Origin of the sequence: Sphingopyxis sp. H050, assembly GCF_001468265.1 — a bacterium.
In the GTDB taxonomy this organism is placed as follows: Bacteria; Pseudomonadota; Alphaproteobacteria; order Sphingomonadales; family Sphingomonadaceae; genus Sphingopyxis.
The window spans coordinates 1-197,500 of the sequence record NZ_LNRZ01000006.1 but is presented as its reverse complement, the minus strand read 5'-3'; the positions used below and the strand labels follow the sequence as shown (position 1 = coordinate 197,500).

General features: G+C 65.7%; 201 protein-coding genes, 2 tRNA genes, 2 rRNA genes and 1 pseudogene (1 of these 206 cut by a window edge). 113 read left to right on the top strand and 93 right to left on the bottom strand.

Annotation, left to right across the window (positions count from 1 at the left end):
- The 3 genes from ATE67_RS13925 to ATE67_RS13915 all read left to right on the top strand — a co-directional run.
- Positions 1–787 (top strand): 23S ribosomal RNA (locus ATE67_RS13925); it begins 2,004 nt to the left of the window's first position.
- A 133-nt stretch (positions 788–920) separates the two neighbouring features.
- Positions 921–1,035, top strand: a 5S ribosomal RNA gene (rrf, locus tag ATE67_RS13920).
- Between the two features lie 112 nt (positions 1,036–1,147).
- Positions 1,148–1,224, top strand: a tRNA-Met gene (locus ATE67_RS13915).
- A 96-nt stretch (positions 1,225–1,320) separates the two neighbouring features.
- Here the strand turns inward: ATE67_RS13915 and ATE67_RS13910 are convergent.
- The 18 genes from ATE67_RS13910 to ATE67_RS13830 form a co-directional block, all read right to left on the bottom strand.
- Complete coding sequence (locus ATE67_RS13910) at positions 1,321–1,608, bottom strand: hypothetical protein (protein WP_058817283.1); 288 nt, start codon at positions 1,606–1,608, stop codon at positions 1,321–1,323.
- Between the two features lie 125 nt (positions 1,609–1,733).
- A complete protein-coding gene (locus ATE67_RS21450; protein WP_156417029.1) occupies positions 1,734–1,883 on the bottom strand; it encodes a hypothetical protein in 150 nt (49 codons plus the stop codon).
- Complete coding sequence (locus tag ATE67_RS13905; protein WP_058817282.1) at positions 1,880–3,169, bottom strand: hypothetical protein; 1,290 nt, start codon at positions 3,167–3,169, stop codon at positions 1,880–1,882. The genes ATE67_RS21450 and ATE67_RS13905 overlap by 4 nt, the downstream gene beginning before the upstream one ends.
- Positions 3,170–3,232: 63 nt before the next feature.
- Complete coding sequence (locus ATE67_RS13900) at positions 3,233–3,448, bottom strand: hypothetical protein (protein ID WP_058817281.1); 216 nt, start codon at positions 3,446–3,448, stop codon at positions 3,233–3,235.
- Positions 3,445–3,786 carry a hypothetical protein gene (locus ATE67_RS13895; protein ID WP_058817280.1) on the bottom strand — a complete coding sequence of 114 codons (342 nt, stop codon included), beginning with the start codon at positions 3,784–3,786 and terminating at the stop codon, positions 3,445–3,447. Before ATE67_RS13895 ends, ATE67_RS13900 begins: the two co-directional genes overlap by 4 nt.
- Complete coding sequence (locus ATE67_RS13890) at positions 3,783–3,995, bottom strand: hypothetical protein (protein ID WP_058817279.1); 213 nt, start codon at positions 3,993–3,995, stop codon at positions 3,783–3,785. The genes ATE67_RS13895 and ATE67_RS13890 overlap by 4 nt, the downstream gene beginning before the upstream one ends.
- 77 nt (positions 3,996–4,072) lie before the next feature.
- The gene (locus ATE67_RS13885; RefSeq protein WP_231728162.1) at positions 4,073–4,384 is read right to left on the bottom strand and encodes a hypothetical protein; all 312 of its coding nucleotides are present in this window, start codon (positions 4,382–4,384) and stop codon (positions 4,073–4,075) included.
- Positions 4,385–4,472: 88 nt separating this feature from the next.
- Positions 4,473–5,033, bottom strand: coding sequence for a hypothetical protein (locus ATE67_RS13880; RefSeq protein ID WP_058817278.1), 561 nt, complete (start codon positions 5,031–5,033; stop codon positions 4,473–4,475).
- Positions 5,034–5,101: 68 nt separating this feature from the next.
- A complete protein-coding gene (locus tag ATE67_RS13875) occupies positions 5,102–5,467 on the bottom strand; it encodes a hypothetical protein (protein WP_058817277.1) in 366 nt (121 codons plus the stop codon).
- Entirely contained in the window at positions 5,464–5,727 is a 264-nt protein-coding gene (locus ATE67_RS13870) for a hypothetical protein (RefSeq protein ID WP_058817276.1), read from the bottom strand. Before ATE67_RS13870 ends, ATE67_RS13875 begins: the two co-directional genes overlap by 4 nt.
- Positions 5,724–5,921 (bottom strand): hypothetical protein, encoded by a 198-nt coding sequence (locus tag ATE67_RS13865; protein ID WP_058817275.1) that lies wholly within the window; start codon positions 5,919–5,921, stop codon positions 5,724–5,726. The genes ATE67_RS13870 and ATE67_RS13865 overlap by 4 nt, the downstream gene beginning before the upstream one ends.
- Before the next feature lies 1 nt (position 5,922).
- Positions 5,923–7,128, bottom strand: a complete 1,206-nt coding sequence (locus ATE67_RS13860) for a hypothetical protein (RefSeq protein WP_156417028.1) — start codon at positions 7,126–7,128, stop codon at positions 5,923–5,925.
- Positions 7,129–7,426: 298 nt separating this feature from the next.
- Positions 7,427–7,771, bottom strand: coding sequence for a hypothetical protein (locus ATE67_RS13855; RefSeq protein ID WP_058817273.1), 345 nt, complete (start codon positions 7,769–7,771; stop codon positions 7,427–7,429).
- Positions 7,768–8,079 (bottom strand): hypothetical protein, encoded by a 312-nt coding sequence (locus ATE67_RS13850; protein ID WP_058817272.1) that lies wholly within the window; start codon positions 8,077–8,079, stop codon positions 7,768–7,770. The genes ATE67_RS13855 and ATE67_RS13850 overlap by 4 nt, the downstream gene beginning before the upstream one ends.
- Positions 8,076–8,441 (bottom strand): hypothetical protein, encoded by a 366-nt coding sequence (locus ATE67_RS13845; RefSeq protein ID WP_058817271.1) that lies wholly within the window; start codon positions 8,439–8,441, stop codon positions 8,076–8,078. The genes ATE67_RS13850 and ATE67_RS13845 overlap by 4 nt, the downstream gene beginning before the upstream one ends.
- Complete coding sequence (locus ATE67_RS13840; RefSeq protein WP_058817270.1) at positions 8,438–8,701, bottom strand: hypothetical protein; 264 nt, start codon at positions 8,699–8,701, stop codon at positions 8,438–8,440. The genes ATE67_RS13845 and ATE67_RS13840 overlap by 4 nt, the downstream gene beginning before the upstream one ends.
- Positions 8,698–9,090: a hypothetical protein gene (locus tag ATE67_RS13835; RefSeq protein ID WP_058817269.1), complete on the bottom strand. Its 393-nt coding sequence runs from the start codon at positions 9,088–9,090 to the stop codon at positions 8,698–8,700. The genes ATE67_RS13840 and ATE67_RS13835 overlap by 4 nt, the downstream gene beginning before the upstream one ends.
- A gap of 194 nt (positions 9,091–9,284) precedes the next feature.
- Positions 9,285–9,665 (bottom strand): helix-turn-helix domain-containing protein, encoded by a 381-nt coding sequence (locus ATE67_RS13830; RefSeq protein ID WP_082660377.1) that lies wholly within the window; start codon positions 9,663–9,665, stop codon positions 9,285–9,287.
- Positions 9,666–9,730: 65 nt separating this feature from the next.
- Between ATE67_RS13830 and ATE67_RS13825 the strand changes: the two genes are divergently transcribed.
- From ATE67_RS13825 to ATE67_RS13680, 31 genes are all read left to right on the top strand, one after another.
- Entirely contained in the window at positions 9,731–9,970 is a 240-nt protein-coding gene (locus ATE67_RS13825) for a helix-turn-helix transcriptional regulator (protein WP_058817267.1), read from the top strand.
- A complete protein-coding gene (locus tag ATE67_RS13820; protein WP_058817266.1) occupies positions 9,970–10,215 on the top strand; it encodes a hypothetical protein in 246 nt (81 codons plus the stop codon). The genes ATE67_RS13825 and ATE67_RS13820 overlap by 1 nt, the downstream gene beginning before the upstream one ends.
- A gap of 28 nt (positions 10,216–10,243) precedes the next feature.
- The gene (locus ATE67_RS13815) at positions 10,244–10,564 is read left to right on the top strand and encodes a hypothetical protein (protein ID WP_058817265.1); all 321 of its coding nucleotides are present in this window, start codon (positions 10,244–10,246) and stop codon (positions 10,562–10,564) included.
- A 3-nt stretch (positions 10,565–10,567) separates the two neighbouring features.
- Complete coding sequence (locus tag ATE67_RS13810) at positions 10,568–11,680, top strand: DUF7146 domain-containing protein (RefSeq protein WP_082660376.1); 1,113 nt, start codon at positions 10,568–10,570, stop codon at positions 11,678–11,680.
- Positions 11,681–11,682: 2 nt separating this feature from the next.
- On the top strand, positions 11,683–13,650 hold the full coding sequence (locus tag ATE67_RS13805; protein WP_058817263.1) for a hypothetical protein: 1,968 nt from the start codon (positions 11,683–11,685) through the stop codon (positions 13,648–13,650).
- Entirely contained in the window at positions 13,650–14,036 is a 387-nt protein-coding gene (locus tag ATE67_RS13800) for a DUF4326 domain-containing protein (protein WP_058817262.1), read from the top strand. The genes ATE67_RS13805 and ATE67_RS13800 overlap by 1 nt, the downstream gene beginning before the upstream one ends.
- The gene (locus ATE67_RS21445; RefSeq protein ID WP_156417027.1) at positions 14,033–14,176 is read left to right on the top strand and encodes a hypothetical protein; all 144 of its coding nucleotides are present in this window, start codon (positions 14,033–14,035) and stop codon (positions 14,174–14,176) included. The genes ATE67_RS13800 and ATE67_RS21445 overlap by 4 nt, the downstream gene beginning before the upstream one ends.
- A gap of 228 nt (positions 14,177–14,404) precedes the next feature.
- Entirely contained in the window at positions 14,405–14,776 is a 372-nt protein-coding gene (locus ATE67_RS13795) for a hypothetical protein (RefSeq protein WP_058817261.1), read from the top strand.
- A gap of 52 nt (positions 14,777–14,828) precedes the next feature.
- The gene (locus tag ATE67_RS21440; protein WP_156417026.1) at positions 14,829–15,011 is read left to right on the top strand and encodes a hypothetical protein; all 183 of its coding nucleotides are present in this window, start codon (positions 14,829–14,831) and stop codon (positions 15,009–15,011) included.
- 618 nt (positions 15,012–15,629) lie between these two features.
- Positions 15,630–16,310 (top strand): hypothetical protein, encoded by a 681-nt coding sequence (locus tag ATE67_RS13790; protein ID WP_058817260.1) that lies wholly within the window; start codon positions 15,630–15,632, stop codon positions 16,308–16,310.
- Positions 16,311–16,656: 346 nt separating this feature from the next.
- On the top strand, positions 16,657–18,231 hold the full coding sequence (locus tag ATE67_RS13785; RefSeq protein ID WP_058817259.1) for a hypothetical protein: 1,575 nt from the start codon (positions 16,657–16,659) through the stop codon (positions 18,229–18,231).
- 4 nt (positions 18,232–18,235) lie between these two features.
- Entirely contained in the window at positions 18,236–18,466 is a 231-nt protein-coding gene (locus tag ATE67_RS13780) for a hypothetical protein (protein WP_058817258.1), read from the top strand.
- 9 nt (positions 18,467–18,475) lie between these two features.
- Positions 18,476–19,012 (top strand): hypothetical protein, encoded by a 537-nt coding sequence (locus tag ATE67_RS13775; protein ID WP_058817257.1) that lies wholly within the window; start codon positions 18,476–18,478, stop codon positions 19,010–19,012.
- A gap of 19 nt (positions 19,013–19,031) precedes the next feature.
- Positions 19,032–20,672: a portal protein gene (locus ATE67_RS13770; protein ID WP_058817256.1), complete on the top strand. Its 1,641-nt coding sequence runs from the start codon at positions 19,032–19,034 to the stop codon at positions 20,670–20,672.
- Complete coding sequence (locus tag ATE67_RS13765; protein ID WP_058817255.1) at positions 20,662–20,961, top strand: Bbp19 family protein; 300 nt, start codon at positions 20,662–20,664, stop codon at positions 20,959–20,961. Before ATE67_RS13770 ends, ATE67_RS13765 begins: the two co-directional genes overlap by 11 nt.
- Positions 20,954–21,922: a hypothetical protein gene (locus tag ATE67_RS13760; protein WP_058817254.1), complete on the top strand. Its 969-nt coding sequence runs from the start codon at positions 20,954–20,956 to the stop codon at positions 21,920–21,922. Before ATE67_RS13765 ends, ATE67_RS13760 begins: the two co-directional genes overlap by 8 nt.
- Before the next feature lie 194 nt (positions 21,923–22,116).
- Entirely contained in the window at positions 22,117–23,037 is a 921-nt protein-coding gene (locus ATE67_RS13755) for a phage capsid protein (protein WP_058817253.1), read from the top strand.
- A 74-nt stretch (positions 23,038–23,111) separates the two neighbouring features.
- Positions 23,112–23,549 (top strand): hypothetical protein, encoded by a 438-nt coding sequence (locus ATE67_RS13750; protein ID WP_058817252.1) that lies wholly within the window; start codon positions 23,112–23,114, stop codon positions 23,547–23,549.
- A 78-nt stretch (positions 23,550–23,627) separates the two neighbouring features.
- Positions 23,628–24,236 (top strand): hypothetical protein, encoded by a 609-nt coding sequence (locus tag ATE67_RS13745; RefSeq protein WP_058817251.1) that lies wholly within the window; start codon positions 23,628–23,630, stop codon positions 24,234–24,236.
- Entirely contained in the window at positions 24,236–26,458 is a 2,223-nt protein-coding gene (locus ATE67_RS13740; protein ID WP_058817250.1) for a hypothetical protein, read from the top strand. The genes ATE67_RS13745 and ATE67_RS13740 overlap by 1 nt, the downstream gene beginning before the upstream one ends.
- Positions 26,455–26,910: a hypothetical protein gene (locus tag ATE67_RS13735; RefSeq protein WP_058817249.1), complete on the top strand. Its 456-nt coding sequence runs from the start codon at positions 26,455–26,457 to the stop codon at positions 26,908–26,910. The genes ATE67_RS13740 and ATE67_RS13735 overlap by 4 nt, the downstream gene beginning before the upstream one ends.
- A complete protein-coding gene (locus tag ATE67_RS13730; protein ID WP_058817248.1) occupies positions 26,910–27,425 on the top strand; it encodes a hypothetical protein in 516 nt (171 codons plus the stop codon). Before ATE67_RS13735 ends, ATE67_RS13730 begins: the two co-directional genes overlap by 1 nt.
- Positions 27,425–29,485, top strand: coding sequence for a hypothetical protein (locus ATE67_RS13725; RefSeq protein ID WP_058817247.1), 2,061 nt, complete (start codon positions 27,425–27,427; stop codon positions 29,483–29,485). The genes ATE67_RS13730 and ATE67_RS13725 overlap by 1 nt, the downstream gene beginning before the upstream one ends.
- A 2-nt stretch (positions 29,486–29,487) precedes the next feature.
- Complete coding sequence (locus ATE67_RS13720; RefSeq protein WP_058817246.1) at positions 29,488–32,877, top strand: hypothetical protein; 3,390 nt, start codon at positions 29,488–29,490, stop codon at positions 32,875–32,877.
- Positions 32,868–35,378 (top strand): hypothetical protein, encoded by a 2,511-nt coding sequence (locus ATE67_RS13715; RefSeq protein ID WP_058817245.1) that lies wholly within the window; start codon positions 32,868–32,870, stop codon positions 35,376–35,378. The genes ATE67_RS13720 and ATE67_RS13715 overlap by 10 nt, the downstream gene beginning before the upstream one ends.
- Positions 35,379–35,394: 16 nt before the next feature.
- Positions 35,395–37,437 (top strand): hypothetical protein, encoded by a 2,043-nt coding sequence (locus tag ATE67_RS13710; protein WP_058817244.1) that lies wholly within the window; start codon positions 35,395–35,397, stop codon positions 37,435–37,437.
- A gap of 85 nt (positions 37,438–37,522) precedes the next feature.
- Complete coding sequence (locus ATE67_RS13705) at positions 37,523–37,972, top strand: hypothetical protein (protein ID WP_058817243.1); 450 nt, start codon at positions 37,523–37,525, stop codon at positions 37,970–37,972.
- Complete coding sequence (locus ATE67_RS13700) at positions 37,969–38,577, top strand: hypothetical protein (protein WP_058817242.1); 609 nt, start codon at positions 37,969–37,971, stop codon at positions 38,575–38,577. Before ATE67_RS13705 ends, ATE67_RS13700 begins: the two co-directional genes overlap by 4 nt.
- On the top strand, positions 38,574–38,879 hold the full coding sequence (locus ATE67_RS13695) for a hypothetical protein (protein WP_197411956.1): 306 nt from the start codon (positions 38,574–38,576) through the stop codon (positions 38,877–38,879). The genes ATE67_RS13700 and ATE67_RS13695 overlap by 4 nt, the downstream gene beginning before the upstream one ends.
- Positions 38,879–39,085, top strand: coding sequence for a hypothetical protein (locus tag ATE67_RS13690; RefSeq protein ID WP_058817240.1), 207 nt, complete (start codon positions 38,879–38,881; stop codon positions 39,083–39,085). Before ATE67_RS13695 ends, ATE67_RS13690 begins: the two co-directional genes overlap by 1 nt.
- 304 nt (positions 39,086–39,389) lie before the next feature.
- Positions 39,390–39,698 (top strand): hypothetical protein, encoded by a 309-nt coding sequence (locus ATE67_RS13680; protein WP_197411955.1) that lies wholly within the window; start codon positions 39,390–39,392, stop codon positions 39,696–39,698.
- Between the two features lie 200 nt (positions 39,699–39,898).
- Here the strand turns inward: ATE67_RS13680 and ATE67_RS13675 are convergent, their stop codons facing one another.
- Positions 39,899–42,175, bottom strand: coding sequence for an FdhF/YdeP family oxidoreductase (locus ATE67_RS13675; protein WP_058817237.1), 2,277 nt, complete (start codon positions 42,173–42,175; stop codon positions 39,899–39,901).
- Between the two features lie 183 nt (positions 42,176–42,358).
- Here ATE67_RS13675 and ATE67_RS13670 point away from each other — a divergent pair, with 183 nt between their 5' ends.
- Positions 42,359–42,625: a hypothetical protein gene (locus ATE67_RS13670; RefSeq protein WP_058817236.1), complete on the top strand. Its 267-nt coding sequence runs from the start codon at positions 42,359–42,361 to the stop codon at positions 42,623–42,625.
- Here ATE67_RS13670 and ATE67_RS13665 read toward each other — a convergent pair.
- Entirely contained in the window at positions 42,622–43,278 is a 657-nt protein-coding gene (locus tag ATE67_RS13665; protein WP_058817235.1) for a TetR/AcrR family transcriptional regulator, read from the bottom strand. The genes ATE67_RS13670 and ATE67_RS13665 overlap by 4 nt on opposite strands.
- 53 nt (positions 43,279–43,331) lie before the next feature.
- On the opposite strand from ATE67_RS13665, the gene ATE67_RS13660 reads away from it, so the two are divergent.
- Genes ATE67_RS13660 through ATE67_RS13650 form a run of 3 tightly spaced genes read left to right on the top strand, consistent with a single transcriptional unit; the run spans position 43,332 to position 47,448 of the window.
- Positions 43,332–44,750 (top strand): efflux transporter outer membrane subunit, encoded by a 1,419-nt coding sequence (locus ATE67_RS13660; RefSeq protein WP_058817412.1) that lies wholly within the window; start codon positions 43,332–43,334, stop codon positions 44,748–44,750.
- Positions 44,751–44,752: 2 nt separating this feature from the next.
- Positions 44,753–45,898 carry an HlyD family secretion protein gene (locus ATE67_RS13655; protein WP_058817234.1) on the top strand — a complete coding sequence of 382 codons (1,146 nt, stop codon included), beginning with the start codon at positions 44,753–44,755 and terminating at the stop codon, positions 45,896–45,898.
- Positions 45,899–45,906: 8 nt separating this feature from the next.
- Entirely contained in the window at positions 45,907–47,448 is a 1,542-nt protein-coding gene (locus ATE67_RS13650) for a DHA2 family efflux MFS transporter permease subunit (protein WP_058817233.1), read from the top strand.
- A 2-nt stretch (positions 47,449–47,450) separates the two neighbouring features.
- Here the strand turns inward: ATE67_RS13650 and ATE67_RS13645 are convergent, their stop codons facing one another.
- Positions 47,451–47,873 (bottom strand): VOC family protein, encoded by a 423-nt coding sequence (locus tag ATE67_RS13645; RefSeq protein ID WP_058817232.1) that lies wholly within the window; start codon positions 47,871–47,873, stop codon positions 47,451–47,453.
- 186 nt (positions 47,874–48,059) lie between these two features.
- Here ATE67_RS13645 and ATE67_RS13640 point away from each other — a divergent pair, with 186 nt between their 5' ends.
- The 3 genes from ATE67_RS13640 (at position 48,060) to ATE67_RS13630 (ending at position 51,968) form a co-directional block, all read left to right on the top strand.
- A complete protein-coding gene (locus ATE67_RS13640) occupies positions 48,060–49,943 on the top strand; it encodes an ABC-F family ATP-binding cassette domain-containing protein (protein WP_058817231.1) in 1,884 nt (627 codons plus the stop codon).
- A gap of 255 nt (positions 49,944–50,198) precedes the next feature.
- Entirely contained in the window at positions 50,199–51,284 is a 1,086-nt protein-coding gene (hppD, locus tag ATE67_RS13635) for a 4-hydroxyphenylpyruvate dioxygenase (protein ID WP_058817230.1), read from the top strand.
- A gap of 132 nt (positions 51,285–51,416) precedes the next feature.
- A complete protein-coding gene (locus tag ATE67_RS13630) occupies positions 51,417–51,968 on the top strand; it encodes a VOC family protein (protein WP_058817229.1) in 552 nt (183 codons plus the stop codon).
- A gap of 125 nt (positions 51,969–52,093) precedes the next feature.
- On the opposite strand, the gene ATE67_RS13625 is transcribed toward ATE67_RS13630, so the two are convergent.
- The 3 genes from ATE67_RS13625 to ATE67_RS13615 form a co-directional block, all read right to left on the bottom strand.
- Positions 52,094–52,747, bottom strand: coding sequence for a YqaA family protein (locus ATE67_RS13625; RefSeq protein ID WP_058817411.1), 654 nt, complete (start codon positions 52,745–52,747; stop codon positions 52,094–52,096).
- Between the two features lie 207 nt (positions 52,748–52,954).
- A complete protein-coding gene (gene purH, locus ATE67_RS13620; RefSeq protein ID WP_058817228.1) occupies positions 52,955–54,547 on the bottom strand; it encodes a bifunctional phosphoribosylaminoimidazolecarboxamide formyltransferase/IMP cyclohydrolase in 1,593 nt (530 codons plus the stop codon).
- A gap of 216 nt (positions 54,548–54,763) precedes the next feature.
- Positions 54,764–55,792 (bottom strand): phytase, encoded by a 1,029-nt coding sequence (locus ATE67_RS13615; protein ID WP_058817227.1) that lies wholly within the window; start codon positions 55,790–55,792, stop codon positions 54,764–54,766.
- A gap of 183 nt (positions 55,793–55,975) precedes the next feature.
- Here ATE67_RS13615 and ATE67_RS13610 point away from each other — a divergent pair, with 183 nt between their 5' ends.
- Complete coding sequence (locus ATE67_RS13610; RefSeq protein WP_058817226.1) at positions 55,976–58,774, top strand: TonB-dependent receptor; 2,799 nt, start codon at positions 55,976–55,978, stop codon at positions 58,772–58,774.
- A 50-nt stretch (positions 58,775–58,824) separates the two neighbouring features.
- On the opposite strand, the gene ATE67_RS13605 is transcribed toward ATE67_RS13610, so the two are convergent.
- From ATE67_RS13605 to ATE67_RS13575, 7 genes are all read right to left on the bottom strand, one after another.
- Positions 58,825–60,588 (bottom strand): heparinase II/III family protein, encoded by a 1,764-nt coding sequence (locus tag ATE67_RS13605; protein ID WP_058817225.1) that lies wholly within the window; start codon positions 60,586–60,588, stop codon positions 58,825–58,827.
- 18 nt (positions 60,589–60,606) lie between these two features.
- Positions 60,607–61,275 carry a ribulose-phosphate 3-epimerase gene (gene rpe, locus ATE67_RS13600; protein ID WP_058817224.1) on the bottom strand — a complete coding sequence of 223 codons (669 nt, stop codon included), beginning with the start codon at positions 61,273–61,275 and terminating at the stop codon, positions 60,607–60,609.
- Between the two features lie 87 nt (positions 61,276–61,362).
- Complete coding sequence (locus tag ATE67_RS13595; RefSeq protein ID WP_058817223.1) at positions 61,363–61,605, bottom strand: hypothetical protein; 243 nt, start codon at positions 61,603–61,605, stop codon at positions 61,363–61,365.
- 1 nt (position 61,606) lies between these two features.
- The gene (locus ATE67_RS13590) at positions 61,607–61,807 is read right to left on the bottom strand and encodes a hypothetical protein (protein WP_058817222.1); all 201 of its coding nucleotides are present in this window, start codon (positions 61,805–61,807) and stop codon (positions 61,607–61,609) included.
- A 12-nt stretch (positions 61,808–61,819) separates the two neighbouring features.
- The gene (locus tag ATE67_RS13585; protein WP_058817221.1) at positions 61,820–62,722 is read right to left on the bottom strand and encodes an SPFH domain-containing protein; all 903 of its coding nucleotides are present in this window, start codon (positions 62,720–62,722) and stop codon (positions 61,820–61,822) included.
- A 223-nt stretch (positions 62,723–62,945) separates the two neighbouring features.
- Entirely contained in the window at positions 62,946–65,126 is a 2,181-nt protein-coding gene (locus ATE67_RS13580; RefSeq protein WP_058817410.1) for a M3 family metallopeptidase, read from the bottom strand.
- Between the two features lie 131 nt (positions 65,127–65,257).
- Complete coding sequence (locus ATE67_RS13575) at positions 65,258–66,262, bottom strand: SMP-30/gluconolactonase/LRE family protein (protein WP_082660374.1); 1,005 nt, start codon at positions 66,260–66,262, stop codon at positions 65,258–65,260.
- Between the two features lie 307 nt (positions 66,263–66,569).
- Here ATE67_RS13575 and ATE67_RS13570 point away from each other — a divergent pair, with 307 nt between their 5' ends.
- From ATE67_RS13570 to ATE67_RS13555, 4 genes are all read left to right on the top strand, one after another.
- Positions 66,570–67,724 (top strand): acyl-CoA dehydrogenase family protein, encoded by a 1,155-nt coding sequence (locus ATE67_RS13570; protein WP_058817220.1) that lies wholly within the window; start codon positions 66,570–66,572, stop codon positions 67,722–67,724.
- 178 nt (positions 67,725–67,902) lie between these two features.
- On the top strand, positions 67,903–69,072 hold the full coding sequence (locus tag ATE67_RS13565; protein WP_058817219.1) for an acetyl-CoA C-acetyltransferase: 1,170 nt from the start codon (positions 67,903–67,905) through the stop codon (positions 69,070–69,072).
- Positions 69,073–69,191: 119 nt separating this feature from the next.
- Positions 69,192–69,974 carry an SDR family NAD(P)-dependent oxidoreductase gene (locus tag ATE67_RS13560; RefSeq protein ID WP_058817218.1) on the top strand — a complete coding sequence of 261 codons (783 nt, stop codon included), beginning with the start codon at positions 69,192–69,194 and terminating at the stop codon, positions 69,972–69,974.
- Position 69,975: 1 nt separating this feature from the next.
- On the top strand, positions 69,976–70,413 hold the full coding sequence (locus ATE67_RS13555; protein WP_058817217.1) for an acyl-CoA thioesterase: 438 nt from the start codon (positions 69,976–69,978) through the stop codon (positions 70,411–70,413).
- Between the two features lie 124 nt (positions 70,414–70,537).
- Here the strand turns inward: ATE67_RS13555 and gmk are convergent, their stop codons facing one another.
- On the bottom strand, positions 70,538–71,200 hold the full coding sequence (gmk, locus tag ATE67_RS13550; RefSeq protein WP_058817216.1) for a guanylate kinase: 663 nt from the start codon (positions 71,198–71,200) through the stop codon (positions 70,538–70,540).
- A 45-nt stretch (positions 71,201–71,245) separates the two neighbouring features.
- Here gmk and ATE67_RS13545 point away from each other — a divergent pair, with 45 nt between their 5' ends.
- Positions 71,246–71,809, top strand: a complete 564-nt coding sequence (locus tag ATE67_RS13545; RefSeq protein WP_058817215.1) for a DUF2585 domain-containing protein — start codon at positions 71,246–71,248, stop codon at positions 71,807–71,809.
- Positions 71,810–71,907: 98 nt separating this feature from the next.
- Here the strand turns inward: ATE67_RS13545 and ATE67_RS13540 are convergent, their stop codons facing one another.
- The 4 genes from ATE67_RS13540 to ATE67_RS13525 are packed head-to-tail and all read right to left on the bottom strand — an operon-like array spanning position 71,908 to position 74,504.
- Positions 71,908–72,276 (bottom strand): hypothetical protein, encoded by a 369-nt coding sequence (locus ATE67_RS13540; protein WP_231728161.1) that lies wholly within the window; start codon positions 72,274–72,276, stop codon positions 71,908–71,910.
- A 20-nt stretch (positions 72,277–72,296) separates the two neighbouring features.
- Complete coding sequence (gene fumC / locus ATE67_RS13535) at positions 72,297–73,709, bottom strand: class II fumarate hydratase (protein ID WP_058817213.1); 1,413 nt, start codon at positions 73,707–73,709, stop codon at positions 72,297–72,299.
- Positions 73,706–74,017 carry a hypothetical protein gene (locus ATE67_RS13530; RefSeq protein WP_058817212.1) on the bottom strand — a complete coding sequence of 104 codons (312 nt, stop codon included), beginning with the start codon at positions 74,015–74,017 and terminating at the stop codon, positions 73,706–73,708. Before ATE67_RS13530 ends, fumC begins: the two co-directional genes overlap by 4 nt.
- Before the next feature lie 4 nt (positions 74,018–74,021).
- A complete protein-coding gene (locus tag ATE67_RS13525) occupies positions 74,022–74,504 on the bottom strand; it encodes an SspB family protein (protein ID WP_058817211.1) in 483 nt (160 codons plus the stop codon).
- Positions 74,505–74,589: 85 nt separating this feature from the next.
- Between ATE67_RS13525 and hisB the strand changes: the two genes are divergently transcribed.
- The 5 genes from hisB (at position 74,590) to ATE67_RS13500 (ending at position 78,631) form a co-directional block, all read left to right on the top strand.
- Entirely contained in the window at positions 74,590–75,177 is a 588-nt protein-coding gene (gene hisB, locus ATE67_RS13520; RefSeq protein ID WP_058817409.1) for an imidazoleglycerol-phosphate dehydratase HisB, read from the top strand.
- 9 nt (positions 75,178–75,186) lie between these two features.
- Positions 75,187–75,795 (top strand): imidazole glycerol phosphate synthase subunit HisH, encoded by a 609-nt coding sequence (gene hisH / locus ATE67_RS13515; protein ID WP_058817210.1) that lies wholly within the window; start codon positions 75,187–75,189, stop codon positions 75,793–75,795.
- Positions 75,783–76,517 (top strand): 1-(5-phosphoribosyl)-5-[(5-phosphoribosylamino)methylideneamino]imidazole-4-carboxamide isomerase, encoded by a 735-nt coding sequence (gene hisA / locus ATE67_RS13510; protein ID WP_197411954.1) that lies wholly within the window; start codon positions 75,783–75,785, stop codon positions 76,515–76,517. Before hisH ends, hisA begins: the two co-directional genes overlap by 13 nt.
- 118 nt (positions 76,518–76,635) lie before the next feature.
- Positions 76,636–77,400 (top strand): imidazole glycerol phosphate synthase subunit HisF, encoded by a 765-nt coding sequence (gene hisF / locus ATE67_RS13505; RefSeq protein WP_058817209.1) that lies wholly within the window; start codon positions 76,636–76,638, stop codon positions 77,398–77,400.
- Positions 77,401–77,536: 136 nt separating this feature from the next.
- Positions 77,537–78,631: a calcium:proton antiporter gene (locus ATE67_RS13500; RefSeq protein WP_058817208.1), complete on the top strand. Its 1,095-nt coding sequence runs from the start codon at positions 77,537–77,539 to the stop codon at positions 78,629–78,631.
- 197 nt (positions 78,632–78,828) lie between these two features.
- On the opposite strand, the gene ATE67_RS13495 is transcribed toward ATE67_RS13500, so the two are convergent.
- A complete protein-coding gene (locus ATE67_RS13495; protein WP_058817207.1) occupies positions 78,829–79,965 on the bottom strand; it encodes a beta-ketoacyl-ACP synthase III in 1,137 nt (378 codons plus the stop codon).
- Positions 79,966–80,155: 190 nt separating this feature from the next.
- Here ATE67_RS13495 and ATE67_RS13490 point away from each other — a divergent pair, with 190 nt between their 5' ends.
- The gene (locus ATE67_RS13490; protein WP_058817206.1) at positions 80,156–80,707 is read left to right on the top strand and encodes a hypothetical protein; all 552 of its coding nucleotides are present in this window, start codon (positions 80,156–80,158) and stop codon (positions 80,705–80,707) included.
- A gap of 167 nt (positions 80,708–80,874) precedes the next feature.
- Here ATE67_RS13490 and ATE67_RS13485 read toward each other — a convergent pair whose 3' ends face one another.
- Together ATE67_RS13485 and ATE67_RS13480 are read right to left on the bottom strand one after the other, a co-directional pair.
- Positions 80,875–81,642: a sulfite exporter TauE/SafE family protein gene (locus tag ATE67_RS13485; protein ID WP_058817205.1), complete on the bottom strand. Its 768-nt coding sequence runs from the start codon at positions 81,640–81,642 to the stop codon at positions 80,875–80,877.
- Between the two features lie 114 nt (positions 81,643–81,756).
- Complete coding sequence (locus ATE67_RS13480; RefSeq protein WP_058817204.1) at positions 81,757–82,683, bottom strand: LysR family transcriptional regulator; 927 nt, start codon at positions 82,681–82,683, stop codon at positions 81,757–81,759.
- Positions 82,684–82,767: 84 nt separating this feature from the next.
- Here ATE67_RS13480 and ATE67_RS13475 point away from each other — a divergent pair, with 84 nt between their 5' ends.
- The 4 genes from ATE67_RS13475 to trxC all read left to right on the top strand — a co-directional run bounded on the left by ATE67_RS13475 (position 82,768) and on the right by trxC (position 86,149).
- The gene (locus ATE67_RS13475; protein WP_058817203.1) at positions 82,768–83,100 is read left to right on the top strand and encodes a hypothetical protein; all 333 of its coding nucleotides are present in this window, start codon (positions 82,768–82,770) and stop codon (positions 83,098–83,100) included.
- A gap of 402 nt (positions 83,101–83,502) precedes the next feature.
- Positions 83,503–84,744, top strand: coding sequence for a glutathione-independent formaldehyde dehydrogenase (locus ATE67_RS13470; protein ID WP_058817202.1), 1,242 nt, complete (start codon positions 83,503–83,505; stop codon positions 84,742–84,744).
- A 164-nt stretch (positions 84,745–84,908) separates the two neighbouring features.
- The gene (locus tag ATE67_RS13465; protein ID WP_058817201.1) at positions 84,909–85,610 is read left to right on the top strand and encodes a type 1 glutamine amidotransferase domain-containing protein; all 702 of its coding nucleotides are present in this window, start codon (positions 84,909–84,911) and stop codon (positions 85,608–85,610) included.
- Positions 85,611–85,669: 59 nt separating this feature from the next.
- Entirely contained in the window at positions 85,670–86,149 is a 480-nt protein-coding gene (gene trxC, locus ATE67_RS13460; protein WP_269433458.1) for a thioredoxin TrxC, read from the top strand.
- Positions 86,150–86,262: 113 nt separating this feature from the next.
- Here trxC and ATE67_RS13455 read toward each other — a convergent pair whose 3' ends face one another.
- Both ATE67_RS13455 and ATE67_RS13450 read right to left on the bottom strand, forming a co-directional pair.
- A complete protein-coding gene (locus tag ATE67_RS13455) occupies positions 86,263–87,051 on the bottom strand; it encodes an SDR family oxidoreductase (RefSeq protein ID WP_058817200.1) in 789 nt (262 codons plus the stop codon).
- Positions 87,048–87,377: a nuclear transport factor 2 family protein gene (locus ATE67_RS13450; protein ID WP_058817406.1), complete on the bottom strand. Its 330-nt coding sequence runs from the start codon at positions 87,375–87,377 to the stop codon at positions 87,048–87,050. Before ATE67_RS13450 ends, ATE67_RS13455 begins: the two co-directional genes overlap by 4 nt.
- 96 nt (positions 87,378–87,473) lie before the next feature.
- Between ATE67_RS13450 and ATE67_RS13445 the strand changes: the two genes are divergently transcribed.
- Positions 87,474–88,385, top strand: a complete 912-nt coding sequence (locus tag ATE67_RS13445; protein ID WP_058817199.1) for a LysR family transcriptional regulator — start codon at positions 87,474–87,476, stop codon at positions 88,383–88,385.
- A gap of 99 nt (positions 88,386–88,484) precedes the next feature.
- Here ATE67_RS13445 and ATE67_RS13440 read toward each other — a convergent pair whose 3' ends face one another.
- The 3 genes from ATE67_RS13440 to ATE67_RS13430 form a co-directional block, all read right to left on the bottom strand.
- Complete coding sequence (locus tag ATE67_RS13440) at positions 88,485–89,384, bottom strand: ROK family protein (RefSeq protein WP_331458770.1); 900 nt, start codon at positions 89,382–89,384, stop codon at positions 88,485–88,487.
- On the bottom strand, positions 89,381–90,526 hold the full coding sequence (locus ATE67_RS13435) for a glycoside hydrolase family 68 protein (RefSeq protein ID WP_082660373.1): 1,146 nt from the start codon (positions 90,524–90,526) through the stop codon (positions 89,381–89,383). Before ATE67_RS13435 ends, ATE67_RS13440 begins: the two co-directional genes overlap by 4 nt.
- Before the next feature lie 77 nt (positions 90,527–90,603).
- Positions 90,604–93,099 (bottom strand): TonB-dependent receptor domain-containing protein, encoded by a 2,496-nt coding sequence (locus ATE67_RS13430; RefSeq protein ID WP_058817198.1) that lies wholly within the window; start codon positions 93,097–93,099, stop codon positions 90,604–90,606.
- 153 nt (positions 93,100–93,252) lie between these two features.
- Here ATE67_RS13430 and ATE67_RS13425 point away from each other — a divergent pair, with 153 nt between their 5' ends.
- Together ATE67_RS13425 and ATE67_RS13420 are read left to right on the top strand one after the other, a co-directional pair.
- Positions 93,253–94,590: an MFS transporter gene (locus ATE67_RS13425; protein ID WP_058817197.1), complete on the top strand. Its 1,338-nt coding sequence runs from the start codon at positions 93,253–93,255 to the stop codon at positions 94,588–94,590.
- 68 nt (positions 94,591–94,658) lie between these two features.
- A complete protein-coding gene (locus ATE67_RS13420) occupies positions 94,659–95,717 on the top strand; it encodes a LacI family DNA-binding transcriptional regulator (protein WP_058817196.1) in 1,059 nt (352 codons plus the stop codon).
- A gap of 108 nt (positions 95,718–95,825) precedes the next feature.
- On the opposite strand, the gene ATE67_RS13415 is transcribed toward ATE67_RS13420, so the two are convergent.
- Entirely contained in the window at positions 95,826–96,473 is a 648-nt protein-coding gene (locus ATE67_RS13415; protein WP_197411953.1) for a YoaK family protein, read from the bottom strand.
- Positions 96,474–96,815: 342 nt separating this feature from the next.
- The gene (locus ATE67_RS13410) at positions 96,816–97,844 is read right to left on the bottom strand and encodes a mannose-1-phosphate guanylyltransferase (RefSeq protein ID WP_058817194.1); all 1,029 of its coding nucleotides are present in this window, start codon (positions 97,842–97,844) and stop codon (positions 96,816–96,818) included.
- A gap of 257 nt (positions 97,845–98,101) precedes the next feature.
- Between ATE67_RS13410 and ATE67_RS13405 the strand changes: the two genes are divergently transcribed.
- Complete coding sequence (locus tag ATE67_RS13405; RefSeq protein WP_058817193.1) at positions 98,102–98,848, top strand: HAD-IIB family hydrolase; 747 nt, start codon at positions 98,102–98,104, stop codon at positions 98,846–98,848.
- A gap of 340 nt (positions 98,849–99,188) precedes the next feature.
- On the opposite strand, the gene ATE67_RS13400 is transcribed toward ATE67_RS13405, so the two are convergent.
- The 8 genes from ATE67_RS13400 to ATE67_RS13370 all read right to left on the bottom strand — a co-directional run bounded on the left by ATE67_RS13400 (position 99,189) and on the right by ATE67_RS13370 (position 107,017).
- Positions 99,189–100,949, bottom strand: a complete 1,761-nt coding sequence (locus ATE67_RS13400; RefSeq protein ID WP_058817192.1) for an ABC transporter ATP-binding protein — start codon at positions 100,947–100,949, stop codon at positions 99,189–99,191.
- The gene (locus tag ATE67_RS13395; RefSeq protein ID WP_058817191.1) at positions 100,936–101,859 is read right to left on the bottom strand and encodes an HPr kinase/phosphorylase; all 924 of its coding nucleotides are present in this window, start codon (positions 101,857–101,859) and stop codon (positions 100,936–100,938) included. The genes ATE67_RS13400 and ATE67_RS13395 overlap by 14 nt, the downstream gene beginning before the upstream one ends.
- Complete coding sequence (locus ATE67_RS13390) at positions 101,856–103,736, bottom strand: asparagine synthase-related protein (protein WP_058817190.1); 1,881 nt, start codon at positions 103,734–103,736, stop codon at positions 101,856–101,858. The genes ATE67_RS13395 and ATE67_RS13390 overlap by 4 nt, the downstream gene beginning before the upstream one ends.
- A 4-nt stretch (positions 103,737–103,740) precedes the next feature.
- Complete coding sequence (locus tag ATE67_RS13385) at positions 103,741–104,133, bottom strand: lasso peptide biosynthesis B2 protein (protein ID WP_058817189.1); 393 nt, start codon at positions 104,131–104,133, stop codon at positions 103,741–103,743.
- A 25-nt stretch (positions 104,134–104,158) separates the two neighbouring features.
- Complete coding sequence (locus tag ATE67_RS13380) at positions 104,159–104,380, bottom strand: PqqD family protein (RefSeq protein WP_058817188.1); 222 nt, start codon at positions 104,378–104,380, stop codon at positions 104,159–104,161.
- Positions 104,381–104,525: 145 nt separating this feature from the next.
- Complete coding sequence (locus ATE67_RS21435; protein ID WP_156417023.1) at positions 104,526–104,669, bottom strand: lasso RiPP family leader peptide-containing protein; 144 nt, start codon at positions 104,667–104,669, stop codon at positions 104,526–104,528.
- A 256-nt stretch (positions 104,670–104,925) separates the two neighbouring features.
- Entirely contained in the window at positions 104,926–106,104 is a 1,179-nt protein-coding gene (locus ATE67_RS13375) for a nucleotidyltransferase family protein (RefSeq protein WP_058817187.1), read from the bottom strand.
- Complete coding sequence (locus tag ATE67_RS13370) at positions 106,097–107,017, bottom strand: endonuclease/exonuclease/phosphatase family protein (protein WP_197411952.1); 921 nt, start codon at positions 107,015–107,017, stop codon at positions 106,097–106,099. The genes ATE67_RS13375 and ATE67_RS13370 overlap by 8 nt, the downstream gene beginning before the upstream one ends.
- Positions 107,018–107,341: 324 nt before the next feature.
- Here ATE67_RS13370 and ATE67_RS13365 point away from each other — a divergent pair, with 324 nt between their 5' ends.
- The 4 genes from ATE67_RS13365 (at position 107,342) to ATE67_RS13350 (ending at position 113,403) form a co-directional block, all read left to right on the top strand.
- Entirely contained in the window at positions 107,342–108,499 is a 1,158-nt protein-coding gene (locus ATE67_RS13365; RefSeq protein ID WP_058817185.1) for an outer membrane beta-barrel protein, read from the top strand.
- Positions 108,500–108,575: 76 nt separating this feature from the next.
- Positions 108,576–110,789, top strand: a complete 2,214-nt coding sequence (locus ATE67_RS13360; protein WP_058817184.1) for a GumC family protein — start codon at positions 108,576–108,578, stop codon at positions 110,787–110,789.
- Positions 110,786–111,931 (top strand): glycosyltransferase, encoded by a 1,146-nt coding sequence (locus ATE67_RS13355; protein WP_058817183.1) that lies wholly within the window; start codon positions 110,786–110,788, stop codon positions 111,929–111,931. Before ATE67_RS13360 ends, ATE67_RS13355 begins: the two co-directional genes overlap by 4 nt.
- Positions 111,928–113,403: an O-antigen ligase family protein gene (locus ATE67_RS13350; protein WP_156417022.1), complete on the top strand. Its 1,476-nt coding sequence runs from the start codon at positions 111,928–111,930 to the stop codon at positions 113,401–113,403. The genes ATE67_RS13355 and ATE67_RS13350 overlap by 4 nt, the downstream gene beginning before the upstream one ends.
- On the opposite strand, the gene ATE67_RS13345 is transcribed toward ATE67_RS13350, so the two are convergent.
- From ATE67_RS13345 to ATE67_RS21865, 5 genes are all read right to left on the bottom strand, one after another.
- Positions 113,351–114,622, bottom strand: coding sequence for a glycosyltransferase family 4 protein (locus tag ATE67_RS13345; protein WP_197411951.1), 1,272 nt, complete (start codon positions 114,620–114,622; stop codon positions 113,351–113,353). The genes ATE67_RS13350 and ATE67_RS13345 overlap by 53 nt on opposite strands.
- Before the next feature lie 27 nt (positions 114,623–114,649).
- On the bottom strand, positions 114,650–115,867 hold the full coding sequence (locus ATE67_RS13340; RefSeq protein WP_156417021.1) for a polysaccharide pyruvyl transferase family protein: 1,218 nt from the start codon (positions 115,865–115,867) through the stop codon (positions 114,650–114,652).
- Between the two features lie 145 nt (positions 115,868–116,012).
- A complete protein-coding gene (locus ATE67_RS13335) occupies positions 116,013–117,203 on the bottom strand; it encodes an acyltransferase family protein (protein ID WP_058817179.1) in 1,191 nt (396 codons plus the stop codon).
- A complete protein-coding gene (locus ATE67_RS13330) occupies positions 117,200–118,084 on the bottom strand; it encodes a glycosyltransferase family 2 protein (RefSeq protein WP_058817178.1) in 885 nt (294 codons plus the stop codon). Before ATE67_RS13330 ends, ATE67_RS13335 begins: the two co-directional genes overlap by 4 nt.
- A complete protein-coding gene (locus tag ATE67_RS21865; protein WP_058817177.1) occupies positions 118,081–119,547 on the bottom strand; it encodes an oligosaccharide flippase family protein in 1,467 nt (488 codons plus the stop codon). Before ATE67_RS21865 ends, ATE67_RS13330 begins: the two co-directional genes overlap by 4 nt.
- A gap of 82 nt (positions 119,548–119,629) precedes the next feature.
- Between ATE67_RS21865 and ATE67_RS21430 the strand changes: the two genes are divergently transcribed.
- The 6 genes from ATE67_RS21430 to ATE67_RS13300 all read left to right on the top strand — a co-directional run bounded on the left by ATE67_RS21430 (position 119,630) and on the right by ATE67_RS13300 (position 124,439).
- Complete coding sequence (locus ATE67_RS21430) at positions 119,630–119,851, top strand: hypothetical protein (protein WP_156417019.1); 222 nt, start codon at positions 119,630–119,632, stop codon at positions 119,849–119,851.
- 23 nt (positions 119,852–119,874) lie between these two features.
- Positions 119,875–121,113 (top strand): cell wall hydrolase, encoded by a 1,239-nt coding sequence (locus ATE67_RS13320; protein WP_058817176.1) that lies wholly within the window; start codon positions 119,875–119,877, stop codon positions 121,111–121,113.
- A gap of 42 nt (positions 121,114–121,155) precedes the next feature.
- Positions 121,156–122,061, top strand: coding sequence for a UTP--glucose-1-phosphate uridylyltransferase GalU (gene galU / locus ATE67_RS13315; protein WP_058817175.1), 906 nt, complete (start codon positions 121,156–121,158; stop codon positions 122,059–122,061).
- A complete protein-coding gene (locus ATE67_RS13310) occupies positions 122,048–122,935 on the top strand; it encodes a class I mannose-6-phosphate isomerase (RefSeq protein ID WP_058817174.1) in 888 nt (295 codons plus the stop codon). Before galU ends, ATE67_RS13310 begins: the two co-directional genes overlap by 14 nt.
- Positions 122,932–123,483, top strand: coding sequence for a polysaccharide biosynthesis/export family protein (locus ATE67_RS13305; RefSeq protein ID WP_058817173.1), 552 nt, complete (start codon positions 122,932–122,934; stop codon positions 123,481–123,483). The genes ATE67_RS13310 and ATE67_RS13305 overlap by 4 nt, the downstream gene beginning before the upstream one ends.
- A gap of 203 nt (positions 123,484–123,686) precedes the next feature.
- Complete coding sequence (locus ATE67_RS13300) at positions 123,687–124,439, top strand: sugar transferase (RefSeq protein ID WP_231728160.1); 753 nt, start codon at positions 123,687–123,689, stop codon at positions 124,437–124,439.
- Positions 124,440–124,552: 113 nt separating this feature from the next.
- On the opposite strand, the gene ATE67_RS13295 is transcribed toward ATE67_RS13300, so the two are convergent.
- The 6 genes from ATE67_RS13295 to ATE67_RS13270 all read right to left on the bottom strand — a co-directional run bounded on the left by ATE67_RS13295 (position 124,553) and on the right by ATE67_RS13270 (position 130,709).
- Positions 124,553–124,978, bottom strand: a complete 426-nt coding sequence (locus ATE67_RS13295) for a helix-turn-helix domain-containing protein (protein WP_269433457.1) — start codon at positions 124,976–124,978, stop codon at positions 124,553–124,555.
- Positions 124,979–125,519: 541 nt separating this feature from the next.
- Positions 125,520–126,245, bottom strand: coding sequence for a tRNA (guanine(46)-N(7))-methyltransferase TrmB (gene trmB / locus ATE67_RS13290; protein ID WP_058817171.1), 726 nt, complete (start codon positions 126,243–126,245; stop codon positions 125,520–125,522).
- A gap of 4 nt (positions 126,246–126,249) precedes the next feature.
- Complete coding sequence (metK, locus tag ATE67_RS13285) at positions 126,250–127,479, bottom strand: methionine adenosyltransferase (protein ID WP_058817170.1); 1,230 nt, start codon at positions 127,477–127,479, stop codon at positions 126,250–126,252.
- A gap of 52 nt (positions 127,480–127,531) precedes the next feature.
- A complete protein-coding gene (gene lnt / locus ATE67_RS13280) occupies positions 127,532–129,256 on the bottom strand; it encodes an apolipoprotein N-acyltransferase (RefSeq protein ID WP_058817169.1) in 1,725 nt (574 codons plus the stop codon).
- Positions 129,257–129,625: 369 nt separating this feature from the next.
- Positions 129,626–130,042: a DUF2141 domain-containing protein gene (locus tag ATE67_RS13275; RefSeq protein ID WP_231728159.1), complete on the bottom strand. Its 417-nt coding sequence runs from the start codon at positions 130,040–130,042 to the stop codon at positions 129,626–129,628.
- Positions 129,981–130,709: a sterol desaturase family protein gene (locus ATE67_RS13270; protein ID WP_058817401.1), complete on the bottom strand. Its 729-nt coding sequence runs from the start codon at positions 130,707–130,709 to the stop codon at positions 129,981–129,983. The genes ATE67_RS13275 and ATE67_RS13270 overlap by 62 nt, the downstream gene beginning before the upstream one ends.
- Before the next feature lie 136 nt (positions 130,710–130,845).
- Here ATE67_RS13270 and crtY point away from each other — a divergent pair, with 136 nt between their 5' ends.
- The 6 genes from crtY (at position 130,846) to ATE67_RS13240 (ending at position 136,221) form a co-directional block, all read left to right on the top strand.
- Positions 130,846–132,003: a lycopene beta-cyclase CrtY gene (gene crtY / locus ATE67_RS13265; RefSeq protein ID WP_058817168.1), complete on the top strand. Its 1,158-nt coding sequence runs from the start codon at positions 130,846–130,848 to the stop codon at positions 132,001–132,003.
- The gene (locus tag ATE67_RS13260; RefSeq protein ID WP_058817167.1) at positions 132,000–133,469 is read left to right on the top strand and encodes a phytoene desaturase; all 1,470 of its coding nucleotides are present in this window, start codon (positions 132,000–132,002) and stop codon (positions 133,467–133,469) included. The genes crtY and ATE67_RS13260 overlap by 4 nt, the downstream gene beginning before the upstream one ends.
- 115 nt (positions 133,470–133,584) lie before the next feature.
- Positions 133,585–134,166: a TIGR00730 family Rossman fold protein gene (locus tag ATE67_RS13255; protein ID WP_058817166.1), complete on the top strand. Its 582-nt coding sequence runs from the start codon at positions 133,585–133,587 to the stop codon at positions 134,164–134,166.
- Positions 134,166–135,140, top strand: coding sequence for a phytoene/squalene synthase family protein (locus ATE67_RS13250; protein ID WP_058817165.1), 975 nt, complete (start codon positions 134,166–134,168; stop codon positions 135,138–135,140). Before ATE67_RS13255 ends, ATE67_RS13250 begins: the two co-directional genes overlap by 1 nt.
- Entirely contained in the window at positions 135,137–135,706 is a 570-nt protein-coding gene (pnuC, locus tag ATE67_RS13245; protein ID WP_058817164.1) for a nicotinamide riboside transporter PnuC, read from the top strand. Before ATE67_RS13250 ends, pnuC begins: the two co-directional genes overlap by 4 nt.
- Complete coding sequence (locus tag ATE67_RS13240; RefSeq protein WP_058817400.1) at positions 135,703–136,221, top strand: AAA family ATPase; 519 nt, start codon at positions 135,703–135,705, stop codon at positions 136,219–136,221. Before pnuC ends, ATE67_RS13240 begins: the two co-directional genes overlap by 4 nt.
- Positions 136,222–136,379: 158 nt before the next feature.
- Here the strand turns inward: ATE67_RS13240 and ATE67_RS13235 are convergent, their stop codons facing one another.
- Positions 136,380–137,912, bottom strand: coding sequence for a class I adenylate-forming enzyme family protein (locus ATE67_RS13235; RefSeq protein ID WP_058817163.1), 1,533 nt, complete (start codon positions 137,910–137,912; stop codon positions 136,380–136,382).
- Between the two features lie 87 nt (positions 137,913–137,999).
- Between ATE67_RS13235 and ATE67_RS21860 the strand changes: the two genes are divergently transcribed.
- The 4 genes from ATE67_RS21860 (at position 138,000) to ATE67_RS13215 (ending at position 141,918) form a co-directional block, all read left to right on the top strand.
- A complete protein-coding gene (locus ATE67_RS21860; RefSeq protein WP_231728158.1) occupies positions 138,000–138,710 on the top strand; it encodes a response regulator transcription factor in 711 nt (236 codons plus the stop codon).
- Between the two features lie 229 nt (positions 138,711–138,939).
- On the top strand, positions 138,940–140,472 hold the full coding sequence (locus ATE67_RS13225; RefSeq protein WP_058817162.1) for an acyl-CoA synthetase: 1,533 nt from the start codon (positions 138,940–138,942) through the stop codon (positions 140,470–140,472).
- Between the two features lie 3 nt (positions 140,473–140,475).
- Complete coding sequence (locus ATE67_RS13220; RefSeq protein WP_058817161.1) at positions 140,476–141,084, top strand: 2-hydroxychromene-2-carboxylate isomerase; 609 nt, start codon at positions 140,476–140,478, stop codon at positions 141,082–141,084.
- A 30-nt stretch (positions 141,085–141,114) separates the two neighbouring features.
- Positions 141,115–141,918: a crotonase/enoyl-CoA hydratase family protein gene (locus ATE67_RS13215; protein WP_058817160.1), complete on the top strand. Its 804-nt coding sequence runs from the start codon at positions 141,115–141,117 to the stop codon at positions 141,916–141,918.
- Between the two features lie 96 nt (positions 141,919–142,014).
- On the opposite strand, the gene ATE67_RS13210 is transcribed toward ATE67_RS13215, so the two are convergent.
- The 6 genes from ATE67_RS13210 to ATE67_RS13185 are packed head-to-tail and all read right to left on the bottom strand — an operon-like array spanning position 142,015 to position 145,576.
- Positions 142,015–142,704, bottom strand: a complete 690-nt coding sequence (locus ATE67_RS13210) for an ATP12 family chaperone protein (protein WP_058817159.1) — start codon at positions 142,702–142,704, stop codon at positions 142,015–142,017.
- Entirely contained in the window at positions 142,701–142,937 is a 237-nt protein-coding gene (locus tag ATE67_RS13205) for a hypothetical protein (RefSeq protein ID WP_058817158.1), read from the bottom strand. Before ATE67_RS13205 ends, ATE67_RS13210 begins: the two co-directional genes overlap by 4 nt.
- A gap of 9 nt (positions 142,938–142,946) precedes the next feature.
- Positions 142,947–143,555, bottom strand: coding sequence for an FMN-binding negative transcriptional regulator (locus ATE67_RS13200; RefSeq protein ID WP_058817157.1), 609 nt, complete (start codon positions 143,553–143,555; stop codon positions 142,947–142,949).
- On the bottom strand, positions 143,555–144,757 hold the full coding sequence (locus ATE67_RS13195) for an RluA family pseudouridine synthase (protein ID WP_156417038.1): 1,203 nt from the start codon (positions 144,755–144,757) through the stop codon (positions 143,555–143,557). Before ATE67_RS13195 ends, ATE67_RS13200 begins: the two co-directional genes overlap by 1 nt.
- Positions 144,758–144,759: 2 nt before the next feature.
- Entirely contained in the window at positions 144,760–145,140 is a 381-nt protein-coding gene (gene crcB, locus ATE67_RS13190; protein ID WP_058817155.1) for a fluoride efflux transporter CrcB, read from the bottom strand.
- Positions 145,141–145,150: 10 nt separating this feature from the next.
- Complete coding sequence (locus ATE67_RS13185; protein WP_156417017.1) at positions 145,151–145,576, bottom strand: thermonuclease family protein; 426 nt, start codon at positions 145,574–145,576, stop codon at positions 145,151–145,153.
- Between the two features lie 370 nt (positions 145,577–145,946).
- Here ATE67_RS13185 and ATE67_RS13180 point away from each other — a divergent pair, with 370 nt between their 5' ends.
- Both ATE67_RS13180 and ATE67_RS13175 read left to right on the top strand, forming a co-directional pair.
- Positions 145,947–146,951: a MarR family transcriptional regulator gene (locus ATE67_RS13180; protein ID WP_197411950.1), complete on the top strand. Its 1,005-nt coding sequence runs from the start codon at positions 145,947–145,949 to the stop codon at positions 146,949–146,951.
- Between the two features lie 59 nt (positions 146,952–147,010).
- Positions 147,011–147,086, top strand: a tRNA-Val gene (locus ATE67_RS13175).
- A 100-nt stretch (positions 147,087–147,186) separates the two neighbouring features.
- On the opposite strand, the gene ATE67_RS21075 is transcribed toward ATE67_RS13175, so the two are convergent.
- The 4 genes from ATE67_RS21075 to acnA all read right to left on the bottom strand — a co-directional run bounded on the left by ATE67_RS21075 (position 147,187) and on the right by acnA (position 152,022).
- Positions 147,187–147,354 carry a DUF1328 domain-containing protein gene (locus ATE67_RS21075; RefSeq protein ID WP_082660363.1) on the bottom strand — a complete coding sequence of 56 codons (168 nt, stop codon included), beginning with the start codon at positions 147,352–147,354 and terminating at the stop codon, positions 147,187–147,189.
- A gap of 232 nt (positions 147,355–147,586) precedes the next feature.
- Positions 147,587–148,690 (bottom strand): helix-turn-helix transcriptional regulator, encoded by a 1,104-nt coding sequence (locus tag ATE67_RS13170; protein WP_058817153.1) that lies wholly within the window; start codon positions 148,688–148,690, stop codon positions 147,587–147,589.
- Positions 148,691–149,007: 317 nt separating this feature from the next.
- Positions 149,008–149,277: a CBU_0592 family membrane protein gene (locus tag ATE67_RS13165; protein ID WP_058817152.1), complete on the bottom strand. Its 270-nt coding sequence runs from the start codon at positions 149,275–149,277 to the stop codon at positions 149,008–149,010.
- 72 nt (positions 149,278–149,349) lie between these two features.
- Entirely contained in the window at positions 149,350–152,022 is a 2,673-nt protein-coding gene (gene acnA / locus ATE67_RS13160) for an aconitate hydratase AcnA (protein ID WP_058817151.1), read from the bottom strand.
- Positions 152,023–152,350: 328 nt separating this feature from the next.
- On the opposite strand from acnA, the gene ATE67_RS13155 reads away from it, so the two are divergent.
- The 7 genes from ATE67_RS13155 (at position 152,351) to ATE67_RS13125 (ending at position 155,927) form a co-directional block, all read left to right on the top strand.
- On the top strand, positions 152,351–152,599 hold the full coding sequence (locus ATE67_RS13155; RefSeq protein ID WP_058817150.1) for a type II toxin-antitoxin system RelE family toxin: 249 nt from the start codon (positions 152,351–152,353) through the stop codon (positions 152,597–152,599).
- Between the two features lie 12 nt (positions 152,600–152,611).
- Entirely contained in the window at positions 152,612–152,953 is a 342-nt protein-coding gene (locus ATE67_RS13150; RefSeq protein ID WP_058817149.1) for a helix-turn-helix transcriptional regulator, read from the top strand.
- Positions 152,954–153,109: 156 nt separating this feature from the next.
- Complete coding sequence (locus tag ATE67_RS13145; RefSeq protein WP_058817148.1) at positions 153,110–153,454, top strand: ArsR/SmtB family transcription factor; 345 nt, start codon at positions 153,110–153,112, stop codon at positions 153,452–153,454.
- Positions 153,451–153,906 (top strand): ArsI/CadI family heavy metal resistance metalloenzyme, encoded by a 456-nt coding sequence (locus tag ATE67_RS13140; RefSeq protein WP_058817147.1) that lies wholly within the window; start codon positions 153,451–153,453, stop codon positions 153,904–153,906. The genes ATE67_RS13145 and ATE67_RS13140 overlap by 4 nt, the downstream gene beginning before the upstream one ends.
- Complete coding sequence (locus tag ATE67_RS13135; RefSeq protein ID WP_058817146.1) at positions 153,903–154,412, top strand: arsenate reductase ArsC; 510 nt, start codon at positions 153,903–153,905, stop codon at positions 154,410–154,412. The genes ATE67_RS13140 and ATE67_RS13135 overlap by 4 nt, the downstream gene beginning before the upstream one ends.
- The gene (locus ATE67_RS13130) at positions 154,405–155,076 is read left to right on the top strand and encodes an aquaporin (protein WP_231728157.1); all 672 of its coding nucleotides are present in this window, start codon (positions 154,405–154,407) and stop codon (positions 155,074–155,076) included. Before ATE67_RS13135 ends, ATE67_RS13130 begins: the two co-directional genes overlap by 8 nt.
- A gap of 245 nt (positions 155,077–155,321) precedes the next feature.
- Complete coding sequence (locus ATE67_RS13125; protein WP_058817144.1) at positions 155,322–155,927, top strand: hypothetical protein; 606 nt, start codon at positions 155,322–155,324, stop codon at positions 155,925–155,927.
- 168 nt (positions 155,928–156,095) lie between these two features.
- Here ATE67_RS13125 and ATE67_RS13120 read toward each other — a convergent pair whose 3' ends face one another.
- The 7 genes from ATE67_RS13120 to ATE67_RS13090 all read right to left on the bottom strand — a co-directional run bounded on the left by ATE67_RS13120 (position 156,096) and on the right by ATE67_RS13090 (position 166,680).
- Entirely contained in the window at positions 156,096–157,280 is a 1,185-nt protein-coding gene (locus ATE67_RS13120; protein WP_058817143.1) for a GGDEF domain-containing protein, read from the bottom strand.
- A gap of 141 nt (positions 157,281–157,421) precedes the next feature.
- Positions 157,422–158,432, bottom strand: coding sequence for a LacI family DNA-binding transcriptional regulator (locus ATE67_RS13115; protein WP_058817142.1), 1,011 nt, complete (start codon positions 158,430–158,432; stop codon positions 157,422–157,424).
- A gap of 64 nt (positions 158,433–158,496) precedes the next feature.
- Positions 158,497–159,489: a DUF2891 domain-containing protein gene (locus ATE67_RS13110; protein ID WP_058817141.1), complete on the bottom strand. Its 993-nt coding sequence runs from the start codon at positions 159,487–159,489 to the stop codon at positions 158,497–158,499.
- Positions 159,490–159,606: 117 nt separating this feature from the next.
- Positions 159,607–160,545 (bottom strand): DUF979 domain-containing protein, encoded by a 939-nt coding sequence (locus ATE67_RS13105; RefSeq protein ID WP_058817140.1) that lies wholly within the window; start codon positions 160,543–160,545, stop codon positions 159,607–159,609.
- Positions 160,542–161,225, bottom strand: a complete 684-nt coding sequence (locus ATE67_RS13100; RefSeq protein ID WP_058817139.1) for a DUF969 domain-containing protein — start codon at positions 161,223–161,225, stop codon at positions 160,542–160,544. The genes ATE67_RS13105 and ATE67_RS13100 overlap by 4 nt, the downstream gene beginning before the upstream one ends.
- Positions 161,226–161,435: 210 nt before the next feature.
- Positions 161,436–165,077, bottom strand: coding sequence for a hydantoinase B/oxoprolinase family protein (locus ATE67_RS13095; protein ID WP_058817138.1), 3,642 nt, complete (start codon positions 165,075–165,077; stop codon positions 161,436–161,438).
- Positions 165,061–166,680, bottom strand: a complete 1,620-nt coding sequence (locus ATE67_RS13090) for a CHASE domain-containing protein (RefSeq protein WP_058817137.1) — start codon at positions 166,678–166,680, stop codon at positions 165,061–165,063. The genes ATE67_RS13095 and ATE67_RS13090 overlap by 17 nt, the downstream gene beginning before the upstream one ends.
- 174 nt (positions 166,681–166,854) lie before the next feature.
- Here ATE67_RS13090 and ATE67_RS13085 point away from each other — a divergent pair, with 174 nt between their 5' ends.
- On the top strand, positions 166,855–167,505 hold the full coding sequence (locus tag ATE67_RS13085; protein ID WP_058817136.1) for a glutathione S-transferase family protein: 651 nt from the start codon (positions 166,855–166,857) through the stop codon (positions 167,503–167,505).
- A 9-nt stretch (positions 167,506–167,514) separates the two neighbouring features.
- On the opposite strand, the gene ATE67_RS13080 is transcribed toward ATE67_RS13085, so the two are convergent.
- The 4 genes from ATE67_RS13080 to ATE67_RS13065 form a co-directional block, all read right to left on the bottom strand.
- Entirely contained in the window at positions 167,515–167,991 is a 477-nt protein-coding gene (locus tag ATE67_RS13080; RefSeq protein WP_058817135.1) for a PilZ domain-containing protein, read from the bottom strand.
- Positions 167,992–168,082: 91 nt separating this feature from the next.
- Entirely contained in the window at positions 168,083–169,681 is a 1,599-nt protein-coding gene (locus ATE67_RS13075) for an ABC-F family ATP-binding cassette domain-containing protein (protein WP_231728156.1), read from the bottom strand.
- Positions 169,682–169,812: 131 nt separating this feature from the next.
- The gene (locus ATE67_RS13070; RefSeq protein ID WP_082660362.1) at positions 169,813–170,475 is read right to left on the bottom strand and encodes a helix-turn-helix domain-containing protein; all 663 of its coding nucleotides are present in this window, start codon (positions 170,473–170,475) and stop codon (positions 169,813–169,815) included.
- Positions 170,476–170,601: 126 nt separating this feature from the next.
- The gene (locus tag ATE67_RS13065) at positions 170,602–171,573 is read right to left on the bottom strand and encodes a magnesium and cobalt transport protein CorA (protein WP_058817132.1); all 972 of its coding nucleotides are present in this window, start codon (positions 171,571–171,573) and stop codon (positions 170,602–170,604) included.
- Positions 171,574–171,721: 148 nt separating this feature from the next.
- Here ATE67_RS13065 and ATE67_RS13060 point away from each other — a divergent pair, with 148 nt between their 5' ends.
- The 6 genes from ATE67_RS13060 (at position 171,722) to ATE67_RS13035 (ending at position 178,400) form a co-directional block, all read left to right on the top strand.
- Complete coding sequence (locus ATE67_RS13060) at positions 171,722–172,099, top strand: BlaI/MecI/CopY family transcriptional regulator (protein WP_058817131.1); 378 nt, start codon at positions 171,722–171,724, stop codon at positions 172,097–172,099.
- Positions 172,096–173,835, top strand: a complete 1,740-nt coding sequence (locus ATE67_RS13055) for a M56 family metallopeptidase (protein WP_058817130.1) — start codon at positions 172,096–172,098, stop codon at positions 173,833–173,835. Before ATE67_RS13060 ends, ATE67_RS13055 begins: the two co-directional genes overlap by 4 nt.
- A 128-nt stretch (positions 173,836–173,963) precedes the next feature.
- Entirely contained in the window at positions 173,964–174,701 is a 738-nt protein-coding gene (locus tag ATE67_RS13050) for a hypothetical protein (RefSeq protein ID WP_058817129.1), read from the top strand.
- The gene (locus ATE67_RS13045; RefSeq protein ID WP_058817128.1) at positions 174,698–176,791 is read left to right on the top strand and encodes a TonB-dependent receptor plug domain-containing protein; all 2,094 of its coding nucleotides are present in this window, start codon (positions 174,698–174,700) and stop codon (positions 176,789–176,791) included. The genes ATE67_RS13050 and ATE67_RS13045 overlap by 4 nt, the downstream gene beginning before the upstream one ends.
- Before the next feature lie 19 nt (positions 176,792–176,810).
- Positions 176,811–177,194, top strand: a complete 384-nt coding sequence (locus ATE67_RS13040) for a reverse transcriptase-like protein (protein WP_058817127.1) — start codon at positions 176,811–176,813, stop codon at positions 177,192–177,194.
- Positions 177,195–177,359: 165 nt separating this feature from the next.
- Entirely contained in the window at positions 177,360–178,400 is a 1,041-nt protein-coding gene (locus tag ATE67_RS13035) for a rod shape-determining protein (RefSeq protein ID WP_058817126.1), read from the top strand.
- Between the two features lie 8 nt (positions 178,401–178,408).
- Here ATE67_RS13035 and ATE67_RS13030 read toward each other — a convergent pair whose 3' ends face one another.
- Complete coding sequence (locus tag ATE67_RS13030) at positions 178,409–179,434, bottom strand: adenosine deaminase (RefSeq protein ID WP_058817125.1); 1,026 nt, start codon at positions 179,432–179,434, stop codon at positions 178,409–178,411.
- Positions 179,427–180,002 (bottom strand): phosphoribosyltransferase, encoded by a 576-nt coding sequence (locus ATE67_RS13025; RefSeq protein WP_058817124.1) that lies wholly within the window; start codon positions 180,000–180,002, stop codon positions 179,427–179,429. The genes ATE67_RS13030 and ATE67_RS13025 overlap by 8 nt, the downstream gene beginning before the upstream one ends.
- Positions 180,003–180,075: 73 nt before the next feature.
- Between ATE67_RS13025 and ATE67_RS13020 the strand changes: the two genes are divergently transcribed.
- Positions 180,076–180,516 (top strand): DUF983 domain-containing protein, encoded by a 441-nt coding sequence (locus tag ATE67_RS13020; protein ID WP_058817123.1) that lies wholly within the window; start codon positions 180,076–180,078, stop codon positions 180,514–180,516.
- On the top strand, positions 180,509–181,846 hold the full coding sequence (locus ATE67_RS13015; protein WP_058817122.1) for an aminotransferase-like domain-containing protein: 1,338 nt from the start codon (positions 180,509–180,511) through the stop codon (positions 181,844–181,846). Before ATE67_RS13020 ends, ATE67_RS13015 begins: the two co-directional genes overlap by 8 nt.
- Positions 181,847–182,216: 370 nt before the next feature.
- Here the strand turns inward: ATE67_RS13015 and ATE67_RS13010 are convergent, their stop codons facing one another.
- Positions 182,217–183,866, bottom strand: a complete 1,650-nt coding sequence (locus ATE67_RS13010; protein WP_156417016.1) for a M20/M25/M40 family metallo-hydrolase — start codon at positions 183,864–183,866, stop codon at positions 182,217–182,219.
- A gap of 200 nt (positions 183,867–184,066) precedes the next feature.
- Here ATE67_RS13010 and pip point away from each other — a divergent pair, with 200 nt between their 5' ends.
- Positions 184,067–185,152, top strand: a complete 1,086-nt coding sequence (gene pip, locus ATE67_RS13005) for a prolyl aminopeptidase (protein ID WP_058817120.1) — start codon at positions 184,067–184,069, stop codon at positions 185,150–185,152.
- A 116-nt stretch (positions 185,153–185,268) separates the two neighbouring features.
- Here the strand turns inward: pip and ATE67_RS13000 are convergent, their stop codons facing one another.
- Positions 185,269–187,416 (bottom strand): alpha/beta hydrolase family protein, encoded by a 2,148-nt coding sequence (locus ATE67_RS13000; protein ID WP_058817119.1) that lies wholly within the window; start codon positions 187,414–187,416, stop codon positions 185,269–185,271.
- Between the two features lie 285 nt (positions 187,417–187,701).
- On the opposite strand from ATE67_RS13000, the gene ATE67_RS12995 reads away from it, so the two are divergent.
- The 3 genes from ATE67_RS12995 to ATE67_RS12985 all read left to right on the top strand — a co-directional run bounded on the left by ATE67_RS12995 (position 187,702) and on the right by ATE67_RS12985 (position 190,378).
- Entirely contained in the window at positions 187,702–188,298 is a 597-nt protein-coding gene (locus tag ATE67_RS12995; RefSeq protein WP_058817118.1) for a PEPxxWA-CTERM sorting domain-containing protein, read from the top strand.
- 237 nt (positions 188,299–188,535) lie between these two features.
- Positions 188,536–189,042 (top strand): hypothetical protein, encoded by a 507-nt coding sequence (locus tag ATE67_RS12990; protein WP_058817117.1) that lies wholly within the window; start codon positions 188,536–188,538, stop codon positions 189,040–189,042.
- A gap of 1 nt (position 189,043) precedes the next feature.
- Positions 189,044–190,378 (top strand): DNA-packaging protein, encoded by a 1,335-nt coding sequence (locus tag ATE67_RS12985; protein WP_058817116.1) that lies wholly within the window; start codon positions 189,044–189,046, stop codon positions 190,376–190,378.
- A 30-nt stretch (positions 190,379–190,408) separates the two neighbouring features.
- Here ATE67_RS12985 and ATE67_RS21425 read toward each other — a convergent pair whose 3' ends face one another.
- Positions 190,409–191,074: a hypothetical protein gene (locus ATE67_RS21425; RefSeq protein WP_156417015.1), complete on the bottom strand. Its 666-nt coding sequence runs from the start codon at positions 191,072–191,074 to the stop codon at positions 190,409–190,411.
- Between the two features lie 198 nt (positions 191,075–191,272).
- Between ATE67_RS21425 and ATE67_RS12980 the strand changes: the two genes are divergently transcribed.
- The 6 genes from ATE67_RS12980 (at position 191,273) to ATE67_RS12955 (ending at position 195,568) form a co-directional block, all read left to right on the top strand.
- Entirely contained in the window at positions 191,273–192,379 is a 1,107-nt protein-coding gene (locus ATE67_RS12980; RefSeq protein WP_058817115.1) for a phage portal protein, read from the top strand.
- A gap of 105 nt (positions 192,380–192,484) precedes the next feature.
- A complete protein-coding gene (locus ATE67_RS12975; RefSeq protein WP_058817114.1) occupies positions 192,485–192,793 on the top strand; it encodes a DUF6127 family protein in 309 nt (102 codons plus the stop codon).
- 77 nt (positions 192,794–192,870) lie between these two features.
- Positions 192,871–193,254, top strand: a complete 384-nt coding sequence (locus ATE67_RS12970; protein WP_058817398.1) for an HK97 family phage prohead protease — start codon at positions 192,871–192,873, stop codon at positions 193,252–193,254.
- A 5-nt stretch (positions 193,255–193,259) separates the two neighbouring features.
- Positions 193,260–194,399, top strand: a complete 1,140-nt coding sequence (locus ATE67_RS12965; RefSeq protein WP_082660361.1) for a phage major capsid protein — start codon at positions 193,260–193,262, stop codon at positions 194,397–194,399.
- 249 nt (positions 194,400–194,648) lie between these two features.
- Positions 194,649–195,164, top strand: coding sequence for a head-tail connector protein (locus tag ATE67_RS12960; RefSeq protein ID WP_058817113.1), 516 nt, complete (start codon positions 194,649–194,651; stop codon positions 195,162–195,164).
- The gene (locus tag ATE67_RS12955) at positions 195,161–195,568 is read left to right on the top strand and encodes a DUF3168 domain-containing protein (protein WP_058817112.1); all 408 of its coding nucleotides are present in this window, start codon (positions 195,161–195,163) and stop codon (positions 195,566–195,568) included. Before ATE67_RS12960 ends, ATE67_RS12955 begins: the two co-directional genes overlap by 4 nt.
- 166 nt (positions 195,569–195,734) lie before the next feature.
- Here the strand turns inward: ATE67_RS12955 and ATE67_RS12950 are convergent, their stop codons facing one another.
- On the bottom strand, positions 195,735–196,070 hold the full coding sequence (locus ATE67_RS12950) for a hypothetical protein (protein ID WP_058817111.1): 336 nt from the start codon (positions 196,068–196,070) through the stop codon (positions 195,735–195,737).
- A gap of 50 nt (positions 196,071–196,120) precedes the next feature.
- On the opposite strand from ATE67_RS12950, the gene ATE67_RS12945 reads away from it, so the two are divergent.
- The 4 genes and pseudogenes from ATE67_RS12945 to ATE67_RS12930 all read left to right on the top strand — a co-directional run.
- Positions 196,121–196,528, top strand: a complete 408-nt coding sequence (locus tag ATE67_RS12945) for a phage major tail protein, TP901-1 family (RefSeq protein WP_058817110.1) — start codon at positions 196,121–196,123, stop codon at positions 196,526–196,528.
- Positions 196,525–196,839 carry a gene transfer agent family protein gene (locus tag ATE67_RS12940; RefSeq protein ID WP_082660360.1) on the top strand — a complete coding sequence of 105 codons (315 nt, stop codon included), beginning with the start codon at positions 196,525–196,527 and terminating at the stop codon, positions 196,837–196,839. Before ATE67_RS12945 ends, ATE67_RS12940 begins: the two co-directional genes overlap by 4 nt.
- Before the next feature lie 149 nt (positions 196,840–196,988).
- Positions 196,989–197,177, top strand: coding sequence for a phage tail assembly chaperone (locus ATE67_RS12935; RefSeq protein ID WP_058817109.1), 189 nt, complete (start codon positions 196,989–196,991; stop codon positions 197,175–197,177).
- Positions 197,170–197,500 (top strand): annotated as a pseudogene (locus ATE67_RS12930) (hypothetical protein); the annotation flags it as partial. The gene ATE67_RS12935 and the pseudogene ATE67_RS12930, both read left to right, overlap by 8 nt.

Below are 197,500 nucleotides of genomic sequence, written 5' to 3'. Positions count from 1 at the left end.
TTAGGAAAGAACTGTGTAGCATAGGTGGGAGGCTTTGAAGCACTGGCGCCAGCCGGTGTGGAGCCATAGGTGAAATACCACCCTGTTGTTTTCTGATGTCTAACCTCGATCCATGAAACTGGATCAGGGACCCTCTGTGGCGGGTAGTTTGACTGGGGCGGTCGCCTCCTAAAGAGTAACGGAGGCGCGCGATGGTAGGCTCAGGACGGTTGGAAACCGTCTGTTAGAGTGCAATGGCATAAGCCTGCCTGACTGCGAGACTGACGAGTCGAGCAGAGACGAAAGTCGGTCATAGTGATCCGGTGGTCCCGAGTGGAAGGGCCATCGCTCAACGGATAAAAGGTACGCCGGGGATAACAGGCTGATGATTCCCAAGAGCTCATATCGACGGAATCGTTTGGCACCTCGATGTCGGCTCATCACATCCTGGGGCTGGAGCAGGTCCCAAGGGTTTGGCTGTTCGCCAATTAAAGTGGTACGTGAGCTGGGTTCAGAACGTCGTGAGACAGTTTGGTCCCTATCTGCCGTGGGCGTCGAAATTTGAGAGGAGTTGACCCTAGTACGAGAGGACCGGGTTGAACATACCTCTGGTGTACCTGTCGTGGCGCCAGCCGCGCAGCAGGGTAGCTATGTATGGACGGGATAACCGCTGAAAGCATCTAAGCGGGAAGCCTCCCTCAAGATAAGATTTCATAGAGCCGTGGAAGACCACCACGTTGATAGATCGGATGTAGAAGCGCGGTAACGCGTGGAGCTAACCGATACTAATTGCTCTATTCGCACTTAAGAGTCCCGCCATCAACGACAAGCCTGACCGGCCAAAAGCCACAGGTTGTCCGCGAATGTCGGATGATTGATCAGACAGACAGTATTGCACGGACATCGATTGAAACCCTTTTGACCCTACGCCGGCTTCATTGCTTGGTGACCATGGCGTCAGTGACCCACCCGATCCCATCTCGAACTCGGCCGTGAAACCTGACAGCGCCGATGGTACTACCGCTTAAGCGTTGGAAGAGTAGGACGTCGCCAGGCATTGCAGCCGACGTAAGGTCGAAAAGAAACCCATTCACAAAGTTAGAGGCCGGCAGAAATGCCGGCCTTTTGCTGTTTTTGCGGCCCGGCAGCGGCGCCGCGGACTGGTTGACGCGGGATGGAGCAGCCCGGTAGCTCGTCAGGCTCATAACCTGAAGGTCGTAGGTTCAAATCCTACTCCCGCAACCATCAAAAAGCCCGCGTTCCCAATGGGTTCGCGGGCTTTTGGCTGTCTGGCGCCGGTGGCCATTCCGAACTTTCCGAATTCGGAATTCCGAACGGCGGCTAATCTTTGGCCTGGATCTTGGCTTTGTGATCGTCGAACGCGCGGTCGCTTTCGATCAGCGCCGCTTCGATCATGACGCTCCACTTTTCTCGCGTCTCGGCCAAGCCATAAGGCGCGTCAGCTCCCACGTCGCGGCCAGCGTCGATCATGTCGGGGCTTGCTTCGCGCATGCCGAAGATCGCCGCTAGCGCGATCTCGCGCTCGATCGTGCCTGTTTGAGAAATTCCGTGGCGAGCCAGCGCCGAGCTTACTTGCGCCGCGACGCGGTCGAGGATGGTTTCACTCATGCTACGTTCCCCTGATCTTCCTCATCGGTCGCCTGCTCTTCGTCGTGGATCCCTGCCTCCTTTTCCAGATCGTTGGCAAGATTGCTAAATTCATCGGCTCGGTCGAAGATCTTCTCGGTCAGCCTTTATAGCGCGTCCTCGCTGATCTCTGTCGCGCCGGTCGTCAATCCCTCGAGTTGCTCGACGCCGATACCAAGATGATAGGCGGTGGCAACTCGGCCGAATTCCCGAATGACTGTTGCGAGATTGTAAGGCGATATCGGCTTGATGCTCACGCGATCTTCTCCTGTTTTTCTTCGTCGGCTGCCGGCGGGCGGCGGTCCTCGAGGCGGGCAACGACGGCCGCGGCCGCCATCGCTTCGGTGCGGGGCATGTATACCTCGAGGATCGCGAGGACGGTTGCGAGCTTGTGGCCGGTGACGCCGGCGATCTGGCCGGGCTCGAGGCCCAGCTCGCCCAGGATGACGACGCAGCTGCGCCGGAGATCCTTGAACTGCAGCAGCGCCAGGTCGGCCGCGAGCTGTTCGTCGCCTGCCTTGGTCGCGAGCTCGATCGCCTTGTCGCGCGTGCGCACGATGTTGTGCTGAAAATTGTCCTGCACCCATGGCTGCCCAGTGCGTTCACAGACGACGATCGCCGTCGACGTCGTGTTGCCGGCGATCGCGGCCTCGACGCGCCGGCGCATGTCGCCCTCGATCGGGATCCCGACGTGGCGGCTGGTCTTCCCCTGGCGCACGTAGAGCCCCATCACTTCGCCCGGGTTCGGCCCGTTCGGATCCTGCGCCGCAGGATCCTGCAGCAGCTGGTGGTAGAGATCGGGACGGTTGCGGAACTTGCGTTCGGGGATCGGCCGCCAGCTGCTGCGCGACAGCTTCAGCACGTCGGCCTGGCGCTGGCCGATGTAGAGGCCGATCTCGATCGCGAGCGCGATGGACGGCAGCGGCGGGTCGAGCGCAAGCGCGGCGTCGACGAATGCCTGGCGGTGATGATCCTCCCATATCACGTCGCGCGGCGCGGGCTTGCCGAGCCCGAACGATGTGAAGGGATTGTCGGCGATGAAGCCTTCGGCCTCGCCCCATTTGCAAACGGTGCGGCCCTGCTCGAGCACATGAAAGGCGGCCTGGTGGCCGAGCCCGCCATAGGTTTTCTTGACCGGATCATATGGCGCGATCGCGTCGCGCAGTTTGCGCACCCGCTGGCGCGTGACCCATGTCGTCGGCATGTCCCCCGCCCATGCCTCGAGCCGATTGAGCGGGGTCTTTGCCGTGCGCTGGGTCGAGGCGGCGAGCATCGGCAGCCGCTGTTCGCGATACGCCTTCAGCATCGCGCCGAAGGTCTGGCGCTTGACCGCCTTTTTGACCGCCGCCGGCCTCGCGCCGCCGCTGCGCCACTCGGCGATTTCGGCGTTGCGCTTCTCGGCTTCGGTGACGGCCGCGACCAGGTCGAGCCCCAGCGGCTTGCTGGTCCAGCCCGCCTTGCGCTCGGGCCCGTTGGGTTCCCAATAGTAGCGGATGCCCCCCGCGGTCGGCTTGCCGACCAGGCCTTTGACGTTCAGTTTCATGGTCCACCTCTGGCGCCGCTTTATCCGGCGGGCGCTTCGCCGGTGTCAAGTTTGGCGGAAAAGCTAGGCTCTCACCTCGTAATGGGTCGGTTCAAAGGGGAGCTGCACGATGATGCCGCCCTCCATTTCGGGCGGGTAGGCCCACATGTCGCCGGTCCAGATCGCGGCGGCATACCATTCGCCCTTGCGTACCAGGCGCCGCTGACCCTTGACCTTGGCCGCGTCGTCGATCGGTGCGAAGGTCAGTTGGTCGAAGCTGAAGTCTTCGGGGGCGGTCATCCCGTCCATCCGTCAAGGAAGCGGGTAACGGCGCCGAGGAGCTGGTTGAGCTTCTCGCTTTCCTCCTCAAGCAGGTGTTGGTGGTGCGAGGCGCGATCGTCCAGCATTGCTGCATCGATCGCCTCGAGCTCGAAGCCTATCGCCGATTGAAGGGCGTCAGCCAGCAGTTCGATCGTCTCGTTGCTGAAGCGATGCGCCTTTTGGGTTGGGTCGGTTCCAAGAACCTCTACCAGTTCGCGTGCGTGTTCGAGCATCTCGCCCGTTGCGAACGCGGCTTGCCCCGCGCCGCTAAAAAGCAACCCCGCCAGCGCCGCAAGCTTGGTCTGTGCGGCGCTCATCCGAGGAACTCCGGGCGCTCGCCTTCAGGGTCGGCGTCTCCCTGGTCTTCGGCGATCGCGTCGAAGGCGGTGGCGGCGGCGGCGCTTATCGCGTCGATGAATTGTTCGCGGCTTTGCCAATCGGGCATGGCGCCGCGGCGGGCTTCGTCGATCGCGTTGATGGCCGCGTCGTTGATCAGCTCGAGCGTGCCCTTTGAAAAGATCGTCATGTCGGTTCCTCTGGAATGAAAAGGCCGGCGGCGAGCAAGGCGCCGCCGGCCATCGCCGCACCGTGCGGTCGATAGGGTTAGGTGACGTTGGCGCGGACGGCCGCATCCTTCGCCTCGAGCAGCTTGCGCAGAGCGACGCTGCGCTCGGCGTTTCGGGGCAAGGTATCGATGATGTAGCAGGCGAGCTCATAGAACTTGATCGAGGTCACCTGCAGGCTCGGGGGCAGGTGCGCGAAATGGAAATATCGCAGGATCGGGTCTGCCAAGAGCTGCGCATCCGTGAACCCGGCAGGTGCAGGGTGGATTGCGTCGACCGGCGAGCCGTGCGTGCCGTCGCTTCCCTCCATAGTTGCTTCGATATCGTCATTGTTTGCGTCGGCGTCGGGCATGTCATTCTCCTTTGCTGCTGGGGAAATTCGGCGGGCGGCGGGTATCACGAAACACCGCCCGCCTCCGCGCGGGGCCGCGCGAATTAGGTTAGGCGGCCGTCACTTCCTCACGGGCGCGCCATTCAGCGTCGTTGTCTGAAAGACGCAGGTTCATCGCCTCGTCGCTTTCGGGCTGCAGGTGCGCGTCGTTGACGATCATCAGATAGAAGGTCCGCCACCAAGCGCGGGTTTCCTCGTCAGGATGATGGACCCCGACGATCTGCGCGGCGTGCATGAAGTGAAGCTGGAAATGATGCGGCAGCTCGTCGACGTGGCGCAGATAGTGTTCGCGCATCTTGTCGAACCAATAGTTGATCGGCCAGCCGTCTAGGTTCTCATTCAACCCAAAAATCGCGCGCGCATGACCGGCAAGGAAGGGGCCGGTGAAGCTGCCGCCGCCGTCGATGAACGGATTGCGCAGAACGCGCTTGTCAAAAGCGGAAAGCAGGATGCAGCGCCGGTACCAGCGGAGCAGTACCTTCACCGGATGATCTTTGCGTAGACCATCTGGCGCGCGCACCGCGGCGAAGAGGACCGACTGTTGCATCATCGGGATATCGAGCACCCACGGATGCTGCACCGGGCCGAAACGCGGCGAAGTGTGCCCCATGCCGTTGCATGCGGCGCATGTGCCGCCGCGCCAGGCGCCGGCGCCATTACAGTCTTCGCAAATAATCCTCATCCTTGCTGCTCCTCCTTCTGGGCTAGTTCGGCCGCCTCGAGGCGGGCGGCGTGGCGGTGGGCCTTGTCGGCTAGGGCGAGCAGGCGGGCGGCGCCTTTCAGCGCGGCGGTCGCGGCGGCGCGGACCTCGACGGCGCTGGCATTGCCCCTCGTGCGATCGAGGATCGGCTGGAAATGATCGCGGCCGAAATTCTCGAGCATCTGGGCGTAGCTGCTGCTGTCGTCGGCCGCCTGGTCGTGGCCCTTGTCGAAATGCGACATGCGAATTTGCAGCAGCTGACCGACCGCCGGCGATTGCATCGCCTGCAGCGCCTGGTGCGCCAGATCGGGATGATCGGAGAGGATCTTCAGGCCGCCGATCATGCCAATTCCCTCGGAGCGTCCTCTGCGTCCTCGTCGATCCAATCGATCCCGACCGGCGCATAATGTGACCACACCGCATCGCCATCCTGGATGCCGCGGGCGACGGGGGAGAGGACGTAGAAGCGCTGGCCAGGGTTCGCCTTCGCGAGGCGCTCGGCTTCGGTCCGTGCGCCGATGTAACTCTCATGCTCGTAACAGGGCGCGCGGCCGCCGCGGCGCCAGACTACCCAAAAGGGCGGCTGGATCTGTCCGCCGATCATGGCTTCGGCTCCAGGTGGGCGTGCGCCGCGCGGACGCGGGTGATGCGGTCGGCCGTGGCGAGCAGCAGACCGACCGGGTTGAGCGCGTGCGGGCCCAGCGCGCAGCATTTGGCGACGCGATCGCGCTCCCAGGCCTCGACCTCGGCCCAGCTGGCGAACGTCGGATCTTCGCCGGTGATCGGGGCGGTGCTCATGTCATAGTGCTCCTGTTGCAACGCCGCCCAAGGTGTAGGTCGGGTCAGCCTTGCGGATCGGTTGGCGCTCGACGATCTTCGCGCCTGCGCGGACAGCCGCCAGCTGTTCCTCGAACGTCCTGGGGCGCGTGGCCTCGTCGCGTTTTTGCTGGCGCCATTGGGCCTTCGCCTCGTCGAAACTCATGGTCGCGAGCAGCTGGCGGAAGGCATAGATCTGCTTCACGCCGGTCGGCGGCCAGTGAGGACTGACGGTCAGACCGTGGCGTGACTTACCCGGGAAGCGCGGCTGCAGCGGCGGCTTACCATCGCGAGCGAGTTCCGCGGCGAGTTCGTCGCGAATGCGGTACGCCGAGCTGTTGCCGACGACGGTAAAGCGGGCAGCGCGTGCGCAAGGCCAACCATCGAGGAGAAGCCTTCGCAGGGCGTCCCGCTGGCTGTCGGTGATGAAGCGAGCGCTTTCGGCCTGGGTATGTCGCGTGCCGTGCGCGTCGCAGCCGGGAAGCGTCTCGCCCTTGCGCGCGAGCCGTTTCACCAAGCGCGCGCGGATCCGCGTGCAGCTGGTCTTCGATGCGCCAGTGCGTTCCGAAATCTTGAGGGTGCCAAGACCTTGCAGGAAGAGGGCTTCGACTTCGGCGCGCGTAGCCTTCGACAGCTTGACCCCCGAGTAGGCCGCCCCCGCACCGGGCGGCTGCAGCGGCGCCTTGCCGTTCGCCTTCAGCTCGCGATTGTAGCGCCGGCGTTCTTCGGCGACGCGCGCGGCCGAGATACCCATGCGCAGCTGAATATCGATACCCTTCAGCCCTTTGCGGAGCATGAGACGGAGCCGCTCGATCTCGGCGGGGACGAGCCGACCGTATTGGTCGCGCGTTGCCGGTCGGTGGCCGGTCCTTTCGCACAGAGCGATCATCACAGCGTTGCACGCCGCGGCCTCGCTGACGCCGAACGTCGCGCCGATGCGGGCAAAGGACCATTTTTCGTCTTCGCGCAGCCGGACCGCTTCGGCGAGCCGCGTTCCCTGCAATTTGGCTTTGGGTGCCGCAGCCACATGCGAGGTTTTCAGGCCCATCTTGTGCGCCATTTGATGAATGGCGGCCCAGCTGCGGTCGGCCAGAGCATCGGCGGCGCCGTTCAAACCTTGGGTCGGGTAGAGCTCGGCAAGGATCGCCCGCTCTTCCTGGGTCCATGGCGGCGATTTTGGCATTGGCATCAGTCACGCGCCTCGAGACAAAGGCCGCCGATCGGAGCGTCTGAAAGGGAAGGGTTCCGATCGGCGGCAGGATCCGGCGCGCGAGCTCCCGCGACGCCGGGGGTCGTTTCGATGATGTCGCCGCCCGCCCGGGGGAGGAGTGGGCGAGCGGCGACGGCCGACGCGGGACCAATCGCATCGGGATCAGGAAGGTGAAGGTCGGGGCGGCAACGCGGGCAACGGCAATTGTCCCACAGCGCGGCCGTGCAGATCTGCGCGCGACTGGCGGGGCGATGCATGGTGCGCGGCGCGGCGGGGATCATCGGCCGATGCCCCGATCAAGCGTCGCGGCCACGTCGGCCGCGTTGGTTCCGCAGATGCCGGCGACATCACGCGAAACGCGATCGCGCCACTGGCGCCAGTCGCGTTGATAGGCGAGCCCCAGCTGTGTCAGGCGCAGGAACGGCATAGACAAAGTTGCCGGGTGATCTCGATCGTGCAGATACTCGCGACGGATCAGGCCCATGGCGATCAGCGAAGTGACGGTAGGGCCGCGCACCTTGTGGCGCTTCGCCAGGTGCGTCTCATGGAGCGGCGGAGCGAAATCCAGCGCGTCGATGCATCGCAGCTGGGCGGTCGAGAGAGTGGACCAGTCGGTGGTCACCGCGGGCCTCCGCACATGACGGCGAAGGCGGCCGTGCCGAGCCAGACGGCGGCCATGAAGGCGCCGGCGGCGACGAGGCGGCGCCATCCGATCGACCGGATCAGTGCGACGGGGTCGCCGATCGCGTCGGTATCGTCCGATGCCTGAAGGTCCTCCGCCGGCGCGAGCTGCATCTCGCGGAGGGCGTCGCTGTGGCTGGCGCGGTTGAACGCCTCGAGCTCGGCGCGGTTGAACATCGCCAGATCCTCGCTGTAGGCGTCGTCGACCAGGCGCAGGACGCGGGCTTGCTGCGAAAGACCGCCGTTCATTTACCGGCTGCCTTCGCATTGGCGATGATGGTGTCGGCCATTAGCTGCGCTTCGTTCTCGATCACCGCCGCCATGTTGAGCAGCTCGGCGCCGAGCTCCCGCAGCATTGTCGGCGTCATTTCGAGCGCGACGCCGGTGCCCCGCATCTTGAGCATGAAGCAGCCTATATGGCTGATCATCTGCGTGCCGCTGTGGAGCTGCCGCCGCGCGAGGTTCATTTCGAGCGCGGGGAAATACAGCGTATCCTCGAAAAGAAAGGGCTCGGACGCGGTGGCGTATTCGGGATCCGCGCGGGGTCCTACCTCGCGCTCGAAGTAGCCCGGCGCGTTTTGATAAGTGTCCCTGGGGGGGGGCATGGTCATGCTGCGATCCTTTCGGGATGGTGGAGCGCAATCGCGGCGAGCAGCTGGTCGCTGCCCTGCTTCGCGGCGCGGCAGGCGAAGGCGTGATCGGCCTTGCCGTCGTAGTTGGAGATCGTCGTTTCGACGCGGCGCGGCGGGCAGTTCAGCTTCAGCGCGATCCGCTTGTACGACAGGCCGGCGTCCCATTCGGCCATGATCGCGCGCTCGAGCGCGGTCATGCCGGTGTAGCCGTGCGGCTCGAGGTCGACGCAGCCGGTCATGCCGCGCCGCCGTCGATCATGTGGAGGCCGAGCGCCCGGGCCCGTTCGTCCATGATCGCTTCGCCGGCGCGCTGCTCGGCGACGTCGGCCGCGGCGGCGCCGGGGGGCAGAAGATCCTCGAACCACTGGTCGACCAGATGGCGCGGCCAGCGGCTGCCGCGGTGGACGTCGCCCGAGAGCGAGCGCTTTCCGGTCGCGCGATCGCGGACGGGCAGCGGCAGCGGCTGGGGAAAGCGCGCCTGGGCGATCAGATCGCGGATGTAGGCGAGCTGCCAGTTGAGGCTGCGCGCGCGGGTGCCGTGCTGTTCCTGCCCCAGGCGCCGGACGATGTCGCCGACGCCATAGGTCGGCGGCAAGCGCACGGCCTGGACGAAGATTGGGTGGTGCATGATGCCCTCCGTTGGTTCAACGGGGGCGATTACGTAAACGAAACGCTTACACGGTCAAGCTAAAAAATAAGCGTTTCGCTTACAAAAGAGAACGTTGCAGGAACGCTTTTGCGACGAACCGAGCCAAATTTGTAAGGAAATCGCATATTTTGTGCCATTTTGGCGGTGTTTTCGCGCGATCAGCCATGCGCAGGTCAGGCAGCATCGCGGCCATTGTCGACTGGGTGGTCGCGGAAAGGCAGAAGGACGTCGGCGACGCGCTGCAGCTCGTCGCGGCCGCGATCGTCGCCGGCGCGAAATTGCTGGATCAGCGCCCATTCCTCTTCGGTAAGCGCGCGCGGATTGTCCTCGACCGGCAGCAGGTCGGCGGGGGTTACCCCCAGTGGCCCGGCAAGCCGTCGCATCCAGTCCTGGTCGAGCTTTGGCTTGCCGCGCTCGAGGCCAGACACCTGCATCTTGCTGCAGCCGACCTCATCGGCCAGCCGCTGCTGCGACCAGCCCTTGGCCAGCCGAAGTTCGCGGATACGGTTAGGATTTTCGTCCATCGCCGCGAAATGTAAAACATCTGCTGACATATAGTGAGCAATGGACCGCTTACGGGGGCTTGTCAAAATGTAAATGAAACGCTTACAAGCGCGCCATGGTTAATCTCGGTGCGCAGAAGCTCGCAAAATATCGTGGCGATGCCTCCATGGAGGCGGTCGGCGCGGAAATCGACGTCGGTCGCATGACCTGGCATGGCTGGGAGCACGGCAACCGTATCCCGTCAAAGGGGATGATGATCAAGCTGGTCGCGCTGGTCCCCGGCCTCGATGCCGGCGATTTTTATCGCGAGCCCGCGGCCGATCGTTCCGAAATCGCGCAATCGGAAGCCGCCTGATGGCCGGCGCCGATGCCCCTCGAGCGGCGGATGGTCCGGGCGTGGATGGCCCGCCGTTCGAGGGGCCGATGCATTTCGGATCGGGTTTCTGCGCGCTCGACGCGCATATCATCCTGATCCACCGCGGCGAGGTGTTGCGGATGCCGCTGGCGACGGCGATCGCGATGCGCGACGCCCTGACCCGCGCGATCGACATCCCGGTGCGCGCGGCGGAACTTGCCGCGTTCGATCGGGACAGCGGCTGATGGCCGGGCCGAAGGAAGGCGGCCGATAATGGCCGCGGGGGGAGCAGGCAAGCCGAAGCGTTTCCATCTGGACAGCGCGACGGGCGCCTATGAGAACACCGGCGAGGATCCGCTGCAGCCGATCGAGCACAAGGTCATGGACCTGTGGGATGCCGGCCTGTCCTATGACGATATCGCGCTGCGTTCGGGCATGTCGCGCACGTCGGTCATCAACATGGTCAGCTATCTGGACGATCGCCCCGATCCGCGGGACGCGGCGCGGCTGAAGGCGCAGCGCGATGCGTGCGCCGAGCTGGCCGCGCGGATCCGGCAATTCTTTCCGCACATCGCGCTGCAGTCGAAGGCCTGACGCATGGCGGGCGGGCAATCACGGCGGCCTTTGATCGAGGTCAGCGAAATCGAGACGCAGCTGGAAAAGCGGATCGAGAGCCTGGTCGGCGCACTGCTGCCCAATGCAGTCAAGATCGGCAAGGAAATGTGCGTCGGGTCGATCCATGGCGAACCGGGGCAGAGCCTGCGGATCCACGTCGGCAGCGGTTCGCGGCGCGGTTGGTGGGTCGATTTCGCGGGCGGCGATGACAAGGGCGACGCGCTGAAGCTCGTCGCGGTCGTGCGGTTCGGCGGCGACATCAAGAAGGCGGTCGCCTGGGCGAAAGGCTGGCTGGGCCTCGACGACAGCGACCCGGCGCGGGTCGAACAGGTGAAGTTGGAGGCGAAAGCGCACGCGGAGGAAAAGGCGCGCGCCGCGGCGATCGAAGAGGAAAAGGCGCGCAAGGGCGCGCGGCGCATGTGGCACAAGGCCACGCCGCTGCAGCGTGGCGACCTGGTCGACCTGTACCTGCAGCGGCGGGGCATCGATCTTGCCAGGCTGGGCCGTGCCCCGGGTGCGATCCGGTTCAATCCCGAGCTGCAATATGGCTGGGGCGACCAGTCGCCGCGGTTGCCGGCGATGGTCTCGATGATCACCAACCTGGCGGGCGAGCATATCGCGACGCATCGCACCTGGCTGAAGCCAGATGGGAGCGACAAGGCGGGGGCGGCCGAGCTGGGCCTCGACGATCGCGGGCGGCCGAACGACGCCAAGAAGGTGCGCGGCAAATATCTGGGCGGCCATATTCCGGTGTGGAAGGGCGCGCAGGCCTGCCCGCTGCGCGACGTCGCCGAAGGGACCGACGTCTATGTCAGCGAAGGCATAGAGGACGGGCTGACCGCGGCGATGGCGGATCCGTCGCTGCGCATCATTGCCATGATCGCGCTCGGCAATCTCGCCGCGCTCGAGCTGCCGCCGCAGATCGGGCGGCTGATCATCCTAAAACAGAATGATCCGCCGGGGTCGAAGGCCGACCAGGCGATGAAGCGCGCGGTGTCGCATCATCGCGCGGCGGGGCGGCGGGTCTGTTTCGTGACGCCCCCCAAGGGCGTGAAAGATCTGAACGTGCTGACTGACATGCGGGGAGCGGCCTGATAATGGCGAATGAGGGGATCGAGCAGGTACGCGCCGCGCTTGAGGATATTTACGAACCGCCGATCGACGACGACGCCGGCGACGATCAGGGCGGCGGTTTCGGGCCGCCGCGTGTCATGCCTGACGATTGCCCCGTCGTGCCGGTCGGAACGCATGACGGGATATTCTATTTCCTGACGACGCTGGGCGAGCTGCGCGGGCTGGCGGCCGACAAGGTCGCCAACAAGCATATCGTCGCGATGTTCGCGCCGGACAGCCAGTATCTGATCGATACCTGGCCACGCAAAAAGGAAGTGAAGCGCCTCGACAAGGAAACCGGCGAGGAAATCACCGAATGGATCGTGACCGGCTGGCGCCCCGACGATGTCGCGATGCTGTTGATGGACGTCGCGGCCGCCAAGGGCGTGTGGGACATGCGCGAGAAGGTGCGCGGGCGCGGCGCGTGGCTCGGCGACGACGGCGCGCTGATCCTGCATAGCGGCAACCATGTGCTGATCGACGGGGCGTGGAAGCGGCCGGGCGAATATCATGGCATGGTCTATCCGACCGCGCCCCCGGGCCCCAAACCCGCCGGCAACGGCGTCGCCGGCGTACCGGCGGCCGAGCTGGCGCCCAAGCTGGTCGCGTCCTTGCGCGCGCGCGGCGTCGAGATCGCCGACGACGTCGGCGCCGGTCCGCTGATCTTCGAGCTGATCCGCACCTGGAACTGGGCGCGCCCCGACATCGACCCGCATCTGCTGGTCGGATGGATCATGTGCGCGCCCTTCGGCGGCGCCTTCGATTATCGCCCGCTGGTCTGGATCACCGGCGACAAGGCGACGGGCAAGAGCGCGCTGCAGAAGCTGCTCGCCTATCTGCTCGGCGACGGGGGGCTGCTGCAGTCGCCGGACGCGACCGAGGCGGGCGTGCGCCAGGTGCTGGGGCAGCAATCGCTGCCGGTGGCGATCGACGAGGCCGAAGCCGACGCGAACAACAGCAAGATCCTGGCGCTTGTCCGCCTGGCGCGCCTGGCGGCGTCGTCGCAGGGCGACCTGCTGCGCGGCGGGCAGGATCACAAGGGGCACAATTTCAAGGCGCGGACCTGTTTCCTGTTCACATCGATCCTGGTCCCCCCGATTCCGCCGCAGGACAAAAGCCGCCTGGCCGTCCTCGAGCTGGGCGAGTTGCCCGGCGAGCTGCGCGAACCCGACATGGACAAGCGCGAGATCGCGGCGCTGGGTGCGCAGCTGCGCCGCGAGTTCGTCGACCTGTGGCGATGGTGGCCCAAGATGCTTGCCAGCTACAAGAACACGCTGATCGACAATGGCGGGCACGGCGGCCGCGTCGCCGACCAGTTCGGCACGCTGCTCGCCGCGGCGCACATGGTGCTGAACGCCGAAGAGCAGGACGCGAGCGAAATCTTTGCCTGGGGCGATCGCCTGTCGATTACCACGCTGGCCGAAGCGGCCGACAACGAGAGCGAAGCGGTTCTGTGCGTCCGACACCTGATGTCGACGCTGGTCAACCTGCAGGGGCATGGCACGCCGCGCCTGGTTTCGTCCTGGCTGTGGCAGGCGGCGCAGCCGGTGCCCGATTACATGATGGCAGGCACGGCGGCGGCCGACGAGGTCCACGATCTGAAGCGGGCGGCGAACAAGATGCTCGAGAAGATCGGCATGAAGGTCATTGTCGCCGGCGCCGCGAAGGCCGGGGTGGGCGACGACGGGCGGCCGAAGCCGGTGCCCGGCAGGCAATATGTCGCGATCGCGAGCAAGCATCAGGGGTTGGCGCGCCAGTTCGAGGGTGAGCGCTGGGCCGCCGGCGTCTGGTCGCAGGCGCTGAAGCGGCTTCCCGGGGCGCTGGCCAACCAGACGCAGCGGATCGGCAACGCGCCGGCGAAATGCACGCTGGTGCCCGTCGACGTGCTCGAGCTCGGCGCCGACGACGATCCGCTGGTCGAGAACGCCGCGGCCGAGATGGAGCGGGTGTGATGACAAGGCGGCCGCAGCGCGTGCAGCTATCGAACCTGCGCGATTTTCGCCTGCCCGACAACAGCGTGCGGGTGCATCGCGGGACCGAATGGGAAAATCCCTATTGGGTCGAGCGCGATCCTGAAGATGGCGGGCCGCTTCTGCTCGGCCCCGGTGCGCGGTTGATGAACTATGTCGGCGACTGGGCAGACGATCCTACGACGTGGGCCAATGTTCATTCGCGCGCGCTCGAGCTGTTCCGGCGCGACATCGAGGGGCGCGACCTGTCGGCGCTGCGCGGCAAGAATATCGCCTGCTGGTGCCCGATCGGCCATCCCGATTGTCATGGCGAGATCTATCTGCAGCTGGCGAACGCGCCGGCGGGCGAGCAGGGCGCGCTGCTGTGAAGTGGCGCGCGATCGTCATGGCGCCCTGGGCATGGTTCGGCCTGCTGCGCACGGTCGACCGCCGCGACGTCATTCACGCGATCGGCGATGAGCGGGTGTCGAAGCGTCGGCGCCGGCGGTTGAGAGGGAAGGGACGGTGAGCGCAGCTGGACGTCTGGATATTCGGAAGCAATTGCTTTTTGTCGCCTTGGAGGGCGAAACAATCGTCACCCTCGATGGCATTGCCGCGACGGCCCGCTGCTCAACGCAGTTTGCGGCGCGTGAGCTGAAGCGACTAGGTTGGTGAAAGGTTTCCGGCGGATATCGGCGGCCGCAAAGCTACGGACCTGAGCGATAGCACTCTATCTGCTTGCCCTGATGTTCCCATAATGTTCTACGCTCGCGCGATGCTGCGCGAGTCGGTCACGCTCAAGGATCTCGACGATCGGCACCAGGACGTGCGCGCCTGGTGCTTTGCGTGCGCGCGCGGCACGGTGATCGACAGCATCATCTGGCAGCGCTTCGCGGCGCGCGGTTGGCCGCAGGATCTGGCATCGGCGGCGGCGCGCTTCACCTGCAGCGCGTGCCGATCGGCCAATCATGTCGCGCTCTATCCGACGCGTCGGCCGCCGGCGCCGCCGAACGCACCTTCGCTCCTGGTCGAGCGTTTTTTCTTCGATGTCCGCAGCCTTCGCAAGAAGCGCGATCCGATCGCCGAGCGCGCGATCGCGCGACTGGTCGATCAGTGGCGCCGGCGTTGACCGCCCCGACCCCGTTGTGGCAGCTAGGCGACGCAGCTGCAGGGGATGGCCGATGTCGACGAGCTCGAGCAACGCGGGACCATTTGAGGCCTATCAGGGCGAGGAAGTAGAAACGGCGCCGGTCAAAGCAGCGGGGCATGAAGAACAAGAACCCGCCAGCATGATTGCTGTTGCAGCATTGCTATTAATCGCGGCGTTACTTGCGTTCTTCGCGTGGCGTCGCCGATCTAAATAGCTTCAGCGGCCAGCGGCGCGTCCCGTTCGATCTTTAGATCGATAAGGGATGCGGCGCGGTGCGGCCGCTGTCCTTCCGATCTTCCCCTTCGCGGCCAGGCGCGCGCAGCGCGCCGGTGCGGCCGCGTCATCATCGTCTTTCCCTCTCCCGATCGCCCCGACCCGGTCGCCGGGCAGTCAATCGATCCATATCGCTTGCGCCCCTACCCCTTTCGGTGCATGCAAGAGGCCGAGGGGCGGCGCGGGTGTCTGTTACCGCCTGGGTGAGGGGTGGTAACGCCCTTGGTAACGGCGAAAAGTAACGCCGATCTATCTGAAATCGCTAATAAAATTGCGCGCGTTACCTCGTTACCGCCTTCGCGCGCGTGTCATATGCATGCGCGCACGCGCGGGCGCGCGCACGTATAGGGATAGGGATATAATCGGTAACACTGGTAACATATATCTATTTTCCTTAATTATCATAGCTTTAGGCGTTACCTTTTGGCGTTACCTCCGCTTTCCCGCATTGGTAACGAGGTAACGCTCGGTCGCGATCGCGCGCCGTCGCCTATTTGGAGCAGCCCGCGCCGCTCATGTTAGCCGCTTCGCCTCTTGGTCAATCTAGGGGTGATTTGGGGTGTCGAGCGCGGGCGAGGCGGGCGTTTTTTCCGGCGATGGCGACGGCGGCCGCGCCGCGATCGATGCGGCGCGGCGCGAGTTCGACCAGGCGCGCGAGCCTGCGCCGCAGCTGCCGCTGATCGCCGATGGCGACCTGCCGCCGGTGCCCGACCTCGCCGAAAGCGACGCCTATGTGTCGCTCCCCGACGCCGCCGAGATCCTGCAGCTGCAGATGGCGAACGGCGGTGACCTGCACCGCGCCGTCCAGGAGCACCGCCGGCTGAAGGGCGAGGGTGGGCGCAAGCCGGGGTCGAAGAACCGCCAGAACCGCGCCTTTCAGGAGTATCTGCTGCAATTCGGGCCGCAGCCTGGGGTGACGCAAATGCGGTTCCTGGGGCGACCGGTCGAGCAGCTGGCGGCCGAGCTCGGATGCTCGAAGCTCGAGGCCGCGCAGCTGCAGATCCGCTGCGACGACAACCTGCTGCCCTATTTCGCGTCGAAGATGCCGGTGGCGGTCGCGCATCGCTTCGAGGGCGACGTCACGATCAACTTCTTCGACGGCGCGACCGGCATGATCGACGGGGGCGAGCTGCTGCCCGAGAGCGCCGATGGCGACCTGTTCGGCGGCATGGGCTTCGCCGATGCAGAAACGGCGGATTTCTGCGCCTCTCCGAGCGACGATGAAGAGCGTTCGGAATGACAATTTCGGAACGGGCAGCGCATCGCATTGATAAAGCGCGGCAATCTGGCCCGTCCCTTCAGGTTTCGCACCTTCACGCTGGCCGCACCCCCGGGGGCCTTTCCCTGGGCCGATCGGAGCGCCACCCCCCGCCCCCCCCCAGCGGCCTTTCGGTTCTCGCTCCGGGGGTCGCGCCCGAGACATTCCACGTTTTTGGGCCGATCGGCGGCAGCATGGCGGACGCCAGCGGCGATTTTCGTCGCCTCGACCACTTGGTCGCATCGGCGAAGGCTCCCGCCGGCGTATCGGGTAGGGGTAAGACTGCTTCGGCGCGCGAACCCGGGGCCCGACCAATGGGGTCGGGGGCATGACGGCGGCGATCAGGCAGATGAAGCCGGTGGGGCCGAAGGCATCAGCCTTCATCGCGAGCACGGCTTTCATCACCGGCATAATGGGGCCCGTCGGCGGTGGCAAGACGGTTGCAGGCATCGCGCGATGTTTTCGCCTGGCGCACGCGCAGCGGCCGGTTTGGGACGAGGGCCGGCGCTGCTACGTCAAGCGCTGCCGCATCGCCGCGGTGCGCGACACCTATCCGAACCTCGACCGCACGCTGATCAAGACCTGGCACCAATGGGTACCGAAGGAAATCGGCAAATGGTCGGGCGAGGCCCCGCGAACCCACAATTTCACGATCAATGTCGGCCGCCCGGGCCAGCGCGGCTTTCACCAGATCGACATGGAGATGATCTTCACCGCGATCGGCGACCACAGCGTCGAGGACGTGCTGCGCGGCTTCGAGCTCACCGGCCTGTGGGGCAACGAATGGGATCTGCTTCCGCCCGATCTGCTCGAGTTCGGCGTCGGCCGTGTCGGCCGCTATCCCGCCGAGGTGCAGGGTGGCTGCTCGCTCGCGCAAATCTGGGGCGATTTCAACGCGCCGGACGAAGACAATCACATGTATTCGCTGTTCGTCGACAAGAAGATCGATCCCGAGCTCGCGGCGGCGATCGCAGAAGAGACGGGCGGGGAGCAAAAGCTGATCGAGTTTTTCGAGCAGCCCGGCGGCATGGATCCCGGCGCCGAGAACCTCCACAATCTGAAGGGCGGCCGAAACTATTACATCAAGCAGGCCGCGCTGATGTCGCCCGACAAGAAACGGCGCATGGTCGACAACAAGTTCGGCGCGGTGCGCGACGGGATGCCGGTCTATCCCGAGTTCAGCAATACAAGGCATGTCGCGGAAGCGCCACTCGAGCCGATCCGGGGCTTGCCGTTGCGGATCGGCATCGATGCCGGACTGACGCCGGCGGCCGTGATCGGCCAGCATACCAAGTTCGGCCAGACCCGGCTAATAGCGGAGCTCGCGACCTTCCTTGAGGAAGATGACCAGCTCGCGTCGGTCGGACCAACGGCGTTTGGGGAGGCGCTCGCAGACCTGCTGGCCAGCCGGTTCCCAGGTTTCCCGGTTGAATTTGCGTTTGTCGACCCTTCGGCGGCGAAGGGTGTCGACGGTAGCGGCAACGAGCTGTCGTGGCTGCAGATCGCGGCGCGCGTGTCGAAGCTGAAGATCCGACCCGCGCCGGTTCCTAACAACGACCTGACAATCCGCCTGGAGGCGGTGCGGCGCCCGCTGACAAAGACGATTGAAGGCGGCCAGCCTGCCCTGCTGATCTGCCCGACGCTGAAGATCCTGCGGCGCGGCTTCAACAGCGGGTACAAATTTCGCCGCACGATGATCGCCGGAAAAGAAGGGCGATACGAAAATAAGCCGGTCAAGAACCAGTACAGCCACGTTCACGATGCCGCGCAGTATCTGATGGTCGGCAGCGGCTGGGGCCGCATTTCGGGTGCGGCGGTGGGTGGCGGGCGTGCCGACTATTTGGAGCAGGGCGGGCGGAGCGTCGTAACGGTCGACGCCGATTACGATCCGTTCGGAGGATAACGCCATGTCCGGTGTAGCCAAAGCCCTGATCTCGCCGCTCGGCGCCGCGGTCGGCCTGTTCAAGAAACCCAAGATCCCCGCACCGGCGCCTGCGCCGACGCGCGACGATGCCGCCCGCGCGGCGATGAAGGAAGACAGCCTTCGCAAGCGCCGCGGCGGCGCCGCGGACATTCTGACGGGCGCCGGCGGGGCCGAGGCCGCGGCCACCGGCGTCAAAACCCTCGTCGGCCAATAGGAGCCTGACATGACCGACACGAAACCGACGCCGGCGCCGGCGGCCGATACCGCCAAGGATGACGCCAAGGCCGCTGCAGCCGATGCCGCCGCGAAGCGTGAGGGCTTTGCCGATGCCGCCGCAAAGGTCGCCGCGACGAAAGCCGCCGCGGCGAAGCCGCGCAAACCCCGCGCGCCTGCGAAACCGCAGCTGGACGCGGCCGCTTCGATCGCGAAGCTGAAGGCCGGTGCGGCCGAGGTCATCAATGCCGCGGTCGAAAAGGGCGACGAGCTCACAGTCGCGCTCGGCAATGAGCGCGGTCCCGCGAAAGTGATCGAGCCGCTGCCCGCGCCGCTCGAGCCGAACCCGGTTCGGCGCGGCGGCAAGTGGCAGGTATCGCGCCCGATCGTCCACAACACCCACACGCTGCCCCGAACGACGCAGTTCACCCATGTGTGGCTGATGAACGGGCAACGCCCGCTGGACGTCAACGAGCTCGGTTCGCCGGTCGGTCTGAACCCGGGCCAGCAGCTCGAGTTCAAGCGCGGCCAGCTGACCTTCGGCTGATAGCGGAACGGGGCGCGCGATGAGCGAGACGGAGATCGTCGAAGAGATCCTGCAAAAGCAGATGGAGCTCGAGAGCGATCGCGCGCCCTGGGAGCCGATCTGGCGCGAGGTCGATGAACGGGTCAACCCGATCGGCGAAGGCGGCTTTACCGAAAAGTCGAAGGGAGCGGTGCGCGGCACGACGATCTTCGATCATACCGCCTCGCTAGGCCTCGATCGTTTCCAGGCCGCCTACACCGGCATGGTGATCCCGCGCGGGGAGCGGTATCAGCATGTCGTTTCGACCAGTGCCGCGCTCAATGAATTGCCCGCTTTCCAGCGCTGGGCCGAGTTGGCGACCGACCGGCTGTTCGCCGCGCGATATCGCCCCGCCGCCGGCTTCGAGCCCGAGGCCGGGATGAACGTCCGTTCGATCGGCAGCTATGGCAATGGTCCATTCTGGACCGATCATCGCCCCGGCCACGGCCTGTTCTACAAGGCGCTTCACCTGTCCGAGGTGTATGTCGACGAGGATTTCACCGGACGCATCGACACGGTGCATCGCAAGTTCAAGCGCACCGCTCGCCAGGCGCGCCAGATGTTCGGGCCCGACAATCTGTCGGCGGGGATCCTAAAGGCGATCCGCGACAACAAGCTCAGCCAGGAATTCACTTTCCTCCACGTCATCCGCCCTCGCGCCGAGCGCGACCCCAGCCGCTTCGATTTCCGGCGCCTGCGCTTCGAGAGCCGCTACATTTGCGTCGAGGACAAGATGCAGCTGCGCGAGGGCGGCTATAACAGCATGCCGATCGCCTTCTCGCGCTATGTCACCGGGCCGCGCGAACGATATGGCCGATCCCCAGCGATGCAAGTCATGGGGTCGATCCGCACCGTCAACGAGATGATGAAGACGCTGTTGCGGGCAGGCCACAAGGCGGTCGATCCGCCGCTGCTGACGCCAGAGGACGGCGTTCTGTCGAGGATCCAGACGAAGCCTGGCGGGATCAACGTCGGCGGGCTCGGCTTCGATGGTCAGCCGAACGTCGTTCCGCTGCAGACGGGCGGCAATCTGCCGATCGGCATGGAGCTGCTCAACAATGAGCGCGAGCCGATCCGTGATGCATTTCTCGAAAAGGTCTGGTCGCTGGTGCTCGAGCGTCGCGATCGGATGACCGCGACCGAAGTGCTCGAGCTGACGCGCCTGCAGGGAATGTTGCTCGCGCCGAGCGCAAGCCGCGGCGAAACCGAATGGCTGTCGCCACAGACCGAGCGTGAGCTCGAGATCCTGCTCGACGTCGGCGACATTCCGCCGCCTCCCCCCGAAATGGAAGAGGAAGGGGCGAGCATCAAGCTGGTCTATGACAATCCGCTGACCCGCGCGGCCCGGGCGGAAGAGGCGATCGGTTTCGGTCGTTTCGTCGAAATGCTGACCCCGGCGGCGTCGATCGCCGGCGCCGAGGTCTATGACGTCGTGAATTGGCAGCGCGCCCCGCGCGAGCTCGCGAAATCGCTGGCGATCCGTCAGGCGTATCTGTCGACGCCCGACGAGGTCGCGGCGAAGGGCGAGGCCCGCGCCGAACAGCAGGCCGCGCAGTCGGCGATCGCGCAGCTGGTCCAGGGCAGCCAGGCCGTGAAGAATTTGTCGGCCGCGCGCGGCGAGGAGACGGCTGTTGGCATCTGACCCCGTTGCGCCGGATTTTCTCGAGCTGGTGCAGAAATCGTGGAACGCCCGCCGGGCGCTGCATTACCAGCGCGTCTTTCTGGACAATGACGGCACGGTGAGCCTGTCGGGCCGCAAGGTGCTGGCCGACCTGCGCAAATTCTGCCGGGTCGACCGTTCGACGTTTGAAGCGGATCCGCGCGTCCACGCGCTGCTCGAGGGGCGGCGTGAGGTCGCGCTGCGGATCCTGACCATGATCGGTTTGAAGGGCGAGGATCTCGCCCCATTTGTGGAGGTGAGCGATGAGTGATGGTGCGGGGGCGGCAGCGGCCGCCGGCGGCGAGGGTGAGGCGGGGGGCGGCGCGGCTGCTGCAGGGGGCGGCGCCGCGGCGCTGCTCGGCGGGCAGGGCGGCGAGGCGGCAGCCGGCGCCGGCGGCGGCGGCGAGCAGGCCGGGCAGGGCGGCGGCGAAGCTGCCGCGGCCGAATGGCTCGGCATCTTCAGCGACAAGGCCGCCGGTGAAGGGCAGACCGCATCCCGCGACTGGGTGAAGTCGAAGGGCTTCAAGGATCCCGACGCGATGGTGTCGAGCTATCGCGAGCTCGAGGGCAAATTCCTGTCGGGCGACAAGATTGTTCTCCCGAAGGAAGGCGACGGCGCCGAGGTCGTGGAGGCATTTCACAAGGCGATCGGGCGTCCCGACGCGGCCGACGGTTATGACCTGAAGCTCGGCGAGGGCGAGGAAGTCAACGAGGATCTCGCAAAGGTCATGCGCGAAGCGGCGTTCAAGGCGGGTGTTCCCGCCAGCATGTTTGCCGCCATGGCCGAGCCGTTCAACGCCTATATGCGCGATGTGCTTCAGAACCACGAAGCCGCCCAGGTGCAGCAGCGCGAAGCCGGTGTGGCCGAATACAGGACCGAGGTCGGCGACAAGTTCAACACTCACATCGCCGCGGGCAACAAGGCGATGCGGCTGCTCGAGCTGTCGGGCGAGGATATCGCCGGCATCGAGCAGGGGCTCGGCACGAAAAAAACGCTCGCGCTCTTTGCCAAGCTCGGCATGGGCATGGGCGAGGACATCCTGCTCGACGCCGGCGGGCGGCCGAAATTCAGCCTCTCGAAAGAGGAAGCGCAGGCCAAGCTCGATATGCTGGGTAAGCAGGAAGGCTATCTCGAGAAGCTCAAGAGCGATCCCAAGCTGAAGGCCGAGCGCGAGCACCTGCTGACTATCGTCGCGTCGGCGGAAGCGCGTGAGCGCGAGGCTCGAGGCTAGCCGACTATTTGGAGCAGGGGTGGCATGTAGCGTTATGCCGCCCCTGTCTGACAAGCCGGTGCGCGATCGCGCCGCCAGGCCCGGACTAGGGGGCATGAGAATGGCCCCGTCCAGCGGGACGTCACCCGCCAGAGAGGCCCGGCCCTAGCGGCTGACAAGCCCTTCGCAAATTCCTGAAATTTACGGAGGCAACCATGTCCCAGTTCGTAACGCAGATGCACCGCACCAAGTACAACGACAGCGTCAAGCTGGCGCTGCAGCAGAAGGACAGCCGTCTGCTGAAGACGGTTACCGATATCGATGGCAGCGGTGAGCTGCTCAAGATCGACGATCTGATCGGCGAGGCCGATTATTACAAGAAGACGTCGCGGCACGAAGACACCAAATATGTCGACACCCCGCACGATGGCCGCTGGCTCGCGATGCCCGACCCGATCGTCTATTCCGACCTGGTCGACAAGGAAGACAAGCTCGCTTCCGGTATCGAGATCGAGGGCAAGTATGTGAAGGCCGGCGCCGCGGCGATCGCGCGTGGTACCGATGCCGAAATCATCACCGGGATCTTCAGCGTCGCCCAGACCGGTCTGAAGGGCACGATCCTGACCCCGTTCGACAACAACAATGTCGTGCCGGTCAACGAGGGCGGCGGCGGCAACGTCGGCCTGACGATCAAGAAGCTGAATGCCGCGAACGAAATCCTCCGCGCCAACGACGTCGATCTCGACGAAGAGGAGCTGTGGATGCCGATCACGGCAAAACAGAACAGCGACCTGCTCGCCCAGATCGAGACGGTGAACAAGGATTACGGCGCCACGGGCATGGAAATGACCAACGGCATGGTCCGCAAGCTGTTCGGCTTCAATTTCGCGCACATCGAGCTGTCGAACCCTCGCCTGAAGGAAGCGGCCGCCCTCACTCTCACCGGCGGCGGCTATCGCAAGGTGCCCTTCTATTCGAAGACGGGCATCGTCGCGGCCTTCTGGGAGCGGCAGTTCGACAGCGTCGACCAGCTGCCGACCAAGCATTTCTCCGCGCAGGTCTATGCCCGCCGCCAGGTGGCCGCGACCCGCAGCGAGGAAGGCAAGGTCGGCTACATCGAGTGTCTCGAGGCGTAGGCCTGGGTCGCACCGGGCGGGGCGCCGTTTCGGCGGCGTCCCCCAAGTGTTCCACTTTTCAAGGATAGCAAATCATGGCTAATACCTACTCTCGCGAAACCGCCGCCTCGCTGGGCGCCGCCGCTTACGCAAAGTCGGACGGGCGCGTGCTCCAGGCGAAGCTGAAGCGCCTGCGCGCGACCATCGACTATGACGGTCAGGCCAACGGCGACACCATCACGCTCGGCAAGCTGCCGCCGGGCGCCTCGTTCGCGTTTGGCGTCATCACCGCGAAGGCGACCTTCGGCGCCGCCGCCACGCTCGCGATCGGTGTCGTCGGTGACGCGACGGCGTTCCGCGCCGCCGCCATCTTCACCGCGGCGGACACGCCCACGTTGTTCGGTATCGCGGAGGACATCGCCGCGGCCCCGTTCACCGAAGAAAAGACGGTGATCGCGACCGTCGGCGCCGCAGCGGCCCCGAACAGCGCCGACTACCTTGTCGTCGATATCTTCTACTCCGACGCCGTCTGACCTTGCCAGGCGCGTCCGGGGCGGCGGTTACACCTCCCGCCGCCCCGGTTTCGCCGTCGAGGTGTGCCGAGGGGTGATATGGATCGCGTCGAGATTTCCAACCTTGCGCTGTCGAAACTAGGCGAAGACGATCAGCTGATCGATCCCGACGACGACACCAAGCCCGCGCGATCGATCAAGGCGGTCTGGAACAGCGTCCGCGACGCGGTGCTCCGGCGCCACCTGTGGAATTTTGCGATGAAGCGCGTCAAGCTGTCGCGCCTGAACCCCGCGCCGATCTTCGGTTTCGCCCACCAGTATCAGCTCCCCGACGATTTTATCCGGCTCGACATCGACGCGCTCGACACATGCGTTATGCGCAAATGGTCGCTTGAGGGCAGCCGCCGCCTGCTCTGCGACGCCCCCGGGCCGATCGAGGTCCGCTATGTCGCGCGCATCGCCGAAACCGGAGACTGGGACGCGCTGTTCGTCGAGGCCTTTGCCTGCCGCCTGGCGTACCAGGTCGCCGATCGGCTGACCGGCGATCGCGGCCGCAAGCAGGATTGCTATTCGGCCTATGTCGCCGCGATCCGCGAAGCGACGGGCGTCGATGGCCGCGAAAACCCGCCCGTCGACCTGATGGACAGCAGCTGGGTCACCGCCCGCGATGAAGGGGGGCCGTCCTACCCGGGCAGCTATACAGGCTGATGGGCACCACGGCGTACCGGCTGCAGGACAGCTTCAACGGGGGCGAGGTGTCGCGCCGGCTGCAGTCGCGGCCGACGCTGTCGATCTATAACATCGCGGCGGCCGAGATCCGCAACATGGCGGCGTCGGTCGAGGGCGCGATCGTCAAGCGGCCGGGCACCTGGTATCGCGCGGCGGCGCTCGCGTCGTCGACCTGGCTGACGCCCTATGCGTTCAACGCGACCCAGGCCTATGTGCTGGTGTGGAGCGAGGGCGCAATCCGCTTCGTCACGAACAATGCGCTGCTCGAGGTCGCCGGCGTTCCGGTCGAGGTCGCCGTGCCCTATACCGCCGCCCATGCACCGAGCGTCTGGCGCTGGAAATCGTTCGATACCCAGTATCTCGCGCATGGCAGCTATCCCTTCGCGTCGCTGAAGCGCACGGCGGCCGATGCCTTCACCTATCAGGTCGAGACGCTGAAGGGCGGGCCGTTCGGCGACATCAACCAGGACGAAACCAAGACCCTGACCGTGACCGGCGTGCTGACGGTCGGCGGCGCCGTGTCGGTCGAAGCCAATACCAATCGCTTCAATGCGAACATGGTGGGCGGGCACATCCTGGTCGAGGCGGCCGATTTTGCCGATGTGATGGCCTGGCAGACCGGCGTCGACGGGATCGTCGCCGGCACTCTCCGGCGCAGCGAGGGCCGCGTCTATGAGGCGCTGAGCGGCACGCGCACCGGAACCGAGGCGCCCTTTCACCTGCGGGGCGACCAGTGGGACGGCGACAATATCGGTGAGGACATCAACGGCAAGGGTCCGTTCGGGGTCAAGTGGCGCTATCGTCACGATCGATACGGCATCGTGCGGATCACCGGCTATACCGACGCCAACACGCTGACCGGCGTCGTGGAGCGCGCAATCCCGTTGTCGCTGGCTGCCACCCCTACCTTTCGTTGGGCGAACAGCCTGTTTTCGGCCGATGCGGGCTTTCCCCAGCTTTGCTGCCTTTGGCGCGGCCGTCTGTGGCTGTTCCGCGATTTCGAGCTCGCGGGCAGCGTGTCGGCCTCTTACCGCGATTTCAGCGAGTTCGACGAGAGCGGGGCGCCGCAGCCCGACCAGGCCATCCGTCTGCGCATGGACATTCCCGATCGCGCGCTGTGGGTGCGCCCCGATCGCCAGGCGATGATCATCGGCACGTCGAGCGGCGAGTATGCGATCGGCCCGATCAATCCGAGCGAGCCCATTGCGGCCGACAATCTGCAGATCGTTCCCCAGAGCGGTCATGGTTCCACGCAGGTCGAGCCGCTCGGTACCGCCGCCGAGCTGATCTTCGCCCAGCGCGGCGGCCGCAAGCTGCGCGCGGCGACCTATGATTTCGGTCAGGATCGCTATCTGGCCGACAATATGACGTTGTGGGCGCGGCAGATCACGCGCGGCGGCATCCGTCAGCTCTGTTACCAGGCCGAGCCCGAAGAGCAGCTCTGGATGCTGAAAGGCGACGGCACGGCGGCGTCGCACCCCTATAATCCGGCGCAGGACACGAAGGGATGGTGCCCGTCGCTTTCGATCGAGGAAGCTACGATCGAAAGCATGGTGTCGGTGCCGTCGCCCGATGGTCAGCGCGACGATGTCTGGCTGTTGGTCGACCGCGACGGCGAAAAGTCGCTCGAGCAGCTCGCCGACTGGTGGGATGAAGAGGCGGGTCTTGTCGCGCAGGACGGGTGCCACCTCGACAGCGCGCTTGCCTATGACGGCGCGCCCGCCACCGTGTTCGGCGGGCTTGATCATCTGATCGGAAAAGAGGTCGGCATCCTGGCCGACGGCGCCGAGCTGCCGGTGCAAACCGTCGACGAAACCGGTTCGATCACGCTCACAGCTGCGCGCAGCCGGGTGACGGTCGGCCGCCTCTATACCGCTACCTTCACGACATTGCGCCCCGACGTTCCGCTGCGCGACGGATCTTCGATCGGCCGCATCAAGCGCGTTATCGGCCTGGTTGCCAGCCTGCTCGACAGCTTCGGTGTCCGTGCCGGCGACCGCGGCGGCAAGCTCGATCGCCTGGTCAATCGGGCGGCGACGGACCCGATGGACAGCGGCCCGTCGCTGTTTTCCGACTGGACCGAGGCAAAGGCGATCGGCGGCGGTAACAGCCGGCGCGGGCAGGTGACGCTCGAGGATCGATCGCCCTTCCCCTGGGTGCAGCCGGCGCTGATCAAAAAACTCGACATAGGTGAACAATGAGGGTCGAGATCCGCGCTCTCCTGCCGCTCGACGTGCTGGCGCTCGACCGCCTGCCGAATGTCGAGGGGCAGTTCGGGATCTACGAGCCGATCAAGAATATCGCCCACGGCCTCGAGCTGCAGGCGATGGGCCCCGCGTGGACCGCGGTCGGCGAGGACGGCACGATCTTGTGTTGCGCCGGTTTCGGTCAGGTCTTTGCCGATGTGCAGGCATCGGCCTGGGCGCTGTTCAGCCGCGAGTTCGCGACCAGCGCGCGCGCGCAGGCGGCTGTGATGCGCTTCATGCGCGACCGGATCGCCGAGGGGCCGTGGCGGCGGATCGAAGCGCTTTGCCGCGATGCCTATCCCGCGGAAGGGCGCTGGTTGGGGCGCGTCGGCTTCAGCCGCGTCGCGCTGCTGCGCGCATGGGGGCCGCATAGCGAGGATTACTGGCTTTTCGAGAGGGTGAACTGATGGCGCAAGCCGCAATTCCATTGATGGCCGCGGGGGCCCTGGTGAAGACGGTCGGCGGCCTGCAGGCCGCGAGCCACAATGCGCAGGTCGTTCGGGCCCAGGCGCAGGAAGAGCGCCAGCTGGGCGTCGCGGAGGTCGAGAAGATCCGGGCGAGCGCCCGCGCCGCCATGGGGCGCCAGATCATGGGGATCGCCGAAAGCGGCTTTCAGCCGGGCACCGGATCGGCGCGCACGGCGATCGAGGAGAGCCTGATCAATCGCGAGCTCGACATCATGCTGTCGCGGCGCACCACGGAAGGTCGCGCGCGCGGGCTCGACATGCAGGCAAAGCAGATCAAGCGCACGGCAGTTTTCAACGCGGTCGAGGGGCTGATCGGCGCCGCAGGGCAGATCGCCGGCTATCGTTCGGATTATTCCGCCGCGGGCAAGGCCGGCGGTTATGACGTCGGCAAGTCGAGCAACGTGGTCGACCCGCGCCGCTATGGTCAAAATCCCGATCCGATGGTGAAGTACTGATGGCGAGCCAACCGATGTTCGGCGGATATTCGTCGCAGCTGCAGCCGCAGCGCACGGCGACCGCGTTGCCGACCGCGACCCCTGAAGATTATGGCGCAGGCATCGGCGACGCGCTGCAGCGTGCGGGCGGCCTTGCGGGCCAGATCGCTGTTTCCGATCGCAAGCTCGAAACCGAGCGCGAATATGATCGGCAGACCACCGACGCGATGGTGCGCTGGGCCCAGATGAAGGAAGCCTATGGCGTCGCCGAGAACGAGGCGCGCGTCAACGCGCCTCCCGGCGCCGCCGGTTTTGCTAAGGACATGACGGCGATCGCCGACAAGCAGGGCGAGGAATTTCTCGGCGGGATCCAGCACGAGGGTTTGCGCCAAGCCTATCAGCAGCGGTTCGCCGAGTGGCGATCCGAACGGGCGACGACGGCCGATGCTTTCGAGCGCGGCCAGACAGCCAAGCTGATGGCCGACCAGATGGACGTGTCGGCCGACATCATCGCGAACAGCCTGCGCGGAAAGCCGCTGACCGACTATATCGAGGCGCTCGCGGATATCGAGACAATGGAAGCGCCGAAAGGCGTTCCCGGCGCCGCCGTGCTCGAATGGCGCCGCGGCGCCGCGCAGAAGGCGACAGTGAGCTGGCTGCGCGGGCAGGAGCCCGAGATGCGCAAGGCGATGCTCGACAGCCATACCTATGACGCGCTGTTGACCGCCGAGCAGATCGAGGGGCTCGGTAACGAGGCGGACAGCGATATCCGGCGCAAGCAGGTCGAGGCGGAGGCGGCGGCGCGCGCGGCCAAGGCCGACGCGATCGAGAAGATCGACGACGTGCGCGATCGCATCACGAACGGCTATGCGGTCACCGACGAGGAATATGCCGAGGCGACGGGGCTTGCCGAGCAATTTGATCTGAAGGACAGGCTGCGCGACCTGCGCGAGGGGGCGACGGCGAAACAGGTCAACAAGGAATGGCAGAACGCGACGCCGGCGCAGATCGACGCGCGCGTGAAGGTGCTCGACGCCGAAATCGCCAAGGCCGGTGAAAAGGCACCGCAGGCTTTGGTCGCCGAGCGCAAGGCGCTCACCGATCTGCTCTCCACCCGCACGGACCAGGTCAAGAAGGATCCGCTCGCCGCGGGGGCAGCCATGGGGATCGCCATCGGCCCGGTTGATTGGGCCGATCCGAAATCTGTTGCCGCGCGCCGCCAGGCGGCCGACGCAACGGCGCGCGCGATGGGGGTGCCGGCGAAATATCTGACTGACGAAGAGGCCGAGCAGCTGGGTGCGAATGCGTCGACGCCAGCTGGGCAGCTCGCGGTCGCGCGCCAACTTCGCCAGCTGGGCCCCGTCGCCGCCAAGGCGGCGGCGGGCCAGGTGCTGCCCGGGGACAGCCTCTTCGCCTATTCGATGGGTTTGCGTCCCGAGGTTCAGCAGGGGATTTTTCGAGGCAAGGGGCTGCGCAAGGAATATCCGGTCGCGGCGAAAGAAGCGCAGCAGATCTGGCGCGAGACAACGGGGAACGCTCTTGCCTCGATGCCGGCAGCTTCGCGCGAGGCCGCCTATCTGTCGGCCGTGGAGCTCTATCGCCAGTCGGCCTCGAGCAAGGGCAAGGACGAGTTCGACCCGGCCTTGTTCCGGGGGGCGGTGCGCGAAGCGCTCGGCGGCAATGTCAACGGCCGAACCGGCGGCGTCGGCGAGTGGAACGGCGCCAAGTTTCTGTTGCCGCCGACGATGTCGCAACAGCAGTTCGACGCCCGGCTGGGCGCATACAAACCGTCGCGCGCTTACCGCGGCGACAAGAGCCGCATCGGTGGCGACGAGTTACGCCAGCGCTTTTCGCCCGTCATGCAGCCGAACGGCAAATATCGCTTTGTCAGCGGCCGCGGCGAATATGTCGTGATCGAGGATGGCCGCACCCCGCTCGAGCTCGACGTGATGAAGCTCGGTCTGCCTGCAGCGCCGCCTGCGGCGGCCCGGGCTGCCGGGGCGAAACCCAAAGGCCCCGTCTATGTCGCGCCGCCTGCGCCCGATATTCAGGGACCGAAATCGGCCTATGAGGGGCTGTAGCGATGGCGAGCAGTCCGTTCGGCGCCTATGAAGGCGAAGAGATCGATCTGGCGCCGGTGCGCCCCGACAGCGGGGCGCCGTCGACGATCGGGCAGACCTATCAGGCCGCGCGCGAGTTGCAGGCCGCGGACAACAGCAATTATCAGGACCTGCTGTATGACGAAGCGTTCGGATCCACGCTTGCCGCGGTAAACGCGGTTCGTCGGCAACAGGGGCTGCCGATGTTTCTGCCGCCCTCGATGGGCAAGATCAGCCGCAACGTGCAATTGAGCAAGGCCACGCCGACGAACGTCTATGCCGCCGCCGGGATGCTCGAGGATGGTTCGCGCGAGCAGGTCGCCGATGCGCTGGTCGCCGAGGTGCAGCGGATCCGGCAGGCGCAGCCCGGCTTCCTTTCGGACCTGCCCGGAACGCGCGAACAGATCCTCGCCCCTTATATCGCGCGCGACCGTTCGCAGCGCGCGCGCGCGCGCGGTGTCATCGAACGCAGCGAGGGGGTCAGCGGCACGGCAGCGTCGATCGCCGGCGGCGTCACGAAGGCGATGGAAGATCCCTACAACATCATGACGATGCCGATCGGCGGCGGCGGCAAGACGGTGCTGGGGATCGCGGCGCGCGAGGCGCTGGTCGGCGGATTGACCGAAGTGCTGCAGATCCCGACCATGGCCGAAAATCGCGAGCTGCTCGGCGAGCAACTGACGGCGGGCGAAGCTGCACAGAATATTCTTTATGCAGCCGGCGGTTCGGCCTTCCTGTCCGGTCTGATCGCGGCGGGCGGAAAATATGGCGGGCGCGCGTTCGACGCGCTGACACCAGTCGAAAAGAAAATGGCGCGGGCGCTCGAGGCGGCGCAGATCACCTCGCCAACCCAGCTCGAGCGCGAGGTGATCGGTCAGATCCTTGGCGGCCTCGACGATGCCGACCTTGTCGGCTTGTCTCGCCAGGTCGGCGCCGGCGGCGATCCGAACGTCGCCGCCGGTGCGGCCGCGATCGGGCGCCAGGCGGAAATCGATGCCGGCAACCCCTATATTGCCGGGTCGGGCGACACCTATGCCGACCGGCTTTCGCTCGCGCTCGAGAGCGTGCTGCGAACGACCGAGATCCCGGACTATGCTGCCGCCGCCGCGCGCGCCGGTGGCGAACCGCCGCTTGGCGGCCGTGCCGCCATATCGCCGCGCGGGCTGGACGGCCCCGGCGGTCCGGTCAATCCCGAAGCGCTGAAGGCCGCCATCCGCGGGCCGGAGAGCGGCGGCGACGACGGCGCGACGAACCGGATGGGTTCGTCGGCGAGCGGGCGATACCAGTTCGTCGAGGGGACGTTCAAAAGCTATTACCGCAAAGTCTATGGCGGCGGCGCGGCGGCGGCCGATGCCGCTTGGAAAAATCAGCGGTTCGATGTCACGGTGCAGGAACGGCTGATGGATGCGCTGATCGCCGACAATGCGGCGACGCTGCGACGCGCCGGGATCGATACGACGACGGGCAACATGTACGTCATGCATGTCCTGGGCAGCGGCGACGGGCCGAAGATCCTGCAGGCCGCGCCAGATACACCGGTCGCGAGGATCCTGTCGGCCGAGGTCATCCGCGGCAATCCCGCCTATTTCGGGGGCGGCAAGTCGGCAAGCGAAGCGATCGCGGCGATGCACCGCGTCGTCGGCGGCCGATCTGCATCGGTGCCCGCGGGGCGTGGCGGCATGGGCGCCGACGCGGACGGGATAGGCGACGCTGCGCTGCTGCGCGACGAGGCCTTGCTGTTGAGGCAGGAAGCGGCCGCGATGAAGATCGCCGGCATGGACATGAGCACGATCACGTCGCGCAGCTTCGATCCCGACGAGATCGACGTCGACGCCGAGCTGATGCAGTTCAAAGGCGGCGGCGACGAATATGGCGTGACCGATCGCCTGCAGGGCGTCACGCAATGGAACCCGGTGCTCGCGGGGCGTGCGATCGTATGGGAAGCGACCGACGGACGCCGCCTGATCGCCGACGGGCATCAACGGCTTGGCCTGGCGAAGCGGATCCGCGCGCAGGATCCCTCGCAGTCGGTAGCGCTCGATGCGCTGGTGCTGCGCGAGGCCGATGGCTGGGACGCCGAAAGCGTGCGCGTTTGGGCCGCGCTCAAGAATGTCGCCGAAGGATCGGGGACGATGGTCGATGCCGCCAAGGTCATGCGTAGCATCGGCCCCGACCAGGCAATGCTTTTCCTGCCGCCGCGATCGGCGCTGGTTCGCGACGCCGGCGGATTGTCGCGCCTGGGCGACGATGCATTCGGGATGGTTGTCAACGAGCTGGTCGACCCGGGCCACGCCGCGATCGTCGGCCGCCTGCTGTCCGACCCCGGCGAGCAGAAGGCGCTGACCGACCTGCTGGTCAAGCTGCAGCCCGCCACGATGTCGCAGGCGGAGAGCGTCGTTCGGCAGGGGATCGCCGCCGGCTTTACGCGCGAGACACAGTTCGATATGTTCGGCGCCCTCGACAGCACGTCTTCGCTGTTCCTCGATCGCGCGCGGATCCTCGAGCGCGGCGTCGGCGAGCTGAAGAAGCTGAAGCAGGTTCATGGCGTTGCCGCGCGGAACGCGGACACGCTGGAAAAAAGCGGATCGAAGATCGACCGCGCGGCGAGCGAACAGGAAACGATCGACAATGCGACAGCCATCGACCTCATCCAGCGCCTCGCCTTCAGCGCCGGCCCCGTCAAGGACATCATCGACGCCGCCGCGGTCGAGCTCGCCGGCGGCGCCCGTATCGCCGGCGTCGTCCGAAAGTTCGTCCGCGACGTCCGCGCCCTCGACTTCGCGGCCCTGGCAAGATCCGGCGGCGACGCGATCGATGGTGGCGTTTCTGATGGAGCAGGACGCGCAGGCGATGCTGGCGATGCGGATGGCGGCCTACTCCCAAGCACAGGCTATTCGCGCGAGCCGGACGGCCTAGACGGCGGCTGGCCCCGCCGCGAGGAAATCGACAGCGATATCGAACGCGGCTTCGATCCGTTCGACCCCGACCAGGGCGCACTATTTGATGCGCCCGACAGCGCGGGCGCCAAGCTGCAGGCCGAGAGCCTTGAGCATGATCTGAAGGTTGCGGCCGCGCTCGACCTTGGCGAGGCCGCGGATCCGGCGATCGCCGCACGCCAGCGTCAGGAGCTCGAGCTGCGCGCCGGCGCTCCGCTGCGATCGATCGCCGATCAGGACGGCACGCTGGGCCTCGATATCTTCGACCGCGTCGACCAGGGCGAGCTGACCCTGCGCGCCGCAGCGGATGAAGCGGGGCAGCCGCGCTTCCTGGTCGACCTGGGCGACGGCGAGCCGGTCGAGCGCACCGTCGGCGATCTGCTCGACGAATTCGGCCGTGACGAAGCGGCAATCGATACGGTGAGAAAATGTCTCTAGCAGCCTGCATCCCCAATCTGCTTGCCAATGGCGAGATCGACGCACGCCAGGCCGACGAGATGCTGGCGCTGTTCGGATCATTGCGATCCGAATATCGCAAGACGATGGGCGACGAGGCGGCGGATGCGCTCGCCTCCACCCGCGCGCTCGAGCAGCTCGAGGTGACGAAGGCCGAGCGGAAGCGGCAGGCGTTGCTGCAGGTGCAGGGACAGCGCACCGCCTGGCTGGATATGCAGGTGTATGGCCGTGGGGCGGGCGGCCTCCGCGCAATCGACGACGCGGCGCCCGATCGGCTGGCGAAGGCGGGCGAGGCGCTGCTCGTGCGCAGCGAATATGCGCCGTACCAGAATGTCGAATATCTTTGGAAATCGGTGCGCGGGCAGGCCCACGCGACCATGTCGGCCGTGCTGCAGAAGCATAGCCGCGACCTGCTTGGCCGCGTGCGGAACAAGGCCGAGCTCGATGACATGGTGCGCGAGCTGTTCCAGCCAGGATCGACCGGCAACCTGTCGGCGCGCGAGCTGGCCGACGCCTGGCGCGAGGCGAGCGAAGCGCTGCGCCAGCGGTACAATGCCGCGGGCGGCCATATCGGGAAGCTCGAGGATTGGGGACTGCCGCAGAGCTGGGATCCCGACGCGGTTGCGGCGGCAGGCTTCGACCAGTGGCGCGCCGACATGGCGGCGACGCTTGATCGATCGCGGATGATCGACGGGGCAACCGGCGCGCCCTTCAGCGACGAGGCGTTCGACGCGGTGTTGCGTGATGTGTTCGACACGATCTCGACCGATGGCTGGGCACACCGCGACCCGGGAGGGCAGGCCGGCGCAGCGAGCATGGCGAACCGCCGGTCCGATCATCGTTTTCTGACCTTTGCCGACGCCGACAGCTGGATGGCGATGCAGGCGAAATATGGCGGCGGCGCCAGCGCGTTCGACACGATGATGGCGCATATCGACGCCATGTCGCGCGATATCGCGTTGATGGAGCGGCTGGGCCCGAACCCGACCGCGACGCTGAAATGGCTGGGTGACACGATCGAGAAGGATGCCAACCTGAAGGCGGCCGAGGGCGGCGCCGGCGCGAAAAAGCGCCGCGATGCTGCGTTCGCCGCACGGTCGCGGCTGCAGCGGATCTATGACGAGATCTCGGGGGCGAACCGTCGCCCGGAAAATCGGCGCCTTGCGCTCGGGTTTTCGACGCTGCGCAGCTGGCAGGTCGCGACCAAGCTGGGGTCGGCCGTGTTGTCGACGACGTCAGACCAGGCGACGCAACTGCTCGCGCGCCAGATGAACGGCATTCCGGTTGCGTCGCAGCTGTGGACGCAGCTGAAACTGCTCAATCCCGCGAACGCTGGCGATCAGGCGCTGGCGATGCGAATGGGGCTGATCGCCGAGGAAGCAAGCCAGATGTCGGCCTCGACCGCGCGCATGACCGGCGAGGAGCTCACCGGCGAATGGGCGCGGCGGTTGGCCGAAGGGACGATGCGGATCTCCGGCCTGGGCGCGGTCACGCAAAGCGGGCGCTGGGCGTTCGGCATGGACTTTCTTTCGCACATCACCGGCGAACGGGCGAAAGCCTTCGACCGTCTGGACCCTGCGTTTCGCGGCGCGTTCGAGCGTTATGGCATGGGGGCGGCCGATTGGGACAAGATCCGCGCAACCCCGTTGACCCAAGCGCGCGGCGCCGACTGGATCCTGCCCGAGGCGATAGGCGACCAGGCGCTGCGCGACCGCATGATGGGGATGATCCTGGCCGAAACTGATATGGCCGTGCCTGTGCCAGGGGTGGCGATGGGGGCGATGGTCAACAGCGCGCTGCCGAAGGGGACCATCCTGGGCGAGGTCGGCCGCACCGCGTTCCAGTTCAAGAGCTTCGCGGTCGGGCTGACCATGGCGCAGATGCAGCGCACCATGGCGCTGACCGGGTGGGATCGCGCACGTTACGCGGCGATGATGACGATCTATACCACCGTGATGGGTGCGGCCGCGCTGCAGCTGAAGGAGATCGCCAAGGGGCGCGACCCGCGGCCGATCTATGACAGCATGGATCCGGGCGCGACCGCGGCATTTTGGGGCGCATCGGTGCTGCAGGGGGGCGGCCTGGGCATTTACGGCGATTTTCTGCGGTCGAGCCAGTCGCGTTTTGGCGGCGGGATCAGCAGCGTGCTCGCCGGGCCCGCGTTCGCCACGGTCGACGCGGCCCTGGGGCTGGCTGTCGGGGAGCCGCTGAAGGCTGTTCAGGGCGAAAAGACGAACCCGGGCGCGGCGGCGATAAAGCTGCTCAAGAGTGAAACACCCGGCGTCGGATCGCTCTGGTTTACCCGGCTGGCGTTCGAGCGGCTGATGCTCGACGAGATGTCGGTGATGGTCGATCCCAACTATCGCGAGCGCTTCAAGCGCCTCGAGCGCTATGCCGCCGAACAGGGGCAGGATTACTTTTGGGCGCCGGGGGACTATTTGGAGGAGGTCCGCGCGCCCGATGTAGGGAACCTCGTCGAATAGGCGAAAGGTTCCCCGCATGACTGTCGGCGTCGACGCTGATTTCCGCATTCGCGAATATCCGGGCGATGACAGCGCGACCGCGCGGCCTGTCCCCTTCAAATTCCTCGCCGCCGACGATCTAAAGGTGACGCGCGTCAACGCCGATGGCAGCGAAACGGTGCTGGTCCGCGGGACCGATTTCACCGTCGCGGGTGCCGGCAACAGCGAAGGGGGCAGCGTCACGCCGCTGGCGCCGATCGCCACCGGGACGCTGTGGCGGATCGAGGGCGAAATGGCGCTCGATCAACCGACCGATTATACCGCGGGTGACGATTTTCCGGCAGAGAGCCATGAGCGCGCGCTCGATCGCGCGATGATCGCGGCGCAGGAATTGCGCCGCGACGCCACCGATACGGCCGTCCGAGCGCTGATGGTGCCGCGTGGCGAAATAGCGCCCACGTTGCCATCTGCTGCGGGACGCGCGGGCGGCTATCTCGCTTTCGACGCGGAAGGATTGCCTATCAGGGCCCCTGGGACGGGCAACGATCCCGATCTGCGCGGCCAGCTTGCATCGGCTGGGGGTGACGCGCTCGTGCTCACATCGCGCGGGGCGCTAAGCCAGGTAGTGTCGCGGTTGCCGTTGTTCATTGAAGATTATCGCGAGACCGGCATGTCGGACGTCGACACGCTCGAGGCCGCCTTTACCGCCTGGGTAGCGCAGGGCGGCGGCCTTTTGGTGGCGGGGGCCGGGCGAAGCTATGACCTCGGCACTGTGTCGCTGGGCTCCACCCCGATCCTGACCGTCACCGGGCTGCGCAATGCCGTTCTTGATTGGAACGGTGCCACGGTCACGATGGAAACGACCGCGAGCGTCGTCGCGATCGGGATTGAATTTGCCGACGTCCAGGATCTCGCCATCCGGAATGTGAGAGCCACCGATACAGGGTTCGATATCGATCAGACCTGGAAGGGCGCATTTGCCTTTTCCTTCAATGGTCAATCCAGCCCAAGCGAAAACATTTCGTTCGAGAATTTCAGTGCAGAGGAGATGCTTGGCCCATGCCTGTTTTACGGCGACAGCCATCGCATTTCGGGCGTCTCGTTCGGCTCCAATTGCAGGTTCAAGAACTGCTACTACGGCCCGTCCTTCCAGGAAAATGGCGATAATGTTTCGGGCGGATTTGCGACGGAAAACGCGCGCCGCGCCTACTTTGCTTACGGCGTAACCAATCATGACCTACATATTTCGGCCCATGATGACGGCGACGGACCTGCCACTGAATGCGCCTTCTTGATTAAGCGATATCAGCGCGATACGTCTGGTATCAAACTTGCCATCGCTCTCTCTGGGTCGCTCGATAAATATACCGAGCTGATCAATCTGGAGCATCAGCCGACCAGCGGCAGCGGCTACATTGGCGAAATCTCTCTGAACCTGCAGTTGTCCAGGGCCATCGAAGATAGCGCGGGCATCCCGCGGCTCGTGCTGCGCAGCTATACCGGCGGTTCGCAGGACTTCGGAGCAATCTCCAACGAGTGGGGCCCGATCAGCATCGATGGCAACTGGGGAACAGTCGCGGGTGCCCACGTAATTCAGTATGCATCGCCAGCCGTCGCAACTCCAATTGCCATAATGCCGGGCTTCTCAGGGTTCAACCAGCTGAAAACCTTCGACGTCAAGAATGCGCGGGTACGATATCGCGCCGACTCTGATGTGTTTTTCAAATTTGGCGACCTAACTTCCGGCAATATAGCTATCGCCTTGCCAGCGACGTCTGGGTTCATTTCCACATTCAAGGTCAAGATTTATGCAGAAGCCGCGCCGGGCGCCGCGTCGGGCCAGAAATCCTGCTATCGCGAGGACATAGTGGCGCTCTACAATCTCGGCGGCGGCGGGGGGACTGCGGTCGAGGGCGCGAACAACATCGCAAATTTTGCGCAAAACGGTGCCGCATTAACCCCAACCTACACCGGCGGGACAAATCAGCTGACGATCGCACTTGCAGGCGCGGATTATGCCGTGTCGACGGCCTATGCCCGAATTGAGATTGAGGCGATCAGTCGGGTGGCAAAACGGTGAACAAGCCTTTTCTCTTCTCAGAGCTGACCGCATGCGCCCATCCGACCGACGATCATGCCGATCTGATTTTCGGGGATCTCGCCGCATGATCTCCGCGGATCCAATCATCAAGGGGCAGAATATGATGAAGGCGGAGCCGTTCGGCCTGCTGTTCACCTATAGCGTGGCGGGCGCGGCGAGCGTGGCGGCGCCGACGGTCTATACCGTCGAGTTCGTGGGGGCGCTCGCGCTGGGCGGCTTTCTGGCCTTGTGTCATTCGCTGTGGAAATCGCGCGAGCGCAAGGCCGACGGGATCAACACCGCGCTGTGGGCGATGATCGCGCTGTCGGGGTCCATCGGGCTGGCGCTGTTCCTCGCCCCGGCGCTCGCCGGCAAGGTGGTGCCTGTGGTCGATATCGTCGTCACGACGCCGCTAGCCGCCTTCCTGATCGCGACGGGCGGGACGCCCTTTATCGAATGGCTGCTGACCGGCGAAGCCTTCGCCTGGCTGCGCAAATGGGGCGACAAGATCGCCGGAAAGGGGGGTGTGGCATGACGACGATCAGCGACGACGCATTCGTGCGGCTGTTCCAGGAACGGGGCGGCCTGGCGGTTATCGACGGCTGGGCCGGCAAGGACACGCTCGCCTTGCTAGACCAGCTGTTGCCGCCGCGACCGGGCACCGATCGCAATGCCGCGGTCGGCGAAATTCCCGAAAGCTATTGGCCGCTGCTCGCGAAGATCGAGAGCGGCAACCGGCCCTATGTCAAGGCGGAGAGCTCGAGCGCGTCGGGTCTCTACCAGTTCATCAAGTCGACATGGGAAGGCGAAGGCGGCCGATGGGGCAGCGATATGTCGAAAGCCTTTGGCGGCCTGCAGCCATCGACCGATGAGCAGCTGCAGCGCGTGAAGAGCTTCACCGGCAAGAACGCCGCTTACCTGCGCCAGCGTGGCATCCCGATCAATGCCGCTTCGCTGTATGCCGCGCATTTCCTGGGTGCCCTCACCGCAGCGTCGTTGATCGGCGCCGATGTCGGCGCGTCGGCCGAGGCGCTGGCAGGACCGGCGGCAACGCGCGCGAACCCGTCGATCCTGAAAGGGAAGACCGTCGGGCAGTTCCTGAAATGGCTGCACGCCAAAACCGGCGAGTGGGCGCGGTGAGCCCGCTGCCTACGGGTTGGACGGCGCGTGACTGGCGGAGTTTGTGGGCGGTGCTACTGCTCGGCGGCGGCGGCGTTGCCGTCACGATCCTCGCCTGGCGCGCGCTCGACAAGGTGGCCGAAAAATCAACATCGCCCTGGCCCGTCGCCTATTTCGCTTATGGCTGCCTTATCCTGATCGGTGTCGTGTTGGTCGGATTTTCTGCCGTTCTGGGCCGACGCACATTCAAATTCCGCGTCGGCGACAATGAGCTAGAGGCGACCGGCGAGGACGCCGAACGCGTGCTCGACAGGGTGGAATAATGCCGCGCTTCGTTTCCAGCATCCTACCGCAGCGACCGATCGCACAGCGCCAGGCCATCGCCGCCGCAGCCGTGCAGTCAGCCAGCGCGGCCGCTGTCGTTGAGGAAAAGGTGCTCGAGGTCGCGGCCGACCCGGGCACGGCGCTGGGCGAGCTGCTCGGAAATTACGAGGCGAGGATCCATGCGCTTGAAAACCCCATCCCCTGATCGCCGGAAACAGGGCGCAGGAGTCGATGAGCGGGCGTCGGGCCACATGGGTAGCTCTCGACACCCGAATGCGCCCAGTGACTCTTGAAACGTAAAATAGGGACTATTGCCATGTTTCCAAATCTGAAGGCGCTCTCGTGGGGGTGGAAAGTCGCCGGCCTTGTGCTGATCGCGATCGCGATCTTCGCGGGCTTCAGGAGCTGCACCGCCATCACCAACCACAAGACCGACGTCGCCGTCGACGCCGCCGAACAGAAGGGCGCGGCGACGGCGGCCGCGGCCGCCGCAACGAAAGGACTTGAAAATGTCGAGAAGGGGAATGCGGCTGCTGCCGCTGTCGATCGCGATGCCGATGCTCGCCGCGCTGGGTGCCTGCGCCACAGTCGGACAAAGCAAAACTGCTAAGCCGCCGAGCGATGTCAGCTGCTCGCTGTTCACGGCGATCAGCTATGCGCAGCTCGATCTCGCGCAGCGGGCGATCGCGCTGGCCGAGGGGCGGCCCGTCCAGGACGAAGGCAACGTGGCCGACAGCGACGAGACGGTGCGACAGATCGAGGCGCACAATGCCAAGTTCGATACGGTCTGCGGGAACCCGCTCGCGCCGCCAGGCTGATCGGCGCCATTCCGAATTTACCCCGCATCCGGGGCGTTTTCGGAATGTATCAACGATCTAAGTTGTTGAAAAATATCAGGTGATGCAAGCCTCATAACCTGAAGGTCGTAGGTTCAAATCCTACTCCCGCAACCAACACAAACCCGCCTTCCGCAAGGGATGGCGGGTTTTTCGTGTCTGGCTGACGGGATGGGGCGCTGTCAGGCCGCCTCTGCGCGGCGCAGCTTCACGGGAACCGATTTGTACGAGGGTGTCCCGCTCTTCCGGTCGTAATCGTCGAGCGCGATCAGGCCGTTCGCCTCGGGATAATAGGCCGCGACCGATCCGCGCGAGATAGCGTGCGCGAGCACGGTCTGGCCGGCGAGCACACGCCCCGATCCCGCGACGACATCCACTAGGTCTCCGTGCGCGAGTCCCATCGCCGCCAGATCCTCGGCATTGGCGAAAATCACGTCGCGGCGCCCGGTCACACCGCGGTAGCGGTCGTTCAGGCCATAGATCGTCGTGTTGTACTGGTCGTGGCTACGCACCGTGGTCAGCGTCAGCGGCGTATCGTCCTTGCCGTCATCCTCATCGACTCCCGGATGGACGAGGAAATGCGCCTTGCCGTCGGGGGTATCCCACTCGCGGTTCGACGCGCCGACGCGCAGGCGGAAGCCGCCGGGGGTGCGGATGCGGGCGTTGAAGTCGTAGAAGTCGGGGAAAACCTCCTCGATCTTGTCGCGGATACGATCATAGTCGGCAATCAGTCCGTCCCAGTCGATCCTTGCCTCCGGCACTGCGGCCTTCGCGATTCCCGCGACGATCGCGGGCTCTGATCGGAGGTCGGCCGAGGCCGGGTTCAGTTTGCCGTGCGAGGCGTGGACCATCGACATCGAATCCTCGACCGTCACCGACTGGGGGCCGTTCGCCTGCACATCGCGCTCGGTGCGACCGAGGCAGGGCAGGATGATCGTCTCGCCCGCGGTCAGCAGGCAGGTCCGGTTGAGCTTGGTGCAGATCTGGACGTTCAGGTCCAGCTTGCGGAACGCCGCGAAGCACGCCTCGGGATCGGACATCGCGACCGCCAGATTGCCGCCGAGCCCGATGAAGCCTTTCGCCGTGCCGTCGCGCATGGCCGCGATCGCCTCGACCGCATTATGCCCGTGCTTGCGCGGGCTGGCGATGCCGAACGCCGCATCGAGCCGCGCGAGGAATTTCTCGGTCGGCAGTTCGGTGATGCCGACGGTGCGGTCGCCCTGAACATTGCTGTGGCCGCGCAAGGGGCAAATACCCGCGCCGGGTTTGCCGATATTGCCGCGCAGCAGCAGCAGGTTCGCGAGCTGCTGGACATTTTCGGTGCCGTGACGGTGCTGGGTCAGCCCCATGCCGTAACAGACGATCACGCGCTCGGCCTCCCAATAGGTGCGCGCAATGCCTTCGATCGCGGCGCGCGTCAGCCCCGATTTGCGCTCGATCGCGCGCCAGTCGGTGCTCAGAATATCGGCCTTAAGCTCTTCATATCCAAGCGTATGTTCTGCAATGAACGCGCGGTCGAGATAACCCGCGCCGCCCGCGGCGACATCGGTCGCGTCGGCCTCGATCAGCGCCTTCATCATCCCCTTGAACAGTGCGGCGTCGCCGCCGATCCGCACCTGATGATAGGCCGACGCGATCGGCGTTGCGCTCAGCGTCACCATCTCGACCGGAGCTTGCGGATCCTGGAATCGTTCGAGCCCGCGTTCGCGCATCGGATTGACGACGATGATCGGCGCGCCGCGCCGCGCCACCTCGCGCAGCGTGCCCAGCATCCGCGGATGATTGGTGCCCGGATTGTGCCCGATACAGAAGACCGCATCGGCAAGCTCGAAATCCTCGAGCGTCACCGTGCCCTTGCCGACCCCGATCGACACCGGCAGGCCGGTGCTCGTCGCCTCGTGGCACATGTTCGAGCAGTCGGGAAAATTGTTCGTGCCATAAGTGCGCGCGAGCAGCTGGTAGAGAAAGGCCGCCTCGTTCGACGCGCGGCCCGAGGTATAGAATTCCATCGCATCGGGGTCGTCGATCGCGCGCATCGCGGCGCCGATCCGCGCAAAGGCCTCGTCCCACGCGATGGGTACGAAGCGGTCGCTCGTCGCGTCATAAGCGAGGGGATGCGTCAGGCGGCCGGCATCCTCCAGATCATGGTCCGACCATTGCCACAGCTCCCCGACGCTGTGCGTGGTAAAGAACGCCGGATCGACGCGCTTGGGCGTGGCTTCCCATGTGACCGCCTTCGCGCCATTCTCGCAGAACTCGAACGACGAGGTATGCTTGGGATCGGGCCAGGCGCAGCCGGGGCAGTCGAAGCCGTCGGGCTGGTTCATCTGGAGCAGCGCGCGCGTATCGGGGCTCGCCCCCATCTGTTCGCGCACCGCACGCGCGACCGCACGCAGCGCGCCCCAGCCGCCGGCGGGGCCAGGATAGGGTTTCACGCCTTGCGGCTCGTCGCTTGCCATGCCGGGTCCTCGAAGGTCGATGCCTCAGCATAGCGCAGTCGATCGCCCCGCGTCGATCAGACTAATGTATATTTGCGAACGGATCGTTCAGGACCGGCGCCGCGCCGGCAAAGGACGCCGCGCTGCGCTGACAACGCGCCGCACTGCGCTTGGCTTTGTCGCCGCTTTCTGCGACGGGATGCCATGGATTTCGACGACCAGCTTCGCCGCTATTTCGGCACCGCGGACCTCGATGCGCTGCATCCGGAGGCCTTTGCCGCGGGGACCGAGCGGATGCGCGTCGACTTCGGGCTCGAGACCAACGGCGGTCGCCGCTTCGCGCTTTGGACGCTGATGTACATCCTCGGCGTCGCGCCCGATCTCGACGTTGCGTTCAAGGATGCCGCCGAGCGAGATGCCGCACGCGACTTCATGGATCTGTTCGACCGCGCGAACGACGCGTCCGATTAGGCAGCGCTCGCTTCCGCCGGGCACCAGGCGCGGCAGAAGCTTTCGACCGCCAGGTCGACTTCCTTGCCAAGCTCGTCGAGGTCGGCCGCCTTGTGCATGCCGAGCAGGGCGAATTGATACACGCCCGACTGGCAGAGGCCTGCGAACTGCTGGACCGCGTGCATTGGGTCGCCCCTGCGGATCTCGCCGCGCGCCATCTTTTCGGCCACCCATGCGGCGGCGCGCGCTTTCCCGCGACGCGGGCCGCGATCGTAGAAGGTCTCGGCAAGGTGCGGGAAGCGGTCGGCCTCGCCGACGACGAGCCGGTGGAGCGAGAGCAGCGGCGGCGACGTCAGCTTGGCCATCAGCACATTACCGAAATTGCGCAGCACCTCGGGCACCGGGCGGTCGACGGGCAGGTCGATCGAAAGCACCTGCCCATAATGGTGGACGATATCGTCGACGATCGCCGCGAACAGATCCTCCTTCGAGGGGAAATAGCTCCACAGCGTGGTCTTCGACCCGCCGACCTTGCTCGCGATCGAGGACATGGTCGTGCCCGCATAGCCATTAGCGAAAAAGGATTCGCGGGCGGCATCGATGAAGGCTTTGCGGCGTAGCGCGGCAGCGTCGTCGGCAGGTGCCGTACTAGCTGGTATCATTTCGATTGACAACTTAGTCTCCGGAGTTCATGGGCGCATGATACCAGCTAGTATCGTTGGATGCCATGAAAAATAAGATTCTCCCCTCCGCCCTTGTTTTGAGCCTGCTTGCGGCATGCGCAAGCGTTCCCGATCTCGGGCCGAAGCCCGTTCCGGCCGCCGCCGACTCGCTCCAATCGTCGGAGAGTTTGGCCGACGACGCTGGCGCCTGGCCCGTCGAAGGGTGGTGGCAAAGCTTCGGCGACGCCCAGCTCGACACGCTGATTGCCGAGGGTCTCAAGGGCTCGCCCGACATCGCGACCGCCGCCGCCCGCGTCCGCGCCGCCGAAGGGATCGCGCAACAGGCGGGCGCGGCGCTGCTGCCGCGCGTCGGCGCCGAGGGCAGCGTCGGCGGCACGCAGCAGAGCAAGAATCTGGGCATTCCGCCGCAGTTCGTGCCCGACGGCATTCAGGACACCGGCCATGTCGCCGCGACCTTCAGCTTCGATCTTGACCTGTGGGGCAAGAACCGCGCGGCGCTCGCCGCCGCCACCTCGGAAGCCGAGGCGGCGCGTGTCGATGCAGCGCAGGCGCGGCTGATGCTGACGACCGGGATCGCATCGGCCTATGCCGATCTTGCGGCCTATTATCAGGCGCTCGACGTCGCGAAGGATGCGGTGCGCGTGCGCAGCGCGAGCGCCGACGTTTCGGGCAAGCGCGCCGCCGCCGGAATCGAAAACCAGTCGGCCGAGCGACAGGCGGCGAGCCGCGCCGCCGCCGCCCGCGGCGATGCGACCGCGCTCGAGGAAGCGATTGCCACGACGCGCAATCGCCTCGCCGCGCTGGTCGGCGCCGGTCCCGACCGCGGCCTGTCGATCACGCGTCCAATACTCGCTTCGCCCGGCATCGGCCTGCCGCCGCAGGCGGGGATCGACCTGATCGGCCGCCGCCCCGACATCGTTGCGGCGCGGCTGCGTGCCGAGGCGGCCGCCAGGCGCATCGACGTCGCGCGCGCCGATTTCTATCCGAACATCAACCTCTCGGCACTCGTCGGCTTCCAGTCGCTCGGCCTGTCGAACCTGTTCAAGTCGGGTTCCGAATACGGCAATGGCGGCGTTGCGATCAGCCTGCCGATCTTCGAGGGCGGTCGATTGCAGGGGCGCTACCGCGGCGCTCGCGCGGAATTCGACAGCGCGGTCGCAAACTATGACCGCACGTTGATCGCTGCGCTGCGCGATGTTGCCGACATCGTCGCGAGCCGGAGTGCCACCGCGCGTCAACTCGGCGAGCGGCGCGAGGCGCTCAAGGCCGCGACCGACGCCGCCCGGCTTGCCGGTCTCCGCTATCGCGCCGGCCTCTCGAACCAGCTCCCCCAGCTTACCGCCGAGGACAGCATGACGCAGCTCGCGCGGCAGGTCGCCGACCTCGAGGCGCGCCAGCTTACGCTCGATATTGCCCTGATCCGCGCGCTCGGCGGCGGCTACCAGACCCAGACAGGAGAATGACGATGGCCGACGATACGGCTACGGCGACACCCGACACCCCCGTAGAAAACACCGCGCAGCCGCAGAAGCGCGCGCGGCTGTTCAAGATCCTTGCCATCGTCGTTGCGACGATCGCGCTGCTGTGGGGCGTCTGGTATTTCCTGACCCAGGCGGGGCGCGTGTCGACCGACAACGCCTATGTCGGGGCGGAGTCGGCAACGGTCACCGCGCTGGTCGCAGGTCCGGTCAAGGAGGTTCGCGTCGGCGGCACGCAGGTCGTGAAGAAAGGCGACATTCTCGTCATCCTCGACGATGCCGATGCCCGGCTCGCGGTCGCCGATGCCGAAGCGGCGTTGCGCCAGGCGCGCCAGCGCTATGGGCAGGCGAGCGCGAACGCCGATGCCGCGCGCTCGCGCGTCGCGGCGCGGGGCGCCGATATCGCGCAAGCACGGGCGCGGCTGCGCGACGCCGACGCGGCTGTTGCCAAGGCGCGCGCCGAACTGGCGCGGCGCGAAAGCATTTCGGGCACCGGCGCGGTATCGGCCGAGGAGCTGACGATCGCGCGCACCGCGCTCGCCTCGGCAACCGCGGCGCGCGACCTCGCGGCGGCGACGATCGCCTCGGCCGAGGCGACGCGCGGGTCGGCGAGCGGCGATTTGGGCGCCGCCGACGCGCTTGTGCGCGGCACGACGATCGACACCGCCCCCGACGTGGCGGCGGCGCAGGCGCGGCTGGAGAAAGCCAAGCTCGACCTTGCGCGCACCGTCATCCGCGCGCCGGTCGACGGCGTCGTCACCAACAAGCAGGTGCAGGTCGGCCAGCGGATCGCCGCGGGCGCGCCGATCATGGTGATCGTCCCGGTCGCGACCGCCTATGTCGACGCCAATTTCAAGGAAAGCCAGTTCAAGCGCATCCGCATCGGCCAGCCGGTCGAGCTGACCTCGGACTTCTATGGCAGCGACGTCGTCTATCGCGGCAAGGTCATCGGCATCGCCGGCGGCACCGGCGCCGCCTTCTCGCTGATCCCCGCGCAGAACGCGACGGGCAATTGGGTGAAGGTCGTCCAGCGCCTGCCGGTGCGCATCGCGCTCGATCCCAGGGACCTGAAGGAGCATCCGCTGCGCGTCGGGCTGTCGATGGAAGCGACGATCGACACGCGCGGCAAGTGAGCTGACCCATGGCGAGCGCCGCAGCCCCCCTTCACAGCGAACCGCAACCGCTCACCGGCGTGCGGCTGATCGTCGCGGCGTTCGCGCTCGCGCTCGCCAATTTCGTCGTCGTTCTGGACACGACGATCGCCAATGTGTCGGTGCCGCACATCGCGGGCGGCCTTGCCGTGTCGCCGACCCAGGGAACATGGGCGATCACCAGCTATGCGGTCGCCGACGCGATCAGCGTGCCGCTGACCGGCTGGCTCGCGATGCGCTTCGGGACGGTGCGCTGGTTCATGATCTCGATCATCGGCTTCGGCATCTTCTCCTTCCTCTGCGGCATTTCGCGCACCCTTGACGGACTTATCCTGTTCCGCGTGTTGCAGGGCTTGTCCGGCGGCCCGCTGATGCCGCTGTCGCAGATCTTGCTGCTGCGCATCTTTCCGAAGGAAAGGGCCGGCATAGGCCTTGCGATCTGGGCGATGACGACGACCACGGCGCCGATCCTCGGCCCGATCCTCGGGGGCCTGATAAGCGACAATTGGACCTGGCCGTGGATCTTCTTCATCAATCTGCCGATCGTCGCGATCTGCGCCTTCGGCGTCTTCACCCTGCTCTCGCCCTTCGAGACCAAGCGCGCGAAGGCGCGGATCGACGTGATCGGGCTGGTTCTGCTCGTCCTCTCGGTCGGGGCGTTCCAGATCATGCTCGACACCGGGCGCGAGCACGACTGGTTCGGCTCGACGTGGATCGTCGGTCTCGCGATCGTTGCCGCGATCAGCTTTGCCGCCTTCGTGATCTGGGAGCTGACGGACGCCAATCCGGTCGTCAATCTGCGCGTTTTCCGCTTCAGGGGGTTCAGCTTCGCGACGCTCGCCATCTCGCTGGGCTTCGGGGCCTTCTTTGCGCAGGTCGTTCTGACGCCTTTGTGGCTCCAGCAGGTCGTGGGCTACACCGCGACCGAGACGGGCTATGTCGTCGCGTGGATCGGGGTGTTCGCGGTTCTGCTGTCGCCGGTAGCCGCCGGGCTGATAGGGAAATTCGACATCCGCATCTCTATCTGCGCCGGGATCCTGTGGATGGCGCTGATGTCGGTCCTGCGCGCGAGTTGGAATGCCGATGTCGACTATTGGACGCTCGCGCTGCCGCATGTCCTCCAGGGCATGGGCATGCCCTTCTTCTTCGTCGGGCTGACCGCGCTCGCGCTGAGTTCGGTGCCGGCGCACCTGCAAACCTCTGCGGCGGGATTGATGAGCTTTCTGCGCACGCTGTGCGGCGCGATCGGCACCGCGATCGCGACGACGGCGTGGGATGATGCCAGCCGCACGACGCGGTCCGAACTGGTGTCGTCGCTCAACAATTCCGAAGCGACGTTATCGTCGCTGCAAGGCGCCGGGCTGACGCTCGAACAGGCGCGCGCGGTGCTCGACCGGCTGGTCGAGGGCCAGGCGGCAACGATCGGCGTGCTCCACCTCTTCCTCGCCTCGGGTGTCGTGTTCGTGATTGCGGCCGCGGCGGTTTGGCTCGCGCCCCGCCCCAAGCAGATTTCGATGGGCGCGTCGCACTAGGCCTATTTCGCGAACAATTGCCCCAGATCGGCGAAGGCCTTGAACTCCAGCGCATTGCCCGCGGGGTCGAGGAAAAACATCGTCGATTGCTCGCCCGGCTGGCCGGGAAAGCGCGTGTGCGGTTCGATGACGAAGGCGACGCCATGGCCTTTCAGCCGGTCGGCGAGCGCTTGCCAGTCGGCGGGCGGCAGCACGACGCCGAAATGCGGGACCGGCACGTCATGGCCGTCGACCGGATTATGCCCCGCGACCGCTTCACGCCGTTCGACGCGGTGCGCGACGATCTGGTGGCCATAAAGGTTGAAGTCGATCCAGTCGGCGGCGCTGCGCCCCTCCGCACAGCCGATTACGGTGCCGTAGAAATGCCGCGCGGCGTCGAGGTCGTCGACGGGAAAAGCGATATGAAAGGGGGCGAGGTCGGCCATCGCCCGTCTTTGCCGCAGACGCGGGGCAAATGCCAGCGCGGGACTTGGGCGGCGGCGCCGAACATGCTACGGGCGCCCTCGCTTTTTATCAGCGTCATCCCGGCGAAGGCCGGAATCTCAACGGCTCGCGATCAGCTTGGGGCGAGATCCCGGCCTTCGCCGGGATGACGAACGGGTTAGGTATATATGCTGACGATCAACGGCCTTACGGTGCGCCTCGGCGGGCGCACCATCCTCGACCGCGCAGGCGCGAGCCTGCCGCCGAGGAGCCGCGTCGGCCTGATCGGCCGCAACGGCGCGGGCAAGTCGACCTTGATGAAAGTGATGATCGGCCAGCTCGAGGCCGACGAGGGCGGCATCGAAATGCCGCGCCGCACGCGCGTCGGCTATATCGCGCAGGAAGCGCCGAGCGGGACGGCGACGCCGTTCGACACCGTGCTGGCGGCCGACACCGAACGCGCCGAACTGCTCGCGGCGTCGGAAACCGAGCAGGATCCAGGCAAACTTGGCGATATCCACGAGCGGCTGATCGCGATCGACGCCTATACGGCGCCCGCGCGCGCCGCGCGCATCCTGATCGGCCTCGGTTTCGACGAGGCGATGCAGGGACAGCCGCTCGACAGCTTTTCGGGCGGGTGGAAGATGCGCGTCGCGCTCGCCGCCTTGCTCTTCTCCAACCCCGACCTGCTGCTGCTCGACGAACCGTCGAACCACCTCGATCTCGAAGCGACGATGTGGCTCGAAAGCTTCCTGCGCGCCTATCCGGGCCAGCTCGTCGTGATCAGCCACGAGCGCGACCTTTTGAACAATGTCGTCGACCATATCCTGCACCTCGAAGGCGGGAAGGTCACGCTCTATCCCGGCGGCTACGACGATTTCGAGCGCCAGCGCGCCGAACGTGCGGCGCAGCTTGCGGCCGCCAAGGCGGCGCAGGACGCGCAGCGCGCGAAGCTGCAGGATTATGTCGCGCGCAACAGCGCGCGCGCCTCGACCGCGAAGCAGGCGCAGTCGCGCGCGAAACAGCTCGCGCGGATGCAGCCGATCGTGGCGATTACCGAAGACCCCAGCCTGGTGTTCGACTTCCCGAGCCCTGCCGACGAGCTCAAGCCGCCGCTGATCACGCTCGACCTTGCCAGCGTCGGCTATGCCCCCGGCGAGCCGGTGCTGCGCCGCCTCAACCTGCGCATCGATCCCGACGACCGGATCGCGCTGCTCGGCCGCAACGGCAATGGCAAGACGACGCTGGCGCGCCTGCTCGCGGCCCAGCTCAAGCCCGAGGATGGCGCGATGGCCTTCGCGGGCAAGATGCGCGTCGGCTATTTCACCCAATATCAGGTCGAGGAACTCGACGGCAGCGACACGCCGCTCGGCCATATGACGCGCGTGATGACGGGCAAGACGCCCGGCGCGGTGCGCGCGCAATTGGGGCGCTTCGGCTTCACCGGCAACAAGGCGACGACCGAGGTCGGCAAGCTGTCGGGCGGCGAACGCGCGCGGCTCGCGCTCGCGCTGATCACGCGCGAGGCGCCGCACCTCTTGATCCTCGACGAGCCGACCAACCACCTCGACGTCGATGCGCGCGAGGCGCTGGTGCAGGCGCTCAACGGCTTCGACGGCGCGGTGCTGATCGTCAGCCACGACCGCCATATGCTCGAACTCACCGCCGACCGGCTGGTGCTCGTCGACAATGGCACGGCGCGCGATTTCGACGGCAGCATGGACGATTATGTCGCCTTCATTCTCGGCAAATCGGCCGCGAACGACGATGCGAAGCCCGCGGCGAAATCGAAGGACGCCAAGTCGGCGCGGCAGGAGGCCGCGAGGGCGCGCGAGGCGCAGGCGGTGCTCCGCAAGACCGCCAAGGATCACGAAGCGCGCGCGGCAAAGCTGGCGCAGCAGATCAGCGCGATCGACCGCGCGATGTTCGACCCCGCGAGCGCCGAACCCGCGCTGGCGAAACTGACGATGGGCGACCTGTCGCAGCGCCGCGGCAAGCTCGCGGCAGAGTTGGAGAGCGTCGAAGCGGCGTGGATGGAGGCGCTTGAGGCGATCGAGACGGCGGCGGCGTAGAAAATAGTTTCACGCGAAGGCGCGAAGGCGCGAAGATGAAGCTTCGGGCCGTCAGGCCCTTTTTCTGACAAAGGATGGGGGCCGGGCGCGAGGCTGGGACGGAAGGCCGCTTCGCGGCACGTCTCTTCGCGCCTTCGCGTCTTCGCGTGATCCAAATTTCCGCCCCATCGACGTCTCGTCGACGATCGGGGGCATTGACTTGCCCATCCCGATCCACCATAATAGTTTCAATTGAAACTAATTGGGGATTTGACCATGGCCGATCTGTTCGAAAACCCGCTGGGCCTCGACGGCTTTGAATTTGTCGAATTTTCGGCGCCCGAGAAGGGCATTCTGGAACCCGTTTACGAACGCATGGGCTTCACCCAGATCGCGCATCACCGCTCGAAGGACGTCCAGCTGTGGCGCCAGGGCGGGATCAACCTGATCGCCAATTACGAACCCAAGTCGCCCGCGGCCTATTTTGCCGCCGAGCATGGTCCGTCGGCGTGCGGCATGGGCTGGCGCGTCCGCGATGCGGCGAAGGCCTATGCCGAGGCGATCGAACGCGGGGCCGAGCCGGTCGAAACCACCCCCGGCCCGATGGAACTGCGCCTGCCCGCGATCCGCGGCATCGGCGGGTCGATCATCTATCTGATCGACCGGTACGGCGACGATCTCAGCATCTACGACATCGATTTCGTCTATGAAGAGGGCGTCGATCGCCATCCGGTCGGCGCGGGGATGCAGCTGATCGATCACCTGACGCACAATGTCTATGGCGGCCGCATGGCGCACTGGGCCGCTTTCTACGAGCGGATCGCGGGCTTCCGCGAGATCCGCTATTTCGACATCAAGGGCGAATATACCGGCCTCACCTCGAAGGCGATGACCGCCCCCGACGGCAAGATCCGCATTCCCTTGAACGAGGAAGGCGCGGGCGGCGGCGGCCAGATCGAGGAATATCTGCGCGCCTATAATGGCGAGGGGATCCAGCATATCGCGTTCAGCTGCGACGATCTTTACGCCGCGTGGGACAAGCTCAAGGCGCTCGGCAATCCGTTCGCGCCCGCACCGCCGGCGACTTATTACGAGATGCTCGCCGACCGCCTGCCGGGGCATGGCGAGCCGGTCGAGGAACTCCAGTCGCGCGGTATCCTGCTCGACGGTTCGACCGAGGATGGCGACCCGCGCCTGCTCCTCCAGATTTTCGGCCAGACCGTGATCGGCCCCGTCTTCTTCGAATTCATCCAGCGCAAGAAGGATGAAGGGTTCGGCGAGGGCAATTTCACCGCGCTGTTCAAATCGATGGAAATGGACCAGATTCGCCGCGGAGCGTTGGAAATCAAAGAAGAGGCTTGATCCTGCTTCCGTTCGTGCTGAGCTCGTCGAAGCACCGTTCTTCTTCTTTGCGGCCCAAAGAGAAGAGCAGCCCTTCGACAAGCTCAGGGCGAACGGGATAGGGTGGGTTCAGCACGAACGGAGTTTGGGTATATGACCAGCCAATCGCCCATCAAGCTCGGCGGCGTCCATCACGCCGCCTATCGCTGCAAGGACGCGAAGGAAACGGTCGACTGGTACGAGCGCATGCTCGGCATGACCTATACCACCGCCTTCGCCGAGGATCATGTGCCCTCGACCGGCGAGTATGACCCGTACATGCACGTCTTCCTCGACGCGGGGAACGGCAACATCCTGGCCTTTTTCGAGCTGCCGAACCAGCCCGACATGGGGCGCGACGAGAATACGCCGAAGTGGGTCCAGCATCTCGCGTTCAAGGTCGGCAGCTATGACGAGCTGGTCGCCGCCAAGGCGCATCTGGAAGCCAATGGCATCGACGTGCTCGGGCCGACGCATCACGGCATCTTCAAGTCGATCTATTTCTTCGACCCCAACGGCCACCGCGTCGAACTTGCGTGCGACATCGGGACCGACGAGCAATATGCCGAACTGAAGCGCGTCGCGCCGCTGATGCTGGAAGAGTGGAGCCAGACGAAGAAGGCCCCGCGGCACGCCGACTGGCTGCACCAGGCGGCGAACGAATAGACGAGGCAAAAAGCTGCGTGCCCCCGCGAAGGCGGGGGCCCATAACCGGACCGCGCTATTCCGAACCGGCAGAAGATGGGTCCCCGCCTTCGCGGGGACACACGCTTATTCGCGGTTCGACTTCCTTACTTCCGATCCAGCCCGATGCTTTCCAGCGTCGCGCCGCTGCACTTGTCGGCTTCCTTGCTCGTGCCATCGCCCGACAGCGCGCCGATCGCGAGGAAACCCGCGACCACCGCGACGAGAAACGCGCCGGTGACCCAGATCAGATATTTGTCGATGAACGCCTTGATCGGCGCCCCGAACAGCCGGAACAATATGCCTACGAGCATGAAGGAAAAGGCCCGGCTCGCGAGGCTCGCCCACAAAAAGGTCCAGAAATTCATGTGGATGAAGCCGGCGGTGATCGTCAGCAGCTTGAACGGGATCGGGGTCGCGCCCTTGATCAGGATGATCTCTGCCCCGAATTCGCGCAGGTAACAGGCCGCCGGCGGAAAGGCGTCGGTCAGGCCGAGCACGCCGAGCAGCCACAGGCCGACGCTCTCGTAGAGAAAATAGCCGATCGAATAGCCGAGCATCCCGCCCGCGACCGACGCGAGCGTGCAGATGATCGCATAGCGCACCGCCTTCTTCGGGTTCGCGAGGCACATCAGGCCGAGCAGCGGATGCGGCGGGATCGGGAAAAAGCTCGCCTCGACGAAGGAGACCAGCGCCAGCCAGAACTCGGCGTGCGGGTGCGCCGACTTCTCCATCGTCCAGGTGTAGAGCCGCTGGATGATCGACGGCTTGCGGACGATTTCGGTCATGCTGGTCCTTGTCAAATGCCGTCCGTGCGACGGCCTCGATTTCCTATGCCGTTCGTGTCGAGCGAAGTCGAGACACCCCGAAGACGCGCACGACCGATGGGCATCTCGACTTCCGGCATTCGCCGGAAGTTTATCCTGAGCGCCCGCAGGGCAGTCGAAGGGCTCGATGCGAACGGGATTTTAATGGCGAAAATGCCGCATGCCCGTGAACACCATCGCGAGACCGGCTTCGTTCGCCGCGGCGATCACCTCGTCGTCGCGGATCGAGCCGCCCGGCTGGATGACGCAGGTCGCGCCCGCTTCGACCGCGGCGAGCAGGCCGTCGGCGAAGGGGAAGAAGGCGTCGCTGGCGACGGCACTGCCCACCGTGCGCGCCTCGGCCCAGCCATGGCTTTCGGCGGCCTCGCGCGCCTTCACGGCAGCGATGCGCGCGCTGTCGCGGCGGTTCATCTGGCCGGCGCCGATGCCCGCGGTCGAGCCGCCCTTGGCATAGACGATCGCGTTCGACTTCACATGCTTGGCGACGGTCCAGGCGAAGAGGGCGTCGGTCAGTTCTTCCTCGGTCGGCGCGCGGTCGGTGACGACCTTGAGGTCGGCGCGGGTAATCCGGCCATTGTCGCGGCTCTGCGCGAGCCAGCCGCCGGCGATCGTCTTGAACACCAGCCCGCCGCGCGCCGGATCGGGCAGTTCGCCGGTCAGCAGCAGGCGCAGGTTCTTCTTCTTCGCGAACAACGCGCGCGCATCGGCATCGGCGTCGGGGGCACAGACGACTTCGGTGAAGATGCCGCTGATCAGCTCCGCCGTCGCGCCGTCGAGCGGCCGGTTGACCGCGATGATCCCGCCAAACGCCGAAACATCGTCGCATTTGAGCGCCGCGTCATAGGCTTCGGCGATCGTCGCGGCGGTCGCGACGCCGCAGGGGTTGGCATGCTTGACGATGACGCAGGTCGGATCGGCCTCGCGGAATTCGGCGACGAGCTCGAGCGCGGCGTCGGCGTCGTTGATATTGTTGTAGCTCAGCTCCTTGCCCTGCACCTGCTCGGCCTGCGCGATGCCGCGCGCGGCGGGACCGGCGGGGAGATATAGTGCCGCCTTCTGGTGCGGGTTCTCGCCATAGCGCAGCTCGGTCGCGAGCTTGGTGGTCAGCGGCAGCGTGTCGGGGAACATCTTGCCCTGGTCGGCGAAGGCGAACCATTGCGCGATCATGCTGTCATAGGTGGCGGTGTGCGCAAAGGCGGTCGCGGCGAGGCGCTTGCGCAGCGCGAGCGTCGTCGCGCCGCCATTGGCGTCCATCTCGGCGATCAGCGCCGCATAATCCTCGGGCTCGGTGACGATGCCGACGAAGGCGTGGTTCTTCGCCGACGAGCGGACCATCGCGGGGCCGCCGATGTCGATATTCTCGATGATCGTATCGCGGTCGGCGCCCGACATCACGGTCTGGAGGAAGGGGTAGAGGTTGACGACGACGAGGTCGATGCCGCCGATGCCATGTTCCTCCATCGACGCGACATGCGCCGCATCGTCGCGCACCGCGAGGATGCCGCCATGCACCGTCGGGTGCAGCGTCTTGACGCGGCCGTCCATCATCTCGGGGAAGCCGGTGAGGTCCGAGACGTCGCGCACGTCATGCCCCGCCTCGCGCAGCGCCTTTGCGGTGCCGCCGGTCGAGACCAGCTCGACGCCATGCTTGACGAGCGCCGCGGCAAGCTCGGCGAGCCCCGCCTTGTCGCTGACGGACAGGAGCGCGCGGCGGACGGGAATCAGGTCGGTCATTTAGAAGGGCCTCGGCTGGCGATGAGATGACGCGGCCCCCCTAGGCCGCTGGACCCGCTATCGCAAGCCGGGTCCGATCAAATGGCCGGCATTGCAACCTAAATCCGTTCGCCCTGAGCTTTTCGAAGGGCCGCTCTTTTTTCTTGCGACGCCCGAAAGGAAGGACGGTGCTTCGACAAGCTCAGCACGAACGGAAAATGTGGTCCCGGTTGCGACCTACAGCCCCAGCGCCGCCGCGATCACGTCCCAGCGCACCAGTTTGAAATTCTGCGCCTGGGGGGCGTTGTCGCCGTCCTGCGCGAGGAAGAGGCCGTCGGGGTAGGCCGGGCCGAAATTGCCTGCGACCGCCTCGATCCCGTCGGTCTCGCTCGTCGCGCCGAACGCGCCCGCGGTCACCGCGAAGCGGCCGACATAGTCCGCTCCCGGCAGCCTGAAGACCGCATAGGCGTTGTCGCCCTGCGACGAGGCGAGCAGATAGCGCCGGCCCTTGTGGTCGATTGTCGCGAGACCTTCGACATCGGCGACGAGGCGCTGGTTGTCGACCGGCGCGACGAGCTTCGCCGTTGCGGTCGTGCCGTTCGGCACGAGCTGCCAAATCCCGGCATCCTCTTCGCCGACGTACAATGTGTCGCCGTCGAAGACGCAGCCTTCGGACTGGGTCGGGATCTTGTACTCCCACTGCACCGTGAAGCTCGGCGCGCCTTCCGCGGTCAGCGTGCCGACGCGCACCGTGCCGTCCTTGACGATCAGCGCGGCGGTCAGCGGCGCGTCCGGCGCGGTCTTCTTGAGGCAGAAACCATAGGCCTCGCCCGTCCCCGCGGCGGCGCGGCCGAGCGCGGTCAGCGACGGCTTGTCGGGGTCGAGCCGGAACAGCGCGATATGCGCATTGACGCCGTCGTTGCGGTCGCTCGCGGCGACGATATGGCCCGCGACGTCGACATTGTTGACGAGGCCGCCCCTGATGAAGGCAATGTCCTTGCCGGTCAGGTCATAGACGTGAATGCCGGCCTTCTTGTCGGTGGCGATGATCAGCGCGCGGTTCGGATTGGCAGGATCGACCCAGATCGCCGGATCGTCGGCGGCGTCCGCACGGCCAGTGCCGACCGGGGCTGTCTCGCCGCTCGCGGTTACCGGGACCGGCGGCAGGCCATTGATAACAGGTCCGGCTTTCTGCGCGGCGCACCCCGTCGCAACCATCGCGAGCGCGAGCGACGGCAACAGCTTCCACTTTCCGATCACGGCCATTCGATTTTCCCCTGTTTGCGGACGCGCCATGCGCGACTGGCCGCGCCCCGTTCCAGCAAAGCGTCGCCGGGTCAATATGACAATATTTCTGACATTTAACTGACATCAAACCGTCATGCGCGTCGCCGCAAACTGTCACACCCCGCCCCTAGAGGCCCGACAACTCAAACAGGGGGCATCTCCATGATTCGATCTTCGGCTCGTCATTCCGTCGCTGTTCTGGCTCTGGCCGCAGCGCTGGTTCCGCACCTTGCGCTCGCACAAACCGGCGCAGGCTCGGCGCCGGTCGAGGAAGGCGAGGGCGATGGTTCGACCATCGTCGTGACCGGAAGCCGCCCCATCGCCGAATCCGAGGCAGCGGCGCTGGACGTGCAGCGCAAATCCGATTCACTGGTGGCGGTCATATCTTCGGACTCCGTCGGGCGGCTGCCGGATCAGAATATTGCCCAGGCGACGAGCCGCCTGCCGGGCATCAGTGTCGAGCGGGATCAGGGTCAGGCGCGCTATATCAACCTGCGCGGTTCGCCCAAAACCTGGACGACGCTGTCCTTCGACGGCATCAACGTCGTCAGCCCCGAGGGCCGGGACGCGCGTTTCGATTCGATCCCCTCGGCGATCGCCGGCCAGGTCGTCGTGTCGAAGGCGGTGACCCCGGACATGCCCGGCGAGACGGTCGCGGGCAATGTGAACGTGATCACCCGTTCCGCCTTCGATTATGCGGGGCTGCACATCGCCGGCAAGGCCGGGATCGGCTTTGCCGAGCTCGGTGATCGCAAGGAATATGAGGGCTCGCTGGTGCTTGCGGACCGCTTCGATGTCGGCGGGGGCGAGGTCGGGATTCTGCTGTCGGGCAGCTATTACAAACGCAACATGATTACCGACAATTTCGAAACCGATTACGAGCGCGTCGGCAGCGATCCCGGCGTGACGCCGCTGACCGGCGACAAGCGTCCGGGATGGGAGCCGCGATTCTGGGCGCATGAGGCCGAAAACAAACTGTATCGGTTGACGCGCAAGAACTGGTCCTTGTCGGGACGTCTTGATTGGAAGCCGGACGACAACACCAGCATCTATGTGCAGTCCATCTATACCATCTTCACCGACGACGAAGCCCGCGACAATTATCGCTTCGACCTCGACGACCGCCAGGGCGACCTGGTCGCCAACACGGCGGCCTGCAGCGGGACGGTCAACCCGACCCCGACCACCAGCGGCTACGCCGATGTCTGTATCGGCAACACGCCGCAAAGGGGCACGATCTACGGCATCGACATCCGCCAGCGCTCGACGCTGCGCGCCTTTCGCCAGTCGATCTTCACCAACACCCTCGCCGGGGATCATGTGTTCGGCGATGGTGCGTGGCGGCTGTCGTGGGTGGGCAATTATACCGAATCGAAGGATGACCGCTCGGTCGTGGGCGAGGCGACCTGGGACAGCCCGTCGACCCGCACCCTGCGTCCCACGGTGGCCTATGACTTCTCGAATCCCAACCGGTCGAACTTGACGCTGTTTCAGACGATCCAGCTGGCGTCGCCGACGCGCTTTCAGGCGGGAAATGCGGTGACGGCCGTCGACGATTTCACCAAGCCGCTGTCCGGATTCACCGTTCTGGATGCCGTTGACACCACCAAGGCCTATACGGGCAAGCTGGTCTTGTCGCGCGACACCGCCTTTCTGGGCGGCGAGGCGACGTTCAAGGTCGGCCTCCAGTTCGATCAGCGCACCAAAGTGGCCGACGAAAACAGCATCGTCCTCAGCGCGGCCCAGGCCGCGACGATCATCCCGGTCGACTACAAGCAATTTTCGACCGATCAGGCGTTCCTCGGCGAAATCCCGATGGGCTACACGTTCCGCTATTTCGACATCGCCAAGATGCGTGCTGCGTCGGAGGCGGCGCAGCAGGCGTTCGCCTTTGCGCCGGTGACCGCGAATAATTACGACGTGAGAGAACAGGTTTACGCCGGCTTTGCGATGGGCACCGTGCGGTATGACTGGGGTTCGCTCGTCGGCGGGGTTCGCGTTGAGCACATCAAAAACCGCGGCATCGCGACCGGCATTACGGCGGAATCGGAGCAGACGCTGGCGTTCCCAAGCCTGCACCTCAACTATAATGTCGACGATACCAAGAAATTCCGTCTGTCCTTCAATTCGGGCGCGGCGCGCGCCGACTATGATCAGATGCGCCCCAATGTCGTCATCAACGACGCCAATCAGACCATTTCGGGCGGCAATCCCGCGGTCCGGCCCGAACGCGCCTATGGCGTCGACGCCTACCTGGAATGGTATGTCCGGCCGCAGGGATATCTGATGGCGGGCTTCTTCTACAAGAAGGTGAAGGACGTCCTTTACAACCAGTCCGCCACGTTCAATTCGAACGTCCTCGACAGCAACGGCATCGATCGTTCGACCTATGTCTTTTCGGGGATCACCAACGGCGGCGATGGCCGGATCTACGGGATGGAAGCGGCCGCGCAATTGCAGCTTGAGCCGTGGACGGACAGCCTGGGATTGCCCGATTTCATGGGCGGTTTCGGCATCTCGGCCAACCTGACGCTGAACAACAGCAGGGTCGAGAAGCCGGCCGTCCCCGGCGTACCCGCGCGCAAGGTCCGCCTGCCCGGCACCTCGGACTTTGTTTACAACATCGGGGCCTATTACGAGAAATACGGCCTTTCGCTGCGTCTCCAATATCAAAATCGCAGCAAATGGCTCGATACGATCGCCGACACCTTGGTGGATGCCGGCGATACCTATTGGGATTCGGACGATGAGCTCGATTTTTCCGCGCGCTATGCGGTCAACCGGCACCTTGAGGTCTATTTCGACGCTTCGAACCTGCTGAACCACCCGGGCCGCCGGTTCTCCGATCCCGGCAATCTGCTGACCGCCACCGGCATCCCCTCGCCCAGCACCAACGGGCAGACCATCGAATGGGAACGCTTTGGCCGCCGCTTTACCGGCGGGATCAGGGTCAACTTTTAAGGTCGGCCGGTTAATTCCGCGGTCGTGACGGGCCCGTCGGGGCCCGTCCGCTATCCGATATGCTTGAAGATCCAGCCGATGCTGACGCCGCCCGCCGGCGTCGTTCCGGTGACGACAAGCTGCTCGGTCGGATAGGGCCGGCCGTTGCCGTCGACCCACAGGCTTTCCTCGATAGCCAGCGCGCCTTCGCTGGTACGGAACTGCCATAGCGGCCCGCCCGCGATGCGCAGCAAGGCGCCCAATTTGTCGGCGGTCAGGCTGGCCGACAGGTTGCGGCCGAGATGGAAGCGCAGGGTGAATTTCTTGTCGCCCTTGCGCCGCGCGCGCGGGGCGGGGAGCAGCATGTCCTCGCCGCGCAGCTCGCGCCCGTTGGGCGACAGGATCAGCAGGCGGCGATGGATCAGGCCGTGGCGGCGCGCATAGCCGTCGTGACTCATCTCGAGCCGGCTGCCCTGCGGCGTCTCGCGCCGGTCGAGCTCGACCTCGGTGACGCCGCGTCCCAATGTGCCGCCCGGGAGGATCGCGGTCGAATTGGTGTCGCCGATCGTCAGCGTCGAGTGCGCCGCGGTGGTGCGCAGGCCGAGGGCGAGGTCGGCCGGGATCGTCGCGCCGGTCAGCGCCGCGCCGCCGCAATTGACGACGATGCGCTCGTCGCCGTCGGACAGTTCGAACGCCAGCGTCGAAGCACATCCCGCTTCGGTTACGCGTGCGATCGGCGGCGGGGCGGCATCGGCGAGCAGCACGACCTTGTTCGCGACAACCCGCTGATAGCCCCAGTCGCGCGCCTGCTTCAGCGGCCGGGTGCGCACGCCGCTCGCCGCGACGACGGCGCGGATATGCTCGGCCGAGGTTGCGCCGCTGCCCTGCCAGCTGCCCATGCCGCCGTCGCTGTGGACGAGGCCGAGCAAGGCGGGGACGGTGCGCGCCAGCACTTCCTGCACGAAGGGCGGCACCTCCATCCGGCGCATGTCATAGATTCGCGCCAGCATCGACAGCGCCATGATCGCGTCGAGCTGCGCCTGCGGCGCGCGCGCGATATTCCCGCCGTCGGCGTAGAAGCTGGTCTCGATGACCTTGCGCAGGCCCGCCTCGCCGAACACCTGCCGCGGCTCGCCTCCCGGCATCAACAGCGAGGCGGCGACGATGCCGATCCACGCCACCAGCTGGCCGGTGCCGGGGCGCGTCTTGTCGGCCACGCGGTCGAGGTGCCGTGCGGCGCGCGCCAGATGATTGAGTACCGCCGAGCGATAGATGAGGTCGCTCGACGACAGGATCAGCGGCGCGTGCGCCGACCAGAAGAGGATGCGCCAGCCGGTATTCTCGGCCGCCCAGGCGGGTTCGCCGACCGCCTCGCCATGCACCGCGAGCCAGTGGCGGACCACCGCCTCGGCGATCGGGGCGCCATCGGCGCGACTGCCGGTCGCGGCAAGGTCGCGCAGCCAGGTGAAGCTGTGCAGATAGTCGGCGAAGGCGGGTGCGACATCGAGGTTCGCGAAATCGAGGTCGCCGAGCGAGAGGCGGAGGCCGCGATGCAGGAAGTGCCCGGCGCGGATCGCGGTGCCCGCGCGCTTGTCGCCGGGAACCGGGTCGGCCGGCACGCCGAGCAGCTTCAGCGGGAAGCGCCCTTTGAGGCGAAAGGCGTGGAGCGGCGTGCGCCAGGTCAGGCGCGTTATGTAATTGGACACGCGGTCGCCCAGCGACAGCCCCTTGTCGGCGGGCAGGCGGATCAGCCTTTTGCCGGGCTCGATGCTGTCGTCGATAGGCGGCGCGTCTTCGCCGGCGTCGGGAATCGGGCTGGATGGGGCAGAGGTCAATGGTCTCCCCTTGCTCGATCAGCCGCGCAGGCGGCGAATATTGTCGGCGTAGGCGTCGGGTCCGCCCTTGAAGGTCGCGGTTCCGGCGACGAGCACGTCGGCGCCCGCCGCGATCGCGAGCGGCGCTGTCGCCGCATCGATCCCGCCGTCAACTTCCAGCCGGATGTCGCGGCCCGACTTGTCGATCATCTTGCGCACCGCCTCGATCTTGCGGAGCTGACTCGCGATGAAGCTCTGGCCGCCAAAGCCCGGATTGACGCTCATGATCAGCACCAGGTCGATGTCGTCGATCAGATAGTCGAGCATTTTCGCCGGGGTCGCGGGATTGAGCGAGACGCCCGCCTGCTTGCCGAGCGACTTGATGTGCTGAACGCTGCGGTGGATATGCGGGCCGGCCTCCGGATGCACCGTGATGATGTCGGCGCCCGCCGCGGCGAAAGCGTCGAGGAAGCCGTCGACCGGGCTGATCATCAGATGGACGTCGAAGGGCAGCGTCGAATGCGGGCGCAGCGCCTTTACGACCATCGGGCCGATCGTCAGGTTCGGGACGAAATGGCCGTCCATCACGTCGATATGCACCCAGTCGGCGCCTGCTTCCTCGATCGCGCGCACTTCCTCGCCCAGCCGCGCGAAGTCGGCGCTGAGGATCGAGGGGGCAATGCGGACGGCGGGTGGCGCGGCGGTCATGGGGACCGGCCTTAACCATCTAGAAGTTGTGGGGCAAGCAGGTGAGGGCCCCTATCGGCGGGTGCCCACAAATAAACTTCGGCGATCTCACCGCCAACGCCAGCCGCCCTCGGTTTTGGCCCGATAGAGCGGCATCGGCGCGAGCCCGGCCAGCACGACGGCGATTGTCAACAGCGCCGGCCGGTCGCCCAGCAGCACCGCGACCCCGGTGATCAGCGCGATGTGCATGGCCAGCATCACCCAGCCCTGCCAGGCGATCGGCAGACCCGTGCCATAGCCCCGGCGCTTGGCGCGGAACCAGGGGCGGTCGTCGAGTAACAGGTGCAACATCTCAGCCTTCCTTCTTGGCCGGCCGGCCGCGTTTCGGCGCGTCCGATGGCTTGATGCTGACCCCCCGGCGGCCCAGCGCCTCGCGCAGCAGAATCTCGATCTCGGCATTGGCGCTGCGCAAGTCGGCCGCCGCCAGCCGCTCGATCGCGGCGTAGAGCGCCGGATCGAGACGGAGGGCAAAGGCTTTTTTGGCAGACGTCATCGGTCGTCCGGCTCAGTAAAGCGATCCGGCGTTGACCACCGGCTGCGTGTCGCGCTCGCCGCACAGCACGACCATCAGGTTGGACACCATCACCGCCTTGCGCTCGTCATCGAGGTCGACGACGCCCTTTTCGGACAATTGGGTCAGCGCCATCTCGACCATCGTCACTGCGCCTTCGACCAGCTTCTTGCGCGCTGCGATCACCGCTTCGGCCTGCTGGCGGCGGAGCATCGCGCCGGCGATTTCCTGCGCATAGGCGAGGTGCGTCAGGCCGCATTCGTCGACGGTGATCCCCGCGACCTCGAGCCGTTCGATCAGCGCCTTGCGCAGTTCGACCCCGACCTCGTCATGGTTGCCGCGCAGCGTCACTTCCTGATGCTCGATATCGTCATAGGGGTAGCGCGAGCCGATCGAGCGCACCGCGGCCTCGATCTGCGCCATCACGAATTCCTTGTAATCGTCGACGTCGAACAGCGCCTGCGCGGTGTCTGTGACGCGCCACACGACCTGCGCCGCCATCTCGATCGGGTTGCCGCGCAGATCATTGACCTTGATCTTGTCGGATATGACATTGTTCGCGCGCACCGCGATCTTCTTGCGCGTCAGCCAGGGCAGGACCCAGCGCAGCCCCTCCTCGCGGTCGGTGCCCTTGTACGCGCCGAACAGCTGGATCGCTGCGGCTTCGTTCGGGTTGATCAGGTAAAAGCCGCAGAGGATGATCGTGCCCGCGATCACCGACAGCACAACGACGATCCATTTCCACCCCACCATGATGGCCGAATTGGCATTGCTGATCCCTGCCCAGGCGGCGACGCCCAGCAGCACCAACCAGATAAACAGCATCAGATAGCCGCTCTGCGTCGCGGCGCGTGTCTCGCGGCTGCGGTTCAGTGCCGGTGTCCCACTCTCGACCATGTTTCCCTCCGAATCATTCGATATAATGATGATATCATATTTATATCGTTTTCGGCGATGGTCAATCGGGATTGTGAAGGCGGCATTGGGGTGGGGAGGGGACGTTAAAATAGTCCGTCGCCTTCGCGGGGGCGACGGCAACTACCGGGCGAAACCGGCCAATCCCCTCAAGCAAAACAAAGGGGGCACGGCGGCCCCCTTTGCTCCCCGGTTGAATTGGAAATCACTCGGTCGGGAAACCGCGCTTCCTGAGCAGCGCCTTCACGTCGGGATCGCGGCCGCGGAAGGCGCGGTACGCTTCGGCGCGGTCGGTCTCGTTGCCCGTCATCAACAGGATCGTGCGGAACCTGTCGGCGACCGTGCGGTCCCACGGGCCGCCGGCTTCGGTGAACGCCGCCCAGGTGTCGGCGTCCATCGTTTCCGACCAGAGATAGCTGTAATAGCCCGCCGAATAGGCGTCGCTGCTGAACAGGTGGCCGAACTGCGGCAGGCGGTGGCGCATGACGATTTCCTTCGGCATGCCCATTTCGGCCAGCGTCTCGCGCTCGAACTTGTCGACGTCGGTCACCGGCGTCTTGCGGTCGTGCAGCTTCATGTCGACGATCGCGCTCGACAGATATTCGACCGTCGAGAAGCCCTGGTTGAACTTGTCGGAGGCCAGAATCTTGTCGACCAGCGCCTTCGGGATCGGCTCGCCCGTCTTGTAGTGCGTCGCGAACTTCGACAGCACTTCGGGCGTCATCAGCCAATTCTCGTTCACCTGGCTCGGATATTCGACGAAGTCGCGCGGCACCCCGGCGAGCGCCGGATAGGTCACATGCTGGAGCAGATAGTGGATGCCGTGGCCGAATTCGTGGAACAAAGTCTGCGCATCGTCGAGGCTGACCAGCGTCGGCTCGCCCTTCGCGGCTTCGGTGAAATTATTGTTGTTCGACGCCAGCACATTGCGTTCGCCGCCCAGCGTCTGCTGGCTGCGATAGGTCGTCATCCACGCGCCCGACCGCTTCCCGTCGCGCGCGAAATTGTCGAGGTAGAGGACGCCGACATTTTCGTTCGTCTTGAGGTTATAGACCTCGAAGGTCTTCACCTTGGGATCGAAGACCGGGATCGAACCCGTATTTTCCCGGAAGCCGAGGTCGTAAAGCTGCCCCGCCGACCAGAACATGCCCTGCACCAGCTTGTCGAGCTGCAGGTACGGCTTCACCTCGCTCTCGTCGAGATCGTACTTCGCCTTGCGGACCTTCTCGGCATAATAGCGATAGTCCCACGGTTCGATCGTGATCTTCGGCCCCTTGCCCGCCTTCGCTTCCTGATCGGCGATCGCCTGCATGTCGGCGACCTCTTCCTTCACGCGCGCGACCGCGGCGGGCCAGACCTTCATCATCAGGCCCATGGCGTTTTCGGGCGTCTTCGCCATCGTATCGGCCATGCGGTAGTGCGCGTGGGTCGGGAAACCCAGCAGCGCCGCGCGTTCCTGGCGCAGCTTCAGGATTTCGGCGATCGTCGCATTGGTGTCGTTCGCGTCGCCATTGTCGCCGCGGTTGATAAAGGCCTTATAGACCTTCTCGCGCAGCGCGCGGTTGGTCGCGTTCTGCAGCACCGGCTGCGCCGACGAGCGGGTGTTCTTGATCGCCCACTGGCCGGGCTTGCCCTGCGCCTCGGCGGCCGAAGCTAGCGAGGCGACGAAGCCGGGCTCGAGCCCGTCGAGCTCGGCCTGATTGGTGACGAGGGTATACAGCTTCTCGTCGCCGAGCAGCTTCGACGAGAAGGTCGAGAACAGCCCTTCGAGCTTCGCATTGAGATCGACGAGCTTCGCCTTGTTCGCGGGCGACAGGTTGGCGCCGTCGCGGACCATCTCGTCATAGCTGCGCTCGACGATGCGGATCTGCTGCGCGTCGAGGCCGCTCGTCAGGCGCTTGTCGTACACCGCCTTGTAGCGGGCGAACAGCTTGGGCTCGAGGAACAGCTCGGTGTAGAATTTGGTGAGCTTGGGGCTCCATTCGGCGTCGATGTCCTCGACCCGGTCGTTCGACTTGTTCGACGTCTGGACGCCCCACAGGGCGAAGACGCGGTCCATCGTGTCCCCGGCGAGCATCATCGGGACATGCGTGTTCGCGAAGGTCGGCGCCGCGGGGTCGTCGATCACCGCCTGCACCTGCGCCTTCACCTCGGCCATGCCCTTTTCAAAGGCGTCGGGGAAAAGCTCGGGGTCGAGCTTGTCCCACGGCGGCACCCCTTCATAGGGGCCGGTCCAGGGGGCAAGCATCGGATTGGCGTCCGTGGCTGGGGCGCTGGGGGCGGGCTTGGTTTCGGCGGCGATGGTCATCGGACTATAACCCATCAAGAAGGCGGTCGATGCAAGCAGCATCGACAAACGGAGGGCGGGCTGCGCCTTGCGCGACATGTTCATATCTCCCCGGAGGTTTGGTTTCGAACGAAACCATGTTGCCGCGAGCCTTAACCCGAGATTGCGCGCGGGGGCAAGGGCAGCAAGATCCTCCCTGTCGCCCTTCGGCTGGCCGGCAGGCCGGCCGCTCAGGATAAACTGCCCTTCGGGCAGCGATGGGGAGGGGGACCGCCCGCGTAGCGGGTGGTGGAGGGGCTGCGTCCACGTCCCGCCGTCAGCGCTTCGCGCTGCCACTTCCCCATGCCTGCGGCACAGGGAGGATCCTGGCCCGCAAAGCCCGGCTGGACCAAACCCGGCACATCGACGCGGAAAGTGAAGAGCCCGCCCGCGTGCGGCTGCGCGGCGCGCTCTTCGTCGGTCAGATTCTTGCCCGCGGTGGTGACGAAGGCGGTCCGCATGTCGACACCGCCCAGCGCGATCATCGACGGACGCTGGACGGGCAGGTCGACGGTCTGGAGCAGTTCGCCCTGCGGCGACAGGCGGACGACGCGCCAGCCGTCCCACAGCGCCGACCAGTAACAGCCCTCGGCATCGACGGCGCCGCCGTCGGGGCGGCCGGTGCCGAGTTCGAATTGGTGGAAGAGCCGGTCCTCGCCGAGTTCGCCGGTCGCGGGATCGACGTCATAGGCGCGCAGCGCATGCGTCGGCGTATCGGCGTGATAGAAGGTGCGCCCATCGGGGCTGAACGCCGCGCCATTGCTCGTCAGCAGCCCGCCGATCATCGGGATGAGCTCACCGTCGGGATCGAGGCGGAACAGCATCGCGCCGGGGTTCGCCTTGTCGCTCGTCACGCTGCCGACCCAGAAGCGGCCCGCGGCGTCGACGCAGCCGTCGTTGAAGCGTTGCTCGGGGATGCCGGCGAGGGCCGCCGGGCCGAAGGCGCGCGGCGTGTCGCCCCACGCGTCGATCACGGCACACCCGTCTTTCAGGCCCATGACGAGCCCGCCCGCAGCGCGCGGTGCGACGCAGCCGACGGGGCCATCCAGCTGCATCGTCTCGGTCGCGCCCGTTCGGGGGTCGGTGCGGTGGATGCGGTGCGCGTCGATATCGACCCAATAGAGGCGCGCCTCGGCGGCATGCCAGCGCGGCGACTCGCCGAGCAGCGCGCCGGCATCGAGGAGCAGATCTACCATGGCGGCGATGCTAGCGGGCTGCGGGACGGCTGCACAGGGTTGCAAAGCTATTCGTCGCTCCCGGGAGGGCGGGGGCGCTGACGTTCCTCAATCGCCTCGTCATCGCGAGCGCAGCGAAGCAATCCGGGGCGGCCTGCGCTCACGCTGGATTGCTTCGCTGCGCTCGCAATGACGGCGCGAGGAAGGCAACATCTCTTATGCCGTAGCGTCTTTCCACTTGACGTGGACGTAAACGTAAGGTCAGGTTGTCGGGAAAGATGCGGCCGACTCCCGCTCGCGTTCGGCCGCGCACAGGGAAAGGAAAACCATGTCGCTCGATACCCTCTCACGCTCCGCCTATACCGAGGATCATGAGGCGTTCCGGTCGACGGTGCGCCAGTTCCTCGAAAAGGAAGTCGCCCCCCATCAGGCGGAATGGGCCGAGGCGGGGATCGTCCCCAAGAGCATCTGGCCCAAGGCCGGCGCACTTGGCCTGCTGTGCCCGACGGTGCCGGAGGAATATGGCGGGCTAGGCCTCGACTTCGGCTATAATGCGATCGTCGACGAGGAAAGCGCCTATTACGGCCGCGTGACCACGGGCTTCTCGCTCCAGTCGGACATCGTCACCAACTATATCGTCCGCTACGGCAGCGAGGAGCAGAAGGCGCACTGGCTGCCAAAGATGGTCGCGGGCGAGGTGATCACCGCGATCGCGATGACCGAGCCGGGGACCGGCAGCGATCTTCAGGGCATGCGCACGACCGCGAAGAAGGATGGCAATCATTATGTCATCAACGGGTCGAAGACCTATATCACCAACGGCCAGAACGCCGATCTCGTCCTCGTCTGCGTCAAGACCGATCCCGACGCCCAGCCGGCGTGGAAGGGCGTGTCGATCGTGCTGGTCGAGGCGGATCGCGAGGGCTTCCAGCGCGGGCGCAACCTCGACAAGATCGGGCAGGACGAGGCCGACACGTCGGAACTGTTCTTCAACGACGTCCGCGTGCCGATCACCAACTGCCTCGGCGAAGAGGGGCAGGGCTTCATCTATCTGATGAGCGAGCTGCCGCAGGAGCGCCTGTCGATCGCGGTCAGCGCACAGGCTTCGGCCCAGCGCGCCTTCGACGACACGGTCGAATATACGCGCGAGCGCAAGGCGTTCGGCAAGCCGATCCTCGACTTCCAGAACAGCCGTTTCGTGCTCGCCGACCTCAAGGCGAAATTGCAGGTCGGCTGGGCGCACCTCGACTGGGCGCTGGCGCGGCACCTCAAGAAGGAGCTGACCCCAGAAGAGGGCGCGGCGGCGAAGCTGTGGCACACCGACCTGCAGTGGGAGGTGATGGACAAATGCCTCCAGCTGTTCGGCGGCGCCGGCTATATGAACGAATATCCGATCGCCCGCGCCTGGCGCGCCGCGCGCGTGACGCGCATCTTCGGCGGCACCAACGAAATCATGAAGGAACTGATCGGGCGCAAGCTCTGACGAAAAACTCTCTCCCCTTGCGGGAGAGAAAGACTTGGCTTGGCGGCTTGCCGCCTAGCAAGTCTTGAGAGGGGTTTTACGCGCGACCCCTCACCCAGCTTCGACTAGGCAGCAAGCTGCCAAGTCTCCACATCCCTCTCCCGCAAGGGGAGAGGGAAGAACGTGAAAGGAACTCCCCATGGCCACAGCATATATCGTCGACGCCGTCCGCACCGCGGGCGGCAAGCGCGGCGGCCGGCTCGCCGGCGTCCACCCCGTCGACCTTGGCGCCGCGGTGTTCGACGCGATCGCCGACCGCAATGATTTCGACACCAGGGCGATCGACGACGTCATCACCGGATGCGTCAGCCAGGGCGGCCAGCAGACGATGGACGTCGGCCGCAACGCGGTGCTCGCCTCGAAGCTGCCCGACTCGATCCCCGCCGTTACCATCGACCGCCAGTGCGGCTCGTCGCAGCAGGCGATCCAGTTCGCCGCGCAGGCGGTGATGTCGGGCACACAGGACATCGTCCTCGCCAGCGGTATCGAGAGCATGACGCGCGTGCCGATGGGCAGCGTCGCGACGCTGTTCATGAAGGAAGGGCTCGGTCATTATAAGTCCGAGCGGCTCGAGGAGAAATTCCCCGGCATCATGTTCAGCCAGTTCGCCGGCGCCGAGATGATCGTCAAGAAGCACGGCTTCACCAAGGACGACCTCGACGCCTATGCGCTCGAAAGCCACCGCCGCGGCAAGGCCGCGACCGAGGCGGGCCATTTCAAGCGCGAGATCGTCGGGGTCGAGATCGACACGCCCGAGGGCCGCCAGGTCCACCTCGTCGACGAAGGCATCCGCTTCGACGCGACGCTGGAAGGCATTGCGGGCGTCAAGATCCTGCAGGAAGGCGGCTCGATCACCGCGGCGACGTCGAGCCAGATCTGCGACGGCGCCTCGGCGGCGCTCGTTGTCTCGGAACAGGCGCTCAAGGATCATAATCTGACCCCGCGCGCGCGCATCCACCATGTGTCGGTGACCGCGGGCGACCCCGTGATCATGCTCGAGGAACCGCTCTTCGCGACCGAGCGCGCGCTCAAGAAGGCGGGCATGAAGATCGGCGATATCGACGCTTATGAGGTCAACGAAGCCTTCGCGCCGGTGCCGCTGGCGTGGCTCAAATATCTCGGCGCCGACCATGCGCGCCTCAACCAGCATGGCGGCGCGATCGCGCTCGGCCACCCGCTCGGCGCCTCGGGCACCAAGTTGATGGCGACCTTGCTCGGCGTGCTCGACGCGACGGGCGGCAAATATGGCCTGCAGACGATGTGCGAAGGCGGGGGCCAGGCCAACGTCACGATCATCGAACGGCTCTAATTTTATGACGTGCTCCTGCGAAAGCAGGAGCCCAGGGCGGGATGGCGCCAGCGTCGCGCGTTGACGCCCTGGGTTCCGGCTTTCGCCGGAACACATGCTTTTTTCTGAAAGGATCCAATATGAAACTCGATTCCACTGTATCCGCCGTCGTCACCGGCGGCGCCTCGGGCCTCGGCGCCGCGACCGCGCGCGCGCTCGCTGCCAAGGGCGTCAAGGTCGCGATCTTCGACCTGCAGGAAGAAAAGGGCACCGCGCTGGCGGCCGAACTCGGCGGCGTGTTCTGCGAATGCAATGTCACCGACGACGCCTCGGTCGATGCGGCCTTTGCCAAGTCGCGCGCCGCGATCGGGCAGGAGCGCATCCTCGTCAACTGCGCGGGCACCGGCAACGCGATCAAGACCGCGAGCCGCAGCAAGGAAGACGGCAGCATCAAGCATTTCCCGCTCGATGCGTTCAACTGGATCATCCAGATCAACCTCGTCGGCACCTTCCGCTGCATCGCCAAGTCGGCGGCGGGGATGATGACGCTCGACCCCACCGAAGACGGCGACCGCGGCGCGATCGTCAATACCGCGAGCGTCGCGGCCGAGGACGGCCAGATCGGCCAGGCGGCCTATTCGGCGTCGAAGGGCGGCGTCGTCGGCATGACCCTGCCAATCGCGCGCGACCTTGCGGCGGAGAATATCCGCGTCAACACGATCCTGCCCGGTATCTTCGACACCCCGCTGCTTGCGGGCGCGCCGCAGAATGTCCGCGATGCATTGGGCGCCTCGGTGCTCAACCCGAAGCGCCTCGGCAACCCAGCCGAATATGCCAATCTCGCGCTCTGCATGATCGAAAACGGCTATTTCAACGGCGAGGACGTCCGCCTCGACGGCGGCATCCGCATGGGTCCGCGCTGATATGGCGAAACCGGAAAGCTGGCGGCTCGACGCCGCCAGCTACCCCGTCTGCATCGATTTCCAGACGCGTTTCCAGGACATGGACATCAACGGCCACCTCAACAATGTGGCCTTTGCCGTCCTGTTCGAGAGCGGCCGCGTGTTGCTGAACCGCGAAATCCGTCCTTGGACCGAGCGCCCCGCGAACGAGCGCACGATGGTCGCCGCGGTCGAGATCAATTACCTCGCCGAGGGCAATTTCCCCGATCCGGTCCAGATCGCGACGGGCATCGGCCGCCTCGGCACCTCGAGCTGGACGATCGTCCAGGCGATGTTCCAGAACGGCCGCTGCATCGCGACCTGCGACACGGTTGTTGTATGCCGCACCGACGGGCAGGCGAAACCGCTCCGCGCGGAGATGGTGGCCGAATTGGAGCAGAAGCTGGCGAAGCCATTTTAGAGTATGGACCGTCCCCTCAACCGTTCGCCCTGAGCTTGTCGAAGGGCCGTTTTTCTTTCGCGATCGCAAAGAGAAGAACAGTGCTTCGACAAGCTCAGCACGAACGGAATTTTAGGATCGCAATCTACAGTTTTTTGTCCGCATCCGGCACCGACCGGATCAGGTCGCGCGCGAAGCCGATCAGCCCGATCTGGCGCCGCCGCTTCAATCGTTCGGCGCGCAGGATCGCGCGGACCTCGTCGAAACAGCCTTCGACATTGTCGTTGATCAGCACATAGTCGTATCCGTCCCAATGGCTGATCTCGTTCGCGGCGCGCTCCATGCGCGCGGCGATGACTTCGTCGCTGTCGGTCTTGCGCGACCGCAGGCGGCGTTCGAGTTCTTCCATCGTCGGCGGCAGCACGAAGACGCGCACGACGTCGGGCCCCGCTTCCTGATAGAGCTGCTGCGCGCCCTGCCAGTCGATGTCGAACAGCACATCCTTGCCCGCGGCGAGCAGTTCCTCGACCGGCGCGCGTGGGGTGCCGTAGCGGTGGCCGAAGACATGCGCCCATTCGAGGAACTCGCCGTCGGCCGCCATCTTCTTGAACGTCTCGGTGTCGACGAAATGATAATGGACCCCGTCGATCTCGCCGGGGCGGGGCGGGCGGGTGGTCGCGGAGATCGAGAGCGCGATATCCTTGTCGGCGTCGAGCATCATGCGCGAGATGGTGGTCTTGCCTGCACCCGAGGGCGAGGAGAGGACGAACAACACGCCGCGGCGGTTCAGATGGACGCTATCAGCCATGCGCGCTATTCGCGCGGGTGAAGGCGGCGGTCAAGGGGGAGACATATGGCGGGGATTTCACGAACGGGCTGGATCGTCGTCGCGGCGCTGCTCGCGCTGCTGACCGCGATCCTGTTCGCGATGGGCCGCCCGCCGATCTGTCCCTGCGGCACGGTCAGCCTCTGGCACGGCACCGTCCAGTCGAACCAGAACAGCCAGCAGATTTCGGATTGGTACAGCTTCAGCCACGTCATCCACGGCTTCATCTTCTATGGGCTGACGCGCTGGGCGATGCCCTCGCGGCCCTTGTGGGCCGCGCTCGCCATCGCGATCGGAATCGAGGGCGCGTGGGAAATCCTCGAAAATTCGCCGATCATCATCGACCGTTACCGCGAAGTGACGATGGCCTTCGGCTATTCGGGCGATTCGATCGTCAATTCGGTCAGCGACACCGGCTTCATGATCCTCGGCTTCCTCGCCGCCAGCAAGATGCGCTGGTGGGTGACCCTCTTGCTCGCCATCGCCTTCGAGCTGTTCACGCTGTGGACGATCCGCGACAATCTGACGCTCAACGTGCTGATGCTGGTGTCGCCGATCGAGGCGGTGAAGGAGTGGCAGGCGGGCGGTTAAATCTACCTCTGGTCATTCCGGTAACGACCGGAATCTCGGAAGTGCGTAGCGATCAGCCGTCCAGATCCCGGCCTTCGCCGGGATGACGAGGGTGAAAATTAGTGGATCGCCGAACTGCGCCCATTGCCCTCGCTCGGGATCGAGGGCGGCAGGGCATCGCCGATCGCCTGACCGTCGGTGGGCGCGACCGCCGTGCCGGCATAGGTATCGACCACGCCTTCCTGCGCCAGCTTCGGATCGATCGCATGCGCCTCGCGCGCGGCTTCACGCGCCTCGGCGCGGTCGGCCCATTTCTTCGTGAGATAGGCCGCGGCTGCGGTCGCCGCGAAGACCGCATAACGCTGCGGGAACACACGCCGTGCAGCGAACAGCGTGCCCGCGCCGATCACCGCGCCGGCAATGCCGTGATTGCCCTTCTGGCGTCCAATGGCGCCACCGAGGACGCCGCCAACGATCCGACCGATCATCTTCATCTCCTTCGTCCCTATCAATGCCCGGAAGGGGCCTGCGGTTCCGGCCCCAACATCGTGCGCGGATCGACCAGGCGGTCGAAGGTTTCGCCATCGACATAGCCCAGGTCGAGCGCGGCGTCGCGCAAGGTCGATCCGGTCTCATGCGCGTGTTTCGCGATCTTCGCCGCCTTGTCGTACCCGATCTCGGGCGCGAGCGCAGTGACGAGCATCAGCGAACGGCTCATCAACTCGTCGATCCGCGCCCGATTGGGCTCGATCCCGGCGACGCAATGCTCGGTAAAGCCCGCCATGCCGATCGCGAGCAGCTCGATCGAGCGCAGCACATTCGATCCGATCAGCGGCTTGAAGACGTTGAGCTCCAGATGCCCCTGCAGCCCGCCGACGGTCACCGCCTGGTGATTGCCGATCACCTGCGCCGCGACCATCGTCAGCATCTCGCACTGCGTCGGGTTGACCTTGCCCGGCATGATCGAGCTGCCGGGCTCGTTCGCGGGCAGCTCAAGCTCGCCGAAGCCCGCGCGCGGGCCCGATCCCAGGAGTCGGATGTCGTTGGCGATCTTGGTGAGTGCGACGGCGAGCGTATTGAGCGCGCCCGAGAAGAAGACGAGCCCGTCGTTCGACGCCAGCGCCTCGAACTTGTTGCGCGCGGGTTCGAACGCGATGCCGGTGCTGCGCGACAATTCGGCGGCCATCGCGGCGTCGAAGCCCGCGGGCGCGTTCAGCCCGGTCCCGACCGCGGTGCCGCCCTGCGCGAGCTTGCAGACATTGTGCGCCAGCGCGCCTTCGATCCGCGCCCGGCACGCGATCAATTGCGCGACATAGCCCGAAAATTCCTGCCCCAGGGTCAGCGGCGTCGCGTCCTGAAGGTGCGTGCGGCCGATCTTGACGATATCGCTCCACGCGCGCGCCTTGGCATCGAGCGCGTCGGTCAGCGCGGCGAGGGCGGGCAGCAGGCGAGCCGTCGTTTCGACCGCAACGGCGACGTGCAGCGCGGTCGGAAAGCTGTCGTTCGACGACTGGCCCATGTTGACATGATCGTTCGGGTGGACCGGCGCCTTGCCGCCGCGCGTGCCCGCCAGCCTTTCGTTGGCGATCCCCGCAATCACTTCGTTCGCGTTCATGTTCGACTGCGTGCCGCTGCCCGTCTGCCAGATCGTAAGCGGGAACTGGTCGTCATATTCGCCCGCGACGACGGCGTCGGCGGCGGCCGCGATCGCATCGGCGAGCCCGGCGTCGAGTCCGTGGTTCCGGTTGACCCGCGCCGCCGCGCCCTTGATCCGCGCGAGCGCGTGGACGATCGGCAACGGCATGCGCTCGTGCGCCGGGAAGGCGAAATTATGCCGGCTACGCTCGGTCTGCGCGCCCCAATAGGCCTCGGCCGGAACCTCGATCTCGCCGATGCTGTCGCTTTCGATTCTTGTGCTCATCCCAGCAGCATCCTCGTCGCCAGCACCGAACTGGCCCAGATCATCGCGACCAGGCCGAGCATCTGCCAATAGCCGCCCTCGCCGACCCGGCGGCGAAGCCAGGCGGCGGCGAGCCAGATCAGCACGAGCGCAGGGGTCAGGATCAGCAGGCTGAAGCGCAGCAGGCCGTCGGCTATCTGGCTGCGAGCATAGCCGCCCTCGAACACGGCATAGCCCTCGACCCCCCACCAGAAGGCGGCGGTCAGGACGAGCATCCCTGCAAGAGCCCAATATTGCCAGAAACGGCTGGGAGGCCATGGCGGAGCCACGGCGCTACTTTTTCTTGCCGAAATCCACGGTCACGACGTTCGACCCGTCTTCGGTCAACACCTCGGGACGGTCGTTGTCGGCTTCGTCGTGCCGCTCCGGCTCTTCCATATCGTCGTCGCTGACCTGGAACTGCAGGCCGAAATCGACCGACGGATCGACGAAGGCGGTGATCGCCGCATAGGGGATCGTAAGCATCGACGGGGTCTGGTTGAACGACAGGCCGACCGCGAAATGATCGTCTTCGACGGTCAGGTCCCAGAAACGGTTCTGGAGGACGATCGTCATTTCGTCGGGGAATTTGGCGATCAGGTGCGCGGGGATGTCGACGCCCGGCGCCTGCGTCTTGAAGGTGATATAGAAATGATGCTCGCCGGGCAGGCTGTCGTGCCCCTCGATCTGGCTCAGCACCCGGCCGACCACGGCGCGCAGCGCGTCCTGCACGATTTCGTCATAGGGAATCAGGCTGTCGCGAACATCGTCACTCATCCGCGGGGGATGAACGCCGCGCGGGCGAGGGTCAAGGGGGGAGAGTCTCCTTGCGCCGCGAAAAAATGGCTCTATGGGGTCGGCCATGCGAACCGCCACCGTCCAGCGCACGACCAAGGAAACGGATATCGCGATCACCGTCAATCTCGACGGAACCGGCGATTATTCGGTGTCCACCGGCATCGGTTTCCTCGACCATATGGTCGAGCAATTGTCGCGCCACTCGCTGATCGACATTGCGATGCAGGTGAAGGGCGACCTCCACATCGACCAGCATCACACGGTCGAGGACAGCGCGCTCGCGCTCGGCGAGGCGGTAGCGAAGGCGCTCGGCGACAAGCGCGGCATCGCGCGCTACGGCGAGGCGCACGCGCCGATGGACGAGACGCTGACGCGCTGCGTGCTCGACATTTCGGGGCGCCCGCACTGCGTTTACAAGTCCGGCTTCTCGCAGCCGCGCCTCGGCGAGATGGACACCGAGATGTTCCCGCACTGGTTCCACAGCTTCGCGCAGGCGGCTGGCATCACGCTGCACATCGAGACGCTGTACGGCGAGAACAACCACCATATCGCCGAGAGCATGTACAAGGCGCTGGCCCGCGCGCTGCGCCAGGCGGTCGAAATCGACCCGCGCAAGGGCGACGCGATCCCCAGCACGAAGGGTGTGCTCTAGGAGCCGTCCATGAGCGTGATTGCCCTGATCGATTATGGCGCGGGCAATCTCCGCTCGGTGCATAATGCGCTCGTCGCGGCGGGCGCTGACAATGTCGCCGTCACCGCCGATCCCGATGTCGTCGCCAAGGCCGACCGCATCGTCCTGCCCGGCGTCGGGGCGTTCGCCGCTTGCATGAACGGCCTCTCGGCGATCCCTGGCCTGATCGAGGCGATGGAGCGGCGCGTGCGCGGCGAGGGCGCGCCTTTCCTCGGCATCTGCGTCGGCATGCAATTGCTCGCCGACGCGGGCGAGGAGCATGGCACGCACAAGGGGCTCGGCTGGATCGGCGGGACGGTGCGCGCCTTTGATCCGCAACCCGGCCTCCGCATCCCGCACATGGGCTGGAATGACGTCGTGCCGGTCGCCCGTCACCCCGTGATTGCCGCGGGCGAGGCCTATTTCCTCCACGGCTATCATTTCGCCGACGCCGCCGCTGTCGCCGCCACCAGCAGCCACGGCGCGACCTTCACTGCCGCGGTCGCGAAGGACAACATCCTCGGCGTCCAGTTCCACCCCGAAAAAAGCCAAGCCTACGGCCTCGCGACGCTCGAAAGGTTCCTGACGTGGCGCCCCTGATCCTCTTCCCCGCAATCGACCTCAAGGGCGGGCAGGTCGTGCGGCTCGCCGAGGGCGATATGGCGCGCGCGACCGTCTATGGCGATGACCCGGCGGCGCAGGCGCGGCTGTTCGCGGATGCGGGTGCGAGCCACCTCCATGTCGTCGATCTCGACGGCGCCTTCGCGGGCGCCAGCGTCAACGGCGCGGCGGTCGAGAGTATCATCGCGGCCTTTCCGGGCGAGGTGCAGGTCGGCGGCGGCATCCGCGATCGCGCCGGCGTCGACCGCTGGCTCGCGCTCGGCGTCGAGCGCGTGATCATCGGCACCGCGGCGCTGAAAGACCCCGCATTCGTCAAATCCGCCGCGCGCGACCTTCCGGGTCGGATCGTGGTCGGCGTCGATGCCCGCGATGGCATGGTCGCGACCGAGGGCTGGGCCGATGTCTCCGACGTGCGCGTCGAGGATATGGCGCGGCGGTTCGAGGATGCGGGGGTCGCCGCGCTCCTCTTCACCGACGTCGGCCGCGACGGGCTGCTCAAGGGCTGCAATGTCGAGGCGACGGTGGCGCTGGCCAAGGCGGTCGACATTCCGGTGATCGCCAGCGGCGGGGTGGCGGATATCAATGATATCTATGCGCTGCGTCCGCATGTCGCGGACGGTATCGAGGGCGTGATTACCGGCCGTGCGCTCTACGACGGCCGGCTCGATCTGGCTGAAGCTATCGCGGCAGGCACGGCGTGAGCGACTTGGCGCTTTCCGTTCCCCGGCGAAAGCCGGGGCCCAGGGCGCAACAAGGCCCGCGTCGCGTCACAACGCTCTGGACCCCGGCTTTCGCCGGGGAACATGGGAGGGACTGCCCATGACCGTCCGCGTTCGCGTCATTCCCTGCCTCGACGTCGCCGACGGCCGCGTCGTCAAGGGCGTGAATTTCGTCGACCTGCGCGATGCGGGCGATCCGGTCGAGGCGGCGCGCGCCTATGACGCCGCGGGCGCCGACGAGCTCTGCTTCCTCGACATCAGCGCCAGCCATCAAGGCCGCGGCACCCTGCTCGACATGGTCGCCCGCACCGCCGAAGTCTGCTTCATGCCGCTCACCGTCGGCGGCGGCGTGCGCAGCGCCGAGGATGCGCGCGCGCTGCTGCTCGCGGGCGCCGACAAGGTCGCAGTCAACAGCGCCGCGGTCGCGCGGCCCGAACTCGTCGCCGACATCGCCAACCGTTTCGGCAGCCAGTGCGCGGTCGGCAGCATCGACGCGCGCCGCGTCGAAGAGGGCCGCTGGGAAATCTTCACCCATGGCGGGCGCACGCCGACCGGGATCGACGCGCTCGACCATGCCGTGCGTCTCGCCACGCTCGGCGCGGGCGAACTGCTCGTCACCAGCATGGACCGCGACGGCACCAAGGACGGCTACGACCTTATGCTCACCCGCGCGATCGCCGATGCGGTCAGCGTGCCGGTGATCGCCTCGGGCGGCGTCGGCCATCTCGACCATCTCGTCGCCGGCGTCGTCGAAGGTCATGCCAGCGCGGTGCTCGCCGCCAGCATCTTCCACTTCGGCGAAGCGACGATCGCCGAGGCGCACGCGCGCCTCGCCGCCGCCGGATTGCCCGTCCGCGCGCATTAAAGCTGCCCCTGTCAGTCATCCCGGCGAAGGCCGGGATCTCGCCGCAGCGTTTTCCTGCGCCGATGAGATTCCGGCCTTCGCCGGAATGACGAGTTGAGGGGTGGTCATGCAGGTTCGTGGCTGCAATAGCGGTCGCATGACCAAAAAACTCCGCCTCGCCGACCGCACCAACGATATCTTCCCGATCCTCGGCTTTCTCGCCGCGCTCGCCAGCTTCGCGATGCCGCTCAACGCCTGGCTCGTCGCGATCGTCCTGATGGGCGCCGTCGTTGCGGCGGTCCATCATGCCGAGGTCATCGCCCACCGCGTCGGCGAGCCCTTCGGCACTTTGATCCTCGCGCTCGCGGTGACGGTGATCGAGGTCGGGCTGATCCTGACGCTGATGCAGGCCGAGCCCGAAAAGGCGCAGACGCTCGCGCGCGATACGGTGTTCGCCGCGGTGATGGTGATCCTGAACCTGCTCATGGGGCTCTGCCTCTTGAGCGGCGCGATCCGCCATCACGAGCAGCGCTTCCAGCGGACCGGCATCGGCGCCGCACTCGCGACCTTGACCGTGCTCACCGTCGTGACACTGGTCCTCCCCAATTTCACGTCGAGCGTGCCGGGGCCCTTTTATTCGGCGACCCAGCTCGGCTTCGTCGCGGTCGTTTCGCTCATCCTCTATGGCACATTTGCGCTGGTGCAGACGGTCCGGCATCGCGACTATTTCCTGCCCGAGCCGGACGCCGACGTCGATGGCGATGGCGAGCCCGACACCCATGCCGCGCCGCCGACGGTCCAGCGCACCGCGATCTCGGGCGCGCTGTTGCTAGCCAGCCTGTTCGCCGTGGTGTTGCTCGCCAAGACGCTGTCGCCGGTGATGGGGCTGCTGCTGGCCGAGTGGGGCGCCCCGCCCGCGGTGCTCGGCGTGCTGATCGCGGCGCTGATCCTCGCGCCCGAGGGGCTGGCGGCCGTGCGCGCGGCAAAGGCCGACCGGCTCCAGACCAGCCTCAACCTTGCGCTCGGCTCGGCGCTCGCGACGATCGGCCTCACGATTCCCGCGGTCGCGATCCTGTCGATCGTCACCGACCTGCCGATCAGCCTCGGCCTCGACGCCAAGTCGACCGTGCTCTTGTTCCTGTCGCTGATCGTGTCGGTCCAGACGCTCGCCAACGGCCGCACCACGGTGCTGCAGGGGGTGATCCACCTGATGCTGTTCGCGATTTACCTGTTCACGACCTTTGTGCCTTAACGGCGGCTGAGGTCTTCGTGGGAGGGCCTTGAAGAAATTTCGCGCGAAGACGCGAAGACGCGAAGAAGGAAGTTTGGGCCGATAGGCCCTGTATCCTCCATGCGACTTGAATGGGAAAGCCGCTTCGCGGCGAACACGCCCTCTTCGCGTCTTCGCGTCTTCGCGCGAAACAAATCCAGCCAGCGCCTCCGGCTCGCTCAGGTCCTCCGAACGAACACCGTCCCCGCGCTATAGCCCGCCCCGAAAGAGCAGATCAGCCCGGTCTCGCCCGCCGCCAGATCCTCATGGTGGAGGTGGAAGGCGATGATCGACCCCGCGCTCGACGTGTTGCCATAGGTGTCGAGCACCGTCGGGCTCTCGTCCTCGCTTGCTTCATGCCCCAGCACGCGCTGCGCGATCAACCGGTTCATGTTGGTGTTCGCCTGGTGCAGCCACAGCCGCCGCATGTCGGCGCCTTCGAGGCCCAGTAGCTCCATCTGCTCGACGATCAGGTTCGCAACCCACGGCACGACTTCCTTGAACACCTTGCGGCCCTCCTGGACGAAAAGCTTGTCGCTCTTCGGCCCCGACTGGTCGATCCCGCCATGGCCGCGGTTGAGGAATCCGAAATTGTTGCGGATGTTGTTCGAGAATTGCGTCTTCAGCTTGGTGCCCAGAATGTCCCAATGCCCCGCCGGCGCGATACTCTTGTCCTCGACCAGGATCGCGGTCGCGACATCGCCGAAGATGAAATGGCTGTCGCGGTCGCGCCAGTTGAGGTGCCCCGAACAGATTTCGGGGTTCACGACGAGCACGCTCTTCGCATGCCCCGCGCGGATATAATCGGCGGCGGTCTGGATGCCGAAGGTCGCCGACGAGCAGGCGACGTTCATGTCGAAGCCGAAGCCGTCGATGCCCAGCGCATCCTGAATCTCGACCGCCATCGCCGGGTAAGGGCGCTGCATGTTCGACGCGGCGCACAGCACGGCGTCGACGTCCGCGGCGTCGCGGCCGGCGCGCGCCAGCGCGTCCTTCGCCGCTGCAACGCCGATCTCCGCAAGGATCGAGATTTCGTCATTGCCGCGTTCGGCGATCCGCGGCGCCATATGTTCGGGGTCGAGAATGCCGGCCTTGTCGACGACGAAGCGCGATCCGATGCCGCTCGCCTTCTCGATGAATTCGACGCTCGATTCAGCAAGTTCGGCAACTTCGCCCGATGCAATGGCGGCCGCATTTTCCCTATTGTGCAGCGCAACATACTGGTTAAAACTGGCGACAAGTTCTTCGTTGGAGATGCGTTCGGCGGGGGTGAAAAGGCCGGTTGCGGAAATAACCGGCTGCGGTGTGTGCGACATGGTGGTCCTGCGTGTCTTATGATTTCACGACACGCTGATTAGGCCCGGTCGCGGACACGCGCAACGCCCGACACGATGCTGAACGATCCCCGACCGCATGGTTAACCTGCCACTAACCCTTTTCGTGGCAGATTGTCGGATGCAGGCCTCCGGGGGGATGGCTCCCTGGGCGCCGTGCGGGAGCATGACCATGGCGACGCGTTCAGGACCGGCCGCAGGCGACCTGTCCATCTCGGAGATCAAGGAATTTGCGGGCTTCCCCGCCGCGACGCAGCGCTACATCCGCCGCTCGCTCGACATCGGGCTCGATCGCGACGACGCGATCGCCCGCTGGTCGCGCGACATGGTCGAGGAAACCGCGATCCGCGTGCAGGCCAAGGTCTATCAGCGCATTCCCGAAATCCGCGCCCATATCCCCGACGACAGCGGCCTCGACGCGCTCGAGGGCTTCATGGCGCCGCTCGTCGCGGTATCGGCCTTCGACCTCGGGCAGGACCGGCTTCACGCCTTCGCGCCCTATCGCTTCCTGTACGAACGGCTGCTCGGCGCGCATGCGCGGCCGTGGCTCCCCGGCGCCTTCTGCGCCGCGGCGTCGCTGCCGCACCTCCACCCCGACAAGCGCAAGCTGCTGCTCCAGTCGATCAGCGAAGCCGCCGCGACCGCCCCCGGCTGGTCGGCGCGCGAGCCGAGCTTCTATCCCGAATGGGTCGACAAGATCGACGAGACCAAGCCCGCCAATTGAATTGGCTGCATTAGGGTGGGAAGCTCCCCTTTGGGTTCCCCGGCGAAAGCCGGGGTCCAGGGAGAGATGGAACCAGCGGCAGCGCGATAACGCTCTGGGCCCCGGCTTTCGCCGGGGAACATGTCAGCTTTGGCAGCAATCAGTCGAAACCGGCCGTCAGGCGGATATCACAACACCGCCCGGTACAGCCCGAACGCGCTCGTCGCCGTCAGCACCACGCCGACCAGCGTCAGCATCAGCTTGACCGAGAAACGCTTCGCCATGAACGCGCCCAGCGGCGCCGCGATCACGCCGCCGATCAGCAGGCCCAAAGTCGCACCCGCAATCTGCGCCAACCCCAGATGATAGATGAAGGTCGCCGAGACCGTCAGCGTCAGAAAGAATTCGACGCTGTTCACCGTGCCGACGACCTTGCGCGGCTCGGCGCCCTGGACGAGCAGGTTCGAGGTCACCACGGGGCCCCAGCCGCCGCCGCCCGCCGCATCGAGAAAACCGCCAATCAGGCCGAGCGGCGCGATGACCGTCGGTTTCTGCACCTTCGGCGGATAGAGCAGCCCGCGAACGAGCAGCCAGATGCCGATCAGGACCAGATAGCCGAGGACGAAGGGTTTGACGACGTCGCTGTGGAGCGAGGTCAGCACATAGGCGCCAAGCACCCCGCCGATCACCCCCGGGATGAGCAGCTTCCAGAACAGCGGCCATTCGATGTTGCGGTGGATCAGGTGGCTGATCCCCGACACGGCGGTCGTGAACACTTCGACGACATGGATGCGGGCGGAGGCTTGCGCGGGCGGGACGCCCATCACCGCGACCAGCAGCGTGTTGCAGATGACGCCGAACGCCATGCCCAGCGCGCCGTCGACGAGCTGCGCTGCGAAACCGATCAGGATGAAGGGTAAAAGCGAAGAGGGGTCCAGCGCCGCCAGATCGAACATATCTACATCCCAAGCATTTTAATTGAGAACCGGCTGCCGCCTTTTCGGTGAAAGCGCCAGCGCAATTTTTCTGCTGGCTGCCAAGGGAATTGTTTCTGCGCCGGGAGGGTTCCTCTATCCCGTTACATTGTCGGGTAAAAATTCGCGAACATAGTCGATGAAGGCGCGCAGCTTGGGCATCACCTGCTTGCGGCTGGGGTAATAGAGGAACAGGCCCGAGGTCGATCCGGCGAATTCGGTGAGCACCAGTTCGACCTCGCCGGCTTCGACCATCGCCTTGGCGACGGGTTCGGCGGTCATGATCATCGCGATCCCGCTGCGCATCGCGACGGTCGCCGCGATCCAGTCGTTGACGATCACCGGGCCGGTGACCGAGACGTCGAACTCGCGGTTCCCCTTTTCGAAGGTCCATGGCATCAGCCCGCCCGACGCGAGGCGGAAGCGCACACAGCGATGGCCCCGCAGATCCTCCGGCGTCTCGGGCCGGCCATATTTCTCGAAATAGGCGGGGGTGCCCGCGACGACGAAGCGGAACGGGCCGGTCAGGCGCACCGCGATGACATCGGCATCGAGCGATTCGCCCATCCGCACCCCGGCGTCGAAGCCGCCGGCGCTGAGGTCCGACAAGGCGTCGTCGGCGTAAATCTCCAGCTCGATTTCGGGATAGGCTTCGCAAAAGCCGGCGATGATCGGCTCGAACAGCGGCTGCACCGCGCCGCGCATCAGGTTGATACGCAGCCGCCCGGCGGGGCGGTTGCCCAGGTTGCGCGCCGCCTCATAGGCGTCGGCGATCCCCGAATAGGCCGGGGCGGCGCGTTCGAGGAACATCTCGCCCGCCTGCGTCAGGCCGACGCTGCGCGTGGTGCGCATGAACAGCGGCGCGCCGATGCGCGCCTCCAGCGCCTTGATGGTCTGGCTGATCGCCGAGGGTGAGACGCCGAGATCGGATGCGGCGGCGGAAAAGCTGCGCCTTTCCGCAACGCGCAGAAAGGCTTCGATCCCGTCGAGCGCCCCATGAGGGATTGTTAAATCCTGCTTCAAAGCACTTGCAGATTATAGAGGATTATCTATGTGCGCAACAGCAACTAGAAAGGTTGCACAACGAAACGAAAGGAAACCTCTCCCATGACCACTCAGCTCTCCTCTTTCCGCCGCTTCCCCGCCGCTTTCGCGATCGTCGCGGCTTCGGCTCTCGCTTTCACCGGCCTGATGGCCACCGCCACCCCGGCCTATGCCCAGAGCGGCGACTATCGTTGCGCGGGTCTCGCCGATCAGGCCAGCACCGCTGCCGAAGGCGCGAGCGCCGGCCAGAAGTCGAGCGCGAAGCGCTTCGTCTCGACCGGCAAGAAGCTCTGCCAGGCCGGCAACGAACGCGCCGCGGCCAAGCAGTTCCGCGCTGCCCTGAAGGTTGCCGGCGTCGCCGAAGTCGAAACCGACAGCCAGATGGCCTCGCGCTGACAAGCGACCAGCCTAAGACACCAATCTCCGGTCCGTCCTCTCCCTCTCTCCCGACGGACCCCACTAACTGGGGCGGCCCCCATAACGAGGCCGCCCCATTTGTTTGTGCGGATCAGGACGTGCGCCGGTGACGGACGTGCCATACCTTCTGCAAGACATTGATTATAGTATCGGAATCTGTCCAGGTAAGCGGCAGGCGAGGGTCGAGTAATCGCCCGGTAATCACGGCTGGGCGCGCGATAGCTGACCTTCAGCGTGTCACCCGACCGACCCTAATCCCGCCATTCGATCGCGTGGCGATTGGCCGGACGCGACATCCCCATTGACAACCGTCAACGCGCGCGGAGCCCCGCCGCCTATTCTCGATCGTAGCGGGCATCATGCGAGAACCGGGAGTTCAACATGCCAACAGCCAATCGCGCCATCACGTTCCTGGAACCCCACAAGATGGCGCTCCAGGAACAGGATTATCCGAAGCTTCAGGACCCGCAGGGCAGGAAGATCAAGCACGCCGTCATCCTCAAGATCGTGACGACGAACATCTGCGGCAGCGATCTGCACATCTATAACGGCCGCTTCGCTGCCCCCGCAGGCATGCTGATGGGCCATGAGAATACCGGCGAGGTGGTGGAGGTCGGCTCGCATGTCGAGCGCGTCAAGGTCGGCGATATCTGCTCCGTGCCGTTCAACGTTTCCTGCGGCACGTGCCGCAACTGCCGGGAACGGCATACCGAGGTCTGCCTCAACGCAAATGAGGAACTCGGCTTCTGCGGCGCGTACGGCTTCAATCTGGGGGGGTGGCAGGGCGGCCAGGCCGAATATATGCTGGTGCCCTGGGCCGACTTCCAGTTGCTGCGCTTCCCCGATCGCGATCAGGCGATCGAGAAGATCAGGGATCTCACCCTGCTCTCCGACATCCTGCCCACCGGCTATCATGGCTGCGTCGAGGCGCGCGTGGGAACCGGCTCCACCGTCTATATTGCGGGCGCCGGGCCGGTCGGCCGCTGCGCAGCCGCGAGCGCGCAGCTGCTCGGCGCGTCCTGCATCATCGTCGGCGATTCCAACCCGGCCCGGCGCGAACTGGTCGCGCAGGCGGGCTACGAAGTCGTCGACCCGGCGAGCGCTACCCCCGTCGCCGACCAGATCGAAGCCATCCTCGGCACCGGCTCGCGCTGGGTCGATGCGGCGGTCGATTGCGTCGGGCTCGAATGCCACGGCAACGGGCCGGACGGCTGCTCGCACAACGTCGAGGAGGCCGTCATCAACACGATGATGGAGGTGATCCGGCCCGCCGGGGCGATGGGTATCCCGGGGGTCTACACCAGTCAGGACCCCGGCGCACCGACCGAGCTCAACAAGCAGGGTCTGATGGCGCTCGGCTTTCCCGCTGCATGGGTGAAGTCGCCGACCTTCACCGCCGGCCAGTGCCCCGTGATGCGCTATAATCGCGAGTTGATGATGGCGATCCTTTGGGACCGCATGCCGTACCTGACACCGCTGCTGAATACCGAGGTGATCCCGCTGGAAGGGGCGGTCGACGCCTATAAGATCTTCCAGGACGGGTCGCCGAAGAAGTTCGTGATCGATCCGCACAACATGACGGGTCTTTTGTCCAGCGGCGATCGTCCGCAGTCGCTGGCATGAGCGTTCCCTGTCGCCGAACGACATGCGTCCAAGGCCGATGATCCGCCGATGACCATCGGTCGCGCCATTTGCAAGCTACGGCGGCTTCTGATGCAACAGCCGGGGTGGACAGAACTGCGCCACGCCCCATTTCCTCGATGGGAGGGCGCGCGATGGAGGCAGCAATGAAGATTCTGATGGTTCTTACGAGTCACGATCAGCTGGGCAACACCGGCCGGAAGACGGGGTTCTGGCTCGAGGAGTTTGCCGCTCCCTATTATGTGCTGAAGGACGCCGGGCACGAAATCACCCTGGCGAGCCCCAGGGGCGGGCAACCTCCGCTCGACCCCAAAAGTGACGAGCCCGACGCGCAGACGGATGCCACGCGCCGGTTTCACGAGGATGCCGCCGCTCAGGCTCATCTCGGCTCGACGGAGCGGCTCTCGACAATGAACGCTTCGGATTTCGACGCCATTTTCTACCCCGGCGGTCACGGGCCGCTGTGGGATCTGGTGGACGACAGCCATTCGAAAGCCTTGATCGAAGCGACCTTGGCGCAGGGGAAATCCGTGGCGCTCGTCTGTCATGCCCCTGCGGTGCTGAAGAATGTTCAAAGCGCCGATGGCAAACCCTTGGTTTCCGGAAAATCGGTAACAGGATTCACGAATGAAGAGGAGGCAGCCGTCGGCTTGACGGACGTCGTTCCCTTCCTGCTGGAGGACGAGCTCAAGCGACTTGGCGCCAATTTCAGCAAAGCAGGTGTTTTCGTGCCCCATGTCGTTCGCGACGGATTGCTGATCACGGGGCAGAACCCGCCCTCAAGCCAGCCTGCGGCCGACGCTTTGCTCGACGCGCTCGCAGCCGCGAAGGCCGATTCCGCGGCCTGACCCGACGATCAGATGCGGCATTGGGTGCGACATGCCGCCCGACCGGCCAGGAGGCTATCATGTCCGATACGATCGGCGATCGTCCACCGGCAGCAGCGGCCGAGATGTTGGTCGTCGCCTGCCCCACCGACGCGTCGCTGAACCGCGTGCCCCGCGCAAAGCTCGACCAGAAACCGAAGTGCGGCAGGTGCCACAACCCGCTTTTCCAGGGCAAAGCCGTCGAGCTCAACGCCGCGAATTTTGATGCTCACACGCTCAAGAGCGACGTCCCGATCGTGATCGACTTCTGGGCGGAATGGTGCGGTCCATGCCGCATGATGACGCCCAATTTCGAGATGGCGGTGCCCCGGCTGGAGCCGCGGGTGCGGCTGGGCAAGCTCGACACGGAGGCGCAGCCCGCGATAGCCCAGCGTTACGGCATTCGCGGCATTCCGAGCATGGTCATGATCAGGAAGGGTCAGGAGATCGCTCGCACGTCAGGAGCGATGCCGACGTCGGCGATTGTGGATTGGGTCGAGCAGGCCCTCCGCACAGCGTGAAGCCGTGCGCCTCGTGGTGAGGCCCACTGCTCAATGCGCGCCGCCGTTATCGATCTGTGAGGGGGCGGCGACCTCCCGGCTTCAGCTATACCGCGAACGCCGGGAAGCCCTCTTCACACCGTCCTGATCGTCCCGCCATCGATGACAAACTCCGCGCCGTGGATCGCGGCAGCGCGGTCGGACGCGAGATAGGCGATCAGGTCCGCCACCTCTTCGGGCTCGGCGCCCCGCCCGATCGGGATCCCGCCCAGGGCATCGAGCACCGACTGGCGCGCGTCGTCGATCGTACCGCCATTGGCTGCCCGGAGCATCTCGAGAAAGTCCCCGACAGCCTCGGTCATGATCCAGCCCGGCGAGACGGAGTTTACGCGAACACCCTTGGGGCCGAGCTCTTTCGAGATCGATTTGCTGTAGGTCCTCAGCGCCGCCTTGGCAGTGGCATAGCCGGTGGTGGACTCGGGCAGCGGCAGGACCGACTGGATCGACGTGACATGCACCACGGTGCCCTTGCCCCGCTCGAGCATCTGCGGGATCAGCAGCCGGTCGAGCCGGACCGTCGCCAGCAGGTTGAGGTTCAGCTCGGCGAGCCAGTGATCGTCCGTCAGCGCGGCGAACCCACCCGCCGGTGAAGCCGAGCCGCCGACGACATGGGCGAGGATGTCGATGCCGCCCAGCCGCTCGAGTGCCGCCTTGGCCAACGCTTCGCCGCCCTCCGCGGTCGTGAGGTCGGCCTGGACATATTCGACGCCGTCGATGGGATCCTTGATCGTGCGGGCGGCCGTGACGACACGGGCTCCGCCGGCAAGGAAGCGTTCGACCGTGGCACGGCCAAGCCCCTTGGTGCCGCCGCTGACAAGGACACGCTTGCCGGCGAACTCGGTCGGATCTGCCTTGATGCTCATACCGTCGTCTCCAGGGCTTTGATGGCGTCGCCTTCCAGCTTGAAGCGATAGGTGAACCGAAGCGGGCTGCCGGGGAATTCGCCGTGGGCGGGACCTTCGAGCACGATATCGCCGCCTTCCTCCCGATAAGTGTCGGGCTCGAAGATCGCCTTGACCGCGATCGCTTCGTCCTTGAGCAGCCTGCGAATCTCGGCTTGTCCGACGAAATCCTTGCCGTTGTCCGTGAAAACCGCGTCAGGCAGGAAGGGCTTCATCATGCCGTCGAGATCGAGGCGCGCATTGGCCTCGATAAAGGCGGCGATCGGCTTGGGTAGTTTCAATGACATGATCATCTCCTCGATTGTTGCGAGGCCAATTTAGCGATGGACATCTCGCCTGATAATCGAGACAAATCGCGATGTCGTGTTACGGAAATCGGGATAATGATCCGTCATTCACTTATCGAGCTCGAAGCTGTTCTCGCGATCGTTCGATGCGGCTCGTTCCGCGCAGCGGCGCTCGAGCTTGGCATGTCGACCACCGCGATCAGCAACGCGATAGCGAAACTCGAACGGGAGCTTGCGGTGCGGTTGTTCAATCGCACAACGCGCAGCGTCTCGCTGACCTATGCAGGGCGGATCTTCGTTGCACAGATCAAGCCGGCGTTCGAGGGCATCCAAAAAGCGATGGATACCGCGCGCTCGCAGCAGCAGATGCCGTCCGGCACGCTGCGCATCAATGCCTTCGCGACGGCAGCGCGCGAAATCATGGCGCCGCTGATATTGACCTATCTGCAGCGCTATCCGCAGGTTCATATCGATATCGTCACCGAGGGGCGGCTGGTCGACGTCGTGGCGGCGGGCTTCGACCTGGGCGTGCGCAGCCAAGATCTGGTGCCCAGCGATGCGATAGCCATTCCGCTGGGCCAGATGCGACGCATGGCGGTTACCGCGTCCCCCGCCTTTTTCGAAGGCAGGGCGATCCCCAAAGTGCCGCAGGAACTGCTTGCTTATCCCTGCGTTCGCATCCGGCTTCCCAATGGCGCGTTGTTCCGATGGCGGTTCGAGAAGGGCGGCGAGGAATTACAGCTCGATGTCGAGGGGCCGATCACCTTGGACGAGGCATCGCTTGCCCGGATCGCCGTAACAAACGGCGTGGGAATCGGTTATTTCATGGAAGCCGATGTGCGCGAAGACATCGCGGCGGGCCGCCTCATCCGCATTCTCGAAGACTGGACGCCGCCGCTGGCGCCGCTGTGCCTCTATTATTCCAATCGGCGCAATTCCTCCGCCGCCTTTCAGGCCTTCATCGCGCTCGCACGCGACTTTGCCGCCGGGCGGCTCGCACCGCCTTGAGGTCGATCGCGCGTTTGCCAAGCGGTCGGACGAATAGCGCCTTGGGGTGCCCTTGCCTCGGACGCTGTCATTCTGACCACCGTCGTCTTTAGTCGCCGTTTAAGCCCGCGAAGCTTCGCTCGCGCGTCGGGCGAGGAGTAAAGCGCCGGTCGGTCCAGCATCATCCTCAAGGTCAGGGGTGACCACAAGTTCGCGCAGCTGTTTTGCAGTTACATCTGTAAGATATGCCGCCAGGAGACGCGGGACCGCCGCTGTTGCAGCGGTGAGCAGGTGCGTCTGCCGCTGCGCCACGCCACCGCCGATCACGATCCGCTGGGGTGAGTAGCTCAGGATCAGCGAGGCGACCAGCTCGGCAAGGTCGGCGGCAACGGGTTGCCAGGCCGGATCATCGGAGGGCACTTCGGCTGGGTGACGCCCGAAGCGCGCCGCGAGCGCAGGCCCGCTTACCAGGCCTTCGAGGCAGTCGCCGTGAAACGGACAATGTCCCGCGAACCGATCGCCGGCGGCGCGGCGCAAACGCAGATGGCCGATCTCGGGATGCAAAATGCCGTGCACCGGCTTGCCATCGACGAGGATGCCGCCGCCGATCCCGGTTCCGATCGTGACATAGACCATGATTGCACAATCTTGCGCCGCGCCCAGCGCATATTCGGCGAGCGCCGCGGCGTTGACATCCGTATCGATCGCGGTCGGCAGCTCCAGTCGCTCGCACAGCAGCGTGCGCACGCGAGCGCCGCTCCAGCCGGGCTTCGGCGTGGTCAGAATCTCGCTATAGTCCGGTGCGCGCTCGTCGACGCGGACCGGGCCGAAGCTGGCGATGCCAAGCGCCGCTATCGCCCGCTCGGCGTGCCACGCCTCGATGATATCGGCAGCGTGCCTCAAAGTGGAATCGGGGGACAGGGTGGGAAATTCGACGCGGTCGCGGATCGCGCCGGGCCTGCCCCGCACGACGATCGTCTTGGTGCCGCCAAGCTCGACGCCGGCCAGTTCCTCGATCACAATACCCCCTGCTTCAAGCGGGCGCGCGTGCCATCCAGTTCAAGATGCAGGAAAGGGGCAAACGTACCGCCGAAATGGCTGCGCCCCGATGGCTTGTTGGCGGCGCTCGGATCGTCGATGCCCCAATAATCGACAAAGCTGGCCACCGACAGATCGGGCAATACCCACCAGCTGTAAGCCTGAAAGGGTTCGCGGTTGGGGTTGGCAAGCACCAGGCCGTGATCGTTGAGGAGCGTCCACGGACCCTCGATCCGGTCGGCGACCGCGCCGTAAAGGCCGGTCGGCGCGTCGATGCCGGGGGCGAACACCTTGGCCTGGGTCGACCAGAACAGATAGAGGCGGCCGCGGTGGGCGACGATATGGGGACGCTCGAGTTCGTTGTTCGTCCCTGTCGCGTCGATCAGCGGCGGCAGCGCGCGATAATTCCCATCGCCGGCGGCCTTCGCCAGCCCGACAAGGCCATTATGCGGCCCCGGCGCGCGCGCAGAGGATGCGGTAAAGAGCAGATACTCCTCGCCGGCGTCGCCGCGCCACGCAAAGGGATCGCGGAACGCCTTGATCTCGCCGAGCCGCCCGCCCGGTGCGTCGGCGTCGAGATAGACGCCGCCGGGCGTCAGCAGCTCGCGCGGCGCCGACCAGCGGCCAAAGATCGCCTCGGTCTGATCGCCGAGTGGCGCGCTGGTCACGAACAAGCGCTGCAGATAGCTCGGATTGCTCTCGCCGCGCCGGCCCGCGGCGGTGAAATAGAGATGCACGTCGCCCTCGTCCAGCCGGGCCGAGCCCGACCATTCGCGGCTGCCGGCGGAAAAACCCGTTGGCAGCGTCGGGCCGAGGTGTTGGAAGCCGTTGGCAAGACGATGGAAATGGTGGATGCGCGCCGCAAAATGCCGCTGTTCGGGATCGGCCCCGACCGGCGCGGCGAGCGCGAACCACAATTCGCCGCCGCGCCACTCGACCGGCTGCCCCGTGACATCGGCGAGCGGCCAGGCGTCCCAGATGTCGAGGTCGGACGCGGCGCGCCGGACGTCGGCGGCGCACAGCACCGGCGCGCGCGCAGGGGCGGCGGCTTCGATCCGCTGGCCGGCGGCAAGCCGCCAGTGCATCGTGTGGATGCCTGTCGTCGCGATCTGCGAGATCGGCATTGCTTTTGACTCCTCAGGCAAAGCATCAGGAATGCCGGCCGAAACCGGCATTCCTGTGCCCTGCGACCCAGCGCGGTTCAGAATTCGAACCGCAACGAGGCCGAGACGGTCCGGCCGTTGATCGATCGGGCACGAATGAAATTATTCGCGCCTGGCACGATTGCGCCTTCCTCCGCCTCGGTAATCCCGGTGACATTGAAAAGATTGTTGGCGTTGAGCGACAGCTCGACATTGTCGAGCGGCCTGAAATTGACGAAGGCGTTGACCTGCGTATAGGCGGGGAACACCAGCTGGTTGTTGTCCTGCGCGAAGGCTTTGGTCGTGCCGACGATATTGAAGCCCGCGCGCACCAGGTCGAAATCGACCGCCGGGGTGATCTGATAGATCAGATTGGCCTGGCGGCGCGGCGTGTTGCCTTCATTGGCGGGCGAGATCGCGTCCTTCGAAATTTCGGCATCGGTATAGGTCGCGCCGAGACGCAGGTCGAAGATACCCGACCGGAATGCGCCTTCCAGCTCGACGCCGGTCGCCTTGTAGGTGCGGTTGAGGAAGCGGCCGCTGGTGACCTCGAAATTCTGTTCCTGGGTGGTGGCGTGGAAGCCGGTCAGGAACAGACCGAACGGACCGCTGCGATATTTTACGCCGACCTCATATTGCGTCACATAGTCGATCGCGTCCGCCTTGCGCACCGACCCGTCGGGGCGCACGACCCCGAACAGCAGGCGGTCGGCGTTGGCGCGCCCGCCGCGGCTGGCGCGTGCGAACACCGCGGCGTCGTCCGACAGGCGGTAATTGGCGCCGAGCGACCAGGACCAGTAACCGACGTTGTAATGGACCGGGCTGGGCCGGCCATTGTCGATCAGTGACACGCTGCGTTCGACCGGCTGGATCGTGCCGTCGCCATTGACGTCGAAATTCGTCGCCTGAAGCGAACCGGCATAGTCGCCGCGCGCGCGGACATGATCGTAGCGGACGCTGGCGTCGAGCGTCAGCGCGTCAAAATCGAGCCCGAGCGCTGCGTAAGGCGCATCGATGTCGTAGGTCGCATTATAGCTGCGCTGGCAGCAATTGCCCCAGAAAGGCACGCCATAGGCATAGAGGCCGTTCTGCGTCAGCACCTGTCCGGTGGCATTGTTGACCACATTGACCAGCGCCGCATTGTCGCCCTTCACTTCCATGAGATAGCTGTTCCACACCCAGTCCATGTCGATATTCTGGCGCGCCTTGTAGAAACCGGCGGTCAGCGTCGCGGGGCCGATGTCCTTGCTGAGCTTGAAATCGTTGGTGAAGCCCCCGAAATCGTTGATCTCCACATTGAACAAATGCGTGCGCATCAGCAGGCCATTGCCGTTGAGTGAGGCCGGGTTGATCGCTTGGCCCGCATTGGGGCCATTGGCGTAGCGTAGCGAAAAGGTCGTGCCGACAGGGACCGCACCGGCGAAATCGCCGGTCAGCAGATAGGCGCCGGTCGAATTGGCAAGGGCCTGGGCGCCGCCGACTTCGGACGGGAAGGGCGAGACGAAGCGGCCGCTGACTTCGGACCAGCGGAAGCGGTTTTCGACCCGAAAGCCGTCGGCAGGTTCGAACACCGCCTCGAACCCGACCGCGGTGACCACGGGATGCATGCCGTCGGTTATGTCGGTCGTCCGGCGATTGTTATTGCCATCGAGCCCGACGTCGGTGGTGAAGAAGGCGCTGTGCGGGGTGTCCGATTTGATGTTGAAGCCCGGGAAGGACTGATATTTCGGATCCGCATTGCTGCCCGTCACCAGGGTCGGCATCGGCAGGTAGCCGATCGCGCGATCGTCGAGGCGCTTGGCATAGAGGCGAATATAGCCCGAATCGAACTCCTGGGTCAGGTTCGCTTTGATCTGGTAGCCGCTGTTGCCGTTATAGCCGGCGTTCCGCGGCCCTTCGCCTTCGCGCCAGAAGCCGCCGATGTTGAAGCGCGTCTTGTCGCCGAGCGGGGCGCCATAGTTGAAGTCGAGCCGATATTCCTCATAATCGAGGCCGAGTGTCGCCATGACGACGCCGCCGGCCTCGCTGCCGTCCTTCGACAGGAAGTTGATCACGCCGCCGGGGGCGTTCGACGCCAGCGTCGAGGCCGATCCGCCGCGCACCGCCTGGATCGATGCGACGGTCTGGTCAGCGCGCAGAAAAATGTCGGCATTGCCGAAGGCGATGTCGCCGAACTGCATCACCGGCAGGCCGTCTTCCTGCAGCTGGAGGAATTTGGCGCCCCCCGATGCAACGGGCAGACCGCGCACCGCGATATTGGCATTGCCGTCGCCGCCGGTGGCTTCGGACCGGATGCCCGGGATCTGCCGGAAAATTTCGGCTGTCGTACGCGGCGCCGCTTCGGCCACGGCCGATTCCGACAAGACGCTGACCGATACAGAGCTATCGAGGCGGTTGCCGCCGCGCGGCGTCGCGGTGACGATGATGGCATCGAGGTCGAGAACGTCCTCGCTCGACGCCCGGTCGGCAGGCGGGGCGGCACCTTGTGCCATCGCAGCGACGGGAAGCAGGAACAGGCCAGCCGAACTGGCCGCCAACAGCGCACGGTATGTCATCGCAAGTCTCCCAAAGTTCTTTTTTGATTCGTCGCCTTGCATAATCCCGATTCAATCGATTGCAATAACAAAATGCAATCGATTGCATTTTCGACACTTTCGGTTACGAGTGGCAGGACAAGGCGTTCGCAAGGCAGCGCCGGGGAGAGGAAAATGGCGGAAATCGGCAAGCCGAGGCTGTCGCTTTGGCGAATCATCGAAATGAACATCGGCTTTTTCGGGCTGCAATTCAGTTTCGGGCTGCAACAGGCCAATATGGGCCCGATCTATGGTTTCCTCGGCGCCGACGAGGCGACGATGCCGCTGCTCTGGCTCGCCGGGCCGATGACCGGCCTGCTCGTCCAGCCGATCATCGGCGCGATGAGCGACCGCACCCGGTCGCGGTTCGGGCGCCGCACGCCCTATTTCCTGATCGGGGCGATCATCTGTTCGATCAGCCTATTCCTGATGCCCACTTCGCCGACGTTGTGGATGGCGGCCTCGCTGCTCTGGCTGCTCGATGCGGGCAATAATGTCACCATGGAGCCCTACCGCGCCTATGTCGCGGATCGCCTCGCGCCCGATCAACGCCCGGTCGGCTTTCTGACCCAGAGCGCGTTTACCGGGCTGGCGCAGACCCTGTCCTATCTGGCGCCCTCGCTGCTGGCGCTTGTGATCGACCGCAATCTGCTCGATGCGAACGGCATCCCCCAGATTGTCCGCATTGCCTTCGTGATCGGCGCAGTGCTGTCGCTTTCGACAATCCTGTGGTCGGTTATCCGCGTGCCTGAGCTGCCTCTGACGGTGCAGGAGGAGGCGATGCTCGACGAGCGTCCGTTGACCGTGCGGGCGACGCTTGCCGACATCCGCGACGCCATCGTCGCCATGCCGCGCCCGATGCGGCAGCTGGCGCTCGCGATGTTCTGCCAATGGTATGCGATGTTCCTTTATTGGCAGTTCATCGCCTTTGCGCTGGCGCGCTCACTTCACGGCACGACCGATCCGGCGACCCAGGGGTTTCGCGATGCGGCGCTGACCGCGCAGCAACTGGGCGCCTTTTACAATCTGGTCGCTTTCGCCAGCGCGCTGCTGCTGATCCCGGTGGTCCGGCGCTGGGGCGCGCGCAGCATCCATGCGCTGTGCCTGACCGGATCGGGGCTGGCCATGCTGGCGATCCCGCAGCTCGGCAGCGCGGGCCCGCTCGCCCTCTATGCCGCGATGCTCGGCATCGGTATCGGTTGGGCGGGGATGATGGGCAACACCTACGTGATGCTGGCCGACGCCATCCCGCCCGAACGCAACGGCATCTATATGGGCATCTTCAACATGTTCATCGTCATCCCGATGCTGATCGAAACCCTCACCATGCCGCTCATCTATCGTCCGCTACTGGGCGGCGACCCGCGCAATGCAATCATGCTGGGAGGCATGCTCATGCTGGCGGGCGCGGTGGCGACGATGGTCGTCGACGCCGGGCGGGCCGTCCGGCGCGGCGACGAGGTGGCGGCCTGACAAGCTGTTCGCGGCTGCCCCGATTTCATGCTAGGCGCGCGTCACGATATCAGGAGCGTGCTGGGAATATGGCGGACGGTGACGGCGAAGAGGATGGCAGGCAAATTCGCACCCTGGCCGATCTCGCCCGCGTTGCGGGCGTATCGACCGGCACCGTGTCGCGCGCGCTCGCCGGCAGTTCGCTCGTCAATCCGAAGACGCGCAACCATATCCGCGACCTTGCCCGCCGGCACGGCGTGCGGCCCAACCAGATGGCCAGCAAGCTGCGTTCGCGCCGTACCGGCGTGATCGGCGTCGTCATTCCGCTGGGCCATGAACGGCGCCAGCATATCTCCGACCCCTTCTTCATGACCTTGCTTGGCGCCTTGGCCGACGAGCTGACCGAAAGCGGCTATGACATCATGCTCAGCCGGGCGATCCCCGACGAGAATGAGGAATGGCTCGATCGCATCACCGGCTCGGGCATGACCGACGGTGTGATCGTCATCGGGCAGTCGGACCAGTTCGATACGATCGAACGGGTCGCCGAATCCTATCGGCCGATGGTGGTGTGGGGGCATTATCGCACCGGCCAGCGTCATTGCGTCGTCGGGACCGACAATGCGCTGGGTGGGCGGTTGGCGGCGGAGCATCTGATCGCGCGCGGCGCGACACGGCTCTTGTTTCTGGGCGATACGACGGGGATCGAGATCGCGCAGCGGCTGGCGGGCGTCGAGCAGGCGGCAATCGCCGCGGAGATCGAGCTCACCCATTTTCCGCTTCACCTGTCGGACGAAGAAATCGTCGCGAACATCGGCGCAGCCCTGACGGCGCATGCGGGCCCGGTCGACGGCATTATCGCAGCATCGGACCTGATCGCGATGGCGGCGCTGAAAGAGCTGCATGCGCGCGGGCGCCGCGTGCCCGACGCGGTGCAAATCGTCGGCTATGACGACCTGCCGCTCGCCGCCCAGACGATGCCGCCGCTGACGACCATCCGGCAGGACATCGATTTTGGCGCGAAGGCGATCGTCGACCGGCTGCGCCGCCGTATCGAGAATGAAGACGCTGACAGCTTGGTGATGCGCCCCGAACTGATCGAACGCGAAACGTCACGCAGCAGGGGAGTATCGCCACGTCCATTTTAGTTTCCGTGGCTTAAGCGCGCGACCAAAATATTGCCCGCAACATGATCTTGCGTTGCGGGATCCTGTTTTATCCTGGGCCCAAAGTTGCCAAGGCCGCTTCCAGTCAGCTCAGGGAGACAGGGTGGCGGTCAATCTTTGCGTTATGGGAATGAGGGTTAGAGCAAAGGCGGCGGCGAACCCAAAACTCGCATCGGGAGACCAGACGTAACTGACCGCGCCAAGAATCCCGCCGAAGACGAGGGCAAGCCAAAGCAGCAGATATGGAATCCAGTCCGTCGGGCTACCGCCCAAAGCTGCGTCCGCCAGCTTATGCCCGAGTTTGACGAGGGTGCAGGTCATATAGGTGACGCCGAAACTGACCTCTCCGTCTCGGCGAAAGATCGTGTTCGAGGCGCCCATTGCGACGCACAGCAAGCCTGTGGCCGGGACATCGAACCCGCCCCATTTACAGCCGGCTGCGCCGAGGAGAAGCGCGGCGACGCCCGATATCGCCACGACCTTGCGATGGGCGAAAGTGATCTTTGCCGACGCCATGATGGTGAGGAACACGCCCACGACGAACAGGGCGATCAGCCCTGCAGCGGCGACGGCGAGACTGGTCGCCTCGGCCATACTGATCGCCATTCTGGTCGAGTTGCCGCTCATGAACGAGACGAAGAGGCCACCCGACCCGAGGAACCCGATGGCATCGACAAATCCCGCCAGCCCGGCGAGGCAGAATGCCAGTCGTTGAAAGCGGGTGTGGTATCGGATCACGAACTCATCGATAGCATCGGGGCAACAGCGATGTCTCCATCCCATTGTTCAACGCCGGCCGGCATCACGCCTTTGGTTGGTCGTGAGCAGAGTCTGCTTTGCTTGATCTCGGCGCGAAAGCTGACAGCCGACTAACGGCCACCATTGTATGATTTCTGACGAAATGACCGTGGGCAAGCCCGACGCAATGCATGACGTAGCTGATCAGCCCTGCGTTCCATCCAACGTGTCGCGGGCTGCGAAAGCGCCGCCCGATCCTGCCGAGCTGGAATGCCCGAAAGCAGGCCGGAAACGCTCATCGTTTCCTCGGGTTGGAGGCGGGGAGCCCGACGAACGCGTTGCTCATGGCCTGGCATTGGCGGCGGTCCGGACGTCTTGTGAACGGGACAGCGGGAGGATGAGAATGTCGTCGCCGTCGACGACGACCGCCATGCCCTCCAACCCGATGATCGAGACCCGCTTGTCTCCCGCCCGCACCAGGCACGCGCGGCAGTCCAGAAGAACCGCGTCGCCCGTTGCCACATTGCCGCAGTCGTCCGACGAAGCGCCGAGCGCATGGACCGCTTGCCAGCTGCCAAGGTCGGACCAGCCCATCGCCGCAGGAACGACCGCAACGCGGCCGTCCTTTTCCATGACGGCATAGTCGATGGAAACCGACGGCGCGTCTCCGAACGTTCCCGCGTCGACGTAGAGCGCGTTGCCCTCGCGCGCTCCTGCCGCGACTGCCGCTTCGGCCGCATGAAGAACCTCGGGGCAATGCGTCTGCATCGCATCGCGCATGCGGCCCGCCCGAAAAAGGAAGATGCCGGCGTTCCAGCTGTAGCCGCCTGCGGCGATCATCTTTTCGGCTTCTTCGAGCGGCGGCTTTTCGACGAAGCGATCGACGGCAAAGCCGCCGTTGCCCAGCGCATCGCCGCTGGCGATATAGCCGAAGCCCGTTTCCGGGCGGTCGGGGGTGATCCCGAATGTGACGAGCCAGTCCTGCTCGGCGAGCCCCGCGCCTTTCGCGATGGCCTCCTGAAAGGATGAAGTATCGGCGATCACATGGTCGCTCGGCATCACGAGCAGCAATGTGTCCCGATCGGCCTGCGCCACCGCGAGCGCGATGGCGGCGGCGGTGTTGCGCGGCATCGGCTCCACCAGAAGGCCGGCTTCGGACCTGCCCATCTGTTCGCGGACGATCGCCACATGCGCTTCGCCGCACAGGATGACCGCGGGCAAGAACCGCATTGCGTCAGCCGTTCGCGCAATGGTTTGCTGGAACAGGCTGTCGCTGCCGGTCAGCGACAGGAATTGCTTGGCGCGCGCGCCCCGCGATTCGGGCCACAGGCGGGTCCCGGCCCCGCCGCAGAGGATTACGGGCTGAATCATTCGGCAGGCCTCCGTTCGATGTCTGGACGCTCGCCTCTCCCTGTTCGATCTTAGGGAAAAGAAAGGCGGCTTCAACCATTTTGCTGCACCTGCGAAGAAAACTTGATCCGCGCTGGCGTCGGCGCCTATCATCGGCTTGTCCGGAGCGTGGTTGGCGGTGCGGAGGTCGCGGTTGGCAAAGGCAACGGGACCGGAGGGATGTTACGAACAGGTGCGGGGCGAACGCCCCTCGTGATCCCTTTTCAGGAGTTATCCGAATGAAGCAGCTCGTCGCCTTCGACCTCGATGGAACGCTTGCCGAAAGCAAGCAGCCCTTGTCCGACTGGATGGGCGAGGCAATTGCCGATCTGATGGGGGTCGCGCATGTCGCCGTCATTTCGGGCGGCGATTGGCCGCAATTCGAGAAGCAGGTGGCAAGCCGTCTGCCGGCGCGCGCGGAACGGTCGCGGCTCTGGCTGATGCCGACAACCGGGACCAAACTTTATACCCATGGGGCCGAAGGCTGGGCACCGGTCTACTCAGAACTTTTCGACGAGGCGCAGAAACGCGATATTTTCGAGGCATTCGATGCGTCGCTCGAAGCGACGGGCTTCGTTCCCGAACAGACTTGGGGCGAACGGATCGAAGATCGCGGCAGCCAGATCACCTTCTCGGCGCTCGGCCAGCAGGCGCCGATCCACGCCAAGGACGTCTGGGACCCCGATTTTGCGAAGCGCAAGATCATCCAGGCCGACCTTCGCATGCGCTTGCCCGGGCTGTCGATCAACATGGGCGGCGCGACGTCGATCGACATCACGCGCGAGGGTGTCGACAAGGCCTATGGGCTGAAGAGGTTGCGGGATGCGAGCGGCATTCCGCTCGATGCGATGATGTTCATCGGCGACGCGATCTTTCCCGGCGGCAACGACTATCCGGCCAAGGAACTGGGTCTCGACACCGTTCGGGTCCGCGATCCCCGGGAAACGCTGTCGGTTATCGAAGCGATCGTCGCGTGTCAGAAATGATGGTTAACGGCACCGGTCAGATCGACATCCAGATCCAATAGATAAGAACCCAGAGCGATACCGAAATGCCAAGGCCTATGAGCCATCCGGCCCAGCGAATGGGATTCGCGCCGGCTGCCCGCCGGCCTGCGTCGATTGCCGAACTGCGCATATCTTGCCCCCGATCTCGGTCCCTGGGGCCAAGTGGCGATTCTCCGGTTAAATTGTCGTGAATCTGCTTTGTGCGGAGCGGAGACTCTGTCCCGTTGCGGGACCCGTGATCGTCCTGCGAATCGCCCATGATTCACATCCTCTCGTTCGCCCCTGTGGCGACATCTTCTGCCGAGATGCCGTACGGATATTAGAGAGCGATTCTCCCGCCGTCCATCACTTCCAACGGGACAGGGCTGGAAGACGCCTTGCCGTCCTCCAGCACGATGACATGGTCGGCCGCCGCCAGCATCGCGGGCCGGTGTGCGACGACGACGATGGTCATCCGGTCGCGGAGCGACCGCACCGCTTCCACGATCCGGGCCTCGCTCGCCGCATCGAGCGCGCTCGTCGACTCGTCGAGGATCAGCAGGCGTGGGCGACGCAGGATCGCGCGGGCGATCGCGATCCTCTGGCGTTCGCCGCCTGACAGCGATTGTCCGCGGTTGCCGACCGATGTGTCGAGCCCCTCGGGCTTGCTACGCACCATCTCTGCGGCGTCGGCGAGTTCCAGCGCGGTCCACAGTTGCCCATCGTCGATCGTCTCGTCGCCGAGGCGCAGATTCGCCGCGAGCGTGTCGTTGAAGAGGAAGGTGTCCTGCGGGACAAACGCCACATGGCGTCGCCACGATCGGACAAGCGCATCGTCGAGCGTTACGCCATCGACGACGAGTTTCCCCGCGCCGGTCGGAAGAAGCCCGGACACGATGTCGAGCAGCGTCGATTTCCCGCTCCCGCTCGCGCCGCTGATCGCAGTGATTGCGCGCGCCGGGATGAAGGCCGTCACCTTGTCGAGAACGGGCGGATCGTCGAGGTCGTATCGGAAACTGACGGTATCGAGGCCGATTCCATGATCGAGCGCGATCGACTGGACGGCGGCGGCCGATACCGGTTTTTCGACGTTGTCGCGGCAGATCTTGAGCAGCTCTACCGCAGCCCTTACCGGGGCAATGCTCGATGCCAGCTCTTGCGTCGAGGTATGCAGCGCCATCACCCGCGGCGCGAGCCGCATGAAGATGAAAAGCATCGCGAGCAGGACGGGCAATCCGATTGCCTGGAACGCCAGCGCAAAATAGATGAAAGCAGTCACGCCGAGCGTTACCAGCATCTGGTAAATTGTTGTTCCGCGCGATCTCGAAGATATGAAGCGGATATTGTGCCGGTACATCTTGTGCAGCACCGAATCCATCGCCGCGAGATGCTGTCCTTCCAGGCCGAACGTCTTCGCGGTTCGCAAACCACCGAGGAAATCGTCGACGAGCCTGAATTCGTCCCGGCGCTGGCCGGCAATCGTCTGGCCGTGCCTGAACGAGCGCCGCCGCGTCGCGTGCGTCGAAGCGAAGACGATGAGGCCGATCAGGACGCCCGCAAGGGTCATCCGCCATGACACCAACAGCGAAGCCAAAGTGAAGATGGCGGCCATAACCGCCGATTGCACGAGCAACAGGAGCTGGTTGGTCGCCAGCATCAGGCGATCGACGTTGGTGGTCAGAATCTGCGTCAGGTCCGCCGTCCGGTATCGCCCAAGAACTTGCCACCGGGTTCGCGTGACCGCGCTGAACAGCCAGTGCTGAAATTGGGCGGCGAAGCCGAACATCACCCGGGCGCTGTACACTTCCTTCCATTCGAGCAGCAGGCAGCGGAAAATCGTTGCGATGACGAAGCCCGCGACAATCATCGGCAGGGTCACCGTCAGCTGCTGGTCGAAGCCGAGGACGGGAATTCGCGCGAGGTCGATGACAAGGCTGTCGCGTTGTGACCCGAAGAGACGGAGCAGCGGAATGAGGAGGAGGATGGAGAAGATTTCGCTGAGGCTGCCCAGTACCTGCAGCGAGACCGCCTTGGTGAACGCGCCACGCGTCCCGGTCCACACCAACCGTGCGAAATCGGGAATCCCGTCAATCGAACGCATAATTTGGCGCCCTGTCGCGGCAAAGGAAGGAGGCGAGCTCGGGCAGGGCATCCAGGTCGTGCTTGACGGTCAGCAACCCGGCAGACACGCGGCTCGCCAGCGCGGCCGCTCGGGCAAAGAGCGCGGCCGCCTCGCCATCGCGTAGCGCCGCATCGCCCAGCCGGGGGAAATAGGAGAAACGGATCAGCGCCTTCAGGGTCGCCGGCCGGTCATAGACGGCAAGCGCATTGACGGACCCACGCGCGAGGACGTGAAGCCGGCCGAGCGGCCGTTGCGGCGGGTTGGGCCTGGCGAGGCGGAAGCGGATTTTATCCGCCGTGAATTTCTCGCTGCAGGGTTCCAGAACATGTCCGGCGTCGGGACGGAAGCGACCCCGCATCGTGGGCTGGAGCTTCATCACCTGATAGCCGGCCGGAACATCAAGGACCGTATCGGTGCGGATCGCGACGACATCGTCGGCGATCAGGCGGTGTCCCGCCGCAACGAGAGCCGCGGCGGTGGTTGATTTTCCTGCGCCCTTGTCCCCTAGGAAGACCGCCGCTTCTCCGTCGATTTCGACCGCACTGCCATGCAGGACATGATAGCCGCGGCGGTGCAGCAGGACCGCCATCACCGGTCCCAGGACGACGAGGCCGAGCAGGCGAACATCGAACGCGACATCGGGATCGACGGCGATGCCCTCGCCGCGCGCGGCAAAAAATCGTCCGACGGTTCGGTAGTTGAAGAAATCGCCATCGGACATCGCCACGAAATCGCGAAACCCCTCGAAAGGACGCTCGAGATGGGTCAGATCGGCAGCGAAGATCCGGATGTCCGGCTCCGCGGGTTCGGTGGGTTCGGCCTCGTCGAGCCGGAACTCGGACAGGATTGTCAGGCCGTAGGCGCGGTAGAAATAGGCCGCCACGGTCATTGCGCGGCCTCGAGATATTCATCGACGGGCAGCGGCGGCAAGTCGAGCCAGCGGGACAGGATGACGATGCGCCAGAGTCGCGTGAGCGCGGCCGTGTCGAGTTCGCCCGTTGTCCTGAGGTCGGACCAGTCGGCGCGGATCTGCGCAAGGTTGCAATAGGGCAGGATGCGGTCCGCCCTTTGCAGGATCGCCTCGTCGATAACGTCGCGGTCATGGCGGAGCAGCGATCGACGAAGATTGGCCGCGAAATCATGCTTGTCGGTCCGCAGCCGGATCTTTTCGGGCAGGATGCCCCGCATCGCCGAACGGATGAGCGAACGCGGCAGCCCGTCCTTCCATTTGTCGCTCGCTTCGGTCGTGACGCAAAATTCCATCAGGTCGACGTCGAGAAAGGGCATGCGCAGCTCGACGCCGGCAAAGGCAGCGTCGATGTCGGTGATTTCGAGCGCTTGCGAAAACAGCGCGGCGGTGAGCTTGCGAAGATGCGAGGCCTGTTCGACGGGACGCTCGCGGCCGTCTGGAGCCGTGGTCACGGCATCGCGCGATCTTGCTTGGCCGTGCCGCAGAATGCGCGTCGGCCAATGCAGCAATTTGCCGATCCCGCGCCGGATCCCGCGCCGCCAGACGAGGCGGCGGAAATGGGGCCAGGGTGGTCCCGTGATATCCCGGACGGCGCTCAGTTCCCTCCACAGCCGGATCAGGTGTCCCGAGGAGGCCAGTTCGCCGAACAGGCCGGCGCCGTCGGACACGACCTCGTCGCCGCCATGGCCGTGCAGAATTATCCGTCCGGCATGGCGGTCGTGAACCTCGTGCAGAAAATGCCGGAATATGCTGCCGTTTGGGCCGAATGGCGGCTGATCCTGTTCAAAGAGAATCTCGTCGATGTCGGCAAGCCCCGAGGCGGCGGTGCAGTCGACGACATGGTGATCGACGTCATATTGTTCGACAACCGCGCGAAAATAGTCCCGCTCGTCTTCGATGTCGGGGTCCGAAAATGTCATCGAAAAGGCGTGGACACTATCTTGCCCGCCAGTTCTCTCGACGGCGAGGGTGCTGACGATCGACGAGGAATCGAGGCCGCCGCTGAGGAATGAGCCGACCGGGAAATTGCCGCGCAGGCGGCGATTGAGGGCCTGGACGAACAGGGCGCGAAACTCCGCGCCGGCGTCGTCGCGCGGCGTCGGGAGACCGGGGTCGAGCCGCCAATAGCATTTGGTTTCGAATCCGCCGCGAGTGGCAAGCGCGAAATGCCCGGGGAGCAGCCGGTAGACGTCGTCGTAGAAGGTGCGCTGCCGTTCGGCGTCGCCTTCGTCCAGGACCCCATCGACGAACGCGGCGAGGGCTTCTTCCCTGCGCACCGCTGGAACATCGACGCGCATCGCGAGCAGGGCCTTGATTTCGGATGCGAACAGCAAATCATCGCCGACGCGGCGATAGAAGAGCGGCTTCACGCCCACCTGGTCGCGGGCAAGATAGGCACGGCGCTCAACCGGATCCCAGATCGCGATCGCGAAGTCGCCGCGCATCATCGCCGCGACTTCGGGTCCAAAGGCCCGGTAGGCGGCGAGGATCAACCGCGTGTCGGGCAACCTGTCGAGAAGCGGCGAATGATGGCCGACGCTGTCGCGCAATTTGGCGCGCAGCGCATCGCCATTGTCGAGCCGGCCGTCGAAGGCGATGGCGAAGCCGTCGTCGTCGAGCGCGAAGCCGTTGCAGCCGGTGTCGAACAACGCATGGCCCAGCAGGATATATTCGTCGTGATAGCAGGAAAGGCTATCTCGACCGCGATGTGCGATCGCATGCAAGCCCCGATCGAGCGCGGGCAAGTCGCGGTCGCGATCGTAATTGACGGGGAGAATTCCACACAGTCCGCTCATGTCGTCAAAGCTCCATCAGGGGCCGATAACTTGACAGACTCTCCCAATCGCCGCCGAGGACGATTCTATTATCGCTGACCAGCCAGGCATGGGCTTCGAAAGCCCCGTTGCCTTTCCGGACACCTATGTGAACTTGCGCAGAATATCCCCGCAACACAAGCAGCCATTTCGCGGCGACGGCCTGCACCAGGCAGGTCGGCCGAACTGTGAGGCGCGAGGCCAGGCGAATGCTCTCCGCGACCCGCAATGCGAGGCGCGCCGGCGGGGCAGGGCGATGCGCCGCAAGGGTGAGGCGGCGCGTCATGCGGTTGTAGCCCAGCAGCCAGAGGGCCAGCCGGACAAGCCACAACAGGATGAAGGCGGCCGAGATGAGCCATTTGTCCCGCCAGAGGATCACGAGACGCGACGATGGCGGACGAGGATTATTCGGCATCGGCGGCGACAATCAGGCCGGCCGCGGAAAGTTTGTTGACGAGTTCGACGACGTCTGCGTGCGCGACGCTATCCGAAACATCGTAGCATGAGGTGATGGCTGCGGACATTTCCGGGACGGTGGCGCCCGATCGCAACGTGTCCCAAATGAAGGGACCGGTCCCCGACAGGCAGAAATAAACGTTCCGGCTCGTATCGAGCAGTGCGGTCATCCCATCCAGATCGCTAAAAACGGCCGATGGACTTGGCTTCCATTTCACCTGAACATCCCCGACGATTGTCTCCGATCAAGAATGGAGGACGGGCAAGCCCGCCCCCCACTGCAACCCGCTCATTCAATCCTTCTCACCTGAACGATCAGGAGAGGAAGGTTGCGATTTGCCCAATCGTGAACGTCCCGTCCACGGCGGAGCCGGTCGAGGCGCCGAGCGTCACTTCCTCGAAGGAACCGACTTCGTCGAGCTCGGGTTTGGTGTAGGCGAGTTTCTGGGGTGTATTCATCATACCCTCCATCTGACTGGCAGGCAGGAGCGCCTACCAACGCAAAAACTTTCACGATTCGTTAACCGAGTCAATGTGTTGCAGTGCACAAATTGTTGCAGGTGCGAACGAGTATTATCGAGTCGAAATTTTCCCTATAATATTGATTTTGATAGGTTAATTTTGAACTCAGATGCCACGTTCTGCTTTTCTGTCCCAATTTCGACGCTCGGTTGCCTTGCCAAGGATATAAGCAAATATAGGAAAACTTGCGCGTTCACTTCGACTCGCTGGACGCTGACCCGGCCTTGCGCGCGATCCATAGCGCGACCCTTTTGAAGGGTCCGGACGACCGGCCATCCGCCTGATCGCCGTCGCGCGACGTGTCGGCCAGATCATAGCGGATTTCGGCCAGCCAGTAAGATGGCCGGAAGGAAATCAGATAGTGGCTGACATTCTTGACGGTCGTGCCGAACCGCGTGTCTTCAAGCTCGCCCGCGCCCCCATCGGCCATGGCCTTTACCGAGGTCCGGACCAGAAGCGACGTGCGCGAAATGCCGTGCGTTTCGAGCGCGGGCGGATCCGTGCCGAAAAGATTGTCGCACAGCCGGTTCGCGACGCGGACGGCAAGCGCGGCGTCGGGCACGGCTCGCCCGGTGGAGCGAGCCCCCCATTCGCTTTGCCGGACGATCTGATAATCGATCAGCCACTTCAGCCGCGACCAGCTGTGGAGGAGCCCGTGGAGCGCGAGATAGGACAGAAGCGCGTCGCCCGAAAAGCAGAGCATGCTGTGCTGCCCGAACAGGTCGACGCGCTCGATCTGCCCGAGCGGGATGGTCCGGGCGAGGGCGTCATTGTCGAACAGGCGGTAATGAAGCTCGACGATCGTCCTGCGTACCGGGTGGGTATAGACCCAGTCCTTGTGCAATATCTGCCATCGGGCGGCATCGGGTTCGGCCAGGCCGGCGGCCGGCTCGATCCGCACATAGCCAAGATCGGCGAGCAGCCTGTCGCAAAGCGCCAGCTCGTCGGGCCGGATAAGAAGATCGATGTCGCGATTGGTTCGCTGTCCCATCGCGGCGAAACAGATGCGTGACAGGGCCAGCCCCTTGAGCAGGATCGGTTCGACGCCGTGGCGTACGAGGCAGTCGGACAGCCGCTGGAGTTCGGCGAGCGAAGCCATTTCGGCAAAGGCCGCATCGCGGATCACCCGTTCGAGTCTGGAGCGTTCCGCAATGTCGAGCGGAAAGGCGGTTTGCGCCATCCAGTCGAGTTGCTTCAACCGATGCGCGAACAGCGGCGTAACGCGGTGCCGTGCCGCATGATCGAAGAGGATGGGCCAGCCCGGGAACGGCCCGAGCGAAAGGAGCGACTGTTCGACGTCCGCGGGCGACCGGCCGGGTGAGGGGTTCACAACGGCGAGAAGGCCGGCGAATGCGATACGCGGATCAGTCATCGCAATCGACCAGGCGGGCGTCCATCACCAGTGGATAATGGTCCGATCCCAGGCTGGGACCACGCTCGACTTCGGGCGATGCGACACAGCTGCCGACGTAGATATTGTCCAGCGGCAGAACAGGGCCATTCGGCGAGGGCCAGCTTCGCATTCCGCCCGAAGCAAGCCTGACGTCGAGGTCGTACGCCATGCGGTTCATCGCGAAGGTCCATGGGACGTTATTGAAGTCGCCCGCGACGATGTGATGCCCATCGCGCCGCCCGACGAGCGCCGACAGCTGGGCGAAGTCGAACGACTGACGCGCAAACGGCCAAGGGCGTTTCAGATGGACCGCGGTAATATCAAGGGCCCGCCCGCCGCGCCGGAAACGCACGGTCATTGCGGAGAGCGCGCGGCGATTCTCGGTATCGCCGCGCGCGTGATGTTCGACCGACAGCGCGGGAGTGCGCGACAATATCATAGTCGAGCAATCGCCGTTGCCCTGGCAGTCATAGCGATGAGGATAGTCGGCTTCGAGCAGATCGGCGACCTTGGCGGCGCGTTTGCTCGCCTCGACCAGAATGACAAAGTCGGGGGCCTGGCCGGCGATCCAGCGCGCCGCGGCATGGGCTTCCGGATTGTCCTTGTAGAGATTGAAACTGATGACGCGGAACGGCTCGCCGCGCCGGGCTGGGGCGGACGCTCCGTCCCATAACGGCCGGAACAGAAGGAGCGCGAGCGCCGCGTAGCCGAGCGACAGGGCTGCCGGTGCGATCAGATTCGCCCACCGGCGCGCGCGCGCGGCCGCCCAGATCTTCCCGCCCAGATAGAGGGCGCAGATCGGAAGCCAGACCGGCGCGGCGATATTGAAACTGTCGAGCATTTCGAGGTCGGCGCCGAGAAAAGCCAGGCCGAGCAAGAGGGTCAGGAGCATGGGCCCCGCAAACCGGAAGATCTTCGCGCGACGCATGGAGCCGGACTGGCGATGCCCTCATCTAGAATTTTCAGACGGCCATGATGATTGAAGCTTTTGTGCATTGCAACATTTTCCGGTTCGGTTACGATCAGCGCATCGGACTTCGGAGGTGTTGCCACGAAGATGTTGACCGGTTCAGGATTTGCGATTGAAACGCATGGTCTTGCCCGCTGCGGGCCGCGGCCCCGGCGCTCTCTGGTTGTAGGGGCCTGCTTTGCTGCGAGTCTCTTCGGCGCGGCAGCGCCCGCGCGCGGGCAATCCCTCGATAGTGAGCCCAGCGATGTGGCCGGAAACAGGGCGCAACCCGCCTATGATGCGATCGGCATCCGTGTCGGGAATATCATGGTGCGGCCGACGCTGACGGTCTCGCCCGAATATTCGTCCAACATCTTCGCCGATCCCGATATCAGCCGCTCGGATCTCGCGGTCGGCATAACGCCCGCGATAACCGCCGCGATCGTCGCGCCGGGTGCAAGCCTGTCGCTCTATGGCGAAGCGAAGTTTCGCCGTTACGCCCGATATTCGAGCCAGGATGACGAGCAGTACCGCATCGAGCTCAACGGCTCGACCGAGCTTCCTGGAGATTTCACGCTTCAGACAGGCTTGTCATGGGGTGAGACGACCGCGGCGCGTGGTACGGTCGGCAACGATCTTACCGTCGGCGATCCGCTCAAACAGCGCGACCTTCGCACGCGCGTCGCGCTCCGCAAGAATTTCAACCGGCTCTATGCGGGCGCCTCCTTTTCGGCGACCCGATCGACCTATGGCGATGTGCAACTCGGCAACGGGGCGGCCATCGACCAGAGCTTTCGCAACGGTCAGCAGGCTGGCGGAGAAGTCAGCCTTGGCTATGAGATGAGTCCGCTCCTCGCCGTCGAAGCGCAGGCGCGATACGAAATTTACGACTATCGCGACGCCCGCCCGCTCTCGAACCGCGATGCCAAGGGTTATAGTCTGGCCGCGGGGCTGCGGTATCAGATCACCCAGTTGCTGCTTGCCCAGTTCAACGTCGGCCTGCGCGAGCATGACTTCGACAATCCGCTATTCGCCAGGATTCGCGGCGTATCGCTGTCGGGGCGGCTGCGCTGGTATCCCACGCCGCTGATCAGCTTGCGCGCCGACCTTGATCAATCGACGACCACCAGCGCGCTCGACCAGGTCAGCGCGGTGACCGTCACCGACCTGAAGGCCGGTGTGGATTACGAGTATCGCCGCAACATCCTGCTGACCCTCGAAAGCGGGATCAGCTTTGAAGATTATGGAGAAATCGGGGCCACGGCGAAGCGCTTTTCGGTCACCGGCCGGACGGAATGGAAGATCAACCGGTGGCTCAGGCTCGGCGGTTACGCCTCGTTCAACAGCAGGACCGGGGCGAGCTCGATGCTGATCCGCGGCTATTCCTCCGTGCAGACGGGGGTCCGAATAAGCTTCGCCGTCTGAATTCCGCCTTCAACAAAAACAGAACGGAACAACCGATATGACTCTCCCCGCAACCCAGTTTGAGCACCCCCAGGGCATGGCGGGAACCGACCGGCGGGATATCGGAAATCCGGCGCTTCCGGCCGGCGGGGAGCGGCTGAGCCTTGCCAGGGTCCTGCATATTCTGCGGCGGCGCAAATGGACGATTGTCAGCACCGCGATCGTTCTCGTCATGATGGGGCTGCTGCTCACGCTGATGCAGCCGAAAATATATATGGCCGACGCCACGGTGCGGCTGACCGGATCGAACCGCGAGCTTGCGGCAAAGGTCGGCGACGAGATGGCGGAACCCGACATGAAGGGGGATTCGGACGTGGCGACCGAATTGGAAGAAGTCCAGTCGCTCGAAATGGCGCGCCGGATTGTCGAGAAATATAAGCTCGTCGACGATCGGCGCTTCAACCCCTATCTCAATCCACCCGCATCGACGCTGTCCCGACTGCTCGGCCGCTCGCCCGATACGGTCGATCTCAAGACGCTGGACCCGGCCGCGCGAGCGAGGATGAAGGAAAAGCTCGTCCGATATCTGAAGAGCGGGCTGGCTACCGGGCGCGTCGGGACATCCTATTCGATCGCGATCCTCTATCGGCACCACGACCCCGAAGTGGCGGCGATGATCGCGAACGCCTATGCGACCGAATATACGCAATCGCAGGTCAAGGAGAAGAAGGCGGCAACCTCGGAAGCGATCGCCTTCCTGAGCGGCAAGGTCGAGGAGCTGCGTTCGCAGGCGACCGCCGACTATGCCGCGGTCCAGAACTATCGCATCGCCAACGGCTTGCCGAGCACATCGGGGGCTTCGCTCGCCGAACAGGATATATCGGTCTACAACCAGCAGGCCGCAACGGCGCGCGCCGAAGCCGCCGCGGACGTCGCCCGGCTCAATACCGCGCGCGCGCAGTTGAAGAGCGGCTCGGCCGGCGACGATGTCGGCGAGGCTCTGGGCTCGCCCGTCATTTCGGCGCTCCGTTCGCAGCGCGGCCAGCTGGTGGTGAAGCTCGCGGACCTCAGGACGCGCTATGGAGAGCGTCACCCGGACCTGCTGCGCGCCCGGCAGGAACTGGCGGATCTTGACCGGCAGATCCAGGACGAGATCGACCGTGTGATTTCCAACCTCGAAGCAAAGTCGGCGGTTTCGTCGCAGCGCCTGGCGTCGTTGTCGGGAACCCTCGGCTCGGCCAAGGGGCAACTGCTCAACAACAACAGGGCGATGGTCGCCCTCGACGACCTGCAAAAGCGCGCGGAGGCGTCGCAGGGCCTCTACGAATCCTACCTTGCACGCTACCGCGAGACTTCAGCGAGCAGCGGAACCGAACGACCCGATGCGCGAATCCTGACGCTCGCCTCGCCTCCAAACTTTCCTTTCAGCCCGAACATCCTGCTCAACCTGATGTTCGCGGGCGTGTGCGGCGTCAGCCTGGGCCTGGCGGCGGCGATGATTGTCGAGATGCAGTTCCGCGGGCTGACGACCGCTGCCGACGTCGAGGCGCGAACGGGACTTCCCTATCTGGGGATGGTGCCGGAAAATGGTTCGGCCAAGCATCACCGCGACACGCCGGCCGAAACGCTGGTCGCCATGCCCAATTCGGTGCTCGCGGAATCGATGCGGAGCATCCATGCGTCGATCCAGATGCCGGGAAGCGACCGCGCGCAGGTCATCGCCATCACCTCTTCGGTGCCGGCCGAGGGAAAAAGCGTGTTGTCGGCCTTGCTCGGCATGATCTCGGCGCAAATGGGAAGCCGGACGATCGTGGTCGATTGCGATATCTTCCGCCGCGGGTTGTCGCATGAATTCGGCGCGGAGGATGGCGACGGATTGATGGAGATCGCCGCGACGCAAACGGCGGACATCGACCGTGCGATCCGGCAGGTGGGCGACAATCTGGACCTCTTGCCGATCATTTCGCGCGGCCGGGAGGGCGACCGTCTCACCGACCGTGGGGCGATCCAGTCGATCGTCGCCCGCTTGAAGGAAAGATATGATCTCATCCTGCTCGACTGTCCTCCGCTGCTCGCGGTTGCAGAGGCCCGTGAAATAGCGGGGCTGGCGGATGGCGTCATCGTCGCGGCGCGCTGGCGCAAAACGCCCGACGATGCGGTGAAGACAGCGGCGCGCCTGCTGCCCGCGAAGCTCGCTCCGTTCGTCGGAGTGGTGCTGACGCGCGTCGATCTCAAGAAGCAGAGCCGCTACGCCCCGAATGATTCGGCAAGTTATTACGCCCATTATCAGAAATATGCGGCTGTCGCATGAAGGCGCCACGCGTCGTCATCGTGCATTATTGGCTCGTCGCGATGCGCGGCGGCGAGCGCGTGCTTGAACGGCTGCTTCGGCTCTATCCGGGCGCCGACATCATCACGCATGTCTACGATCCGGCTGCGGTTTCGGATTTCATCGCGTCTCACACCATACGCACGACCTTCATTCAAAAACTGCCGGGTGCGCGGAAACATTATCAGAAATATCTGCCGCTCATGCCGCGCGCGCTCGAGGAAATGGACCTCTCGGACTACGATTTGGTGATCAGCAGCGAATCCGGGCCTGCGAAAGGCGTGATCGTGCGCCCCGACGCCTTTCACCTTTGCTATTGCCATTCGCCCATGCGTTATCTGTGGGACCACTATCATCAATATCGTTCGGGCGCCGGGGCGCTGGCGCGCGGGGTGATGTCGGCGACGTTCCCGCGGCTCCGGGAATGGGACGCCATTTCGGCGCATCGCGTCGACCGGATCGTCGCAAATAGCCATTTCATCGCCCGGCGCGTCCGCAAAAGTTGGGGCCGCTACGCGGACGTCGTCTTCCCCCCGGTCGATGTCGAGATGTTCCGCAAGTCGGCCGACGTCGGCGATCATTATCTGTGGGTCGGCCAGATGACCCCCTATAAGCGCGCCGATCTGGTCGCCGATGCCTTTACCCGGCTTGGGCTGCCGTTGGTCATGGTCGGCACGGGAGAGCTCAAGGACGATATAGCGCGGCGCGCGGGGAGCAATATCCGGATCGTCGAACGGCTCGATTATGCGTCGTTGCGCAAGGCCTATGCCGAGTGCCGCGCGCTCATCTTTCCGCCCGAGGAAGATTTCGGAATTGTTCCGGTTGAGGCGAATGCCGCGGGCCGCCCCGTGATCGCCTATGGCCGCGGCGGCATCCGGGATTCGATCCTCCCGGAAAAAACGGGACTGTTCTTCGACACGCAGGAGGTCGATGCGCTGATCGATGCCGTGGAGCGCTTCGAGCGCTGGCAGCCGCATTTCGATCCCGATGCCGCGGTTGCCAATGCTGCCCGTTTCGCACCCGAGCGTTTCGACGCCGGGATCAGCCAGATCGTTTCCAATGCGATCGGCGGCGCCGCGTCCCATCACCCGTCCGTCGAACATCTGCCCGGTTGCGCCGCATGATTCCGACGCTGATCGGTGCGGTCACTGTTCTGGTCGGCCTCTGGCTGCTCTTTCGGCGATCGCCCCTCGACCTTCTGTGTGCCGTGATGGCGCTTGGTGTGCTGGAAGGGTCCGCGGCGCTGATCCTGACGGCGATCGGCTCGTCGTCCATCCCGCCCGGCCGCGTCATGCTGGCGTTCCTGATCCTGTCCTGCCTCCACAGGTTCAAGGATGACGCGCAGATCGTGGGGCGCGCCGCGGCAGACAATGGCTGGTTGATATTATTCTGTGTCTACGGCTTCATAAGCGCCTTTTTCCTGCCGCGGATCTTTGCCGGACAGATGGACGTCGTGCCGATGCGATCGGTCGGGCTGCGACATTTGCTGGACGCCTTTCCGTTGCGTTTCACGCCGCAGAACATCACGACCGGCGTCTATCTGATCGGAACCGCGCTCGCCGCGCTGTGCAGCTATCTCGCCGTGTTTCGAGCGAAGAGCCTGAGCCCCATCGTCACTGCCGCAATCTGGATCTCAGCCGTCCACGCCGTCACCGGCGTGCTCGGTGTCGCGCTGCGCGGAACGCCATGGGACCTCGTGGTCGACTTCTTCCGCAACGGATCCTATTCGCAGCTCAGCCAGGCGACCGAGGACTTTGTTCGCATGGGCGGCCTGATGCCCGAACCCTCGAATTTCGCGCGCTTTGGCCTCGCCTGGTTCATCCTCTGCTTCGAATTGTGGCTGCGCCACATCCGTCCGACTGCCACTGGGCTGACGGCAGCGCTGATGGGGCTGGTTCTCGTCGCGTCGACGTCGTCGACAGCCTATGTAGGGCTTGCGGGATATGCGCTGCTCATTGCCGTCCGCATGGCGTTTGCGCCAGCCTATCTTCGGGTAGACAAGCTGGTCATCATGGCTTTCGTTGCGATCGCGGGGGTGATTGCGTTTAGCGTGATCCTGTCCCTGATGCCGGACGCCGCCCATGCGTTCGAGAAGATGCTGCGTCAGATGACGATGGAAAAGGCGGATTCGGCTTCGGGCCAGCAGCGTGCCTTCTGGGCAAAACAGGGTATCGATGCCTTCATCCTTTCCTATGGTCTCGGCATCGGAGCCGGTAGCTTCCGGTCGTCGAGTCTCTTGATGGCGATCCTCGGCAGCATGGGGGTCGTCGGGATCGTCAGCTTCCTCGCTTATGTCGCCCGGTTGCTGCGGCCGGTGCGGCAGCCGGCGGCCCGGCCTGATGCGTCGGGCGAAATCGTCGACATCGCGAACTCGGTTGGCTGGGCGGCGGTCGCATCACTGATCCCGGCGCTGGCGATACAGCCGTCGCCCGACCCGGGAATGGAGTTTGCCTGTTTCGCCGGGATTGCCATCGGTCTGAAGGCTCGGGCCGTCAGCACGCAACTGGCGGCGATACCGCTGGTCGGAAATTTCGTGTCGCCGCCTAGAGCGCCAGCAGCTCCTGCACCAACTGGCTGGCGGCACGTTTCCAAGTGAACAGGTCCGCTTGCTGCCGGGCCTTTTGCTGCAAATCGTTCCGAAAATCCGTGTCTGCCGCGAGGCGTGCGATGGCCGATGCCCAGGCCGCGTCGTCGTCGGCTGGCGCATAGAGCGCTGCACCGCCGCATATCTCCGGCAACGCACCATGGGGCGCGACGATCGCTGGGCACCCCATCGACATCGCCTCGAGAGGGGGGAGGCCAAATCCTTCGGTGAGGGAGGGAAAGGCGATGCATAGAGCGTGGCCATACAGCGCCCGAAGCTCGGCATCGCTGACACGCCCGGCGAAGACAACATTGTCGGGCACCCGATGACCCGCGTTGACAAAATCGACTTGCTTGGCAGAGCCGAACAACACGAGACGAGCATATTTCAACTCGGGCCGCGCAAAGGCCTTCAGCAACAATCCGATATTCTTGTGCGGCTGCGTGTTGGCGAGGCCAACCACAAAGGGCTTTCCGGCGAGCGCGCGTTTCTCGATTATTCCGTCGTCCGCCTTGATGCTCAGCACATGATCGACGCCATTATGTACGACGGCCGTGCGATCGAGCCGTGCGATTCCCAGCCGGTCAAGCTGTTCGCGGGAGAAATGCGAGACGGTCAATATCCGGCGATGGCGGCGCCCATTGACCGGCTGATGCAATCGATACCAAAGGCGAAATGGGCGCGAATAGCTATCGGGTACAAGATGAACTTGGGCGTCGTGGAACATCGTCACCGCGTTCCGCGACGCCATCGGCGCGACGTTGCACAAGCTGACGATCGTTCGGCCGCGCGCGCGAATGGGCAAGATAATCTGTTCCCACAAATTTCCGGTCAGGGGTCCGACCACGCGATAGGGCAATCCCAAATGCCGGGCATTCTCTTCGGCATTGCGCGGAATCCACAACGACAACTGCAAGCGTGCGGCTATTGCCGGGTCGCCGTCGACGATGGCGGCGGCGTGCCGGATCAACTCCTCGGCGACGCGGTGAACTCCGGTCGCCGTGCCCGACAGGAACTTGCCGTTAAGGACCATTTGCCGAGGCTTTGACGTCAAGGCGCGCTCCGATTCTGAATCGCCAAGGCGGCCGGCGAATTCTGATCTTTTTATTGCTGCACCTGCGAAGTGATGCAACAGTCGGCTTGCCGAATCATGCGCGATCTCCAGGCAAAAGGCCTCGAATTGCGCCGTCGGCGATGGACGCCGGCCATAATCCCCGCCGGCCTTCGGCACGAGTGGGCGCGGACTCCCGAAAACGTCTCAGTTGAGTGCGAAATTGGCCTCGGCGAGTTGACGGATTGCCGGGACTTGGCTTGCGATCTGGGTCCGTTGCCGGGGCGATATTTCAAGGAAGCGCTCGATCTTGTCGGATACCGGACCGGGCGAATGAAGAATCTCGTCCGCGCTGGTCAGATGCGCGGTGTCTAGGCCGAAATATTGCAGCAGCCCCTTCATCTTGCCCTTGTACTCGATGCCGAAGACCGGCGTACCCGCGCCCAGCGCGGCGATCATGAGATGCATTCGGCCCGACACGACCATGTCGACATGCTTGACGAGCCCTTTGATCTCCGCGGCGCCAAGCTGGATTTCGGGATAGAGAATTCGCTCGCCGAACTCGGCGCGCAAGGCCTCTTCGATCGGTTTCAGTCCATGAATGTCAGACGACGATCCCCGCGTGTCATGGCTGATCATCAGGAATGAGACCGGGTGACGCGATGCAAGTTGGCGCAGTGACTGTATGAAGGCATCGACCAGCGACGGAAATTTGTCGCGCTCGGACAGTTCGAGCAGCAACGGGTGAAAATTGATCCCGACAATCTTGTGGTTTTGATCCCGCCGCCGTCCAATCCACTGGATAATAGGGGCCATTCGCCCCGTTTGGCCGTCGTCGAGCAGGAACGCGATGTCCGCCACCTTATGCGCGCCGACGCCAGTTTGATCGACGAAGCGCTGGTACGACAAGGGATCGCGCAGATTGATCCGGATCGGCAACGCGATCTCGCGAAAAACCTGCTGCACCATCGGATGGAACATCTGCGAGACCGAGAAGCCGGTGATCGTCGCACGCGCGCCGGTACGCGCCGCGGCGTCGAGCATGATGATCTGCATCCCTGAAAAATAGGGATCGTAGCTGCCGTCGAGGCCATCGGCGCCCATCAGGTAAGCCGCGCGAAACCGCCGTTTCTCGACGATCGCAAAAACATCGGCGAGGCGAAGGTCAGTTCGGGCGATCTGCAGGGGCTCGAGCCCGAGCGTCCGGACTGCTTCGTCGGCGGCGTCGCTCGCAGTCACGATATAGATTTTGTGCTCGGGAAATTCGATACGCACATGGCTGATCAACGGGTCGAGCATGGCGGTATCGCCGATCGACGATACGATCAAATAGGGGTCCGGCGGAATGATCATGATCGCGTCGTCGGGTACTCCCGGCAATATTTCATCACGCAAGGAACGCCACTGGCCTACCGAATTGCTCAAGCGGCGTTCCAGTATTACCTTTCTGAGGCCGAGCTTACGCCATATATATTTCAACACAAGAAAATCCAATATAAATATAAATTAAGTATAATTATTTTTCTGTCTTTTTAATATTTCCATAATCTATTTATAAACTTACAATGCATTACCTAAGAATTGGTTCCTTACTTAATCCATTGGACCTGAATAGGCTTCCAATTATTTTTGCCGTGGGCCTTTCGAAATACCGGTAAGACAAGGAAGCGACGACAAGTGTCAGGCCCAGCGCAGCCAGCATGATCCCGATCCGATACAGCGGCGAGGTACTCTCAATGGCATTCCACTGCCCAGTTGCGAGCCGCGCCGTCGTCTCCAGGATCAATGCATGATAGACATAGGCGCCATAGGAGATGCCGCCGATCCACTGGAGCGCACGGTTCCGGACGAGCCAATGGATCGCCGGATGGCTGGCGAGCGTCATCGCCAGTATCGCGAGCGAGAATAGGCCGAGCGCCGTGTAGAGGAAGATTTCGCGGCCTTCGCCGAGCAATATGCCCGATATGATGTCTCGGACGATTTCGACCCCCGACCGCTCGCGCAGCAGAAAATTCACCGCGGCGTAGCTGCCGAGATACAGGATCATGGCGCCGAAGCCGAGGCGGATGAGCGGCGGCGCAAGCCGTTCGATCGGCGCCTGCAGCCGCGCTAGCGCCAAGAGGCAACCCATCGCAAAGCTGTCGAAATGCAGCGTCGGCCCTGAATAGATGGCGAAGGCGGTCGCTTGTGGATCGCCGCCGGTGGCAAAGGCCGAAACACACGCCCGCAGGAGTGGGGCGGCAAGGACGAAGATCCAGAGCATGCGGCGCGTGGTCGCGATCGACAGGCGGTGCGCGGCGATGCCATAGACCAGATAGAATTGCATCTCGATCGAGATCGACCAGAGGTGGCCGGTCGGCCAGGTCTGCATTTCGCCGCCCCCCAGCCCCATGGCGATATTCTGGTAGAAGCCGAAGAGCGAGAATATGACCCCCGTGTCGGGCGCGCGCCCGATCCAGAGGCTGAGCAGCAGTCCAGCCAGAAGATAGGCGTAATAGACCGGCACGATCCGGCCGACGCGCCGCTCGTAAAAGTTCGAAAGACGCGCGGTTTGATCCGGATCGCCGCCTCGTTTCAGGATGGATAGAGTGACGACATAGCCCGAGATCACGAAGAACAGCCAGACACCCGCCCAGCCAAAGGGAAGGAGCTTCGCGTGCATCGCGAGGACGGCCATCATCGCGATGGCGCGCAGGCTGTCCACGTCGGGCGCATGAGCGAACAGCCGTTCGTCGGCGGGAGGGCCGGCGACGGCGATCACAATGCCTCGATCCGTTCGGGATGAAGGCGGCCGCGCAACGCATCGACGATCGCGATCCAGTTGCCCTTCACGCGCCCCGACCGGTCGACCCACGGTTCGGGCCGCCATATCTTCGCGTGATTCGCGAGCAGGTTTTTGGCGATCAGTTTGCCGGCATAGAGCGGCTTCATCGTGCCCTTGCGTGCGAGATAGAGCGGATTGATGACCTGGGCATAGCCGAGCCGGATGCCCGACGTCCGGCCGCCCTTCACCCCTTGGTGAACCCCCGCAAAGGCATGGGTCTTGACCAGCCTCCCACGACCGAGCAGCTGCGCCGCGAAATCGATATCCTCCTGCCACCCGTAAAGCTTCAGCCGTTCGTCGAACCAGATCCCGTCCATCATCGATCGGCGAAAGGCCATGTTGCAACCGTACAGGCCCTCCAGATCCTTGCGAATGGAGGCATTCGTCTCACCGCCGGCGTCGTGGCGGCGGACCAGCGCTTCGGCGTCTTCGGTGGAGATGCCGGACGAATTGATTCCGTCGGCGAGCAACAGGCCGGTCGCACCTGCGACGTCCGGATGGCTGTCGAAGAAGCCGGCGATATCCTCGATGCAACGGCTCGACGGGATATAATCATCGTCGAAAAAGGCCACGACCTCGACGCCGGCCGGCAGGCTGCGGAGTCCGGTGTTACGCTGCGCGGGAAGGCCTTTCGGGCCAATCACGTGGAGGACATTCGGGTGGTCGGCGAGGTCGGGCGGCAGATCGTCGGGCGACGCGACCGACAGGATGATCTTCGCGGGCGGCTGGCTTTGACCCGAGAAATGCCGGATGGCGGTCGACAGGCTTTCCGGTCGCCCGGTGCTGGCGATGATCACGGCGACTTCGAACCGGCTCACCGGCGTACTCCTTCCAAAAGCGGATTGAACACTCTCCGGGAGAACCGGAACAGCATAAGCAGGAAAAGCAGATAGCCTGCTCCCGCCAGTGCGATCAGTTCGGCGAGGCCGATCAGCGTCGGGCGGTCCGTCAGCATGTCGAAACCCTTGGCGGCCCAGAATATGCCGGAGCATACAAGGCAGCCCCCGATGCAAGGCGCCAGGATCGCGGCGATGTCCTTCATTCCGATTTGCGCCTCGTGGCGAAACACATAGAGAGCGATCGGCGTTGCGAACGTGGCGGCCGCAACTTCGCCCCAGGCTACCGCCATCAGGCCGAAAGGGATTGTTACGGCGATGCAAGAGGTGTTGACGGCAAGCGTCAACAGCGCCGTCTGCTGAGCGATTTCGGGCCGCCCGATGATCGCTACCAGCGGTTCGACGAGCGAGGGGAGAAGGCGGATGGCGGCCGCCAGCACCAGAGGCAGCATGATCGATCCGACGGCGGCCCATTGCGGACCGAGAAGCAGCGCGACAAACGGATCGGCCATGATGCCGAGCGTCAGCAATATCGGGCCGGCGACCAGAAAGAGGCCCTGCAGATAACGGAGCGAGGCGCCTATGACGGCTTGCCGCGAGCCGTTCTCGTCGCGGTCGCGCGCCGTACGAAGCGACGACCAGCCGACGAATTTGGCGGGCTCGCGGATCATCTCCTGCGCCGCGCCTACAATACGCTGCGCGGCGCGATATAACCCCACCATCGCCGGCGCGAAGAAGAATCCGATCACGAGCGTGCTCAAATTTGTCTGGAAGAACGGAGCGACGCGCGCCGTCAATATTCGCGCGGAAAAGCCGAGTATTGCCCTTCTGTCCTGCCGGGCCGGCCACTTAAGCTGGAACCATTTGGTGAAATAGAGCGATGCCAGCAACTCGGTAACCTGCATCGCGACCTTGCCGAGCGCGAGCGCCAAAATTCCGTACCCAGCCCGAAGCGCATATACGGACACGGCGAAGCCGATAATTTCGGTCGCGGCCTGAACGATCGCGAGTTGCGACAATTTGCCCTGGCGCGTTAACAGCCCGGACTGAACCGTCGCGAGCGGGCGCAGTAAAACCCAAAGGCTGAGCAGGCCCGACGTGATCGCGAAACCCGAATCGAGCTTCGTGAAGGCGAGCAGATTGGCGGCCAGAAGAATGGGCACGAACAAGGCCGCGCCGGACGCCAGAGCCAGCGCATTGACCTGTCTCAATCCCTCCGGACCTTCGCAGCAGATGGCATATTCGCGCCATCCCGCCTCCGCCAGAATCGCACAACCGACGACGACCGCGAACACGAGGCTGAAGATGCCGAATTCGGTGACGCTCAACAGGCGTGCGGCGACCAGAAAGACCGCAAATTGCTGAAGTTGAGCAAAGACGCGAACCGCGGCGATCGCCGCCGGCCCCGCTAGATATCGTGCATTGTTCGCCCAAGTCCGGTTCAAGCAGGATGACTCCAAAACCGATAGGCGATGCTAGGTCGGAGTGATTGTGCAATGCAACATTTTTATCGAGACGGGGCGATTTATGTCGATCGATGCCGTTTTGATACAGGCATCACTGCTTGCCGGCCGAGGATATTATCGCCGTTTTACAGCGCACAATATCGAAAATTTGCCGTTATCCTTCCTTCGCCCGATCGGCGGGGCGGGCCTGCCCCGCCCGGTTTTTGCTGCATTGCAATATTTTCGGGATGTGTCACATTCGACCCACAGTCAGACATTTAAGGCAGTTCGCGCAACGGCATAATCGATCAGCCCAGCAGAGGTTGGATGACAGTAAAGTCTCTCCCGAATCGGATCGTCCAGATCGCGGCTTCGTTCGCCGCGCTTTTTCTGCTCGCGAGCTTTTCGAGCGGTACGATGAGCCATCGGCTGACCGCACAGCTCGACTTCCAAAGCCGCGGCGAACCGGTGTATCGCGATCTCCCCGACCCCGAGCCGCTGCTGTTCAGCGACCTCGATCCGCAAACCGCGCGCCAGATCAACGATGCGATCCCGTTCAGCGCCGGCGCCAATCCCGCCGCACGCCCCTTTGTTTTTGCCGGTTCCGAAACGACTCGCGAAAAGGCCATCGACTGCATGGGCGCGGCGATGTGGTATGAGGCGGGGAACGACGATATCGGACAGCGCGCGGTCGGGCAGGTCGTTCTGAACCGCGTACGGCATCCCGCTTTCCCTTCGAGCGTCTGCGGCGTGGTGTTTCAGGGAAGCGAGCGGGCCACCGGTTGCCAGTTCACCTTCACCTGCGATGGCGCTTTGAAACATGTGCCGTCCGAGATGGCCTGGGCCGAAACGCGATCGCGCGCGCGCGCCGCGCTGGCCGGCTTTGTTTATGCCCCCGTCGGCCTCGCGACCCATTATCATACCGACTGGGTCCATCCGGTATGGAGCGCGAAGCTCGAAAAGCTGGCGCGCGTGCACACGCATCTCTTCTTTCGCTGGACGGGCAAATGGGGGCAGCCGGCGGCGATGGTGCAAGTTTATGCCGCCGCCGAGGCGCCGATCACGAAGCTGGCGCGTCTGTCGCTCGCGCATCGCGCAGCGCTCGGCGAGGACCAGATCAGGATGGCGGAATCGGGAGATGCCGCGGCGGATGCTGGCCTTCCAAGCCCGGGAATCGATGCGATGCTGACGTCGATGCAGGTGCCGGTGGCGGCGCCCCAATCGCTCGAAGGCGTGCATTTCATAGACGCCCGCGCCGAGGGTAATGGCGGGACGCTCGCAATGCGCGCGCTGGGCGTCTGTGGCGCGCAGAAATTCTGCAAGGTCGTCGGCTGGCGCGAAGGCAGCGGGCGCGGCGGCGCGCTGCCCGCCTCTAATGCGGAGCGTGAGGCTGTGGCTTTTCTCTACATTCGCGATCGCCGCACCGGGGTCGATCGCGCCTTTTGGGATTGTGCGCATTTTGAACGACAGAACGCGGCTCAGTGCCTCGGCACCGACCGTGCACGATGGATAGATTTTAACGGGAATTTCCAGTCGGGCTCACGACCCGGCGCTCAAATCACATAAGGGGATGCGAAGGCGGATGACATCATAAGGAGTGTCCGCGTCGTGAAAAAACTACGTAAAGCCGTCTTTCCGGTTGCCGGGTTGGGCACGCGCATTCTGCCCGCCACCAAGGCGATTCCCAAGGAAATGCTGACGATCGTCGACAAGCCTTTAATCCAATATGCGGTCGAGGAGGCGTTGGAAGCCGGCATCGAACATTTCATCTTCATCACCGCGCGCGGCAAATCGGCGCTGGAGGATCACTTCGATATTGCGTTCGAACTCGAAGCGACGCTCCACGCGCGCGGCAAGTCGAAAGCGCCGCTCGCGAAGACGCGTCTCCAGCCGGGCAGCATCTCTTATGTCCGGCAGCAGGAGCCGCTTGGCCTGGGCCACGCCATCTGGTGCGCCCGCGAACTCATCGGCAACGAGCCGTTCGCCGTCCTGCTGCCCGACGATCTGATGGTCGGGTCGCCCAGTTGTCTGGCCCAGATGGCCGAGGTCCACGCCGAGCATGGCGGCAACATCATTTGCACCCAGCGCATTCCCCGCGAAGAGAGCGGCCGATACGGCATCGTCATACCCGAGGAGGATTTGGGCAATGTGACCAGGATCGGCGGCATGGTCGAAAAGCCGGCGCCTGCCGACGCGCCTTCGGACATGGCGATTGTCGGCCGCTATATATTGGAACCCGACATCTTGAGCCTGCTCGCGACGCAGGAGCGCGGCGCGGGCGGGGAGATACAGCTGACCGACGCGTTGGCGCGCGCTGCCGCCAAGGGGACCAGCTTCGGCTTCAATTTCGAGGGGCGGCGTTATGACTGCGGCGATGCAACGGGTTTCGTCATCGCCAACCTCGCGATCGCGATGATGCGGCCGGGCATGACCGGGCCGGTCGAGGATTTCTTGTCCGCGCGATTGCCGGTGGCGGCGGGGCGAGCGGCGGAACGAAGCCATGTTGCACTATAGCGGCACGCCGATTGCGGCGCTTCGGCTCGATATGAAGCGCGTCGAAAAACCCTGGGGCCGGCGGAGCCTGCCGCCGCCGTTCGCAGGCGGATCTGCGTCCGCGGGTCCGGTCGGCGAGATTTGGTTCGAGCTTCCCGGCCGGCAACTCGACCTGATGGTCAAATATATCTTCACAAGCGAAAAGCTCTCGATTCACGTTCATCCCTCCGATGAAGAAGCACGCCTTGCCGGCCACCGGCAGGGCAAGGAGGAATGCTGGTATATTCTCGACGCCGCGCCGGGTGCGAGCGTCGGGATCGGGACGACAAGGCCGCTGACGGACGCCGAACTCGCCGACGCGTGCCAGAGCGGCGCGATCGAGGATCTGATGGAATGGCTTCCGGTCAGGACGGGTGATCTCTTTTACATTCCCGCCGGCACGGTGCATGCGATCGGCGTCGGCATATCCCTGGTCCAAATCCAGCAGAACGCCGATATCGCCTACCGGCTCTACGACTATGGCCGGCCGCGCGAGCTTCATCTCGACCGCGGCGTCGCGGTTTCGCGGGCATGTCCCTACCCGCCAGCGATGCGCTGCCACGTCTCCACCGAGACCCCCGACCTGCTGGTCGACGGCCCCAAGTTCAGACTGGCACTCACTCATGGTGCGATACCGGTGCTCGAGGGGCGTGGGCCCTATTATATCGTCCCCCTTCAAGGGGTGGTGGCGACCGACGACGGCGTGGCGCGCGCGGGCGAGTGCGTCGTAACCGGCGATCGATCGCGAATTATGCCGCTGGGCGAAGTGCGGATGCTCGTTGCGCGTAGCTGCGCCGGCGGCGGCAGCCACCTGACAAGGGAAAAAATAGGCAATTTCGGGAAGGGTATGGAATGATAAGAATATTGGTCGTCGCCGCGGCATTGGCGCTTTCGGGCTGCGCCTCCGCCGGAGCCTTGCCAGCGCTCTCGATCAGTCCCGACGAGGCCGTCTATCGCCTTGGCAGCGGGGATCAGCTCAAGATCACCGTCTATGGCGAAGAGAATCTGAGCGGCAATTATCCGGTCAACGGCGAGGGGAATATCAGCTTCCCGTTGATCGACGAACTCAAGGTTGCAGGCCTGTCGATCAGCGAGTTCGAGAAGGTGCTGACAGAGGCGCTGTCGCAAGGAATTCTGAATGACCCGAACATAAGCGTCGAGGTGACGAACTATCGCCCCTATTATATTCTTGGCGAGGTCGGGAAGCCGGGCGAATTCAGCTATGTCGATGGGCTGACCATCTTCAGCGCGGTCGCCCGTGCCGGAGGCTTCACCTATCGTGCCGCGCAGAAGCGCGTCTATATTCGGCACAAGTCCGAAAAAGATGAAAAGCTCTATCGCGTCGATGGCGGGACACCGGTTCAGCCGGGCGACACGATTCGCATTCCCGAACGGGCGTTCTGACCATATTGCCTGGGTCGAAATGGGGCATTTCGTCGCCGAGAAATAGCCAGCTGCCGTTTTTCGCCGCCGCACTTTTGCTGCAGTGCAAAAAAATCTTGACCGGCCTTTTCCGTGCCATAGAGTGTGAAGGCAAAGTTAAAAAAATTTAGAAAAAGGTTGGGAGCGGACTCAAGCATGTCGTGATCTTCAACAGGGGATCGTTTATGTCGCTCGATAGTCCGATGAGCATGGCAAATCTGCCGAGGTCCAGCGCCGAGCATTTCGGCGACACGGTGCTTGGCGCATTGCATCACCCGCACCGCAAGGCGGCCGCCTCCGATTCCGTGCTGTGGGATCGGGACGAGGCCGAAGAAGCGATCATCCGCGTGTTCGATTTCGTTTCGAGCCTGGCCGCCATCATCCTGTTTCTGCCGTTGCTTGTCTGCCTCTATGCGGTCATCAAGCTGACCGATCCCGGACCGGTGCTTTTCGTGCAGCAACGGATCGGCAAGGGTGGCGAAAATTTTCCCTGCATGAAATTTCGCAGCATGGCCGTCGACGCCGAGGCGCGGCTTGCCGCGCTGCTCGCCAGCGACGAAAATGCGGCGCGGGAATGGGCGGCCGACCAGAAGCTGCGCAACGACCCTCGCATCACCGCGATCGGTGGCTTCTTGCGCAAGACCAGCCTCGACGAATTGCCGCAGCTCTTCAACATCCTGATGGGGCAAATGAGCGTCGTCGGTCCACGCCCGATCGTCGCCGCCGAAATGCCGCGCTATGGCCGCAGCTTCGAACATTATTGTGCCGTGCGCCCCGGCCTGACGGGCCTGTGGCAGATCAGCGGCCGCAACGACACGTCCTATGATGAGCGCGTCGCACTCGACGTTCGCTATGTCCGGACGCGAAACCTTCACTCGAATATCCAAATCTGCGCACGGACGATCCCGGCGATCCTTGGAGCCCGCGGCTGCTATTAAGCCGTCGGCCGCCGGCGGAGCGTTCGACCGGTGAAGTTGGATCATGGCCCTTCGGGGTTCGCGACTTCCGTCGTCACGTTTCCGCGCACAAGCACAGGTCGCGTTTCGCGCGCCTACTGACTGTAATCGATCATGATTCTCACGTTGGTGGTCTTCACGCCCGCTAGCGCGGCGATGCCCATTTGCACGGCACGTATCAGCGCCTGCAAATTCATCAAATCGACATCGGCCGAAACCGCTGGATTTCCACGGGCTGGTTCTTCCGATGTCAGCGAGCCAAGGCCAAAGTGCACCATCGGTGTATCCGAGGCGCCGATCAGATGCTGTTCGGATACGCCCAACGCCCGCGCGAGTGTCAGCAGATTCTCGTGCCGTGGTTTGGTTTTGCCCGTTTCCCAGGACCAGATGGTGGGCCTGCTGAATCCCGAGAGTTTCGCAACCTCGGTCATGCTAAGCCCACGAGCTTGCCGAAGCGATTTCAATCGCTCGCACAAGCATGCGCCAAGGATGGGGTCGCCATGACCGAAGAGCGCTGTCATCGCGTTGCCCCGCCGCCAACCGGCGCCCGCACCTTGTTCGCGTCTCCTTCGAGAAAGCTGACAGCTGAAAAACGGCATATATATTGGCCGGTCAAGGCCGAGACAAAGACCCCCATCGTCGCTCCTCCGAGGTCGCGCGACATTCTCTCCCAGTCCTTGTTATCTGCGGATCATGCTCCGAGTTTCACGGCTTTGCAACATTTGTGAAAAGCTGATTGTAAAGCCCGTTAAACCGAACCGCTCGCCGTGCACGGGGTAGAGCGAGCACTCTGGACCGCCTCGGAATGTCCCCACTCCATGTTTAACCCCCCAGAGCCGACTGTCTCAAAACGGCCATTTGTGGTCGTTCGCGGCGCGCTGCCGTGTGGAGCGAGAACGTCTGTCGCTTCGCGCGTCGGCAATAGGGTCAGTTTTAACGGAGAGCACGAGGCGAAAGACCGCATGATCCGAGTAATCACCGGGTGATCACGACGTCAGAAAAAAACACCGAAAATCGCAGGACATTGGCGAAGGCACGACGGTAAAATCGCGCTCGGGCGTATCAACGGCGGCGATATCTCATATACCACACCTCATGCCCCTGGGCGCGGGCCTTTGCCTCGTAGCGCGTTTCGGGCCAGCCGCCGGGGCGGACGAGGAAATCGCGGGCGGCCTGCGCCAGCCATTCGAACTGGTGGCGGTGGCGGCGCATCACCATCAGCGCGTGCCGGAGATAGACCGGGTGGTCGGTGCCGAAGCGGAACTCGCCGCCGGGTTTCAGCTTCGCGGCGATCAGGTCGAGCGGCCCGTCGTTCATCATCCGCCGCTTGGCATGCCGCGCCTTCGGCCACGGATCGGGATGGAGCAGATAGGCGAAGGACAGCGCGCCGTCGGGAATCCGCCGCAGCACCTCCAGCGCGTCGCCATGATGGATGCGGACATTGCCCAGCGGCAACTTGGCGCCATGATCGCCGCTCACATGCACCAGCGCCTGCGCGACGCCGTTGACGAAAGGCTCGGCGCCGATGAAGCCGTGGTCGGGCAGCATGTCGGCGCGCCCGGCCATATGCTCGCCGCCGCCGAAGCCGATCTCGAAATGCAGCGGGCGCCCCTGTCCCTCGGCATCGCCGAACAGCCGCGCCGCGGTCACCTCGCCCTCGGCCGGGACCGCGATCTGGGGGAGAAGATTGTCGACCAGATCCTGCTGGCCCGCGCGCAGCGGCCTGCCCTGTGCGCGGCCATAGAGCCGGTTGAGCGTCGTCGGATCGCCTGATTTATAAGCCGTCATGCGATCAGGCGGCGATCGCCGCCTTCAGCTTGTCGACCAGGTCGGTGCGTTCCCACGGGAAGGCGTCGCCGGTCGCGGTACGGCCGAAATGGCCATAGGCCGCGGTCTGCTTGTAGATCGGCTTGTTGAGGCCGAGGTGGGTGCGGATGCCCTTCGGCGTCAGGCGCACCAGCTGCGGGATCGCGGCTTCCAGCGCCGCCTCGGTCACGCCCTCGGCCGCGGTGCCGTGCAGATCGACGTAGATCGACAGCGGGTCGGCGACGCCGATCGCATAGGAGAGCTGGATCGTGCAGCGGCGGGCAAGGCCCGCGGCGACGATATTCTTGGCGAGGTAGCGCGTGATATACGCCGCCGAACGGTCGACCTTGGTCGGATCCTTGCCGCTGAACGCGCCGCCGCCGTGCGGGCTCGCGCCGCCGTAGGTGTCGACGATGATCTTGCGGCCGGTCAGCCCTGCGTCGCCATCGGGGCCGCCGATCTCGAAGCGGCCCGTCGGATTGATGTGATAGACGGTGTTCGCGGTCAGCAGCTCGGCGGGCATGACGTCGGCGATGACGCCGAGCACATATTTGCGCAGCTCCAGATATTTCGCCTCGTCGCCTTCGCCGCCGTGGAAGAAATAGCCCGGCGCGTGCTGGGTCGACACGACGATCGCGGTCGCCTCGACCGGGCGCTCGTTGGCGTAGCGCAGCGTAACCTGGCTCTTCGCATCGGGTTCGAGGAAGGGCGCGATGCCCGCCTTGCGGTCGGCGGCCATCCGCTCGAGGATCTTGTGGCTGTAATCGAGCGTCGCGGGCATCAAATCGGGGGTCTCGTCGCTGGCATAGCCGAACATGATCCCCTGATCGCCTGCGCCTTCGTCCTTGTCCTCGCCGGCATCGACGCCCTGCGCGATATGCGCCGACTGCGGGTGGAGGTTGTTTTCGAAGCGAAAGCTTTCCCAGTGAAAACCGTCCTGCTCGTACCCGATGGCGCGCACCGTATCGCGCACCGTCTTTTCGACTTCCTCGGGGACGCCGGGGGCCCAGTTGCCGTCCTCGTCCATGATGCCCCGGCCGCGGATTTCGCCGGCCAGCACGACCAGCTGCGTCGTGGTCAGCGTTTCGCACGCCACGCGCGCCTCCGGGTCCTTCGACAGGAACAGGTCGACGATCGAATCCGAAATCTGGTCGGCGACCTTGTCGGGGTGACCTTCGGAAACGCTTTCGGACGTGAAGAGGAAGCTGTTGCGCATGGGGGCCTTCTTTTGGAATCGAATATAAAGGAAGCTTTATGTCGCCGCGCTGTTAGCGCCCGCGCCGCCGAAACGCAATGGCGGCCGCGAGCAGCAGCAGCGCGAATGCGACGGGCAGCGCGTTGCCGTAACGCGCAAACAGCGTCGGCGCGTGCGCCTGCGGAACCAGGGCGTCGATGCGCCCCGCCTGATGCATCGGCAGCGATTCCAGAATGCGGCCGTCGGCGTCGATCACCGCGCTGATCCCGGTCGGCGTCGCGCGGATGACGGGCAACCCTTCCTCGATCGCGCGCAGCCGCGCCTGCGCCAGATGCTGCGGCGGACCCCAGCTGCCGAACCACGCGTCGTTCGAGGGATTGAAGATGAAATCGGGGCGGTGCGCGCGGTCGACGACCTGGCCCGAGAAGATGATCTCGTAACAGATTTGCAGCCCCGCCTTGCCGAAACGGCCGAGGTCGAGCGTATGCGGGCCTGGGCCGGGCCAGAAATCGATGTCGCCCGGTGCGAGCCGCGACAGGCCGATCGCCGACAATATCGGCCGCATCGGCAGATATTCGCCATAGGGGACAAGGTGCGCCTTGTCGTAGCGCGCGCCCAGCGTGCCGTCGGCATGGACGGTCATCACCGCGTTGCGGGCGCCGACGACGTCGCCGGTCTTGTCGAGTTCCAGCTTCAGCGCGCCGAGCAGCATGACGTCTTCGGGGTTCATCAAGGCAACGAGCCGTGCGCGCGCTTCGGCGGGCGAGCGGTCGTAATAGGGGGCGGGATAGCCGGCCTCCAGATAGTCGGGCACCGCCGCCTCGGGCCACAGGATCAGGCGTGGCGTGTCGCTTTTGGGCGCGGTCAGGCGCGCGAGCTTGGCGAAATTGGCGTCGGCCTTGCTGCCCTCCCATTTGTCCTGCTGGCCGACGTTCGGCTGAACGACGGTGATGGGGACCTTGGCCCCCAAGCTGGCGAATTCGGCCGTGCCCATGTCTGCCAGCCCGAAGAAGAGAACCGGAAAGCCGAAGTAAAGTATCGGCCCGAGCATCAGGGCCGAGAGAAAGGTGCCGTCCTTCAAGCCACCCCTAAATGCCGCAAACCATTGCGGAACTTGACGCAAACCCCATCCGGTCCACAGCAGGGCGAGACCCGACAGGCCGTATGTGCCGATCATCTTCGCCGGCCACGCCAGCGAGAGCGGGACGAGAAAAACGCCCAACGGATTCCACGCAAACCCGGTGAACACCCAGCTGCGCAGCCACTCGGTCAGCGTCCACAGCGCGGCGAACGCGAGGACGAACGAGAGCGAAATCCTCCCCGGAGCGGGGAGGGGGACCGCCGAAGGCGGTGGAGGGGGGCTGCGGTCAGGCGCAGCGTCGGGCTGCGCCCCCCTTGCGTCGGCGCTGCGCGCCGCCACCTCGCCGGTCCGGGGAAGAGCAAAACGCCAAGCCCCCCACGCCGCCAGCGCCGGATATACCGCCAGATACAGCGCCAGCAGCACCACCGCGATCCACCCGAGCCAAGCCGGCATCGCCGCCTGATAGGTGAAGGCGGTGGCGATCCAGTTGAGCCCGATCGTGAAATGCCCGACCCCGAACGCCCAGCCGATCCCGAACGCGCTCCGCCCGCGGCCCGCGCGCGCGGTCAGCACCATCCACCCGGCGAAGGCGAGCAATGTCAGCGGCCACAGGTGGAGCGGGGCGAAGCCCGTCGCCGACACGGCGCCAAGAACCAGGGCGGAAAGCTTCGGCCGGCGGTCGGCGAAAGCGGCGATGCGGGAGGATATCGCGGTCACGGGCGTTCTCTTAGCGATGCGGCGCGGCGGCGACAATCGGGCTTGCATGGGAGGAGTGAGGGTCGGCCCGGTGAAACAGGCCGCGCCCGCTTTCGACTGGTTGCGGACACTAAGGCTACCCTTAACCCGTTCGCGTCGAGCGAAGTCGAGATGTCCCTCAGTCGTGCATGCCTTCGAGGTGTCTCGACTTCGCTCGACACGAACGGAGATAGGGGACGGTCTGAAAACGACTGGTTGCTGTCATCGTGATCCCCGGCGAAAGCCGGGGCCCAGAGCGGCGCAACTCTGCGCTTGCTTGAAAACGTCCCTGGGTCCCGGCCTTCGCCGGGATGCCGGACAAGGGAGACCCCCCACCCGATAGCCGCCGCCCTACAGCATATATTTCATCTTGATCGACTGCCGCATATCGCCCGTCACTGCAAAGCTCGCCGCCTTGAAGCTCGGCGGGCCCATCACGATCGCCGGGTTGCGCGAAAAGCCGAAGCCCTCCTTCGGCAGGAAGATCGCGGTGTCCATCTTGTTGTTGCTGTTCTCGTCATGGACGACCGCGATGGCATAGATGCCGGTCGCGGGCACATGCGCCTTGAAATCGCCCGCATCGGCCGCCTTCACCGCCATCCGCACCGACGTCTTGTCCTTGCTGCAATCGGGAAAGGCCTTGGCGTTGGTGGTCAGACAGACGAGTATCTGCCCCTTCAGGCTGCGCAGCCCGGTGATGCTGACCTCAACGGTGGATGCTGGCGTCGGCGGGGCGCTTGCCGCGGCCAGCAGCGGCAAAAGAGCCAAGCCCGATATCCGTGCCGCACGCCTTGTCCCAGAAACGGAAATACAGCCCATAATTCCCCCGATAGGCCGCATGATGCGCCTCGTGATGCGTCGCGGTTATCAGCCATCGCCCTGCCGGTCCATGAACGAGTGCACGCGGGAACATTTCCCACCCCATATGGTTGCCGACGCCCATCACCGTCATGATCGTCAGCACCAATCCCAGCACCGCGACATGGATCGGGATCAGGAACACCAGCGCCGGGATCACCACCGCGCCGGTGATCGCCTCGACCGGGTGAAAGCTCATCGCCGCCCACGCGGTCGGCGGGCGGCTTTGGTGATGCACCGCATGGGCGACGCGAAACAGCGCCGGCCGGTGCATCCAGCGGTGCGTCCAATAGAACCATGTGTCGTGGACCAGCAGATAGGCGAAGAGGCTGACCGGCAGATACCACAGCGGGAAGGCATGAACGTCGGTGTAGATGCGCGTCCAGCCATGCGCCTGCCACCCCCAGGCGACGACGCCCGCAGGCACGCCATAGATGGCGGCGCTCGCCAGGCTCCAGCCGATCTCGCGCTTCATCTGCGGTTCCAGGCCGCGATAGAGGCCCGGATGCTTGATCCGCGTCGCGAACGCAAAGCCGCCGCTGCTGATCAGATAGCGCACGCCGACGATCGCGGTCATGGCGAGGGCGGAGAGCAGGATGGCGGCGAGGGTATCGGTCACAGCCTGTTTCTGCCGGATGAAAGCGGCTTTGTCATCGTCCCGGCGACATATATCGCCGCTTCCCCCGCGCCCGTCCCTTCGCTAGGCAGCCTCCATGCCAGCGGCCAACAGCGATTCCTGCGACATAGCCATCGTCGGCGGCGGGCTGGCCGGCGGCCTGGCGGCGCTGGCGCTCGCGGCGAAACGCCCTGCGCTCGACGTGCGGCTGATCGAACCGGGCGCCATCGGCGGCAATCATATCTGGTCCTTTTTCGACAGCGACATCGCCAAACGCGACCGCTGGCTCGTCGCGCCGCTCGTGCAATATCATTGGGACAGTTATGACGTCGCCTTTCCGGAGCGCGAGCGGCGGGTGTCGATGGGCTATAAGAGCATCACCGGCGAAGCGCTGGCCGATGCCGTGACGGCCGCGCTGCCGCCCGGCCGGATCATCGCCGACCGGGCCAAGCATGTGGCGGCCGACCATGTGCTGCTGGCGCGCGGCGGCCGGCTGTCGGCAAAGCAGGTGATCGACGCCCGCGGTATCGGCAAGACCGCGCTGCGCGATTGCGGCTGGCAGAAATTCGTCGGTCAGGCGCTGCGCGTCGAGGGCGGGCATGGCATCGAACGGCCGGTCGTGATGGACGCGACGGTCGAGCAGCTCGACGGCTATCGCTTCGTCTATCTGCTGCCCCTCGATGCCGAGACGGTCTTTGTCGAGGACACCTATTACAGCGACGCGCCCGACCTGGATGTCGCGGCGGTGCGCGGCCGCATCGCCACCTATGCGGCGCGGCGGCAATGGAATGTGACGGCGGTGACGCGCGAGGAGACCGGGGTGCTGCCCGTCGTCGTCGCCGAAGATTTCGGCCGGTTGTGGCCCGCGATCGACCGCACCGCGCGGATCGGCGTGCGCGCCGGCGCGTTTCATGCGCTGACGGGCTATTCGCTGCCCGACGCGGTGCGCACGGCCGCGGCGCTGCCGGCGCTGGTCGATCGCGGCGATATCGGCGCGCGGCTGCGCGAGCGCGCCGCCGCATCGTGGCGGCGCCAGCGTTTCTACCGCATGCTCGGCGCGATGCTGTTCCGCGCCGCCGATCCCGGCGAACGCTACCGGATTTTCCAGCGCTTCTATGGGCTCGCTCCCGGCCTGATCGCGCGCTTCTATGCCGGCCGGTCGAACGCCGCCGACAAATTGCGCATCCTTTCGGGACGACCTCCCGTATCTGTAAGCCGCGCGATCTCGGCGCTTTCGAAACTGGACTGGAAATGACTCGCACCGCAATCGTCATCGGCGCAGGCTTCGGCGGGCTGGCGCTCGCCATCCGGCTGCAATCCGCCGGGGTGCAGACGACGGTCGTCGAGGCGCGCGACAAGCCCGGCGGGCGCGCCTATCACTGGAAACAGGACGGCTTTACCTTCGACGCCGGCCCGACCGTGATCACCGACCCGCCGTGCCTCCAGGAACTGTGGGCGCTCAGCGGGCAGGATATGGCGGCCGACGTCGATCTCGTCCCCGTCACGCCCTTCTACCGCCTCAACTGGCCCGACGGCACCAACTTCGACTATTCGAACGACGAAGCCGCGCTGCGCGCCGAGATCGCGAAGCTCAACCCCGCCGACATCGCGGGCTACGACCGCTTCCTCGACTATTCGAAGGGCGTCTATGAGCAGGGCTATGTCAAGCTCGGCGCGGTCGCCTTCCTCGACTTCGCCTCGATGATCAAGGCCGCGCCGGCGCTGATGAAATATCAGGCGTGGCGCAGCGTCTATTCGATCGTCTCCTCCTATGTGCAGGACGAACGGCTGCGCCAGGCGCTGTCGTTCCATACCCTGCTCGTCGGCGGCAACCCGATGACGACCAGCAGCATCTATGCGCTCATCCACACGATCGAAAAGGACGGCGGCGTCTGGTTCGCGCGCGGCGGGACCAACGCGCTGGTCGGCGGGCTGGTGACGCTGTTCGAGCGGCTGGGCGGCGACCTGCGCCTCGCCGATCCGGTGACATCGATCTCCACCGCGGGGGACCGGATAACCGGCGTGACCACCGCCAGCGGCTGGCATGCCGACGCCGACATGGTCGCCTGCAACAGCGACCTGATGCACAGCTACAAGGATCTGCTCGACCATCCGCGCGGCGCCAAGGTCGCGAAAAGCCTGTCGCGCAAGCGCTGGTCGCCCTCGCTGTTCGTCGTCCATTTCGGCGCCAAGGGCGATTATCCGGACATCGCGCACCACAGCATCCTCTTCGGCCCGCGCTACCAGGGGCTGCTCGCCGACATCTATGGCGGCAGGGTGCCGGAGGACTTCTCGCTCTACCTCCATCATCCAAGCATCACCGATCCCGCCATGGCGCCGCCCGGCCATTCGGCCTTCTACGTCCTCGCGCCCGTCGCGCATCTCGGCAAGACGCAGCCCGACTGGGACGGCGATTTCGGCACGCGCTTCGCCGACGCGATCCTCGACGAGGTCGAGCGCCGCGTCGCCCCCGGCCTCCGCGCCAACCTCGTCACGCGCTTCCACTACACGCCGAAGGATTTCGGCCGTGACCTCTCGGCGCACCTCGGCAGCGCGTTCAGCCTCGAACCCGTGCTGTGGCAAAGCGCCTGGTTCCGCGCCCACAACCGCGACGACGCGATTTCCAACCTTTACTTCGTCGGCGCGGGGACGCATCCGGGCGCCGGCATTCCGGGGGTCGTCGGCAGCGCCAAGGCGACAGCGGCGCTCATGCTGGAATGACCAATTCCGTTCGCCCTGAGCTTGTCGAAGGGCCGTTCTTCCTGCAAAGGCGCGCAAGAAAGAGCGGGGCTTCGACACGCTCAGCCTGAACGGATATTTTGAAAGCCACGAAGCGATGAAACGCCTTGCCGTCTATTGCGGGTCCGCGACCCCCGAAGATCCGATCTATATCGAAACCGCGCGCCACGTCGGCCGCACGCTCGCCGAGCGCGGCATCGGCGTCGTCTATGGCGGCGGTCGCCTCGGCCTGATGGGCGCGGTCGCCGACAGCGCCTTGGAAGCCGGCGGCGAGGTCATCGGCATCATCCCCGAGGCGCTCGTCGGCGCCGAAGTCGCGCACCGCGGCTGCACCGAATTGCACGTCGTTTCGGGCATGCACGAGCGGAAGAAAATGTTCACCGACCTCTCGGACGGCTTCCTCACCATCCCCGGCGGCGTCGGGACGATGGACGAATTGTGGGAGGCGATCAGCTGGGCGCAGCTCGGCTATCACGCAAAGCCCGTGGGCGTGCTCAATGCGGCTGGCTTCTACAACGAGCTGATCGCATTCAATCGCAAGATGGTCGAGGTCGGCTTCATCCGCCCCGCGCACGCCGGGATCATGATCGTCGATGCCGGGCTCGACGAGCTGCTCGACAAGATGGCCTCTTACGTTCCGCACCAGACGATCTTCGCGATGAAAGCCGAAAATCTGTAATGACAGCGGAGGGGGCCTATGACGCGCAGGCTCTCCACGGTTTCGCGCACGACAGCATCGCGCGCGGATCGAAAAGCTTTGCGCTCGCCAGCCAACTCTTCGACCGGATCACGCGCGAGCGCGTCTGGCTGCTCTATGCTTGGTGCCGCGCCGCGGACGACCTGACCGACGGGCAGGACCACGGCGGGACGATGCGGCCGGGCCACGATCCCGCCGCCGCGGTTGCCCAGATCCGCGCGCAGACCGACAAGGCGTTCGCCGGCGAGCTGACCGGCGAGCCCGCCTTCGACGCGCTCGGTTTCCTGCTCACCCAGATCGACATTCCGCGCGCGGTGATCGACGATATTGTCGCGGGTTTCGAACTCGATGCACGGGACTGGCGCCCGCGCAGCGAAGCCGACCTGCTGCGCTACAGCTATCATGTCGCGGGCGCCGTAGGCGTCGCCATGGCGCTGGTGATGGGCGTCGATCCGAAGGACGCGACCACGCTCGACCGCGCCTCCGACCTCGGCATCGCGTTCCAGCTTGCCAATATCGCGCGCGACGTCGCCGAGGATGCCGCCGCCGACCGCTGTTACCTGCCCGTCGACTGGATGGTCGAACTCGACATTCCGCCCGGCCAGCATATGCACCCCGCCTTCCGCCCGCGCCTCGCGATCATGGCGAAATGGCTGTCCGAAATGGCGGAGGAATATGAAGCCTCGGCGCGCTGGGGCGCGCGCAAGCTGCCGCCGCGCAGCCGCTGGGCGGTGCTCGCCGCGGCGGGCATCTATGGCGACATCGCCCGCGAGGTGCGCGCCCGCGGCGATCACGCGTGGGACCACCGCGCAGGGACCTCCCGGCTCGCCAAGCTCGGCTGGGTCGCCCGCGCCGGCTGGTCGGTTCTCCGCCGCCCGCCGCAGCGCCGGATCAGCCGCGACGGCCTGTGGACGCGCCCGCGCGGCGACGTGACGGGCGCGGAAGTCCCCGCATGAGCCAGCTCGAGTGGCTCGCCGCCGCGCTGGTCCTGATCAACGTCGCGCTCGTCGCGCTGCGCAGCGTGTGGAACTATCCCTTCGCGCTCGCCGCGGTGACGCTCTACGCCTTCGTCTTCTTCGAGGCGAAACTCTACAGCGACATGGCGCTGCAGGGCTTCTTCTTCGCGCTCAACCTCTACGGCTGGGCGGCGTGGATGCGCGCGCGCGACGCAAGCGGCATTCCGGTCGGCTGGATGAGCGCGCGCGCGCGCCTCGTCTGGACCCTCGTCACCATCGCCGCCTGGGTCGTGTGGAGCTTCGCGATGGACCGCTACACCGACGCGATCGCGCCGTGGGTCGACGGCGCCATCGCGATGATCAGCATCACCGCGCAATGGCTGCTCGCGCGCCGCCGCGTCGAAAGCTGGTGGCTGTGGATCGTCGTCGATCTGATCGCGATCCCGCTCTTCGCCTGGCGCGGCCTCTATCCGACCAGCGCGGTGTACGTCGTGCTGCTCGGTCTCTCGATCGACGGATGGCTCCAGTGGCGCCGCGCCGCGGCGGCCGGTACGGCGCCCGCATGACCCGCCACATCTGCCTGCACGGCGCCGAAAGCACCGGCAAGTCGACCCTCGCGCCCCGGCTCGCCCTCCAGCTCGGCGCGCTCGTCGTCCCCGAATATGGCCGCACCTATTGCGAGGCGAACGGCACCGACCTCGACGAGGCCGATCTGCGCGCGATCTTCGACGGCCATGTCGCCGCGACCAGGGCGGCGCTCGCGCAACACCCCGACTGGCTTGTCTCGGACACCGACCCGCTGATGACGCAGGCGTGGGCGATCATGCTGCTCGGCCGCCGGCTGCCCGAAATCGACCTGTGGGACGAACCCGCCGACCTGTATCTCGTCCCCGCCATGGACCTGCCCTGGCAGGAAGACGGCACGCGCCTCTTCGGCAGCGCCCTCGCTCGGCGCCAGTTCATGGACGTCGCGATCGCCGAGCTCGACCGCCGCAAGCTCAAATGGGCCTGGGTCGAGGGCGACGGCGACGCGCGGCTGACAAGCGCGCTCGCCGCGGTTCGGGCGGCGGGGCTTATCTGAAGTGCGTTACCGTCTGACGGGCTGCTTTGGGGTGGAGAGCGGACGTTAAAATAGTCCGTCGCCCCCGCGAAGGCGGGGGCCGTAGTCGGCCTTGCGCAACGCCTCCAGCGGCCCCCGCCTTCGCGGGGGCGACGACCGCTTCCGGCCGCCGCCCGCCTTCACCCCGCGTAGGCGTCCCTTAGTTCCCGCTTCAGCACCTTGCCGATCGCGCTCCGCGGCAATTCCTCCACCACCGTGATCGCGCTCAGCCGCTGGGTCTTGCCGACCTTCGCGTTGCAATCCGCCCGCACGCTTTCCGCATCGGCGCCATCCTTCAGCACCACGAACGCGACCGGCGTTTCGCCCCATTCCTCGCTCGGCATGCCGACGACCGCCGCCTCGACGACGCGCTCGTCGGCGAGCAATATCGCTTCGAGGTCGCTCGGAAAGATGTTGAACCCGCCCGAGATGATCATGTCCTTGGCGCGGTCCATTAGCGTCAGGAAGCCGTCCTCGTCGATCCGCCCGATGTCGCCGTGGCGATAGAAGAGGTTGCCGTCGGCATCGTACCAGTGCATCGCCTTGGTCGCGTCGGGGCGGTTGTTATACCCCGTCATCATCGCCGGCGAGCGGCCCACGACTTCGCCGACCGACCCTTGCGGCAGCTCGTTGCCCGCCTCGTCGATCACCTTCGCGACATGGCCCGGCGCGGGCTTGCCGACGGTGTGCAGCTTGTCGGGGAATTGATGCGCCTCGAGGATGAACGCCGCGCCGCCCTCGGTCATGCCGTATATTTCGACGAGCCCGCCCGGCCAGCGCCGCAGCACCTCGGCCTTCAGCGCGGCCGGAAACGGCGCCGACGTGCAATATTTCGCGACGAAGCTGGAGAGGTCGAAGCGGTCGAAATCCTCCAGCGCCATGATGCGGCGATATTGCACCGGCACCAGCATCGTGTTCGTCGCGCGCTCGCGCTCGGCAAGCTCCAGAAAGCCGCGCGCGTCGAACTTCTTCATCAGCACGGTCTGCCCGCCTGACCCGATGGTCGGCAGGAAACTCGCCATCGTCGTGTTCGAATAGAGCGGCGTCGACAGGATCGTCACCGCTTGCGCGCCATAGGCGGGCTTGCCGCGCTGGATATGCTGCCAGCGCATCGCATGGCTGTGGACGATGCCCTTGGGTGTGCCCGTCGTGCCCGACGAATAGATGATGTTGAAGCCGTCGAGCGGATCGATCGCGACCGGTTCGGGCTTCGCGCCCCCGGGCGCCATCCACGCCTCCAGCGGCGCGCCGACGGCGCTGCCGTCCATCGCGATCCGATCGGTCGCGGTGACATGCTGGCCGTTGAGGCTGGCGGCGGCGGCCTCGTCGAGGAACAGGTGGCGCGCGCCTGTGTCGGCGATCATCGCCGCCATCTGCTCGCCCGTCGCGCTGTTGGTGATCAGCCCCGCGACCCCGCCGGCGCGCAGCGTCGCCAGGATCACCGCCATCTGCTCGACGCTGTTGAGACCCGCAATCGCCGTCTTGTCGCCCTTCGCAAAGCCGTCGGCCTGCAGCCGCGCCGCGATGCGGTCGATCGTTGCGTCCAGTTCGGACCAACTCAGCCGCCGTACCGGATCGGCGGCGGCTATGTCGTCGGGGCGCTCGGTCGCAAACGCGCGGACAAGGTCGGGCAGGGTGGCGAAGTCGCTCTCGAGCATCTCGTGACTGGTCATGGCGACGGAGTTAGCACAGCAGGGACGGCGTGCAACGTCGGCGCGTGCGGGCGGCCGCGCGCAATCGGGGCGGCACAGGGGGCGCGGATGGAGCGAGACGGCGGGACGGGGGACGACGGGCGGCCGCCGCTGGTCGCCGTCTATCATCCGTCGCGCGCCGCTGGGCTCTGCGATGCCGTAACGGCGGCGGGCTATGGGGCGGCCTCGCTTCTCGCGCCCACGGACGGCCTGCGGCCCTGGCTCGATTGCTGTTTCGACCTCCTCGCGATCAATCCTTATTTAAGCTGGCAGGAGCCGTCCGAATTCGTGCGGCTGGCGCGGACGATCGCGGGGCGGCGTCCGCTGCTGGTCTTTTCGGACCGCGATTCGTTCGCCGACCGGATGGCGGCGCTCCTGGCCGGCGCCGACGATGCGATCGGCTGGACCGACAATCTGCCCGAACTGCTCGCGCGCATCGCCGGCCTGCTTCGCCGCAGCCGCATCGCGGCGGGCCAGCTTGGCGAGGGGGAGCTGCGCATCGACCTGATCGACCGCCGCGTCGAGCGGGCCGGCCGGCTGATTCGCCTGCCGCTGCGCGAATTCGACCTGCTCGCCAATCTGGCGCGCGTCCCCGATCGGCCGGTCTCGCGCGCTGCGCTGCTCCGCGCGGTGTGGCGGATCGACTTCGACCCCGGCACCAACCGCGTCGAGGTCCATATGTCGCGGCTGCGCGCCAAGGTCGACCGCGGCTTCGACTGGCCGATGCTGTCGACGGTAAAGGGCCTCGGCTACGCGCTGCGCTCGCGGCCGGAGCGTTGAGGAGCGATCCTCCCCCGCAGGGGGAGGGGAACCATGCGAAGCATGGTGGAGGGGCACGGGCAGTCTAACGCTCCGTGCCCCTCCACCACCCTTCGGGCGGTCCCCCTCCCCGTTCCGGGGAGGATCGCTCGGCCGCGCCCATCCATCCCCACCGCCTTGACCGAAAGTTTCAGTTTGCTACGGGTCTTCGACATAAACAAAGCAATAAGCCCTTTGGAGAGAGCGCCCGATGCACCCCTCGACCTATGCCGCGACCCATCCCCACAAGCCGGCGATCATCGTCGCCGAAACGGGGGAGACGGTCAGCTATGCCGAACTCAACGCGGCGTCGAACCGCGCCGCGCAGCTGTTTCGCGCGCACGGGCTGGGGCATGAGGATGTCGTCGCCTTCATGCTCGAAAACACCCCGCATTATTACGGGCTGACCTGGGGCGCGCAGCGCGCGGGGCTGCGCTACGTCTGCATCTCGTCGCGGCTGACGCAGGACGAGACCGACTATATCCTCGAAAATTCGGGTGCGAAAATTCTGATCGTCTCGGCCAGCCTCGCGGCGGCGGCGCAGCAGCTGACGACGCGGATCACCCGCTATTCGATGGGCGGCGACATCGCGGGCTGGGCCAAGATCGAGGACGAGCTGGCGAAGATGCCCGCCGAGCGCATCGCCGACGAGCGCGCCGGGGTCGACATGCTCTATTCGTCGGGCACGACGGGGCGGCCGAAGGGCGTGCGCGTCCCGCTGCCCGAGGATCCGGCGATCGATGCGGCAAACAGCCTTGTGATGCTCGCCTCGGCGGCGTTCGGGATCAATGCCGACAGCGTGTATCTGTCGCCTGCGCCGCTTTACCACGCCGCGCCGCTGCGCTGGTCGATGACGATCCACCGCCTCGGCGGCACCGTCATCCTGATGAAGAAGTTCGATCCCGAGGGCGCGCTCGCGGCGATCCAGCATTACCGCTGCAACTGCGCGCAGTTCGTGCCGACCCATTTCGTGCGGATGCTGAAGCTGCCGGCCGAGATTCGCGCCCAATATGACGTGACCTCGATGAAGGGCGCGATCCACGCCGCCGCGCCGTGCCCGGTGCCGGTCAAGCAGGCGATGATCGACTGGTGGGGGCCGGTGCTGCTCGAATATTATGCGGGGTCGGAGGGCAATGGCATGACCTTCGCGACCAGCCACGACTGGCTCGCGCACAAGGGCACCGTCGGCCGCCCGATCATGGGCACGCTCCACATCGTCGGCGAGGACAACGAGACCGAGCTGCCGGTGGGCGAAGAAGGCGCGGTCTTCTTCGAAAGCGAAAATGTCTTTGAATATCATGATGATCCAGAGAAGACCGCGTCGAGCCGCAATTCGAAAGGCTGGTCGACGCTGGGCGATGTTGGCAAAGTCGATGAAGACGGCTTCCTCTACCTCACCGACCGCAAGAGCTTCATGATCATCTCGGGCGGCGTGAACATCTATCCGCAGGAAATCGAAAACCACCTCGTCACCCACCCCAAGGTCGCCGACGTCGCGGTCGTCGGCGGCCCGCACGAGGAAATGGGCGAGGAGGTGATCGCAGTGATCCAGCCCGCCGACATGGCCGACGCCACCGACGCCTTCCGCGATGAACTCACCGCCTATGCGCGCGAGAAATTGTCGGGCGTGAAGGTGCCGCGCCGCATCGACTTCCTCGAAGCCCTGCCGCGCCACGACACCGGCAAGCTCTACAAGCGCCTGCTGCGCGACCAATATTGGGAGGAGGCGAAGGCGGGAGCCTGACCGATGAGCGCGCGCGTCGAATTCTTCTTCGATCTGTCGAGCCCGTGGACCTGCCTCGCGTTTCACAACCTCCCCGGCGTGCTGGAGCGGACGGGCGCGACGGCCATCTATCGCCCGATCCTGGTCGGCGGTGTGTTCAACGCGGTAAACCCCGCCGTCTATGCGGCGCGCGAGCAGACCGACAACCGGCGGTTGCAGCATAGCTGGAAGGTGTTGAAGGACTGGGCGCGGCTCGCCGGCGTGCCGATGAATTTCCCGTCACAATATCATCCGGCGAAGAGCGTGCAGGCGATGCGCTTTGCGGCCGCGCTCGAAGCGGATCAGGCGGCCCTTGTGCGCTTCGCGCGTGCCGCCTTCGCCAGCTATTTCGATCGGCAGGAGAATCTCGACGATCCCGACGTTCTGGAAGCCGTCGCAACCGCCGAGGGACTCGACGGCATGGCGATCCGCGCCGCCGCGGGCAGCGACGCGGTGAAGGCGCGGCTCCGCGCCAATACCGAAGAGGTCGTCGCGCGCGGCGGCTATGGGTCGCCGACGATCTTCGTCGACGGCACCGACATGTATTTCGGCAACGACCAACTGCCGCTCGTCGAGGCGGCCCTGAAGCGTTAGATGCAAACGTTAGATGCAGAGGACTCCCCGATGAAGGACCGTATCTCGATCACCATGCTGGAGGACGGCATCGCCGACGTCCGGCTGATCCGCGCCGACAAGATGAATGCGCTCGATCCCGCGATGTGGTCGGCCCTCGCGGAGGCGGTCGACGACCTGAAGGCCCGGCAAGGCCTGCGTGTCGTCGTCCTGTCGGGCGAGGGCCGCGCCTTTTGCGCCGGGCTCGACCTCTCCAGCCTCAGCAATGATCGCGATCCGGGTGCGAGCAGCGCGGGCGGCAGCTTGTCCGACCGCACGCGCGGTATCGCCAACAACGCCCAATATGCCGCATGGGGCTGGCGCGAAATCCCGGTGCCCGTGATCGCCGCCGTGCATGGCGTCGCCTTCGGCGCGGGCAGCCAGATCATGGCCGCCGCCGACATCCGCATCGTCCATCCCGACACGCGCATCGCGATCATGGAAATGCGCTGGGGCCTCGTCCCCGACGTCGCCGGCATGGCGCTGTGGCGCACGCAGGTCGCCGACGATGTGCTGCGCGAGATGATCTATACCAACCGCGAATTCACCGGCTCGGAGGCGAAGATTCTCGGCTTCGCGACGCATGTGTCGGACGACCCGCTCGCCAAGGCGATGGAGCTGGCGCAGGTCATCGCGAACAAGAACCCGCACGCGATCCGCGGCGCGAAGCGTCTCTGCAACCTGCTCGCCGACGCGACCGACGCCGAAATCCTGCAGGCCGAAAGCGACGAGCAGGTAAAGGTCATCCGCACCCCCAACCAGATGGAGGCGGTGATGGCGCATATGCAGAAGCGGAAACCGGACTTCGCCGATTGACCGTCGCCCCCGCGAAGGCGGGGGCCGCTATCGGCTTGTCACGCCCGCATGGCTCTAAACTGCCTGCGGCCCCCGCCTTCGCGGGGGCGACGCTGGTCAGAGCAAACTCAGGAAGCGCGCGGCATTATGCCATTCGGCCTCGCGCAACGCGCGCGCCTTTTGCGCCTCGCTGTCGGCGCCCCAGCGCCGCTCCTGATACAGCTCGTCGAGGCTGACGGCCTGCCACAGGTCGGCAGGGGGAAAGGCCTTTTCGATCAGCGCCAAGCCGGCGACCAGCGAACCGCCGATCGTCACCAGCAGGGTCAGCGGCGCGAGGCGGAACGGGTCGTGCGACAGCACGGCGCCGCGCAGCGCCGCGATGGTCGGCTCCGGCTGATCGATCGGCAGCACGCCTTCGGCCAGCACAAATTCGATGCTGTACCGCTGCTCGGCCCAGGCGAGGAGCGGGTTCCACACCGCGACCTGTTCGGCTTGCAGCGCCGGGTCGCGGTCCTCGCGGTAACAGAAAAGCTCGCTCGCCGCATAGGCCGCGATCGGCTCGGCGAACGCGGCCGGGTCTTCACCGGCAATATCGATCGCGGCATTGGCGATCCCCGTCAGCGGCATGCGCGCGGGATCGATGTCCTCGCCGACCGCCTTCCATTCCCCGGCGATCGCTTCGGCGAGCGCCGCGCTTTCGACGATCAGCGGCGCGCGCTTGGGCGTTCGGACGGGACGGCCGTCGAGCGCGATGCCCCACCCGCCATCCTCGCGGACGGCTTCGGCCTCTTTCCAGAAGCGTTTCATGGGGTCTTGGGCGACCGCCAGCGGCGCGCGAGGATTTTGGGCATGACCGCGAAATCGAACACGCCCACGAGCACGACGGCGACCCCGATCCAGCGGTCGGCCGGCTGGCCCGCCAGCGCGATGGCGCCGCGGATCAGCACGAACCCGGCAAGGATCAGCAACGCGCCCATCAGGCGCATCGCGGCAAGGGCGAAGAAGCGCTTTTTCGCGAGGGCATCGGCGGCGTCGGTCATGCGTCTGTCCTATCGGTTGCCGAGCTGGCGCATCAGATGCGCGAGCGCGCCATGCCCGCTCGCCTCGATCCCCGCCGCGACGCGCTCGCGCTCGTCGGGCGCCTTGTTCTGCGACAGCTTCAGCGTCGATCGCCACGCGGTGATGCGCATTTCGAACCCGGTGATCGCTTCCGCCATCTTTGCGAACCGCACCGGGTTCATCTTGTCCCGCGTCCACGGCGGATTCGCGCCAATCCGCGCCTCATGCTGCGCCGACAACCTATCAAGCTGCGCGACAAGTTCGACAACTTCCAGCTTGTGGATGACGCCCTCCATCTCGATCGCGACATAGTTCCACGTCGGCACCTGGTCGGGCGCGGCATACCAGCTCGCGCTGACATAGGCGTCGGGCCCCTGCACGACGGCGAGCGCGGAGGCACCTTCCAGATGCTTCGTCAGGCCATTGCCGCGCGCGAGGTGGAATTGCAGCGTCGCGGCATCGTCGCTCAGCACCACCGGCGCGTGGGCGACACGCGGGCCATCGGGCGTCCCCGCAAAAATGCCCGCAAAGGCGATCTCGCGCACGAACAGCGCGGGCAGGTCGCCCTGTTTCGGTCGGAAACTCGGATCGGGATGCATCAGCGTGGTTTCCGCAGCGTGGGCTTCGACGGCTTGCGCGCGCCGGGCTTGGCCGAGCCGCGCTTCGGCGGTGCCTTCACCTTCGGTTTCGGTTTGCCCACATGATCGGTCGGCTTGCTCGTCGCGGTGCGCCCGCGCCGTTCGCCGCGGCGCGCCTTGCGAATCTGCTTGCTATGCGCCTTCGCGGCCGCCTTTTCGATCGCTTTGGAAGGCGGACCCTTGGCGATATCGTCGATGCCCACATCGCCGAGCAAGGTGTCGAAACCGAGTGCGTCGAGGCTCGCGGCGAAATGCTCGGGCACCTCGGCACTGATATCGATCGCGCCGCCGTCGGGATGGTCGATGCGCAGTCGGCGGCTGTGCAGATGCATCTTGCGGCTGATCGTTCCGGTCAGGAAGGCACCCTTGCCGCCATATTTGCCGTCGCCGACGATCGGGTGGCCGATCGCCGCCATATGCACGCGCAGTTGATGGGTGCGGCCGGTGAGCGGCTGCAACTCGACCCAGGCCGCGCTGTTCCCGGCGCGTTCGATGACCCGGTAGCGTGTCTTCGAGGGCAGCCCCTTATCGTCGACATGCATCTTCTCGCCGCCCGAACCCGGCTGCTTGGCGAGCGGCAGGTCGATTTCGCCTTGCTGGATGTCGGGAACCCCGACGATGATCGCCCAATAGGTCTTCTTCGCGCTGCGGTTCGAAAAGCTCTTGGCGAAATAGGCCGCAGCGCGCGGTGTCCGCGCGATCAGCAGCGCCCCCGACGTATCCTTGTCGAGCCGGTGGACCAGCTTGGGGCGCACCGGCGCGTCGTATTTCAGCGCATCGAGCAGGCCGTCGACATGTTGTTCGGTCTTGGTGCCGCCCTGCGTCGCCAGCCCCGGCAGCTTGTTGAGCACCAGCGCGCTCGCATCGCGGTGGATCAGCATCGATTCGGCGAGTTCGATATCGCCGTCGGTCAGCGGCCGGCCCTTGCGCGCTGGGCGCGCCGCAGCCTCGACCGGCGGCGTCGGCATCACGAGCTTCTGCCCGGTCGCGATCCGGTCCGACACATCGGCCTTCCTGCCGTCGAGCGTCAGCTGTCCCGACCGCGCCCAGCGCGCGAGCAAGGCATGCGGGGTGCCGGGCCGGTGGCGTTTGAACCAGCGGTCGAGGCGGATCCCGTCGTCCTCCTCGGCAATTGTCGCGCTGTCCATTTTCTTGGCATCCATGCTCATGCCGGCACCTGACGAACGATACACAGGCCAAGTCCGCACGCGAGGATCGCGCCGATTACCGAAGCGAGGACATAGGCCGCGGCCTGCCCAGTCTGACCGCGCTCAAACAACAGCCAGAATTCCAGGCTGAACGAAGAAAAGGTGGTGAAACCGCCAAGTATGCCGACGCCGAGGAAGAGCCACGTCGTATTACCGCCCTCGCTGTTACGCGCGAGCACACCTACCAGGAGCCCCATCAACAGGCTGCCCGCAATATTGATCGACAGCGTCCACCAGGGGAATCCGGGACCGAGGCGCACAAGCATGATCTGCCCGACAAGATATCGCGCACCGGCGCCGATCGCGCCGCCGATCATCACTGGGAAAAGGCCATTCATACGCGTGGCCCTAGCCGCAAATGGCCGCAAGGCAAAGCGGCCTCTCGCGTGCCAATCGGCCGGCCGCGCGAAGCTGGCCTGCCAGATGCCGCGGCGCTTCCCTGTGCCCTGCTTCCTCGCCAAAATAGGCGTTGCTCGTTGCGACGGCCCAGCCCCGCCGGACCATTTCGGCGCCAAGATCGACGCCGTCGGGAAAGGGGCGTGTCCGGGACGAGGCGAGCGCGCGTTGATAGGCGTCCTGCGCGGCGAGTTCGCCGTGCAGCCGCCCCGTGCCCGTGATCTGCTCGAGCGCACGGCGCGCATCGTGCCCGCAAGACCAGCGGCTGCTATCGGCGCGTCCGCAATCCTTCCGATATTCAACCGCGTCGATGCTGGTCAGGCGGACCGTTACCGTGTCGCCCTTTTGGCTGACCGTCAGGCTGTCTCCGTCGATCACATGAACGAGCGGCACAATCTCGATCGGAGTCCGGCTTCGCGACCCACACCGTCCAGGCAAGCGCGGCTATCAGAAGGAAGCCCAGGAGCGAGCGTAGCCGGCGACGTCAGCGCACACGGGCAAGGGGCGAAATCGGCAGACTCATCGACTGGCAAGCCGGTTCCACTTGGCAAGCCTCAAGAACAGCTTGACGAAGAGAACAAAAAGGGTCCAAAATGGACTGGCCTCCTTCCGGCTTGCCTTCGTCGGTGTACGCCGGCTGGCCAGCTAGGTCCGATTTGGCGGCGAATGCGAACCAACAAAAGGTGAATGACGCCGAAATGACGACATAGTTGTGCTGGGACGAAACGAGGGCAGCAGGGGACGCGACATGCAGCAGGCGATTGAGGTGGTTTCGGAGGTTTCGAACTTCTCCGCGGAAGCGGCTGAGCCGCGCCGGTCGGTGGCGCGGTCGGGTGGCGGATCATCGCTGCTGGTTGTCGGCCCGTGCGATAGGCTCGAAGATTTGGGCTGTGAGGTGTTTACGACTGCGGTGGGTGACGCCGCCCAGCATCTGTCGGCAATGGCGGTGGTGGACATCCTTTGGCTGACGTCGGCCGAGACCATCGATACCGAGACGCTAACGACGCTTTGCGAAATGGCGGCTGAGCGGGACTGCCACCTGGTATGCGAAACCAGCTTCGCGGCGCTTGACCGGATAAGCGCCGCGGTGCCCGATGGCTTGCGGGTCGAAATGCTGGTTGATGCCGATGCGACAGAGCGGCGCGTGGCGCTTGCTGCGGCGCAGCGCGCGGTGGGCCAAGTGGTGCACGAGGTCACCCGCGATCCTGCGATGGAGCGTATCGACCGATTGCAGGAAGAGGTGGCGCGCATCTCGCGCCTCCTCGGCGACTTGGCTGGTCAACGCGGCGGTTTGCTGGGCACGCCGGTCGGCTACGCGCCGGCGAATGAGGATTACGGCAATTATGGGGGGCAGGTTCGCGCGCCCGGGCGCGACTTTGCCGCGATGCCAAGGAGCTTTGTTCCCGAAGAGCGCACGATCGAGCGCCAGCGCGCCAAGGCGGTGCGGCGGATGTTGCGGCAGCGGCGCATGCGCGAGCAATATTTTCCCGCCGATCTCTTTGCCGATCCCGCCTGGGATATGCTGCTCGACCTGTACGCCGCCCGGCTCGAGCGCCAGCCGGTGTCGGTGTCGAGCCTGTGCATCGCCGCCGCCGTGCCCGCGACCACGGCGCTGCGATGGATCAAGACGATGTCGGACGCGGGGCTGTTCCTTCGTGAAGCCGATCCGCAGGACGGCCGCCGTATTTTCATTGCGCTCGCCGAGGGCGCCCATGAGTCGATGGCGCGCTATTTCGAAGCCCTCGAGGATTAGCGCGGCTTAGGCGGTGCTTGCCAGCCGCAATCGCTTGTGGCAAGGGGCGGCTCCCTTTCGGGCGCTTAGCTCAGTTGGTAGAGCATCTCGTTTACACCGAGAGGGTCGGCGGTTCGAGCCCGTCAGCGCCCACCATTTCTTCCCGTCGGATTCAACGCGCGGCCAGCGGGCGCAAAAATGCCGGCGGCCCAAGGGGAACGCCGGCATTTGCGATATTTCAGCGTGGGTCGATGCTTTATAGCGCGCGGCGTCCGCGGCCGAAGACGAAGGCGACGACGAACAACACGACGCCGACGATCAGCAGAATCTTCGCGAAATCGGCCGAAAGGCCCGCAACGCCGCCGAAGCCGAGCAGCGCCGCGACGAGCGCGATCACGGCAAAGATGATGGCATATCTGAACATCCTCAATCTCCTTCCTGGACGAGCGGTTTCATTCGCTCCGGCGCACGCGCCGGGCAACGATCGTCGCCGTCGAGTTCATCCTGTTTGGATGAGCTGTTAACGCGCTTTCCGCGCCAAGGTTCCGCATCCAGCGTCCCCGGCTCCGGTTGGCTTGATCTGCCCCCGATTAAGGTGGGGCACGGCGGAACGGCCGCCGCCGGCCCTAGGCTGCTGATCTCGAGCCCGAAGGTAATCAATCGCCATACGCGCCGAGGATCGCAACGAGCTGCGCGAGCGACCCGGCACCGGTCTTGTCGAACAGCCGCCGGATATGGGTCCGGATCGTTCCCAGCCCCAGCGACAGTTTCGCGGCGAGATGTTGCGGCGATTCGCCGGAACAGAGGCCCGCTGCAACCTGCGCCTCCCGCCGCGTCAAATGATACAGCGGCATCGCCTGGGTTTCGATGCGCTGTCCGATCCCCGACCACGGACGCCGCAACGTGATGATCGTCCCCGGCGCACCTGGGAAGCCGGCGGTGTCGGCGGGCACGGGCGCGAATTCCGCAATCAGGGGCAGCATGTCGTCATCGCCGGGGATGGTCAGCGGCGGCAGTGGCCGTGACCGGTCCATCGCAACGGCGCGCGCGCGGCGCGAGAGGTTGCGGCCACTGCGCCGCTCGAACAGGTGATGGCCGACCAGCGCGAGCTGATTGTTCGCGTTCAGGAAATCCTCCGCGCGGCGGCTCATGCCAAGCACGCGGCCGTTGGTGTCGCAGATGAAGGACATGGCGTGGATGGCGTCCATGCCGCGCGCGATCGCGGCGGCTTCCCGGACGCCGATCGCCCGGCTTATGTTGACGGCGCGCTGCACATGGCCGGCGAGATGGTCGAATATGCGGCGGTCCTCGCCCTCAATATTGCCTTGCCCGCTGCCGCGGAGGATCGCGAAACCGATCTGCGCGTCCGGGGCGCTGACCAGGTTCGTCAGGCAAATGAAGGGTATATCGAACCGGCGGATCATCTCGCCATATTCGGGACAATCGACCCCGTCCTGTTCGGTCAGGAAGGCGCGTTCGTCGAGCGATCGCAGGACCGGCGCCTGCAACCCGATGCGGACGCGCGAATTGATCGCGGGGTGGTCGAAGCCGCTTTCGGACCAAGCGGTCGTAAACTCGGTCGGCAGACCCGTCAGCCGGTTGAAGGATATCAGGTCGTCGCTGCCCATCGCGCATAACTGGCCGACGTGCGCTCCCGCCGCCGCGGCGACTGCGGCCAATGCGTCGTCCCATGTCGCGGGTTCAAAGGCCGCGCGCTCAATCGCCTTACGCGCCTCGTCTAACTTCACATTGATGGACATCGACCACCCCTTATCGATACTCCGTTGTAAAACAGCCGAAAAGCTTTGTGCAACGGAGAGATGGGGCAGGCCCGGAATATTCCCGGCATGCGGGAATATTCCGAGGTCGTTTCAGCTCCACAAGACGGGTGGACGGGGTCGCTTCGTCCGCCAGCCTCAAAAACCGATCGACCGAACGCCGATATCGTTCGCCGCGGCCGAACACCAAATTTCTGGCCGTAGCGCATCTGCAAATTTGTAGAGTGGCGCCGAATTTCGGAATGAAATCCGACGAATGGAGCGTGGTGGCGCCTATCGCGTCCGGACGCTGCGAAAGATCAGTGAGAAAGCGGTGTCCGGCGTGCGCGCCAGACGATTCTGATCGTGAAGAGGCCGATCCCGGCCCAGACCACGTTGAGCACCGCCGACGGTATCGCGCCGTTATAGCCCGAGTTGATCACGAAGCCCGCGGCGCCGACGACGTTCATCCACTGATAGATGTAGCCGCGGGCTTCGAGCTTGCCCAGCGAGAGCAGGACGTAAGCGGCGAGGATCAGCACCGCCGCTGCCCAGCCGATGATTTCGATCGCGACGACTTCGGCGCTCATGTTGACCCTTTCCAATGAAAACGCCCGCCCCGGCAAGGGGGCGGGCGCTCTTTGCATCGGCTGCCTCCGGCGTCAGGCCGCGAGCTTGCGCAGCACGTAATGCAGGATGCCACCGTTCATATAATATTCGACCTCGTTCGCCGTATCGATGCGGCAGAGCGTATCGAAGGCGAAAGTCGAGCCGTCGGGGCGCGTGACGTTCACCGTGACCGTCTGGCGCGGCTTGAGGTCCGCGACGCCGGTGATGGTGAACTGGTCGTCGCCGGTCAGGCCCAGCGTCTCGCGGCTCTGGCCGTCGAGGAACTGCAGCGGCAGCACGCCCATGCCGACCAGGTTCGAGCGGTGGATACGCTCGAAGCTCTCGACGATCACCGCGCGGACGCCGAGCAGGTTGGTGCCCTTCGCCGCCCAGTCGCGCGACGAGCCGGTGCCATATTCCTTACCCGCGATGACGACCAGCGGGGTGCCGTCGGCCTTGTGGCGCATCGCGACGTCGTAGATCGGCATAACCTCCTGGCCGTAGCGCGACATGCCGCCTTCGATGCCGGGGACCATTTCGTTTTTGATGCGGATGTTGGCGAAGGTGCCGCGCATCATGACTTCGTGGTGGCCGCGGCGGGCGCCGTAGCTGTTGAAGTCGGCCTTGCTAACCTGATGTTCCATAAGCCATTTTCCGGCCGGCGAGTCCGCCTTGATGCTGCCCGCGGGGCTGATGTGGTCGGTCGTGATGCTGTCGCCGAGGATCGCGAGCGGCTTCGCGCCGACGATGTCGCTGACCGGCGCGGGCGTCATCGACATCCCCTCGAAGTACGGCGGGTTCGCGACATAGGTCGAGCCCGCGCGCCACTGGTAGGTATCCGAGCCCTCGACCTCGATCTTCTGCCAATGCGCGTCGCCCTTGTAGACATGGGCGTATCGCGCCTCGAACATGCCGCGGTCGACCGCGCCCGCCATCGTCTCGGCGACCTCCTGGTTGGTCGGCCAGATGTCGGCGAGGAACACGTCGGTCCCGTCCTCGGCCTGGCCGATTGGGGTGGTCGTGAAATCCTCGATCACCGTGCCCTTCAGCGCATAGGCGACGACGAGCGGCGGCGAGGCGAGGAAGTTCGCGCGCACGTCGGGCGACACGCGGCCCTCGAAGTTGCGGTTGCCCGAGATCACCGCCGCGGCGACGAGGCCATTCTCGTTGATCGCCTTCGAAATCGGCTCGGCGAGCGGCCCCGAATTGCCGATACAGGTGGTGCAGCCATAGCCGACGAGGTTGAAGCCGATATTGTCGAGATGCTTCTGCAGCCCGGCCTTTTCCAGATAGTCGGTGACGACTTGGCTACCCGGCGCGAGCGAGGTCTTGACCCACGGCTTGGGCTTCAGCCCGAACGCGTCGGCCTTTTTCGCGACGAGCCCCGCGGCGATCAGCACGCCGGGGTTCGAGGTGTTGGTGCAGCTGGTGATCGCGGCAATGGTGACGTCGCCGTCGCCGATATCGAAATCCTTGCCCTCTACGGCCACTCGCGCCTGCGCCTTTTTATAGGTGTTCGCCATGTCGGCGTTGAACACATCGTCGACCTCGGGCAGCGACACGCGGTCCTGCGGCCGCTTCGGCCCGGCGAGCGACGCGACGACGGTGCCGAGGTCGAGTTCGAGCGTGTCGGTGAAGATCGGGTCCGGCGCACCCTCGACGATCCACAGCCCCTGCGCCTTGGCATAGGCCTCGACCAGCGCGATATTTTCTTCGCTGCGCCCGGTCAGGCGCATATAATCGAGCGTCTTGTCGTCGACCCCGAAGAAGCCGCAGGTCGCGCCATATTCGGGCGCCATGTTCGCGAGCGTCGCGCGGTCGGCGAGCGACAGGGTGGCAAGGCCGGGGCCGAAATATTCGACGAAGCGGCCGACGACGCCCTTGGCGCGCAGCATCTGGGTGCAGGTGAGCACCAGGTCGGTCGCGGTGACGCCTTCCTTCAGCTTGCCGGTGAATTTGAAGCCGACGACCTCGGGGATCAGCATCGACACGGGCTGGCCCAGCATCGCGGCCTCGGCCTCGATCCCGCCGACGCCCCAGCCGAGCACGCCGAGCCCGTTGATCATCGTCGTATGGCTGTCGGTGCCGACGCAGGTGTCGGGATAGGCGACGGTCTCACCCGACGCGTCTTCGCTCGACCACACCGCCTGCGCAATATGCTCCAGGTTGACCTGGTGGCAGATGCCGGTGCCCGGGGGCACCGCCTTGAAGTTCGATAGCGACTTCGACCCCCACTTCAGGAAGTCGTAGCGTTCGCCGTTGCGATAATATTCGATCTCGACATTCTGTTCGAACGCCTTGGGGTGGCCGAATTCGTCGACCATGACCGAATGGTCGATGACAAGGTGGACGGGGACGAGCGGGTTGATCTTGGTCGTGTCGCCGCCGAGCTTGGCGATCGCATCGCGCATCGCGGCCAGATCGACGACGCAGGGAACACCGGTGAAATCCTGCAGCAGCACGCGCGCCGGGCGATACTGGATTTCCTGGTTCGAATGCGGGTCCTTCTGCCAGTCGACCAGCGCCTTCACATCGTCGGTCGAGACGGTGAAGCCGCCATCCTCGAACCGCAGCAGGTTCTCGAGCAGCACCTTCATCGAGAAGGGCAGGCGCGACACGTCGCCGAGCTTCGCCGCGGCCTTGTCGAGCGAATAATAAGCGTAAGTCTTACCGCCGACGCTCAGCGTCGAACGGGTGCCCAGCGTGTCGTTGCCCGTGGTCGTCATAGCAGAAGCAGTCCCCATGTTGGCGCGGCGGGGAATGACGGCCGGTGCCCGTTCGGGAGAGCGGGGCCACGCGGAGTCGCACGCGCAGGTTTATGTTGGCGGTGCCTTACGCCTAGGTCATGGAAATGCAAGGGGGTGGGGGGAAGATTTGGCTCACGCGAAGGCGCGAAGACGCAAAGGAAATCGGCCGCTCTTCTCTCTTTCGTCACCCCAGACTTGATCCGGGGTCCATGCGGCGCCGGTGGAATGGATCCCGGATCAAGTCCGGGATGACGAAAGAGAATGTGTAGTCCTTGACTACACTGTAGTTACAGACTACATATCCACCATGAAGCCGATCAGCTACACGCGATCCGCGATCAAGGCGCTGCAACGCATGCCCGCCAACACATCGGCGCGGATCGTCGGCAAGATCGAGGCCTATGCCGCCGACCCCGCGTCGCAGGCGAACAATGTGAAGGCGCTGAAAGGCCGCGACGGCATCCGGCTGCGCGTCGGCGACTGGCGCGTGATCATGGAGGATGGCGTCGTGTTGGCGGTGCTGGAAATCGGCCCGCGCGGCAGCGTTTATGAATGAAGGAATGACCCCATGAACAAGATGGTGACGATCCCCCGCGAAGAATATGATCGCCTGCGCGAAGCGGCCGAGGATCTGGCCGACCTCCGCGCCTATGACGGCGCCAAGGTGGCGCTGGCGGCGGGCGAGGATGAGCTGGTGCCTGCCGACTATGCCAAGCGGCTGATCGCCGGCGAAAGCCCGCTGCGCGTCTGGCGCGAACTGCGCGGGCTGTCGCAGGTCAAGTTGGGGGCGGTGTCCGGGGTCAACCGGGTGCAGATCGCCGATATCGAGGCCGGGCGCGGCAAGGGGTCGGTGGAGACGGTGCGCAAGCTGGCGGAGGCGTTGGGGGTTAGGGTGGATGATTTGGTTTGAGGATGGGCGACAGCCCCCAGGGTCGGGCCCCCAATTTGCGGTTGTTCCGTTCTTTGTCGGGTAGCCTCAAGTTCTTATTTCCAGATTTATCAAAATGAGATTGACGAGCTGACCGCGATCTGACATTTCGATGTTATTCGAAATGAGGATTCGCGAATGAAAGCCGACGCTGCCATCGATGCCTTGGGCGCCCTTGCGCAGGAGCATCGCCTCGCGCTGTTCCGTTTGCTGGTCCAGGCAGGCGAAGGCGGCCTTGCCGCCGGCGTGATCGCCGAGACGCTGGGCGTGCCGAACAGTTCGCTGTCGTTCCACCTGGCGCAGCTTCGCGAAGCGGGGCTGGTGCTGCAGGAACGGCAACATCGCTCGATCATCTATCGCGCCAACTATCCGGCGATGAATGCGCTGGTCGCGTATCTTCTGGAAAATTGCTGTGCCGGTGCCGCCGCTTGCGGGCCGGATGCAGCGTGTGAAACCCCCGCACAGGAAAGGAAAAGCGCATGAAGCGTCTGCATGTCCATGTCGGCGTCGAAAATCTCGACGCCTCGATCGGCTTCTATTCGACGATGTTCGGCGCCGAACCGACCGTCGTGAAGGACGATTACGCCAAATGGATGCTCGACGACCCGCGCGTCAATTTCGCGATCTCGGCGGGCAATCATGCGCGGAAGGGAATCGAGCATCTCGGCATTCAGGCCGAAAGCGCCGAAGAGCTTGGCGAGGTTTACAGCCGTTTGAAGGCCGCCGACAGGCCGGTGCTCGAAGAGGGTCGGACGACCTGCTGCTACGCCAAGTCCGAGAAGAGCTGGATCGCCGATCCCGACGGGATCGTCTGGGAGGCCTTTTTCACCGATGGCGAGGCGACGACCTATGGCGACAGCCCCGCGCTCGACCAGCTTGCGGGCAACGATGCGGGTTCGACCTGCTGCGTCCCCAAGTCGGTCGGTGCGGCATGACCGCGCCGTTCAACGTCCTCTTTCTTTGCACGGGCAATTCGGCGCGGTCGATCCTGTCCGAAGCCATATTGAACCGCGAAGGCGAGGGGCGCTTTCGGGCGTTTTCGGCGGGCAGCTTCCCGAAGGGCGAAGTCCATCCGGCCGCGTTGGCGCTGCTGGGTGAGCTCGGGTATGCAACCGCGGGCTATCGGTCGAAGAGCTGGGACGAGTTTGCCGCGAAGGATGCGCCGCCGCTCGATTTCATCTTCACCGTCTGCGACAACGCCGCCGGTGAGATGTGCCCGATCTGGCCGGGCAAGCCGGTGACGGCGCATTGGGGCATCGAAGACCCGGCCGCCGTCGAAGGCGACGGGCAGCGCGAGGCCTTCTGGCAGGCCTATCTTGCGCTCAAACGGCGCATCGATCTGCTGCTTGCCCTCCCGCTCGCGAGCCTCGACGAGTTGAGCCTCGCGGACCGGCTGCGCGCCATCGGCACGACCGCCGATGAGGAGGTGGCGCTTGGCTGACACGTCGCGGCTCACGCAGCGTGTCGCGGCCGAGGGCGTAGGCGCCTTCTTCCTGTTCGCCTGTGTCATCGGGTCGGGGATCATGGCGCAGGGGCTGTCGGGCGGGAATGACGGCGTCGCCTTGCTCGCGAACACGATCGCGACGGGCGCCATCCTGTTTGTGCTGATCACGATGCTCGGTCCGATTTCGGGGGCGCATTTCAATCCGGCGGTGACGCTGGTCTTTGCGCTGCGGCGCGAACTGCCGTGGCTCGACGCCGGCGCCTATGTCGCCGCCCAGCTGGCCTTCGGCGTTTTGGGCGCGTGGGTCGCGCATCTGATGTTCGACCTGCCGACGCTCCAGCTTTCGGTTAAGACGAGAACCGGATTGGGGCAGTGGGTGGGCGAGTTCGTCGCCACTTTCGGCCTTGTGCTGACCATTCTCGGGACGGTGAAATACAGGCCGCAGGCCGTGGCGGCGTCGGTAGGGCTGTATATCACCGCCGCCTATTGGTTCACGTCCTCGACCAGCTTTGCAAATCCGGCGATCACCGTGGCGCGCAGCCTTTCGGACACGTTCGCGGGGATCGCGCCGCACGATGTGCCGATGTTCATCGCCGCGCAACTCATCGGCGCGGTCAGTGCAATGATCGTCGGAGGCTTCCTTTTCGCATCGCGAAAATAGTGCTTTCCTACATTATCCAAATAGGTTCAAAGTCATTCCGATTCATTCCAAGTGATTCGGGAGATGGAGCTATGGCGCGTAAGGTGGTGCGGGATTCGCGGGGGAAATCGGGGGAGCAAGGCGGCTTGGGGGATGGGGCCCTCCCCGCTGCGACCAGCGGGCAAGCCCGCAAGTCTCGCTCCGCCTCCCGCAAGCGGGACGGAGGTAAAGAGGGGCGGGCGGGGAGCAAGGCGACCAATCCCTTCATGCCCGGGCTGCGGGTGCGCTCCGACGGGTGGACGGCGGCGCGGACGCGGGTGTTTCTGGCCGTTCTGGGGCAAACGGGGTGCATCACCGATGCGGCGCGGATTGCGGGGGTCAGCCGGACGTCGGTCAATCGGTCGCGCGCGCTGTTCGCGCCGTTCGACACGGCGTGCGGCGAGGCGATCGCGCGGGCGCTGCGCGGGCTGGAGGCGGTCGCTTACGAGCGCGCGGTGGAGGGGCGCGAGATGGTCGTCATCCGCGACGGCAAGGAGGTCGAGCGGCGGATCGTGCCGTCGGATTCGATGCTGGGGCTGCTGATCAAACGCGGCGACCTGAAGACCGGGCGCGACGTGCAACTGACGCCGGAAGAGGCGCGGGCCTATGAGCTGCCCGCCGCGGTGCGGCACCGCTTCCTGTCGCGCGAGGAATATTTCGACGGCATCGTCTTCGACAAGACGCGCGACGACTGGGATGCGGGCAAGGTGCAGGGGCCGACCTCCGAAGAGACCGACGCGGCGATCCTCGACCGCGTCCCCAAGCTGCGCCAGCAGCGCGGGTTCGAACGGATGCTGTGCGAGGATTGCGGCGCGTCGATCTGGGGCGACTAGGGAGCGGGCGCCGATCCCGGGATCGGGGTCTGCGCTTGCGGCCGAGCGCGCTGCTGAACGCGGTCGGGATCGTGGTGACGGTGCCTCGAGGCGGAGGCCTCAGTGGGGCAGAGGCTTGATAAGGCCGATAAGGCGATGAAATCCGTCCCCAATATGACGTGGTCGGGCCTAGCCGGCCGCGGCGGCGGGCGGCAGCACCGGTTCGGGGCGGAAGGCGCGGACGCGGTTGCGGCCCGCGCGCTTCGCATCGTAGAGCGCCTGGTCGGCGCGGCGCATCAACTGCGACAGGCCTTCGCCCGCCATGCCCGCGGCGAGGCCGATGCTGGTCGTCGGGACGAGGCTAGGCGGGATGGTCTCGGCGCAGCTGGTCGGGAAGCCGATGCGGATGACCTCGGCGAGGCGGCGGGCGGTCTCGATGCCGGTGCCGGGGAGCAGCAGGGCGAACTCCTCGCCGCCGATCCGGCCGGCGACCATGTCCCCGGGCCCGAGCGCGCGGACGTGCGCGCCGAACGCGGTGATGATCGCGTCGCCCATCGCGTGGCCGTGCCGGTCGTTGACCTGCTTGAAATGGTCGAGGTCGGCGATGAGCAGCGCGACGGGGCGGTCGTCGTCGAGGCTGCGGCGGAGCGCGGCGCCCGCCGCGCCCTCGAACCCGCGGCGGTTGAGCAGGCCCGAGAGCTGATCGTCGTCGGCCTCGCGGCGGAGCTCGGCGATCATGTCGATCGCGACCGCGACCATCAGGCTGATCGCCGCGACGATCGACACCATCGCCTGGGTGAACTGGACGGTGGTCCAATAGATCGACTGCTGGAAACCCACATAGGAATCGAAGCCGCCGACGAAGGCGAAGATGACGAGCGGCCGGATGATGAGGTTCGCGGCCGAGAGCGCCGCGACCCCGAAAAGCAGGCGGTCGATCAGGTGCGGCTTGGCGATCGGCCACAGCGCGTGCACGACCATCAGCGCGATCGCGCCCGCGCCGGCGCTGATCGCATAGATGCGCGCGGTGATGTCGGGATCGCCGAGCAGGAACCAGATGAAGATGGCGAGCGAGACCGCCGCGACGATGCTCATCGCGCGCCAGGGGACGGGCAGGTGGTAGCGTTCGATGATCGCGGCCGCGAAGAGCATGCCGGTCGCGAGGAACCCGGCGTTGGCGGGCAGGCGCTGCAGCTCCATCGGCAGGACGGGCGCAACATCCTGGATCAGGAAGGCGAAGGCGGTGGCGAGATAGGCGCCCGCGGCATAGGCGACATAACGCTCGCGGCGGTTCAGCCACATCAGGAAGAATGCGGTGGCGAACAGCAGGCCGATGCCCGGATTGAGCAGCGAGATGAAAAGCTGTCCCTGCAAATGCTCCCTGCCTTCTCTCCCCGCCCCCAGGGTAGCGCGGCATGGATAAGGATTTCTGATATTTAGGGGAGTTAAGTCACGGTGACGAATGCGACGAAGCGAGGCTTTTCGATTTAACCTCCCGCGAGCGGGAGGCGGGGCTCAGGCCGTGCCGCGCACCACGAGGTGGACCGGGATGCGGGTGCCGCTGCGGGTGAAGTCGTCGTCCTCGAGCGCCATCGCGACGAGCGCTTCGCCGGCGGCGTCGAGATCGGGCTCGAGCGAGGTCAGCGCCGGATCGGCGAGCGTGCCGGCGCGAATGCCGTCGAAGCCGATGAGCGCGATGTCGTCGGGCACGCGGCGGCCGCCGTCCTTGAGACCCTGCAGCACGCCGAGCGCCAGCATGTCCGACGCCGCGAAGATCGCATCGACGTCGGGGTGCGCCGCCAGCAGCTCGGCGGCGGCGGCGACGCCCTGCGCGTGGCGGTCGATGGCGGCGGGCGGCTCGGCGATGATCGGCGCGATGCCGTGCGCGGCGAGGGCCGCGGTGAAGCCGTCGCGGCGCTCGTCGAACTGGCGCTGCGGCGAACGCTGCGGGCCGACGAAGGCGATGCGCCTGCGGCCGCGCGCGACCAGATGCTCGGCGGCGAGGCGGCCGCCGGTGTCGTTGTCGCTGCGCATCCAGTGGAAGGGATCGCCGGGGCTGCCCCAGCAGACGAAGTCGAGGCCCGAACGCTGCGCCTCGGCGAAATAGTCCCACGCCGCGCGGTTGCTGGTCGTGCCGATGACGATCATCGCGTCGGCGAGCCCCGACGCGACGAAATCGGCGCGGAAATTGCCGGGGCTTTCCTGGAAGGAGACGAGCAGGTTGAAGCCGCGCGCCGAGGTCGCGGCGGCGATGCTGCCGAGCAGCGCGAAATAGAAGGGGTTGATCGCGCTGCGATCCTCGCCGGGGCGGCAGATGGTGACGAGCGCGAGCGTCTCGCTGCTCTTGAGGCGCAGCGACGAGGCGTGGCGGTCGACGACATAGCCGAGCTCGCGCGCGGCGGTGGAGACGCGGGCGCGGGTTTCGGCGTTGACGCCGGGGCTGTTCCTGAGCGCGCGCGAGACGGTCGATTGCGACACGCCCGCGCGCTCGGCGACGTCGAACGATGTCGGGCGCAGCGTTTTCATGGCGGTCCGTCTCCCCTTTCCGCCGTCTCTCGCCGCGCGGACGGGGCTTGTCAATGCGGCCCTGTCAGAGCCCGTCGAGCGCGAGCAGCGCGAAGCTCGCGAGCCAATGCTCGCCCATATAGTCGCCGGTGACGTGCGGGAGCGCGGCGGCGAGGTGGCGCTGTGCGGCGGCTTCGGCGACCGGGCTGGCCGGGTGCGCGGGACCGAGCGCGGCGGCGATGGCGCGCCAGCTCCACGCACGGCTGAGATTGAGGCCGTCGAGGTGGGCGATCTTGCCGTCGCTGCGGTCTGAGACGGTCGCGGGAGTGAAAAGCGTCGGGGGCTGCTCCTGCGCGGCGCGCGGGAGGAAGGCGTCGAACCAGCGCGCGACGTCGCTGCCGAGGACGACCGCCATCAGATGCGCCTCGGTGAGCGCCGAGGAGAGGAACTCATCGCCGCCGGGTTCCCACGCCTGGCAGTCGCGGTCGTCGGCGAACCAGCGGCGCGCGCTGGCGTCGATCAGGGCGACCAGCGCGGGGTCGCGGTCGTCGGCCCAATGGCGGGCGAGGAGGAGGGCGAAGGCGATGTTGAAATGGGTGCCAACGCGCAAGGGATAGGTCATCTTGGGCAGGAAGGCGTGGAAGCGCGCGGCGAAGGCGAGGGCGAGCGGCTCGAGCGCGGCGCCCCAAGGGGCGTCGTGGCTTGTCGCCTCGGCGTGGAGCGCGAGGAGCCAGGCCCAGCCATAGGGGCGTTCGAAGGCGGCCGCGTAAGGGCGATCGAGGAAAGCGAGCTCGCCCGCGACCTTTTCGGGGACGAGCATCGCGTCGGCGCGGGCGCGGATGTCGGCGGCGACGGCGAGGTCGGGGAAGCGGCGCGTGAGACGGAGGATCTGCCACCAGCCGTGAACGCAGCTGTGCCAGTCGAAGCTGCCGTGGAAGATCGGATGATGCTCGCGCGGGGGCTTGGCGTCCTCGGGGCCGTTCAGGACGAGGTCCATCTTGCACGGATATTCGCGGCCGAGATGCGACAGGGTGGCGGTGGCGAAGCGGGTGGCGTGGGCGGGGGTGAGGTGGGTCATCTGCCCATCCCTATGCGTTCGTGCTGAGCTTGTCGAAGCACCGTCCTTCTTACTGTTGGCTTGAAAGAAAGAACGGCCCTTCGACAAGCTCAGGGCGAACGGAACAAGAGGGCGGTGTCAGAAGGCAAACAGCCAGATGAAGAGGATGTTGACCGCGAGCAAAGGCAGCGCGGTGCCGATCTGGGCCCTGATCACGCCATAGGGATTTTTGAGCTCGAGCAGCGCCGCGGGGACGAGGTTGAAGTTCGCGGCCATCGGGGTCATCAGCGTGCCGCAGAAGCCCGCGAGCATGCCGATCGCCGCGACGACCGCGGGGTCGCCGCCATAATGTTTGATGAGCAGGGGCAGGCCGACCGCGGCCATCATCACCGGGAAGGCGGCGAAGGCGTTGCCCATCACCATCGTGAACAGCGCCATGCCGAGCCCGAAGGCGAGCACCGCGCCGAACAGGCTGCCCGCAGGGATCGCCGAGCCGATGAGGCCGCCGACGACTTCGCCGACGCCCGCGAGCGCGAAGACCGCGCCGAGGCTGGCGAGCATCTGCGGCAGGATCGCCGCCCAGCCGACCGAGTCGAGCAGGCGGCGGCCCTGCTGGAGCGGGAGGATCGGCGCGGGACGGAGCCGCGCCATACCCACCGCGAGCGCGATCAGCACGCCGAGCGCGAGCGAGATCAAGGTCGCCTGCTTCTGTTCGACGAGATTGGGCACCCATTTGAAGAGGAAGGTGCCCGTGAGCGCGACGACCGGGATGATCAGCGCCACAAGGAGCAGGAAATTGCCGTAGCGGGCGGCGCGTTCCGCCTGAATCTCTGGCGGGACTTCGCCGCCGGGGGCGCGGCCGATCTGGCCCGCGCCCGCAATCGCGACGAGCGCGAGGACGAGCAGGCCGTTGCCGAAATCGCCAAGATAGTCGCCGAGCAGCATCGACGCCGCGAGCAGCCCCCAGAAGGCGGCGTTGCCGAAGCGCTTGCGGTTGGTGCGGTCGTAGAGGCCGAGCAACGCGAAGAGGGCGAAGGTAATCCCGGCGAGGATATAGACGAAGTCGAGCGTGATCATGCCCCCGCCTCCGGCCCGATTGGGGTTTGCGCCATCCGCTTTTCGAGGCGGCGAAGGCGGAAGCCGTGGATCAGAAAGGCGGCGATCGCGGTCGGGATCGCCCAGAGCGAGAAGTGCAGCGGCTCGATCTGATAGCCATAGCCGTCGAGCAGGCCCTTCATCAGCAGGATCGAACCGATCGCGAGGAAGATATCCTCGCCGAAGAAAAGGCCGACATTGTCGGTCGCAGCGGCGAAGGCCTTGACCTCTTCGCGCTGGTCTTCGGTGAGCGCGCCGTTCTTCGCCTCGGCGGCGGCTTCGGCCATCGGCGCGACGAGCGGGCGGACGGTCTGGGCATGACCGGCGACCGAGGTGAGGCCGACCGCGGCCATCGCCTGGCGGAGCAGGAGGTAGCCGGTGAGCAGGCGGCCGAGCGTCGCGCCCTTCATGCGGTCGATCAGGCTGCGCGCATGCTGTTGCAGGCCATAGGCCTCGAGCAGGCCGATGACGGGGAGGACGATCCAGATGATCGAGACATAACGCGTATCGTTGAACGCCTTGCCGAAGGCGGCGATAATGGCATGCACGTCCAGCCCCGCGGCGAGCCCGGTCGCGAGCGCCGAGGCCATGATGACGAGCAGCGGGTTGAAGCGCAGCACGAAGCCCGCGATGATGATGAGGATGCCGATCAGGACGAGCATCAGCTATGTGCCTGCGATGTGGGTGTTGAAAGGGGTTCACGCGAAGACGCGAAGGCGCGAAGAGGCAGGCGTGGGCCGTAAGGCCCCCTATTTCGTCGATCCTCGCTTTGGTGGCAGCGTCGAAAGAGAAGGCCGCTTCGCGGCAAACGCCTCTTCTTCGCGCCTTCGCGTCTTCGCGTGAACCAAATTTTTGCCTGACCCAGCATCGCGTCAGTCCCCCAATTTGCCATAGCCGCCGCCACCGGGCGTCTCGATCACGAAGGCGTCGCCCGCGGCGAGTTCCGCGCTGCCCGTCGCGGCCAGCATTTCGATGCGGCCGTCGGCGCGTTCGATCCAGTTGCGGCCCGGCGCGGCGTCGCCGCCGCCCGCGAGGCCCGCGGGGGCGATCTTGCGGCGGCCCGCAAGGATGTTCGCGGCCATCGGCTCGCGGAAGCGGATGCGGCGGATCGCGCCGTCGCCGCCGTGCCATTGGCCCGCGCCGCCCGAGCCTTGGCGGATCGAAAATTCCTCGACGATGACGGGGAAGCGCATTTCCATGACTTCCGGGTCGGTCATGCGGCTGTTGGTCATGTGCGTCTGGATGACGCTGGCGCCGTCGAAGCCCGGACCGGCGCCCGAGCCGCCGGCGATCGTTTCATAATATTGATACGCTTCGTTGCCGAAGGTGAAATTGTTCATCGTGCCCTGCGCGGGAGCCATCGCGCCGAAGGCCGCGAACAGCGCGTCGGTGATGACCTGGCTCGTCTCGACATTGCCTGCGACGACCGCGGCGGGATAGGCCGGGGACAGCATCGAATTTTCGGGAACGATCAGCGTGACGGGGGCGAGGCAGCCTTCGTTCATCGGGATCGGGTCGTCGAGCATCGTGCGCAGGACATAGAGGACGGCCGCGCGGACGACCGGCAGCGGGGCGTTGAAATTGTCGGGGAGCGTCGCCGACGAGCCGGTGAAGTCGATGGTGACGTGGCGCGCGTCGCGGTCGACCTTGACGGCGACCACGACCTCGGCGCCATTGTCCATCGCGTAGCGGAACTGGCCGTCGTCGAGGCGGGCGATGAGCTGGCGGACGGCGGCTTCGGCCTGTGCCTGTCCATGCGCCATATAGGCGGCGACGGTTTGGACGCCGTGCGCGGCGCTGAGGTCGGCGAGCGCGCTGGCGCCGCGCTGGCAGGCGGCGACCTGCGCCTTGAGGTCGGCGATGTTGAGCGCGGGGTTGCGCGCCGGCCACGGGCCGTCGAGGAGGTGCGCGGCGACTTCGGCGTCGCGGAAATTCCCGTCGTCGACGATCAGGACGTTATCGAAAAGGATGCCTTCGTCGGCGATGCTCCTGCTGTCGGGCGGCATCGAGCCGGGGGCGATGCCGCCGAGGTCGGCGTGGTGGCCGCGCGCGGCGACGAAGAAGTCGGGCGTATCGCCATCGACGAAGACCGGCATGATGACGGTGATGTCGGGCAGATGCGTGCCGCCGTCATAGGGGGCGTTGAGCGCATAGGCGTCGCCGCGTTTGATGCCGCGGCCGTCGCTGCTGCGCTGGCGGAGGATCGTACGGACGCTCTCGCCCATCGAGCCCAGGTGGACGGGCATATGCGGCGCATTGGCGACGAGGCGGCCGGCGCCGTCGAAGATCGCGCAGGAGAAATCGAGCCGCTCGCGGATGTTGATCGACGAGGCGCTGTGCTGGAGCGCGCCGCCCATTTCCTCGGCGATCGCCATGAACAGGCTGTTGAAGATTTCGAGGCGGATGGGGTCGGGGGCGTTCGAGCTCCCGGGCGAAAGCCGGGGCCCAGAGTGGGGTGCGGACGGCGCGCTGTCGCGCGCGATTTCTGTTGCGCTGGGCCCCGGCTTTCGCCGGGGAGCACTTACGAGTTTCAGCGTCCCCTCATGCTCGACCGTCGCATGCCAGCCGGGTTCGACGATGGTCGTCGACAGCGCGTCGATGATGATCGCGGGGCCGGCGACGGTGCGGCCGGGGACGAGGGCGCTGCGCTGGTGGAGCGGGACGTCGTGCGCGGCGCCGGCGAGCCACGCGGTGACGGTTTCGGGCGCGGTTTCGGCCGAGGAGGCGGGCGGGGGCAGCTCGGCGGGGGCGTCGCCGACCTCGGTCAGCTCGACGCGGATACGGTCGACGACGAGATCGGCGTGCGGGGCGTAGCCGAAGCGATGGCGGAAGGCGGCGGCGAAGGCCTGCGCGACCTCGGTCGGCGGGGCGAGCGGGAGTTCGATCGCGTTGTCGCCGTCGGCAAGGCGGACGAAGAGCAGGGTTTCGCGGGTGGTCTCGGCGTCGGGGGCAAGATCGGCGCGGGCTTGCTGCGACAATTCGGCTTCGATGGTGGTGAGCGCTTCGGCGCAATGCTCGTCGAGTTTCAGGCCGAGCGTGCGTTCGCGGATCGCCGAGGGGCGCGCGAGGCCCATGCCATAGGCCGAGAGTACGCCGGCGAGCGGGTGAAGCAGGATTTCGTCGACGCCGAGCGCGTCGGCGACGAGGCAGACATGCTGACCCGCGGCGCCGCCGAAGCCGACGAGGCTGTAGCCCTGCGTCACGTCGTGGCCGCGCGCGATGGTGATGCGCTTGATCGCGTTCGCCATCTGCTGGACCGCGATGGCGAGCAGGCCTTCGGCTAGGGCTTTGGGGGAGAGCCCAACCTCGGCGGCCATCGTTGCGAATTTGCGCACGACCACCTCGCGATCGAGCGGCTGGTCGCCGTTGGGGCCGAAGAGTTTGGGGAAGTGATCGGGCTGGATCTTGCCGAGCAGCACGTTGCAGTCGGTGACGGTCAGCGGCCCGCCGCGGCCATAGGCGGCGGGGCCGGGGTTCGCGCCCGCGCTCTCGGGGCCGACGAGGAGCCGCGCGCCGTCCCAGCGGCAGATCGAGCCGCCGCCCGCCGCCACGGTGTGGATGCGGAGCATCGGCGCGCGGATGCGCGTGCCCGCGACGATGGTCTCGTTATCGCGTTCGAGGCGCCCGGCATAATGGCTGACGTCGGTCGACGTGCCGCCCATGTCGAAGCCGACCAGGCGGTCCTTGCCCAGCGGCGCGGCGCTGCCGACCATGCCGACGATGCCGCCCGCGGGGCCGGAGAGAATCGCGTCGCGGCCATGGAAGGCGGATGCGGACGCGAGGCCGCCCGAGCTTTTCATGAATTGCGGGTCGATGCCCGCTCCCAGCTGGGCGACGAACTGGTCGACATAGTGGCGCAGGACGGGCGAGAGATAGGCGTCGGCGAGCGTGGTGTCGCCGCGGCCGACGAGCTTGATGAGGGCGCTGACGTCATGGCTCGTCGAGATTTGCGTGAAGCCGAGGTCGGCGGCGATTTCGGCAATGCGCTGCTCGTGCGCGGGGTAGCGATAGCCGTGCATCAGCACGATCGCGATGCTGGCGAGGCCGCGGTCGCGGGCGGCTTGCAAAGCGGCGCGCGCCCGTTCTTCGTCGAGCGGGGTCAGGACGGCGCCGTCGGGGCTCATGCGCTCGGTGATTTCGGCGACGGCGGCGTGCGGTGGCGGGATGCGGTCCAGTTTGCGGGCGAAGAGGTCGGGGCGGTCCTGATAGCCGATGGTTAGCGCGTCGCCGAACCCCTTGGTGATCGCGAGCAGGGTCGGCTCGCCCTTGCGTTCGAGGAGGGCATTGGTCGCGACGGTCGAGCCCATCCGGATCGCGAGCGGGGGGAGCGCGCCGGTGCCGGCTCCAGTCAGGTCGCGGATCGCATCCACCGCCGCGTCGCCGGGACGCGCCGGGTCTTCGCTCAGATATTTGGTGGTGACGACGCTGCCGTCCGGTCGGCGCGCGACGACGTCGGTGAAGGTGCCGCCGCGGTCGATCCAGATATGCCAGCGGTCGTCAGGTTGCAGTGCCATCGTCCGGCCAGCGAATGACGATCGAAAGGCTGTTGTCAACGGCGGTGCGTTGCCAACTGCCCCTCAATTGCCGTTCGATCAGCGAGCGGATGAACTGGGTCCCGAAGCTTTCGGTGTCGATCAGCGGCGTGGTGGCAAGACTGCTTTCGACCCAGCGCAGCTCGATGTGGCTGCCGTCGCGGCGCCAGCTGATCGCAAGGTCTCCCGTGCCCGACAGCGCGCCATATTTGATGCTGTTGGTCACCAATTCGTGGAGCGCGAGCGAGATCGCCTGCGCCGCATCGTCGTCGAGGCGGACTTCGGGGCCTTTGACCGCCGCCTGCCGCTCGGCCGACCAGCCGGCGATCTCGAGCTCGCGGCGGATGATTGCGCCGAGTTCGACGAAACCCACCGCGCCGGTGACGAGCATCTGCTTGGCGTCGGAGAGCGCGCGCATGCGGCCGTCGAACTTGGTTTCGAAGTCCTGAAGGCTTTCGGATTCGCGCAAGGTGATGCGCGCGAGCGCGCCGATCCGGGCGAAGGCGTTCTTCATGCGGTGCGCCATCTCGCCGATCATCAGCTCGCGGTCCTCGGCGTGGCGCGCCTGTTCCTCGGCAAGCGCCTGCGCGGCAAGGGTGCGGCGCTGCTGGACGCGGTGGAGCTGGGTCGCGAGGATCGCCAGCAGCAGGCCGAAGATAAAAATGCCGAGCGGGCGTCCCAGCCGTTCGAGCAGACGGCCATAGGAAATGCGCATCGTCCATTCGCGGTCGGCGACGCGCAGCTTCTGCTCGTGCGCGTCCCAGCCGACCTTGCCGTGGCGATAGAGGAGCTGGGCGTTAGGACCGTCGCCGGCGTAGACTTCTATCCCGTCGATGCCGTTGATCTGTTCGCCGAGGATCGCCTGCATCACGTCCTTGCTGCGGAAGGGAGCATAGATGAACGCCTCGATCGGCCGCGTTCCAGGCCGGCTCGCGATGCTGGTCAGCGGCAAGGCCGGTTGCCGGGCATAGACGGGGATATAGATGAGAAAGCCGTTCTGCTTCTGCTTCGCGGCGCGTTCCTGCGCGAGCTGGACGACGCCGGTCACGGCGGGCTGGCCGGTCTGCCAAGCGCGGCGCATTGCGGCGCGGCGCGTCGGCTCGCTGTACATGTCGAGGCCGAGAGCGACGTGGCGGCGTGGCGTATACGGCTCGACGAGGACGACCGCGAAGCCGATCTTCTGATCGGTCGCCGCCGGCCAAATCTTGATCTCCTGCCCGTAATTCTGGCGCAGCTGTGCCTCGACAAGCCTTGGCGATCCCGCCGGGAAGGCGGCGGCGATCCCGATCCCCTCCATGCCCGGGGTTCGCACCTGCGGCTGCAGCGAGGACAGATAGGCGCGGATGCCGGGGCCGCTCGAACGCGAATCCGATTGATAGAGCGCGCGGACGCCCTCGAGCACGGCGACATGGTCGCGCAGGCGCATATTGACCTGCATCGCGACGCGCGCGGCCTGATCCTCCTCTTCGGACTGGTTGTAGAAAAAGCTCGCGGCGGCGGCGAGGAGCGTGGCAAGCAGGATGACAAGTCCGACGAAGCGGACGAGCAGGCCCATCAGCCGGTCTGCCCAGGACGAAGGCCGCATTGCGTTGATTCCTGCTTGATTGCTGCCGAAGCAGCGCCCCCCTCCAGCCCCAGATGTTCCACGCCGTGCGTCCGATAGCAAGATTATTTCGTCGCCGTTCCGGCGCCGCGGGCGGCTTGTCAGGGGCAGTGATTAACCTATGCTAAAAGTTGCAGACCAACGGGAGAGTCAGGGATGATCATTTACGGTTCGGTGGTGTCGCCCTTCGTGCGCAAGCTGCTCGGATACCTGGGCGAGAAAGGGATCGATTTCGAGCTGAAGGGCGTCGGGATCGGTGATCCCGACCCCGGTTTTCGCGCCGCCTCGCCTTTGGGCAAGATGCCCGCGATGGACGACGACGGCTATCTGCTCGCGGACTCGAGCGCGATCATCCACTATCTGGAGGCGAAGCATCCCGAACCGGCGCTGATCCCCGCCGACCCGCAGGCGCGCGGCCAGGTGATCTGGTGGGACGAGTTCGGCGACACGGTTTTCGCGGCGTGCAGCGGCAAGATGTTCTTCAACCGAATCGTCTCGCCCAGGTTTCTCGGCCGCGAAGGCGATCTGGCGGCTGCCGCGCAGGCCGAGGCCGAAGAATTGCCGAAGCTGCTCGCCTATCTGGAAAGCGCGATTCCGGCGTCGGGTTTCCTTGTCGGCGACCACTTCACGCTCGCCGACCTGGCGGTCGCGTCGCCGCTGATGAACTTCCGCCACTGCGGATCGTGCATCGACCCCGCGACGCATCCGAAGGTCGCGGCATGGAGCGAGGCGATCCTGTCGCGGCCGAGCATCGCGCCGTGGATCGAGAAGGAAGAACGCATGATGGCGCGCGTGCTGGCCGGATAAGCCGCCGCGTCAGAATTCGACGATGACGCGAATCCGGTCGGGGCTTACGCCGATCGCGCGCGCCAGGTCTTCGCGGCTGCGGTCGATCAGCGCCTGCATTGCCTCGGGCGTCGGGTCGCTGACCTGCTGGTCTTCGATTTCCTCGAGGCTGGTCGCGGTGGCGGTGGCGCTCTTGAGTTCGACGGCGCTCAGCGTCGCGGACGACACCGGGCCCTCGAACTGGCATCCGAAATGGCGGCCGCTCGCCCAGATGACGACCGCGGTGATGTCACCGGCGTGGGGCAATTCGATCTCGATCCGGTCGTCCTTGGCGAGCTTGATGTCGCTTTCGAACAGCAGGCCCGTTCCGGAGATATTGTGGATCAGGACGTCGATGCCGCTGCCGTCGTGATGCGAACCGCGGGCGACGAGGCTGAGCTTGCGGCGCTCGTCCTGACGTCTGTCGGCGTCGTCGGCCGTGGGGAGGAAATATCCGAGGATAGCCATTTCCTTCTGATGGATTTGGCTGGTTAAGGGAAGGTTAGCGAGAACCGCGAAAGGCGCAGCGCCGACGCGAAATTGCGCGAGCGCCGACGATCTAGACCCCTTGTTTCGCGATACGGAACAGTTCGACCGTTCGCTCGATCCCTATCGCCCGCAGAAAGGCCGGATCGTGGCTGACCACCAGCAGCGCGCCATCATAGGCGGCAAGGCCCGATTCGACCGCGGTCAGCGAGTCGAGGTCGAGATGGTTGCCTGGCTCGTCGAGGATCAGCAGCTGCGGCGGCTGCGGCGCGCCGAGTACGCAGGCGAGGCCGGCGCGGAGCATCTGGCCGCCGCTGAGCGTGCCGGCGATGCGGTCGGCCGCCTCGGCGCGAAAGCGGAAGCGCGCCAGCGCGGCGCGGCACTGGTTGTCCGTCGTCCCCGGATTGAGCCGCAGGAAATTGCCCGCGATCGACAAGCGAGGGTCGAGCAGGGTCACACGCTGGTCGAAGAAGGCGAAGGGCACCGGCGCGCGGACGCGGCCCGACCAAGGCGCGAGCGTGCCGGCGACGAGGGCAAGCAAGGTCGACTTGCCGGACCCATTCGGGCCGGTGATCGCGACGCGCGCGGGACCGGTGATCGTCAGCGATAGATCGTCGATGATCGGGAAGCCGGGTACATAGCCCGCGCTGACATGATCGAGTTCGAGCACGATGCGCGACGCGGGGAGGCCGGTCGAGGCCAAGCCCACCGACAGCGGGTCGATGACCTCGATCCGGCCGCGCGCGGCGGCCAGCGCGGCTTCGGCCTCGCCGCGCTGGCGATCGGCGAGACGCGTCGAGGACGCGCGCGTTTCCTCGGCGCGGCGCTTGAGGCCGCCGATGAGAATCTTCGGCATGTCGCCGCGCGCCGCCTTGGCGCGCCCGCGCGAATCGCGGCGGTCCTGCTTTTCGGTGGCCGCCTGCGCCTGCCGCCGGGCATGGTCCATGCGCTTTTCGGCGCCCGCGAGTTCGGCCTCGGCCGCCGCCTGTTCGATGTCCTTGCGCGCGCGATAGGCGCTCCAGCCGCCGCCGTACCGCGACGCGCCGAGGCCGGTCAGTTCGACGATCGCGTCCATTTCCTCGAGCAATTCGCGGTCGTGACTGACGACGACCGCGCCGCCGCGCCAGCCGCGCAGCAGGTCGCGCAGGGCTTTGCGTCCGTCGCGGTCGAGGTTGTTCGTCGGCTCGTCGAGCAGCAGGAAATCGGGCGCGGCGAACGTTGCGCCGGCGAGCGCGGCGCGGGTGCGCTGGCCGCCCGACAGCTGTGCCAGCGGCGTGTCCGCGGGCAGCGGCAGGCCGATCGAGGCAAGCGCCTCGTCGATCCGCGCCTCGAGCGTCCAGTCGGCTTCGCCGATTTCTTCGGCGCTCGCCTCGCCCGCTTCGGCCTTGCGGAGCAGCGCGAGGCCGCCGCGCGCGCCGAACAGGTCGGCGATCGTCTCGTGCGGCGCGACCTGGACGGTCTGCCGCAGCATCGCGACGCTGCCGTCGATGGCCAAGCTGCCCGATGCGGGCGCCAGGTCGCCGGTCAGCAGGCGGAGCAGCGTCGACTTGCCGACTCCGTTGCGGCCGACGATGCCGGTGCGCTCGCGCGCGAAGGCAAGGTCGAGGCCCGACAGGACGATGCGGCCGTCGGGCGTGGACCAGCCGATGTTGGCGAGCGTGATGGAAGACATGGGCACGGACTTTCTGAACGCGAAGCGGGGTGGGCTGCGGTCAGTTCTTGTCCATGATCCTGTCGACTCCGGTGCGCGGCCACGGTGGCTGCGGGGTCGATTATAACTGATGAGCGGCTTGGGCGGAAGGCCTAGAGCTCGATGACGATGCGCACATTGTCCTGGCTGGTGCCGACGGTGCGCGCGATCAGTTCGCGGCTGCGGTCGATGATGTCCTGCAGATCCTCGGAATCGGGCTCTTCGAGCAGTTCGGAGGGGGAAACGCCGAGCAGGTCGGCGAGCTGGTCGAGTCGCGCATGCTTGGGACGCGAACGGCCGCTTTCCCAGCCCGAGATCGACGGCGCGCTGACGCCGAGCTGCGCGGCGACATCACCCTGGCTCAGCCCTTTGCGAATGCGGAGGCGGTGGAGGCGCGCGCCGAAATTGTCGGACGGCTGGCCCGCGCCGCCGCCGAAGCGAACGTCGGTGGCGCTTTGCAACTGCGCGGCGCTGACCGCCGCGGGCGATATCGGCGCATCGAATTGACAGCCGAACAGCTGGCCGCTTTTCCAGACCAACCGCGCCTGCACGAGGCCGGCGTGCGGCAGCTCGACGTCGATCCGCTCGTCGATGGCAAGCGGCGCGTCGCTTTCGACGAGGACGCCGCTTTCGGAAATATTGTGAATGAGGAGCTCGATCGCGTCGCCCGATCGGGTCGTGCCGCGGACGAGAAGCGGGGCGTTGCGACGCGCGCTGCGGCGCTTGCTGGCGACGGACGTGCCGTCCTGAAAAACTGCATTGGGCATGGTAGCCATAGTGTCGGCCAAACTCGGTTAAGACTTTGTTAGCGGGAGGGGCGAAAGACGGCCATGTGGGGATGCGGTTGCGGTTTGGCCAGAGGCCTGCGCCTTGCCGCCTGTTTTGCACGGCGTATGGGAACGCTAAAGCCAGCCGATGCTCCGGAAACGCCAGAACAGCAGGCCGCAGATGCCGCCCATCAGAGCGACGGCGAAGGGATAGCCGAAGGTCCATGACAGTTCGGGCATATGCTCGAAATTCATGCCATAAATGCCCGCGATCGCGGTCGGCACCGCGAGGATCGCGGCCCAGGCGGCGAGCTGGCGGGTGATGACGCCCTGTCTTTGCTGTTCGAGCAGTGAATTCGTATCCACGACCGAGGCGGCGACTTCGCGCAGACCCTGGAGGCGGAACTCCGCGCGCTGCACATGGTCCCATATGTCGCGAAAATAGGGACGGACGGCGTCGTCGATCCACGGCAGATCGTCGGTGCCGATTAGCCGGTTCGCGACATCCTTCATCAGGCCGACGATGCGCTGGAAGCGGATGACCTCGTGCCGCTGCGCATAAAGATGGCGGATTTCCTGGGCGTCGAGCGGGGTGTCCATCACGCTTTCCTCGACGAGGAGCAGCCGGTCCTCGATCGCGTCGATCACCGGGAAATAGCCGTCGACGATGAAATCGAGGATCGCATAGAGGACATAGTCGGGGCCGTGGGCGAGCTTGTGCGGCAGCGCCTCCAGCCGGGCGCGGACCTCGGTATGCGCGCGCGCCGAGCCGTGGCGGACGGTGACCGCGAAATGGCGGCCGAGGAAGATCGCGGTCTCGCCCGACTGGATCGTGTCGCCTTCGAGAATGCCCGTCGCGGCGATCACGAACAGCTGGTCGCCATAAACCTCGACCTTGGGCAGCTGCTTCGCCTTCAGCGCATCCTCGACCGCGAGCGGGTGGAGGCCGAAGCGCTTGGCGATGCCGGCGAGCTCTTCGGCGGTGGGCTCGTAAAGCCCGAGCCAGAAGAAATCGTCGATGTCGCAATCCTCGGGGATGACGTCGGTCGGGCCGAGATCGCGCACGAGCTTGCCCTGATGATAGTGACGCGCGGCGACGATGGTCATGAACGGGCTTTCCTTTTCGGCTGCGCCCTAAATAGGCCGCGCCGCCAAGGCTCGCTAGCCCCGTGTGTATTATGCGAATAAAACCCCTTGCCAAGCATGCGCTACAAATGTAGCACGCTACAAATGTAGCGCATGAGGTGATTCGGAAATGCTGTCGAGCCTGCCCCCCCGCGAACGCGAGATCGTCGATGTCCTCTACGAGCGCGGCGCCTCCACGGTCACCGAAATCGGCGAGGCGCTGAGCGACGAACTGTCGGGTTCGGCGATCCGCGCGATGCTGAAGCGGCTCGAGGCGAAGGGCTTCGTGGCGCGCGAGCAGTCCGAGCGCGGCTTCGTCTATGCGCCGAGCGTGTCGGACAAGACCGCGCGCAAGTCGGCGCTGAGCCAGGTCGTGCGGGTCTTCTTCAACGGATCGGCGACCAGCGCGGCGGCGGCGCTGCTCGGCATGCAGGACAAGATGAGCAACGACGAGCTCGACGAGCTTGAAAAAATGATCGCGAAAGCCCGCGACGGGAGGATGTCATGATAACGACCGCCATGCTGCTGGGCTTTGCCTGGAAATCGCTGGCCATTGCCGGACTGACGCTGCTGCTGTTGCGGCTCGTGCGCTCGCGATCGGCGGGCGAGCGGTCGATGATCGCGCACGCGGGGCTCGGCGCGCTGCTCGCGCTGCCGGCGGCGATGATCTTCCTGCCGCAATGGGCGCCGTTGCCCGCCCGCTGGTTCGCGGAACCCGAAACCGCCACCACTTTTGTGACAGGGGCGCCGGCGGCCGATGCCGGCCCCGTCGCGGCGTCAGTCCCTGCCGCGACGGAGGCCGCCGCATCGGCGCCGGTGACGTTTCCCGCGCTCGCCGACCTTGCCCCCTTTCTCTATCTCGTCCCGCTGGCGCTGCTGTGCGGAGTGATGCTGCTGGCGGTCGTGCGGCTGTTCGCGATGCGCGGCCGCGCCGACGTGCTGACCGAGGGCTCGTGGCTGTCGGCGCTGGCCGAGGCGCAGCGGCGGATGGGCTTCAAGCATGGCACCGCGCTGCTGGTCAGCGACGAGCTGCGCTCGCCGATCAGCTGGGGCGTGCTGCGTCCGACGATCGTGCTGAGCCCGAAGGCGGTGGCCGCCGCGGGTGAGGCCGAGGCGATCATCGCGCACGAACTGGCGCATGTCGCGCGGCTCGACTGGGCGAAGCTGCTCGGCGCGCGCGTCGCCTGCGCGGTCTTCTGGTTCAATCCGCTGGTGTGGATGCTGGCGCGCGAGAGCCATCAGCTGCGCGAGGAGGCGGCCGACGATGCGGTGCTGCTCGCCGACATCGACGGTCCCGATTATGCGACGTTGCTGGTCGGCGCGGCGCGGCACGACAATCAGGGCGCGCTGCTGGCCGCGCACGGCGTCGCGCCGGGCAAGGACAGCCTGAAGCGCCGCATCACCCGCGTCCTCGACGGCAGCATCAAGCGCGGCCCGGCGAGCGCGAGCTGGATGCTGATGAGCCTGGTGCTGCTGGCGGGGATCACCGCGCCGCTTGCCGCCTTCTCGGCCACCGCCGACCCCGAAATGGCGCAAGGTGCGCGCGACGTCGCCATGACGGCCCGCGAAACCGCGGCCGTTCATGCGGAGGCGGCAAAGGCGGTAAAGGGCGATGCCGAAGACGATGCGAAGGCCGCCGCGGCGGCGGCGGCCGCAGCGTCGCGTCCGCTGAGCGCCGAGGATCTGGTCAGCATGCGCGCGGTCGGCGTCACCCCCGAATATGTGGCCGACATGCGCGAGCATGGCGGATCGATGGACCCCGACGACATCATCGCCGCGAAAGCGAGCGACCTCGATCCCGCCTATATCCGCGACATGCGGGCGATCGTCCGCGATGCCGACATCGGCGAGCTGGTCGGCGCGAAGCAGATGGGCGTGACCACCGCCTTCGCCCGCGACATGAAATCGCATTTCCCCGGCGTCGGGATGGACGATCTGCTGGCGCTGAAGGCAATGGGCATCGACTGCGATTTCGTCACCGAGCTGCAGAAGTCGGGGATCAAGCTGCACGACGCCGACGATGCGATCGAGATTCGCGCGGCCGGCGGTATTGCCGGCGCGCGCGCAAAGAAGACCGCGGTGTCCAGAAATGGCGCGACTGTCCGCGTCGGACCCGGCCCGGTGATCGAGGCGCGCAGCGCCGACGGCCGGGTCGCCCGGATCGAGGTTCCGCAAGCGCCCGCCGCGCCCGTAGGTCCCGCTGCGACACGGCCCCCGGCGTTCCCGGCGCCGCCCGGCACCTGACGGCCGGACGCCTGACGCCCGGACATTCGTCCAAACCCGTCATCCGTTGATCGAAGCCCTGTTTTGAATTGCCGCTGCGGCGGCGAGCGATGACGCTCGCCCGGCGCGCGGAGGGAGGAGTGTACCCAATGAAAGCGATCCTTTTTGCCGCGAGCGCCGCGGTGCTGACCGTCCTGGCCTGCGCTGCGCCGAGCACCGCCGCCGACCCACTGGTCGTGAGCGACATCGCGTGGAAGGCGACGCCCGCCGAAGGCAGGAGCGATGCCCATTTCCGGCTCAGCCATAAAGGTTCGACGAGCGACATTTCGCTGGATGGCGACCGCGACGAGTTCGACGCCGTGCGCACCGCATTGCAGGGCGCCGCCGGGCCGGTGTCCTTCTCCGTCGTCCACGAGGCGGGCGTGCTGGCTTGCGACGGGACGCTGACCAAAGCGCAGGCCGGTTCGGGCAACTGCCGCTTTACGTCTGACCCCGCCTTCGAGGCGGCGCTGCGCGAACGCGGGCTCGCGCCCGAGCGGCGAAGCGACCTGATCGCGATGCTGATGGTCGATGCGACGATCGCGTTGGCCGATGGCCTGACCGAAGCGGGCGTCAAGCCCGAGGATAATGACGATCTGATCGCCGCGGCGGCGCTCGAAGTGACGCCGGCCTATGTCAGCGACCTGCGCTCGGAGGCGATGGTGCTGACCGCGGTGGAGGATGCGATCGCGCTGAAGGCGCTGGACGTCGATGGCGCCTATGTGCGGGGGCTGGCCGCGGCCGGATACAAGGGGCTGAGCGCGCACGACGTCGTCGGCATGAAGGCGATGGGCGTATCGCCCCAATATGCGCAGGCGATGAACGCTGCGGCGGGGCGGGCCCGGTGAAACGACTGACCAGCCTCGCGGCGCTTGCCGCCGCGCTCTCCACCCCCGCGCTCGCGCAGGAAGCGCCCGCGAGCGGCGACACGTCGCCGCCGGCGCCGACCGAAGTCGCCGCGAGCGCGACGACGGCCGCGCGGCAGGTCTACACCCCCGCCGACTTTGCGCGATATGCGCCGAAGAACGCCTATGACATGCTGGCGCAGGTCCCGAGCTTCCAGATCCGCGACAACGAGAATCTGCGCGGGCTGGGGCAGGCGACGGGCAATGTTCTGTTCAACGGCGAGCGGCCGTCGAACAAGGGCGACGACATGTACACCCAGCTGTCGCGCATCCCCGCCGCGAATGTCGAGCGGATCGAGATCGTCGACGGTGCGACGCTCGATATCCCCGGCCTGTCGGGGCAGGTGGCGAACATCGTCTATCGCGCCGACAGCTTCTCAGGCCAATTCTCGTGGAAGCCGCAATATCGCGCGCATTACACCGATCCCCTGTTCACGCGCGGCGATATTTCGGTGCGCGGGCGCAGCGGGGAAATGGAATTCGAAGCGGCGCTCAGCAACGATGAGTCGGCGCGCAGCGGGGCGGGCGGGCCGACGCTGATCTATGACGGCGCGGGCAATATCATCGAGCGGCGCAACGACATCTGGAACACCCATTACGATACGCCGAAGCTATCGGGACGCGTGACCTGGGATCCGGCGGGCGACATGGTCGCCAATCTGGGCGGTCATTATCAGCGCAAATACGACCGCTATGACGAGGTCGGCATCCGGGTCGGCGGCGGGCTGCCCGACCGGCGGCGCACCGTGTACGAGAATGGCGACAGCTGGAATTACGAGCTGAGCGGCGATTTCCAGTTCGGTTTCGGGCCGGGGAAGCTGAAGCTGATCGGGCTGCGGCGGTTCAGCCATGAACCGTACAGCCAGGAAATCGTCACCACGCCCGCGGGCGGCATCGCGACCGGCGACCGTTTCTCGCAGGTCGGCGACCTTGGCGAGACGATCGCGCGCGGCGAATATCAGTGGAAGATGTTCGGCGGCGACTGGCAATTGTCGGGCGAAGCGGCGTTCAACACGCTCGACAATGTCGCGTCGCTCGCGGTGCTCGATCCCTCGGGTCAGTTCGTGACCGTGCCCTTCGAGGGCGGCACGGGCGGGGTGAGCGAGGACCGCTATGAGGGGCTGCTGAGCTTCGGGCGCAAGCTGACCGACAAGCTCAATTTCCAGATCATCGCGGGCGCCGAGCATTCGACGATCACCCAGACCGGCGTGAACGGCCTGACGCGCAGCTTTTTCCGGCCGAAGGGGTCGGTCTCGCTCGCCTGGACGCCGTCGGCGGACTTCGACGTGTCGGTGAAGCTGCGGCGGCGGGTGCTGCAACTGAGCTTCTACGATTTCCTTGCCCGCGCCTTCCTGAACGACGGCAATCAGAATGAGAGCAACAACGACCTGCGCCCCCAGCAGGACTGGACCTATGAGGCCGAGATCAACAAGAAGTTCGGCGCCTGGGGATCGACGAAGCTGCTCTTCATCTACCGCGACGTCGAGGACCGCGTCGATGTGATCCCGATCGGGACCAATGGCGAAGCGGTGGGCAACATCGCCAAAGCCAAGGCGGGCGCGATCGACTGGACCTCGACGATCAACCTCGACCCCGCGGGGATCAAGGGGATGAAGATCGACACGCGCGTCCTGCTGCAGAAAAGCTCGCTGCGCGATCCCTTTACCGGCGAGAAGCGTCAGTGGAACGGCTTCACCGACACGGTGATCGAACTCAACCTGCGCCACGACATTCCGGGCAGCGACGTCGCCTGGGGGTTCGGCGGCGAATATGGCCATTACCAGCCGAGCTATCGCCGCAACCAGGTCGACAAGGTGTGGGAGGGGCCGGTCTTCGCCAATGTGTTCGTCGAGCATAAGGATGTGTTCGGGCTGACGATCCGCGCGCAGATTTCGAATATCGTCAATGCGCGCTCGAAGCGCGACCGCACCGTCTATACCGGGCTGCGCGGGGCGAGCCCGATTTCCTTCGTGGAAGAGCGCGACCGGCTGATCGGGCCGATCTTCGCCTTTTCGGTGCGCGGGAAATTCTAGGATCGGCTATGGCGGCGGGATGACCCGCCGCCGCATCAAAATCTATTTCGATGGCGGGTGCCGGCCGAACCCCGGACCGATCGAGATTGCGGTCGTGAGCCGCGGCGTCGCCACGGTCTCGCGCGCCTTGGGCGCGGGCAGCAGCCAGGACGCCGAATGGCTGGCGCTGATCGCGGCGTTGCGGCTGGCGCAGGAGCAGGGGCTTGCGGACTATGTCCTGCTGGGCGATGCCGCCGCCGTCATCGGACAGGCCAAGGGGACGAGCGCCGCGCGCGGGACGGCGGCGCAGCATCTGGCGACGTTCCGCGCGCTTGTCGGCGCGGGACCGATGCCGCGAATCCGGCATGTGGGGCGGGGCCAGAATCTGGCGGGAATCGCCCTGGCGCGGCGGCATCCACGCTGAAGCATCGTTCGGCCGGACCTGAGAAACCAACGGTCTGGCAGCATCAGGGTTAACGGCGGTTGACCTCCTTCGCGCCGCGCCACAGTCGAAATGCTACAGACACGGGGGTGCCGACACGGGGCCGCCGCGGCTGCCCCCCGCTCCTTCCTGAAGTCGCAATCGCAGATGAAGTTTTTCCAACGGTTCGCGTCGGCCGCGCATGATATGGCCATCGATCTCGGCACGGTGAACACCGTCGTTTATGTCCGCGACAGCGGCATCGTCCTGAACGAGCCGTCGGTCGTCGCGCTCGAGACGCGCAATGGCGTGCGGCGGGTCAAGGTCGTCGGCAACGAGGCCAAGCCCATGATGGGCAAGACCCCCGACAATATCCAGGCGATCCGCCCGCTGCGCGACGGGGTGATTGCCGATATCGACGTCGCCGAACAGATGCTGAAGCATTTCATGGACAAGGCGCTGGGCGGCCCGAGCCGGTTTCGCCAGCGCAGCAATGTCGTGATCTGTGTCCCGTCGAGTTCGACGATGGTCGAGCGCCGCGCCATCCGCGATGCCGCCACCAACGCGGGCGCGGTGTCGGTGCGGCTGATCGAGGAATCGCTCGCCGCGGCGATCGGCGCCGGGTTGCACGTCACCGAACCGCGCGGCGCGATGGTCGTCGACATCGGCGGCGGCACGACCGAGGTCGCGGTGCTGTCGCTGAGCGGCATCGCCTATGCCAATTCGGTGCGCGTCGGCGGCGACAAGATGGACGACATGATCTCCTCCTACATCCGCCGGAAGCATAATCTGATGGTCGGCGAGATGACCGCCGAGCGCGTCAAGGTGACGATCGGCTGTGCGACCCCGCCCGAGGGGCGCGGGATGACGATGGGGGTCAAAGGCCGCGACCTGGTGAACGGCCGGCCTTCGGAAGTCGAAGTGACCGAAGCCGAAATCGCCGAGGCGCTGGTCGAGCCGGTGGGCCAGATTCTGAGCGCGGTGATGCAGGCGCTGGAGGCGACGCCGCCCGAACTGTCGGCGGACATCATCGACGAGGGGATCACGCTGACCGGCGGCGGCGCGCTGCTCCGCCGGATGGACGAGGCGCTGGCCGCCGCGACGGGCCTGCCGGTGCGGGTCGCCGACGACGCGTTGATCTGCGTCGCGATGGGCGCAGGGCGGGCGTTCGAGGATCCGGCCTATGCGGGTGTGCTGATCGCGGGCTGATCGCCCGGTCAGGCGTAGGCGTCGATGGCGGCGAGATGCGCCGCCTTGGCGGCATCGCTCAGAAATGACCCGGTAAAGCTGTTGCGCGCGAGCGTGACGAGGTCGGCCTTCGACAGGTCGAGGGCGTCGGCGACGGCCACATAGTTGGCGTTCACATAGCCGCCGAAATAGCTGGGGTCGTCGCTGTTCACGGTCGCGCGCAGACCGGCGTCGAGCATGGTCTTGAGCGGATGGTCGGCGATGTTGTCGACGACGCAGAGCTTGAGGTTCGAGAGCGGGCACACGGTGAGCGTGATGCCTTCGTCGGCGAGGCGTTTTACCAGCGCGGCGTCTTCGAGGCTGCGGTTGCCATGGTCGATACGGTCGACCTGCAGCAGGTCGAGCGCTTCGTGGACATAGGCGGGCGGACCTTCCTCGCCGGCGTGCGCAACGATTCTGAGGCCGAGATCCTTGGCGCGGGCAAAGACGCGGGCGAATTTCGACGGCGGATGGCCGACCTCCGAAGAATCGAGGCCGACGCCGTCGATACGGTCCAGATAGGGCAGCGCTTCGTCGAGTGTCGCTTCGGCATCGGCTTCGCTGAGGTGGCGGAGGAAGCAGAGGATGAGCTTCGAGGTCATGCCGTAGCGTTCCCGCGCATCGTCGAGCGCGCGCGTGATGCCGGCGATGACCGTCCCGAAGGCCACGCCGCGTGTCGTGTGGCCCTGCGGATCGAAGAAGATTTCGATGTGCCGCACCGCGTCGGCATGGGCGCGCGCGCAATAGGCGGCGGTCAGGTCGTGGAAATCCTGCTCGGTGTGAAGGACGCCCATGCCCTGATAATAGATGTCGAGGAAGTCCTGGAGGTTCGAGAAGGCGTAGGCGGCGCGGACCTCCGCGACGCTGGCGAAGGGGATGGCGACCTGGTTGCGCTGCGCCAGTTCGAACATCAGTTCGGGTTCGAGCGAGCCTTCGATATGGAGGTGGAGCTCGGCCTTGGGCAGGCCGGCGATGAAGGCGGCGCGCTCCGCCGGGGACGCGAAATCCTCAGCCATTGGGAACCTCCTCGTCGCGCAGGATGATCGCGGCCTCGGGCTTGTGGCGGCGGATTTCGTCGACCGTCAGCCCGTCGATCTCGTGCGGAAAGATCAGCCACTGGTCGGTTTCGTGGACGAAATAGTCGGGGTGCAGGTCGGTGACGTTGCGGCGCGGCTTGAACCAGACGGTCGCGATGCGGATGTCGCGCGGCATATTGTTGCGGCAGCGGGCTTTCAGCTCGGCAATGAAAGCGCGGATGCTGCGGCCGCTGTCGAACACGTCGTCGATGATGAGCAGGCTGTCCTCGGGATTGAGCGTGTCGATCAGATAGCCGAGCGCGAAGACACGGACGTGGGGATCCTGATCGTCGATTCCCTTGTACGAAGAGGTGCGGATGGCGATGTGGTCGCAGTGGTGGCCGTGATAATCAAGGAGTTCCTGGACCGCGATCCCCACCGGGGCGCCGCCGCGCCAGATGCCCACGAGGTGCGTCGGTTTGAAGCCGCTGTCGATCACCTGCATGCCGAGCCGCAAGGAATCGGCGAGGAGATCGTTGGCGCTGATGTAGATTTTATCGTCGCTCATGCGCGGGAAATAAGCCGCCCCTCGACTTTTGTCATGCCCGTCATTATGTATGGTATTGTGTATGGCAAAGGTGATGGCGATGAACGAAGTCGAAGGCCGCGACAAATGGCGGTGGATCTACAGGGCAGGGCTTTCCGGACTGTGCCCGCGTTGCGGCGAGAAGGGCATGTTCCGCCGCTGGCTGAAAGTCGCCGATCGCTGTCCGCACTGCGCGCTCGACTATGAGTTCGCGGCGCCCGACGACGGTCCGGCCTTCTTCTCGCTATGCTTCATCGCCTTTCCGCTGTTGTTCCTCGTCGTCTGGTTCGAGGTCGCGCTGAACCCGCCGTGGTGGCTGCACGTGATCGTGTCGGTGCCGCTGATGATGATCCCGTGCCTCGCGGTGCTCCAGCCGATCAAGGGCTGGCTCGTCGCGTCGCAATATGTGAACAGGGCGCAGGAAGCGGGGACGGCTGCGCTGTGGGCGAAGCTGAATGCGCGCGCAAAAGGAGAGAGCGTCGAGGTCGATGGCTGACGGCTGGGTTCCCGACCTGACGCGGACGCGCGGGCCGAAATATGTCGCGATTGCCGAGGCGATCGCGAGCGCGGTCGAGACCGGTGCGCTGCGCAGCGGCGACCGGCTGCCGCCGCAGCGCGACCTGGCGGCGCGGCTGGGCGTCGACCTGACGACCGTGACCAAAGGCTATGAGCAGGCGCGGGCGCGCGGGCTGATCGGCGCGCGCGGGCGGGCGGGCAGCTTCGTGCTGCCGCAGGATGCGATCGCCGCGGGCCCGCCGCCGCGCGACACCGGCATGAACATGCCCCCCGAGGTCGAGGGCGGGACGCTGCTCGCGGCGTGGGAGCGCACGGCGAGCGCTTTGCTGCGCGCGCCGGGCGCGGGCGGGCGGCTGCACTATGCGCCCGCAGGCGGCCGCGAAGCCGACCGGGCGGCGGGGGCGGCGATCTTTGCGCGGATGGGGCTGGCGAGTGCGGCCGATCAGGTCGTGGTGACCGCGGGGGCGCAAAATGCGCTGCATGCGATCGTCGGCGCGACGCTGACGCGCGGCGATGTCGTCGCGTGCGGGGCGCATATCTATCCGGGGTTCCTGGCGATTGCGAAAAGGGCCGGGCTGCGGCTGGCGCCGTTGGCGCCGTTCGGGGCCGAAACTCTTGAGGCGCTGTGCCGGACGACGACGGTCGCGGCGCTCTATGTGGTGCCGACGAACGACAATCCCACGACGGCGACGCTGAGCGAGGCCGAGCGCGCGGCGCTGGCCGGGGTCGCACGGCGGCATGGCGTGCGGATCATCGAAGACGATGCCTATGGCCAGCTGCCCGAGCATCCGATCGCGGCGCTGTCGAGCTTCGCGCCCGAGCTTGGCTGGTATGTCGCGAGCGCGTCGAAGACGATCTCGCCCGCGCTGCGCGTCGCGCATGTCCGCGCGCCGTCGGTCGCTGAGGCGATGGCGCTGGCGGCCGAGGTGCATGACAGCAATGTCATGCCGCCGCCGCTTAACGCCGCGCTGCTGACCCGCTGGCTGGAGGATGGCAGCTATGACCGGCTGGTCGCCGAAACGCGCGGCGAGGCGAAAGCGCGGCTGAGCCTTGCGGCCGAGGTGCTGCCGGCGGGGCGCTATGCCGCCGATGGCTGCGGCTATCATCTGTGGGTGCCGCTGGCGGATGGCGCCGATGCCGTGGAGGTCGCGACCGGCCTGAACGGCGTGGGGATGACCGCGATCCCGTCGGATCGCTTCGCGGCGGGCGAGACCGGCGCTCCTGCGCTGCGCGTCTCGCTGGGCGGGGCGATCGATCGTGCGGGCCTGCGGCGCGGGTTGCGGGCGTTGGAGGGGTGGCTGGCCGGGTGAGCGGGTGGTGGCTTTGGGGGTGGGGGAGTGGACCTTACTTTATCCGTCATCCCGGCGAAGGCCGGGATCTCGCGGTTGCGTAAATCCGAGAGGGTGAGATCCCGGCCTTCGCCGGGATGACGATGAAAGATAAATCGTCCCTGCCGCGCAGCGGTGGGGAGGTGGCAGCGCGAAGCGCTGACGGAGGGGCGATGGCGCCGCCGTCGCGGCCCCTCCACCATCCTGCGGATGGTCCCCCTCCCCATGGCTGCGCCACGGGGAGGATCAAATGTTCCCCGACCGGTCGCTAACTGACAAGCCCGTCAGAAATCTCCTGCCACTGCCCGCTGTATTTGCGGACGGCCACCGGCGCTTCGATCAGGCTGACGCGCTATTTCCGCGCCGCTGCGCTGGCGTCGCGGATGGCCTTGAACTCGCTGCCGTCTTTCCAGCCGGGCCATTTGTCCGAGCGCGCGAGTTCATCGCCGATCTGGTAAAAAACCGATATATCCTGAACCGCGCCGTCGAGGTTCCATTCCGGGCCCCACGCGTCGCAGGCCTGATGATAGCATTTGCCGGTATAGTCATCGACCCACTTCTGGCCCGCTTCCTTGCCGCCATCGACCAGGTCGGAGGCGCCGGCGATGCCCATCATGAGCAGCACGGGAACGCCGCGCTTCGCCATGCTGAAATGGTCGGCGCGGTAGAAGAGGCCGCGTTCGGGGAGGCTTTCGACGCTGACGGTGCGGCCCTGCTTTGCCGCGAGGCGCGCCAGATCGTCCTCGAGCGTGCCCTGTCCCTTGCCGACGAGGACGACGTCCTTTGCCTTGCCCGCGGTCTGGAGGATGTCGAGGCCGAGGTTGGCGACGGTCTTTTCGGAAGCATAGAGCGGGTTTTGCGCATAGGCTTCGGAGCCCAGAAGCCCGCGTTCCTCGCCGGTCCAGAAAGCGAAGAGCAGCGTCCGGTCGGGGGCGGGCGCGGCCTTGAAATTGCGCGCGATCTCGAACAGCCCGGCGACGCCGAGCGCGTCGTCGTTGGCGCCGGCGCGGTAGATGCGGCCCTGTTCGTCGGGCTTGCCCTCGCCATAGGCGTCCCAGTGCGCGCCATACATGACGACCTCGTCGGGCCGTTTGGCGCCGGGGATTTTGGCGAGGACGTTCTGGCTCTGCACGACCTCGTGCGTTACCGGGATCGCGGCGTCGAAGGCGGTCCCGAGATCGACCGGCTTAAAGCTTTTGCGGCGCGCGGCGACGCGCAGCTTGGCGAGGTCCTGCCCGGCGTCGGCGAACAGCTTCGTCGCGGCCTCGCCCGAAATCCAGCCCTGCAGCGCGAGCGTGGTCTGCTTTTCGGGCGGCACGACGAGGCCGTAATTTTCGCCGCCGCCGCTTTTGACGACGTTCCAGCCGTAGCCGACGCCGTCGGTGTCGTGGACGATCAGCGCGGCGATGGCGCCGCGGCGGTGCGCCTCCTCGAACTTGTAGGTCCAGCGGCCGTAATAGGTCATCGTGCGGCCGCCGAACTTGCCGAAGCTGTCCTCGCCCTTCGCCGCGACGAAATCGGGATCGTTGATCAGGAAGACCGCGACCTTGCCCTTGAGGTCCTGCCCCTTGAAATCGTCCCAGCCGCGTTCGGCCGCGGTGACGCCATAGCCGACGAAGACCATCGGCGCCTTTGCGACGGTGGCGACGTCGTTCGGCTGGAGCGTCGAGACATAGATGTCGGTGCCGAAGGCGAGCGGCGTCGCGGCGCCGTTGCGGGTGAAGCCGAGCGTCGTCGGGGTGCCGAGGCGGGTGTGGAGGAGCGGGACGGGCTGGGTCCAGCCGCCGTTCGTCCCCGCGGGGTCGAGGCCGAGCGCCTGCAACCGGCCGATCAGATAGCCGATCGTGCGCTCCTCGCCGATGGTGCCCGGGGCGCGGCCGTGAAACTGGTCCGACGCCAGCGTGCGGACGGTTTCGGTGAGGTTGGCGGCGTCGATGTCCTGCGCGCCGACGGGCGCCGTGGATGCGGCGGAGAGAAGGGCGATGGCGAGGCGCAAGGTCATGGGGAACATCCTATGGCCGTTCGCCCTGAGCTTGTCGAAGGGCCGTCCTTCTTTCGACGTCGGCAAAGAGAAGGACGGTGCTTCGACAAGCGCAGCACGAACGGATGTGAGTTCAAGCTGCCTAGCCAGTGCGGCCGGCTTTGTGAACCACCGCCGATGCGCTAGCGAGGGCGCGACTCGTACGCAAAGGACTTACCCCGATGGATTTTTCGCGATTGCAGGCATCGAGCAAGGTCGGTGACGAATGGGCCTATCCACAGCCGCCGTGCCTGAACTTCGGCTGGCTGGAGGTCGATATCGCGGCGGGGCACCGCATCTATTGGGAGGAATATGGCAATCCCGACGGCGAGCCGGTGATGTTCCTGCATGGCGGGCCGGGCGGCGCGTGCGCGCCGGTGATGGCGCGCTTCTTCGACCCCAAACGCTATCGCGTGATCCTGTTCGACCAGCGCGGCTGCGGCAAGAGCGAGCCCAATGTCGCGGCGGCCGGCCCCGCCGCGGCGCTGCGCAACAACACGACCGCCGACCTGATCGGCGACATCGTCAAGCTGCGCGAGGAGCTGGAGATCGAAGGGAAGATGCATGTTTTCGGGGGGAGTTGGGGGAGCACGCTCGCAATGGCATATGCCATTGCGCATCCCGAGCATTGCGCGAGCCTGATCCTGCGCGGCATCTTTCTGGGGGCGGCGGAGGATTTGCTGTATCTGTACCAGGGGAATGCCGCGACGTGGGCCGACGACCCCTATGGGCTGACCGCGCCGGGGGCCTATATCAAATATCCGGGCGAATGGGCCGCGCTGCTGTCGGTGCTGACGCCCGACGAGCGCGGCGATGTGATGAAGTCGTACAAGGCGATCTTCGATCATGTGCCCGCGAGCGCGGCGGAAAAGGAAAAGCAGCTCCACGCCGCGCTGACCTGGTCGCTGTGGGAGGGGGTGATTTCAAACATGATCCCCGAGACGGCGGACACGGGCAAGTTCGGCGATGCCGACTTCGCGCTGTGTTTTGCGCAGATCGAGGCGCATTATTTCGACAATGATCTTTTCCTGCCCGCGGGGCATTTCTTCGATAATATCGGGGTGCTCGCGGCGATCCCGGTGCATATCGTCCACGGGCGTTTCGACGAGGTGTGCCCGCTGACGCAGGCGTCGCGGCTGGTCGCGGCGCTGCGCGACGTGGGGAGCGAGCCTGCGACCTATGTCATCACCAACGCCGGGCACAGCGCGATGGAGCGCGACAATGCGCTGGCGCTGACCGCGATCATGGATGGGTTGCCGCGGATTTAGCCTGGAAAATTCGAGCCGCATCCCCGAGCCAAGACGGGGCCACGGCGTTGCCGGTTCCACGCTCGAACGAGCCCCTCGTCTTCGCCCGGGGATGCGGTGGTTTTCTGGTTCAGGGATCACTCCCCGGCCGGCGGGGTCCAGCCCTTCCTGTATTTTTCGAACCAGGCGAGGATCGCCGAGGCCTTGGCGGCGGATTGCGACGGGCGCGCGGCGATGCCGCCGTGGCTGGCGCCGGGGACCTTGATCAGCGCGGTCGGCACGCCGCGCAGGCGGAGCGCGGTGTAATATTGTTCGGACTCGCTGACCGGGGTGCGGTAATCCTCGGCGCCGACGATGACGAGGGTCGGCGTCTTCACATTGCCGACGAGCGATAGCGGCGACAGCGACCAGTAGAGATCGGGTTTCTCCCACGGCTGCGCGCCGAGCCAATAGGGGCCGAAGAAGCCGGGGCCATCGGCGGTCAGCGCCTGCGTCGTCCAGTTGATCACCGGCTTCTGTGCGACCGCCGCCTTGAATCTGTCGGTCTTGCCGACGATCCAGCTGGTCAGCACGCCGCCGCCCGAGCCGCCGGTGACGAAGAGCGCATTGGGGTCGGCGACGCCCAGTTCGACCGCGCGGTCGACGATGCTGATCAGGTCGAAATAATCATTGCCCGGATAAGCCTTGTCGATCTCGTTCGCGAAGGCGGCGCCATAGCTGGTCGATCCGCGCGGGTTCGGCGAGAGGACGGCGTATCCCGCGGCGGCATAAAGCTGGTTGTCGGTCGAGAAATGGCCGCCATAGGCCGCGAAGGGCCCGCCGTGGATTTCGAGGATCAGCGGCACGCGCTGGCCGTCGCGGTAGCCGGGCGGGAGGGTCAGCCAACCCTCGATAGGCTTGCCGTCGTGGCTGGAGGCGACGGTGATCTTGCGCACCTCGCCGAGCGATTTGACCTCGCGAAGGCTGCGGTTGAGGTCGGTGAGGATGCGCGCCGGGCCGCCGCGCGCGAGTTGGACCTCGGCCGGGCGCGTCGCGGCGCCGCCGGTGAAGGCGATCGCGCCGCCGTCGGAGACGCTGAAGCTGCCGCCCGTATAGGGCCGGTCGAGCCCGCCGCCCGACAGGCCGGTCGCGGCGGTGCGCACCGCGCCGTCGAGGCCGATGCGCGCGACCTTCGTTTCGCCATGATCGTCGTACTGCGCGTAAACCGATTTGCCGTCGGCGGCCCATTGGATCGCATCGACGCTGTAATCCCAGTTCGCGGTCAGGCTGCGCTTGCCCGACCCGTCGCGGTTCATGACATAGAGCTGGGTGTTCTCATAAGCGCGCAGCTTGTCGTCGAAGCCGAGGTAGGCGATCCTCGATCCGTCGGGCGACACGAGCGGGCTGGCGTCGGGGCCGTTGCGGTCGGTGAGCGCGGCGACCGCGCCGCTTGCGACGTCGAGGCTGTAGACCTCGCTCTCGACCGGGTCCTTTTCCCAGTCGGGCTTGCGGTTCGCGGCGAAATAGAGCGTGCGGCCGTCCCGCGACCAGCTGAGCGGACCGGTGTCGTGATAGGGGCCGAAGGTCAGCTGGCGCGGCGACCCGCCGGTCGCGGGGACGGCGAAGATTTTCTCGAAGCCGGGTTCGAGATAGCCCTCGCCGTCGGCGCGGTAGGCGAGAAGGTCGTGGACCTCGAGCGGTTCGGCCCATTTCGCGCCCTCCGGCTTGTTCCGCGGCGCCGACCCGAAGCTGGGCCCGTCGTCCTTGACCAACATCGTATAGGCGATGGTGCGGCCGTCGGGCGACCAGGCGAGCGACGACGGCGCGGTCGGCAGGCCGGTGAGGCGCACCGCTCCGCCGCCGTTCAGCCAGCGCACCCAAAGCTGCGGCGCGCCGCCGGCGGTCGAGACGTAGGCGAGACGCTTGCCGTCGGGCGACCAGCGCGGCGAGAAGGTCGCGCCGTCGTTGGCGCCGAGCGGGACCTCTTCGCCGGTCGCGGTGTCGATCAGCCAGATCGAACTGACGGCGCGGTCGGTCATGATGTCGTTCGAGCGGCGGACATAGGCGATGCGCTGGCCGTTCGGGCTGATCTGCGGATCGGCGGCGATCGACAGGTCGAAAAGGTCGGCGCCGGTGAAGCGGCGTTCGGGCGCGGTACGCGCGCTGCCGACGGCGGAGGCCGAGGTGGGCGCGGCCGCGGTCGCGGCGGGCGCCGTCGATGCGTCGGGGGCAGGCGCGTCCTGCGCGGCGGCGGACTGGGCGGCGAGAAGGATCAGGCTCGCGCCGAGAAAGGCGAGTTTACGCATCGATTTGGGTGCCCCTTTTTCCGGTGGATGCGCCGAGGTGTAACCATCTGGCGAGGGGCGTCAATCGCGCGTCAGGACCAGGGAGCAAGCAGCTGGCGTGGCGTATCAGCCGCCGCGCGTGCATTGGCCGATTTGGGTTCACCCTTGGCAAGCTGTTTCGATTTGAGACAGGATTGGGGATCGACAAGGTTAATGAATTTTTCGATCCAGCTGGTTTCACGATAAAGTGATTTCGACCAGCGTTGCCGACTCGCATCGTCGCCTCGCGTCCAGGGGGGGCAGAATATGTCGGCAATCAGCAAATTCGGTATCGCCGCAGCAGTTGCGATCAGCGCACTTTCGACGGTTCCGGCAGAGGCGGCGTTAAACTTGGGCGCGACCGATTGTTCGCTTGCGGACATCTCGCCGGCGGCAAGCGCCTGCCGCGGCTGGTACACCGGCAATCTCAACAACGGCAGCCCGGCGGACAAAGCCGATTCGCTGGCGGCGCTGAATCTGCTCCTCGGGACCAGCAACCCGGGGCCGCTGACCTGGTTGGAGGACCTGACCGACCTCAGCGGCAACACGGTGGATTTTACGACGGCGCTGTATGGTGATACCGTGGTGTCCTTTCATGTCGGTGCGGCAAAAGGCGAAGATAATGGGGTCGGCTATCAAGCGACGGCGTTTTTCCGCTTCGATGCCGGCAATCTCGCGGGCGGTCTGAACAGTTTCACGCTGAATCGGGATGGGCTGTCGAATGCCCGGCTCTATTACACCGGCAGACCGGTCACGTCGCCGGTTCCTGAGCCAGCAACTTGGGCCATGATGCTGTTCGGCTTTGGCGTCGTAGGGGCCGGGATGCGGGTGCGTCGCCGCAATACGCATCTGCGGCTCGCGTGAGCGCGCGCTTCGGACTTCTTTCCTGTCCCGAAAAGCCCGGATTGCGCCGCAGTCCGGGCTTTTCGTTGTTCCGGCATCTCATGGGCAAAGCAGAATGATAACCATATAGGTTATTTTCTATTGACATCGTAACGCTGATATGGCACAAGTGTCACATCATGAAGAATTGCGATTCGGGCCGGCGCCCTTCCGATGCGGGAGGGTGTTCCGGCCCTTTGTGTTGAGAGGGCGTGGGCGATGGACGAGACGGTGGGGAGCGGAAAGAACCGGTTGCTGGTTTCGAAAAAACGGTCGCGGCGCGAGATTTCGCAGCGCAAGCGCGACGAGTTCATCCGGCATCTGAGCGAGACCTGCAATGTGACGCTGTCGGCCTCGCGCGTCGGGGTCGCGTTTTCGACCTTCTACAAGATTCGCCAGCGCGATGCGGCATTTGCCGCCGCCTGGCAGCGCGCGCTCGACGACGGCTATCACCGGCTGGAGGCGGGCCTGCTCAACGCCGCCTTGGCGGCGGTGGAAGGTCCGCGATCCGATACGGACGATGCGGATAGCCGTCCCGTCGTCGCGCCGATGACGGTGGATCAGGTGCTCCGCGTTCTGGGCCGTCATGAGGAGAGCGTTCGCGGCGGAAAGCTGAAAGGCTTGCGGCTCGGCAAGGGCAAGCTGCCGACGTCGGAGGAGACCGATGCCTATGTGCTGAAGCGGGTCGACATATTGCGGCGCCAGCGCGGCTGGGATCAACTCTAGCATGGCGCAGGCGACGCGCGATGTCGTCGGCGACTTGCAGGAACTGTTGGCGACGCTGACGCCGGGTCAGTTGCGGCGGTTGATGCGCGACCTTCCGTACAAATATCGCCGCGAGTTGATCGAGCGGTGGCAGGGGTGGGCACAAGAGGGGCAATGCGAGCCGCCGGGTGACTGGCGCATCTGGATGATCCGCGCCGGGCGGGGCTTTGGCAAGACGCGCGCGGGGGCCGAGTGGATCAGCGAATGGGCGCGAATGCTGCCCGGTGCGCGGATCGCGCTGGTTGCGGCGAACGATTCCGACGGGCGCCGGGTGATGATCGAAGGGCCGAGCGGCTTGCTGGCGGTTGCGCGGTCGGACGAAGCGCCGCTTTGGCGGGAGAGCCTGCGCGAGTTGCATTTCGACAGCGGCGCGGTGGCGACGCTCTATTCGGCGGCGGCGGCGGAGAATTTGCGCGGGCCGGAACATCATGTGGCGTGGTGCGACGAACTGGCGAAATGGCGACAGGGCGATGCGGCGTGGGACAATCTGATGCTGGGATTGCGACTGGGCGACACGCCGCGCGCGCTGGTGACCACGACGCCGCGGCCGACCGCGCTGATGCGGCGGATCATGGCGCTGCCCGGCTTCAAGGAAACGCGCGGCGGGACGAACGACAATGCCTATCTCCCCTCGAACTTCGTCGAGGCGATGGTCGCCAGCTATGGCGGCACCCGGCTGGGGCGGCAGGAGCTGGACGGCGAATTGCTGGAGGATGTCGAGGGGGCGCTGTGGACACGCGAGCTGGTCGAGCGGTGCCGGGTCGGGGCCGATACGATCGGCAAGCCGGTGCGCGTGGTGATCGGCGTCGATCCGCCGGCGACCGCGAAGGGCGATGCGTGCGGGATCGTCGTGGCGGCGCTGCTGCGCGATCGCCGGCTGGCGGTGATCGAGGATGCGAGCGTCGAGACGCCGCCGCCGGGCGTGTGGGCGCAGGCGGTCGCCGCGGCGGCGGCGCGGTGGGGTGCCGACCGGATCGTCGCCGAGAGCAATATGGGCGGCGACATGGTCGCGGCGACGCTGCGCCAGGCCGACTGCACGCTGCCGGTGGTGCCGGTGCATGCGAGCGTGGGCAAGGCGCGGCGCGCGGAGCCGGTGGCGATTGCCTACGAGCGCGGGCAGGTGGTGCATGCGGGGGTGTTCGCGGCGCTGGAGGACCAGCTTTGCGGGTTGCAGACGGGCGGGGGCTATGCCGGGCCGGGGCGCTCGCCCGACCGGGCGGATGCGTGCGTTTGGGCGCTGGCGGCTTTGCTGGAGGGGATGAAGAAAGGGCGGGAGCCGGGGGTGCGGGTGGTTTGAAATCGCGATGAAAGGCGCCGGTAAATCCCGCTAGTCGGCGTCGGCGGGATTCTCGTCCGTTAGGAGCCTCGGCTCATTAAAGTTAGGAGTAATCCAATGCAGCGTTTGATTTTCTCGACGACCAAAAAGCAGCGTCAAATGATAAAAATTACAGCCTGAGAAATCACAATCCAAAAATGAAATTGCGAGAGCTGATCGAACATTCACGTCGATCTCAATGCAATCGACGTCGAAAGTATTGGAGTTTTCCATTTTGGGCCACGGCTTTTGCTCTGAAGAGCGTAGGCCGATGATTGCCGTTCCGGGGCCGATTAATTCGCAGTTTATGAATGTTTTTCCGATGACTTCTCGCCTCCCCTGCGGCGCGAGGTCACGTAGGTAAAGCCGCTTATTCTCGTAAACTCGCGCCATTGGATCGAATGGTGATCCGTCACCTGTGATCCGCTCGCGAATTTTTGCTTCGACTCGCCACAATCGCGTCTTGGCAAGCAATGCGAGAGCAGTGCTAGTTGCCAGAAATCCGGCTAAGCCAGCAGAGAACCATCCAAACGCGCCAAACTGGCTAATCCATGCAACGCCGGTTGATAGATAACCAACTATTAGACCGGCAACGCTTGCAGGAATAATCGGCAACAAAGCGGCAGCGTTAGCGATCCGCCCGCTCCATTTGTCTAGTTTCTCAATGGCCCCGCCCATCCCTACTGCATATCACTAGCCTGAAGCTAATGGGAGTCAGTTAATACTTGAAGGAGATAAGCAACCTTATACGAGATTCCGGTTTGAGCTAGGTCAAGCTGAGATCGACGATGAGGCTAAAAGTGAGACCGGGGTGAAGCGTGGGGTGACGAGGTGCGGCGCGGGCCGGACTCACAGCGCGGCGGATAGGAGAACATCATGAACTGGTTTGGCCGCAAGGCCGCGCAGGTGGCTGCGCGGCCCGCTTTGTCGCGTGTGTATGGGAGCTGGAGTGCGCCCGCGCCTCTGACGTGGGAGGCGCAGGTGCGCGAGGGGTATTTGTCCAATGCGATCGTGCAGCGGGCGGTGCGGCTTGTCGCCGAGGCTGCTGGCAGCGCGCCGGTGGTGGCGAGCGATCCGGCGCTGGCGGCGCTGGTTGCGGCGACGTCGGGCGGGCAGGGGCTGGTCGAGACTTTGGCGTCGCAGTTGCTGTTGCACGGCAATGGCTATGTGCAGATTTTGACCGATGGCGCGGGGGCGCCGGCGGAGCTGTTTGCGTTGCGGCCCGAGCGGGTGACTGTGGAAGCGGACGCGCGGGGGTGGCCGGTGGCCTATCGCTACAAGGCCGGCGGGTCGGCGGCGGTGCTGCCGGCCGAGGATGGCGCGGGGCGCGTCGCCGTCGTGCATGTGAAAGCGCTGCATCCATTGGACGATCATTATGGTGCGGGGTGCCTGGGCGCAGCATCCGGCGCGATCGCGGCGCATAATGCGGCGGCGAAGTGGAATGCGGCGCTGCTGGAGAATGCGGCGCGGCCTTCGGGGGCGCTGGTGCATGATCCGGGCGACAAGGGAATGCCTTTGTCGGCCGAGCAGGTCGACCGGCTGCGCGAGGAGCTCGCCGAGAGCTTTGCGGGCGGGGGGAATGCGGGGCGGCCTTTGCTGCTGGAAGGGGGGCTCCGATGGCAGGCGCTGTCGCTGTCGCCGGCGGAGATGGATTTCCTGGCGCTGAAAGATTCGAGCGCGCGCGAGATCGCGATGGCGTTCGGCGTGCCGCCGATGCTGCTCGGGCTGCCGGGGGATGCGACCTATGCCAATTATCGCGAGGCCAATCGCGCGCTATGGCGGCTGACGGTGCTGCCTTTGTGCGCGAAGATTTTGGGGGCGGTGGCGCAGGGACTGTCGGGGTGGTTCGACGGTGCGGAGCTGCGCGTCGACCTGGATAAGGTGCCGGCGCTGGTCGAGGACCGGATGGCGCTGTGGCGCGAGGTGTCGGCGGCGGACTGGCTGACCGCGGACGAGAAGAAGGCGCTGTTGGGGGTCGGTTGATCCGGTTGCGGAGACCGAGAGACCCTCACCGCTGCGACTAGCGAACAAGTTCGCAAGTCTCGCTGCCTCTCCCCCAGGGGGAGAGGCGAGAACAAGGATGACATCATGGATGAGGAAGAGGCGCTGGCGCGGTTGATCGCGCTGGCGGGGACGAGTGCGCCTGATGCCGCGCTGTTGAGAGCCGTCGTCGAGGAGGCGAGCGAGTTGGGGGCGCGGCGGGCTTTGGCGCGGCTCGGGCTCGCCGACGAGGCGGCGCGCGACGATGTGAGCGATCTGCGCCAGCTGCTCGGCGCGTGGCGCGATGCGAAGAAAAGTGCCTGGGCGGCGGTGGTCGACTGGGCGGTGCGGTGCGGCCTGGCGCTGGTCGTCGTGGGGCTGGCGATGAAGCTGGGGCTGCCGGGGCTGCTGAAGTGAGCGGGGCGGCGGAACAGGCCCTCCCGTGCCGCGAGTCACGGGCCTCGCGGCACCCCCTCCCGCAAGCGGGAGGGGGGATCAGGTTTGCCGGTTACGCCTCGGTGTTCGACCGGGTCGATCGCGGGGGCGATGTGGTGCGTCGCGGGGCGTTTGCGGCGAGCCTCGCCGAGCGGCGCGCAGTGCCTTTGCTGTGGCAGCATCGGCCGGGCGCCGTGATCGGCGCGATCGAGACATTGGCGGAGGATGCGCGCGGGCTGCGCGTCGTCGCGCGGGTGACGCATCCGGCGGCGGCGAAGCTGGTCGCCGCGGGGGCGCTGACGGGGCTGAGCTTTGGCTATCGGGTACGGGCTTCGCGCGGGGGCAATCCGCGCGAGCTGGTGGCGCTCGATCTGGCGGAGGTCAGTCTGGTGGCGGCGCCGATGCAGCCGCTCGCGCGGGTGATTCAGGTGGTGAAGGAGTGAAACGCATGGACGATATGGAAGTGAAGGCGGACGCGCTCGATGGGGCGTTCGATGCCGTGTTGGCGGCCGAGGCGGTCGATGAGCTGAAGGCCTCGGTCGCGGCGCTGAAGGCGCAGGTCGATGCCCAGGCGGTGGCGGCGTCGCGCCTGCCGCTCGATGGGGCCAAGGCGGCCGATCCGGCGCGCGATGCCTTTGTCGAGCGCTACCTGCGGCGCGGGATCGATGCGGGGGTCGAGATGAAGAGCCTGTCGGGGGCGACCGGCGGCGAGGGCGGCTTTGCGGTGCCGCGCGAGATCGACGGCAGCATCGCGGCAACGCTGAAGACGCTGTCGCCGATCCGGTCGATCGCGACGGTCGTCCAGACGGGGACGAGCGGCTATCGCAAGCTGGTCGCGACGGGATCGTTCGGCACCGGCTGGGTCGGCGAGACTGCGGCGCGGCCCGAGACGGCGACGCGCAGCTTTGCCGAGATCGCGCCGCCGACGGGCGAGCTTTACGCCAATCCGGCGGCGAGCCAGGCGATGCTCGACGATGCGATGTTCAACGTCGAGGACTGGCTGGCCGAGCAGCTGGGCCGCGAGTTCGCGATCGCCGAGGGCAGCGCGTTCGTGAACGGCAGCGGGACGAACCGGCCGAAGGGCTTCCTGACCTATACGGCGACGAACGAGATCGACAGCGTGCGCGCGTTCGGGTCGCTGCAATATCTGGCGACGGGGACGGCGGGCGCCTTTCCGGCGTCGAACCCGCAGGACAAGCTGGTCGAGCTGGTCCATTCGCTGAAGGCGCCGTACCGGCAGGGCGCGTGCTGGGTGATGAACAGCGATACGCTGAGCCGCATCCGCAAGTTCAAGACGACCGACGGCGCCTTCATCTGGCAACCGGGGATGGTCGAGGGGCAGGCGGCGACCTTGCTGGGTTATCCGGTGGTCGAGGCCGAGGACATGCCCGATGTCGGCGCGAACAGCCTGTCGATCGCGTTCGGCAATTTCCGCGCCGGCTACCTCGTCGCCGACCGCGGCGAGACGCGCATCCTGCGTGATCCGTTCAGCAACAAGCCCTTCGTGCATTTCTATGCAACCAAAAGGGTGGGCGGTGCGATCATCGATTCGCAGGCGATCAAATTGATGAAGTTCGCCGCCAGCTAAGCAGCGCTGGTGCGCGATAGGCGCCCGGCCCGTAGCTCCCTTCCCTTTCGGGTCAGGGCCGGGCGCCGAATGACGGTCGCCATTCCGCCCAGACCGGCCTGCAAATGCCCGCCTCCCGCGCTTCCGGTGCTCACGTCCAGATGGACGTTCGCTTCGGGTCGCGGCAGCGGCGCATTTTCGGTTCGGTCTGACCGAAATGACGACCGTCATTTCTCCCATCGAGATTCTGTCTGGAAAGGATGACCTGCCATGCCGGTGAGCCTGGAGGATGCGCGTGCGTGGCTGCGGCTGGGCGCGGGGGACGAGGATGCGCTGGTCGAACGGTTGATCGGCGCGGTGACGAATATTTGCGAGGCGTTCACGGGCCAGTGGCTGATCGTGCGCGCGGGCGAGGAAGTGCTGGCGCTGCGGGATCGGACGGCGCGGCTCGCCGCGCGGCCGGTCGTCGGGATCGACGCGGTGGCGGCGATCGATGCGGGTGGCGGCGAAACGGCGCTGAGCGAGGCGGACTATCGCGTCGATATCGCCGGCGGCGCGGCGCGGGTGACCGTGCCCGGCGCGGCCGACGGGGCGCGGGTGCGCGTCGCCTATCGCGCCGGGATGGCGGACACGGCGAGCGAGGTGCCCGCCGCGATCCGCCATGGCATGCTGCGCATGGTCCAGCATCTGTACGCGGCGCGCGACGATGCCGCGCTGGCGCCGCCGGCGGCGATCGCGGCGCTCTGGCAGCCGTGGCGGCGGCTGTCGCTGGGCGGCGAGCGATGAGCAGCGCCGAGCAGGCGGTGCGGGCGAGAACGCTGGCGGTGCTGAAGGCCGACGCGGCGCTGGCGGAGTTGGTCCACGGCGTTTTCGACGGCGTGCCGCCGCGGGCGAGCACGCCCTATGTCTCGGTCGGGACGGCCGAAGGGAGCGACTGGGGGACGAAAGATCGCGCCGGGCGCGAGGTGCGATTGAGCCTGACGCTGCACGGGCAGGGCGCGGGCGTCGAGGATGGTGCGGCGGGGCGGATCGAGGGGCTGGTTTCGGGCCTGCGCGGGGCAGGCGAGGGATGGGCCATCGTCGGCGCCCGCGTCGTGCGAACCCGTTTTGCCTTCGCGCGCGAAGGCGGGTGGCGGCACGAGATGGTGGTGCGGTGCCGGTGTCTGGCGGGCGGTGCAGAGGACGGCTGACGGGCGAATCCAGCCGTCGCCCCCGCGGAGGCGGGGGCCGCTAGCGGCCTATTCCTGTGCTGCCGAGTAGACCGGCCGCGGCCCCCGCCTTCGCGGGGGCGACGGTTTGGCGGAACGTCCACCCCCAGGCCGTCGCAGGGGGGCTTTCGCAGCGATCCTTAGCCGATCACTCGCCCGGCAGGGTGTTGGTCGAGGAGTAATCCTTGAACTTGTCGGTGAAGTTCGCGTGATAATCGTCGATCTGCATATCGGCATTGTCCTGCGCATCGGCGGCATTGTCGCCGCCGGCGCGGTTTGCCGCGATCACCGCCGCGCGGAAGGCGGCGCGTTCGGTTTCGCAGGTCGATTTGACCGCCATTTCATATTCGGCGTCACCCATCTTCGCCTCGAGCGACTTCTTCAGATGTTCGCGGAGGCATTTGGTGAAGGCGGCGCGCGTCGTGTCGACGTTGCCCGTCGGGGCGGGCGCCATGGCGGCCAGAAGCATAGTCAAAATCAGCATCCTGCGACTCCCCATTTGCAGAACTATTTTTTCTCAAAGGAGATTAGACGATGGCAATCGAGAATGGGAGTGCCTTTCTGCTGAAGATCGGCAATGGCGCGGCGCCGCCGGTGTTCACGACCGTGGCCGGTTTGCGGACGACGCAATTGTCGGTGAACGGCGAGGCGGTGAACGTCACGACCAAGGATTCGGGCGGCTGGCGCGCGCTGTTGTCGGGCGCGGGGGTGCGGTCGGTGTCGGTGAGCGCGGCGGGGATATTCACCGGCTCGGCCGCCGAGACGCGGCTGCGCGGCCATGCGCTGGCGGGGGCGATCGACGATTATGAGCTGAGCTTCGAAAGCGGCGAGCGGATGCGCGGGCGCTTTCTGGTGACGCGGCTCGACTATGCCGGCGATTACAACGGCGAGCGCCAATATACGCTGAACCTGGAATCGAGCGGCGCGGTGGTGAGCCTGTGAGCGCGGCGGCGAATGCCCTGCGCGGCGAGGCCGAGCTGCGCATCGGCGACGCCGTCCATGTGCTGCGCCCGAGCTTCGCGGCGCTGGTCGCGGCCGAGGAAGAACTGGGCCCGCTGTTCGCGCTGGTCGAACGCGCTGCCGACGGGCGGCTGGCGCTGGGCGAGATGGCGGCGCTGTTCTGGCATTGCGTGCGCGACCGGCCCGCGGCGCTGACGCGCGAGGCGATCGGCGAGGCGGTGGTCGCGCAGGGGCTGGCGGCGGTGACGCCGGCGCTGCGTGTGCTGCTGGGGCAGATCTTGTCGGGGCGGTGAGGAACAGGTGAACGCGAAGGTACGAAGATTTCTTCTTCGTCGCCCCGGGCTCGACCCGGGGCCTGCCTTCTCTTGTGGCAAAGAAAGGCGGGTCCCGGGTCAAGCCCGGGATGACGACGTGGTGGGAGGACGTGGTGGGAGAACGACCGATGATCGGTGAAGTCGCTCAGCAGCTGGCCGGCCTGATGGCGCGCGTCGCCGGATGGCGGCCGGCCGAATTCTGGGCGGCGACGCCGGCCGATGTCGCGGCGGTGCTCGGTGGGTATCGCGACGAGGCGGGCGAGGGTGTCGATGGCGCCGCGCTCGCCGCGATGATGGAGCGATATCCCGATGACTGATGGATTGGACGAGGCGCTGGTGACGGTGCGCGCCGACACGGGCGCGTTCCGGCGCGAGATCGCGGCGCTGCGCGGCGAGCTGGAAGGCTCGCTGGGCGCGGGCGCGGATGCGGCGGGACGCGCGATCGAGCGGGCGCTGACGCGCGCGGTGGTGACGGGCAAGCTGGGGTTCGAGGATTTGAAGCGCGCGGTGCTGTCGGTGATGGCCGAGATCGCGCGTGCCGCGGTGTCGAACGGGCTGGCGTCGCTGGGCGGCGGCGGGATCGGTGCGCAATATCGCGATCACGGTCAACGTTCGCGGCGAGGCGGGGAGCGATCCGCAG

Bases quoted from the DNA above. Each gene is read 5' to 3' on its own strand.
- ATE67_RS13235 (WP_058817163.1), bottom strand. From the start codon at position 137,912: ATGACCAGTCACGAGATGCTCGAGAGCGACTTCGCCACCCTGCCCGAC.
- ATE67_RS13810 (WP_082660376.1), top strand. From the start codon at position 10,568: ATGGCGGGCGGGCAATCACGGCGGCCTTTGATCGAGGTCAGCGAAATC.
- ATE67_RS13420 (WP_058817196.1), top strand. From the start codon at position 94,659: ATGGCGGACGGTGACGGCGAAGAGGATGGCAGGCAAATTCGCACCCTG.
- ATE67_RS13170 (WP_058817153.1), bottom strand. From the start codon at position 148,690: ATGTCCATCAATGTGAAGTTAGACGAGGCGCGTAAGGCGATTGAGCGC.
- ATE67_RS13540 (WP_231728161.1), bottom strand. From the start codon at position 72,276: ATGATCGGTCGGATCGTTGGCGGCGTCCTCGGTGGCGCCATTGGACGC.
- ATE67_RS13495 (WP_058817207.1), bottom strand. From the start codon at position 79,965: ATGTCGCACACACCGCAGCCGGTTATTTCCGCAACCGGCCTTTTCACC.
- ATE67_RS13075 (WP_231728156.1), bottom strand. From the start codon at position 169,681: ATGTCTTCCATCACGCTCGCCAACATCGGCTGGTCCACGCCCGACGGC.
- ATE67_RS13350 (WP_156417022.1), top strand. From the start codon at position 111,928: ATGATTCCGACGCTGATCGGTGCGGTCACTGTTCTGGTCGGCCTCTGG.
- ATE67_RS13360 (WP_058817184.1), top strand. From the start codon at position 108,576: ATGGCGGGAACCGACCGGCGGGATATCGGAAATCCGGCGCTTCCGGCC.
- ATE67_RS13825 (WP_058817267.1), top strand. From the start codon at position 9,731: ATGGTTAATCTCGGTGCGCAGAAGCTCGCAAAATATCGTGGCGATGCC.
- ATE67_RS13885 (WP_231728162.1), bottom strand. From the start codon at position 4,384: ATGCCCGACGCCGACGCAAACAATGACGATATCGAAGCAACTATGGAG.
- ATE67_RS13050 (WP_058817129.1), top strand. From the start codon at position 173,964: ATGAAAGCGATCCTTTTTGCCGCGAGCGCCGCGGTGCTGACCGTCCTG.
- ATE67_RS13830 (WP_082660377.1), bottom strand. From the start codon at position 9,665: ATGTCAGCAGATGTTTTACATTTCGCGGCGATGGACGAAAATCCTAAC.
- ATE67_RS13870 (WP_058817276.1), bottom strand. From the start codon at position 5,727: ATGATCGGCGGACAGATCCAGCCGCCCTTTTGGGTAGTCTGGCGCCGC.
- ATE67_RS13220 (WP_058817161.1), top strand. From the start codon at position 140,476: ATGAGCGCGCGCGTCGAATTCTTCTTCGATCTGTCGAGCCCGTGGACC.
- ATE67_RS13320 (WP_058817176.1), top strand. From the start codon at position 119,875: ATGACAGTAAAGTCTCTCCCGAATCGGATCGTCCAGATCGCGGCTTCG.
- ATE67_RS13845 (WP_058817271.1), bottom strand. From the start codon at position 8,441: ATGACCATGCCCCCCCCCAGGGACACTTATCAAAACGCGCCGGGCTAC.
- hisF (WP_058817209.1), top strand. From the start codon at position 76,636: ATGACCGTCCGCGTTCGCGTCATTCCCTGCCTCGACGTCGCCGACGGC.
- ATE67_RS13010 (WP_156417016.1), bottom strand. From the start codon at position 183,866: ATGACCTTGCGCCTCGCCATCGCCCTTCTCTCCGCCGCATCCACGGCG.
- ATE67_RS13030 (WP_058817125.1), bottom strand. From the start codon at position 179,434: ATGGCTGAGGATTTCGCGTCCCCGGCGGAGCGCGCCGCCTTCATCGCC.
- ATE67_RS13545 (WP_058817215.1), top strand. From the start codon at position 71,246: ATGGCGGGGATTTCACGAACGGGCTGGATCGTCGTCGCGGCGCTGCTC.
- ATE67_RS13565 (WP_058817219.1), top strand. From the start codon at position 67,903: ATGGCCACAGCATATATCGTCGACGCCGTCCGCACCGCGGGCGGCAAG.
- ATE67_RS13910 (WP_058817283.1), bottom strand. From the start codon at position 1,608: ATGAGTGAAACCATCCTCGACCGCGTCGCGGCGCAAGTAAGCTCGGCG.
- ATE67_RS13180 (WP_197411950.1), top strand. From the start codon at position 145,947: ATGCAGCAGGCGATTGAGGTGGTTTCGGAGGTTTCGAACTTCTCCGCG.
- crtY (WP_058817168.1), top strand. From the start codon at position 130,846: ATGCCAGCGGCCAACAGCGATTCCTGCGACATAGCCATCGTCGGCGGC.
- ATE67_RS13105 (WP_058817140.1), bottom strand. From the start codon at position 160,545: ATGATCACGCTCGACTTCGTCTATATCCTCGCCGGGATTACCTTCGCC.
- ATE67_RS13445 (WP_058817199.1), top strand. From the start codon at position 87,474: ATGATCCGTCATTCACTTATCGAGCTCGAAGCTGTTCTCGCGATCGTT.
- ATE67_RS13310 (WP_058817174.1), top strand. From the start codon at position 122,048: ATGTTGCACTATAGCGGCACGCCGATTGCGGCGCTTCGGCTCGATATG.
- ATE67_RS13850 (WP_058817272.1), bottom strand. From the start codon at position 8,079: ATGAACGGCGGTCTTTCGCAGCAAGCCCGCGTCCTGCGCCTGGTCGAC.
- ATE67_RS13145 (WP_058817148.1), top strand. From the start codon at position 153,110: ATGAAAGCCGACGCTGCCATCGATGCCTTGGGCGCCCTTGCGCAGGAG.
- ATE67_RS21435 (WP_156417023.1), bottom strand. From the start codon at position 104,669: ATGAATACACCCCAGAAACTCGCCTACACCAAACCCGAGCTCGACGAA.
- ATE67_RS13055 (WP_058817130.1), top strand. From the start codon at position 172,096: ATGATAACGACCGCCATGCTGCTGGGCTTTGCCTGGAAATCGCTGGCC.
- ATE67_RS13260 (WP_058817167.1), top strand. From the start codon at position 132,000: ATGACTCGCACCGCAATCGTCATCGGCGCAGGCTTCGGCGGGCTGGCG.
- ATE67_RS13555 (WP_058817217.1), top strand. From the start codon at position 69,976: ATGGCGAAACCGGAAAGCTGGCGGCTCGACGCCGCCAGCTACCCCGTC.
- ATE67_RS13435 (WP_082660373.1), bottom strand. From the start codon at position 90,526: ATGCCGATCTCGCAGATCGCGACGACAGGCATCCACACGATGCACTGG.
- ATE67_RS13875 (WP_058817277.1), bottom strand. From the start codon at position 5,467: ATGATCGGCGGCCTGAAGATCCTCTCCGATCATCCCGATCTGGCGCAC.
- ATE67_RS13070 (WP_082660362.1), bottom strand. From the start codon at position 170,475: ATGGCTACCATGCCCAATGCAGTTTTTCAGGACGGCACGTCCGTCGCC.
- ATE67_RS13200 (WP_058817157.1), bottom strand. From the start codon at position 143,555: ATGCATCCCGATCCGAGTTTCCGACCGAAACAGGGCGACCTGCCCGCG.
- ATE67_RS13165 (WP_058817152.1), bottom strand. From the start codon at position 149,277: ATGAGCGCCGAAGTCGTCGCGATCGAAATCATCGGCTGGGCAGCGGCG.
- ATE67_RS13560 (WP_058817218.1), top strand. From the start codon at position 69,192: ATGAAACTCGATTCCACTGTATCCGCCGTCGTCACCGGCGGCGCCTCG.
- ATE67_RS13240 (WP_058817400.1), top strand. From the start codon at position 135,703: ATGACCCGCCACATCTGCCTGCACGGCGCCGAAAGCACCGGCAAGTCG.
- ATE67_RS13295 (WP_269433457.1), bottom strand. From the start codon at position 124,978: ATGACAGCGCTCTTCGGTCATGGCGACCCCATCCTTGGCGCATGCTTG.
- ATE67_RS13425 (WP_058817197.1), top strand. From the start codon at position 93,253: ATGGCGGAAATCGGCAAGCCGAGGCTGTCGCTTTGGCGAATCATCGAA.
- ATE67_RS12985 (WP_058817116.1), top strand. From the start codon at position 189,044: ATGGCGCAGGCGACGCGCGATGTCGTCGGCGACTTGCAGGAACTGTTG.
- ATE67_RS13795 (WP_058817261.1), top strand. From the start codon at position 14,405: ATGTTCTACGCTCGCGCGATGCTGCGCGAGTCGGTCACGCTCAAGGAT.
- ATE67_RS13655 (WP_058817234.1), top strand. From the start codon at position 44,753: ATGGCCGACGATACGGCTACGGCGACACCCGACACCCCCGTAGAAAAC.
- ATE67_RS13700 (WP_058817242.1), top strand. From the start codon at position 37,969: ATGACGACGATCAGCGACGACGCATTCGTGCGGCTGTTCCAGGAACGG.
- crcB (WP_058817155.1), bottom strand. From the start codon at position 145,140: ATGAATGGCCTTTTCCCAGTGATGATCGGCGGCGCGATCGGCGCCGGT.
- ATE67_RS21440 (WP_156417026.1), top strand. From the start codon at position 14,829: ATGTCGACGAGCTCGAGCAACGCGGGACCATTTGAGGCCTATCAGGGC.
- ATE67_RS13730 (WP_058817248.1), top strand. From the start codon at position 26,910: ATGGCGCAAGCCGCAATTCCATTGATGGCCGCGGGGGCCCTGGTGAAG.
- ATE67_RS13805 (WP_058817263.1), top strand. From the start codon at position 11,683: ATGGCGAATGAGGGGATCGAGCAGGTACGCGCCGCGCTTGAGGATATT.
- ATE67_RS13590 (WP_058817222.1), bottom strand. From the start codon at position 61,807: ATGACGTCTGCCAAAAAAGCCTTTGCCCTCCGTCTCGATCCGGCGCTC.
- ATE67_RS13745 (WP_058817251.1), top strand. From the start codon at position 23,628: ATGGATCGCGTCGAGATTTCCAACCTTGCGCTGTCGAAACTAGGCGAA.
- purH (WP_058817228.1), bottom strand. From the start codon at position 54,547: ATGACCGACCTGATTCCCGTCCGCCGCGCGCTCCTGTCCGTCAGCGAC.
- ATE67_RS13040 (WP_058817127.1), top strand. From the start codon at position 176,811: ATGACCCGCCGCCGCATCAAAATCTATTTCGATGGCGGGTGCCGGCCG.
- ATE67_RS13750 (WP_058817252.1), top strand. From the start codon at position 23,112: ATGGCTAATACCTACTCTCGCGAAACCGCCGCCTCGCTGGGCGCCGCC.
- ATE67_RS13525 (WP_058817211.1), bottom strand. From the start codon at position 74,504: ATGAGTGACGATGTTCGCGACAGCCTGATTCCCTATGACGAAATCGTG.
- pip (WP_058817120.1), top strand. From the start codon at position 184,067: ATGGATTTTTCGCGATTGCAGGCATCGAGCAAGGTCGGTGACGAATGG.
- ATE67_RS13410 (WP_058817194.1), bottom strand. From the start codon at position 97,844: ATGATTCAGCCCGTAATCCTCTGCGGCGGGGCCGGGACCCGCCTGTGG.
- ATE67_RS13760 (WP_058817254.1), top strand. From the start codon at position 20,954: ATGAGTGATGGTGCGGGGGCGGCAGCGGCCGCCGGCGGCGAGGGTGAG.
- ATE67_RS12975 (WP_058817114.1), top strand. From the start codon at position 192,485: ATGGATGAGGAAGAGGCGCTGGCGCGGTTGATCGCGCTGGCGGGGACG.
- ATE67_RS13450 (WP_058817406.1), bottom strand. From the start codon at position 87,377: ATGTCATTGAAACTACCCAAGCCGATCGCCGCCTTTATCGAGGCCAAT.
- ATE67_RS21075 (WP_082660363.1), bottom strand. From the start codon at position 147,354: ATGTTCAGATATGCCATCATCTTTGCCGTGATCGCGCTCGTCGCGGCG.
- ATE67_RS21425 (WP_156417015.1), bottom strand. From the start codon at position 191,074: ATGGGCGGGGCCATTGAGAAACTAGACAAATGGAGCGGGCGGATCGCT.
- ATE67_RS13705 (WP_058817243.1), top strand. From the start codon at position 37,523: ATGATCTCCGCGGATCCAATCATCAAGGGGCAGAATATGATGAAGGCG.
- ATE67_RS13400 (WP_058817192.1), bottom strand. From the start codon at position 100,949: ATGCGTTCGATTGACGGGATTCCCGATTTCGCACGGTTGGTGTGGACC.
- ATE67_RS13405 (WP_058817193.1), top strand. From the start codon at position 98,102: ATGAAGCAGCTCGTCGCCTTCGACCTCGATGGAACGCTTGCCGAAAGC.
- gmk (WP_058817216.1), bottom strand. From the start codon at position 71,200: ATGGCTGATAGCGTCCATCTGAACCGCCGCGGCGTGTTGTTCGTCCTC.
- ATE67_RS13455 (WP_058817200.1), bottom strand. From the start codon at position 87,051: ATGAGCATCAAGGCAGATCCGACCGAGTTCGCCGGCAAGCGTGTCCTT.
- ATE67_RS13895 (WP_058817280.1), bottom strand. From the start codon at position 3,786: ATGAGCGCCGCACAGACCAAGCTTGCGGCGCTGGCGGGGTTGCTTTTT.
- ATE67_RS13250 (WP_058817165.1), top strand. From the start codon at position 134,166: ATGACAGCGGAGGGGGCCTATGACGCGCAGGCTCTCCACGGTTTCGCG.
- ATE67_RS13255 (WP_058817166.1), top strand. From the start codon at position 133,585: ATGAAACGCCTTGCCGTCTATTGCGGGTCCGCGACCCCCGAAGATCCG.
- ATE67_RS13865 (WP_058817275.1), bottom strand. From the start codon at position 5,921: ATGAGCACCGCCCCGATCACCGGCGAAGATCCGACGTTCGCCAGCTGG.
- ATE67_RS13755 (WP_058817253.1), top strand. From the start codon at position 22,117: ATGTCCCAGTTCGTAACGCAGATGCACCGCACCAAGTACAACGACAGC.
- ATE67_RS13300 (WP_231728160.1), top strand. From the start codon at position 123,687: ATGTCGCTCGATAGTCCGATGAGCATGGCAAATCTGCCGAGGTCCAGC.
- ATE67_RS12955 (WP_058817112.1), top strand. From the start codon at position 195,161: ATGAGCAGCGCCGAGCAGGCGGTGCGGGCGAGAACGCTGGCGGTGCTG.
- ATE67_RS13470 (WP_058817202.1), top strand. From the start codon at position 83,503: ATGCCAACAGCCAATCGCGCCATCACGTTCCTGGAACCCCACAAGATG.
- ATE67_RS13580 (WP_058817410.1), bottom strand. From the start codon at position 65,126: ATGTCGCGCAAGGCGCAGCCCGCCCTCCGTTTGTCGATGCTGCTTGCA.
- ATE67_RS13585 (WP_058817221.1), bottom strand. From the start codon at position 62,722: ATGGTCGAGAGTGGGACACCGGCACTGAACCGCAGCCGCGAGACACGC.
- ATE67_RS13770 (WP_058817256.1), top strand. From the start codon at position 19,032: ATGAGCGAGACGGAGATCGTCGAAGAGATCCTGCAAAAGCAGATGGAG.
- ATE67_RS13835 (WP_058817269.1), bottom strand. From the start codon at position 9,090: ATGCACCACCCAATCTTCGTCCAGGCCGTGCGCTTGCCGCCGACCTAT.
- ATE67_RS13815 (WP_058817265.1), top strand. From the start codon at position 10,244: ATGGCCGCGGGGGGAGCAGGCAAGCCGAAGCGTTTCCATCTGGACAGC.
- ATE67_RS13720 (WP_058817246.1), top strand. From the start codon at position 29,488: ATGGCGAGCAGTCCGTTCGGCGCCTATGAAGGCGAAGAGATCGATCTG.
- fumC (WP_058817213.1), bottom strand. From the start codon at position 73,709: ATGAGCACAAGAATCGAAAGCGACAGCATCGGCGAGATCGAGGTTCCG.
- ATE67_RS13375 (WP_058817187.1), bottom strand. From the start codon at position 106,104: ATGACTGATCCGCGTATCGCATTCGCCGGCCTTCTCGCCGTTGTGAAC.
- ATE67_RS13025 (WP_058817124.1), bottom strand. From the start codon at position 180,002: ATGAGCGACGATAAAATCTACATCAGCGCCAACGATCTCCTCGCCGAT.
- ATE67_RS13860 (WP_156417028.1), bottom strand. From the start codon at position 7,128: ATGCCAATGCCAAAATCGCCGCCATGGACCCAGGAAGAGCGGGCGATC.
- ATE67_RS13195 (WP_156417038.1), bottom strand. From the start codon at position 144,757: ATGGATGCCAAGAAAATGGACAGCGCGACAATTGCCGAGGAGGACGAC.
- ATE67_RS13640 (WP_058817231.1), top strand. From the start codon at position 48,060: ATGCTGACGATCAACGGCCTTACGGTGCGCCTCGGCGGGCGCACCATC.
- ATE67_RS13680 (WP_197411955.1), top strand. From the start codon at position 39,390: ATGTCGAGAAGGGGAATGCGGCTGCTGCCGCTGTCGATCGCGATGCCG.
- ATE67_RS13140 (WP_058817147.1), top strand. From the start codon at position 153,451: ATGAAGCGTCTGCATGTCCATGTCGGCGTCGAAAATCTCGACGCCTCG.
- ATE67_RS13645 (WP_058817232.1), bottom strand. From the start codon at position 47,873: ATGGCCGACCTCGCCCCCTTTCATATCGCTTTTCCCGTCGACGACCTC.
- ATE67_RS13135 (WP_058817146.1), top strand. From the start codon at position 153,903: ATGACCGCGCCGTTCAACGTCCTCTTTCTTTGCACGGGCAATTCGGCG.
- ATE67_RS13215 (WP_058817160.1), top strand. From the start codon at position 141,115: ATGAAGGACCGTATCTCGATCACCATGCTGGAGGACGGCATCGCCGAC.
- ATE67_RS13715 (WP_058817245.1), top strand. From the start codon at position 32,868: ATGTCTCTAGCAGCCTGCATCCCCAATCTGCTTGCCAATGGCGAGATC.
- ATE67_RS13485 (WP_058817205.1), bottom strand. From the start codon at position 81,642: ATGTTCGATCTGGCGGCGCTGGACCCCTCTTCGCTTTTACCCTTCATC.
- ATE67_RS13060 (WP_058817131.1), top strand. From the start codon at position 171,722: ATGCTGTCGAGCCTGCCCCCCCGCGAACGCGAGATCGTCGATGTCCTC.
- ATE67_RS12995 (WP_058817118.1), top strand. From the start codon at position 187,702: ATGTCGGCAATCAGCAAATTCGGTATCGCCGCAGCAGTTGCGATCAGC.
- ATE67_RS13205 (WP_058817158.1), bottom strand. From the start codon at position 142,937: ATGACCGACGCCGCCGATGCCCTCGCGAAAAAGCGCTTCTTCGCCCTT.
- metK (WP_058817170.1), bottom strand. From the start codon at position 127,479: ATGCGCAACAGCTTCCTCTTCACGTCCGAAAGCGTTTCCGAAGGTCAC.
- ATE67_RS13575 (WP_082660374.1), bottom strand. From the start codon at position 66,262: ATGGTAGATCTGCTCCTCGATGCCGGCGCGCTGCTCGGCGAGTCGCCG.
- ATE67_RS13675 (WP_058817237.1), bottom strand. From the start codon at position 42,175: ATGGCAAGCGACGAGCCGCAAGGCGTGAAACCCTATCCTGGCCCCGCC.
- pnuC (WP_058817164.1), top strand. From the start codon at position 135,137: ATGAGCCAGCTCGAGTGGCTCGCCGCCGCGCTGGTCCTGATCAACGTC.
- ATE67_RS13390 (WP_058817190.1), bottom strand. From the start codon at position 103,736: ATGAGCGGACTGTGTGGAATTCTCCCCGTCAATTACGATCGCGACCGC.
- ATE67_RS12980 (WP_058817115.1), top strand. From the start codon at position 191,273: ATGAACTGGTTTGGCCGCAAGGCCGCGCAGGTGGCTGCGCGGCCCGCT.
- ATE67_RS13570 (WP_058817220.1), top strand. From the start codon at position 66,570: ATGTCGCTCGATACCCTCTCACGCTCCGCCTATACCGAGGATCATGAG.
- ATE67_RS13775 (WP_058817257.1), top strand. From the start codon at position 18,476: ATGACCGACACGAAACCGACGCCGGCGCCGGCGGCCGATACCGCCAAG.
- ATE67_RS21430 (WP_156417019.1), top strand. From the start codon at position 119,630: ATGTCGATCGATGCCGTTTTGATACAGGCATCACTGCTTGCCGGCCGA.
- ATE67_RS13660 (WP_058817412.1), top strand. From the start codon at position 43,332: ATGAAAAATAAGATTCTCCCCTCCGCCCTTGTTTTGAGCCTGCTTGCG.
- ATE67_RS13500 (WP_058817208.1), top strand. From the start codon at position 77,537: ATGACCAAAAAACTCCGCCTCGCCGACCGCACCAACGATATCTTCCCG.
- hppD (WP_058817230.1), top strand. From the start codon at position 50,199: ATGGCCGATCTGTTCGAAAACCCGCTGGGCCTCGACGGCTTTGAATTT.
- ATE67_RS13465 (WP_058817201.1), top strand. From the start codon at position 84,909: ATGAAGATTCTGATGGTTCTTACGAGTCACGATCAGCTGGGCAACACC.
- ATE67_RS13370 (WP_197411952.1), bottom strand. From the start codon at position 107,017: ATGCTCCTGACCCTCTTGCTCGGCCTGGCTTTTCTCGGCGCCGACCTC.
- ATE67_RS13595 (WP_058817223.1), bottom strand. From the start codon at position 61,605: ATGTTGCACCTGTTACTCGACGACCGCCCCTGGTTCCGCGCCAAGCGC.
- ATE67_RS13490 (WP_058817206.1), top strand. From the start codon at position 80,156: ATGGCGACGCGTTCAGGACCGGCCGCAGGCGACCTGTCCATCTCGGAG.
- ATE67_RS13225 (WP_058817162.1), top strand. From the start codon at position 138,940: ATGCACCCCTCGACCTATGCCGCGACCCATCCCCACAAGCCGGCGATC.
- ATE67_RS12935 (WP_058817109.1), top strand. From the start codon at position 196,989: ATGATCGGTGAAGTCGCTCAGCAGCTGGCCGGCCTGATGGCGCGCGTC.
- ATE67_RS13690 (WP_058817240.1), top strand. From the start codon at position 38,879: ATGCCGCGCTTCGTTTCCAGCATCCTACCGCAGCGACCGATCGCACAG.
- ATE67_RS13610 (WP_058817226.1), top strand. From the start codon at position 55,976: ATGATTCGATCTTCGGCTCGTCATTCCGTCGCTGTTCTGGCTCTGGCC.
- ATE67_RS12965 (WP_082660361.1), top strand. From the start codon at position 193,260: ATGGACGATATGGAAGTGAAGGCGGACGCGCTCGATGGGGCGTTCGAT.
- ATE67_RS13000 (WP_058817119.1), bottom strand. From the start codon at position 187,416: ATGCGTAAACTCGCCTTTCTCGGCGCGAGCCTGATCCTTCTCGCCGCC.
- ATE67_RS13020 (WP_058817123.1), top strand. From the start codon at position 180,076: ATGGCGATGAACGAAGTCGAAGGCCGCGACAAATGGCGGTGGATCTAC.
- ATE67_RS13615 (WP_058817227.1), bottom strand. From the start codon at position 55,792: ATGGCCGTGATCGGAAAGTGGAAGCTGTTGCCGTCGCTCGCGCTCGCG.
- ATE67_RS13785 (WP_058817259.1), top strand. From the start codon at position 16,657: ATGACGGCGGCGATCAGGCAGATGAAGCCGGTGGGGCCGAAGGCATCA.
- ATE67_RS13900 (WP_058817281.1), bottom strand. From the start codon at position 3,448: ATGACCGCCCCCGAAGACTTCAGCTTCGACCAACTGACCTTCGCACCG.
- ATE67_RS13735 (WP_058817249.1), top strand. From the start codon at position 26,455: ATGAGGGTCGAGATCCGCGCTCTCCTGCCGCTCGACGTGCTGGCGCTC.
- ATE67_RS13305 (WP_058817173.1), top strand. From the start codon at position 122,932: ATGATAAGAATATTGGTCGTCGCCGCGGCATTGGCGCTTTCGGGCTGC.
- ATE67_RS13710 (WP_058817244.1), top strand. From the start codon at position 35,395: ATGACTGTCGGCGTCGACGCTGATTTCCGCATTCGCGAATATCCGGGC.
- ATE67_RS13800 (WP_058817262.1), top strand. From the start codon at position 13,650: ATGACAAGGCGGCCGCAGCGCGTGCAGCTATCGAACCTGCGCGATTTT.
- ATE67_RS13475 (WP_058817203.1), top strand. From the start codon at position 82,768: ATGACCACTCAGCTCTCCTCTTTCCGCCGCTTCCCCGCCGCTTTCGCG.
- ATE67_RS13095 (WP_058817138.1), bottom strand. From the start codon at position 165,077: ATGGCACTGCAACCTGACGACCGCTGGCATATCTGGATCGACCGCGGC.
- ATE67_RS13270 (WP_058817401.1), bottom strand. From the start codon at position 130,709: ATGACCGCGATCGTCGGCGTGCGCTATCTGATCAGCAGCGGCGGCTTT.
- ATE67_RS13740 (WP_058817250.1), top strand. From the start codon at position 24,236: ATGGGCACCACGGCGTACCGGCTGCAGGACAGCTTCAACGGGGGCGAG.
- ATE67_RS13905 (WP_058817282.1), bottom strand. From the start codon at position 3,169: ATGAAACTGAACGTCAAAGGCCTGGTCGGCAAGCCGACCGCGGGGGGC.
- ATE67_RS13380 (WP_058817188.1), bottom strand. From the start codon at position 104,380: ATGACCGCACTGCTCGATACGAGCCGGAACGTTTATTTCTGCCTGTCG.
- ATE67_RS13110 (WP_058817141.1), bottom strand. From the start codon at position 159,489: ATGACCCACCTCACCCCCGCCCACGCCACCCGCTTCGCCACCGCCACC.
- ATE67_RS13395 (WP_058817191.1), bottom strand. From the start codon at position 101,859: ATGACCGTGGCGGCCTATTTCTACCGCGCCTACGGCCTGACAATCCTG.
- ATE67_RS13100 (WP_058817139.1), bottom strand. From the start codon at position 161,225: ATGCTCGTCCTGATCGGCATCCTCATCATCATCGCGGGCTTCGTGCTG.
- ATE67_RS13155 (WP_058817150.1), top strand. From the start codon at position 152,351: ATGAAGCCGATCAGCTACACGCGATCCGCGATCAAGGCGCTGCAACGC.
- trxC (WP_269433458.1), top strand. From the start codon at position 85,670: ATGTCCGATACGATCGGCGATCGTCCACCGGCAGCAGCGGCCGAGATG.
- ATE67_RS13150 (WP_058817149.1), top strand. From the start codon at position 152,612: ATGAACAAGATGGTGACGATCCCCCGCGAAGAATATGATCGCCTGCGC.
- ATE67_RS13880 (WP_058817278.1), bottom strand. From the start codon at position 5,033: ATGGGGCACACTTCGCCGCGTTTCGGCCCGGTGCAGCATCCGTGGGTG.
- ATE67_RS13820 (WP_058817266.1), top strand. From the start codon at position 9,970: ATGGCCGGCGCCGATGCCCCTCGAGCGGCGGATGGTCCGGGCGTGGAT.
- ATE67_RS13015 (WP_058817122.1), top strand. From the start codon at position 180,509: ATGGCTGACGGCTGGGTTCCCGACCTGACGCGGACGCGCGGGCCGAAA.
- ATE67_RS13080 (WP_058817135.1), bottom strand. From the start codon at position 167,991: ATGGCTATCCTCGGATATTTCCTCCCCACGGCCGACGACGCCGACAGA.
- ATE67_RS12960 (WP_058817113.1), top strand. From the start codon at position 194,649: ATGCCGGTGAGCCTGGAGGATGCGCGTGCGTGGCTGCGGCTGGGCGCG.
- ATE67_RS21860 (WP_231728158.1), top strand. From the start codon at position 138,000: ATGGAGCGAGACGGCGGGACGGGGGACGACGGGCGGCCGCCGCTGGTC.
- ATE67_RS13630 (WP_058817229.1), top strand. From the start codon at position 51,417: ATGACCAGCCAATCGCCCATCAAGCTCGGCGGCGTCCATCACGCCGCC.
- ATE67_RS13670 (WP_058817236.1), top strand. From the start codon at position 42,359: ATGGATTTCGACGACCAGCTTCGCCGCTATTTCGGCACCGCGGACCTC.
- ATE67_RS12990 (WP_058817117.1), top strand. From the start codon at position 188,536: ATGGACGAGACGGTGGGGAGCGGAAAGAACCGGTTGCTGGTTTCGAAA.
- ATE67_RS13085 (WP_058817136.1), top strand. From the start codon at position 166,855: ATGATCATTTACGGTTCGGTGGTGTCGCCCTTCGTGCGCAAGCTGCTC.
- ATE67_RS13090 (WP_058817137.1), bottom strand. From the start codon at position 166,680: ATGCGGCCTTCGTCCTGGGCAGACCGGCTGATGGGCCTGCTCGTCCGC.
- acnA (WP_058817151.1), bottom strand. From the start codon at position 152,022: ATGACGACCACGGGCAACGACACGCTGGGCACCCGTTCGACGCTGAGC.
- trmB (WP_058817171.1), bottom strand. From the start codon at position 126,245: ATGACGGCTTATAAATCAGGCGATCCGACGACGCTCAACCGGCTCTAT.
- hisH (WP_058817210.1), top strand. From the start codon at position 75,187: ATGAGCGTGATTGCCCTGATCGATTATGGCGCGGGCAATCTCCGCTCG.
- ATE67_RS13890 (WP_058817279.1), bottom strand. From the start codon at position 3,995: ATGACGATCTTTTCAAAGGGCACGCTCGAGCTGATCAACGACGCGGCC.
- ATE67_RS12945 (WP_058817110.1), top strand. From the start codon at position 196,121: ATGGCAATCGAGAATGGGAGTGCCTTTCTGCTGAAGATCGGCAATGGC.
- ATE67_RS12950 (WP_058817111.1), bottom strand. From the start codon at position 196,070: ATGCTGATTTTGACTATGCTTCTGGCCGCCATGGCGCCCGCCCCGACG.
- ATE67_RS13650 (WP_058817233.1), top strand. From the start codon at position 45,907: ATGGCGAGCGCCGCAGCCCCCCTTCACAGCGAACCGCAACCGCTCACC.
- ATE67_RS13125 (WP_058817144.1), top strand. From the start codon at position 155,322: ATGCCCGGGCTGCGGGTGCGCTCCGACGGGTGGACGGCGGCGCGGACG.
- ATE67_RS13065 (WP_058817132.1), bottom strand. From the start codon at position 171,573: ATGACCATCGTCGCCGCGCGTCACTATCATCAGGGCAAGCTCGTGCGC.
- ATE67_RS13430 (WP_058817198.1), bottom strand. From the start codon at position 93,099: ATGACATACCGTGCGCTGTTGGCGGCCAGTTCGGCTGGCCTGTTCCTG.
- ATE67_RS13115 (WP_058817142.1), bottom strand. From the start codon at position 158,432: ATGAAAACGCTGCGCCCGACATCGTTCGACGTCGCCGAGCGCGCGGGC.
- ATE67_RS13780 (WP_058817258.1), top strand. From the start codon at position 18,236: ATGTCCGGTGTAGCCAAAGCCCTGATCTCGCCGCTCGGCGCCGCGGTC.
- ATE67_RS13355 (WP_058817183.1), top strand. From the start codon at position 110,786: ATGAAGGCGCCACGCGTCGTCATCGTGCATTATTGGCTCGTCGCGATG.
- ATE67_RS13210 (WP_058817159.1), bottom strand. From the start codon at position 142,704: ATGAAACGCTTCTGGAAAGAGGCCGAAGCCGTCCGCGAGGATGGCGGG.
- hisB (WP_058817409.1), top strand. From the start codon at position 74,590: ATGCGAACCGCCACCGTCCAGCGCACGACCAAGGAAACGGATATCGCG.
- ATE67_RS13035 (WP_058817126.1), top strand. From the start codon at position 177,360: ATGAAGTTTTTCCAACGGTTCGCGTCGGCCGCGCATGATATGGCCATC.
- ATE67_RS13725 (WP_058817247.1), top strand. From the start codon at position 27,425: ATGGCGAGCCAACCGATGTTCGGCGGATATTCGTCGCAGCTGCAGCCG.
- rpe (WP_058817224.1), bottom strand. From the start codon at position 61,275: ATGACCGCCGCGCCACCCGCCGTCCGCATTGCCCCCTCGATCCTCAGC.
- ATE67_RS13840 (WP_058817270.1), bottom strand. From the start codon at position 8,701: ATGACCGGCTGCGTCGACCTCGAGCCGCACGGCTACACCGGCATGACC.